236 protein-coding genes, 2 tRNA genes and 2 pseudogenes (1 of these 240 only partly in view) are annotated in these 218,727 nt (G+C 65.5%); 90 read left to right on the plus strand and 150 right to left on the minus strand.

Annotated features, from left to right (window positions below; all coding sequences use genetic code 11):
- The first annotated feature begins 102 nt into the window (after positions 1-102).
- The 6 genes from KTJ87_RS11420 to KTJ87_RS11445 all read left to right on the plus strand — a co-directional run bounded on the left by KTJ87_RS11420 (position 103) and on the right by KTJ87_RS11445 (position 6,318).
- Positions 103-1,674 carry an ABC transporter ATP-binding protein gene (locus KTJ87_RS11420; RefSeq protein ID WP_267139643.1) on the plus strand — a complete coding sequence of 524 codons (1,572 nt, stop codon included), beginning with the start codon at positions 103-105 and terminating at the stop codon, positions 1,672-1,674.
- Positions 1,671-2,795 carry an ABC transporter permease gene (locus tag KTJ87_RS11425; protein WP_267139260.1) on the plus strand — a complete coding sequence of 375 codons (1,125 nt, stop codon included), beginning with the start codon at positions 1,671-1,673 and terminating at the stop codon, positions 2,793-2,795. The genes KTJ87_RS11420 and KTJ87_RS11425 overlap by 4 nt, the downstream gene beginning before the upstream one ends.
- Before the next feature lie 7 nt (positions 2,796-2,802).
- Positions 2,803-3,768 (plus strand): ABC transporter permease, encoded by a 966-nt coding sequence (locus KTJ87_RS11430; protein WP_267139261.1) that lies wholly within the window; start codon positions 2,803-2,805, stop codon positions 3,766-3,768.
- Entirely contained in the window at positions 3,752-4,555 is an 804-nt protein-coding gene (locus KTJ87_RS11435) for a purine-nucleoside phosphorylase (protein ID WP_267139262.1), read from the plus strand. Before KTJ87_RS11430 ends, KTJ87_RS11435 begins: the two co-directional genes overlap by 17 nt.
- Positions 4,556-4,639: 84 nt before the next feature.
- The gene (locus tag KTJ87_RS11440; protein WP_267139263.1) at positions 4,640-5,557 is read left to right on the plus strand and encodes a sulfite exporter TauE/SafE family protein; all 918 of its coding nucleotides are present in this window, start codon (positions 4,640-4,642) and stop codon (positions 5,555-5,557) included.
- A gap of 5 nt (positions 5,558-5,562) precedes the next feature.
- The gene (locus KTJ87_RS11445; RefSeq protein WP_407650493.1) at positions 5,563-6,318 is read left to right on the plus strand and encodes a TIGR02186 family protein; all 756 of its coding nucleotides are present in this window, start codon (positions 5,563-5,565) and stop codon (positions 6,316-6,318) included.
- Between the two features lie 8 nt (positions 6,319-6,326).
- On the opposite strand, the gene KTJ87_RS11450 is transcribed toward KTJ87_RS11445, so the two are convergent.
- The 7 genes from KTJ87_RS11450 to KTJ87_RS11480 all read right to left on the minus strand — a co-directional run bounded on the left by KTJ87_RS11450 (position 6,327) and on the right by KTJ87_RS11480 (position 13,187).
- Positions 6,327-7,061, minus strand: coding sequence for an SDR family oxidoreductase (locus KTJ87_RS11450; RefSeq protein WP_267139265.1), 735 nt, complete (start codon positions 7,059-7,061; stop codon positions 6,327-6,329).
- Positions 7,058-8,593, minus strand: a complete 1,536-nt coding sequence (locus KTJ87_RS11455; protein ID WP_267139266.1) for an ATP-dependent DNA helicase — start codon at positions 8,591-8,593, stop codon at positions 7,058-7,060. Before KTJ87_RS11455 ends, KTJ87_RS11450 begins: the two co-directional genes overlap by 4 nt.
- Before the next feature lie 80 nt (positions 8,594-8,673).
- Complete coding sequence (locus tag KTJ87_RS11460) at positions 8,674-9,234, minus strand: acyl-homoserine-lactone synthase (RefSeq protein ID WP_267139267.1); 561 nt, start codon at positions 9,232-9,234, stop codon at positions 8,674-8,676.
- 83 nt (positions 9,235-9,317) lie between these two features.
- Positions 9,318-10,031: a helix-turn-helix transcriptional regulator gene (locus KTJ87_RS11465; RefSeq protein WP_267139268.1), complete on the minus strand. Its 714-nt coding sequence runs from the start codon at positions 10,029-10,031 to the stop codon at positions 9,318-9,320.
- Positions 9,976-10,191 carry a hypothetical protein gene (locus tag KTJ87_RS11470; RefSeq protein ID WP_267139269.1) on the minus strand — a complete coding sequence of 72 codons (216 nt, stop codon included), beginning with the start codon at positions 10,189-10,191 and terminating at the stop codon, positions 9,976-9,978. The genes KTJ87_RS11465 and KTJ87_RS11470 overlap by 56 nt, the downstream gene beginning before the upstream one ends.
- A gap of 213 nt (positions 10,192-10,404) precedes the next feature.
- Positions 10,405-11,697 carry a crotonyl-CoA carboxylase/reductase gene (gene ccrA, locus KTJ87_RS11475; protein WP_267139270.1) on the minus strand — a complete coding sequence of 431 codons (1,293 nt, stop codon included), beginning with the start codon at positions 11,695-11,697 and terminating at the stop codon, positions 10,405-10,407.
- Between the two features lie 113 nt (positions 11,698-11,810).
- Positions 11,811-13,187 (minus strand): 1-acyl-sn-glycerol-3-phosphate acyltransferase, encoded by a 1,377-nt coding sequence (locus KTJ87_RS11480; RefSeq protein WP_267139271.1) that lies wholly within the window; start codon positions 13,185-13,187, stop codon positions 11,811-11,813.
- A gap of 241 nt (positions 13,188-13,428) precedes the next feature.
- Here KTJ87_RS11480 and KTJ87_RS11485 point away from each other — a divergent pair, with 241 nt between their 5' ends.
- Both KTJ87_RS11485 and deoD read left to right on the plus strand, forming a co-directional pair.
- On the plus strand, positions 13,429-15,396 hold the full coding sequence (locus KTJ87_RS11485) for a protein meaA (RefSeq protein ID WP_267139272.1): 1,968 nt from the start codon (positions 13,429-13,431) through the stop codon (positions 15,394-15,396).
- A 59-nt stretch (positions 15,397-15,455) separates the two neighbouring features.
- The gene (deoD, locus tag KTJ87_RS11490; protein WP_267139273.1) at positions 15,456-16,160 is read left to right on the plus strand and encodes a purine-nucleoside phosphorylase; all 705 of its coding nucleotides are present in this window, start codon (positions 15,456-15,458) and stop codon (positions 16,158-16,160) included.
- 4 nt (positions 16,161-16,164) lie between these two features.
- On the opposite strand, the gene KTJ87_RS11495 is transcribed toward deoD, so the two are convergent.
- From KTJ87_RS11495 to creD, 3 genes are read right to left on the minus strand one after another with little or no spacing between them, the layout of a single operon-like run.
- The gene (locus KTJ87_RS11495) at positions 16,165-17,007 is read right to left on the minus strand and encodes an urea carboxylase-associated family protein (RefSeq protein WP_267139274.1); all 843 of its coding nucleotides are present in this window, start codon (positions 17,005-17,007) and stop codon (positions 16,165-16,167) included.
- Positions 17,004-17,210: a hypothetical protein gene (locus KTJ87_RS11500; protein WP_267139275.1), complete on the minus strand. Its 207-nt coding sequence runs from the start codon at positions 17,208-17,210 to the stop codon at positions 17,004-17,006. Before KTJ87_RS11500 ends, KTJ87_RS11495 begins: the two co-directional genes overlap by 4 nt.
- 3 nt (positions 17,211-17,213) lie before the next feature.
- On the minus strand, positions 17,214-18,596 hold the full coding sequence (gene creD / locus KTJ87_RS11505; protein ID WP_267139276.1) for a cell envelope integrity protein CreD: 1,383 nt from the start codon (positions 18,594-18,596) through the stop codon (positions 17,214-17,216).
- 140 nt (positions 18,597-18,736) lie between these two features.
- On the opposite strand from creD, the gene KTJ87_RS11510 reads away from it, so the two are divergent.
- Positions 18,737-19,720: an aldo/keto reductase gene (locus KTJ87_RS11510; RefSeq protein WP_267139277.1), complete on the plus strand. Its 984-nt coding sequence runs from the start codon at positions 18,737-18,739 to the stop codon at positions 19,718-19,720.
- A 54-nt stretch (positions 19,721-19,774) separates the two neighbouring features.
- Here KTJ87_RS11510 and KTJ87_RS11515 read toward each other — a convergent pair whose 3' ends face one another.
- The 11 genes from KTJ87_RS11515 to KTJ87_RS11565 all read right to left on the minus strand — a co-directional run bounded on the left by KTJ87_RS11515 (position 19,775) and on the right by KTJ87_RS11565 (position 27,966).
- Positions 19,775-20,554 carry a succinate dehydrogenase iron-sulfur subunit gene (locus KTJ87_RS11515; RefSeq protein ID WP_267139278.1) on the minus strand — a complete coding sequence of 260 codons (780 nt, stop codon included), beginning with the start codon at positions 20,552-20,554 and terminating at the stop codon, positions 19,775-19,777.
- 37 nt (positions 20,555-20,591) lie between these two features.
- Positions 20,592-21,440 (minus strand): FkbM family methyltransferase, encoded by an 849-nt coding sequence (locus KTJ87_RS11520; RefSeq protein WP_267139279.1) that lies wholly within the window; start codon positions 21,438-21,440, stop codon positions 20,592-20,594.
- Positions 21,440-21,736, minus strand: coding sequence for a hypothetical protein (locus tag KTJ87_RS11525; RefSeq protein ID WP_267139280.1), 297 nt, complete (start codon positions 21,734-21,736; stop codon positions 21,440-21,442). The genes KTJ87_RS11520 and KTJ87_RS11525 overlap by 1 nt, the downstream gene beginning before the upstream one ends.
- The gene (gene sdhA / locus KTJ87_RS11530) at positions 21,733-23,535 is read right to left on the minus strand and encodes a succinate dehydrogenase flavoprotein subunit (protein ID WP_267139281.1); all 1,803 of its coding nucleotides are present in this window, start codon (positions 23,533-23,535) and stop codon (positions 21,733-21,735) included. Before sdhA ends, KTJ87_RS11525 begins: the two co-directional genes overlap by 4 nt.
- A gap of 15 nt (positions 23,536-23,550) precedes the next feature.
- Positions 23,551-23,922 carry a succinate dehydrogenase, hydrophobic membrane anchor protein gene (gene sdhD, locus KTJ87_RS11535; RefSeq protein ID WP_267139282.1) on the minus strand — a complete coding sequence of 124 codons (372 nt, stop codon included), beginning with the start codon at positions 23,920-23,922 and terminating at the stop codon, positions 23,551-23,553.
- A 13-nt stretch (positions 23,923-23,935) separates the two neighbouring features.
- A complete protein-coding gene (gene sdhC, locus KTJ87_RS11540; RefSeq protein WP_267139283.1) occupies positions 23,936-24,325 on the minus strand; it encodes a succinate dehydrogenase, cytochrome b556 subunit in 390 nt (129 codons plus the stop codon).
- Between the two features lie 171 nt (positions 24,326-24,496).
- The gene (locus tag KTJ87_RS11545; RefSeq protein WP_267139284.1) at positions 24,497-25,258 is read right to left on the minus strand and encodes a DUF4344 domain-containing metallopeptidase; all 762 of its coding nucleotides are present in this window, start codon (positions 25,256-25,258) and stop codon (positions 24,497-24,499) included.
- 63 nt (positions 25,259-25,321) lie between these two features.
- On the minus strand, positions 25,322-26,350 hold the full coding sequence (locus tag KTJ87_RS11550) for a MaoC family dehydratase (RefSeq protein ID WP_267139285.1): 1,029 nt from the start codon (positions 26,348-26,350) through the stop codon (positions 25,322-25,324).
- A complete protein-coding gene (locus KTJ87_RS11555; protein WP_267139286.1) occupies positions 26,350-26,553 on the minus strand; it encodes a DUF1737 domain-containing protein in 204 nt (67 codons plus the stop codon). The genes KTJ87_RS11550 and KTJ87_RS11555 overlap by 1 nt, the downstream gene beginning before the upstream one ends.
- 4 nt (positions 26,554-26,557) lie before the next feature.
- Positions 26,558-27,118 carry an NnrU family protein gene (locus KTJ87_RS11560; protein ID WP_267139287.1) on the minus strand — a complete coding sequence of 187 codons (561 nt, stop codon included), beginning with the start codon at positions 27,116-27,118 and terminating at the stop codon, positions 26,558-26,560.
- Entirely contained in the window at positions 27,115-27,966 is an 852-nt protein-coding gene (locus KTJ87_RS11565) for an HpcH/HpaI aldolase/citrate lyase family protein (RefSeq protein WP_267139288.1), read from the minus strand. The genes KTJ87_RS11560 and KTJ87_RS11565 overlap by 4 nt, the downstream gene beginning before the upstream one ends.
- A 165-nt stretch (positions 27,967-28,131) precedes the next feature.
- On the opposite strand from KTJ87_RS11565, the gene KTJ87_RS11570 reads away from it, so the two are divergent.
- Positions 28,132-28,437 (plus strand): hypothetical protein, encoded by a 306-nt coding sequence (locus KTJ87_RS11570; protein WP_267139289.1) that lies wholly within the window; start codon positions 28,132-28,134, stop codon positions 28,435-28,437.
- A gap of 7 nt (positions 28,438-28,444) precedes the next feature.
- On the opposite strand, the gene KTJ87_RS11575 is transcribed toward KTJ87_RS11570, so the two are convergent.
- Entirely contained in the window at positions 28,445-29,197 is a 753-nt protein-coding gene (locus KTJ87_RS11575) for a sulfite exporter TauE/SafE family protein (RefSeq protein WP_267139290.1), read from the minus strand.
- Positions 29,198-29,360: 163 nt separating this feature from the next.
- Between KTJ87_RS11575 and mdh the strand changes: the two genes are divergently transcribed.
- From mdh to lpdA, 9 genes are all read left to right on the plus strand, one after another.
- Positions 29,361-30,323 (plus strand): malate dehydrogenase, encoded by a 963-nt coding sequence (gene mdh, locus KTJ87_RS11580; RefSeq protein ID WP_267139291.1) that lies wholly within the window; start codon positions 29,361-29,363, stop codon positions 30,321-30,323.
- Between the two features lie 135 nt (positions 30,324-30,458).
- A complete protein-coding gene (locus tag KTJ87_RS11585) occupies positions 30,459-31,232 on the plus strand; it encodes a class I SAM-dependent methyltransferase (RefSeq protein ID WP_267139292.1) in 774 nt (257 codons plus the stop codon).
- A gap of 180 nt (positions 31,233-31,412) precedes the next feature.
- Positions 31,413-32,606 (plus strand): ADP-forming succinate--CoA ligase subunit beta, encoded by a 1,194-nt coding sequence (gene sucC / locus KTJ87_RS11590; RefSeq protein WP_267139293.1) that lies wholly within the window; start codon positions 31,413-31,415, stop codon positions 32,604-32,606.
- Between the two features lie 73 nt (positions 32,607-32,679).
- Complete coding sequence (sucD, locus tag KTJ87_RS11595; protein WP_267139294.1) at positions 32,680-33,561, plus strand: succinate--CoA ligase subunit alpha; 882 nt, start codon at positions 32,680-32,682, stop codon at positions 33,559-33,561.
- 103 nt (positions 33,562-33,664) lie between these two features.
- Positions 33,665-34,201, plus strand: a complete 537-nt coding sequence (locus KTJ87_RS11600; protein WP_267139295.1) for a DUF805 domain-containing protein — start codon at positions 33,665-33,667, stop codon at positions 34,199-34,201.
- The gene (locus tag KTJ87_RS11605; protein WP_267139296.1) at positions 34,198-37,164 is read left to right on the plus strand and encodes a 2-oxoglutarate dehydrogenase E1 component; all 2,967 of its coding nucleotides are present in this window, start codon (positions 34,198-34,200) and stop codon (positions 37,162-37,164) included. The genes KTJ87_RS11600 and KTJ87_RS11605 overlap by 4 nt, the downstream gene beginning before the upstream one ends.
- 7 nt (positions 37,165-37,171) lie before the next feature.
- Complete coding sequence (gene odhB, locus KTJ87_RS11610; protein ID WP_267139297.1) at positions 37,172-38,725, plus strand: 2-oxoglutarate dehydrogenase complex dihydrolipoyllysine-residue succinyltransferase; 1,554 nt, start codon at positions 37,172-37,174, stop codon at positions 38,723-38,725.
- Between the two features lie 117 nt (positions 38,726-38,842).
- Positions 38,843-39,253: an MAPEG family protein gene (locus KTJ87_RS11615; RefSeq protein WP_267139298.1), complete on the plus strand. Its 411-nt coding sequence runs from the start codon at positions 38,843-38,845 to the stop codon at positions 39,251-39,253.
- Between the two features lie 139 nt (positions 39,254-39,392).
- Positions 39,393-40,781 carry a dihydrolipoyl dehydrogenase gene (lpdA, locus tag KTJ87_RS11620; RefSeq protein WP_267139299.1) on the plus strand — a complete coding sequence of 463 codons (1,389 nt, stop codon included), beginning with the start codon at positions 39,393-39,395 and terminating at the stop codon, positions 40,779-40,781.
- A 93-nt stretch (positions 40,782-40,874) separates the two neighbouring features.
- Here the strand turns inward: lpdA and KTJ87_RS11625 are convergent, their stop codons facing one another.
- From KTJ87_RS11625 to KTJ87_RS11640, 4 genes are all read right to left on the minus strand, one after another.
- Entirely contained in the window at positions 40,875-41,315 is a 441-nt protein-coding gene (locus KTJ87_RS11625) for a hypothetical protein (RefSeq protein WP_267139300.1), read from the minus strand.
- Between the two features lie 9 nt (positions 41,316-41,324).
- Entirely contained in the window at positions 41,325-41,987 is a 663-nt protein-coding gene (locus KTJ87_RS11630; protein WP_267139301.1) for an intradiol ring-cleavage dioxygenase, read from the minus strand.
- Positions 41,988-42,067: 80 nt separating this feature from the next.
- Positions 42,068-42,748 carry a GntR family transcriptional regulator gene (locus KTJ87_RS11635; protein ID WP_267139302.1) on the minus strand — a complete coding sequence of 227 codons (681 nt, stop codon included), beginning with the start codon at positions 42,746-42,748 and terminating at the stop codon, positions 42,068-42,070.
- 1 nt (position 42,749) lies between these two features.
- A complete protein-coding gene (locus tag KTJ87_RS11640; RefSeq protein ID WP_267139303.1) occupies positions 42,750-43,439 on the minus strand; it encodes a M48 family metallopeptidase in 690 nt (229 codons plus the stop codon).
- A gap of 160 nt (positions 43,440-43,599) precedes the next feature.
- On the opposite strand from KTJ87_RS11640, the gene KTJ87_RS11645 reads away from it, so the two are divergent.
- The 6 genes from KTJ87_RS11645 to KTJ87_RS11670 all read left to right on the plus strand — a co-directional run bounded on the left by KTJ87_RS11645 (position 43,600) and on the right by KTJ87_RS11670 (position 47,377).
- Positions 43,600-43,923 (plus strand): TIGR02300 family protein, encoded by a 324-nt coding sequence (locus KTJ87_RS11645; protein ID WP_267139304.1) that lies wholly within the window; start codon positions 43,600-43,602, stop codon positions 43,921-43,923.
- A 90-nt stretch (positions 43,924-44,013) separates the two neighbouring features.
- Positions 44,014-44,089, plus strand: a tRNA-Ala gene (locus KTJ87_RS11650).
- A 13-nt stretch (positions 44,090-44,102) separates the two neighbouring features.
- Positions 44,103-45,320, plus strand: coding sequence for a nucleotidyltransferase family protein (locus KTJ87_RS11655; protein ID WP_267139305.1), 1,218 nt, complete (start codon positions 44,103-44,105; stop codon positions 45,318-45,320).
- A gap of 58 nt (positions 45,321-45,378) precedes the next feature.
- Complete coding sequence (locus KTJ87_RS11660; protein WP_267139306.1) at positions 45,379-45,651, plus strand: PqqD family peptide modification chaperone; 273 nt, start codon at positions 45,379-45,381, stop codon at positions 45,649-45,651.
- On the plus strand, positions 45,648-46,520 hold the full coding sequence (locus tag KTJ87_RS11665) for a glycosyltransferase family 8 protein (RefSeq protein WP_267139307.1): 873 nt from the start codon (positions 45,648-45,650) through the stop codon (positions 46,518-46,520). Before KTJ87_RS11660 ends, KTJ87_RS11665 begins: the two co-directional genes overlap by 4 nt.
- The gene (locus KTJ87_RS11670; RefSeq protein ID WP_267139308.1) at positions 46,517-47,377 is read left to right on the plus strand and encodes a sulfotransferase; all 861 of its coding nucleotides are present in this window, start codon (positions 46,517-46,519) and stop codon (positions 47,375-47,377) included. Before KTJ87_RS11665 ends, KTJ87_RS11670 begins: the two co-directional genes overlap by 4 nt.
- Here KTJ87_RS11670 and KTJ87_RS11675 read toward each other — a convergent pair.
- Positions 47,326-47,787 carry a lasso peptide biosynthesis B2 protein gene (locus KTJ87_RS11675; protein WP_267139309.1) on the minus strand — a complete coding sequence of 154 codons (462 nt, stop codon included), beginning with the start codon at positions 47,785-47,787 and terminating at the stop codon, positions 47,326-47,328. The two genes, KTJ87_RS11670 and KTJ87_RS11675, sit on opposite strands and share 52 nt — an antisense overlap.
- 90 nt (positions 47,788-47,877) lie before the next feature.
- On the opposite strand from KTJ87_RS11675, the gene KTJ87_RS11680 reads away from it, so the two are divergent.
- The gene (locus tag KTJ87_RS11680; protein WP_267139310.1) at positions 47,878-48,786 is read left to right on the plus strand and encodes a hypothetical protein; all 909 of its coding nucleotides are present in this window, start codon (positions 47,878-47,880) and stop codon (positions 48,784-48,786) included.
- Positions 48,779-49,624 carry a sulfotransferase domain-containing protein gene (locus tag KTJ87_RS11685; RefSeq protein WP_267139311.1) on the plus strand — a complete coding sequence of 282 codons (846 nt, stop codon included), beginning with the start codon at positions 48,779-48,781 and terminating at the stop codon, positions 49,622-49,624. The genes KTJ87_RS11680 and KTJ87_RS11685 overlap by 8 nt, the downstream gene beginning before the upstream one ends.
- On the opposite strand, the gene KTJ87_RS11690 is transcribed toward KTJ87_RS11685, so the two are convergent.
- Positions 49,621-50,214, minus strand: a complete 594-nt coding sequence (locus KTJ87_RS11690; RefSeq protein WP_267139312.1) for an aspartyl/asparaginyl beta-hydroxylase domain-containing protein — start codon at positions 50,212-50,214, stop codon at positions 49,621-49,623. The two genes, KTJ87_RS11685 and KTJ87_RS11690, sit on opposite strands and share 4 nt — an antisense overlap.
- Before the next feature lie 193 nt (positions 50,215-50,407).
- Here KTJ87_RS11690 and KTJ87_RS11695 point away from each other — a divergent pair.
- From KTJ87_RS11695 to KTJ87_RS11705, 3 genes and pseudogenes are all read left to right on the plus strand, one after another.
- Positions 50,408-52,063, plus strand: a pseudogene (locus tag KTJ87_RS11695) (ABC transporter ATP-binding protein).
- A 111-nt stretch (positions 52,064-52,174) separates the two neighbouring features.
- A complete protein-coding gene (deoC, locus tag KTJ87_RS11700) occupies positions 52,175-53,188 on the plus strand; it encodes a deoxyribose-phosphate aldolase (RefSeq protein WP_407650491.1) in 1,014 nt (337 codons plus the stop codon).
- Between the two features lie 62 nt (positions 53,189-53,250).
- On the plus strand, positions 53,251-55,596 hold the full coding sequence (locus KTJ87_RS11705) for an aldehyde dehydrogenase family protein (protein ID WP_267139313.1): 2,346 nt from the start codon (positions 53,251-53,253) through the stop codon (positions 55,594-55,596).
- A gap of 31 nt (positions 55,597-55,627) precedes the next feature.
- Here the strand turns inward: KTJ87_RS11705 and KTJ87_RS11710 are convergent, their stop codons facing one another.
- The 8 genes from KTJ87_RS11710 to KTJ87_RS11745 are packed head-to-tail and all read right to left on the minus strand — an operon-like array spanning position 55,628 to position 62,765.
- Entirely contained in the window at positions 55,628-56,272 is a 645-nt protein-coding gene (locus tag KTJ87_RS11710; RefSeq protein ID WP_267139314.1) for a DUF1523 family protein, read from the minus strand.
- A gap of 9 nt (positions 56,273-56,281) precedes the next feature.
- Complete coding sequence (locus KTJ87_RS11715; protein WP_267139315.1) at positions 56,282-56,551, minus strand: hypothetical protein; 270 nt, start codon at positions 56,549-56,551, stop codon at positions 56,282-56,284.
- Positions 56,548-57,939: a DUF6638 family protein gene (locus KTJ87_RS11720; RefSeq protein ID WP_267139316.1), complete on the minus strand. Its 1,392-nt coding sequence runs from the start codon at positions 57,937-57,939 to the stop codon at positions 56,548-56,550. Before KTJ87_RS11720 ends, KTJ87_RS11715 begins: the two co-directional genes overlap by 4 nt.
- On the minus strand, positions 57,939-58,313 hold the full coding sequence (locus KTJ87_RS11725) for a hypothetical protein (protein WP_267139317.1): 375 nt from the start codon (positions 58,311-58,313) through the stop codon (positions 57,939-57,941). The genes KTJ87_RS11720 and KTJ87_RS11725 overlap by 1 nt, the downstream gene beginning before the upstream one ends.
- On the minus strand, positions 58,310-60,253 hold the full coding sequence (locus KTJ87_RS11730) for an AAA family ATPase (protein ID WP_267139318.1): 1,944 nt from the start codon (positions 60,251-60,253) through the stop codon (positions 58,310-58,312). The genes KTJ87_RS11725 and KTJ87_RS11730 overlap by 4 nt, the downstream gene beginning before the upstream one ends.
- 48 nt (positions 60,254-60,301) lie before the next feature.
- On the minus strand, positions 60,302-61,447 hold the full coding sequence (locus KTJ87_RS11735) for a hypothetical protein (RefSeq protein ID WP_267139319.1): 1,146 nt from the start codon (positions 61,445-61,447) through the stop codon (positions 60,302-60,304).
- Positions 61,440-61,673 carry a hypothetical protein gene (locus KTJ87_RS11740; protein ID WP_267139320.1) on the minus strand — a complete coding sequence of 78 codons (234 nt, stop codon included), beginning with the start codon at positions 61,671-61,673 and terminating at the stop codon, positions 61,440-61,442. The genes KTJ87_RS11735 and KTJ87_RS11740 overlap by 8 nt, the downstream gene beginning before the upstream one ends.
- Before the next feature lie 15 nt (positions 61,674-61,688).
- Positions 61,689-62,765 (minus strand): coiled-coil domain-containing protein, encoded by a 1,077-nt coding sequence (locus tag KTJ87_RS11745; protein WP_267139321.1) that lies wholly within the window; start codon positions 62,763-62,765, stop codon positions 61,689-61,691.
- Between the two features lie 312 nt (positions 62,766-63,077).
- Between KTJ87_RS11745 and KTJ87_RS11750 the strand changes: the two genes are divergently transcribed.
- The gene (locus KTJ87_RS11750) at positions 63,078-64,232 is read left to right on the plus strand and encodes a Hint domain-containing protein (protein WP_267139322.1); all 1,155 of its coding nucleotides are present in this window, start codon (positions 63,078-63,080) and stop codon (positions 64,230-64,232) included.
- Here the strand turns inward: KTJ87_RS11750 and KTJ87_RS11755 are convergent.
- Positions 64,216-65,427: an aminopeptidase P family protein gene (locus tag KTJ87_RS11755; RefSeq protein ID WP_267139323.1), complete on the minus strand. Its 1,212-nt coding sequence runs from the start codon at positions 65,425-65,427 to the stop codon at positions 64,216-64,218. The two genes, KTJ87_RS11750 and KTJ87_RS11755, sit on opposite strands and share 17 nt — an antisense overlap.
- 229 nt (positions 65,428-65,656) lie before the next feature.
- Between KTJ87_RS11755 and KTJ87_RS11760 the strand changes: the two genes are divergently transcribed.
- The 5 genes from KTJ87_RS11760 (at position 65,657) to KTJ87_RS11780 (ending at position 68,684) form a co-directional block, all read left to right on the plus strand.
- Positions 65,657-66,397, plus strand: coding sequence for a glucose 1-dehydrogenase (locus KTJ87_RS11760; RefSeq protein ID WP_267139324.1), 741 nt, complete (start codon positions 65,657-65,659; stop codon positions 66,395-66,397).
- Between the two features lie 2 nt (positions 66,398-66,399).
- Complete coding sequence (locus KTJ87_RS11765; protein ID WP_267139645.1) at positions 66,400-66,753, plus strand: cupin domain-containing protein; 354 nt, start codon at positions 66,400-66,402, stop codon at positions 66,751-66,753.
- On the plus strand, positions 66,750-67,076 hold the full coding sequence (locus KTJ87_RS11770; protein ID WP_267139325.1) for a hypothetical protein: 327 nt from the start codon (positions 66,750-66,752) through the stop codon (positions 67,074-67,076). The genes KTJ87_RS11765 and KTJ87_RS11770 overlap by 4 nt, the downstream gene beginning before the upstream one ends.
- Positions 67,073-68,065 carry a P1 family peptidase gene (locus tag KTJ87_RS11775; protein WP_407650492.1) on the plus strand — a complete coding sequence of 331 codons (993 nt, stop codon included), beginning with the start codon at positions 67,073-67,075 and terminating at the stop codon, positions 68,063-68,065. Before KTJ87_RS11770 ends, KTJ87_RS11775 begins: the two co-directional genes overlap by 4 nt.
- 61 nt (positions 68,066-68,126) lie before the next feature.
- Positions 68,127-68,684, plus strand: coding sequence for a hypothetical protein (locus tag KTJ87_RS11780; RefSeq protein WP_267139326.1), 558 nt, complete (start codon positions 68,127-68,129; stop codon positions 68,682-68,684).
- 4 nt (positions 68,685-68,688) lie between these two features.
- Here KTJ87_RS11780 and KTJ87_RS11785 read toward each other — a convergent pair whose 3' ends face one another.
- A complete protein-coding gene (locus KTJ87_RS11785) occupies positions 68,689-69,483 on the minus strand; it encodes an alpha/beta hydrolase (protein WP_267139327.1) in 795 nt (264 codons plus the stop codon).
- An 87-nt stretch (positions 69,484-69,570) separates the two neighbouring features.
- Here KTJ87_RS11785 and KTJ87_RS11790 point away from each other — a divergent pair, with 87 nt between their 5' ends.
- The 11 genes from KTJ87_RS11790 (at position 69,571) to KTJ87_RS11840 (ending at position 81,859) form a co-directional block, all read left to right on the plus strand.
- The gene (locus KTJ87_RS11790) at positions 69,571-71,049 is read left to right on the plus strand and encodes an NAD-dependent succinate-semialdehyde dehydrogenase (RefSeq protein ID WP_267139328.1); all 1,479 of its coding nucleotides are present in this window, start codon (positions 69,571-69,573) and stop codon (positions 71,047-71,049) included.
- Between the two features lie 7 nt (positions 71,050-71,056).
- Positions 71,057-71,722 (plus strand): potassium channel family protein, encoded by a 666-nt coding sequence (locus tag KTJ87_RS11795; protein ID WP_267139329.1) that lies wholly within the window; start codon positions 71,057-71,059, stop codon positions 71,720-71,722.
- Entirely contained in the window at positions 71,661-73,082 is a 1,422-nt protein-coding gene (locus KTJ87_RS11800) for a TrkH family potassium uptake protein (RefSeq protein ID WP_267139330.1), read from the plus strand. Before KTJ87_RS11795 ends, KTJ87_RS11800 begins: the two co-directional genes overlap by 62 nt.
- Positions 73,083-73,155: 73 nt before the next feature.
- Positions 73,156-73,491, plus strand: a complete 336-nt coding sequence (locus KTJ87_RS11805) for a hypothetical protein (RefSeq protein WP_267139331.1) — start codon at positions 73,156-73,158, stop codon at positions 73,489-73,491.
- A gap of 132 nt (positions 73,492-73,623) precedes the next feature.
- Positions 73,624-75,786: an esterase-like activity of phytase family protein gene (locus tag KTJ87_RS11810; RefSeq protein WP_267139332.1), complete on the plus strand. Its 2,163-nt coding sequence runs from the start codon at positions 73,624-73,626 to the stop codon at positions 75,784-75,786.
- Between the two features lie 206 nt (positions 75,787-75,992).
- A complete protein-coding gene (locus KTJ87_RS11815) occupies positions 75,993-77,423 on the plus strand; it encodes an FAD-linked oxidase C-terminal domain-containing protein (protein ID WP_267139333.1) in 1,431 nt (476 codons plus the stop codon).
- A 73-nt stretch (positions 77,424-77,496) separates the two neighbouring features.
- Positions 77,497-78,615, plus strand: coding sequence for an FAD-binding protein (locus KTJ87_RS11820; RefSeq protein ID WP_267139647.1), 1,119 nt, complete (start codon positions 77,497-77,499; stop codon positions 78,613-78,615).
- The gene (locus KTJ87_RS11825; RefSeq protein ID WP_267139334.1) at positions 78,612-78,983 is read left to right on the plus strand and encodes a hypothetical protein; all 372 of its coding nucleotides are present in this window, start codon (positions 78,612-78,614) and stop codon (positions 78,981-78,983) included. The genes KTJ87_RS11820 and KTJ87_RS11825 overlap by 4 nt, the downstream gene beginning before the upstream one ends.
- 7 nt (positions 78,984-78,990) lie before the next feature.
- Positions 78,991-80,370, plus strand: a complete 1,380-nt coding sequence (gene glcF / locus KTJ87_RS11830; RefSeq protein WP_267139335.1) for a glycolate oxidase subunit GlcF — start codon at positions 78,991-78,993, stop codon at positions 80,368-80,370.
- A gap of 55 nt (positions 80,371-80,425) precedes the next feature.
- The gene (locus tag KTJ87_RS11835) at positions 80,426-81,238 is read left to right on the plus strand and encodes a trypsin-like serine peptidase (RefSeq protein ID WP_267139336.1); all 813 of its coding nucleotides are present in this window, start codon (positions 80,426-80,428) and stop codon (positions 81,236-81,238) included.
- Positions 81,239-81,388: 150 nt separating this feature from the next.
- Positions 81,389-81,859, plus strand: coding sequence for an Hsp20 family protein (locus KTJ87_RS11840; protein WP_267139337.1), 471 nt, complete (start codon positions 81,389-81,391; stop codon positions 81,857-81,859).
- Positions 81,860-81,912: 53 nt separating this feature from the next.
- Here KTJ87_RS11840 and KTJ87_RS11845 read toward each other — a convergent pair whose 3' ends face one another.
- The 4 genes from KTJ87_RS11845 to KTJ87_RS11860 form a co-directional block, all read right to left on the minus strand.
- Positions 81,913-83,994: a hypothetical protein gene (locus KTJ87_RS11845; RefSeq protein WP_267139338.1), complete on the minus strand. Its 2,082-nt coding sequence runs from the start codon at positions 83,992-83,994 to the stop codon at positions 81,913-81,915.
- Between the two features lie 111 nt (positions 83,995-84,105).
- The gene (locus KTJ87_RS11850) at positions 84,106-86,865 is read right to left on the minus strand and encodes a DUF4159 domain-containing protein (protein ID WP_267139339.1); all 2,760 of its coding nucleotides are present in this window, start codon (positions 86,863-86,865) and stop codon (positions 84,106-84,108) included.
- Entirely contained in the window at positions 86,865-87,740 is an 876-nt protein-coding gene (locus KTJ87_RS11855) for a DUF58 domain-containing protein (protein ID WP_267139340.1), read from the minus strand. The genes KTJ87_RS11850 and KTJ87_RS11855 overlap by 1 nt, the downstream gene beginning before the upstream one ends.
- The gene (locus KTJ87_RS11860) at positions 87,737-88,744 is read right to left on the minus strand and encodes an AAA family ATPase (RefSeq protein WP_267139341.1); all 1,008 of its coding nucleotides are present in this window, start codon (positions 88,742-88,744) and stop codon (positions 87,737-87,739) included. Before KTJ87_RS11860 ends, KTJ87_RS11855 begins: the two co-directional genes overlap by 4 nt.
- Before the next feature lie 71 nt (positions 88,745-88,815).
- Here KTJ87_RS11860 and KTJ87_RS11865 point away from each other — a divergent pair, with 71 nt between their 5' ends.
- From KTJ87_RS11865 to KTJ87_RS11880, 4 genes are all read left to right on the plus strand, one after another.
- Positions 88,816-89,406 (plus strand): DUF1285 domain-containing protein, encoded by a 591-nt coding sequence (locus tag KTJ87_RS11865; RefSeq protein ID WP_267139342.1) that lies wholly within the window; start codon positions 88,816-88,818, stop codon positions 89,404-89,406.
- Positions 89,403-90,161 (plus strand): hydroxypyruvate isomerase family protein, encoded by a 759-nt coding sequence (locus tag KTJ87_RS11870; RefSeq protein WP_267139343.1) that lies wholly within the window; start codon positions 89,403-89,405, stop codon positions 90,159-90,161. Before KTJ87_RS11865 ends, KTJ87_RS11870 begins: the two co-directional genes overlap by 4 nt.
- Before the next feature lie 94 nt (positions 90,162-90,255).
- Entirely contained in the window at positions 90,256-90,633 is a 378-nt protein-coding gene (locus KTJ87_RS11875; RefSeq protein WP_267139344.1) for a VOC family protein, read from the plus strand.
- 3 nt (positions 90,634-90,636) lie between these two features.
- Complete coding sequence (locus tag KTJ87_RS11880) at positions 90,637-91,332, plus strand: helix-turn-helix transcriptional regulator (RefSeq protein ID WP_267139345.1); 696 nt, start codon at positions 90,637-90,639, stop codon at positions 91,330-91,332.
- On the opposite strand, the gene KTJ87_RS11885 is transcribed toward KTJ87_RS11880, so the two are convergent.
- Entirely contained in the window at positions 91,293-92,237 is a 945-nt protein-coding gene (locus KTJ87_RS11885) for a cation diffusion facilitator family transporter (protein WP_267139346.1), read from the minus strand. The two genes, KTJ87_RS11880 and KTJ87_RS11885, sit on opposite strands and share 40 nt — an antisense overlap.
- Positions 92,238-92,283: 46 nt before the next feature.
- On the opposite strand from KTJ87_RS11885, the gene KTJ87_RS11890 reads away from it, so the two are divergent.
- Entirely contained in the window at positions 92,284-92,655 is a 372-nt protein-coding gene (locus KTJ87_RS11890) for a cupin domain-containing protein (protein ID WP_267139347.1), read from the plus strand.
- A gap of 33 nt (positions 92,656-92,688) precedes the next feature.
- On the opposite strand, the gene KTJ87_RS11895 is transcribed toward KTJ87_RS11890, so the two are convergent.
- The 5 genes from KTJ87_RS11895 to KTJ87_RS11915 form a co-directional block, all read right to left on the minus strand.
- Entirely contained in the window at positions 92,689-93,273 is a 585-nt protein-coding gene (locus tag KTJ87_RS11895) for a pseudouridine synthase (RefSeq protein WP_267139348.1), read from the minus strand.
- Positions 93,274-93,731: 458 nt separating this feature from the next.
- Positions 93,732-94,160 (minus strand): hypothetical protein, encoded by a 429-nt coding sequence (locus KTJ87_RS11900; RefSeq protein ID WP_267139349.1) that lies wholly within the window; start codon positions 94,158-94,160, stop codon positions 93,732-93,734.
- Entirely contained in the window at positions 94,142-96,949 is a 2,808-nt protein-coding gene (gene polA, locus KTJ87_RS11905) for a DNA polymerase I (RefSeq protein WP_267139350.1), read from the minus strand. The genes KTJ87_RS11900 and polA overlap by 19 nt, the downstream gene beginning before the upstream one ends.
- Before the next feature lie 72 nt (positions 96,950-97,021).
- Positions 97,022-97,480 carry a hypothetical protein gene (locus KTJ87_RS11910; protein ID WP_267139351.1) on the minus strand — a complete coding sequence of 153 codons (459 nt, stop codon included), beginning with the start codon at positions 97,478-97,480 and terminating at the stop codon, positions 97,022-97,024.
- 88 nt (positions 97,481-97,568) lie between these two features.
- The gene (locus tag KTJ87_RS11915) at positions 97,569-97,745 is read right to left on the minus strand and encodes a zinc-finger domain-containing protein (RefSeq protein WP_267139648.1); all 177 of its coding nucleotides are present in this window, start codon (positions 97,743-97,745) and stop codon (positions 97,569-97,571) included.
- 145 nt (positions 97,746-97,890) lie between these two features.
- Here KTJ87_RS11915 and KTJ87_RS11920 point away from each other — a divergent pair, with 145 nt between their 5' ends.
- Positions 97,891-98,835, plus strand: coding sequence for an ABC transporter ATP-binding protein (locus tag KTJ87_RS11920; RefSeq protein WP_267139352.1), 945 nt, complete (start codon positions 97,891-97,893; stop codon positions 98,833-98,835).
- Between the two features lie 115 nt (positions 98,836-98,950).
- Here the strand turns inward: KTJ87_RS11920 and KTJ87_RS11925 are convergent, their stop codons facing one another.
- Together KTJ87_RS11925 and KTJ87_RS11930 are read right to left on the minus strand one after the other, a co-directional pair.
- On the minus strand, positions 98,951-99,331 hold the full coding sequence (locus tag KTJ87_RS11925; RefSeq protein WP_267139353.1) for an HIT domain-containing protein: 381 nt from the start codon (positions 99,329-99,331) through the stop codon (positions 98,951-98,953).
- 8 nt (positions 99,332-99,339) lie between these two features.
- Positions 99,340-100,917 (minus strand): DUF5928 domain-containing protein, encoded by a 1,578-nt coding sequence (locus tag KTJ87_RS11930; protein WP_267139354.1) that lies wholly within the window; start codon positions 100,915-100,917, stop codon positions 99,340-99,342.
- A 151-nt stretch (positions 100,918-101,068) separates the two neighbouring features.
- Between KTJ87_RS11930 and KTJ87_RS11935 the strand changes: the two genes are divergently transcribed.
- Both KTJ87_RS11935 and KTJ87_RS11940 read left to right on the plus strand, forming a co-directional pair.
- The gene (locus KTJ87_RS11935) at positions 101,069-101,887 is read left to right on the plus strand and encodes a sulfotransferase family protein (RefSeq protein ID WP_267139355.1); all 819 of its coding nucleotides are present in this window, start codon (positions 101,069-101,071) and stop codon (positions 101,885-101,887) included.
- 111 nt (positions 101,888-101,998) lie between these two features.
- The gene (locus KTJ87_RS11940) at positions 101,999-102,799 is read left to right on the plus strand and encodes a phosphate ABC transporter ATP-binding protein (RefSeq protein WP_267139649.1); all 801 of its coding nucleotides are present in this window, start codon (positions 101,999-102,001) and stop codon (positions 102,797-102,799) included.
- Here the strand turns inward: KTJ87_RS11940 and KTJ87_RS11945 are convergent.
- Positions 102,796-103,785: an adenosine kinase gene (locus tag KTJ87_RS11945; RefSeq protein ID WP_267139356.1), complete on the minus strand. Its 990-nt coding sequence runs from the start codon at positions 103,783-103,785 to the stop codon at positions 102,796-102,798. The genes KTJ87_RS11940 and KTJ87_RS11945 overlap by 4 nt on opposite strands.
- Positions 103,782-104,426, minus strand: a complete 645-nt coding sequence (gene nth / locus KTJ87_RS11950) for an endonuclease III (RefSeq protein WP_267139357.1) — start codon at positions 104,424-104,426, stop codon at positions 103,782-103,784. Before nth ends, KTJ87_RS11945 begins: the two co-directional genes overlap by 4 nt.
- Before the next feature lie 117 nt (positions 104,427-104,543).
- Between nth and KTJ87_RS11955 the strand changes: the two genes are divergently transcribed.
- Both KTJ87_RS11955 and KTJ87_RS11960 read left to right on the plus strand, forming a co-directional pair.
- Positions 104,544-105,380 carry a bifunctional helix-turn-helix domain-containing protein/methylated-DNA--[protein]-cysteine S-methyltransferase gene (locus KTJ87_RS11955; protein WP_267139358.1) on the plus strand — a complete coding sequence of 279 codons (837 nt, stop codon included), beginning with the start codon at positions 104,544-104,546 and terminating at the stop codon, positions 105,378-105,380.
- Positions 105,381-105,473: 93 nt separating this feature from the next.
- Positions 105,474-106,142, plus strand: a complete 669-nt coding sequence (locus tag KTJ87_RS11960) for an OmpA family protein (protein WP_267139359.1) — start codon at positions 105,474-105,476, stop codon at positions 106,140-106,142.
- Positions 106,143-106,201: 59 nt separating this feature from the next.
- On the opposite strand, the gene KTJ87_RS11965 is transcribed toward KTJ87_RS11960, so the two are convergent.
- The 6 genes from KTJ87_RS11965 to KTJ87_RS11990 all read right to left on the minus strand — a co-directional run bounded on the left by KTJ87_RS11965 (position 106,202) and on the right by KTJ87_RS11990 (position 109,237).
- Positions 106,202-106,552 (minus strand): hypothetical protein, encoded by a 351-nt coding sequence (locus KTJ87_RS11965; protein ID WP_267139360.1) that lies wholly within the window; start codon positions 106,550-106,552, stop codon positions 106,202-106,204.
- A 106-nt stretch (positions 106,553-106,658) separates the two neighbouring features.
- On the minus strand, positions 106,659-107,216 hold the full coding sequence (locus tag KTJ87_RS11970; protein ID WP_267139361.1) for a F0F1 ATP synthase subunit B: 558 nt from the start codon (positions 107,214-107,216) through the stop codon (positions 106,659-106,661).
- A 3-nt stretch (positions 107,217-107,219) separates the two neighbouring features.
- The gene (locus KTJ87_RS11975; RefSeq protein WP_267139362.1) at positions 107,220-107,771 is read right to left on the minus strand and encodes a F0F1 ATP synthase subunit B'; all 552 of its coding nucleotides are present in this window, start codon (positions 107,769-107,771) and stop codon (positions 107,220-107,222) included.
- An 80-nt stretch (positions 107,772-107,851) separates the two neighbouring features.
- A complete protein-coding gene (locus KTJ87_RS11980; RefSeq protein WP_267139363.1) occupies positions 107,852-108,088 on the minus strand; it encodes a F0F1 ATP synthase subunit C in 237 nt (78 codons plus the stop codon).
- A 54-nt stretch (positions 108,089-108,142) separates the two neighbouring features.
- The gene (locus KTJ87_RS11985) at positions 108,143-108,907 is read right to left on the minus strand and encodes a F0F1 ATP synthase subunit A (protein WP_267139364.1); all 765 of its coding nucleotides are present in this window, start codon (positions 108,905-108,907) and stop codon (positions 108,143-108,145) included.
- Positions 108,908-108,910: 3 nt separating this feature from the next.
- Entirely contained in the window at positions 108,911-109,237 is a 327-nt protein-coding gene (locus KTJ87_RS11990) for an AtpZ/AtpI family protein (RefSeq protein ID WP_267139365.1), read from the minus strand.
- Positions 109,238-109,443: 206 nt separating this feature from the next.
- On the opposite strand from KTJ87_RS11990, the gene KTJ87_RS11995 reads away from it, so the two are divergent.
- The 8 genes from KTJ87_RS11995 (at position 109,444) to KTJ87_RS12030 (ending at position 117,044) form a co-directional block, all read left to right on the plus strand.
- Positions 109,444-109,800: an ArsR/SmtB family transcription factor gene (locus KTJ87_RS11995; protein WP_267139650.1), complete on the plus strand. Its 357-nt coding sequence runs from the start codon at positions 109,444-109,446 to the stop codon at positions 109,798-109,800.
- A 31-nt stretch (positions 109,801-109,831) separates the two neighbouring features.
- A complete protein-coding gene (ttcA, locus tag KTJ87_RS12000) occupies positions 109,832-110,701 on the plus strand; it encodes a tRNA 2-thiocytidine(32) synthetase TtcA (protein WP_267139366.1) in 870 nt (289 codons plus the stop codon).
- Between the two features lie 60 nt (positions 110,702-110,761).
- Positions 110,762-112,297: a putative bifunctional diguanylate cyclase/phosphodiesterase gene (locus KTJ87_RS12005; RefSeq protein ID WP_267139367.1), complete on the plus strand. Its 1,536-nt coding sequence runs from the start codon at positions 110,762-110,764 to the stop codon at positions 112,295-112,297.
- Positions 112,298-112,423: 126 nt separating this feature from the next.
- Positions 112,424-114,259 (plus strand): membrane protein insertase YidC, encoded by a 1,836-nt coding sequence (yidC, locus tag KTJ87_RS12010; protein ID WP_267139368.1) that lies wholly within the window; start codon positions 112,424-112,426, stop codon positions 114,257-114,259.
- Between the two features lie 59 nt (positions 114,260-114,318).
- Entirely contained in the window at positions 114,319-114,969 is a 651-nt protein-coding gene (gene yihA, locus KTJ87_RS12015) for a ribosome biogenesis GTP-binding protein YihA/YsxC (protein ID WP_267139369.1), read from the plus strand.
- A 57-nt stretch (positions 114,970-115,026) separates the two neighbouring features.
- Positions 115,027-115,890 (plus strand): acetylglutamate kinase, encoded by an 864-nt coding sequence (gene argB, locus KTJ87_RS12020; RefSeq protein WP_267139370.1) that lies wholly within the window; start codon positions 115,027-115,029, stop codon positions 115,888-115,890.
- A 3-nt stretch (positions 115,891-115,893) separates the two neighbouring features.
- Positions 115,894-116,538, plus strand: coding sequence for a ferredoxin (locus KTJ87_RS12025; RefSeq protein ID WP_267139371.1), 645 nt, complete (start codon positions 115,894-115,896; stop codon positions 116,536-116,538).
- Positions 116,535-117,044: a SixA phosphatase family protein gene (locus KTJ87_RS12030; protein ID WP_267139372.1), complete on the plus strand. Its 510-nt coding sequence runs from the start codon at positions 116,535-116,537 to the stop codon at positions 117,042-117,044. Before KTJ87_RS12025 ends, KTJ87_RS12030 begins: the two co-directional genes overlap by 4 nt.
- Positions 117,045-117,100: 56 nt before the next feature.
- Here the strand turns inward: KTJ87_RS12030 and KTJ87_RS12035 are convergent, their stop codons facing one another.
- The 29 genes from KTJ87_RS12035 to rpmC all read right to left on the minus strand — a co-directional run bounded on the left by KTJ87_RS12035 (position 117,101) and on the right by rpmC (position 137,249).
- Positions 117,101-117,901 carry an amino acid ABC transporter ATP-binding protein gene (locus KTJ87_RS12035; protein WP_323371769.1) on the minus strand — a complete coding sequence of 267 codons (801 nt, stop codon included), beginning with the start codon at positions 117,899-117,901 and terminating at the stop codon, positions 117,101-117,103.
- A gap of 12 nt (positions 117,902-117,913) precedes the next feature.
- Positions 117,914-119,230 carry an amino acid ABC transporter permease gene (locus tag KTJ87_RS12040; protein ID WP_267139373.1) on the minus strand — a complete coding sequence of 439 codons (1,317 nt, stop codon included), beginning with the start codon at positions 119,228-119,230 and terminating at the stop codon, positions 117,914-117,916.
- A 1-nt stretch (position 119,231) separates the two neighbouring features.
- Complete coding sequence (locus KTJ87_RS12045; RefSeq protein WP_267139374.1) at positions 119,232-120,446, minus strand: amino acid ABC transporter permease; 1,215 nt, start codon at positions 120,444-120,446, stop codon at positions 119,232-119,234.
- A 132-nt stretch (positions 120,447-120,578) separates the two neighbouring features.
- Positions 120,579-121,595 carry an amino acid ABC transporter substrate-binding protein gene (locus tag KTJ87_RS12050; RefSeq protein ID WP_267139375.1) on the minus strand — a complete coding sequence of 339 codons (1,017 nt, stop codon included), beginning with the start codon at positions 121,593-121,595 and terminating at the stop codon, positions 120,579-120,581.
- 209 nt (positions 121,596-121,804) lie between these two features.
- Complete coding sequence (locus KTJ87_RS12055; protein ID WP_267139376.1) at positions 121,805-122,521, minus strand: ATP12 family chaperone protein; 717 nt, start codon at positions 122,519-122,521, stop codon at positions 121,805-121,807.
- Positions 122,521-123,201, minus strand: coding sequence for an HAD-IA family hydrolase (locus KTJ87_RS12060; RefSeq protein ID WP_267139377.1), 681 nt, complete (start codon positions 123,199-123,201; stop codon positions 122,521-122,523). Before KTJ87_RS12060 ends, KTJ87_RS12055 begins: the two co-directional genes overlap by 1 nt.
- Positions 123,198-124,238: an RluA family pseudouridine synthase gene (locus KTJ87_RS12065; RefSeq protein ID WP_267139378.1), complete on the minus strand. Its 1,041-nt coding sequence runs from the start codon at positions 124,236-124,238 to the stop codon at positions 123,198-123,200. Before KTJ87_RS12065 ends, KTJ87_RS12060 begins: the two co-directional genes overlap by 4 nt.
- A complete protein-coding gene (gene crcB / locus KTJ87_RS12070; protein ID WP_267139379.1) occupies positions 124,235-124,612 on the minus strand; it encodes a fluoride efflux transporter CrcB in 378 nt (125 codons plus the stop codon). Before crcB ends, KTJ87_RS12065 begins: the two co-directional genes overlap by 4 nt.
- Positions 124,613-124,643: 31 nt before the next feature.
- A complete protein-coding gene (locus tag KTJ87_RS12075; RefSeq protein ID WP_267139652.1) occupies positions 124,644-125,963 on the minus strand; it encodes a replication-associated recombination protein A in 1,320 nt (439 codons plus the stop codon).
- A gap of 104 nt (positions 125,964-126,067) precedes the next feature.
- Positions 126,068-126,487, minus strand: a complete 420-nt coding sequence (gene rplQ, locus KTJ87_RS12080) for a 50S ribosomal protein L17 (RefSeq protein WP_267139380.1) — start codon at positions 126,485-126,487, stop codon at positions 126,068-126,070.
- Positions 126,488-126,647: 160 nt separating this feature from the next.
- On the minus strand, positions 126,648-127,664 hold the full coding sequence (locus tag KTJ87_RS12085; RefSeq protein WP_267139381.1) for a DNA-directed RNA polymerase subunit alpha: 1,017 nt from the start codon (positions 127,662-127,664) through the stop codon (positions 126,648-126,650).
- Between the two features lie 114 nt (positions 127,665-127,778).
- The gene (rpsK, locus tag KTJ87_RS12090) at positions 127,779-128,168 is read right to left on the minus strand and encodes a 30S ribosomal protein S11 (RefSeq protein WP_267139382.1); all 390 of its coding nucleotides are present in this window, start codon (positions 128,166-128,168) and stop codon (positions 127,779-127,781) included.
- Positions 128,169-128,183: 15 nt separating this feature from the next.
- Complete coding sequence (gene rpsM, locus KTJ87_RS12095) at positions 128,184-128,552, minus strand: 30S ribosomal protein S13 (RefSeq protein ID WP_267139383.1); 369 nt, start codon at positions 128,550-128,552, stop codon at positions 128,184-128,186.
- 285 nt (positions 128,553-128,837) lie between these two features.
- Complete coding sequence (locus tag KTJ87_RS12100; protein ID WP_267139384.1) at positions 128,838-129,035, minus strand: CsbD family protein; 198 nt, start codon at positions 129,033-129,035, stop codon at positions 128,838-128,840.
- A 104-nt stretch (positions 129,036-129,139) separates the two neighbouring features.
- Positions 129,140-129,787: an adenylate kinase gene (locus KTJ87_RS12105; RefSeq protein ID WP_267139385.1), complete on the minus strand. Its 648-nt coding sequence runs from the start codon at positions 129,785-129,787 to the stop codon at positions 129,140-129,142.
- A gap of 45 nt (positions 129,788-129,832) precedes the next feature.
- Positions 129,833-131,197: a preprotein translocase subunit SecY gene (gene secY, locus KTJ87_RS12110; RefSeq protein WP_267139386.1), complete on the minus strand. Its 1,365-nt coding sequence runs from the start codon at positions 131,195-131,197 to the stop codon at positions 129,833-129,835.
- A 103-nt stretch (positions 131,198-131,300) separates the two neighbouring features.
- Positions 131,301-131,768, minus strand: a complete 468-nt coding sequence (rplO, locus tag KTJ87_RS12115) for a 50S ribosomal protein L15 (protein ID WP_267139387.1) — start codon at positions 131,766-131,768, stop codon at positions 131,301-131,303.
- Positions 131,769-131,942: 174 nt separating this feature from the next.
- On the minus strand, positions 131,943-132,731 hold the full coding sequence (locus KTJ87_RS12120; protein WP_267139388.1) for an MBL fold metallo-hydrolase: 789 nt from the start codon (positions 132,729-132,731) through the stop codon (positions 131,943-131,945).
- Positions 132,732-132,926: 195 nt separating this feature from the next.
- Positions 132,927-133,115, minus strand: a complete 189-nt coding sequence (gene rpmD / locus KTJ87_RS12125; protein ID WP_106205283.1) for a 50S ribosomal protein L30 — start codon at positions 133,113-133,115, stop codon at positions 132,927-132,929.
- A gap of 5 nt (positions 133,116-133,120) precedes the next feature.
- Positions 133,121-133,696 carry a 30S ribosomal protein S5 gene (gene rpsE, locus KTJ87_RS12130; protein WP_267139389.1) on the minus strand — a complete coding sequence of 192 codons (576 nt, stop codon included), beginning with the start codon at positions 133,694-133,696 and terminating at the stop codon, positions 133,121-133,123.
- Between the two features lie 137 nt (positions 133,697-133,833).
- Positions 133,834-134,193 carry a 50S ribosomal protein L18 gene (rplR, locus tag KTJ87_RS12135; RefSeq protein ID WP_267139390.1) on the minus strand — a complete coding sequence of 120 codons (360 nt, stop codon included), beginning with the start codon at positions 134,191-134,193 and terminating at the stop codon, positions 133,834-133,836.
- Between the two features lie 11 nt (positions 134,194-134,204).
- On the minus strand, positions 134,205-134,738 hold the full coding sequence (gene rplF, locus KTJ87_RS12140) for a 50S ribosomal protein L6 (RefSeq protein ID WP_267139391.1): 534 nt from the start codon (positions 134,736-134,738) through the stop codon (positions 134,205-134,207).
- 12 nt (positions 134,739-134,750) lie between these two features.
- Complete coding sequence (gene rpsH / locus KTJ87_RS12145) at positions 134,751-135,143, minus strand: 30S ribosomal protein S8 (RefSeq protein WP_267139392.1); 393 nt, start codon at positions 135,141-135,143, stop codon at positions 134,751-134,753.
- Between the two features lie 12 nt (positions 135,144-135,155).
- Complete coding sequence (rpsN, locus tag KTJ87_RS12150) at positions 135,156-135,461, minus strand: 30S ribosomal protein S14 (protein WP_267139393.1); 306 nt, start codon at positions 135,459-135,461, stop codon at positions 135,156-135,158.
- A 19-nt stretch (positions 135,462-135,480) separates the two neighbouring features.
- Positions 135,481-136,044 (minus strand): 50S ribosomal protein L5, encoded by a 564-nt coding sequence (rplE, locus tag KTJ87_RS12155; RefSeq protein ID WP_267139394.1) that lies wholly within the window; start codon positions 136,042-136,044, stop codon positions 135,481-135,483.
- Positions 136,037-136,348, minus strand: coding sequence for a 50S ribosomal protein L24 (gene rplX / locus KTJ87_RS12160; RefSeq protein ID WP_267139395.1), 312 nt, complete (start codon positions 136,346-136,348; stop codon positions 136,037-136,039). Before rplX ends, rplE begins: the two co-directional genes overlap by 8 nt.
- On the minus strand, positions 136,348-136,716 hold the full coding sequence (rplN, locus tag KTJ87_RS12165; RefSeq protein WP_009574016.1) for a 50S ribosomal protein L14: 369 nt from the start codon (positions 136,714-136,716) through the stop codon (positions 136,348-136,350). The genes rplX and rplN overlap by 1 nt, the downstream gene beginning before the upstream one ends.
- A 77-nt stretch (positions 136,717-136,793) precedes the next feature.
- Positions 136,794-137,027 carry a 30S ribosomal protein S17 gene (gene rpsQ / locus KTJ87_RS12170; RefSeq protein ID WP_267139396.1) on the minus strand — a complete coding sequence of 78 codons (234 nt, stop codon included), beginning with the start codon at positions 137,025-137,027 and terminating at the stop codon, positions 136,794-136,796.
- 15 nt (positions 137,028-137,042) lie between these two features.
- Positions 137,043-137,249, minus strand: coding sequence for a 50S ribosomal protein L29 (gene rpmC, locus KTJ87_RS12175; protein ID WP_267139397.1), 207 nt, complete (start codon positions 137,247-137,249; stop codon positions 137,043-137,045).
- A 183-nt stretch (positions 137,250-137,432) separates the two neighbouring features.
- Here rpmC and KTJ87_RS12180 point away from each other — a divergent pair, with 183 nt between their 5' ends.
- Complete coding sequence (locus KTJ87_RS12180) at positions 137,433-138,050, plus strand: TIGR02466 family protein (protein ID WP_267139653.1); 618 nt, start codon at positions 137,433-137,435, stop codon at positions 138,048-138,050.
- Positions 138,051-138,056: 6 nt separating this feature from the next.
- On the opposite strand, the gene KTJ87_RS12185 is transcribed toward KTJ87_RS12180, so the two are convergent.
- The 15 genes from KTJ87_RS12185 to KTJ87_RS12255 form a co-directional block, all read right to left on the minus strand.
- Positions 138,057-138,674 carry a hypothetical protein gene (locus tag KTJ87_RS12185; protein ID WP_267139398.1) on the minus strand — a complete coding sequence of 206 codons (618 nt, stop codon included), beginning with the start codon at positions 138,672-138,674 and terminating at the stop codon, positions 138,057-138,059.
- 218 nt (positions 138,675-138,892) lie between these two features.
- A complete protein-coding gene (gene rplP, locus KTJ87_RS12190; protein ID WP_267139399.1) occupies positions 138,893-139,306 on the minus strand; it encodes a 50S ribosomal protein L16 in 414 nt (137 codons plus the stop codon).
- 13 nt (positions 139,307-139,319) lie between these two features.
- Positions 139,320-140,033 carry a 30S ribosomal protein S3 gene (gene rpsC / locus KTJ87_RS12195; RefSeq protein WP_267139400.1) on the minus strand — a complete coding sequence of 238 codons (714 nt, stop codon included), beginning with the start codon at positions 140,031-140,033 and terminating at the stop codon, positions 139,320-139,322.
- A complete protein-coding gene (gene rplV / locus KTJ87_RS12200) occupies positions 140,033-140,413 on the minus strand; it encodes a 50S ribosomal protein L22 (protein WP_267139401.1) in 381 nt (126 codons plus the stop codon). Before rplV ends, rpsC begins: the two co-directional genes overlap by 1 nt.
- Before the next feature lie 3 nt (positions 140,414-140,416).
- Positions 140,417-140,695 carry a 30S ribosomal protein S19 gene (gene rpsS, locus KTJ87_RS12205; protein WP_267139402.1) on the minus strand — a complete coding sequence of 93 codons (279 nt, stop codon included), beginning with the start codon at positions 140,693-140,695 and terminating at the stop codon, positions 140,417-140,419.
- 3 nt (positions 140,696-140,698) lie between these two features.
- Entirely contained in the window at positions 140,699-141,538 is an 840-nt protein-coding gene (rplB, locus tag KTJ87_RS12210) for a 50S ribosomal protein L2 (protein ID WP_267139403.1), read from the minus strand.
- 204 nt (positions 141,539-141,742) lie between these two features.
- The gene (locus KTJ87_RS12215) at positions 141,743-142,039 is read right to left on the minus strand and encodes a 50S ribosomal protein L23 (RefSeq protein ID WP_267139404.1); all 297 of its coding nucleotides are present in this window, start codon (positions 142,037-142,039) and stop codon (positions 141,743-141,745) included.
- Positions 142,036-142,653 carry a 50S ribosomal protein L4 gene (gene rplD / locus KTJ87_RS12220; RefSeq protein WP_267139405.1) on the minus strand — a complete coding sequence of 206 codons (618 nt, stop codon included), beginning with the start codon at positions 142,651-142,653 and terminating at the stop codon, positions 142,036-142,038. Before rplD ends, KTJ87_RS12215 begins: the two co-directional genes overlap by 4 nt.
- A complete protein-coding gene (gene rplC / locus KTJ87_RS12225; RefSeq protein WP_267139406.1) occupies positions 142,650-143,531 on the minus strand; it encodes a 50S ribosomal protein L3 in 882 nt (293 codons plus the stop codon). The genes rplD and rplC overlap by 4 nt, the downstream gene beginning before the upstream one ends.
- Positions 143,532-143,545: 14 nt before the next feature.
- Entirely contained in the window at positions 143,546-143,866 is a 321-nt protein-coding gene (gene rpsJ, locus KTJ87_RS12230) for a 30S ribosomal protein S10 (RefSeq protein WP_267139407.1), read from the minus strand.
- A gap of 160 nt (positions 143,867-144,026) precedes the next feature.
- Positions 144,027-145,202: an elongation factor Tu gene (tuf, locus tag KTJ87_RS12235; RefSeq protein WP_267139408.1), complete on the minus strand. Its 1,176-nt coding sequence runs from the start codon at positions 145,200-145,202 to the stop codon at positions 144,027-144,029.
- Positions 145,203-145,279: 77 nt separating this feature from the next.
- Complete coding sequence (gene fusA / locus KTJ87_RS12240) at positions 145,280-147,397, minus strand: elongation factor G (protein ID WP_267139409.1); 2,118 nt, start codon at positions 147,395-147,397, stop codon at positions 145,280-145,282.
- A gap of 28 nt (positions 147,398-147,425) precedes the next feature.
- Positions 147,426-147,896, minus strand: a complete 471-nt coding sequence (gene rpsG / locus KTJ87_RS12245) for a 30S ribosomal protein S7 (protein ID WP_267139410.1) — start codon at positions 147,894-147,896, stop codon at positions 147,426-147,428.
- A gap of 14 nt (positions 147,897-147,910) precedes the next feature.
- Positions 147,911-148,282, minus strand: a complete 372-nt coding sequence (rpsL, locus tag KTJ87_RS12250; RefSeq protein ID WP_008331617.1) for a 30S ribosomal protein S12 — start codon at positions 148,280-148,282, stop codon at positions 147,911-147,913.
- Positions 148,283-148,556: 274 nt separating this feature from the next.
- The gene (locus KTJ87_RS12255; RefSeq protein ID WP_267139411.1) at positions 148,557-149,456 is read right to left on the minus strand and encodes a DMT family transporter; all 900 of its coding nucleotides are present in this window, start codon (positions 149,454-149,456) and stop codon (positions 148,557-148,559) included.
- A 129-nt stretch (positions 149,457-149,585) separates the two neighbouring features.
- Here KTJ87_RS12255 and KTJ87_RS12260 point away from each other — a divergent pair, with 129 nt between their 5' ends.
- A complete protein-coding gene (locus KTJ87_RS12260) occupies positions 149,586-149,891 on the plus strand; it encodes a hypothetical protein (protein ID WP_267139412.1) in 306 nt (101 codons plus the stop codon).
- A 75-nt stretch (positions 149,892-149,966) separates the two neighbouring features.
- On the opposite strand, the gene rpoC is transcribed toward KTJ87_RS12260, so the two are convergent.
- The 12 genes from rpoC to KTJ87_RS12320 form a co-directional block, all read right to left on the minus strand.
- Entirely contained in the window at positions 149,967-154,205 is a 4,239-nt protein-coding gene (gene rpoC / locus KTJ87_RS12265) for a DNA-directed RNA polymerase subunit beta' (protein ID WP_267139413.1), read from the minus strand.
- A 79-nt stretch (positions 154,206-154,284) separates the two neighbouring features.
- A complete protein-coding gene (rpoB, locus tag KTJ87_RS12270; protein ID WP_267139414.1) occupies positions 154,285-158,424 on the minus strand; it encodes a DNA-directed RNA polymerase subunit beta in 4,140 nt (1,379 codons plus the stop codon).
- A 254-nt stretch (positions 158,425-158,678) separates the two neighbouring features.
- On the minus strand, positions 158,679-159,059 hold the full coding sequence (gene rplL / locus KTJ87_RS12275; protein WP_267139415.1) for a 50S ribosomal protein L7/L12: 381 nt from the start codon (positions 159,057-159,059) through the stop codon (positions 158,679-158,681).
- A gap of 65 nt (positions 159,060-159,124) precedes the next feature.
- The gene (gene rplJ / locus KTJ87_RS12280; protein ID WP_267139416.1) at positions 159,125-159,643 is read right to left on the minus strand and encodes a 50S ribosomal protein L10; all 519 of its coding nucleotides are present in this window, start codon (positions 159,641-159,643) and stop codon (positions 159,125-159,127) included.
- A gap of 250 nt (positions 159,644-159,893) precedes the next feature.
- Positions 159,894-160,616, minus strand: a complete 723-nt coding sequence (rplA, locus tag KTJ87_RS12285) for a 50S ribosomal protein L1 (RefSeq protein ID WP_267139417.1) — start codon at positions 160,614-160,616, stop codon at positions 159,894-159,896.
- A 5-nt stretch (positions 160,617-160,621) separates the two neighbouring features.
- Positions 160,622-161,074, minus strand: coding sequence for a 50S ribosomal protein L11 (rplK, locus tag KTJ87_RS12290; protein ID WP_267139418.1), 453 nt, complete (start codon positions 161,072-161,074; stop codon positions 160,622-160,624).
- A 107-nt stretch (positions 161,075-161,181) separates the two neighbouring features.
- Positions 161,182-161,715: a transcription termination/antitermination protein NusG gene (nusG, locus tag KTJ87_RS12295; protein WP_267139419.1), complete on the minus strand. Its 534-nt coding sequence runs from the start codon at positions 161,713-161,715 to the stop codon at positions 161,182-161,184.
- A gap of 208 nt (positions 161,716-161,923) precedes the next feature.
- Positions 161,924-162,121 (minus strand): preprotein translocase subunit SecE, encoded by a 198-nt coding sequence (secE, locus tag KTJ87_RS12300; protein ID WP_267139420.1) that lies wholly within the window; start codon positions 162,119-162,121, stop codon positions 161,924-161,926.
- Between the two features lie 67 nt (positions 162,122-162,188).
- A complete protein-coding gene (locus tag KTJ87_RS12305; protein WP_267139421.1) occupies positions 162,189-163,148 on the minus strand; it encodes a hypothetical protein in 960 nt (319 codons plus the stop codon).
- Between the two features lie 124 nt (positions 163,149-163,272).
- The gene (locus KTJ87_RS12310) at positions 163,273-163,791 is read right to left on the minus strand and encodes a phage tail protein (RefSeq protein WP_267139422.1); all 519 of its coding nucleotides are present in this window, start codon (positions 163,789-163,791) and stop codon (positions 163,273-163,275) included.
- Positions 163,792-163,818: 27 nt separating this feature from the next.
- Positions 163,819-164,325, minus strand: coding sequence for a phage tail protein (locus KTJ87_RS12315; RefSeq protein ID WP_267139423.1), 507 nt, complete (start codon positions 164,323-164,325; stop codon positions 163,819-163,821).
- Positions 164,326-164,515: 190 nt separating this feature from the next.
- Positions 164,516-164,591, minus strand: a tRNA-Trp gene (locus tag KTJ87_RS12320).
- 84 nt (positions 164,592-164,675) lie between these two features.
- On the opposite strand from KTJ87_RS12320, the gene KTJ87_RS12325 reads away from it, so the two are divergent.
- Positions 164,676-165,509 (plus strand): class I SAM-dependent methyltransferase, encoded by an 834-nt coding sequence (locus KTJ87_RS12325; RefSeq protein ID WP_267139424.1) that lies wholly within the window; start codon positions 164,676-164,678, stop codon positions 165,507-165,509.
- Position 165,510: 1 nt separating this feature from the next.
- Here KTJ87_RS12325 and KTJ87_RS12330 read toward each other — a convergent pair whose 3' ends face one another.
- From KTJ87_RS12330 to KTJ87_RS12360, 7 genes are all read right to left on the minus strand, one after another.
- Positions 165,511-166,161, minus strand: a complete 651-nt coding sequence (locus KTJ87_RS12330; protein ID WP_267139425.1) for a CatB-related O-acetyltransferase — start codon at positions 166,159-166,161, stop codon at positions 165,511-165,513.
- Between the two features lie 107 nt (positions 166,162-166,268).
- Positions 166,269-167,243: a zinc transporter ZntB gene (locus KTJ87_RS12335; protein ID WP_267139426.1), complete on the minus strand. Its 975-nt coding sequence runs from the start codon at positions 167,241-167,243 to the stop codon at positions 166,269-166,271.
- Between the two features lie 140 nt (positions 167,244-167,383).
- Positions 167,384-168,559: an elongation factor Tu gene (gene tuf / locus KTJ87_RS12340; RefSeq protein ID WP_267139427.1), complete on the minus strand. Its 1,176-nt coding sequence runs from the start codon at positions 168,557-168,559 to the stop codon at positions 167,384-167,386.
- Between the two features lie 89 nt (positions 168,560-168,648).
- Positions 168,649-169,239 carry a hypothetical protein gene (locus KTJ87_RS12345; RefSeq protein WP_267139428.1) on the minus strand — a complete coding sequence of 197 codons (591 nt, stop codon included), beginning with the start codon at positions 169,237-169,239 and terminating at the stop codon, positions 168,649-168,651.
- 74 nt (positions 169,240-169,313) lie between these two features.
- The gene (locus KTJ87_RS12350; RefSeq protein ID WP_267139429.1) at positions 169,314-170,459 is read right to left on the minus strand and encodes a M48 family metallopeptidase; all 1,146 of its coding nucleotides are present in this window, start codon (positions 170,457-170,459) and stop codon (positions 169,314-169,316) included.
- Positions 170,456-171,637, minus strand: a complete 1,182-nt coding sequence (locus KTJ87_RS12355; protein ID WP_267139430.1) for a DUF898 family protein — start codon at positions 171,635-171,637, stop codon at positions 170,456-170,458. Before KTJ87_RS12355 ends, KTJ87_RS12350 begins: the two co-directional genes overlap by 4 nt.
- An 81-nt stretch (positions 171,638-171,718) precedes the next feature.
- Entirely contained in the window at positions 171,719-174,112 is a 2,394-nt protein-coding gene (locus KTJ87_RS12360; protein ID WP_267139431.1) for a DNA topoisomerase IV subunit A, read from the minus strand.
- A 120-nt stretch (positions 174,113-174,232) separates the two neighbouring features.
- Between KTJ87_RS12360 and KTJ87_RS12365 the strand changes: the two genes are divergently transcribed.
- The 7 genes from KTJ87_RS12365 (at position 174,233) to KTJ87_RS12395 (ending at position 179,473) form a co-directional block, all read left to right on the plus strand.
- The gene (locus KTJ87_RS12365; protein WP_267139432.1) at positions 174,233-174,367 is read left to right on the plus strand and encodes a hypothetical protein; all 135 of its coding nucleotides are present in this window, start codon (positions 174,233-174,235) and stop codon (positions 174,365-174,367) included.
- A 104-nt stretch (positions 174,368-174,471) separates the two neighbouring features.
- Positions 174,472-175,869, plus strand: coding sequence for a hypothetical protein (locus KTJ87_RS12370; RefSeq protein ID WP_267139433.1), 1,398 nt, complete (start codon positions 174,472-174,474; stop codon positions 175,867-175,869).
- 66 nt (positions 175,870-175,935) lie between these two features.
- Entirely contained in the window at positions 175,936-176,763 is an 828-nt protein-coding gene (locus KTJ87_RS12375; protein WP_267139434.1) for an SDR family oxidoreductase, read from the plus strand.
- A gap of 66 nt (positions 176,764-176,829) precedes the next feature.
- Positions 176,830-177,036, plus strand: coding sequence for a twin transmembrane helix small protein (locus KTJ87_RS12380; RefSeq protein WP_267139435.1), 207 nt, complete (start codon positions 176,830-176,832; stop codon positions 177,034-177,036).
- 3 nt (positions 177,037-177,039) lie between these two features.
- Positions 177,040-177,612, plus strand: coding sequence for a cob(I)yrinic acid a,c-diamide adenosyltransferase (locus tag KTJ87_RS12385; RefSeq protein WP_267139436.1), 573 nt, complete (start codon positions 177,040-177,042; stop codon positions 177,610-177,612).
- A 176-nt stretch (positions 177,613-177,788) separates the two neighbouring features.
- A complete protein-coding gene (locus tag KTJ87_RS12390) occupies positions 177,789-178,547 on the plus strand; it encodes an electron transfer flavoprotein subunit beta/FixA family protein (protein ID WP_267139437.1) in 759 nt (252 codons plus the stop codon).
- Positions 178,547-179,473, plus strand: coding sequence for an electron transfer flavoprotein subunit alpha/FixB family protein (locus KTJ87_RS12395; RefSeq protein WP_267139438.1), 927 nt, complete (start codon positions 178,547-178,549; stop codon positions 179,471-179,473). The genes KTJ87_RS12390 and KTJ87_RS12395 overlap by 1 nt, the downstream gene beginning before the upstream one ends.
- Before the next feature lie 53 nt (positions 179,474-179,526).
- Here KTJ87_RS12395 and KTJ87_RS12400 read toward each other — a convergent pair whose 3' ends face one another.
- Entirely contained in the window at positions 179,527-180,354 is an 828-nt protein-coding gene (locus tag KTJ87_RS12400; protein WP_267139439.1) for a DUF6473 family protein, read from the minus strand.
- A gap of 162 nt (positions 180,355-180,516) precedes the next feature.
- Between KTJ87_RS12400 and KTJ87_RS12405 the strand changes: the two genes are divergently transcribed.
- The gene (locus KTJ87_RS12405) at positions 180,517-181,392 is read left to right on the plus strand and encodes a 3-hydroxybutyryl-CoA dehydrogenase (protein ID WP_267139440.1); all 876 of its coding nucleotides are present in this window, start codon (positions 180,517-180,519) and stop codon (positions 181,390-181,392) included.
- Between the two features lie 27 nt (positions 181,393-181,419).
- Here KTJ87_RS12405 and KTJ87_RS12410 read toward each other — a convergent pair whose 3' ends face one another.
- Genes KTJ87_RS12410 through KTJ87_RS12435 form a run of 6 tightly spaced genes read right to left on the minus strand, consistent with a single transcriptional unit; the run spans position 181,420 to position 185,888 of the window.
- Positions 181,420-181,698, minus strand: coding sequence for an HPr family phosphocarrier protein (locus KTJ87_RS12410; RefSeq protein WP_267139441.1), 279 nt, complete (start codon positions 181,696-181,698; stop codon positions 181,420-181,422).
- Between the two features lie 3 nt (positions 181,699-181,701).
- A complete protein-coding gene (locus KTJ87_RS12415; protein WP_267139442.1) occupies positions 181,702-182,100 on the minus strand; it encodes a PTS sugar transporter subunit IIA in 399 nt (132 codons plus the stop codon).
- Between the two features lie 4 nt (positions 182,101-182,104).
- Positions 182,105-183,028 carry an RNase adapter RapZ gene (gene rapZ, locus KTJ87_RS12420; RefSeq protein ID WP_267139443.1) on the minus strand — a complete coding sequence of 308 codons (924 nt, stop codon included), beginning with the start codon at positions 183,026-183,028 and terminating at the stop codon, positions 182,105-182,107.
- On the minus strand, positions 183,025-183,447 hold the full coding sequence (locus KTJ87_RS12425) for an HPr kinase/phosphorylase (RefSeq protein WP_267139444.1): 423 nt from the start codon (positions 183,445-183,447) through the stop codon (positions 183,025-183,027). The genes rapZ and KTJ87_RS12425 overlap by 4 nt, the downstream gene beginning before the upstream one ends.
- Before the next feature lie 18 nt (positions 183,448-183,465).
- On the minus strand, positions 183,466-185,163 hold the full coding sequence (locus tag KTJ87_RS12430) for a sensor N-terminal transmembrane domain-containing protein (protein ID WP_407650494.1): 1,698 nt from the start codon (positions 185,161-185,163) through the stop codon (positions 183,466-183,468).
- Between the two features lie 23 nt (positions 185,164-185,186).
- Positions 185,187-185,888 (minus strand): response regulator transcription factor, encoded by a 702-nt coding sequence (locus KTJ87_RS12435; RefSeq protein ID WP_267139446.1) that lies wholly within the window; start codon positions 185,886-185,888, stop codon positions 185,187-185,189.
- Between the two features lie 335 nt (positions 185,889-186,223).
- Between KTJ87_RS12435 and KTJ87_RS12440 the strand changes: the two genes are divergently transcribed.
- Positions 186,224-187,822, plus strand: coding sequence for a phosphoenolpyruvate carboxykinase (locus KTJ87_RS12440; RefSeq protein ID WP_267139447.1), 1,599 nt, complete (start codon positions 186,224-186,226; stop codon positions 187,820-187,822).
- 82 nt (positions 187,823-187,904) lie between these two features.
- Here the strand turns inward: KTJ87_RS12440 and KTJ87_RS12445 are convergent, their stop codons facing one another.
- Positions 187,905-188,678: a sulfite exporter TauE/SafE family protein gene (locus tag KTJ87_RS12445; RefSeq protein ID WP_267139448.1), complete on the minus strand. Its 774-nt coding sequence runs from the start codon at positions 188,676-188,678 to the stop codon at positions 187,905-187,907.
- Positions 188,679-188,845: 167 nt separating this feature from the next.
- Here KTJ87_RS12445 and KTJ87_RS12450 point away from each other — a divergent pair, with 167 nt between their 5' ends.
- Both KTJ87_RS12450 and KTJ87_RS12455 read left to right on the plus strand, forming a co-directional pair.
- Complete coding sequence (locus tag KTJ87_RS12450) at positions 188,846-190,528, plus strand: acyl-CoA dehydrogenase family protein (protein ID WP_267139449.1); 1,683 nt, start codon at positions 188,846-188,848, stop codon at positions 190,526-190,528.
- Positions 190,529-190,530: 2 nt separating this feature from the next.
- Positions 190,531-190,920: an META domain-containing protein gene (locus KTJ87_RS12455; RefSeq protein ID WP_267139450.1), complete on the plus strand. Its 390-nt coding sequence runs from the start codon at positions 190,531-190,533 to the stop codon at positions 190,918-190,920.
- Here the strand turns inward: KTJ87_RS12455 and recO are convergent.
- Both recO and KTJ87_RS12465 read right to left on the minus strand, forming a co-directional pair.
- Complete coding sequence (gene recO / locus KTJ87_RS12460; protein ID WP_267139451.1) at positions 190,902-191,636, minus strand: DNA repair protein RecO; 735 nt, start codon at positions 191,634-191,636, stop codon at positions 190,902-190,904. The genes KTJ87_RS12455 and recO overlap by 19 nt on opposite strands.
- Before the next feature lie 3 nt (positions 191,637-191,639).
- Positions 191,640-192,215 carry a YqgE/AlgH family protein gene (locus tag KTJ87_RS12465; protein WP_267139452.1) on the minus strand — a complete coding sequence of 192 codons (576 nt, stop codon included), beginning with the start codon at positions 192,213-192,215 and terminating at the stop codon, positions 191,640-191,642.
- Between the two features lie 113 nt (positions 192,216-192,328).
- On the opposite strand from KTJ87_RS12465, the gene KTJ87_RS12470 reads away from it, so the two are divergent.
- On the plus strand, positions 192,329-193,147 hold the full coding sequence (locus KTJ87_RS12470; RefSeq protein ID WP_267139453.1) for a protein-disulfide reductase DsbD domain-containing protein: 819 nt from the start codon (positions 192,329-192,331) through the stop codon (positions 193,145-193,147).
- Between the two features lie 10 nt (positions 193,148-193,157).
- On the opposite strand, the gene KTJ87_RS12475 is transcribed toward KTJ87_RS12470, so the two are convergent.
- The 5 genes and pseudogenes from KTJ87_RS12475 to KTJ87_RS12495 form a co-directional block, all read right to left on the minus strand.
- Positions 193,158-193,379: a hypothetical protein gene (locus tag KTJ87_RS12475; RefSeq protein WP_267139454.1), complete on the minus strand. Its 222-nt coding sequence runs from the start codon at positions 193,377-193,379 to the stop codon at positions 193,158-193,160.
- 103 nt (positions 193,380-193,482) lie between these two features.
- Positions 193,483-194,445, minus strand: coding sequence for a YihY/virulence factor BrkB family protein (locus tag KTJ87_RS12480; protein ID WP_267139455.1), 963 nt, complete (start codon positions 194,443-194,445; stop codon positions 193,483-193,485).
- Positions 194,438-195,547 carry a DUF3618 domain-containing protein gene (locus KTJ87_RS12485; RefSeq protein WP_267139456.1) on the minus strand — a complete coding sequence of 370 codons (1,110 nt, stop codon included), beginning with the start codon at positions 195,545-195,547 and terminating at the stop codon, positions 194,438-194,440. The genes KTJ87_RS12480 and KTJ87_RS12485 overlap by 8 nt, the downstream gene beginning before the upstream one ends.
- Position 195,548: 1 nt before the next feature.
- A pseudogene (locus KTJ87_RS12490) lies at positions 195,549-195,893 on the minus strand (phage holin family protein); the annotation flags it as partial.
- 45 nt (positions 195,894-195,938) lie between these two features.
- Positions 195,939-196,121 carry a hypothetical protein gene (locus KTJ87_RS12495; protein WP_267139457.1) on the minus strand — a complete coding sequence of 61 codons (183 nt, stop codon included), beginning with the start codon at positions 196,119-196,121 and terminating at the stop codon, positions 195,939-195,941.
- Positions 196,122-196,171: 50 nt separating this feature from the next.
- Between KTJ87_RS12495 and KTJ87_RS12500 the strand changes: the two genes are divergently transcribed.
- Together KTJ87_RS12500 and KTJ87_RS12505 are read left to right on the plus strand one after the other, a co-directional pair.
- On the plus strand, positions 196,172-196,615 hold the full coding sequence (locus KTJ87_RS12500; RefSeq protein WP_267139458.1) for a DUF3008 family protein: 444 nt from the start codon (positions 196,172-196,174) through the stop codon (positions 196,613-196,615).
- Positions 196,501-196,998, plus strand: coding sequence for a superoxide dismutase family protein (locus KTJ87_RS12505; RefSeq protein WP_407650495.1), 498 nt, complete (start codon positions 196,501-196,503; stop codon positions 196,996-196,998). Before KTJ87_RS12500 ends, KTJ87_RS12505 begins: the two co-directional genes overlap by 115 nt.
- On the opposite strand, the gene KTJ87_RS12510 is transcribed toward KTJ87_RS12505, so the two are convergent.
- From KTJ87_RS12510 to clpS, 4 genes are all read right to left on the minus strand, one after another.
- Positions 196,988-197,440 (minus strand): sigma-70 family RNA polymerase sigma factor, encoded by a 453-nt coding sequence (locus tag KTJ87_RS12510; RefSeq protein ID WP_267139460.1) that lies wholly within the window; start codon positions 197,438-197,440, stop codon positions 196,988-196,990. The two genes, KTJ87_RS12505 and KTJ87_RS12510, sit on opposite strands and share 11 nt — an antisense overlap.
- Positions 197,441-197,557: 117 nt before the next feature.
- Positions 197,558-198,370 (minus strand): SDR family NAD(P)-dependent oxidoreductase, encoded by an 813-nt coding sequence (locus tag KTJ87_RS12515; RefSeq protein ID WP_267139461.1) that lies wholly within the window; start codon positions 198,368-198,370, stop codon positions 197,558-197,560.
- A gap of 42 nt (positions 198,371-198,412) precedes the next feature.
- Complete coding sequence (locus KTJ87_RS12520) at positions 198,413-199,402, minus strand: class I SAM-dependent methyltransferase (protein ID WP_267139462.1); 990 nt, start codon at positions 199,400-199,402, stop codon at positions 198,413-198,415.
- Between the two features lie 19 nt (positions 199,403-199,421).
- The gene (gene clpS / locus KTJ87_RS12525) at positions 199,422-199,739 is read right to left on the minus strand and encodes an ATP-dependent Clp protease adapter ClpS (RefSeq protein ID WP_267139654.1); all 318 of its coding nucleotides are present in this window, start codon (positions 199,737-199,739) and stop codon (positions 199,422-199,424) included.
- A gap of 138 nt (positions 199,740-199,877) precedes the next feature.
- On the opposite strand from clpS, the gene KTJ87_RS12530 reads away from it, so the two are divergent.
- Positions 199,878-200,585 carry an HAD family hydrolase gene (locus KTJ87_RS12530; protein ID WP_267139463.1) on the plus strand — a complete coding sequence of 236 codons (708 nt, stop codon included), beginning with the start codon at positions 199,878-199,880 and terminating at the stop codon, positions 200,583-200,585.
- A gap of 299 nt (positions 200,586-200,884) precedes the next feature.
- Positions 200,885-202,264: a D-alanyl-D-alanine carboxypeptidase family protein gene (locus KTJ87_RS12535; RefSeq protein ID WP_267139655.1), complete on the plus strand. Its 1,380-nt coding sequence runs from the start codon at positions 200,885-200,887 to the stop codon at positions 202,262-202,264.
- A 42-nt stretch (positions 202,265-202,306) separates the two neighbouring features.
- On the opposite strand, the gene KTJ87_RS12540 is transcribed toward KTJ87_RS12535, so the two are convergent.
- The 5 genes from KTJ87_RS12540 to KTJ87_RS12560 all read right to left on the minus strand — a co-directional run bounded on the left by KTJ87_RS12540 (position 202,307) and on the right by KTJ87_RS12560 (position 208,912).
- On the minus strand, positions 202,307-203,914 hold the full coding sequence (locus KTJ87_RS12540) for an ABC transporter ATP-binding protein (RefSeq protein WP_267139464.1): 1,608 nt from the start codon (positions 203,912-203,914) through the stop codon (positions 202,307-202,309).
- 109 nt (positions 203,915-204,023) lie between these two features.
- On the minus strand, positions 204,024-205,187 hold the full coding sequence (locus KTJ87_RS12545; RefSeq protein WP_267139656.1) for an ABC transporter permease: 1,164 nt from the start codon (positions 205,185-205,187) through the stop codon (positions 204,024-204,026).
- Positions 205,188-205,224: 37 nt separating this feature from the next.
- Positions 205,225-206,301: a microcin C ABC transporter permease YejB gene (locus KTJ87_RS12550; RefSeq protein WP_267139465.1), complete on the minus strand. Its 1,077-nt coding sequence runs from the start codon at positions 206,299-206,301 to the stop codon at positions 205,225-205,227.
- A 4-nt stretch (positions 206,302-206,305) separates the two neighbouring features.
- Positions 206,306-208,222, minus strand: a complete 1,917-nt coding sequence (locus KTJ87_RS12555) for an extracellular solute-binding protein (RefSeq protein WP_267139466.1) — start codon at positions 208,220-208,222, stop codon at positions 206,306-206,308.
- A 162-nt stretch (positions 208,223-208,384) separates the two neighbouring features.
- Positions 208,385-208,912, minus strand: coding sequence for a c-type cytochrome (locus KTJ87_RS12560; protein ID WP_267139467.1), 528 nt, complete (start codon positions 208,910-208,912; stop codon positions 208,385-208,387).
- Positions 208,913-209,029: 117 nt separating this feature from the next.
- Between KTJ87_RS12560 and KTJ87_RS12565 the strand changes: the two genes are divergently transcribed.
- Positions 209,030-209,869 (plus strand): prephenate dehydratase, encoded by an 840-nt coding sequence (locus tag KTJ87_RS12565; protein ID WP_267139468.1) that lies wholly within the window; start codon positions 209,030-209,032, stop codon positions 209,867-209,869.
- A gap of 4 nt (positions 209,870-209,873) precedes the next feature.
- Here the strand turns inward: KTJ87_RS12565 and KTJ87_RS12570 are convergent, their stop codons facing one another.
- The 4 genes from KTJ87_RS12570 to dgcN form a co-directional block, all read right to left on the minus strand.
- Entirely contained in the window at positions 209,874-210,344 is a 471-nt protein-coding gene (locus tag KTJ87_RS12570) for an SRPBCC family protein (RefSeq protein ID WP_267139469.1), read from the minus strand.
- A gap of 208 nt (positions 210,345-210,552) precedes the next feature.
- Complete coding sequence (locus KTJ87_RS12575; protein WP_267139470.1) at positions 210,553-211,404, minus strand: D-amino-acid transaminase; 852 nt, start codon at positions 211,402-211,404, stop codon at positions 210,553-210,555.
- Between the two features lie 13 nt (positions 211,405-211,417).
- Positions 211,418-212,383: an N-acetyl-D-Glu racemase DgcA gene (gene dgcA / locus KTJ87_RS12580; protein WP_267139471.1), complete on the minus strand. Its 966-nt coding sequence runs from the start codon at positions 212,381-212,383 to the stop codon at positions 211,418-211,420.
- Between the two features lie 58 nt (positions 212,384-212,441).
- The gene (gene dgcN / locus KTJ87_RS12585; protein WP_267139472.1) at positions 212,442-213,443 is read right to left on the minus strand and encodes an N-acetyltransferase DgcN; all 1,002 of its coding nucleotides are present in this window, start codon (positions 213,441-213,443) and stop codon (positions 212,442-212,444) included.
- A gap of 286 nt (positions 213,444-213,729) precedes the next feature.
- Between dgcN and KTJ87_RS12590 the strand changes: the two genes are divergently transcribed.
- Both KTJ87_RS12590 and KTJ87_RS12595 read left to right on the plus strand, forming a co-directional pair.
- On the plus strand, positions 213,730-214,689 hold the full coding sequence (locus KTJ87_RS12590; protein ID WP_267139473.1) for an L-malyl-CoA/beta-methylmalyl-CoA lyase: 960 nt from the start codon (positions 213,730-213,732) through the stop codon (positions 214,687-214,689).
- A gap of 314 nt (positions 214,690-215,003) precedes the next feature.
- A complete protein-coding gene (locus tag KTJ87_RS12595; RefSeq protein WP_267139474.1) occupies positions 215,004-215,879 on the plus strand; it encodes a DUF6602 domain-containing protein in 876 nt (291 codons plus the stop codon).
- A gap of 298 nt (positions 215,880-216,177) precedes the next feature.
- Here the strand turns inward: KTJ87_RS12595 and KTJ87_RS12600 are convergent, their stop codons facing one another.
- Positions 216,178-216,630 (minus strand): Lrp/AsnC family transcriptional regulator, encoded by a 453-nt coding sequence (locus tag KTJ87_RS12600; RefSeq protein WP_267139475.1) that lies wholly within the window; start codon positions 216,628-216,630, stop codon positions 216,178-216,180.
- A gap of 72 nt (positions 216,631-216,702) precedes the next feature.
- Between KTJ87_RS12600 and KTJ87_RS12605 the strand changes: the two genes are divergently transcribed.
- From KTJ87_RS12605 to KTJ87_RS12615, 3 genes are all read left to right on the plus strand, one after another.
- On the plus strand, positions 216,703-217,296 hold the full coding sequence (locus KTJ87_RS12605) for a LysE family translocator (protein WP_267139476.1): 594 nt from the start codon (positions 216,703-216,705) through the stop codon (positions 217,294-217,296).
- 71 nt (positions 217,297-217,367) lie between these two features.
- Positions 217,368-218,327, plus strand: coding sequence for an acetyl-CoA carboxylase carboxyltransferase subunit alpha (locus KTJ87_RS12610; RefSeq protein WP_267139477.1), 960 nt, complete (start codon positions 217,368-217,370; stop codon positions 218,325-218,327).
- A 4-nt stretch (positions 218,328-218,331) separates the two neighbouring features.
- Positions 218,332-218,727, plus strand: partial view of a CIA30 family protein gene (locus KTJ87_RS12615; protein ID WP_267139478.1) — the 5' portion only. It continues 159 nt past the right edge of the window; only the first 396 of its 555 coding nucleotides appear in the window; its start codon is at positions 218,332-218,334; the stop codon falls past the right edge of the window.

A 218,727-nucleotide genomic window follows, 5' to 3' on the forward strand; every position in this document is an offset into this window, starting at 1 on the left:
GGGGACCAGCCCCCCCCCCCGGGCGGCAGCGGCCGGGCTTTTTTCTCAAAAGGCCCCGCGGGGGGGCCAGGGGGGGGGCGGCGGGGGCCGCCCCCCCCTGCCATTGAACTAAAAGGCATCTCGAAAGCCTTCGGTCCGGTTCAAGCGAACAAGGACATCGCCATTCGCGTCATGCCGGGCACGATCCACGGGATCATCGGCGAGAACGGCGCGGGCAAGTCCACGCTGATGTCGATCCTCTACGGCTTCTACAAGGCCGATGCGGGCGAGATCTGGATCAACGGCAAACAGACCGAGATCCCCGACAGCCAGGCCGCGATCCGCGCCGGAATCGGGATGGTTTTCCAGCATTTCAAGCTGGTGCAAAATTTCACGGTGCTTGAGAACGTCATTCTAGGCGCCGAGGATGGGGCGCTCCTGAAGCCGTCCAAGGCCAAGGCGCGCGGGCTGTTGAAGCAGCTGGCCGAGGAATACGGGCTGAACGTCGATCCCGACGAGACGGTCGAGAACCTGTCGGTCGGCCACCTTCAGCGCGTGGAAATCCTCAAGGCGCTCTACCGCGAGGCGGACATCCTGATCCTCGACGAGCCGACGGGCGTTCTGACGCCTGCCGAGGCGGACCACCTGTTCCGCATCCTCGAAGGGCTCAAGCGCGAGGGCAAGACGATCATCCTCATCACGCACAAGCTGCGCGAGATCATGGAGATCACGGACACCGTAAGCGTGATGCGGCGCGGCGAGATGACGGCGACGGTCAAGACCGCCGAAACCTCGCCCGAGCAGCTGGCCGAACTGATGGTCGGGCGCAAGGTGCTGTTGCAGGTCGACAAGACGCCGGCGCAACCGAAACAGACCGTGGTCGAGGTGCAGAACCTGCGCGTCCGCGACGAGGACGGCGTGGAGCGGGTGAAGGGCATCGACCTGATGGTGCGCGCGGGCGAGATCCTGGGCATCGCAGGCGTTGCCGGAAACGGCCAGTCCGAGCTTCTGAACGTGCTGGGCGGCACGATGAAGGGCGAGGGCATCGTGCGTGTGAACGGCGAGGAAATCGACCTGACGGGCAAGTCATCGGACGGGCAGTCGCGGCGCCGCCGGGGCATCGCGCATGTTCCCGAAGACCGCCAGCGTGAAGGCCTTATCATGGACTACTTCGCCTGGGAAAACATGGCCTTCGGCTATCACCACGACCCGAAATACCAAAAGAGCCGCCTGTTCATGGACAACGTGGCCATCCGCCAGGAAACCGAGCGGCAGATCGAACGCTTCGACGTGCGCCCGCCGAACTGCAACCTGACCGCCAAGAGCTTTTCTGGCGGCAATCAGCAAAAGATCGTGTTGGCCCGCGAGATCACGCGTAACCCTGACCTTCTGCTGGTCGGCCAGCCGACGCGCGGCGTCGACATCGGCGCGATCGAGTTCATTCACCAGCAGATCGTCGCGCTGCGCGATGAGGGCAAGGCGGTGATCCTTGTCTCGGTCGAGCTGGACGAGATCATGTCGCTGTCGGACCGTATCGCCGTGATGTTCGATGGCCGGATCATGGGGGAGCGCCTGCCGTCCGAGACGAACGAGCGCGAGCTTGGCCTTCTGATGGCCGGGATCACCGACGCTCACGCCACGCCGGAACAGGTCGAGGCCAATCTGGACAAGGCCGCCAAGGGGGCCGCGGAATGAACAAGACACCCAAATGGGTCGACATCGCGCTGATCCCCGCGATCAACCTCGTGCTGGCGCTGATCGTGTCGGGGCTGGTCGTCCTTTACATCGGAGAGAACCCGCTCGAAGCCATGGCGATCATGGTCAACGGCGCTGTCGGGTCCAGCTATGGCTGGGGATATACGCTGTATTACGCGACCAACTTCATCTTCACTGGCCTCGCCGTGGCGGTGGCGTTCCAGGCCAAGCTGTTCAACATCGGCGGCGAGGGTCAGGCGGCCATCGGCGGGCTTGGCGTCGCGCTGGTGTGCATCGCCCTGCCCTGGCCGCACTGGCTGATCGCGCTGCCGGTTGCGGTGATCGGCTCGGCGCTGTTCGGCGCCGCCTGGGCGGCGATCCCGGCCTACCTGCAAGCGAAACGCGGCAGCCACATCGTCATCACGACGATCATGTTCAACTTCATCGCCTCGGCGCTCTTGGTCTACCTTCTGGTGAACGTCCTGAAGGAACCGGGCAGCATGGCGCCCGAGACGGGGCGCTTCCCCGAAGGTGCGCGGCTGCCGTCGGCCCATGACATGGCGGGCTGGGTCGGCCTGTCATTCTCGCGCTCTGCGCCGCTGAACATCTCGTTCTTCCTTGCCATCGCGGCCTGCGTGGCGGTCTGGGCGCTGATCTGGCGCACACGGCTTGGCTATGAGATCCGCGCGCTTGGCCACTCGGAACCGGCAGCCGTCTACGCGGGCATCTCGCCGGTGAAGACGGTCATGTGGGCGATGCTGATCTCGGGCGGTCTTGCGGGCATGATGGGTGTCAACGCCGTCATGGGCGAGGCAGAGCGGCTGGTGATCGACAGCGTGCAGGGCGCGGGTTTCGTCGGCATCGCGGTGGCGCTGATGGGCCGCTCGCACCCGGCTGGCGTGTTCCTGGCGGGGCTGTTGTTCGGGATGCTGTATCAGGGCGGCGGCGAGCTGGAGTTCGAGAAGCCCGCGATCAGCCGCGAGATGATCCTTGTCATTCAGGCGCTGGTGATCCTGTTCACCGGCGCTCTCGACAACATGGTGCGCAATCCGGTCGAGACGTTCTTCAACGCGCGAGCCCGGCGCAAGCCGAAACCGCAGCCCACCACCGCGGCAGAGTGAGGACATCATGGACCTGACGACGATCCTGCAAATCCTCGATTCGACGCTGCGCCTTGCGACGCCGCTGTTGTTCGCGGCGCTGGCCGGGCTTTTCTCGGAACGCTCGGGCATCATCGACATCGGGCTCGAAGGCAAGATGCTGGCGGCCGCCTTCTTCTCTGCGTCGGTCGCGGCGTTCACCGGTTCGGTCTGGATGGGGCTGGCGGGCGGCATCGCGGCGTCGGTTGTGCTGTCGCTGATCCACGGGCTGGCCTCGATCACGTTCCAGGGGAACCAGCTGATTTCAGGCGTCGCGATCAACTTCCTCGCCTCGGGCACGACCGTGGTGATCGGAGAGGCGTGGTTCGGGCTCGGCGGCCGAACGCCGCAGCTTGAAGGCTCTGGCCGCTTTCAGGAGATGACCCTGCCCTTCGCCGAAACGCTGTCGGCGGTGCCGATCGTGGGGCCGTTCTATGCCACCGTCCTGTCGGGGCATTCCGTGCTGGTCTACGTGGGCCTCGTCACCGTCGCGCTGACATGGTGGGTGCTGTTCCGCACGCGGTTCGGCCTGCGCCTGCGGGCGGTCGGCGAGAACCCCGAATCCGTGGACACCGCCGGTGTTTCGGTCGCCAAGATGCGGTTCGCCGCCGTGATGATCGCGGGCGTGCTGTGCGGCATCGCGGGCGCGTATCTTGCCACGGGTCTGGCTGCGGGCTTCGTCAAGGAGATGAGCGCTGGACGCGGGTTCATCGCGCTCGCGGCGCTGATCTTCGCCAAATGGCGCCCGGTGCCGGTGCTGTTCGCCTGCTTGCTGTTCGGCCTGCTGGAAGCAATCGGCAACCGGTTCCAGAACATCGACCTTCTGGGCGTCAACGTGCCCACGCAGTTCATGCAGGCGCTGCCCTACATCCTGACCGTGGTGATCCTTGCGGGGTTCGTCGGCAAGGCGATCCCGCCCCGCGCAGGGGGGCAGCCCTATGTCAAGGAACGCTGACGAACTGGCCGCGCTGATCCGTGCCCGCGCGGGCGATGCGCCGGTGCGCGCGGGTCTGGTGCTGGGGTCCGGGCTTGGGCATCTGGCGGATGCGGTGGACGGCGTGTCCATCGACTATGCCGACCTGCCGGGGTTTCCCCATGCAGGCGTCTCGGGCCACAATCCAAAGCTGGTGATCGGCGATCTGGAAGGCTGCCGCGTCGCGGTGTTCGGCGGGCGTGCGCACTACTACGAATCCGGCCGGGGCGACGCGATGCGCCTGCCGCTCGAAGTGTTGAGCGCGCTTGGCGCGGACACGCTGTTCCTGACCAATGCCGCCGGGTCGATGCGCGAAGACATCCCGCCGGGCGATCTGATGCTCTTGTCGGATCACATCAACTTTTCCGGCCTCAACCCGCTGATCGGCGAGCCGTCGGACGCGCGGTTCGTGCCGATGAAGGATGCCTATGATCCTGCGATCCGCAGCGCGATCACACAGGCGGCCGCCGCCGAGGGCATCGACCTGAAGGACGGCGTCTATGCCTGGTATTCCGGCCCATCCTTCGAAACCCCGGCCGAGATCCGCGCGATCCGCACCCTTGGCGCCGATGCTGTCGGCATGTCGACGGTGCCCGAGGTGATCCTTGCCCGATTCCTTGGCCTGCGGGTGGCGGCGGTCTCGACCATCACCAACATGGCCGCCGGGATGAGCGACGAAGCGATCAGCCACGACCATACCAAGGCAATGGCACCTCTAGGCGCCGCGAAACTGGAAAAGATCCTGCGCCGGGTGCTGTCCGCACTCTGAGCCCTTGCCTTTTCCGGCCAGTCGTTTGACACCGCCCCGCGAAGGCTGTCTTCTGACGGCGTCCGCCAATCCGTTGCGGGGCCCATGCAAATTTACCTTCCCATAGCCGAGGTGTCGGTCAACGCCTTCCTCATCCTGGGGCTCGGCGGCTTGGTGGGTGTGCTGTCGGGCATGTTCGGCGTGGGCGGCGGGTTTCTTCTGACGCCGCTCTTGTTCTTCATCGGCATTCCGCCCGCCGTGGCCGTGGGCACCCAATCCACCCAGATCGTGGCGTCCAGCGTGTCGGGCGTCATGGCGCATCTCAAGCGCAAGACGGTCGATCTAAGGATGGGGCTGGTGCTGCTGTCGGGCGGCCTTGTCGGCTCTGCGCTGGGGGTTCAGGTCTTTGCGCTGATGCGGACGCTTGGTCAGGTCGATCTGCTGGTGACGCTGTTCTACGTGGTGTTTCTGGGCATCATCGGCGGGCTGATGTTCTTTGAAAGCCTGTCGTCGATGCGCAAGGCGCGGCGCAGAGGCGGCGTGGTCGCACCGCGCAAGAAACACCTCTGGGTGCACACCTGGCCGCTGAAGATGAAGTTCCGCACGTCGGGCCTGTATATCTCGGTGATCCCGCCGATCCTTGTGGGGCTGCTGGTGGGCATCCTTGCCGCGATCATGGGCGTTGGCGGCGGGTTCATCATGCTGCCCGCGATGATCTACATCCTCGGGATGCCGACCAAGGTCGTCGTGGGAACCTCGCTGTTCCAGATCATCTTTGTCGCGGGCTTCACCACGCTGATGCACGCCACGACGAACTACAGCGTCGATCTGCCGCTTGCGATCCTGTTGCTGGTGGGCAGCGTGATCGGCGCGCAGCTTGGCACCCGGATCGGCGTGCGCATGAAGGCCGAACAGATCCGCATCGCGCTGGCGGTGCTGGTGCTGGCCGTCTGCTTCAAGCTGTTGCTGGACCTGCTGATCCAGCCAAACGAGCTTTATTCCATCGCGAGTGCGGCGCCATGATGCGGATGGTGCTGATCCCTCTACTGCTGTGCCTGTCCGCGCTTTCGGCGGCGGCCGAGCAGGTCGTGGCGGGCCTGAGCCAGAACCGGGTGTCGATCACGACGAACTTTGACGGCTCGGAAATCCTGATCTTCGGTGCGGTCAAACGCGAGTCTCCGGTGCCGGACGCGGCTGAACTGGACGTGATCGTGACCATCGAGGGGCCCAAGCGGCAGGTCACGGTGCGCCGCAAGTCGCGGGTGGCCGGCATCTGGATCAACACTGATGCGGTCGAGGTCGACGCGGCACCGTCCTTCTATGCCGTCGCCACCACGGACCCCTTGGGCGACGTGCTGTCCAGCACCGAGGACCTGCGCCACAGCATCAGCATCCCGCGCGCGATCCGGTCGGTCGGCGCGCCCGCCACCATTGCCGACAGCGAAACCTTCACCGAGGCGCTGATCCGCATCCGCGAAAAGGACGATCTCTACCAGCTGCTCGAAGGCGCGATCACCCTGCGCGAGCAGACGCTGTTCAACACCTCGGTCGCGCTGCCCGCCAACCTGACCGAGGGCAACTACCGCGTGCGCATCTTCCTGACCCGCGACCGGGGCGTCATCGACGCCTACGAGACGGTGATCGGCGTGCGCAAGGCGGGGCTGGAACGCTGGCTGTTCTCGCTCGCCCACGAGCAGCCGTTGATCTACGGGCTGTTGTCGCTGGTGATCGCCGTCGGCGCGGGCTGGGCGGCATCAGCCGTGTTCCGGATCCTGCGCAGCTGACCGCAGGCTCAGCCGCGCCCGATATAGGGCATCTTGGTCGCCATGATCGTCATGAACTGGACGTTCGCCGACAGCGGCAGGTTGGCCATCTGCCAGACCGCATCCGCCGCAGGTTCCACCTCCATGTAGGGGGGCGGCGGCGTGCCGTCTTTCGCGGCCTTCTCGATCAGGTTATCCAGCAGCGGCGTGCGCGCGTTGCCAATGTCGATCTGTCCGCAGGCAATGTCATGGGGCCGCCCGTCCAGTGACAGCTGACGGGTCAGACCGGTGATCGCGTGCTTGGTGACGGTGTAGCCCACCGCCCCCTCGCGCGGGACATGGGCGGAAATCGAGCCGTTGTTGATGATGCGTCCGCCGACCGGGTCCTGCCGCCGCATCTGCGCAAAGGCCGCGCGCGCCGCGTAGAACATCCCGTTGAGGTTCACGTTCAAGATCTGGTGCCAGTCGTCCAGCGCCACCTCGTCGATGCTTGCGGGCGCGCCGAACATGCCCGCGTTGTTGAACAGGACGTCCAGTCGCCCGCCCTTGGCGACAAGACGCGCGACCGCGTTCTCTACGGCGGCGGGGTCGGTCACATCGGCGGGCAGAACCAGCGCGGCGGGACCATGTGCCAGCGCGATCTCCTCCAGCGGCTCGCGCCTGCGGGCCAGCAGGCCGACGACCCAGCCACCCTTGAGGAACGTCTCGGCAGCCGCGCGGCCGATGCCGCTCGATGCGCCGGTAATCAGGATCGTTCCGCTCATACCTCGTCCTCCGTCTCGGGTTGCAGTTCCAGCACCGGCGCGGCGACCTGAAGATCATCCACGCCCAAGGGGGCGGTCGGGCGGGCGAGCCGGTTGCGCATCACCCAGTGCAGGCGCGTCTCGGCGCGGGTGATCGCCACATAGGCCAGCCGTTTCCACAACGGTTGCCCCGCCTCGATCCGCCCTGCGCGCGACGCCGCCCAGATGTCGGGGGCAAAGACCTGCACATCGCTCCACTGCGAGCCTTGCGCCTTGTGGATCGTCACCGCCGCGCCGTGCAGGAACACCGCGCCCATGCGGGCCGCGAAGGGCAGGAACGGTTCCTCCTCGTCGGGGAACTCGATCTTGACGATGGACGCGGCGGACAGCCGGGGATCTTCGGCGCCGATGACGTGCAGCCGAGAGAATCCGGGCTTCTTGCCGGGGCCAAGGTAGACCACCTGCGCGCCCTTGATCAGGCCGCGCGCCTCGAGGTCGATGCGCTTTTTGCGGTGCTTCAGGGGCAATTCGATCCCGTCGCAGATCAGCGGCTCGCCCGGCAGCAATTCATCCGCAGGCGCGTTGTAGGCGGCCCGGAACGCCTGGATCAGCCGGATGCGTGTCGCGTTGCGCCAGACCAGCACGGGGGACCGCGCCATGAGTTCGGCCTCGACCCGGCTGGCCATCACGACGCGGTCGTCGCGGCGGGCGGCTTCGCTGACCATCGCCTCGAACTCCTCGAAGCCCACGGCGGGGTCCTGCAAGGCATGGGCAAGATCAAGGATCGGGCTGTCCGCCGCTTGCCGATGCACGCGGTCGAGCGTCAGCTTGCGATTGCCCCCCAGCGTCTCGAACACCATCTCGCCGGACTGTCCAACGGGCGCAAGCTGTGCCGGATCGCCGAACAGCAGCAAGGCCGGGAAAATCTCGCGCAGGTCGTCGAACTGCTTCTGGTCCAGCATCGAGGATTCGTCGACAAAGCCGATGTCGAGAGGGTCCTCGCGCCGCTTCCAGCCCTTGATGAAATCCGATCCCCGCAAGCCCGCTGTCGCCAGCGCACCCGGGATCGACGGGTTCGTCTGGTAATAGGCATGCGCACGGTCGAGCGCGGCATCGGTCAGCCCCTCGACCGATGGACGCTCGCCATTGCCCGCAAGCCACTCGGCGATCTTCTCGTATTCGGGATCGTAGACGGGGGTGTAGAGGATGCGGTGGATCGTCGTCGCGGGAACGCCGCGATTGCGCAGCACGCTCGCCGCCTTGTTCGTCGGTGCAAGGATCGCCAGCGTGCGCCGGTCCTTGCGGCGGCGGCCCTCGTAGTCGCCGCTGACGATTTCGACCCCGGCCTCGCGCAGGGCACGGTAAAGCTGCCCCAGAAGCATCGTCTTGCCGGACCCGGCCTTGCCGACAATGGCCATGACGCCCGCCTTGCCCTCGGTCATCGGGGTCAGGATGCCTTCGTCCAGATCGACGCCGTGCCCCCGCAGCATCTCGGTGACGCGGTCAAAGGCTTCGGCCTGGTCGTCGGAAAAGGTGGCGATTGCGGTCTGCATGCGCGCACCCTAGCCGCCACGGCGAGGGCGCGCCAGACGGCTAGGGCAGACGGCTAGGGCAGACGGCTGAGGCAGGCGGGTCAGGCCGTCGCGCAGTTTGCCTTTGCGCGTCTCTCAAGTCCGGCCCGGAACCGCCCGTCAAAGGCCCACAGCCCGACACCGATCCCGCCCCTCTCGCCGATCAGCGTCGGCGGCCAGCCAAGGCGGCGATAGACCCGGATCATCGCCATGTCGAACACGCCGACCGCATCCGTCAGCCCCGATCGCAGGCCCAGATCGAGCGCACCGAGCAAGAGCGCAGCGGTGACATGGCGCGGGGCATCCGGGGCAAGGCAGAACCGCGTGCATTCCCAGATCAGCGGCGAGACGACCGGCCCGCCTGTGAGATCAGCGAAATGATCGTTCACCATGGTGCGTCCGGTGGTCGGCAGGAACCGCATCGACGCGGCATGGTGGCCTGCGTCCTCACAGATCACATAGAGCGGACCCTCATCGTCATAGACGTCACGCTCCTGCCCGGCTGCGTCGACCGTGACATCCCAGCCAAGGCGCCCCCGGAACTGCGTGGCACGGTCGCGGAACATCTGGCTGACCAGATCGGCATGACAAGGCAGATCGTCGCCGGACAGGTAATGGATCATGCGTGCTTCCCCCAAGGCAGAGCACGGGGGAGTAGCCGGGCGAGGTTAACGCGGCGCGGCGGCGCAGCGCGATGCCGCAGGGGTCAGATCACCAGCATTCCGGACGACATCGCACGGGCCACGGCATGGGTGGTGTTCATCGCGCCCAGCTTGAAGCGCGCGCTTTCGATGTAGACGCGCAACGTATGCTCGGAAATGGACAGGCTCTCGGCCGCCTGCCCCCGGCTGTAGCCCATCGCGATCAGGGTCAGCGCGTCGATCTCGCGCGGGCTGAGCGCGCGCATGGCCACCGCGTCGGTGCCGCGCTCGATCTCCAGCGCCTTCTGATTCACGTAATGCGCCACAAGGATAAGGTCGCGCACATGTGCTTCGGTATAGGCGGCCCAGTCCTCGTCGCTGCGGTTGTCGGACACGGTGAACAGCGCGAACTGGCCATTCGGCCCGCGGATCGGCACTGAAAAACCCTGCCGTCCGACACCGTGCGCAATGGCTTCCGCCAGAAAGGCACGCTGCGCCTTGCCGGACCAGTCAAGCCGCTTCCAGTCGACCGGGTTGAAGCGTTTGAAGCACCCCTGCACCACCGGGTCGATCCGCGCGTAGTCAAGGTCGATATAGCGGCGGACCCATTCGTCGGAATAGGTCAGCGCCGCGTACTGCCCGCCCGCCGCGTTGACCGAATGATAGACGACGTGATCGACGCCGAATATGTCCCGCAGCGTCCGAACCGCCGCCGTGAGGCCGTCAAGATCGCGCGCAGCGCCCAGGTCTTGCAGAAACCGTTCCAGTCTGCCCTGCATTCACGATCGCCAGGTGTGGCGCCTTTCGTTCCGAGGTCGCGATCTCGGCAGCGGCAACCAGCGCGGCATCGTCCAGATGCAGAGCCAGAGACGGCAAGCCGTTCTGGCGCGCGTAGCTGCGAAGATCCGCGAGCACGTCGATGATCCAGTCGTTCGACAAGGGCCAGTCTCCGGTTTGAAAGGTTAACAGGATATTAATACAACCATAGCATGCATGCGAATTCCGGCGCCATTCGCAGATTTCAACTCCCCCGAAATGGCGAGGCGTGCCTGGGCAGCCTCCTGACAAGGCAATGATTGGCAAAGCTCAAGAAACAATGAAGCCCGGCGCGACGAATCGGCCGGGCTTTCAAAATGAGCGGCTTGAGACAGCCTAGCGGCGTGGGCCGGCCTCTAGCGCGTCTTCCAGCGTGCGCAGGCCGGTCTTGGGCGCTTGCACGAGAACGGCCATGTTGCCCGGCTTGTGCTCGTTCCGGCGCATCTTGATATGCGCATCCGGGATCTGATCCCACGGGAACACCTCGGACATGCAGGGATCGAGCCGCCGCTCGACCATCAGCTTGTTCGCCGCCGCAGCCTGTTTCAGGTGCGCGAAGTGCGAGCCTTGCACCCGCTTCTGGTTCATCCACAGATAGCGCGCGTCCATCGTCAGGTTGTAGCCCGTGGTGCCCGCGCAGATCACGACCATGCCGCCCTTCTTAACGATGAAGACGGACACCGGCATCGTCGACTCGCCGGGATGTTCGAACACCATGTCGACGTTGACGCCCTTGCCGGTGACCTCCCAGACGGCCTTGCCGAACTTGCGCGCCTCGGACATCCACTCCTTGTATTCGGGGGTGTTGACCGTGGGCATCTGGCCCCAGCAGTTGAAATCCTTGCGGTTGATGACGCCCTTGGCGCCCAGCGACATCACGAAGTCACGCTTGTCCTCGTCGGAAATCACGCCGATGGCATTGGCGCCCGCCGTATTGATAAGCTGGATCGCGTAAGAGCCAAGGCCACCCGACGCGCCCCAGACCAGCACGTTCTGGCCGGGTTTCAGGTCATGCGGCTCATGCCCGAACAGCATCCGGTAGGCGGTGGCGAGGGTCAGCGTGTAGCAGGCCGACTCTTCCCATGTCAGGTGCTTGGGGCGCGGCATGAGTTGCTGCGCCTGCACGCAGGTGAACTGGGCAAAGCTGCCATCCGGCGTCTCGTAGCCCCAGATGCGTTGGCTGCCCGAGAACATCGGATCGCCGCCGTTACATTCCTCGTCGTCGCCGTCATCCTGGTTGCAGTGGATCACCACCTCGTCACCCACTTTCCAGCGCTTGACCTTGTCACCCACGGCCCAGACGATCCCGGACGCATCCGACCCGGCGATGTGATAGTCGGCCTTGTGCACGTCGAAGGGCGAGATCGGGATGCCGAGGCCGGCCCAGACGCCGTTGTAGTTCACGCCTGCCGCCATCACGAGCACCAGAACCTCGTGGCTGTCAGGGCGCGGCACGTCGACGGTTTCCACCTGGAACGCCTGGTCGGGTTCGCCGTGCCGTTCGCGCCGGATCGCCCACGCATACATCTTGCTCGGCACATAGCCCATCGGGGGCAATTCGCCGATCTCGTAAAGCTCTTTCTCGGGCGCGTCATAGGACAGAACGCCGGGGGTCGTATCGAGAGCCATCATCGCCTCCAAGCCTCGCAGAACGTGCCGCACCGCAGAATCGCCGATGCGCTTGCAGAGAAATAAAATCCCCTGCGCAACTTTGCAATGCCTGACGTGACGTTTTTGTAATTTTATGTCTTGGTGAGTTTTTCGGCTGTGCCCGCAAGGCCAGTCCGGTGCGCAATCGAGCGGGCATAGAAGGCCAGCACTTCGGATTGATCCGGCGCGACTTCAAAGCGTCCGTCCGTGTGCCGCAGAAGCCTGCGGGTGCGCAGGGTCGCCAGTCCGGCGCGGGCCAGCGTCTCTGGCGTCTCGGCTGCAAGGTCGCGCCCGGCGATCATGTCCGTGATCCGCACGGCGATCGTTTCCTCTGTCGCGGTGCCATCCTCTGCAAGCAGCGCCTGCGCGACCAGCGGAACCGGAAGGACCGGCACACGGGCGCGGATCGCATCCATCAGCACCTCGCCGACGGCCTCGGGCGACTGCAGGCCCCGGCGGGTCAGCACGACAAGAGAAACGGGCGTCCCGTAGGCAACCCCTGCGCGCCCGAAGCGTCGCCCTCGCCCGATCAGGCGCCGCCAGAAGAAGCGGGCGGCAAAGGCGATGGCCTGCGGGATCGACGCGCGGAACCGGCGTTCCCCGGTGCCCGCCGCCTCGATCAGGACGCGGTCCTCGAGCACCCGGTCGTAGTTCAGCGCCACCGGCACGAACACCACGTCGCGCCCCGCCTCTGGATCGAAGTCGTCGAGGATGTAGGACAGAAGGCCAAGCTTCGGCGGCTCGACCCGGCCCGTCAGCGACAGCCCGCCCTCTGGAAAGATCGCCTGGGTCACGCCGCCCCGGGTCGCCATCTGGACATAGCGCGCCAGAACCCGGCGGTAGAGCGCATTGCGCGAGCGGCGCCGGATGAAGAACGCGCCCATCGACCGGATCAGCGACGACAAGGGCCAGATCCGCGCCCATTCGCCGACCGCGTAGGACAGTGCAGAGTGCCGCGCGGCCAGGTAGGTGACAAGGACGTAGTCCATGTTCGAGCGGTGGTTCATCACGAAGATGATCGTCGCGTCCCGGTCGATGGCCGTGAAAGCCTCGGGATCGCCCTGGTCCACCTCGACGTCATAAAGCGCCTCGGACAGCCAGCGCGTGGCCCGGGTGGCAAAGCCGAAATACGACGACGGCGAGAAGCGCGGCACGATCTCGCGCGCGTAGTCGCGGGCCCGCTCGAAGGCGACGTTCTCGGGGATGCCTTCCTTGCGGGCATGGTCGGCAACCGCCTCGATCACCTTGGGATCATAGATCAGCCGCTGGATCGTGTCGTAGCGGCGCAAGAGCTTGAACGGCTGGATCGGGCGATCGAGCCGCTTGTTGAGCTCTGCCACCAGTCGTTCCGCGCGGCGGCGGAAGAACCAGCGCACCGACGGGAACAGGAAATGCGACGCGAACGTCACCGCCGCGAATGCGAGGATAAGGGTCAGAAGCCAGACAGGGACCGCGACGGTCTGAAACATGCCCAAGGAAGTGGCAGGTTTGTGACCCGCGGTAAATGGAGCGGTTTCGCCGCGCTGACGCGCGGCGACCCGCGTGGGGGCTCTGCCCCCACACCCCCGGAGGTATTTGAAGACCAAAGATAAGAAGACACGCGCTGTCTGCACCGATGATTCTGCAGTGCGGCGAATTGACAGCGTCAGGATATGTCCTTAGATGCCTCTGAGACGCAATAAAGTTACCTCATCCACGCACGAGGCACCGATGACCCAGACCCCGAAGGACAGGCCCTGGCTGTTCCGCACCTACGCGGGCCATTCTACCGCCGCTGCCTCCAACGCTCTGTATCGAGGCAACCTTGCCAAGGGGCAGACCGGGCTTTCGGTGGCTTTCGACCTGCCGACGCAAACGGGCTACGACAGCGACCACGAACTGGCGCGCGGCGAGGTCGGCAAGGTCGGCGTGCCGATCTGCCATCTTGGCGACATGCGCGCACTGTTCGATGCGATCCCGCTGGACGAGATGAACACCTCGATGACGATCAACGCGACGGCACCCTGGCTGCTGGCGCTGTATGTCGCGGTGGCCGAGGAACAGGGCGCGGATGTGTCAGCGCTGCAAGGCACCGTGCAGAACGACATCATCAAGGAATACCTGTCGCGCGGCACCTACATCTGCCCGCCCGAGCCGTCCTTGCGGATGATCACCGATGTCGCGGCCTATACGCGCCAGCATCTGCCGAAATGGAACCCGATGAACGTGTGTTCCTACCATCTGCAGGAGGCGGGCGCGACGCCCGAGCAGGAGCTGGCCTTTGCCCTGGCCACCGCGACGGCGGTGCTGGACGATCTGCGCGGCAAGGTGGACCCTGCGGATTTCCCCGGCATGGTCGGGCGGATCAGCTTTTTCGTGAACGCGGGCATCAAGTTCGTCACCGAGATGTGCAAGATGCGCGCCTTCGTCGAGCTGTGGGACGAGATTTGCCGCGACCGCTATGGCGTGACGGATGAGAAATTCCGCCGGTTCCGCTACGGCGTGCAGGTGAACAGCCTTGGACTGACCGAGCAGCAGCCCGAGAACAACGTCTACCGCATCCTGATCGAGATGCTGGCGGTCACACTGTCGAAGAACGCGCGCGCGCGTGCCGTTCAACTGCCTGCCTGGAACGAGGCGCTTGGCCTGCCGCGCCCGTGGGACCAGCAGTGGTCACTGCGGATGCAGCAGATCCTCGCCTTCGAGACCGATCTTCTGGAATATGATGATCTGTTCGACGGCAACCCGGTGGTCGATGGCAAGGTGGCCGCGCTGAAAGAGGGCGCGCTTGCAGAGCTGGCGACCATCGACGGAATGGGCGGCGCGGTGAAGGCCATCGGCTACATGAAATCGCGTCTGGTCGAGGCCAACGCCGACCGCATCGCGCGGATCGAGGCGGGCGAAACCGTGGTGGTCGGGGTCAACCGCTACCAGGGCGGCGAGCCGTCGCCGCTGACCTCTGGACCAGAGGCGATCATGACGGTCGATCCCGAGACCGAGGCCGAACAGATCGGGCGGCTTGAGGCGTGGCGTGCGGACCGCGACGAAACCGCCGTGCAAGAAGCACTGAAGACGCTGCGGGCCGCCGCCGCCTCGGGCGAGAACATCATGCCCGCCTCGATCGCTGCCGCCAAGGCAGGAGCCACCACCGGCGAATGGGGCGAGATGGTGCGGCAGGCCTTTGGCCAGTACCGCGCGCCCACGGGCGTGTCGCGCAATCCGTCGAACCGGACCGAGGGGCTGGACGAGATCCGCGCTGCCGTCGATGCGGTGTCGGACCGTCTGGGGCGCAGGCTCAAGTTCCTTGTCGGCAAGCCCGGTCTCGACGGTCATTCCAACGGCGCCGAGCAGATCGCCGCCCGAGCGCGCGACTGCGGCATGGACATCGCCTATGAGGGCATCCGCCTGCCCCCCGCCGAGATCATCGCGGCGGCCCGCGCGGACGAGGCGCATGTGATCGGCCTGTCGATCCTGTCGGGCAGTCATGTGCCGCTGGTCGCCGACCTGATGGACCGTCTGCGCGCCGAGGGGCTGGACCGCATTCCCGTCGTGGTGGGCGGGATCATTCCCGAGGCCGACGCCGAACGCCTGCGCGGCATGGGCGTCGCGCGGGTCTATACGCCCAAGGATTTCGAGCTGAACCGCATCATGTTCGACATCGTCGCATTGGTGGACCCGCAGGCGGTGGCGGCAGAGTGACTGTGGACCCCCGCTGAATTCCAGCTAGGCTGATCCGGCGACAGAGGCGGAGCAGCACCATGACCATCCATATCGGCGCGAAGCCGGAAGATATCGCGGACACCGTCCTGATGCCGGGCGATCCCTACCGCGCGCGGTGGGCGGCAGAGACGTTCCTCGACGGCGCGGTGTGCGTGAACGAGGTGCGCGGGATGCTGGGGTTCACCGGCACCTGGAATGGACACCGGGTGACGATCCAGGGCTCGGGCATGGGGATGCCGTCGCTGTCGATCTATGCGAACGAGTTGATCCGCGACTACGGCGCGACGACGCTCATCCGCATCGGATCCTGCGGCGCGATGCAAGAGACGGTGAAGGTGCGCGACGTGATCCTTGCCATGACCGCCTCGACCGTCTCGACGCCGTCCTCGGGCATGTTCCGCGAGTTGAACTTCGCGCCCGCTGCCGACTGGTCGCTTCTGGCGGCGGCGGCAATGGCGTCGGCGGCCAAGGGCGTGACCACCCATGTGGGCGGCATCTATTCCTCCGATACCTTCTACGACGAGCGCCCCGACCTCAACGAGCAGATGACCCGCCACGGCGTGCTGGCCGTCGAGATGGAGACGGCGGAGCTTTACATCCTTGCGGCCCGCTACAACGTCAGGGCGTTGTCGGTGCTGACGGTGTCGGACCACCTCTTGACGCACGAGGCTCTGCCATCCGAGGACCGCGAGCGCAGTTTTGGCGACATGGTCGAGATCGCGTTGCGGGCGGCGTTCGCCTGACCGCTCAAGCGCCGTGCGAGCGGGAATAGGCGTTGCGCGGGGGCGGGTGCCAGCCGTCCAGCGCGCCCGGTGCCGGGGCGAACACCTCGACCAGCAGGGGATGACAGGCGGCGGTGTCGCTGGAATGCTCTGACGAACAGTCGCCGCCCGGGCAGGCACTGAGGCACCCCAGCAGGTCGATCTCGGCGAAGACCTCGATGAAATCGCCGGGCCGCACCGGGGACGCCTTCATGAAGTACTGTCCGGTGTCGCGGGTGAACCCGGTGCACATGAAGACGTTGAGCACGTCGTGCACATGCGGCTCAGCCTCTGTGCGGGGCATACCCAGTTCGGCGGCCAGCGCGCGGGTCAGGTTGGAATGGCAACAGTGGTGATAGTCGCCCCCCGACAGCAGGCGGTGGGTATAGGGATCGCACCGGGTGCCGATCACGTCATGGACCGACCCGCCATGCTCGTCGATGCCATACCAGCCCAGCGTGTCCTCGGTGATCGTGGCCATCGGGCGCAGATGCGGAAAGCATGACCAAAGCCGGTCGCCGACCGTAACGTGCGTTCCGTGCAGGGCGCGGGTCTTGCCCGAGTAGAAGCGTTCCGACAGGTCATCCGCCGCCCAAAGGTTCAGGTCCCCGACTTGCGGACCGTCCACGCTGACGATGCGAAAGAAATGCCCGGCCGGAACCCGGAAACACGCCGCCTCACGCGGGGGCACAAGCACTTCGCCCGTCCTGGTCGCCCCTGCACGGGCGCTGCGGTAGGTTTCCATCGGCGGCACCGGCAGCGTCTCGACCGGATAGCATATCACCGGCGCAATGGCGCGGCGGGCGGCGGCGTCGGCGGGTTCGGTCATGGCGTGCCTTTCGTCGGATCGAGGCAGACCTTGGGCAGCCCTCCCCGGTTCAGCGTCTCTGCCCCGCAGGCGGCGCAGCGGTAGAACATCGCCCCGTCTTCGGCGCGGCTGCGCGCCTCGCGCCAACGGCAGGGCCGGGTGCTTCGGTTGCCGAAGATCATCAGCAGCACGAAGGCGGTGACAAGGCCGATGACAAGGATCACGTCCTAGCCTGCCGTGCCCTCGGCGGGTGTCTCCTTCTTGCGGCCGAACAGGCCCTTGCCCTCTGCGCCTGCATACCAATCCTCGTTGCGCGTCGCATACATGGTGGCAGCTATGGCGATGAAGGCCAGCGTCGAGCCCGCCAGCAGCGCATAATCCGCAGACCGCAGGATCAGGTACAGCACCGCGTAGACCAGGATCAGCATGGCGCACAGCACCCAGGCGCGTCGCCCCAGCTTGAGGCTCAGGACCCCGAACATCGTGATAAGGGCAATCGTCGCGCCACTGGCCAGCGCATAGGCGGCGCCGAACCCGATCTGTTCGGCATAGGCGACCATCAGCAAGACGAAGGTCGATTGGGACAGGCCGATGAGGATGTATTGCACCGGGTGCGCGGGTTTCTCCTGCCGATTCTCGATCAGCAGGACGGTGAGAAACGTCAGCGCGATGAACAGGATGCCATAGCGCGCGGCGCGGTAGGCCTTTTGATAGAAATCGTTGGGCTGGAAGAACTCGACCCCGAATGCGGCCTCGCGCGCCGCGTATTCATAGCTGTCGCGCGAGACCTGCGGCAGGTTGCGTGCAAGATGCGGGATCGTCCATGTCGCGGTGAACCCGTCCTCGGTGATCTCGGACCCGTCTGGCAGAAAGGCGCCGGAAAAGCTGGGATGCGGCCAATCGCTCACCATCGTCACCGCCGAGGTGCGGCCCACCGGAGCGACATAGAACGACTCGGCGCCGTTCGACGACATCGCCAGATCAAAGCGGTCCACCGCGCGCGGATCGCCGGTGGCGGCAAAGATACCGCCCGTGTCGCTGTCGCCCGGCACCGGTTCCAGCGCCAGCGGCGTGCCATCCGCCGTCAGCACCGTGTCGCCGCGCAGCGCGCGGTTTGATCCAAGGCCAAGCTGCCAATAGGCGCGGTCCCACTGGATCGTCTCGTCCTCGATCAGTTGTGTCTCGACATCGGACAGATCGAACGTCGTGCCGACGGTTATATCGGCGGCGTAGACCGGCACGACAAAGATGCCGCGGCGGCGCTCTTCGGTGGTGGTGGTGACATCGGCCTCGAACCGGTCCGGGAAGACATGGACCGGCGCCTTGCGGCCGGTTTCCGTGACCTCGACCGTCTCGACGCGCACCTCGCCCGTGACCGGATCGGTGGTCTCGCGACGTTCCTGCCGCGTCACCGGACCTTCGACCGGCAGAACAAGATAGGGCCCGGCCAGGCTTTGCACGCCGCCCCAGTCACGGCCCACGTCCCGCACCGCCTGCTGCGAATAATCGGCGCGGCTGTCGATGACCTCACCGGCGAAGAACAGCGGAATGAACATCAGAAGGGCAAGCAGCCCGACGATGAAGAAACGTGATCCAGAACTGCGGGCCATGGCATCCTCTGCGCGGCATGTTGCGCCGACTGTGCGGGCACCGGTCCGCCGGTTCAATGGCGATCTTGGCCGCCCTGCCGTTGACCCCGTCCCTGCATCCCCCGAAGGTGCGCGTTCTATCCCGCAACAGGAAGGCGCCAATGAAACTCAGACCGCTTGGAACACACGGGCCACAGGTGTCGGCCATAGGGCTTGGCTGCATGTCCTTCGCAGGCTTTTACGGCGCCACCACCGAGGCCGAGGCGCACCGCACGCTAGCCGCCTGCATCGACGAGGGCATCACCCATCTCGACACCGCGCTGATCTATGGCAACGGCGTGTCCGAGGAGATCATGGGGCGGTTCCTCAAGACCACGTCGGGCAGCTTTTCCATCGCCACCAAGGGCGGCATCGTGCTGGAACCGGAACGGCACTTCGACAACTCCCCTGACCGGCTGCGCAGCCAGCTTGAGGGGTCGCTGACCCGCCTGGGCGTCGATCACGTCGACCTTTACTACATCCACCGCCGCGATCAGCGCATTCCCATCGAGGACGTGACCGGCACGCTTGCGCGCTTCGTGGACGAGGGCAAGATCGGCGGCATCGGCTATTCCGAGATCGCGCCTGCATCCCTGCGGCGGGCGGCGGCGGTGCATCCGGTGGCGGCGGTGCAAAGCGAATACTCGCTGTGGTCGCGGCAGCCGGAACTGGGGCTCTTGCAGGCTTGCGAAGACCTTGGGACCGCCTTCGTCGCCTTCTCGTCTCTGGGGCGGGGAATGTTCGTGGACCGGTTTCCTGATCCCGCGAGCTTTGGCGACAGGGACTTTCGCCGCGCCAGTCCCCGGTTCCTCGAGCCGAACTTCAGCGCGAACTGCGCCGCGATCCGGCCGTTCATCGACTATGCGCGCGATCAGGGCATGGCCCCCGCAACGATGGCCAACGCATGGGTGCTGGCGCAGGGCGAGCACATCATCGCGATTCCGGGCACGCGCACAGCGGATCACCTGCACCAGAACGCGGAAGCCGGACGCATCAAGCTTGGCGCCGACCAGTTGGCCGAGATCGCCCGCCTGCTGCCGCCGGGTTTCGCGCACGGCGACCGGTATTCCGACAAGCAGATCGTCGGGGTCGAACGCTACTGCTGAACGCAAAAGGCCGCCGGGATCACCGGCGGCCTTACCCTGTAAGTCGAACGTAGCTTACACCACCCGTTCGACCATCATCTTCTTGATCTCGGCAATCGCCTTGGCCGGGTTCAGACCCTTGGGGCAGGTCTTGGCGCAGTTCATGATCGTGTGGCAGCGATACAGCTTGAAGGGGTCTTCAAGGTCGTCCAGCCGCTCGCCCGTTGCCTCGTCGCGGCTGTCGATGATCCAGCGATAGGCATGCAGCAGCGCCGCCGGGCCAAGATACTTGTCGCCGTTCCACCAGTAGGACGGGCAGGCCGTGGAGCAGGACGCACACATCACGCATTCATAGAGACCATCGAGCTTTTCGCGGTCCTCGATGGACTGACGCCATTCGCGTTCCGGGCGCTGAGTCTTGGTTTCCAGCCACGGCATGATCGACGCGTGCTGCGCGTAGAAATGCGTCAGGTCAGGGATCAGGTCCTTGACCACGGGCATGTGCGGCAGCGGGTAGATGCTGACGTCGCCGCGCACCTCGTCCATGCCCTTGAGACAGGCGAGCGTGTTGGTGCCGTCGATGTTCATCGCGCAAGAGCCGCAGATGCCTTCGCGGCAAGAGCGGCGGAAGGTCAGCGTCGGGTCGATCTCGTTCTTGATCTTGATGAGAGCGTCCAGAATCATCGGCCCACAGGTGTCGAGATCGACGAAATACGTATCGACGCGCGGGTTGTCCCCGGTGTCGGGGTCCCAACGGTAGATCTTGAACTTGCGGACGTTCTTGGCGCCCTCGGGCTTCGGCCAGGTCTTGCCGGTCTGCACCTTGGAGTTCTTGGGAAGGGTGAATTGAACCATGGTTTGTCCTCTGCCTGATTGGGCGTGACCGGGTGGGTCAGACCGTTGCAGTCCTTTCCGTCGGTGTGTCCGGTCCCGCAGCGCGGTCGCGGTCGTAAAGCGTGTTGCCCTCGGCGGTGAAACGCGGGCGGTAGCCCAGCGCGTCGATCCGGGCCATCAGGGCGGGGTTCCAGTCGTTGCCGTGCGCCGTCTCGATCAGCAAGGTATCGGGCAGCTGGTCGTCCGTCGCCGTGTCGAAGAACGGCAGAAGCACGCGGTCTTCCACGCCCTCCACGTCGATCTTCATCACGATACGCTCAAAGTCGCCGCGCGGTGGCATGAGCGTTGCCAGCGGGCGCAGCGGCACGGTGATTTCCCGCTTGCCCGCGCGATCGGTGCGCAGCGAGCTTTGGCCAAGGTTGATGGCGTAGGTGTGCAGCGTCGCAGTGCCTTCGTGGTCGCCAAGGGCCACGCCGTGAACAGTGACGCGGGCCTCAAGGTCGTTGAGCACGATGTTCTCGCGCAACTGGCGTTGCAACACAGGGTTCGGCTCGATGGCGAGCACCTGCGATCCCTCGCCCGCGGAACGGGCCAGCATGACGGTGTAGATGCCGCTGTTGGCACCGATGTCGACGATCAGGCAGCGCTTGCCGCGCACTGCATCGCACATGGCGGCGACCGAGCGGCATTCGACGAAGCGACCCGTCGACCAGAGCGTGCGGTCCTGATGGTTGCGCCCAGCAAAGACGCGGAACCGGGCGCCCTGGTGGGTCACGGTGACGGGAGGCCAGGCCCGCGCGACGACATCGCGCAGCACCGGCACATAAAGCGAGGCCCAGAGGACCCGCCGAGCCACCTTGAACCCGAAGCTCTCGGGCCGCGGCAATGGCATCACTGCGTCCGCCATCAGCCCGTCCCCAGCGTGACGCCGAACGTCGTCGGCGCGGGGCGGTTTTCCATCTGCCGCGCGACGCAGTCGGCCATGAACTCGGACGGGCTTTGCGGGTTCAGCACAGCGTTGGTCACGGTGATCCCGCCCCGCGCCCGCGCGCCGGTGTTGCCGACGCCCACGCCGACCGTTCCGGCAAAACCGTCGGCCAATGGCAGTTCCTCACGGCACAGCCGTTCGGCCCGCTCCAGCGTCATCGGCTGGGGCGTGCAGGCCGCGAGGGTCGCAAGCGACAGGACCACGGCGCGGATCAATAGACCCGCGCTTTGGGCGCGATCTTTTTCAGGTCGATGCCGCCCTCGTTGTGGCCCAGAAGCGGGTTCAGGTGCACCGGGCGATAGTCGAGATCGACCTTGCCGTTGACCCAGGCAAGCGTGTGCTTGCGCCATTCTTCGTCATTGCGGTCGGGGTGATCCTCTTGCGCATGGGCGCCGCGGCTTTCCTTGCGCGCCTCTGCCGAAACGATGGTGGCCAGCGCGTTCGGCATCAGGTTGGTCAGTTCCAGCGTTTCCATCAGGTCGCTGTTCCAGATCATCGAGCGGTCGGTGACGCTGATGTCCTCCATCTTGCGGGCGACGCCATACATCTTGTCCACGCCCTCGGCGAGGGTCTTGTCGGTGCGGAACACGGCTGCGTCCGACTGCATGGTCTGCTGCATCTCATCGCGCAGCTCTGCCGTCGGGATCGCGCCCTTGGCGTGGCGCAGATCGTCGAAACGCGCCAGTGCCTTGTCCACCGACGCCTGGTTCAGGCGCGGATTGGCGGCATTGGCATCGACGATCTCGCCCGCGCGGATCGCAGCGGCGCGGCCAAAGACCACGAGGTCGATCAGCGAGTTCGATCCAAGCCGGTTCGCACCATGAACCGATGCACAGCCCGCCTCGCCCACGGCCATCAGGCCGGGCGACACGCGGTCGGGATCGTCCTTGGTCGGGTTCAGAACCTCGCCCCAATAGTTCGTGGGGATGCCGCCCATGTTGTAGTGCACGGTCGGCAGCACCGGGATCGGTTCCTTGGTCACGTCGACACCGGCAAAGATGCGCGCCGATTCAGAGATGCCGGGCAGGCGCAGGTGCAGCGCCTCGGGCGGCAGGTGGCTGAGGTGAAGGTGGATGTGATCCTTCTTGTCGCCCACGCCGCGGCCTTCGCGGATTTCCATCGTCATGCAGCGGCTGACCACGTCCCGCGACGCGAGATCCTTGTAGGTGGGCGCGTAGCGTTCCATGAACCGCTCGCCCTCCGCGTTGGTCAGATATCCGCCCTCGCCGCGTGCACCCTCGGTGATAAGGCAGCCCGCGCCATAGATGCCGGTCGGGTGGAACTGGACGAATTCCATGTCCTGAAGCGGCAGGCCAGCGCGCGCCACCATGCCGCCGCCGTCGCCGGTGCAGGTGTGCGCCGAGGTCGCCGAGAAATACGCGCGCCCGTAACCGCCCGTGGCCAGAACGGTCATCTTGGCGTTGAAAACGTGGATCGTGCCATCGTCCAGCTTCCACGCAACGACGCCCTGGCACTGCCCATCTTCCGACATGATGAGGTCGATGGCGAAATACTCGATGAAGAATTCCGCGTTGTTCTTGAGCGACTGGCCATAGAGCGTGTGCAGGATCGCGTGGCCGGTCCGGTCGGCGGCGGCGCAGGTGCGCTGCACGGGCGGGCCTTCGCCGAATTGCGTCGTGTGGCCGCCGAACGGGCGCTGGTAGATCTTGCCGTCCTCGGTGCGGCTGAACGGAACGCCGTAATGCTCCAGCTCGTACACCGCCTTGGGCGCCTCACGCGCGAGGTATTCCATCGCGTCGGTGTCGCCCAGCCAGTCCGACCCCTTGACGGTGTCGTACATGTGCCACTGCCAGTTGTCGGGGCCCATGTTGCCAAGGCTGGCGGCGATGCCGCCTTGCGCGGCGACAGTGTGCGACCGGGTCGGGAACACCTTGGTCACGCAGGCGGTCTTGAGCCCTTGCTCGGCCATGCCAAGCGTGGCGCGCAGGCCCGAGCCGCCGGCACCGACCACGACGACATCATAATTGTGCGTTTCGTATTCGTAAGCAGCCATTCTCAGCCCCTTGGATCAGAGTGCAAGACGGGCGAGCGCCAGAACGCCCGTCGCCGCCGCGGCGTAGGAAATGCAGGTCATCGCGATGATGAGGATGTGACGCATGTAGCCGCCAACGTAGTCCTCGATCAGCACCTGAACACCGCTCTTGAAGTGCATGAAGCTGACGACGATCGTCAGAGCCGCTACCAGCGCCGGGAAGGGGCGCGCGAAATAGGCGGCGACCGCATCATGCGGCTCGCCCAGCATCGGGCCGAAGGTGAAGACGAACAGCGGGATCAGCACGACGAGGGCATAAGAGCTTTTGGTCATCGCCCAGAAATGCTCGGTTCCCGATTTCGCCGAACCAAGGCCGACGGCGCGCTTGCGGTCTGTCATGTAAGCCATGTGCCGGGCTCCTTCAGATGAACAGCAGGGTCAGGATCGTCAGCACGAAGGAGCCGCCGATCATGATGTAGCCCATGGTATAGGCGCTTTTCAGGTCTAGCCCCCGGCCGGTGTCCCAGATCAGGTGCCGGATGCCGCCCAGCGTGTGAAACCACAGCGCCCAGAGCGACAGGGTCAGGACGATGTCGCCGATCCACGAGGTCAGCACCCAGTCGGCGGTGGCGAAATATTCGGGGCCGTAGGACGCCGCGAGGAACCACCAGACGATCAGGATGCCCGCCACCAGCATCGCGTTGCCGGTGAGACGCACGAAGATCGAGGTCATCGAGGTCATCTGCGGCTTGTAATACGGCCCGATCATGAAGGGAGAGAGGGGGCGATTGCCCCGGTTCACGTCCGCCATGCGTCATCCTTCCTTTGCCCGAGAGGGGATTTCACCCCGTGTGATAGCAAGATTTGCGGGACTGTCACGCGGATGGGGGCGCTAACGGGGTGGTTTATTGAAGCAGGCGCCTGAATATCCGGATTTTGTGATCGCAGAAAAAGCGGGTGTGATCACAGAGCGCGGCGCGACTCACTCGTTTCGGATGGCTGCGTAGTATTCGGTGAATTCGGTGCACATGATGATCGAGGAATCCGAAGGATCGTAGAATGCATTCGCCGTGCCGCAGGCTTCGACGCGCACGACGACCGGCGACTCGAACGACAGATCGGCGTTGAGGTCCGCGACTTCCTTCTCGATCACCCGCGCGGTCAGTCGGCTGAACACGTCGGCGCCCGCGTTGTCGACGAAACGCAAGGTGTCGCCCGGCCCGCGTGCGCGCATCCGGTCAAGGACCGGCCCCCAGCTTGCGTTGGCAAGGTCGAACTCTTCCGGGCAGGTTTCCGCGCGCCGTTCCGGCAGACCGAGATCGTCCGCCACATCGTCGCGTTCGTCCGGGTTGGCGCCATAGAACAGGCAGATCATGTTGAAATAGCGTTGCTTGTTGCTGCCGTGGACGTCCCAGAACGCTTCTTCGCCGCCGTCCTGTTCGTTCGCCTTGTCCTCGCCCAGATAGGCCTCTGCGGCGTGATAGGTGATCGAAACCGCGCTGTCCTCGGTGAACAGGTCATGCACCAGGAGGGTCGAGAGCACATCGGCGGCGTCCTCTTCCTGTCCGAAGATCGGCAGGTTCTCGAGGTCGATCACGGCATGCCCAAGCTCGTGATAAAGGACCGAGATCAGGTTCGACGTGATGAAGGCTTCAATCTCGGGCGGGAGCGACTCTTCTTCAGCGTCGCGCGGCGCATTCGCAGCGGCGATCAGCATGGCAACGAAGAACAGCGACTTGAACATGCAAGGAAGGAAGCGGACTCCTTGCGCTGCAATCAAGTGAAATGTGCGCGATACCCACAGAGATCAGCGCGGAATCAGCGCCCAGTAGTCCAGATCGAGCAGAACGTCGGGCAGATACTTGCCATCCAGTCCGCGCAGAGCGCCTGCCGCGCCCTTGGTCGCCACCAGCCGAAGCCGCAGCGCGCCGACGCCCGGCGCATCGGTTTCGGACGTGTCCAGAACCTCGGACCACGCCCGCACCGTGTCGCCCGCAAAGCACGGGTTGGCATGTGCCCCGCCATTCAGCCCGACCATAAGCTGCGCGTTGGCGAGGCCGTTGAACGACAGCGCCCGCGCCAGCGAAATGACGTGCCCGCCGTAGATCAGCCGCTTGCCATCCTCGCGGTGGGTGGCGTCGAAATGCACCTTGGCGGTGTTCTGCCAAAGCCGCGTGGCCAGCATGTGCTCGGCTTCCTCGATCGTCACGCCGTCAACATGGTCGATGATCTCGCCCACCGCGTAATCGCCGCAGCGGTGCGGCTCTCCGGCGAGGGTGAAATCGTAGCGCGTGAAATCGAGGCCCTTCGGGATCACCAGCGTGCCGGGATCGACCACGTCGGGCAGGTCCGGCACCACAGTATCCGGCGCGGGCGCATTCGGGTCGCGTTTGCGGACCATCACCCAGCGGACATAGTCCATGACCGTCTCGTCATGCTGGTTGAGGCCCGTCGTGCGCACCCAGACGACACCGGATTTGCCGTTCGAGTTCTGCTTGACCCCGATCACCTCCGACTCGGACCGCAGCGTGTCCCCCGGCCAGACCGGCAGCCGCCAGCGGCCATCCGCATAGCCGAGGTTGGCCACCGCGTTCAGCGACACGTCAGGCACCGTCTTGCCGAACACGACATGGAACGTCACCAGATCGTCGAGCGGGCTGAACGGCAAGCCGCAGGACTGCGCGAAGGCATCCGACGAATGCAGTGCGTGACGCGCAGGGTAGAGCATGTGATAGAGCGCACGCTCGCCCATCTTGACGGTGCGCGGCACGGCGTGGCGGATCACCTGCCCAACGGCGTAGTCCTCGAAGAAGCGCCCAGCGTTGGTCTTTGACATCACAGCTGGCCCAGCTTCATGTCCGGGTCATAGTCGGCATCGACGTCCTTGGTCACGGCCTGAGCGCAGCGCATCTTGCCGGTGGACTGATCGAAGGCATAGGCCGGATCGCCGTAGAGCTCCCAACCCCTGGACAGGGCCAGCGTGACCTTGTGACAGAAGGCCGAGGTGTCGTCCTCGGTCAGCAGGCGGTAGGCTTTCATCGGATCACCCCGGGAACGGATAGTAGCCAAGCCATGTGTGGATGGCGGCGATGATGCCGTAGAGCACCAGCGTGATTGCCAGAAGACGCACATCGCCCTTGACGCTGCCGCCGGTGAATGGCGCGGGGCGCGGTGTCTGCGCGTTGATCAACACCATCTCGACCACAGCCCAGACGATCAGAACGCCCCACAGCACGATCGAGGCAAGATCGCCGTTCACCAGAAGATGCGCGACGCCCCAGGTGATGAAGCCGGTCAGTTGCGGATGGCGCAGCTTGCCGCGCAGGCGGCTTTTCGACGATCCAAGGCCGAACAGGGCGATGGCGAAGATCATCAGCAGGTTGTTGAGATGCGCGCCCCAGCTCGGCGGGTCGTAGACCGGCACGATTTCGGCATTGCTATAGCCCAGCACCATCAGCACCACCGACCCCAGAAGGATCACGGCGAACACCGCCTTGGACGCGTCGCCCAGCACCTGCGTCAGCATCGCGCGCGGCCCCGGAAGCAAGCGCTTGAACAGGTGGGCATCCACCCACAGGAAAAGCCCCAGAAGAAGAAGGATCATGTCGCGCGCTCCAATTCGGCGATGGCATCGGCCTGCGCAAGCGTGGCGCGCGCAGTGGCGACGTGCAAGTTCTCGACGATGGCGCCGTCCACCACCGCGACACCCTGCCCCGCCGCGCTCGCCTCATCATAGGCGGCGATCTGGCGCCGCGCGAGGTCGATCTCGGCCTCGGACGGGGCAAAGACCTCGTTCGCGGCGGCGATCTGCGCGGGGTGGATCAGCGTCTTGCCGTCAAAGCCCAAGCCGCGGCCCTCGGCGCATTCCGCGCGCAGGCCGTCCTCGTCCTTGAAGGCGTTGTAGACCCCGTCGACGATCACAAGGCCATGGGCGCGGGCGGCGAGAAGGCACAGTTGCAGCGAGGTCGTCAGCGCGGCACGGCTGCGGCTGCGCAGGTCCTTGGCCAGGTCGTTTGTCCCCATCACCATGCCCTGCAACCGGGGATGCGCGGCGATCTCGGCTGCGTTCAGGATGCCCTTGGGCGTTTCCATCATCGCCCAAAGCGGCTGATCGGGGGCCAGCGTTCCAGCCACGTCAAGATCGGACGGGCTGCCGACCTTGGGCAAGAGGATCGCATCGGCCCCGGCCCCTGCAAGCGCTGCCAGATCCTCGGACCCCCAGGCGGTATCAAGGCCGTTGATCCGCACGATCCGGGTGCGCGGCCCATAGTCGGCGGTCCGAAGGGTGTGCGCCAGCATCTCGCGCGCGGCCTTCTTCTCGTCCACCGCCACGGCATCCTCCAGGTCGAAGATGATCGCGTCGACCGGCAGGGTCCGGGCCTTGTCGAGCGCCCGCTCTTTCGAGCCGGGGATATACAGGACCGAACGGAAGGGCCGAGTCGTGAGCGCCATGATTCCAACACCTCGCAATTTTGTTGCGTGAAGGATCACATCCACGCACCAAACCGCAACCCCAGTTTCGCCGCAATGCAGAGAAAGCGGTGCGGTCGCGGCATTAACCATATCGGAAGAGTTGCGGCGCAGGCTTTGGTCATTGCCCGATCAGGAGCCTTGACCATGCGCCGCACCGCCCTTGCCCTCTTGCTGGCCCTTGCCGCCCTGCCCGCCGCCGCCCAGACCGGGAACCGCACCTGCGCCGACCGCGACAGCGTGCTCGACCGTCTGTCCGGCAGCTATGGCGAGACGCGCCAGTCCATCGGGCTTGGCCAGAACAACGCCGTGATAGAGGTGTTCGCCTCGGCCGAGACCGGAACCTGGACGATCACCGTCACCCTGCCCAGCGGCCTGACATGCCTTGTCGCCTCGGGACAAGCGTTCGAACACCTGAACGAGACGCTGCAACCCGCGTCCGAGGATACCTGATCCGGCTTCAGGTCAGCGCGTCCCAGATCAGCTTGGCCCCGGCGAGGGTCAGGAAGATGTAGGTCACCCCGAAGAACCAGCGCTCCGAAATCGCACGGTGCGCCCAGACCCCCAGCCAGACGCCCGCAAAGGCGACGGGGGCGAGGAACAGGTTTGCCGTGAAGGTCTCGCGCGTGAAGATGCCCAGGAAGGCGAAGGGCACGAACTTCAACCAGTTGAGGATCCAGAACAGCAGCACGGTGGTGGCCTGGAACTCGGTCTTGGACAGGCGCTGTGACAACAGGTAGACGGCAGCGGGCGGTCCGCCCGCGTGGCTGATGAAGCTGGTGAAGCCCGCTGTTGCCCCGGCGATATAGCCGGCGAGCGGGCGCATCTTGCGCTTGGCCGGCCTGATCCATCCGCGCTTTTGCGCGACCTGCCAGCCGACGAAGCCCAGCGCGATCACCCCGATCAGCAGGCGGAACACGTCCGGGTTCGCGACCTTCCACAAAGCGACCCCCAGCACGACCCCCGGAACGCTGCCGATAAGCAGCGCGCGCGCCGAAGGCCAGTGCCACTGCTTCCAGAACGGCCTTAGCGCGCCCATATCCATGAGCATCAAGAGCGGCAGCATAAGGCCCAGCGCCTCGCCCGGCCCCAGAATCAGCGCCAGGAACGGCGTTGCGGCAAACGAAGCGCCGGACCCGAACCCGCCCTTGGACACCCCCGCGAACAGCACCGCCGGGATCGCCATGGCGAAAAAGAAGGCATCAAGCTCCATCGCGGTGCATCTTTCGGGAAACCCAGACCTCAGAACGCTTTATCCGACGCCGCACGCCAAGGAAACCGGTCAGGCGGCAGCGCGCGGTGTGCCGATCACCTTGCGCGCGGGCATGCCTTTGGCTACGGAACCGGCCCAACGACCACGCTGACCGGAGACAACCATGGCCAGACCGAAGATCGCCCTTATCGGGTCGGGACAAATCGGGGGCACGCTTGCCCACCTTGCGGCAATGAAGGAGCTGGGCGACGTCGTCCTCTTCGACATCGCCGAAGGCGTCCCGCAGGGCAAGGCGCTCGACATCGCTGAATCCGGCCCCTCCGAGGGTTTCGACGCGGCGATGAAGGGCACGAACGATTACGCCGACATCGCAGGCGCGGACGTGTGCATCGTCACCGCAGGCGTGCCGCGCAAGCCCGGCATGAGCCGCGACGATCTTCTGGGCATCAACCTCAAGGTCATGAAGTCCGTGGGCGAGGGCATCGCCCAGCACGCGCCGGACGCCTTTGTCATCTGCATCACCAACCCGCTCGATGCGATGGTCTGGGCGCTGCGCGAATTCTCGGGCCTGCCGCACGAAAAGGTCTGCGGCATGGCGGGCGTTCTCGACTCTGCGCGCTTCCGCCATTTCCTGTCGCTGGAATTCAACGTGTCCATGAAGGATGTCACCGCCTTCGTTCTGGGCGGTCACGGCGACACCATGGTTCCGCTGACCCGCTACTCGACCGTCGGCGGCATCCCCCTGCCCGATCTGGTCGAGATGGGCTGGACGACGCAGGACAAGCTGGACGCGATCGTGCAGCGCACCCGCGACGGCGGCGCCGAGATCGTCGGCCTGCTCAAGACCGGTTCCGCGTTCTACGCGCCCGCGACCTCGGCCATCGAGATGGCAGAAGCGTATCTGAAGGATCAGAAGCGGCTTCTGCCCTGCGCGGCCTATGTCGATGGCGCACTTGGCCTCAAGGGCATGTATGTCGGCGTGCCGACCGTGATCGGCGCTGGCGGCGTCGAGCGCATCGTGGACATCAAGCTTGGCAAGGACGAACAGGCGATGTTCGACAAGTCGGTTGACGCGGTGAAGGGCCTTGTCGAGGCGTGCAAGGGCATCGACAGCACCCTCGCCTGATCGGCAATCCGTTCCCGAAAAGACTCAAGTGGCCCGTGCGGATCCCCGCGCGGGCCATTTTGCTGTGTTTTGCCTTGGCCGCCCGGCGCGGCGCGTGGCATCCTGCGCGCGAGCAGATCACACAAGGCGCAGGCAATGGCACAGACACTTCCGGTAGAGTCCGGCTTTCGGCCGGCGGCGGGCATGATCTATGCGCGTTACCTGAAATCGCTGCACCAGGGCGCACCATTTGACTGGTATCTCGAAATCGGCTGCCGCAAGGGCAACACCTTTGCCGGATCGCGGTCCAAGACCATCGCCGTCGATCCCTATTTCCAGGTCGACCAGAACGTCATCACGCAAAAGCCCGCGCTGCACGTCTTTCAGCAGACCAGCGACGATTTCTTCGCGTCGGGGTTCCTCAAGGCGATCAAGGCCAAGCTGTCGTTCTCGTTTCTCGACGGGATGCACCTGTTCGAGTTTCTGCTGCGCGACATCATCAACACCGAGGCGCATTCGCGCGCGGACGGGATCATCGCGCTGCACGACTGCATTCCGTTCGATCATGCGATGACGACGCGCGATCTGGACAATCTGCCGTCACGGGCCTGGACCGGCGACGTGTGGAAGATCCTGCCCATCCTGCGCCAGTACCGCCCCAAGATGCAGATCGACGTTCTGGATTGTCAGCCCTCCGGGCTGGTGCTGCTGTCCGGCCTCAAGCCGTCCGACAAGTCGTTGTCCAAGGCCTATGACCAGATCGTCGCCGACTGGGCCGATGTCACACTGCAGGATTACGGTCTGGACAGGTTCTATGACCAGTTCGAATTCGTCGATGCGCGGGCCGACCGGATTGGCGGTTTCCAGCGCTTCAGTCACTTGCGGCTGGACGAGACCGAGGCGACGCGGCCGGAATACATCACCCCTTGACCCGCTGCGGGGCGAGTCGCGGGCGAAGCCGGACTGATTTGTGATCACTAGATTTCAACGTGTGATCACAAAGCGCCGAAAAACCGGCCAGATAGCGCCAACGCCCGGAATATTCCTTCAAACTGCCCTGTCCCCTGTGCCATCAGACGCGCGACCAGTCATAAGACACGGGACAGTGCGATGAACATCCACGAATATCAGGCCAAGGCGCTTCTGCGCGACTACGGCGCGCCGGTCAGCGATGGCCGCGTCGTTTTCAGGGCCGAAGAGGCGAAAACGGCAGCGGGCGAGATGGACGGCCCGCTTTGGGTCGTCAAGGCGCAGATCCACGCAGGCGGCCGCGGCAAGGGCCACTTCAAAGAGGCTGACGCGGGCGAAAAGGGCGGTGTGCGCCTTGCCAAGTCGGTCGAAGAGGCTGCCGAGCACGCCAAGAAGATGCTGGGCCGCACGCTGGTGACGCACCAGACCGGACCGGCGGGCAAGCAGGTCAACCGCATCTACATCGAGGATGGCTCGGACATCGAGCGCGAGCTGTATCTCGCGCTTCTGGTGGACCGCCAGACCAGCCGCATCTCGTTCGTCTGCTCGACCGAGGGCGGCATGGACATCGAGGAGGTCGCCGCGTCGACCCCCGAGAAGATCCTGTCGTTCAGCGTCGATCCCGCCACCGGATATCAGGCGTTCCACGGTCGCCGCGTCGCCTTTGCGCTGGGTCTGACCGGCAAGCAGGTCAAGGAATGCGTCGGCCTGATGGGCATCCTCTACAAGGCCTTCATCGAGAAGGACATGGAGATGCTCGAGATCAACCCGCTCATCATCACCGACGCGGGTTCTCTCAAGGTGCTGGATGCCAAGGTCAGCTTTGACGGCAACGCGATCTACCGCCACGCCGATATCGCCAGCCTGCGCGACGAGACCGAGGAAGACGCCAAGGAACTCGCCGCCTCCAAATACGACCTCAACTACATCGCGCTGGACGGCGAGATCGGCTGCATGGTCAACGGCGCGGGCCTTGCGATGGCGACGATGGACATCATCAAGCTGTATGGCGCGGAGCCTGCAAACTTCCTCGATGTGGGCGGTGGCGCCACGAAGGAAAAGGTGACCGAGGCGTTCAAGATCATCACCTCCGATCCGCAGGTGAAGGGCATTCTCGTCAACATCTTCGGCGGCATCATGCGCTGCGACGTCATCGCCGAGGGCGTGATCGCCGCGGTCAAGGAAGTCGGGCTTCAGGTGCCGCTGGTCGTGCGTCTTGAAGGCACCAACGTCGAGAAGGGCAAGGAGATCATCGAATCCTCCGGCCTGAACGTCATTGCCGCCGCCGACCTCAAGGACGGCGCCGAGAAGATCGTGAAAGCGGTCAAGGGCTGAATGTAGGGCGGGACTTGTCCCGCCTTCCCGAACGACACTGGCGGGCCGGGCCCGCCCCACGAAGGAGGCCCCGATGGCCGTACTCGTAGACGAAAACACCAAGGTGATCTGCCAGGGCCTCACCGGCTCGCAAGGCACCTTTCACACCGAACAGGCGATCGCCTACGGCACGCAGATGGTCGGCGGCGTCACGCCCGGCAAGGGCGGCCAGACGCACCTTGACCTGCCGGTGTTCGACAGCTGCCACGAGGCGGTGCAGGTCACCGGCGCGAACGCGTCCGTGATCTACGTGCCGCCGCCGTTCGCCGCCGACTCGATCCTGGAAGCCATCGACGCGGAAATCCCGCTGGTGATCTGCATCACCGAAGGTATCCCGGTGCTCGACATGATGCGCGTCAAGCGCGCGCTGGAAGGGTCGAAGACCCGGCTCATCGGTCCGAACTGCCCCGGTGTCATCACCCCCGGCGCCTGCAAGATCGGCATCATGCCCGGCCACATCCACAAGCGCGGCAGCGTCGGCGTGGTGTCGCGTTCCGGCACGCTGACCTACGAGGCGGTCAAGCAGACCTCGGACAGCGGGCTGGGCCAGTCCACCGCTGTCGGCATCGGCGGCGACCCGATCAAGGGCACCGAGCATATCGACGTGCTCGAGATGTTCCTGGCCGACCCCGAGACGCAGTCGATCATCATGATCGGCGAGATCGGCGGCAACGCCGAGGAAGACGCCGCGCAGTTTCTTGCGGACGAGCGCAAGGCTGGCCGCTGGAAGCCGACCGCCGGTTTCATCGCGGGCCGCACCGCACCGCCCGGCCGCCGCATGGGCCACGCGGGCGCCATCGTCGCGGGCGGCAAGGGCGACGCGGAATCGAAGATCGAGGCGATGAAATCCGCCGGGATCGTCGTCGCCGACAGCCCCGCCACGCTGGGCGAAGCCGTGCTCAAGGCGATCGGCTGACGCACATGCCTCTTGCGCCGCATAGCATCCACCAACGGCGGGCGCCCCTTGGGCGGCCCGCCGCGGTGCTTTGCGCCTGCCCGTTCCGGGCCGGGGTGCGGACATGAGCTTTACCAACGCGGTCCGCACCTGTTTCGCCAAGTATTTCGCCTTTTCGGGACGTGCCCGGCGGTCGGAATACTGGTGGTTCGTGCTGTTCGTGTTCCTTGGCAGCGCCGCCGCAGGCATCCTTGACGGGGTATTGTTCGGCTCGGCCGATGTCGCGGTCGGGCAGCTTGACGATGGCACCTATGGCGCCGCGGCAGGATCAAGCGGCCCGGTGTCGCTGCTGTTCGGCCTTGGCACGCTTGTTCCGTCGATCTCTGCGGGCTGGCGCCGGATGCACGACAGCGGGCGCTCCGGCCTTTACCTGCTCTATCCGCTCATCGTGATCATCGGGCTTGGCACCTTTGCCAGCCTGATCGGCGCGCTTGACCCGATCCTGTCCGGCGAGGCGGTCGGCGGCTTTGCCGCCGTGATGCTGGCTCTTGGCGGGCTCGTCTTCCTGATTTCCCCGTTGCTCGTGATCTGGTGGCTGACCCGCCCGACAGAGCCCGGCCCGAACGCCTACGGTCCCAACCCTGTTGAGGTAACGCCATGACCGACCAGTCTTCCAACGACGTCTTCCACGCTTCCAGCTTCATGCAGGGGCACAACGCGGCCTATCTCGACCAGCTTTACGCGCGCTGGGCGAACGATCCGTCTGCGGTGGACGACGCCTGGCAAGAGTTCTTTCGCACGCTGGGGGATGACGAAGGCGCGGTGAAGTCCGAGGCGGCGGGCCCGTCCTGGGCGCGCACCGACTGGCCGCCGATCCCGAACGACGAGCTGACGGCAGCGCTGGACGGGCAATGGGCAGCCGATCCCGCACGCGATGCGAAGGCGGCGGGCGACAAGATCAAGGCCAAGGCGCAGGACGTTGGCGCGCAGGTCTCCGAGGATGCGGTCAAGCAGGCCGTGCTCGATTCGATCCGCGCGATCATGCTGATCCGCGCCTACCGGATCCGGGGTCATCTGGCGGCGCAGCTTGACCCGCTGGGCATGCGCAACAGCGAGACCGACCAGCCCGAGCTGGACCCGAAATCCTACGGCTTCACCGAGGCCGACATGGACCGGCCGATCTTCATCGACAACGTGCTGGGTCTTCAGATCGCGTCGATGCGGCAGATCCTGGATATCGTGAAGCGCACCTATTGCGGCACCTTCGCGCTGCAGTACATGCACATCTCGGACCCCGAGCAGGCAAGCTGGCTGAAAGAGCGGATCGAAGGCTACGGCAAGGAGATCAGCTTTACCCAGAGAGGCCGCAAGGCGATCCTGAACAAGCTGGTCGAGGCCGAGGGTTTCGAGAAGTTCCTGCACGTCAAGTACATGGGTACCAAGCGCTTCGGTCTCGACGGCGGCGAGGCGCTGATCCCCGCGATGGAACAGATCATCAAGCGCGGCGGCGCGCTGGGGGTGAAAGAGGTCATCTTCGGGATGCCGCACCGAGGCCGCCTGTCGGTGCTGGCCAACGTGATGAACAAGCCCTACCGCGCGATCTTCAACGAGTTCCAGGGCGGCAGCTTCAAGCCCGAGGATGTCGACGGTTCGGGCGACGTGAAATATCACCTCGGCGCCTCCAGCGACCGGGAATTCGACGGCAATACCGTCCACTTGTCGCTGACCGCCAACCCCTCGCACCTGGAAGCGGTGAACCCGGTCGTTCTGGGCAAGGCGCGCGCCAAGCAGTTCCAGTTGAACGACACCGAGCGCACGGCGGTCCTGCCGGTGCTCCTGCACGGCGACGCGGCGTTTGCGGGCCAGGGCGTCGTTGCGGAATGCTTCGGTCTGTCGGGACTTGTCGGGCACCGCACCGGCGGCACGATCCACCTGATCGTGAACAACCAGATCGGCTTTACCACGGCGCCGCATTTCTCGCGCTCGTCGCCCTATCCGACGGACATCGCGCTGATGGTCGAGGCGCCGATCTTCCACGTCAACGGCGATGATCCCGAGGCCGTCGTGCACGCCGCCAAGGTGGCGACCGAATTCCGGCAGAAGTTCCACAAGGACGCGGTTATCGACATCTTCTGCTACCGGCGCTTTGGTCACAACGAGGGCGACGAGCCCATGTTCACCAACCCGGCGATGTACAACCGCATCAAGAAGCAGAAGACCACGCTTCAGCTGTATACCGAGCGGCTGGTGAAGGACGGCCTGATCCCCGAGGGCGAGATCGAGGACATGAAGGCGTCGTTCCAGGCGATGCTCAACGAAGAGTTCGAGGCCGGCAAGGACTACAAGCCCAACAAGGCCGACTGGCTGGATGGCCGCTGGTCGCATCTTGACCGCGAGGGCGAGGAATATCAGCGCGGCGAGACCGCGATCTCGGAAGACACGCTCAAGCAGGTCGGAACGGCGCTGAGCAAGTCGCCCGAAAACTTCAACATGCACCGCACCGTCGGCCGCCTGCTGGATGCCAAGCGAGAGATGTTCGAGACCGGACGTGGCTATGACTGGGCCACCGCCGAGGCGCTGGCATTCGGCTCGCTTCTGACCGAGGGGTATCCGGTGCGCCTTGCAGGCCAGGATTCGGGACGCGGCACCTTTTCGCAGCGCCATTCCGCGCTGATCGACCAGGAAACCGAGGAGCGGTATTACCCGCTCAACAACATCCGCGAGGGGCAGGCGCGCTACGAGGTCATCGACTCGATGCTCTCGGAATACGCGGTCCTCGGCTTCGAATACGGCTATTCACTGGCCGAGCCGAACGCGCTGGTGATGTGGGAAGCCCAGTTCGGCGACTTCGCCAACGGCGCGCAGATCATGTTCGACCAGTTCATCTCGTCGGGCGAGCGCAAGTGGCTGCGGATGTCCGGCCTCGTGATGCTGCTGCCGCACGGCTATGAAGGTCAGGGGCCGGAACACTCGTCGGCGCGGCTGGAACGGTTCCTGCAGATGTGCGCCGAAGACAACTGGATCGTCGCCAACTGCTCGACGCCCGCCAACTACTTCCACATCCTGCGCCGCCAGATCCACCGCAGCTATCGCAAGCCGCTGGTGCTGATGACGCCGAAGTCGCTGCTGCGCCACAAGATGGCGATCTCGCAGACCGAGGATTTCATCACCGGATCGTCCTTCCACCGTGTCCTCTGGGACGACGCGCAAAAGGGCAATTCGGACCTGACGCTCAAGGGCGACGACAAGATCAAGCGCGTCGTGATGTGTTCCGGCAAGGTCTACTACGACCTTCTGGAAAAGCGCGACGCCGAAGGGCTCGACGACGTGTATCTCCTGCGTCTCGAACAGTTCTATCCGTTCCCGGCCCTGTCGCTGGTCAAGGAACTGGAACGCTTCAAGGGCGCCGAGATGATCTGGTGCCAGGAAGAGCCCAAGAACCAGGGCGCCTGGTCGTTCATCGAACCGAACCTTGAATGGGTGCTCGGCCGGATCAAGGCCAAGAACACCCGTCCCATCTATACAGGCCGCAACGCGAGCGCCTCGCCCGCCACCGGCCTGGCATCGAATCACAAGGCACAGCAGGCAGCGCTGGTGAATGCCGCGCTCGGATTGGAAGGATAACGTACCGATGAGCACCGAAGTCCGTGTGCCCACCCTGGGCGAAAGCGTCACCGAGGCGACCGTGGCCACCTGGTTCAAGAAACCCGGTGACAGCGTCGCGGTGGACGAAATGCTGTGCGAGCTGGAGACCGACAAGGTCACGGTCGAGGTCCCCTCGCCCGCCGAGGGCAAGCTGGACGAGATCGTCGCGAAAGAGGGCGAGACTGTCGGCGTCGACGCGCTTTTGGCGGTGATAGCCGATGCCGGGCACGCTGGCGCCTCGACCGAGATCCGCGAGCGCGCTACCGAGACCCCCGGCAAGGCCACCAAGGACGACGCGGGCAGCAGCAAGCCCAAGGACGATGCAGGCAGCGGCAAGACCATCGACGTCATGGTGCCCACGCTTGGCGAAAGCGTGTCGGAGGCGACGGTGTCCACCTGGTTCAAGAAACCCGGCGACGCGGTCGAACAGGACGAGATGCTGTGCGAGCTGGAGACCGACAAGGTGTCGGTCGAGGTGCCCGCCCCTGCCGCTGGCGTTCTGGGCGAGATCCTTGCGCAGGAAGGCGAGACGGTGCAGGCGGGCGGCAAGCTGGCGACGCTGACCACCGGCGCAGGCGCTCAGCCCACGCCCGCCCCCGAAGGTTCGGCGGCCACCACCGAAGCGGTCAATCAGACGGCCCCGGCCAGCGGCAAGGACACCGAAGACGCACCGTCGGCGAAAAAGCTGATGGCCGAGAACAACCTCAGCCGGGACGATGTCACCGGCACCGGCCGCGATGGCCGCGTCATGAAGGACGACGTGATGAAGGCGCTGTCGCAACCCAAGCAGGCCGCGGCGCCGAAACCCGCGCCGCGCGCGCCCGTCGCCGCCGACGATGCGGGCCGCGAGGAACGGGTCAAGATGACCCGCCTGCGCCAGACCATCGCCCGCCGCCTCAAGGACGCGCAGAACAACGCCGCGATGCTGACCACCTACAACGAGGTGGACATGACGGCGGTGATGGAGCTGCGCAAGGAATACAAGGACCTGTTCGAAAAGAAGCACGGCGTGAAGCTGGGCTTCATGTCGTTCTTCACCAAGGCCTGCTGCCACGCCCTGAACGAAGTCCCCGAGGTCAACGCCGAGATTGACGGCACCGATGTCGTCTACAAGAACTTCGTCCACATGGGCATCGCCGTCGGCACCCCGAACGGCCTTGTCGTTCCGGTGGTCCGCGACGCCGACCAGATGTCGTTCGCCGCGATCGAGAAGCGGATCAACGAGCTGGGCGTCAAGGCGCGCGACGGCAAGCTGTCGATGGCCGAGATGCAGGGCGGCACCTTCACGATCTCGAACGGCGGCGTCTACGGCTCGCTGATGTCCTCGCCGATCCTGAACCCGCCGCAGTCGGGCATCCTTGGCATGCACAAGATCCAGGACCGCCCGATGGCCATCGGTGGCCAGGTGGTGATCCGCCCGATGATGTATCTGGCGCTGTCCTATGACCACCGGATCGTCGACGGCAAAGGCGCGGTGACGTTCCTTGTCCGGGTGAAAGAGGCGCTGGAAGACCCGCGTCGGTTGCTGATGGATTTGTGATGCGGTGGGGCGGGATAAATCCCGCCCTACAAACTGCCGCAGCGGTCGGGGTTGCCTCTGTAGGGCGGGACTTGTCCCGCCACCCCGCAAGACGAACGCAAGTGGACACTTTCGCCCATGACCCCCGAACTCACCGCCCTCGCCCTCGCCGGCCTCTTGCAGGCCGTGCAATACGTCCTGATGTCGGTGCCCGCGAACCTCGAGCTTGGCACCGGCAAGACGCTGTCGCCCCGCGATCCGCAGCGGATGGACAAGCCGCTGATGGATCAGGTCAGCCCGCGCACCGGGCGGCTTTTCCGCGCGCTCAACAACCATTTCGAAGGGCTGATCCTGTTCACCCTCGCTGTGGTGGTCGTGACGCTGGGCGACCAGCAGTCCGCCTTCACCGCCGCGATGGCCTGGACCTACCTCGCCGCGCGCATCCTCTACGTGCCCGCCTATGCCTTCGGCTGGGTGCCGTGGCGCAGCTACATCTGGCTGGTCGGCTTCGCTTCGTCCATTCTGATGATCTTTGCCGCCCTCATTTGATGGACCCCGCCGCCCCCGCGCGCTAGGAAGTTCGTAACCACGCCGCGCCTTCTTCTTGGCAGAAATACTCTGGGGTGCATGGGCCGAAGGCCCAGAGGGGCAAAGCCCCCCACCCCGCCCGACAGACCGGAGAGACCACATGGCAAGCTATGACGTGATCGTAATCGGCAGCGGCCCCGGCGGCTATGTCTGCGCCATCCGCTGCGCGCAGCTGGGCCTCAAGACCGCCTGCGTCGAGGGGCGCGAGACGCTGGGCGGCACCTGCCTCAACATCGGCTGCATCCCGTCCAAGGCGCTTCTGCACGCCAGCCACCAACTGCACGAGGCGGAAGAGAATTTCGCCAAGATGGGCCTCAAGGGCAAATCGCCCTCGGTCGACTGGACGCAGATGCTGGCCTACAAGGACGACGTCATCGGCCAGAACACCAAGGGCATCGAGTTCCTGTTCAAGAAGAACAAGGTCGACTGGCTGAAAGGCTGGGGGTCGATCCCTGAGGCGGGCAAGGTCAAGGTCGGCGACGAGGTGCACGAGGCAAAGAACATCGTCATCGCAACCGGGTCGGAGCCGTCCAGCATTCCGGGCGTCGAGATCGACGAAGAAATCGTGGTGTCATCGACCGGCGCGCTGGCGCTGGGCAAGATCCCGAAAAAGATGATCGTGATCGGCGCGGGCGTCATCGGGCTTGAGATGGGATCGGTCTATCGCCGTCTGGGGTCCGAGGTGACGGTGATCGAGTACCTCGACCAGATCACGCCGACGATGGATGTCGAGGTGTCCAAGCAGTTCCAGAAGCTCCTGAAAAAGCAGGGGCTGGAGTTCGTGATGGGTGCCGCCGTGCAGGGCGTCGAAAAGCTCAAGACCAAGGCGAAAGTCACCTACAAGCTGAAGAAGGACGACAGCGAACAGGTGCTGGACGCCGATGTCGTGCTGGTCGCCACGGGCCGCCGCGCGTTCCACGACGGCTTGGGCGCGCAGGATCTGGGCGTCGAGATGACGGATCGCGGCGTCATCAAGACCGACGCCCACTGGAAGACCAGCGTCGACGGCGTCTATGCCATCGGCGACTGCATTTCCGGCCCGATGCTGGCCCACAAGGCCGAGGACGAGGGCATGGCGGTGGCCGAGACCATCGCGGGCCAGAAGGGCCATGTGAACTATGACGTGATCCCGTCGGTGATCTACACTTGGCCCGAGGTCGCATCGGTCGGCGCGACCGAGGAACTGCTCAAGAAGGACGGACGCGCCTACAAGGCGGGCAAGTTCAGCTTCATGGGCAATGGCCGCGCCAAGGCGTATTTCGCGGGCGACGGGTTCGTGAAGATACTCGCCGACAAGGACAGCGACCGCATCCTTGGCGCGCACATCATCGGCCCCTATGCGGGCGACCTGATCCACGAGATTTGCGTGGCGATGGAATTCGGCGCGGCGGCCGAGGATCTGGCCCGCACCTGCCACGCGCACCCAACCTTCTCGGAAGCGGTGCGCGAGGCGGCGCTGGCTTGCGGCGACGGCCCGATCCATTCGTGATCGGCTTGCGGGGCGGGGTGACGCCGTCGCCGAGGGGGCGGGACAAGTCCCGCCCTACAGCGTAAGGCAACGTCTATCTCGCTGCTGCTGCCCTCAAGCTGCAGGAACCATTGGCGCCCGCTCACCGGCGATCCAGCGCAAGACGTCGGCGATGTCGAAGACCAGCGACACCCCGATCGTCGCCAGAAACAGCAGCAGCACCGACCGTGGCGCTGGACGGATGCCACCCCGGCGCAGGCGCAGCGCCAGCCAGACGAACAACGGCCCCCAGATCACGACATGCACGATGCCCAGCAGCCGGACCATCCCGACCGCAGAATATAGCACCTGCATCCCGGCTATGATCAGGACCGTGGCGCATCCGGTTATGACTGCAATGCGCCGTGTCTCGCGCCAGATTGCCAGCAGCACAGGCGCCGCGATCATCATGATCGATAGCCACAGCACCCAAAGGCGGATCGGGGTGCCGAGTTGGGCAACGGCGTCCGAGAAGCTCATGCGGTCAAGGCAACCAAAGCCATCCCGCTGCGTCAAGCCCTGCGGTCACGCGATGCCGACCACCAGCGCCGCGTCCAGCCCGGCGGTCGAGCCGCCCACGTTGGCGACAGCGGCCTCTCCCGCGCGCCGGGCGATGCCGTCCGCGCCGTTCGGCGTGTCCGCCGCGCCCCGCGCCGCGTAGGCGGCAGCGTTTCCGTAGACGGTTTCACTTACGCAGTCAGGAAAGAACAGCTGGCTGGTCAGGGCGCTCTGGCCGCCCAGAAACACGATATAGTGGATATGCGGCGTTCGGCCTCGATACCAGCCGGGATAGATCGTCCGAAAGGCGGCGACACCGCTGGCATCGGTCATTTGTGTGCCGCGCAGGAAAGTCTCTCCGGTGGTGTTGCCGTTGGGCGCCCGCACGCCGGAATACAGGCCCTCTGCATCGCAATGCCAGACATCGACGCGGGCGCCCTCGATCGGCCTGCACCCCGCATCGACGACCTGCATCCGCAAGGACATCGGCACGCCGAGGCGGCCTTCGGTGATGTCCGCGCGCACAAGGCCGGGATCGACGTAGAACGGCCCTTCGGTCGTCTCGCGCTGCACGAGACAGACATTCCCGGTAATCAGCCCGGCCTCTTGCGCCGAGGCGCGCATCGCGGGGGTCAGGATGGGGGCGGCGGCCAGAGCGGCAAGCAAGCGGCGGCGGGTCAGCTGGGTCATGCGAATGGCTCCTTCTTCGGATCAGAGGCGACATAGCCCGCTTTCCGGCCCGGCCCCACTGTCTGGCGAAGATGTGAGCCTCAGCCGATCAGCAGGCGCAGCCCTTGGGTCACGTCGGTGCGGATCGCCAGCCGCAGGCCCGGCTCGTCGCCTGCGCGCAAGGCGGCGACGATCAGGCGGTGATGATAGGGCACCTCGTTGCGCTGCAAGCGGCCGTAAAGCTTGCGCATCGTCGGCCCCAGTTGCAGCCAGACCGTTTCCGCCATCGCCAGCATCGCGGGGGCCTGCGCACGCAAGTAGAGCGTGCGGTGAAATTCGAGGTTCGCGCGGATGTAGCCGACAGCGTCGCGCTTGGCGACAACCTCGGCGATGGTGCCGTTGATCGCCTGCAAACGCTCGATCAGCGCATTATGGGCGCGCGGCAGGGCGCGGCTGGCCAGTTCCGGCTCCAGCAGGGCGCGGATCGCCGCCAGCTCCTCGATCCGCTCGGGGCTGAGTTCGGGGGTCGAGACGCGGCCCGAGGACGACAGCGTTAGCGCGCCTTCGGCCACCAGCCGCCGCACCGCTTCGCGCGCAGGCGTCATCGACACGCCGAATCGCGCGCCGATGCCGCGCAGGGTCAGCGCCTCGCCGGGTTCCAGCTCGCCGTGCATGATCTGGGCGCGCAGGGTGCGAAAGACCCTGTCATGGGCAACCGGCAACGCCTCGGGCGCCCTTGGCGGTGACAACAGCCCCGGCAGCGGTGCGATCCTGCCGGCCATCTCAGTCGAACCTGTAGCGGTGCAGCGCCGCGCCGTTGTCGCGCAACCAGCGGCGGTGAGTGTCGAAGCCCGGGCAAACGCCCGCGACCACCGACCAGAAGCGCGGCGAGTGATCCATGTGCCGCAGATGCGCCACCTCGTGCGCGGCGACGTAGTCAAGCACCTCGGGCGGGGCCATCGCCAACCGCCATGAATACATCAGGTTGCCATCGGATGAACACGACCCCCAGCGCGAGCGGGTGTCGCGAAGCGTGATACGGCCATAGGACACACCCAGGCGCGCGGCATAGCGGTCCGAGGCTTCGCCAAGCGCGCGCCGCGCTTCTTCCTTGAGAAAGGCGCGCAAGGCGGGCGTGACGCGCGCGGCATCCTGCGGCACCCGCAGCGTCTCGCCGTCCAGCCTTGCGCTGCGCCCCGGATGCGGGATCAGCGCAAGGTCGACGCCCCGAAACATCACGCGCCCCGCCTGCCCCGGCTCGGACGGCGCGGGGCGCTTTGCCAGATGCTTGCGGATCCAGTCGGCCTTTTCCGCGGCGAAATCCAGCGCCTCGCGTTCGGGCATGGTGGCGGGAATCGACAGGGTCACACGGCCATCGAGACCGGACACGCGCAGCGACACCCGACGGGCGCGGCGCGACCGTTTCAGGATGACATCAATCGGCGGGTTGCCAGGAAGCGTTGCCTGCCCCATATCCCCTCTCTCACCGGGGCAGTGCCCCGCCCGAATCCTACGCGATGGGCCCGGCCCCCTGCCACCGCAAAACGCGCGTCCCGAAAGGCTTTGACAGCCCCGGGGCTTTGTGGCACGGGACCGCATCCCGTACATGCGATCGAAGACGAAAGGGTCAGCAATGCCCAAGGAAGAATGGGGCAAGAAGCGGATTTGCCCGACGACCGGCAAACGGTTCTACGACCTCAACAAGACGCCAATCGTTTCGCCCTATACCGGCGAAGTTGTCGAAATCGACTCGAACACCAGATCGCGCGTGGCGCTGCCCGAGAAAAAGGCAAAGCCCGCCAAGGTCGAGGAAGAGGTCGTTGACGATGATGCGGTGCTCGACGACGACGACAACGAGGTAGAGATCGACGACGATCTGCTCGATGACGACGACGACGAGGACAACGTATCGCTCGACGATATCGCCGACGTGGCGAAAGACGACGACGACAGTTGAGACGTGGTGCAGCCGAATTTCCTCTTGCGAAGGAATGGCTGTTTCCATAAGGACAGCGGGCGACCCGCCACGGCGGATCGCTTCCCGGATGGGGCCATAGCTCAGTTGGGAGAGCGCTTGCATGGCATGCAAGAGGTCAGGGGTTCGACTCCCCTTGGCTCCACCAAATCCACCTTTCCATGACACTTTCCGCGCCCGCCGTCCCGGCGCAGCCGCCATTCATCGATGCCGCACGCCGGGCGATCCTTGCCCTGTGCTCGGACGATGCTGCGACGATCCGCTTGGCGCTGACCGCGCTGAGCCCGGGCGACTGGCCGGATCTTGCAGCGCAGGCACACAGCGCTCGAATGTCCTGCCTTCTGGATCAGGCGTGCCGCGATCCGGCGCTTGCCGATGTGCCCCCCGAAGTGCGGCGTACCCTGTCCGAGCGACGGGCACGCGGCGCGCGCCGCGCCCTGGCGCTTCAGGCGCAGACCGTCCGCATCCATGACACGCTGACCGAGGCCGGGGTGCCGCACCTGTTCCTCAAGGGGCTTTTTCTGGCCCCGTTCTGCTATCCCGGCCCAGAGCTGCGCCCCGCCCGCGACATCGACGTTCTGGTCCCCGAGACGGACGCCCTGCGCGCCTGGACGGTGCTTGCTGCCCCCGGCAAAGACCACGCAGTCCCCGACGCGGTGCCGCGCACCCGCAAGCATCTCCCGCATGTTCCAGTGCGGGACGGCGAGGTGACGATCGAGGTTCACACGCGAATCGCCGATCTTGGCCTTCTGCCCGGCGCAGGCGAGGCCGACCTGACCCATGCTGCGCTGGCGCCCCGCGCCATTGCGCGCTCCCTCGGTGGGCGAACGCTGCGCTTTCCCGGCGCGACGGATCAGGCGCTGCACCTGTGCATTCACGCCGCGCTGGAGCACCGCTTCAACAACGGCTCCCTGACGCTGTGCGACCTTCGCCGACTTGTGCAGACCGAGGCCATCGACTGGCCTCGCCTCTGGGACAGCGCCGACCGGATCGGCGCGGCGCGCGCGGTGCTTCTGACCGTGGTGCTGGCGGAACGGTTCGGCGGGCTTGCCTCGGTTCCGCGCCCCGAACGGTGGCTGAAGGCCGCGCCAGAGCCGGACCCCGAGGTGATCGCCGCCGCGCTGGACGCGATGTGCCCGGACGCGCGCAGCCCTCGGCGCACAGCCCTTCCCGGCCTTCGCGACCTGCGCGGCATACTCCTTCCCTCGCCGCGGGAACTGGCTGCCGTCCATGGCGGAGCGGGCACGTTGCGCGCGCAGGCAGAGAACTACGTGCGGCACTGGAAACGGATCGGAACCAAAGCGCTTGGCGACCAGCAGCCGGGCGCAGGATCGGCCGGACGCGGCATAATTGACAACTGGACCCGCCATACATCTTGAAGGCGATGCCTTCCGGGCGTATCGCGTTGACAGAAGGGCAAGGGGCACGGCGATGGACATGGGCGAGCAAACGGCGGTGTCCCGAGCCGAAAAGGTGCTGGCGACCAATCTCGGCGACGAGATCGTGATGATGGACCTTGAAAGCGGCGCCTACTTCAACATGAAGGACACCGCGCTGCGGATCTGGGATCTGATCGAGACGCCCGCCACGCTCGGTGCCCTGATCGACACGCTGAGCACGGAATACGACGTCGACCGCGAGACCTGCGCCAAGGATGTGAAGACCTTCATCGCAGAGTTGCAGGGCGCGGAGATCGTGGTCCTGTCGTGACCGTCGCGGGCCAAGGCTATGCCCTTGCGATGGTCGTGACCTCGGGCTTCCTGCCCGGCGCGCTTGCCGCTCTGCACAGCTTTCATCTGCACAATCCGTGGTTCGGCGGTGACGTCGTTGTCTTCGGGCCGGGGCTAACGGTGAGCGAGGTCTCGGCGCTAGAGCGTGTGTCGCCGAACCTGCAGGTGGCCGATCCGCCGCCAAAGCTTGTCCGCGCCATCGACCGCGTCGTTGCGGCGCAGCCGCAGGTCGCCGCGACCCGCGACAGGTTCCTGTCGGGCGCCGCGCTGACACTGGCGGAATACGACACCGTGCTGTTTCTCGACGCCGACATCCTTGTGCGCGGCGATCTGTCGGCGATCTACGTCCACGACGCCCCGCTTTTGGCCTGCCCCGACCGGGCGCTTCTGATCGGCAAGCGTCGCCGCGCGGCGGACTATGGCTGGGCGGAGGCGGGCGAGGCGGGCACTCTTGCCTGCAGCTTCAACGCAGGTGTCATGCTTCTGAACCGCGCGACTCGGGGCGAGACGCGCCTTGGCGGTTACCTCGACCTTCTGGCGCGCTATGCGGATGGGCGCTTCGACACCGACCTGCGCGATCAGGCGCTGTTCAACATCCTGTTCGCTGAGGACATCGTTCACCTGCCCTCGCGCTACAATTTCCTTGTCAGCGCGACCTTTGCCTTGCGCGATATGGTGGGCCTTGCCCCGCAAGACGCCGCCATCGTGCATTTCAACGGCCCGTTCAAACCGTGGCGCCCCGACCAGTCGCTTGCCCTTGCCGCGCGCCACCCCGAACTGCGCCCGATCCTGCGCGAATGGGCGGACTGCTACCGCGCCGCCACCGCGCGGCCAGAGCCGGTACGATGACCGGCACCGTCGCCGGCCTGTGCCGGGGTGCGCTTGTCGACATGCCGCAGGTGGTCAAGTCGCACCTGTTCATCCTGTGCCCCAACAACTCTGGCTCGACGTTCCTTGGCACCGCGATGGCGCTGTCCCGCAAGGTCTGGAGCCTGCCGCGCGAGGGGCAGCACACGGCGGGCTTCAAGGGGCCGCACACCCTTGCCTCGGCCGAGCCGCTGATCTGGGGCGCCAGCGCGGACCGCCGCGCCCGCTACACCAATCCTGCCGCATATGACTGGGACACCACGCGCCGCGCCTGGTATTTTTCGGCCACCGCGCATGACTCGGCCGCCCCGGTGTTCCTGACCCGCTCGCCGCCGTTCCTGATGATCCGCGACCAGTTGGAGGCTGCGTTTCCCGCCAGCCGGTTCCTCTTGATGCTGCGCAATCCCTTCGCTGCCATCGAAGGCATCCTGCGCCGCCGAAGCAAGATCGCGATAGGCACGGGCGAGACGCTTGAGGTGCTTGCCGCACGGCACATTCGCTACTGTTTCGAGCAGCAGGACAGGAACCGCATTGCGCTCGGCCCCCGCGCCATGCTGACACCCTACGAGGCGATGTGCCGCGACCCGGCGCGCACGGCCGCCCGGATCATGGCGCATGTGCCCGAAATCGATGATCTGGACCTTGCCGTCAGCGTGCCGGTGAAGGGGATGTATCACGAGCCGCTGCGCGACATGAACCACGAGCAGATCGCGCGCCTGTCGCCGGGCCAGATCGGCACCATCCAGGCTGAATTGCGCCCCATCGAGGGCCTGCTGGCGCGGTACGGCTATGCGCTGGACGATCCGGCGGCATTCTCGCCCAGCGCCGCGATGGTCTGAAACCCGTCCAGCCCGCCGCCACCGACGATCACGTCGCCCTCGACCGTCACCCAGGCATGCGCCCTGACGCCCTCGGGGGCGCCTTGAACGCCGAACACCACAGAGCAGGCGATACCGCGCCGGGCCAGCATCCGCCGCGCCGCCATCGCCTGGGCGAGGCATTTCGGACGCCAGGGCAGGTTCCGCGCCGCCAGCGTCACGGAAGAGCCGATGCGCGCGGGAATGCGGCTGTCCTGCGGTTGGCCGCCCTCTGCTACCGGCGTTTGAAGACGCGCGGCGATGCGGCGGAACGGGATCAGGCGCAGGTGCAGGGACGCGCGCGTCAACTCGGCCGCCGCCTCGAGCGCGAGCGCCCTGCGCGCGGCGGGCCAGCGCGCCAGCCGTCCGATCTTGCCGTTGAGTCCAGCCACCGTGCTCTCCACCCACAAAGCCGCGCCCTTGCGCGGGTCCGGGTGGGTCCGTAATAGCCTGAGCAGCATCGTTCGCCAACAGGAGCAGGCGTGCCGCTCTATTTCCTCCACGGGTTGACCGTTTCTTCGGACCTGACGGTGGCAGAATGGCCTGCTGCCGTGCCCGGCTCGGCCCCGGATGCGCATATCCGGCTGGGCGCGGTGCCGCTGGCGCTGGAGGGTGCGCGCGAGACGACCGAGATGTGGGACGCCGCACCGCGCCGCCTGCTTTTGCGGATCGCTCCGGCAGGGCGGTTCCTGATCTCGGACGGGCAGGACATCGTCATCGACGCCGCACAGGGCGCGACCGATGGCGATCTCGTCGCCTTCGTCGTCAGTTCCGCCCTCGCCGCATTGCTGCACCAGCGCGCCCTGCTGCTTATCCATGCAAGCGTTGTGCTCATCGGCGGGCGCGCGGTGTTCCTGTTCGGCCCGTCCGGCGCGGGCAAATCGACCACCGCCGCCGCATTGGCGGCACGCGGCTTTCCGGTGATCTCTGACGACCAGCTTGTCTGCCGCCGGGACGCGTCGGGGACGTTCCATGCGCTGCCGGGCACCTCCCGCGTGCGGTTGTGGTCGGACGCGGCCGATGCGCTTGGCCACGACACTGCGGATGCAGTGCGTCTGCGCACGGCCGAGGCTAAGTACGCCGTCACGGTCGATCATGCCGGGGGGATCAGCTATCCCGTGGCGATGGGCGTGCGGCTGATCCAGCGGCAGGGCGCCGCGCTGGGGATCGCCCCGATGCCGCGCGTCGCCGCCTTCGAGGATCTGTGGACCTACTGCTTTCGCCGCCGCTACGCGATCGGGATGGGCGACCGTGCCCGGGTGTTCCGCGATGTCTCGGCGCTGGCCGCAGGTGTTCCGGTGATGTCGCTGACCCGGCCGGTGGAGCGGTTCACCGCGGGCGAGGTCGCGGACCTGGTGCTCTCCGCCGCGGGCACGCAGGCGCATGTCTGACCCGGCGCACAAGCCCCTCGTCCTGATCGCGTCCTATCCGAAATCGGGCAACACCTGGTTCCGTGCGCTCTTGTCGAACTACTTCGCGCAAGGCGACGGCGCGGTGCCGCTCGACAGCTTCATCGGCGGGCCGGACCTGTCTCGTCGGCCGGTGTTCGAGGATCACACAGGGCTCGACCCCGCTTTTCTGGATCGGGCCGAGATAGACAGCCTGCGCGCCGCCGTCAGCCGGGGCTATGCCGCCGAGACGACATTTCCCTGTTTCGTGAAGGTGCATGACGCGCATGGCCCGGCGGCGCTTGGCGTGACGCTGTTCGATCCGGGCGTCGTCCGTCAGGTGGTTTACCTGGTGCGGGATCCGCGCGACGTGCTGCCGTCCTACGCCTATCACCTGCGCAAGCCGCTGGACGAGACGCTGCGCCGGATGTGCGATCCGGGTGCCGAGTTGTTCGACCGGCCGGGCCGCGATCAGGGGCAGGTCGTCCAGCGCCTGGGGCGCTGGGACACCCATGTCACCGGCTGGCTGGACCAGCGCGATTTGCCGCTGACCTGCCTGCGCTACGAGGATTTGAAGGCGGACCCCGAAGGTGCCTTCGGGCGGACGCTTGCGGCGATCGGGATCGCGCCCGACCCGGCGCGTCTGGCCCGCGCTGTCACGGCAAGCGCGCATGACGCCCTGCGGGCGCAGGAAGCGGCGGGGATATTCCCCGAAAAGAACCCCGAGGCGCCCGATTTCTTCGGCCGCCAGACGCGAGAGGCGCAGCGACCTGGCCCAGGGGACGACGCGGCGGTCGAGGCCGCATTCGCGCCCGTTATGGCCCGGCTTGGATACCTCTAGCCGCTCTGGCGCGGACGCTCGAACATCTCGAAGATCAGGTGCACGCGGTCTTCTGCACCGTCGTTGCGGGCGCCGTGCGGCACAATGTTGTTCACCTCGTAGGCCTGCCCGACCGGCATGTGGAAATTCTCGTCTCCCACGCTGAAGATCGCGCCCGAGTTTGTCACCAGCGGTACGTGGATCTTGTGCACCTTGGGGTTCGATCCGCGCCCGTCGATGTGCCGGTCGATCACCCGCCCCGCCAGGAGCCGCGCGAACATCGCCTTGGGGAACTCTGGCCGCGTCAGGCCGCAAGCCGCCGCCACCTGGTCCATGATCGGCTGCACCAGCGGGCGCCAGACGACCCAGGCCTGCGTCTCGTAGGCGGCGCGCGGATCATTGTTGCCCTCGATGAAGCGAAAGACGATGTGACGCGTGCTGTGAAAGACGCTGAATTTGTTTTCCTTGCGCTCGTCCTCGGACATCCACGCCTGATCAGACACCTGCCGCATCCGGGCGGTCAGGGCGCTGGCATCGACCGGGCAGATCGTGCGGACGGTGGCGGGTTTCTCGACATCGGGAAGCTCTGTGTCGAAGGCGGCAGCGGTCATGATGCGGGTTCCGGCGCAAGGATCGCGAACAACCGTGATGGGATTGCGCCGACTTGGCAAGCAGGCTTTAGGTGGTGCGGTCCGGGGCATCCGCCCGGCACCCAACGCGCGAGGCAGAATGGCCCTTTCACCGCAGATCGGCATCGTCCTGCGCCTTGTCCCCGCCCGGCGCATCGCCGCGCTTGGGGCGCTGATGGTCGCCAGCGGCCTGACCGATGGCGTCGGGCTTCTGCTGCTTGTGCCGCTGATCGAAAGCCTGCTGGCCAGCGGCGGCGGGATCACATCGCCGGTGTCCACCGCGATGGCATCGCTGGGCCTGCCGCAGGCACCCGAGCTTCTGCTGGGCGGCTTCATCGTCCTGATCGCGCTGCGCGTCACGCTGCAGTACCTGCGCGAGGTGATGGCGCAGCGCATGCAACTCGACGCCGCCGACCGCCTGCGCGAACGCTGTGTGCACGCGCTTCTGGGGGCCGAGCTTGGCTGGCACCAGACCCAGCGCCGTGCGGACCAGATCAGCCTGCTGACGGTCGAGACGCGGCGGGTCGGCGCCGGGCTGCAGATGTTGGTCAGCCTTGCCGCGACGGTCATCAGCGGGCTGGCGTTCCTGGCGGCGGCCCTATGGCTTTCGCCGGGGCTGACCACGCTTGCCGTGGCGTTCGGCGGCGTGACCTTCGCGGTCCTGCGGTCCTATCGCGCGCGGGCCAGGGCACTGGGCAGCGAGCAATCGCAAGCCAGCGCCGAGGTCATGTCGGTGGTCGGCGACAGCCTTGCCGGGCTTCGGCTGATCCGCAGCCTTGGCGCCGAAGACCGCAGCGCCGCCCGCATCGCCGCCCGCACCCGGGCCTTGCGCGGCAGTCAACAGGCGTTCACCGAGGCCACAGCCCGCGCCCGCGCCCTTGCCACGCTGATGGCGGCGATGGGACTGTCGCTGTTCGTCTGGACCGGGCTGCGGGTTCTGTCGACGGAACCTGCGGTCCTGCTCGCGCTGGTCGCGGTTTTCGCGCGGATCACGTCCGCGTTCACGCAGGTGCAGTCGCAGCTGGCGACCTGGCTGCACACCTTGCCGGTGATCGAACGGATCGACGCGCTGCGCCAAGGCGCGCTGGACCATGCCGCGCCCGAGGCGCCGCAGACGCTGGACCCGCTGCGCCCCGTCCGCAGCATTGCCGTGCGCGACGTGACCGTCGCCGGTGCCCCCGGACAGCCGCCGCGCCTCGACGGTGTGAACCTTGTTCTGGACGTCGGAAGCGTGACCCTGCTGACCGGGCCTTCGGGGGCGGGGAAATCGACGCTCGCCGATGTGATCGGTGCGCTGATCGTGCCCGGAAGCGGCGCCCTGCTGGTCGACGGCACGCCCATCACGCCCGAAACCCGGCGGGCCTGGATGCGGTCGGTGTCGTATATCCCGTAAGAGACGGTGCTGTTCCACGGCACCATCCGCGACAACCTGTGTTGGGGGGCGCCGGACGCGCCGGACGCCGAGTTGAACGCCGCGCTCGACATGGCAGAGGCGGGCTTTGTCCATGCCTTGCCGCAAGGACTCGATACCCCCGTTGGCGAGGCAGGTGTGCGCCTGTCCGGGGGTGAGCGGCAGCGCCTTGCGCTGGCGCGGGGCCTGCTGCGGAAATCGTCGCTGCTGATCCTCGACGAGGTGACAAGCGCGCTCGACCCGGACCACGCCGACGCCATCGCCCGCGCCATTGGCGGGCTTGGTGCCAAGGTGACGGTTCTTGTGATCGCCCATCGCGGCGGCGCGGCGTTCCGGGCCGACCAGATCCTGCGGATCGAGGATGGGCGCCTGACAAACGGCCAAAAGGTCGGTTCTGTTGATCCGCAGGGCGGCCCGTGAGCCATTTCGCGACCTGAGGTCACGGAATTTGACCATCAGGTCAACTCTTGCCTGCCGCATCCGACCGTGCGACGGTTTCCACGACCGCATTCCACGAAGGACCCCGTCCCCGTGACCACCGATCTTTCCTCGTCCGAACGGCTGGGGCACACGGCGCGCGACGCGCTGGTGCCGCAGGTGCACGAGCCGCGCAATCCCGGCATGGCGCTTGACCTTGACTGGGTGATGTCCGCCCGCGCGAACACCTCGGCCATAGAGCGGCGCGCCGCAACGCTGCCGGGGCGGCGGTCGGTCAAGAAGGACTGGCAGGCGGCGTGGTTGCTGAAGGCCGTGACCCTGATCGACCTGACCACCTTGTCGGGCGACGACACCGACGGCCGGGTGCGGCGGCTGTGTGCCAAGGCGCGCCAACCGATCCGGCGCGACCTCCTGGACGCCATGGGGATGGGCGGGATCACCACCGGCGCGGTCTGCGTCTACCACGACATGGTAGAAACCGCCGTCGACGCGCTGCAAGGCTCGGGCATCCCGGTCGCCGCCGTGTCCACCGGCTTTCCTGCGGGCCTGTCGCCGTTCAACCTGCGCCTCGCCGAGATCGGTGAAAGCGTGAATGCGGGCGCGCAGGAGATCGACATCGTCATCTCGCGCCGCCATGTCCTGACCGGGAACTGGCAGGCGCTTTACGACGAGATGCGCGCCTTCCGCGAGGCTTGCGGCGAGGCCCACGTCAAGGCGATCCTTGCCACCGGCGAGCTAGGGACCCTGCGCAACGTCGCCCGCGCGTCACTGGTGTGCATGATGGCGGGTGCGGATTTCATCAAGACCTCGACCGGCAAGGAAGGCGTCAACGCCACCCTGCCCGTGAGCCTCGTGATGATCCGGGCCTTGCGCGACTACTACGACCGCACCGGGTTCCGCATCGGCTACAAGCCTGCGGGCGGGATATCGAAGGCCAAGGACGCGCTGGTCTACCTGACGCTCATCAAGGACGAGCTGGGCACCCGCTGGCTGCAGCCGGACCTGTTCCGCTTCGGTGCGTCGTCACTTCTGGGCGACATCGAGCGGCAGCTGGAGCATCATGTGACGGGGCGCTATTCGGCGTCGTATCGTCATCCGATGGCTTGAGCCCGGTGGCATTCGCCAAAGTGCGTATTTGAGCAAAGAAGAAATATGAGGAGCGCCGCGCCATGACCGTCCGCGAGATTTTCGACAGCATGGACTACGGCCCCGCCCCCGAAGGCGCGGCAGAGGCGCTGGCCTGGCTGGTGGACGGCGGCGACCGCTTTGGCCATTTCATCGGCGGCGCGATGACCGAGCCGGGGGACGGCTTTGAGGCGAAGAACCCCGCCACCGGCGAGGTGCTGGCGACACTGACCCAAGGCAGGCAAGCCGACGTGGACGCCGCCGTCGCGGCGGCGCGCAAGGCGCAAGGCAAGTGGGCGAAACTGCCCGGCAACGCCCGCGCACGGTATCTCTATGCGCTGGCGCGGCTGGTGCAAAAGCACTCCCGCCTGTTCGCCGTGCTGGAGACGCTCGACAACGGCAAGCCGATCCGGGAAAGCCGCGACATCGACGTGCCCCTGGTGGCGCGGCATTTCTACTACCACGCCGGAATGGCACAGCTGATAGACAGCGAGATGCCGGACCGCGCGCCGCTGGGCGTCTGCGGCCAGATCATCCCGTGGAACTTCCCCCTTCTGATGCTGGCGTGGAAGGTCGCGCCCGCCATCGCCATGGGCAACACCGTGGTGCTGAAGCCCGCCGAATACACCTCGCTGACGGCGCTGCTGTTCGCGCAGATCTGCCAGGAGGCGGGGCTGCCCAAGGGCGTGGTGAACATCGTCACCGGCGACGGCGCGGTCGGCGAGATGATCGTGGGCCACGACGGCATCGACAAGATTGCCTTCACCGGATCGACGGACGTGGGCCGGATCATCCGCAAGGCCACGGCGGGCACCGGCAAGGCGCTGACTTTGGAACTGGGCGGGAAATCCCCCTACATCGTCTTCGACGACGCCGACATCGACAGCGCGGTCGAGGGTCTGGTGGATGCGATCTGGTTCAACGCCGGGCAGGTCTGTTGCGCAGGGTCACGCCTGATCGTGCAGGAAGGCATCGCCGAGCAGTTCCACGAAAAGCTGCGCCGCCGCATGGACGGGCTGCGCATCGGCGATCCGCTGGACAAGTGCATCGACGTCGGCGCGGTGGTGGACCCGGTGCAACTGGCGCAGATCCGCGACAAGGTCGCTTCGGCCACGGGCGAGGTCTACCAGCCCCCGGGCGAATTGCCCGCAGGCTGCTATTTCAAGTCGACGCTCATCACCGGGCTGTCGCCGTCCGATCCGCTGATGCAAGAGGAAATCTTTGGTCCGGTGCTGGTCGGCACCACGTTCCGCACGCCGGACGAGGCCGTGGCGTTGGCCAACAACACCCGCTACGGGCTGGCCGCGACGCTGTGGTCCGAGAACCTGAACCTCGCTCTGGATATCGCGCCGAAGCTGGCGGCGGGGGTGGTCTGGGTGAACGCGACGAACCTGTTCGACGCGGCGGCGGGCTTTGGCGGCGTGCGCGAGTCGGGCTTTGGCCGCGAAGGCGGGTGGGAGGGCCTCTTGGCCTACACCCGGCCCAAGACCGGCGCAAAGGCGCTGGCGAAGATCGAGGCGGTGGCGGCGCCCGAGGCGGGCAATGCGAGCGGTCTTGACCGCACCGCGAAGATGTATGTCGGCGGCAAGCAGGCGCGGCCCGACGGCGGCTATTCGCGCGCGATCTGGTCGAAGGGCGGCGATCTTCTGGGCCATGCGGGCATTGCCAACCGCAAGGACATCCGCAACGCCGTCGAGGCCGCGCGCGGCGCGTCCGGCTGGGCCAAGACCACCGGGCACCTGCGGGCGCAGATCCTCTACTACATCGCCGAGAATCTCGAGGCGCGGGCGGAGGAGTTCGCCGCGCGGCTGGCGTCGATGACCGGGATGGGGGGCAAGGCGGCAGGGGCCGAGGTCGCGGCGTCGGTGTCGCGGCTGTTCAGCTACGGCGCGTGGGCGGACAAGTTCGATGGGGCGGTGAAATCGGTGCCGCTGCGGGGGCTGGCGGTGGCGGTCAACGAGCCGGTCGGCGTGATCGGCGCCTTTGCTGCGGACGAGGCACCGCTTCTGGGGCTGGTGTCGGTGATCGGCCCGGCGATGGCGATGGGCAACCGCTGCGTCGTGGTGGCGTCAGAACCCTACCCGCTGGCGGCGACGGATTTCTACCAGGTGCTCGACACCTCGGACGTGCCCGGCGGCGTCGTCAACATCCTGACCGGCAGCCATGCCGAACTGGCGGCGCAGATGTCCGGCCACATGGACATCGACGCGGTGTGGTCGTTCTCGTCCTCGGACATCTCGGGCGTGATCGAGCGCGAGGCGGCGGGGAACCTCAAGCGGACATGGGTCAACCACGGCCGCGCGCGAGACTGGGTGGCGGACGGCGAAGGCCGTGCGTTCCTGCAAGCCGCGACCGAGGTCAAAACGGTGTGGGTGCCTTACGGAGAGTGACGGGATCGGGGGAGGCGGCATGAATCCCGCCCTACTTGCCGCGCCAGCTGTCCAGCCACTTGCGGAATCGTCCGCGCCCCTCGTCCCATCGGTCGTCCACGCGGTCCCAGCGTTCGCCCGCGTCGTCCAGCACCGGATCGACATTGCGGCGCCAGAACCGCAGCCAGATCTGGCGCAGCGTCAGGATGAACAGAACGAAGGTCACGAGGATGACGATGTTCATCCATGGGATCAGCGTGATTTTGGGATCGTCCACCTCTCGCACCGAGACGGCGTTAGGGTAGATCGACAGGAACTCGCTACGCCACCCGTAATGCGTGATGACCGCCCAGCGCGGCGTGTCGCGGTCCGAGCGCAGGTCGGACGCCTCGGCCTGCAGGTTCGCCGTGTCGAACTTGAGGTAGGGCGGCCAGCCCCAGCCGGTGTCCTCGTTGCGGTAGACCATCACGCGGCCGCCGGGCTGCACCGTCTGGATGAAGAACACGTCGCGGTTGGCGGTCGCGGGATCGTTCCCGGCATCGGGCGAGGCCCAGAAGATCGAATTCTCGCCGAAGTCGATGCGCTTTTCATAGGTATCGGTGATCCGCGCGACGTCGCGCTGCGGCAGCGTGTAGTGCAGGAACGCGAACAGCAGCAGCGCCAGAACGATGTAGATTGTCCATTTCACATAGCGCATGGCAGTCCCTTACCAGAAATTCTGCAGGTAGATCGTGACCAGGAACAACAGCCCCGGGATTACGTAGACGCCCCAGATCAGCTTGCGCCGAAGCGAGCCGCGATAGGTGCGCATGCCTGCATCGACAAAATCGTCGCGGTTGCCCGGGCGCCCCTGTTCCTCCCATTCCCGTTCCAGCCAGCCCATGTGCAGGCTGCGCGAATAGTAGCTGAGCGCGACGTAGAGAACGCTCGCCAGCACGAAACACAGGACAGCCCAGCGCAGGATTCCAAGGATCATGTCCGTCTCCTGACGGCCCCCCAGGGCCCGACGAGGTCGATCATATCCTTCTGCGGTGCCTCGGGGGAAGGTGTGGCGGAAGGTTCGGGTGGCGGTGGCGGCGGTTCGGGTTCCTCCATCCCGGGTTCCGGCCCGAACAGAGCGCGGCGGGTGCCGGTCTTGTCGATCATGTATTCCTCGGACAGGAAGCGCACGGCATAGACCTGCCGCGCCTCGGACCAATCGCGGTAAAGCCGGTAGAACAGCGCCTTGTGGCAGATGAACAGTTGCCGGATGTCGAGCGGTGACAGTTCCGCCAGAAGCTGGTTCACGATGTCCCGGTCCGCCCCGCGCGCGGCGCGCAGGGTGTAGAAATACGCCGGATGCTCGGACGTGATCGTGGGCCACGGCCCCGCGCCCTCGGCCCAGCGCACCAGATCGGCGAGGCCAAGATAGGCGGGCGGCAGGTCGGCCCCGATGCGCCGCGCCACCTGCCGCAGATCGCGGCGGGTCGCGCCCGACAGGTCCTCGCCGCGAGATGATGCGGCAGCGACAAGGATGAAATCCATCTTCTGCCGCAGGATCGCGGCGGCATCGACGCCCTTGGCCGTGACGATGGGTTCGGCCAGTCCGTTGAGGTCCAGCAACCGCGCGATGTGGTTGTGCTGGTCCAGCGAGAAGATGAACGGGCTTGGCAGATCGCCCAGCGCGGCGACATCGCCGCTTGCGATGACGGCCGGGTGCGGCACGTCGCGGAAAATGTAGAGCCCGCCGTGGTGATCCGTCCAGAAGTTGCCGACATCCTCGGTCGTCGTGTCCAGCGCCAACGGCACGGATGTCACGTCGCCGGTCGTGCGGGCCAGCCCGATCATCTCGGCGATCAGCACGTCGTCCCACCAGGCGTCTTCCTCGCTGCGGAAGCGCTCGATCTTGCCCGCCAACTCCCGTGCATGGGCGACGCGCAGTTCGGTGCTGTCGGCCTCGACGCTGAGGCGGCGGATGGTCCACAGGCGGCGCGGGTCGGACACGTCGAACACCGTGTCCACGACCTCGCCCGCCACCGCGTCCTGCGTGGTCAGCGCGAACAGTGCCGCCTCGTTGGCGTCGATGAACCGGCGCAGCAGGCCGCGCGTGAAGGAGAATTTCGTGCCCAGCAACGGCGCGGATTTCTGTTCGGTCGTCAGCAGGATGAACTGCCGGTTGCAGCCGTTCTGGTTGAGATACAGGTCATCCCCGAGCTCGTCCCCTATCTCGGGCGAGAAGCCGGAGATATCGACGTGGAAGTCCGCCAGCGCCGTCTGCCACCCGGTCAGCGTCTTGAGCGCGCGGTTGTAGCGGTCCACCAGCGCCGGGCTGGCGACATGCACCAGATTGCCGAACATCAGGCCGGAGGCGATGAGCTTTTTCATCACCCGCGCCCTTCGCGCATCATGTCTTCACCCTTCAGGCGCTCGGCGCGCTGCGCTAACCCGAACCAGCGCAGGGCCATGATCGGACCCCAGGCCAGAACCGCCAGCGCCGAGGACCGGCCAAGGTAGACCAGCGTGGCCACCGGACGCTCGGCCAGGGCGCCAACCGGATCGGCGCCCGCTGCCCGTTGCGCGGCAGCGAACACCGGCACCCCGGCCGCGCCCACGAGCAGCGCCGACAGCCCCAACAACACCGCGATCCGCCCCTGAGAGCGCGCGCTGCGCGGCACCAGCCAGCCGGGCAAGAGCCACGCCAGCGCCACCAGCAGGATCAGCGGCGCGCCGGTGTTCCAGAAGCCGACAGCGTCCGTCATGCGCCCGCCTTCCCCTCGGCATACCGCCGCCGCGCTTCTTCCTGCCGGCCAAAGTCGCGCACCATCGCCTCGATGGCGATCTCGTCGGACTTGTCGGCATAGCGGAACTCGCTGTCGGCGTAGCGGTTGATCTCTTGCAGGACCATGTCGACGGTGATCGGGCGGCGCATGTCCTCGATCATCTTCATCTTGTCCTCGTAGGGCTTGCGCAGGAACAGGTCGGGGTCGTCCATCCAGTCGTCGGGCAGCTCGAAATCCATCGCCCGAACCTTGACCGCGTCGGTGATGTTCTTGATCGACCGCCCGGTAAAGCGAGGGTCGGCCTGCTGGATCGCCTTCAGGTATGCGCCCATCTTGGCGATGGTGTCGAGCCGCCCGATCTCGCGTTCCGTCCTTTCCCACACCGCCAGAAGTCCGGCCTCCTGCGGGCGGGCATGAGCCTCGAACGAGCGCTCCACGGCGCGGCGGATTTCCTGTGCGGCGAACAAGTCGTGATCGCCCAAGGGGATATCATGCCGCTTGCCCAGCAAGAGCGCGAGGATGTCGATATAGTCCTCGCGGCTTTGCGGCCCGTCGACGAGGAACCGCGCGCCTGCCCGCTGGCGCAGCGCGTCATCGACGTTCTCGGGGTAGTTCGAGAACATGCCGAAGGTGCAGTTGCCGCGCACCACGGTGTTGGCCCCCGAAAACGCCTCCATGAACACCGCCGTCACCTCTTGCTGGCCCGCGCTCGACTGCCGGTCGCCGCGCTTGCCCGCGATCTGGTCGATGTCGTCGATGGTGCCAAAGCCGATCACGTTGGGGTCCAGCACGTTGTCGATGAAGGCCTTGGCGTTCTGGCCCGACTTGCCCTGATAGCTGTCGATCTGGTCGATCGAGAAGTTCTGGTAGCGGAACGGATAGCCCGCCGTCTGGCAGTATCCGTGCAGCAGCCCCGCCATCATCTGGATCAGCGTCGTCTTGCCGGTGCCGGGCTTGCCGTCGCCCATGAAGGTGAAGATGAAGCCGCCCATCTCGGCAAACGGGTTCACCTTGCGCTCGAAATCATAGGCCATCAGCATCTTGGCCAGACGCATCGCCTGATGCTTGGCGATGTGGTTGCCGACGACCTCGTGCGGTTTCTTGAACTGCATGGTCAGGACGGACCCGCGCGCCCGCGCGGAGGGCTGAAAGCCCGCAAGCGTCAGGTCGTCCGCCTCGACACGCCAGCGCGCGCCGTCAAAGGCGGCCAGCCGGGGCGCGTGCGCCGCCTTGAGGCGAAACGCCTCCATCAGCGCCTCGAGCATGGCGAGGATCGCCGCGACCATGCGCGGCTCGTCGGCACCGTGGGCCGCGATGGCGCGGTCGATCTCCCACAGCGCGCCCTTCAGGGCCAGGTCGGCGTTCTCGGTCAGCACCTCCTCGGCGGCGCCGACATCGGCCTGCGCCTCGCCCGCCTGCCCGGCCAAGAGGAACGCCGCCGCATTGGCAAAGGTGAACCCGGCCGCCAGCGCCTCGGCGGAGAGCAATTCGGCAAAGGCGGTGCGGTCGCCCGCCGCAAGCCGCCCTTCGAGGTTCTCGCGCTTCATCCGCGCCAGATCGGTCGCGCGGGCGAACCCGTCACCGACTGTCAGCGCGATGGCCAGCGCCCGGCGCAATCCCTGCAGGACCGCCGCCTGCGTGACGGACATCAGCGCATCGCCGCCATCCGCGCCCTCGATCCGCTCGATCAGGTGAACGCCTCCGGCCGCGTGGCCCGTCGCCCGCCCGACCAGCCCCGGCGTGGTGGACCGGAACCGCCGCCGCGTGCCCAGCCCGGACGATCCTTCGGCGGTCGGGGCCGCGTCCGACCGCGCCAGCCGAGGCGCATGCTCGAACCCTTCCAGAAGCGCCAGCGCCGTCCCGTAATGCGCGGCGATCTCGGCCTCGGACAGTTCCATCAGGTCACCTGCGACGCTCATGCGGCTCTCCTTCGTGACATGGGCAAGACCCCCGGGCGCTGCCGCCACTCAGCGTGCATGGATCACCTGCCCGCTCTTCGAGACTACGAACTTGCGGACCTCGCGGAAGCCGGGGGGCGACCACTCGGCCAGAACCTGAAACGGGCGCTGCGGCAGGATGATCGCACGCTCGGTGCGGGTGGCGCCGGTCTCGGCGCCGCGCCCCGCGAAGGGATCGAGCGCGAAGACCTCACGCTCTGCCGTGGTGAACCAGCCCGTCCGCTCGCTGCGCACGCGGTCGCTTTCCAGCTCTTCCAGCGTCCAGGCCAGCGCCCAATCCTCGCCCTCGGGCGCTGCGGCGTTTTCCAGCACCTCACGGATCGGCCCGGTCTGCAGCGTGTAGGCGTGCGAATACATCGGCCCAAGATGGATGCGGCGCAGCGTCTTTGGGTGCAGGTCGTCGAAATCCTCGTCAAAGCCCTGCGCGATGGTCACCAGCTTCAGCCCGGCAAGCGACTGCGCGATCAGGGCCGCCTGCGCCTCCGGCCAGCGGCGGTGATCGAGGCCCAGCGCCACGCGCCCGGTATCCTCGACCTCCATCAGGTAGATCACCGGCAGGTTGGTCTGGCTGTCATACACCGCCCAGTGGATCAGGTAGCGGCGCCGGTCCGCATCGGGCAGACCGGACAGCCACACGGCAACAGGATCGTTCTGCGTCCAGAACAGCCCGCCCGCCGCCAGCGCCTCGTAATACAGACGCTGCGAGGTGGCGAATTGCAGCCGCGTCGGGATTTCGAGATCGGCGACGATGGCGCGCACCATCTGCTCTTTCAGCGTCTCGACGGTGGGCAAGCTGTCCAGATGCCGCCCCGCCTGCTGGGCGTCGTTGGCCATGGTCAGAAGCTCTCGGAACACCGGAAAGCCCGACTCGACCCGGTCAATGGCGAGCGAGCCGAAGAACCGCCCGGTGTCGCGCCCCGTCATCAGGTATTTCAGCGACAGCGCACGGAAGGATCGCGCCAGCGCCGCGACGTAGTCGCCAACGACGTCAAGGTCGGCGTGGCGAATGGCGCTTTCCTTGGCCATCACGGCGGCGACGCGGGGCAGATGGCCCGTGATCCTCTCGAACTTGCGGAAATAGCGGCGCGCGGCGAACGTGTCGCCCAGCCCGGCATGGTCGAGGCCCGGGTCCGCCGTGCCTGCCGTGTCAGTCACTGCGCCGCCTCTGACGCTTGCGGCTCTTGATCCAGAAGCCGCGCCAGTACAGCCCGCCGATCAGCATCAGCACCACCAGAAGGCCCCAGCCAAGCCTGTTGCCGTCGGCAAAGACCGTCGGCCAAAGCTCGTTCAGGCCGAAGATGGGGGCCGCGGAATAGACCAGAAATCCGACAAGCATGCAGGCGACGACAGCGGCGAAAAGGACATCGAAGGTGCGTTTCATGCGCTGTCGGCGTCCTCAGGCCCCGTAGGCGTTCTTGTCGTGCTTTTCCACGATCGCGGCAAAGCGGCGGGCAAAGCGTTCGTCGGCCTTGGCCTTTTCTTCCAGCACCTTGCGGGCGAACACCATGTGATCCTCGTGCGCTTCCAGCATGTCGGCCATACGCTTGTTGGTCGCCGATCCGATGGCGGCCATTGCGGTCTGCGCCTCCTTGTCGGTCTGCACGCCGATCTCGTTGATGCGGTGCGCCACGTCCTGCTGCTGCGCGGTCTTGAGAGACTTGGTCAGCGCGTCATACAGCACCACGCGCTGCTTGGTGTCCGTCTCCAGCTTGTTGATAAGGACAAGCTGCGTCGCCGCCTGGTTCTGCAGGCTGTCGACCCAGGTCTTGCCCGCCTCGATATACCGCTCCAGCGTCTGGCTCTTGGCCACGGCGACCTGCTCGGCCTGCACCAACTCGTTGTATTGCGTGTTGCGGGTGGCGAGCCGCGATTCGAGATTGGCGCGCTCGGCGGGTTCGGTCGTGGACGCGATCTTGTTCTCCAGCCGGATGATCGCGGGGTCGATCTCGGCCAGCTTGGCGCGGATGCCTTCCAGTTCCCCCACGACGGCCTCACGCTCTTCCAGCGTCGCGGTCAGGTTCGCCTCGACCTTGGCGCCCTGGTCCTCCAGCATGGCAAGCTGGTCGCGCAGAAGCGTCACGATCACGTCGGACTTGGCAATCAGGTCCTGCAGCTTGTCGTCGATGTTGGCGGCGCGGATGCGCTCGGCCCGCATCGATTCGGCCTTGTTCTTGGCGAAGACGCCGACGATGTTCTCCCACCCCGTCTTGGTCCGCATCCCGTCGAAATCCTTCGAGAACGCGGCGGTGACGTCATCCAGACCCATGATGAGTTCCGCGATGTTGGCGTTCATCACGTCGGTGTGCGCGTGCACGTCATCCAGCGTGGCGCCCTCGATGTCGATCGAGATGTCGTCGCCCGTCTTCAGCTTGGCGCGGGCGGATTCGATCCGGCCGGTCAATTCCTCGATCTTGGAGCGTGTATCCATCACCTGAGCCTGGCTCTCGCGCAGTTGAGCGTCGAAATCGGACATCTCGTCCTCCCTGTGGTCGCCGCTGGCGATGGCGACGGGTTCAATCCCGAATGATGCACGGCGCAGGCCCTTGGCCCTGCCCGCCGCGCAAACCTGAGGAATCGTAAAGCAGGGTTTCCCGGTTCAGGGAACCCCTCTGCCCGCCATCTTGCAGCCAAATGGCGGTTTCGTGCAGCCATAAGGCTGACCTTGGCCTCGCAATCGACCCGTTGCCGATCAAGAGGGACCGAATTCGGCCGTTATGCTGATGGTAGGAAACCCTGTGCATAGCTCTGCGCAGGGCAAACCTGCCCATCAAGTCGGGATAGCCTCGTGGCGACCACGTTCAACGTCATTTTCCTGGGGAACTTCGCCTCGATCGATCTTGTCGAAGGCGACCGTGCGCCATCGTCAAACAATTCGATTGCCGACAACGCGAACGCACTCATCACGACTCCTCGGATGGAACTCGGCGGCCCTGGCAATCCGATCTGGAAGTCCATTCAGGAATTCTCGCCCGGATCGACCGGGTCTTCGGGCGGCGTGTCCAATAATTCCTATGACATGGACAACAACGCCGTGAACGAGACGTTCCGCATCGACGGAGGCACGGAGCAGACCTTTGACGGCACGGCGGTCTACAACGCCACGATCACCTACACTGACGGCACGCCGCCTGCGACGATCACGGCGGTCATCTTTCAGGACACGGCGGGAAATACTTATCTCGCGCCCGAGTTCTCGGCGAACGCGGACCAGGCGGCGCTTGAGGCCGCGCCGCTGCAATCCATCCGCATAGACAGCGTCGCGGGCACCGAATATTCCGGCATGACCGCAGACCGGCAGACATTCTTCGGTTTCGTCTGCTTCGTTGAGGGCACCCTGATCCGCACCCCCGGCGGCGAGGTTCCGGTGGAACTGCTGCAGCCGGGCGATCTGGTGATGACGGTCGATCACGGCCCGCAGATGGTGCGCTGGATCGGGCACCGGGGAACGCCGTGCTTCGGCCCGCACTTTCCCGTTCGCATTGCGCCCGGCGCGCTGGGAGAGGGGCAACCGAAACAGACACTACACGTCTCGCGGCAGCACCGCGTGATGACCCGCTCGCGCCTCGCCGAACGCATGTTCGGCTCGCCCGAGGCTCTGGTGGCGGCGCACCGGCTTGTCGGACTGCCCGGCGTGACCGTGGACCGGGACAGAACGCATGTGACCTACTGGCACTTCATGTGCGACAGGCACGAGGTCGTCTTTGCCAATGGCGCGCCGTCAGAGACCCTGTTTCTGGGACAGGAAAGCCGCGCAACGATGAGCGGCGACGCCCTGCGCGAAATCTTCGCGCTGTTCCCCGAATTGGAACACCGGCCAATGCCCAGCGCCCGCACGATCCCGGTGGGCCGCCGCCAGTCGCGCTATGCAGAGCGTCTGGCGGCGAACCGCAAGCCGGTGCTGGACCGGCTTTCAATGCCGCAGGTCAGCCGACCACATTGAACGCCGGACCGTAGGGGTAACCGGTGATGTCCTCTGCCCCGTCCTCGGTCACGATCAGGATGTCGTGCTCGCGGTAGCCACCGGCGCCGGGCTGGCCTTCGGGGATGGTCAGCATCGGCTCCATCGACACCACCATGCCGGGTTCGAGCACGGTGTCGACATCCTCGCGCAGCTCCAGCCCCGCCTCGCGCCCGTAGTAGTGGCTGAGGAGGCCGAAGGAATGCCCGTAGCCGAAGCTGCGGTAGTGCAGAAGGTCCCGTTCCGACAGGAAGTCGTTGATCGCGTGGGTGATGCCGGAACAGGTGGCGCCGGGCCGGATCAGCGACATTCCGTATTCATGGGCGGCGACGTTCGCCTCCCATATCTTCAGGCTGGCGTCGTCCACCTCGCCGACGAACATCGTCCGTTCCAGCGCGGTATAATAGCCCGAGATCATCGGAAAGGTGTTGAGCGACAGGATATCGCCGCGCTTCAGCACCCGGGCCGTCACCGGGTTGTGCGCGCCGTCGGTGTTCAACCCCGACTGAAACCAGACCCAGGTGTCGCGGTATTCCGCATCGGGAAACCGCTCTGCAATCTCGCGTTCCATCGCGTCGCGCCCGGCCATCGCCACGTCGATCTCGCGCAGCCCCTCGCGCACCGTGTCGCGGATCGCATGGCCGCCCACATCGGCAACGGCCGCACCCGCACGGATCAGCGCGATCTCGGCGGGCGACTTGCGCATCCGCTGGCGCATGGTCGCCTCGTTGACCGGCTTGGTCTCGGACGGCTTGAGGAACACGCGCAGCTTCTCGAGGCCGATCATCGTCAGGTGATCCGCCTCGTAGCCGATGCGCGCGGCCTCACCTGTCACGGCCCGGATCGCGCGCCAATAGTTGTCGCGCTGCCAGTCGGTGTAGGTGATCGCATCGCCGTAAGATCGCCGCCAGGGTTGGCCCGCGTCGATCCCGGCGCTGATCGTCACGCAGTCGCCCGCCGTTACGACAAGCGCATAGGGCCGCCCGAAAGCGCAGTAGAGAAACCCGCAGTAGTAGGCGATGTTGTGCATCGAGGTCAGGACGACGGCGTCCAGCCGATGCGTCTCGAGGATGGCGCGCAGCCCGTCAAGGCGCGCCTCGTAATCCTCGGGGGCGAAGGGCAGCGGCGCCTTGTCGCCGTTCCTGAAGCGGTAGAATTCCTGTCTGGTGTCGGTCATGGGATGGCACTCCGGCGCTCGGTCCGGGGCAGGTCGTCTAACCCCGGTCCGCCAAATTCCCGGCGTACAGGACGAAAGAGCCTTGGGGTCCGGCGACGCCATCGCCGGGGCTCGGCGCGATGATTGCTACGCGGCGCGCCCCCGCGCAAGGGCCATGCGCGCCCGCGCCCCTTGCAGTCGCGTGCCCTGCCCGCCACTGTCTGCTGCATGATCTGAGGGAGGGCGAGACATGCGGCTGGCGGGCAAGACGGCACTGGTGACGGGGGGCGGATCGGGGTTCGGCGCGGGGATCGCGCGCAAGTTCGCCGCCGAGGGCGCACGCGTGATGATCGCCGACATCAACCTTGCCGCCGCGCAGGCTGTCGCGGGCGCGCTTGGCGGCGAGGCGGCAGAGGCCGACGTGGCGTCGAACGCCGGCGTTGCGGCGCTGGCCAAGGTCACGCTGTCCGCCTTCGGGCACCTCGACATCCTGGTGAACAACGCGGGCATCACCCATATGCCGAAACCGATGGAAGACGTGACCGAAGAGGAATTCGACCGCGTGCTGGCCGTCAACGCCAAGTCGGTGTTCCTGACGGCGCGCCATTTCGTGCCGCAGATGAAGGAACGCGGCAGCGGTGCGATCCTCAACATCGCCTCGACCGCCGGGCTGTCGCCGCGCCCGAACCTCAACTGGTACAACGCCTCGAAGGGCTGGATGATCACCGCGACCAAGACGATGGCGGTGGAGCTTGCGCCGCGCGGCGTGCGGGTCAACGCGCTGTGCCCCGTTGCGGGGGAAACCCCACTGCTGGCGTCCTTCATGGGCGAGGACACGCCCGAACGGCGCAGCGCCTTTCTGTCGACGATCCCTCTCGGCCGCTTCTCGACGCCCGAGGACATGGGCAACGCGGCCTGCTTCCTGTGCTCGGACGAGGCGTCGATGGTCACCGGCGTGGCAATGGAAGTCGACGGGGGCCGCTGCATATGACGCTGAAGAAGGTCACGCTGGCGGAGAAGCTGGCGCAGTTCGACAGCCATTGGGACCCGCATGTCGTCGCCGATTACAACGACAACGACGTGATGGTGGTGAAGTTCGCCGGGCAGTTCCCGTTCCATGTCCACCCCGACACGGACGATTTCTTCTACGTGCTGGAAGGCGAGGTGATCCTGGACGGCGAGGATGGCGACAGCGTCACCCTGCGCCCCGGCGATCTGTGCGTGGTCCCGAAGGGCATGACCCACCGTCCGCGCGCGGTGTCAGAGGCAAAGGTGCTGCTGATCGAACCAAAGGGCGTGCCGAACACCGGCGATCCCGCGACCGCGGCGAAGAAACCGCGCCTGTGATGGACGGCGTCGCGGTCTTTGCGGGGGGGTTCGCGTCGCAGCCGCTGGCCTTTGCGCATCTGCTGGATGCCTGCGACGGGGGCGGGCTGGCGCTGGATTTCGACCATGTCGAAGTGATCTGCGGCGGCAACTCCCTGCCCCGTCTGACGCATGCTTTCGGCAACGACACCGCCAGGGCCATCCAGTCCGCGCAAGGCGGCGACACGACGCTGATTCTGATCTTCCCCGAAGCGCTGATCCCCGGCGCGCGCCTGTTCCCGGATACGCCGCACCTGCGCCCTCTCGGTCGCTTCGCCACCCCTTATCCACGGAGGCGCGCATGATCCGGCCCGGTCCGCGCAACCTGATTACCGATGTCCCCGGCCTGCGGGTCGGCAATGCCCGCGATGACGGCCTGAAATCCGGGGCCACGGTCTTGCTGGGCGATATGCCCTTCACCGCCGCCGTGCATGTCATGGGCGGCGCGCCCGGCACGCGCGAGACCGATCTTCTGGCCCCCGAGAACACCGTCGAGCAGGTCGATGCGCTGGTCCTGTCGGGCGGATCGGCCTTTGGCCTCGACGCGGCATCGGGCGTGGCGGACGCCCTGCGCGCAATCGGGCGCGGGTTCGACGTGGGCGGTCAGCGTGTGCCCATCGTGCCGGGCGCGATCCTGTTCGACCTGCTGAACGGCGGCGACAAGGGCTGGACGCAGAACCCCTACAAGGCGCTTGGCCGTGCTGCGCTGGATGCCGCTGCTGCGGAGTTCGAGCTTGGAACAAGCGGCGCGGGCACCGGTGCGACCACGGCGACGCTGAAGGGTGGCCTCGGGTCGGCCTCGGCGGTGCTGCCGTCGGGGCACGTCGTCGGCGCGCTCGTGGCGGTCAATGCGCTCGGCTCGGCAACGGTGGGTAATACGGCGCATTTCTGGGCCGCCCCGTTCGAGATCGACAGCGAGTTCGGCGGGCTTGGCCCGGCGACGGCCTTCGCGCCAACGGACATCCCCGCGACCAAGCTTGGCAGCCACCGCAACACCACCATTGCCATCGTCGCTACCGACGCCGTGCTGTCCAAGGCGCAAGCCAAGCGCTTCGCTGTCGCCGCCCATGACGGCATGGCCCGCGCGCTGATGCCCAGCCACACGCCGATGGACGGCGATCTTGTCTTTGCCGCCGCGACCGGCACGCGGCCGCTGCAAGACCATGTCGCCGACACGCTGATGATCGGGCACATGGCGTCGATCTGCCTTGCCCGCGCCATCGCGCGCGGCGTCCATGCCGCCCGCGCAGCGCCCGGTGATCCCGTCCCGATCTGGTCATCGCTCGCCCGGTAATCCTTGCGGGAATCGGCGGTCTGTCCCTAACCTTTCCCATACGGACCTGCAGGAGACGCCAATGACCCGCACCCTTGCCGCCCTCGCCTGCCTTGCGCTGGCCAGCCCCGCCGCCGCCGACGACGTGACCGACACGCTCAACTCGGCCATCGAGGCCTACGAGTCGGGCGACATCCAGTTCGCGCTAGAGGAAATCGCCTTTGCACAGCAACTGATGCAGGGGATGAAGACCGACACGCTGTCCGCCCTTCTGCCCGAGGCGCCAGAGGGCTTCACCCGCGAAATCGACACCGAGATGAACGCGGGCCTTGCCATGATGGGCGGCGGCACCGGGACCGAGGCGACATATTCCGGCGACGCGGGCAGCTTTACCCTGACTCTTCTTGCCGACAGCCCGATGGTGACGGCGATGGGCGCGATGTTCTCGAACCCGACAATCATGGCGGCGAGCGGTGAGTTGTTCCGTGTCGGCCGCCAGCGCTTTGTCGATCAGGACGGAGAGGTGACAACGCTGGTCGCCAACCGCATCCTCGTGCAGGCCAGCGGCGCGGACCGCGATGTGATGATGCCGGTGCTCGAGGCGATCGACTACGAGGCGCTTGGCAACTTCGGCAACTGAGCCGTCACAGCCCGCCGACCAGCGCCTCGGTCAGCGCGCCGTCCGGCGCCTCCATTTCCTCGATGATGTCGAAATGGTGCTTCCCGTCCCGGATCACCACCTTGGTGCGCGGCCAGGCGTCCCCCAGCCAGCGCGCCTGATCGAGAAACGCAGGCCGTTCGGCCCCGCCGACCCACACGGTCGTCGGCACATCGCGCAGATCGGTGTGCAGCGCGGGGCTTTCGCGTCGCGCCTCGTCCGCGTCTAGGCGCAGGTCGGCGTTCATCTCGGTCTGCATCAGCGGGCGCAGGTCCGACAGCGGCGAGATCGGGACGATGCGTTTCAGCCGCGCCGCCACATCATCTGGCAAGGTCACATCCTCGCAGCGCATCCGCGCGGCAAGATGCCCGCCGGCAGAATGCCCGGTGACGACGATGCGCCCCGGAATGCGCAGGGCAGCGGCGGTGACGGCCTCGGCCATCTCGGATGTGATAGCGGCAATCCGGGCGTCCGGCGCCAGCGTGTAGGACGGCATCGCCACCGCCCAACCCCGAGCGACGACCCCGGCGGCCAGATGCGACCACTGCGCACGGTCGAACCGCCGCCAGTATCCGCCGTGGATGAACACCACCACCCCCTCGGCGCGTCCCGTAGGGTGGAACAGGTCCATCGCGTGGCGCGGGCCGGGACCATAATCCAGCGTCTCGAACAGCGCGCCCAGCGCCTTTCGGAACGCCTGTGCCTGCGCCTCCCAGCGGGGCGGATAGTCCGCGCTGCCGGGGATGTAGGCTCCGTTCTCGTAGGCGTCGGTCAGGTCCATGGCGCTTCTCCTTGCAGGTCGTGAACCAAAAGGTGACAACTCGCGTTAACGGCCACAAGCCGCGTTTCACATCGAGGGGAGACAGACATGCTCGATTCCAACACCGATCTTGCAGGGCTTCTGAAGGACCCGTCGCTACTGGTCACGCAAGGGTATCTGGCGGGCGACTGGGCCGATGCCGACGACGGCGCGACCTTCGATGTGACCAATCCCGCGCGCGGCGACGTTATCGCAAAGGTCGCCGACTATGGCCGCGCTGAAACCGCGCGCGCCATCGACGCCGCCTATGACGCACAGAAGATTTGGGCGGCCAAGACCGGCAAGGAGCGTGCGAACATCCTGCGCAAATGGTTCGACCTGATGGTCGAGAACGCGGACGACCTGGGAACGATCCTGACCGCCGAGCAGGGCAAGCCCCATGCCGAGGCGAAGGGCGAGATCCTCTATGGCGCGTCCTTCATCGAATGGTTCGCGGAAGAGGCCAAGCGCGTCTACGGCGAGACGATCCCCGGCCACGCGCCCGACAAGCGGATCACCGTCATCAAGCAGCCCATCGGTGTCGCCGCCGCGATCACACCGTGGAATTTTCCCAACGCGATGATCACCCGCAAGGCCGGGCCAGCCCTTGCCGCGGGGTGTTCGTTCCTTGTGCGCCCCGCGTCGCTGACGCCGCTGTCGGCGCTGGCGCTTGGCGTTCTGGCCGACCGCGCGGGCATCCCGAAAGGCGTGTTCTCGGTGATCCCGTCAACGCGGTCCTCGGACATCGGCAAGGAATTCTGCGAGAACGTCAAGGTCCGCAAACTGACCTTCACCGGCTCGACCGAAGTGGGGCGCACGCTGCTGAAACAGGCTGCCGACCAGGTGATGAAATGCTCGATGGAGCTTGGCGGCAACGCGCCCTTCATCGTGTTCGACGACGCCGATCTGGATGCTGCCGTCGAGGGCGCGATCGCCTGCAAGTTCCGCAACAACGGCCAGACCTGCGTCTGCGCCAACCGCATCTATGTCCAGTCCGGCGTCTACGACGCCTTTGCCGAGAAGCTGGCGAAACGGCTGGGCCGCATGACCGTCGGCGACGGGCTTGAGCAGGGCACCGACTTTGGCCCGCTCATCAATCCGGGCGCCGTCGACAAGGTGCGCGAACATATCGAAGACGCCAGGGCCAAGGGCGGCAGCGTCTACTATGGCGGCGAGGCGCACGCCTTGGGCGGGACGTTCTTTCAGCCCACCATCATCACCGGCGCGACGCAGGACATGGCCTTTGCCACCGAGGAGACCTTTGGCCCGCTCGCCCCGCTGTTCAAGTTCGAAACCGAGGACGAGGCGATCCGGCTGGCCAACGACACCATCTTCGGTCTTGCCAGCTATTTCTATGCCCGCGACTACGCCCGTATCATCCGGGTGCAGGAGGCGCTGGAATATGGCATTGTCGGCGTGAACACTGGCCTCATCTCGACCGAGGTCGCGCCATTTGGCGGGGTCAAGCAATCGGGCCTCGGGCGCGAGGGATCGCACCACGGCATCGAGGACTTCACCGAGATGAAATACATCTGCACCAGCCTCTGAGGCGCACATGACGGACCTGAAAAAACGGACCTTCGCAGTCATCGGGCTGGGCAACTTCGGCGCGACAGTGGCCAAAGAGCTGTACCGCTTCGGCAACGAGGTGATCGGCATCGACCTGAACGAGACCATCGTCGCCAACATCGCCGAGGACATCAGCCAGGCCATCGTCGCGGACGCCCGCGACGACGAGGCGCTGCGCGAGGCCGGGGTCGGCGGCGCGGACATCGCCTTGGTGTCGATGGCGGACGATCTGGAAAGCTCGGTGCTGAGCGTCGTCAACCTCAAGCTGCTGGGGGTCAAGACGGTCTGGGCCAAGGCGGAATCCAAGACCCACCACCGCATCCTGTCCAAGCTGGGCGTCGATCGGGTGATCCACCCCGAGGTCGAGATGGGCCGCCACACCAGCCAAGTTCTGCACAACCCGCTGATCCGCGACTACGTCAGCCTTGGCAACGGCTATCACGTCGTGAACCTTGAAGTTCCGGACAAGCTGGAGGGCAAGAAGGTTTCGGACCTGAACCTGGTGGACAAGCACAATGTCCGCTGCATCGGCGTGATGCGCGGCAGCGAATGGATCGGCGCGTCCGATTGCCCGCGCCCGCTGGAACCTGATGACCGGCTGCTGCTTCTGGGCCAGCGGCAAGCCTTGCGCGAATTCGCGTCGAGCCTCTGACGTGGCGTCCTCTCCGCGCCGCATCAACGGCCGTGCCGCACGGCTGTCGCTGAGGCGGCTGCCGCCGCCCGCCGTCCTTGCGATCCTCTACCTGTCGCTGATCGTGCTGGGGGCGGTGCTGCTGCGCCTGCCGATATCGCAAACCGGCACGGTCACCTGGGGCGAGGCGATCTTTACCTCGGCCTCTGCCGTCACCGTCACCGGCCTGACGCTGTCGGACACCGGCGCCAGCTTTACCTACTTTGGCCAGGGCGTGATCGCGGCCCTGATCCAGATGGGCGGGCTGGGCCTGATGACCTTCGCGGTGCTGCTGTTCCAGGCGCTTGGCATCCCGGTCAACCTGTCGGGCCGGTCGCTTCTGCGCGAAGACCTGAACCAGACCTCGCTGCACGAGTTGGCCAAGCTGACGGCCGTGATCTTCCGCATCGCTCTGCTGTTCGAGGGCGCGGGCGCGCTGCTGTTGCTGATCGTTTTCGTGCCGGAACACGGCTGGGCCGTGGGCACATGGCATGCGGTGTTTCACGCGATCTCGGCGTTCAACAACGCGGGCTTCTCGCTTTATCCCGACAGCCTGATGCGGTGGTCGGGGCACCCGGTGGTGAATACCGTGATCCCGGCGCTGTTCATCGTCGGCGGCATCGGGTTCATCGTGCTGGCCGACATCTGGAAAAAGCGCCGGTGGCAAAAGCTGATGCTGCATTCCAAGCTGATGCTGATGGGCAGCGCCATTCTGCTTGCCGTGGGTATGCTGACCGTCGCGGCGCTGGAATGGACCAATCCGGCGACGCTGGGGGGCTTGGGCGGACCGTTCGAGAAACTGGCGGCTGCGTGGTTCCAGTCGGCGACGGCGCGCACCGCCGGGTTCAACACCATCGACACCGGCGGGCTGCACGCGGCCACCAGCATGATGGTGATCGCGCTGATGATCATCGGCGCGGGCAGCACATCCACCGGCGGCGGCATCAAGGTGACGACGTTCCTCGTGCTTCTGTTGGCCACCGTCGCCTTCTTCAAGCGGCGCGAGACGCTGCACATCTTCGGGCGCAGCCTTGGCATTTCCGAAGTCATCAAGGTGATGGCGTTGACGACGATCTCGATGCTGTCGCTGGTCGTCGCCGTGTTCATCGTGGCGATCAACCACGACGGCGACGTGTTCGATCTTGGGTTCGAGGTCGCATCCGCCTTCGGCACCGTGGGCCTGTCGCGCGGCGCGACGGGAGACCTCGACGCGGTGGGCCGCGCCGTCATCATCGCGATGATGTTCCTTGGCCGCGTCGGTCCGCTGACGCTGGGGTTCTTCCTGGCCACCCGAAGCGCACCGCGTGTGCGGTATCCTGCCGGTCAGGTCTACCTGGGATAGCCTTGCGCCGGAACATGCGCCGGGTGCGGTCCGTTTGTGAAGGGAACAGCGCCCCGGATGCAAGGAGACCGCAATGACCGACCCCAAGACGCTTGCCGGCAAGCGCAACTGGCGCGGCCTCGTGTTCGCCCTGATCCCTCTGGGATTTCTGGCACTGGTGGCCGCGATGGTCCTTGTCGGCGAAGAAACCACAGGCCCCGCCAACGACATCGGCGAAATGAACCCCGCCGAGGAGTCGCTGCAAACCTCGCCCTCGCCGATGGAAACCGAGCCGGTCGCCGACACCGAGGTCGAGATCAACCCCGTAGAGGGCGAACCGCGCGACCTTTACGACAACCCCGAGACGCCCTTCACGCCAACGCCTTCGGGGCCGGAAGGCAAGGACAACGAGGTGATTATCTCGGAGTGATCGGGCGGCATGTGAACCCCGCACCCGCGCGGATTGCCTGCGGCTTTTCACAGCGCCGTTACGGAACCGTCACGCTCCCGTTGCGTCAAGGCGTCACCTGCCAAGGACGCAATTCCATCGAAGGGGAGCACCATGACTGTTCGTGTCGTGACCCTGACCTCGGCGCTCGCACTTGTTGCGGGCATGGCCCAGGCTCAGGAAATGAATTTCAACCGCATCGCATCTTTCCCGGTCGTGTCGAACATGGCCGAAGGCGAGGATACGGCGCGTGAGACGTCGTCCGAGATCATCGCCGCCACCGCGGACGGCATGACGCTGGTCTACACCGACAGCCCGCTGGGCGTGATCGGCCGCATCGACATCACCGACCCGGCGAACCCCGCCCCGCTTGGCAACATCGACATGGCCGGAGAGCCGACCTCGGTCGCGATCATCGGCCAGACGGCGTTCGTCGGCGTGAACACCTCTGAAAGCTATACCGCTCCCTCCGGCGCGATCCGGTCCATCGACATCGCCTCGGGCGAGGTCCTGAACGAGTGCGACCTTGGCGGTCAGCCTGACTCGGTCGCCAAGGCGCCTGACGGCAGCTTCATCGCCATCGCCATCGAGAACGAGCGCGACGAAGACCTGAACGACGGCGTGATCCCGCAGATGCCCGCCGGAACGCTTGCGATGGTCGATATCGCCGACGGTGATCTGGCCTGCGACACCCTGCGCTTCGCCGACGTGACCGGGCTTGCCGATGTGGCGGGCGACGATCCCGAGCCCGAGTATGTCTCGATCAACGATCTGGGCGAGGTCGCCCTGACGATGCAGGAGAACAACCACATCGTCGTGGTCGCGCGGGACGGGTCGATCCTCAGCCATTTCTCGGCCGGATCGGTCGATCTGGACGGCATCGACACCAGCGACGAGCAGGCAGCGCTTGAATTCTCGCAAAGCCAGATGGGCCGCCTGCGCGAGCCCGACGCGATCGCGTGGATCGACGACACCCACTTCGCAACAGCGAACGAAGGCGACTATGAGGGTGGCAGCCGCAGCTGGTCGATCTTCAACAAGGACGGCACGCTGGTCTACGAGAGCGGCGCATCGTTCGAGCACGCCATCGTCCAGATCGGCCACTACCCCGACCGCCGGTCTGACGCCAAGGGCGTCGAGCCGGAATCGGTGACGTTCGACGTGTTCAACGGCACGCCTTACGTCTTTGTCGGGGCCGAGCGTGCCTCGGTCGTCGGTGTCTATGACGTCACCGACCCGGCCAACCCGGTGCTGACGCAGATGCTGCCGTCGGGCATCGGTCCCGAAGGCTATGCCACGATCCCGGCGCGAAACCTTCTGGTGTCCGCGAACGAGACCGACCTTGGCGAGGACGGCGCGGCGCGCAGCCACGTCATGATCTACCAGATGCAGGAGGCGCCCGCCGTCTACCCGCACCTCACCTCGGCCGGGATGGACGAGCTGACGGGCTGGGGCGCGAACTCCGGCATGGTCGCTGACGCGGACGGCATGATCTGGGCCGTGAACGACAGCTTCTACAGCTACCAGCCGACGATCTTCAAGATCGACCCGACCCAGACCCCGGCGCAGATCGTCGAGGCCATCCGCGTGACCCGCAAGGGTCGCCCGGCGCAGAAGCTCGACATGGAAGGCATCACGCTGGACGGCAACGGCGGCTTCTGGGTCGCCTCCGAAGGCCGTACCGACCGCCTTGTGCCGCATGCGATCTACCACATCGACAGCACGGGCGAGATCAAGCAGGAGATCGCGATCCCGGCGGAACTCGCCGCGGTCGAGCGCCGCTTCGGCTTCGAGGGGATCGCTCTGGTGGACGGCACGCTCTGGATGGCGGTTCAGCGCGAATGGGGCGATGATCCGGCGAACACGGTCAAGCTGGTCTCCTACACCATCGAGACCAAGGAATGGGGCGCCGTGCGCTATGAAAAGGCAGAGCCGGCGACCGGCTGGGTCGGCCTGTCCGAAATCACGCTGCACGGCGATCACGTCTACATCGTCGAGCGTGACAACCAGATCGGCTCCGCTGCCGTGACCAAGAAGCTTTACCGCGTTCCGGTGGCAGACCTCGTCCCCGCACCGCTGGGCGGCGACCTGCCGGTGGTGTCCAAGGAAGAAGTCCGCGACCTGATCGGCGACCTGACCTCGACGGGCGGCTACGTCCTCGACAAGGTGGAAGGCTTCGCCGTCACTCCGGATGGCCAGGGCTGGGTGTCGACCGACAACGACGGCGTCGACGACCACTCGGGCGAGACGATGTTCTTCTCGATCGGCCAGATGTGATCTGACCCATATGGGTCGCCACAAGATGCGGGCGGCGCATCCTTGCGCCGCCCGTTTGCCATTAGGCCCAAACTCTTCCAGAGTTTGCCCGCCTCCGGCGGGTCAATTCCTCGGCGAGGAATTGGGTCTGCCCAGTCCATGCGACAGCGCTGCGTCTTGCGAGGGATGCAGGAACGGTTAGGGTGCTCGTCCAAGGAGGACACCCCATGGACATGCCCATTCCCGACGCCGGCATCCTGTCGCGCAAGGCGCAGATCGTGGCCCGGCTTCTGGCGGTGTTGCCCCGTGACGCGGTGATCCATGATGCCGCCGAGACGCGCGCCTATGAATGCGACGCGCTGACGGCCTACAAATGCCCGCCGCTCGCAGCCGTGCTGCCTGCGTCCACCGCCGAGGTCGCTGCCGTCCTGCGCATCTGCCACGAAGAAGGCGTACCCGTCGTGCCGCGCGGATCGGGCACATCGCTTGCGGGCGGGGCGCTGCCGACCGCCGATTGCGTGATCCTGGGCGTCGCGCGCATGGCCGAGGTGCTGGAGACCGACTACGACAACCGCTTTGTCCGCGTGCAGTCGGGCCGCACCAACCTGTCGGTCACGGGCGCCGTGGAAGAGGACGGGTTCTTCTATGCCCCCGACCCGTCGTCGCAGCTTGCCTGCGCCATCGCGGGCAACGTCGCGATGAACTCGGGCGGCGCGCATTGCCTGAAATACGGCGTGACGACGAACAACCTTCTGGGCGTGACGCTGGTGCTGATGGACGGCACCGTGGTCGAGTTGGGCGGCGCGCACATGGACGCGGGCGGGCTCGACCTGCTGGGGGTCGTCTGCGGATCGGAAGGGCAGCTGGGCGTCGTGACCGAGGCCACCCTGCGCATCCTGCCGAAGCCCGAGGGCGCGCGCCCCGTGCTGATCGGGTTCTCCTCGAACGAAGTGGCGGGGGCCTGCGTGTCGGACATCATCAAGGCGGGCGTGTTGCCCGTCGCCATCGAGTTCATGGATCGCCCCTGCATCCGCGCCTGCGAGGCCTTTGCCCATGCCGGATACCCCGACTGCGAGGCGCTGCTGATCGTCGAGGTCGAGGGCAGCCCCGCCGAGATCGACGAGCAGCTTGGCCTCATCACGCAGATCGCCAGGCGCCACGACCCGGTAGAGTTTCGCGAGGCGAAGGACGCGGGCGAGGCCGGGCGCATCTGGCTGGGCCGCAAGTCGGCCTTCGGCGCGATGGGGCAGATCAACGACTACATCTGCCTTGACGGCACGATCCCGGTGTCGGAACTGCCCTTCGTGCTGCGGCGCATCGGCGAGATGTCGAAGGACTACGGCCTTGCCGTCGCCAACGTGTTCCACGCGGGCGACGGCAACATGCACCCGCTGATCCTTTACGATGCCAATGCGGGCGAGTTGCACAAGGCCGAGGCGCTGGGGGCGGACATCCTGACGCTTTGCGTCGAGGTCGGCGGCTGCCTGACCGGCGAGCACGGCGTCGGCATCGAGAAGCGCGACCTGATGACGACGCAATATGCGCCCAGCGACCTGGAAGCGCAAATGCGGGTGAAGGACGTGTTCGATCCCGCCTGGCTGCTCAACCCGGCAAAGTTGTTTCCACTGGCCGTGACAGAGACTCGGCGTGCCGCGTGATGGCGGCGGCTGGGGGGCTCTGCCCCCCAGACCCCCCGGAGGTATTTGAGGACCAAAGATGGAGGGGTGCGTGATTTCGCCGAGGGATGAAGCGGAGATGTCCGAGGCCGTGGCTGGGGCCGACGGCCCCCTGCGCATCCTTGGCGGCGGCACGCGGCCCATCGGGCGCCCGGTGGCGGGGGCGGCGCTGTCGGTGGCGGGCCTGTCGGGCATCACGCTGTATGAGCCGGGCGCGCTGACGCTTGTGGCGCGGGCGGGAACGCCGCTGTCCGAGATCGAGGCGGCGTTGGCCGCCGAGGGGCAAAGGCTGGCGTTCGAGCCGATGGATCATCGCGGGCTTCTGGGCACTGCCGGGGAGCCGACAATCGGCGGTGTGGTGGCGGCGAACGTGTCGGGGCCGCGCCGGGTGACGGCGGGCGCCTGCCGCGATCATCTTCTTGGCGTGCGGTTCGTCGATGGCACCGGAGCGGTGGTCAAGAACGGCGGGCGGGTGATGAAGAACGTCACCGGCTATGATCTGGTGAAGCTGATGGCGGGAAGCTGGGGCACGCTGGGCGTATTGACCGAGGTGTCGCTCAAGGTGCTGCCGGTGCCGCCGATAAGCGCTGCTCTGCGGATCGCCGGGCTGCCGACCGCGCAGGCCCTGGCGGCGATGACGACGGCACTGGGATCGCCCTATGAGGTGTCGGGCGCCGCACACCTGCCGGGGGAGGCGCCGGTGACGCTTTTGCGGATCGAGGGGTTCGAGACCCAGATCACCCACCGCACCGCGCGGCTGAAAGACCTGCTGCGCGCCTTTGGCGATATCGAGGTCGAGACTGATCCTGCGGTGGTGCGGGAGCTATGGGCAGGTATCCGCGACATCTCGACGTTCCACGGCGTAGCGGGTGACGTCTGGCGGCTGTCGGTCAAGCCGTCAGACGCGCCGGGCCTTCTGGCGCGCGCGGACGCCGAGGGCGCGGCGCTTGACTGGGGCGGCGGGCTCGTGTGGCTGCGGTTGCCCGAGGGGACGGACCTGCGGGCGCGGCTGGGCGCCTTTGGCGGCCATGCCACACTGGTGCGCGCCTCCGCAGCGACGCGCGCGGCGATCGCACCGTTCCAGCCAGAGGTCGCGCCCGTCGCCGCATTGAGCGAGGGCATCCGGCGACGGTTCGACCCGCGCGGGATTCTCAATCCCGGGCTGATGGCATGAACTGGGGCCTTGTCATCACGGCGCTCGGGCTGTTCGGGGTGCTGCCGCTGGCCGGGTTCGCGCTGGCGCGCCGCGCCCCTGGACGAATGCGCCTGCTGGTCGGGCTGGTGGCGGCGCTGATGGTGGCGGCGGCGCTGGCGGCCTTCATGCGCGGCCATGCGCTGGGCTTCTTCGACGGGTTCGATCTGACCCTGATGGGCATCGGTTGCGCCGCTCTTGCGCATCTGCTGCTGGCGGGACTGGCCGACGGCTGGATCGCGGCGCGGCCGGGCTGGGGCGCGCGGCCTATCCTGCTGCGCGGCGGCGTGACGGCAGGGCTGGCACTGACCGGGTTCACGGCGGTGTTGCTGTGGCCCTGGGTGGATTGAGGACGAGATGCAGACATACTTCACGCCCGAGCAACTGAAGGACCCCGCCACCGCGCGGTCGAACGAGATCCTGCGGTCCTGCGTGCATTGCGGGTTCTGCACGGCGACCTGTCCGACCTACCAGGTGCTTGGCGACGAGCTCGACAGCCCGCGCGGGCGCATCTACCTGATCAAGGACATGCTGGAGAACGACCGGCCTGCCGACGCCAAGACCGTCAAGCACATCGACCGCTGCCTGTCCTGTCTTGCCTGCATGACGACCTGCCCCTCGGGCGTGCATTACATGCACCTTGTCGACCATGCCCGCGCCCATATCGAGAAGACCTATCGCCGACCGTTCAGCGACCGCGCCCTGCGCTGGCTACTGGCGCGCATCCTGCCCTATCCGGGGCGGTTCCGGCTGGCGCTGATCGGAGCAAAGATCGGCTACCCCTTCCGCCGCCTGATGCCCGACGCCCGCCTGCGCGCGATGCTGGAGATGGCACCGAAACGCATCCCCCCGGTCAGCCGAAACGATGATCCGCAGGTGTTCCCGGCGACGGGCGCGCGCCGCAAGCGGGTCGCGCTGATGACGGGCTGCGCGCAAAAGGCGCTGAACACCGACATCAACGACGCCACCATCCGGCTTTTGCGGCGGCTTGGGTGCGAGGTGGTCGTGGCAAGGGGCGCGGGCTGCTGCGGCGCGCTGGTGCATCACATGGGCAAGGAAGACGAAAGCCACGCGGCGGCGGCGCGGAACATCCGCGCCTGGATCGCCGAGGTCGAGGGCGACGGGCTGGATGCCATCGTCATCAACACGTCGGGTTGCGGCACGACGGTCAAGGATTACGGCCACATGTTCCGCACCGATCCGCTTGCCGTTCACGCTGCGCGAATCTCGGGGCTGGCCTGCGATGTGTCGGAACTGCTGCACGAGTTGATGCCTGACGCTGCGGCAGGTGGCGGCAATGTGGCGAAAGACGGCATCGCGGGCACCGACGCCGCCCCCGGAACGGGCGTCAAAGCCCCCCCGCCGCCGGAAGGCCGCGGCCTGCGCGTCGCCTATCACGCGGCCTGTTCTCTGCAGCATGGCCAGAAGATCAAGACCTACCCCAAGGAGCTTTTGAAGCGGGCGGGATTCGAGGTGGTCGAACCCGCCGACAGCCATCTTTGCTGTGGTTCTGCGGGCACCTACAACCTGATGCAGCCCGAAATCTCGGGCCAGCTGAAGGCCCGCAAGGTGCAATCGCTCGAGGCGAAATCGCCCGATGTCATCGCCGCCGGGAACATCGGCTGCATGATGCAGATCGGGTCGGGCACCAAGGTGCCGGTGGTCCATACCGTCGAGCTTCTGGATTGGGCAACAGGTGGCCCAAAACCGCCTTCATTGTCCACGATCGGGACATAGCCGCGCCCGAAGCGTTGATTACTCCGATTGGTGTCAACACAAGGACGCCGCCGGAATGTGGAAACAGTTCGCCCTAGCCCTTCTCCTAACTGCCCTGTCCGGGGCCGCCGCAGCCGAATCCGGTTTGCGGGCGCTTGAAACCGGGGACGACGCACGGGGCTGGACCGGGGTCGGGCGGCTGAACATCGGGACCAACACCTTTTGCACCGGCGCGCTGATTTCCGAAGACACGGTCCTGACGGCGGCGCATTGCCTTTATGACAAGGAAACCGGTCGCCGGTTCGACGCCTCCGAGATCGAATTCCTTGCTGACTGGCGCAACGGACGGGCCAGCGCGGTGCGCGGCATCTCGATCGCGCTGCCGCATCCGGGCTTTGGCTTTTCCAACCAGGCGACCACCGACCGGGTGTCGCATGACGTGGCGCTTCTGCGTCTCGATGCACCGATCCGCAACAGCACGGTCACACCCTTCGGTGTCCGGTTCGGCACCCAGCGCGGCGAGGAGGTGGGCGTGGTGTCCTATGGCCTCGGCCGCGAGGATTCGCCATCTCTGCAAGAGGTCTGCCATGTGCTGGCACGGCAGGGCGGATCGCTCGTGCTGTCCTGCCAGGTGGAATTCGGCTCGTCCGGCTCGCCGATCTTCGTGATGGAGAACGGCCGCCCGCAGATCGTCTCGGTGGTCTCTGCCAAGGCCCAGGTGTCGGGCAGCCCGGTGTCGCTCGGCACCTCGCTCGAGGCGCCGCTGTCGGACCTGATGCAGTTGATGCAGGTGGAAGGCGAGCGTTTTGCCAGCGCCGGCAACGTGAACCGTCTCGCCGATCCCGAGACCGGCATCACGCCCAGCGGCGCCAAGTTCCTGCGGCCCTGAAGCCCCGGTCCGCAGACCGGCGCGCAAGGGTCTTGAACCGGCGCGCCGCACTTCCCAGATCCTCCATGCGGGCGCCACACACGGGCCCGCATTCAGGCCCGTCCCGTTCAGGGAGGGCAGACATAGTGGTATCGCTCAATGGAGGTAACCATGCGAAACTTCGATCTTGCACCGCTGTATCGTGCAACCGTCGGCTTTGACCGTATCGCCGACATGATGGACCGGGTGCTGACCCAGGAGGTCGCTCAGCCCGGCTATCCCCCCTACAACATCGAAAAGACCGACGAGAGCGCGTATCGCATCTCGCTCGCCGTCGCGGGCTTTACCGAGGACGAATTGACCGTCGAGGTGCGCGAACAGGCGCTGATCGTGTCGGCCAGCAAGGCCCCCGAGGATGACGGCAAGGTCTATCTGCATCGCGGCATCGCTACCCGCGCGTTCGAGCGGCGCTTTGCCCTTGCCGACCACGTCCGCGTGACCGGCGCGCTGCACGAGAACGGCATGCTGCACATCGACCTCGTGCGCGAGATCCCCGAGGCGCTCAAGCCGCGCCGGATCGCCATCGAAGGGACGCGCGGCGGCAACGTGAAGACTGTCGAGGCGAAGACCGAAGACGCCTGATCGACAGGCTTATCCTGGCCACGAGGGCGCGCCACTGGCGCGCCCGTTTCGTTTCAGCGGCGGCCTTCGCGCAGCCAGGCACCGACGATGAACAGCGAGGCGATCAGCAGGAACGCCCAGGCCGGCAGGATCGGTGCGATGCGCACATCCGCCGTCACATAGGCCTCGCGCGGGGTGATCCCGATCCAGCCACGCCCCGCCGCCGGGCGCCCCTCGCGCACGCGGCGGATGTCGGGCGCGCCGTCCGACAGCGCTAGGATACCGCCATTCGTCGGGTCCACGACCGGGTCCAACACGTCGCCGCTGGCGATGGTCTGCTCGAACTCGCGCGGCGCGGCCGGGCCCAGCGCGATCACCGCCTCCTGCTCGCCTTCGGCCAGCCGGTAGAGGCCGATCTCGGGGCCCTCGAACACCGTCTCAAAGCGCCCCGGCGCCACCTCGTCCATCGGCAGCACCGTCACCGCGCCGTCCGGCCCGGTGATCTCGACGTCGCGCGCGCCCTCGCCCAGGGTGCGGCGCGTGATGGTCATGGTCTGCCCCTCCGCCGTTGCGGTCAGCGCCTCTTCCTCAAGCTCGGGTTCCTTCATCATCCAGTGCGCCAGCCGCCGCAGCAGCTCAAGTTGCGGCCCGCCGCCCTCGTATCCCCGGCCCCAAAGCCACGCCTGGTCCGACCCCATCAAGGCGACGCGCCCCTCGCCCGCACGGCTCAAGACCAGCAGCGGACGCTCGCCGGTGCCCGACAGCACGGTGTCGCCGCCGGTCTCTTCCAACTCGATCAGCCGGAACCAGCGGCCCCAGGCGGGGCCATCGCCATCCGCCTCCTCCGCGCCCGGCGCGGCAAAGTCCTCCAGCCCGGCAGTCACCGGATGGCGTGTGCCGATCTCGGTCGTGGCGGGGCGGAACCCCTCTTCGATCACCCGGCCCGTCGGCGCTGCGGGCATGATCCCGGCCAGCGGCGAGCGGTAGATAGAGGCGGCCCCGGCGAAATCCGGCCCCGCAGCGACCAGCACCGCTCCGCCCGCCTCGACATATTGCCGGACGTTGTCGAGATAGATCGCGGGCAGGATGCCGCGCCGCTTGTAGCGGTCAAAGATGATGAGGTCGAACTCGTCGATCTTGTCGAGAAACAGCTCGCGCGTCGGAAAGGCGATCAGCGACAACTCGTTCACCGGCACGCCGTCCTGCTTTTCGGGCGGGCGCAGGATGGTGAAATGCACCAGATCGACGCTGGAATCGGATTTCAGCAGGTTGCGCCAGGTCCGCTCGCCGGGATGCGGCTCGCCCGAGACCAGCAGCACCCGCAGACGGTCGCGCACGCCGTTGATCTGCACCACCGCGGAATTGTTGCGGTCGGTCAACTCGCCCTCCGCCTCGGGCACGGTGAACTGCACGACGTTCATCCCGCCATGCGGCAGCGTCAGCGGCAATTCCAGGTCCTCGCCGACAGGGACGGTGAACACCTGCGGCTCACCGCCATCGACAGCGATCTCGATCTCCGAGCGCCCTGCAACCGACGCGGGCACCCGGCCCTGGTCCTCGATCCGCAAGGTCAGCGTCACCTCCTCGTCGAGGATCGCAAACGCCGGCGCATTGCGGACCATCAGGCGGCGGTCCCAGTCCTCCGGCTCGCCGGTCAGAAGCACCTGAAGCGGTGCGGGCAGGTCCGGCGCCGCCTCGATGTCATGGGCCTGCCCGTCGGTGATCAGGATCGCCCCCGCCAGCCGCGCGCGCGGCTCCTCCGCCATCGCTTCGGCCAGCGCCGCCATCAGAAGCGTGCCCTCGTCGCCTTGCGCATCTCCCAGCCGGACGACGCGCAACTCGGTGTTCTCCATCGCCGCGATCTGCCGCTCGACCGAGGCAAGCGCCGCTGCGCTTTGATCGGGACGGCCCGCGATGCGCTGGCTCGCGCTTTCATCGACCACTGCGATCACGATGTCGGTCAGCGGCGCGCGGTCCTCGGTCTGCAGCGACGGGTTCGCCAGCGCCGCCACCAGCGCCAGCGCCGCAAGCCCCCGCAGCCACCAGCCCGTCAGCCCGCGCCACAGCGCCGCGCCGACGAACAGCGCCGCAAGCACCGCAAGCCCCCCCACAAGAAGAAGCGGCAGCAGCGGGTCGAAAACGATGGAACCGGTCACGGGTCATCCCTTGTCATCTTTGGTCCGGAAATACTCCGGAGGGGGGTCCGGGGGGAGGCAGCGCCTCCCCCCGGCCGGGTTGCCCAAGGCGCAAGGCCTTGGGCAACATCGCTATTGTCCAAGCCTGTCCAGAAGCGCAGGCACATGCACCTGGTCGGATTTGTAGTTGCCGGTCAGCACATGCATCATCAGGTTCACGCCGAAGCGGTAGGCGATCTCGCGCTGGCGCTCCCCGGCAAAGCCGCGCCCGACCGGCAGCATCCAGTTGCCGCGCGCGTCCGTCGCCCAGGCGGCGGCCCAGTCGTTGCCGCCGATCACCACGGGGGTCACATTGTCGTTGAGGTTGCGGAACGGCATGCCCTCGACCTGCTCGGCATCGGGCGGCGCCGCCTCGACCCAGACGTCGCGGCTGGCATGGCGACCCGGAAAATCCTGAAGCAGGTAGAAGGTGCGCGTCAGGACGTGATCCTCGGGGATTGGCTCCAGCGGCGGGATGTCCAGCGGCGCGGCAAGCTGTTGCAGCTTGCGCCCGTTCGGGCTGCCCTGGCCAAAGCGGGCGATGTCTGCGTCGCGGGTGTCGAAAACGATCATGCCGCCGGTGCGCAAGTAGGTGTTGAGCCGCTCGTAGGCGTCCGAGGATGGCACCGGCTGATCGGGCGTGATCGGCCAGTAGAGCACCGGATAGAAGGCCAGCTCATCCGCTTCCAGATCGACGGCGATCGGGTCCGCCGGTTCGATCGAGGTGCGGGAGTAAAGCACACTCGACAGCCCCCTCAGCCCCGCCTCGGCGACGCGGTCAACCTCGGCGTTGCCGGTCACGACATGGGCCATGACCACCTCGGATGTCGCCTCCAGCGCCTTGGCATCGTCCTGCGCGCGTCCTTCCTGCGGCAGCATCAGCACGGCCAGCGCCAGCACCGCCGCCGCCCCCGCGCGCGGCCCGCGCAGGCGCCCCGACAGCAAGAGTGACGCAAGGATGTCGATCATCAGAAGCGTCATCGCCGCCGCCAGGAACCAGCCCTTCAGCACCGTCTCGCGCATCACGTCCAATCCTTCCACGGCGATCCGGTCGGGCCATGCCGTCGTGCTCAGTTCGGTGCCTGGACCGAACACATTGACGGCGATCAGGCGATCCTCGCCAGAATACAGCCCGGGCGGCAGGGCGGGGCCGGGCGGCCCTTCGGCCAGCACCTCGCCTGCAACGCCCGGCAAATTGCCTGCGTCCTCGATCTCGCCAAAGCCGTCGAGCACCCGCTCGGGCGACCAGACGGTGCCCGCCAGATCCTCGGCCGATGGCACCGCGGGGCGGGTCGAGACCGCGAGGCGTTCCAGCATCTGCACGAACAGTCCCGACAGCGGCAGCGTCGACCATTCGGCGTTGGCGGTGACGTGGAACAGCACCACCTGCCCCGCGCCGATCCGCTTGCGCGTGACAAGGGGCGTGCCGTCCTGCAGCGTGGCGATCACCCGCGCGGCAAGCTCGGGGTCGGGCTGCGCCATCACCTGCGCCGAGACGCGCACGTCCTCGGGGATCGCGAGGCCGAAGAACGGGCTGTCCTCGCCGAACGGGCGCAGGCCCTTCGGCTCGCCCCAGCTCATCGCGCCGCCGACGCTGCGGCCACCCGCGCGCAGGCGCACCGGCATCAGCGGGTCTTCCTCGGTGCGGCTGACCTCGCTGGCGGCAAGGCGCGGCCCGGCAAAGCGCAAGAGCAAACCGCCCTCCTCGACCCAGGCGGCGATTCCATCCTTCTCGCTCTGAGACAGGGTGGCCACGTCGGCCAGAACCATCACGTCGGGATTGGCCAGCAGGATATCCGAAAGCGCCCCGTCGATCAGGTCCGCCGACGGCTCGAGCGCCTGTTCAAGGTAATGGGTGGGCGACAGCAGCTCCAGCCCTTCGCGGTTCTCGCGCCCTGCGATCAGCGCGACCTCGCGGCGCTTGAGCGCGTCGTCGGTCAGGGACACCGCGCCCGCCGACCGCACGCCCGCGATCTCGAAGCGGCTGATGCGGTTGCGCAATTCAGGCGGCAGGGACAGTTCCGCCTCGGCGCGGTTCTCGCCATCGGCAAAGGTGACGCTGGCGCGGGACAATTCCCGCTCGATGCCGTTGGGGTCAAGCCCGTAGGCGGCAACATCGGCGGTATCCTCGCCCCCGGTGCGCGCCCGCAGCGCCGTCACGACGACCGATCCGTCCTCGAAGCGCACGGGCGCAAGGCCGACCACCGCGCGCGGGCTTTCGAAGACCCGGACGGTGCCGCGCGCCTCGAGCGCCGTCAGGACATCGGCCCGCACATCGCGCGCGACGCCATCGGACATCCAGAAGGTGTCGAAATCGCCCTCCAGCCCGTCCAGCCAGGTGGCGACGGCCTCGGGGTCCGGCTCCCACGGCATCGGCTCGAACCCGGCCAGCCGCGACGTCCAGCTTTCGGCGGCGGCAAAGGGCAGATCGCCAGTCGGCAGATCGGTCAGGCTGACCACGGCGGCGGTGCGCCCGTCGCGCGACGCCTCGTCCAGCGCCGCCTCGACGCGGTCCATCCGGCGCGGCCAGTCGCGGGCATCGGCCCAGGTTCCGTCGATCAGCACCAGCAGCGGGCCGCTGCCGCGCACCTCGGTCTGCGGGTTCAGGACGGGCCCGGCAAAGGCGATGATCGCAGCGGCGACAGCCAGCATGCGCAGCAGCAGCAGCCACCACGGCGTCTTGTCGGTCTGCGTCTCGTCGTCGGTCAGACCCAGCAGCAGCGCAACCCCGGGAAACCGGCGGCGGACCGGTGCGGGCGGCACCGCGCGCAACAGAAGCCACAGGATCGGCAGCGCGATCAGCCCCAGCAAAAGCCAGGGCGCGGCGAAACCAAGGGGTCCAAGCGTCAGCATCAGCGTCTCCGTTCCAGCGCGCCGTAAAGCCACAGCAGGGCGGCTTGCGCCGGGTCGGACGTATGGTGGCAGCGGTATTGCCAGCCGGTGACATGGGCGAGGTCCTGAAGCCGTCCCTTGCGCTCGGCCAGACGTTCCAGATAGCGCCCGCGCAGGTCGCGCGCTTTCAGCGTCTCGTGCCGCACGGATGCGCCCATGCTTTCAAAGATCGTGCGCCCGTCAAAGGGAAACGCCTCTTCCTGCGGGTCGAGGATCTGGAACAGCACGCCCTTAACGCCGCGGTCGGCGGCCTTGGTCAGTTGCGCCGTCACCGCCTCGATATCGCCCATGAAATCGGACACAAACAGAGCGCGGGCATGGGGCAGCATGCCCCGCACCTCTGGTGCGCCGTAATCGGGCCGCTCGCCGCCACGCGTGAACGCCTCGGCGATGCGGATCAGTTGCAATTCCGACGACCGGGGCGGCGTGCCGAGATTGGCAAGCGCCACACGCTCGCCCGCGCGGATCAGCAGCACCGACATCGCCAGCGACAGCAGCTTGGCGCGGTCGGCCTTGGTCACCAGCCTGTCGGTCGAGGCGAAATCCATCGACTGCGCCTCGTCCAGCCAGATGTGCACCGATTGCGCCGCCTGCCATTCGTTCTCGCGCACGAAATGCTCGTCCGACCGGCCCGAACGGCGCCAGTCGATGCTGCGCGCCTCGTCACCGGGGCGGGCGTTGCGATACTGCCAGAACTCGTCGCCCATCCCCGACCGGCGGCGGCCGTGCGCGCCCAGAAGAACCGTCTGCGCAAGCTGCTCTGCCGCCGCCAGAAGCGGGGGCAGCGCCTGCGCAAGGTCTTCTGATCGTTGCCGGAGATGCGCGGGCGTGGTCAAGCGGCGGCCTCGACGCGGGTCACGCGCTCTGCCACCTGGTCGATCACGTCCTTGAGTTGCTCGCCGCGCGCCCGTGCCGCAAAGGTCAGCGCCATGCGGTGCGACAGCACGGGCCGCGCCATCGCGATGACGTCCTCGGCGTTGGGCGCAAGGCGACCATCCAGCAGCGCGCGTGCCCGCACGGTCAGCATCAGCGCCTGCGCCGCGCGCGGGCCGGGGCCCCAGCCGACAGACCGCGTGATCGCCTCATGCGCTTCGGGCTCGCCCGGGCGGCAGGCGCGCACCAGGTCAAGGATCAGGTCCACGACGCCGTCGCCGACCGGCATCCGCCGCACCAGCGTCTGCGCCTTCAGCAGTTCCTCGGTCGAGAACACCTCGGTCGCCTGCGCATCGTCCACGCCGGTCGTTGCCAGCAGGATGTCGCGTTCTGTTCCGCGGTCGGGGTAGTCCACATCGATCTGCACAAGGAACCGGTCAAGCTGCGCTTCGGGCAGCGGATAGGTGCCTTCCTGTTCGATGGGGTTCTGCGTGGCCAGCACATGGAACGGCACGCCAAGCGGCCGCTCGACCCCGGCGACCGTCACGGTCTTTTCCTGCATCGCCTGCAACAGCGCCGATTGCGTGCGCGGCGAGGCGCGGTTGATCTCGTCGGCCATCAGCAACTGGCAGAACACCGGGCCTTCGATGAACCGGAATGCGCGGCTGCCGTCGCCGGCGGTTTCCAGCACTTCGGAGCCAAGAATATCCGCCGGCATCAGGTCGGGCGTGAACTGGATGCGATTTCCATGCAGGCCCATCACCGTCGACAGCGTGTCGATGAGCCGCGTCTTGCCCAGCCCCGGAAGGCCGATCAGCAGCCCGTGACCGCCGCAAATCAGGGCTGAAAGAACCAGCTCTACCACCCGCTCCTGACCGATGAAGCGCTTGGAAATGCTGTCTTTTGCCGTGATCATCCTGGCGCCCAGCGCCTCGATCTCGGGGACGAGGCTTTCGGTGTCTGCCATGGCAATGCGCTCCGCTGCGGTTATATCCCTATGGGAGGAACGTATCTTGGACCGCGCAAGAGGCAAAACGTATGACCGCACAAAACATCGTGAAACCCTCGGCAGACAGCCTCGCCGCCTCGGCAAAGGCGGCGCAGTCGAAAAAAGGGGCGCCGCCGGTCGAGAAATGGAACCCGCCGTTCTGCGGCGACCTGGACATGCGCATCGCGCGTGACGGGACGTGGTTCTATCTTGGCACGCCGATCGGGCGACCGGGGCTGGTCAAGCTGTTCTCGTCGATCATCCGCAAGGACGGCGACAAGTATTTCCTAGTCACCCCGGTCGAGAAGGTCGGCATCACCGTCGAGGACGCGCCGTTCGTCGCTGTGGATTTCACCGTGACGGGCGACGGCGCGGACCAGGTGCTGACCTTCACCACCCATGTCGACGACGTGGTCGCTGCCGGGCCGGATCATCCGATCCGCGTGGCGCGCGACCCCGAGACGGGAGAGCCGTCGCCCTACGTCCTTGTCCGGCGGAACCTGGAGGCGCTGATCGACCGGAAAAGCTTTTACCGGCTGGTGGACATCTGCACGACCGAGTCGCGCGACGGGACCGACTGGTTCGGCGTCTGGTCGGGCGGCGCGTTCTTTCCGGTCATCCCGGCGGCCGAGTTGCCGTGAGACTGAGGATTGCCGCCAACATCACGCTGATGTTTCCCGAATTGCCGTTCCTCGACCGGATCGGCGCGGCGGCAGAGGCCGGGTTCGACGGCATCGAGATCCTGTTTCCCTACGATGATCCGGTGCGCGAGGTCACACGCCGCCTGCGCGCCGTGCATCTGCCGCTTGTCCTGATCAACTGCCCGCCGCCCAACTACACCGGCCGGGCGCGCGGGATGGCCGCCGTGCCGGGGCTGGAGGATCGGTTCCGCAGCGATTTCCGGCGGTCCTTGCGCTTTGCGCGGGAACTGGGCGCGGGTCGCATCCACGTCATGGCAGGCGAGGCTGAAGGCACGGCAGCGCGCACGGTCCTTGCCAGCAACCTGGCATGGGCGGCCGCAGAGGCGGACGACATGCCCTTGTCCATCGAGCCGCTGAACCCCGTCGATTTCCCGGGCTATTTCCTGAACGGTTTTCAGCTTGCCGCCGACATCCTGGCCGAGGTCGGCGCGCCGAGCCTCGGCCTGCAGTTCGACGCCTATCATTCGGCCATGATCCACGGCGACATCCTGCCGCAATGGGACCGTTTCGGCGCCCTTTCGACCCATGTGCAGATCGCCGGGGCGCCCGGGCGTCACGAGCCCGATACGCCCGCGGTGGCAGAGTTTCTGGAGCGGCTGAAGACGGACGGCTACACGGGCTGGGTCAGCGCCGAATACCGCCCGCGCGGCGAGACGCTGGCAGGGCTGGGCTGGCTTGCATCGGCGCGAGGATGAATTAACCAGAGCCGCCCTGACGGCTCCTGACAGAACGCTGTCAGGGGGGCTATGCTAGCGACGTGTCACTGCACCATGCAAAAGGAGACACGCCATGGCCAACCGTGACCACCCCGTCTGCTGGACGGAAATCCCCGTGACCGATCTTTCCGCCGCGCAGGCGTTCTATTCCAAGGTCTTCGGCTTCGAGTTCTTCACCGACGACACCGGCCCCAATCCCGTCGCGATGATCCGGACCAAGGACGACAATGGCGTCGCCGGGCATCTCTATCCCGGCAAGCCCGCACCGGACGGTGCCGGACCGACCGTCCACTTCGTCGTCGAATCGACGCTTGAGGATGCCATCACCCGCTGCACCGACGCGGGCGGCACCGTGTTGTCCCCCGCGATCACTATTCCGCCCGGGCGCTTTGCCTATGCGCTCGACCTCGATGGCAACTCCATCGGCCTGTTCGAGCCTGCCGGGGCCTGACCCATGCGCCGCGCCGACCGCCTCTTTCAGATCGTCCAGCATCTTCGGGGCGGTCGGCTGACGACGGCGAGGAAACTCGCCGCCGCGCTGGAGGTGTCCGAGCGCACCGTCTACCGCGACATCGCCGACCTGATCGGCACCGGCGTGCCGATCGAAGGCGAGGCTGGTGTCGGATACGTCATGCGGCAGGGGTTCGACCTGCCGCCGCTGATGTTCACACGCGATGAGATCGTGGCGCTGGTCGCCGGGGCGCGGTTCGTGCGCGCCTGGGGCGGCACGGGAATGGCCGCCGCCGCAGAAGAAGCGCTGATAAAGATCGAGTCGGTGCTGCCTGCAGACGCCCGCGCCCGCGCTGCCGCCGTTCCGGTCCACGCCTTCGGAACAATGCGCTTTGATCCCGCCACCCGCAACCGGCTCGACGTGCTGGAACGCGCCAGCGCCGAGCGCAAGCGGCTGATCCTGTCCTATGCCGACGCCGAAGGGCGCGTCACCGAACGCCCGGTGCGCCCGCTTGGCCTGTGGTTCTGGGGCAAGGTCTGGACCATCGTCGCCTGGTGCGAGTTGCGCGAGGATTTCCGCGCCTTCCGCGCCGACCGCATCCGCGACATCACCGAAGCCGGGACGTTCCGCGACGAAAAGGGCAAGCGGCTGGCGGATTTCTATGCCTGCGAGGTGCCGGACGAGGCGCTGTCGCCATAGGCCAGCGCATCCTCGGGGCAGCCGGACGCCGGTGTTTCGCATTCCAGCGTGGCGTGGCGTATGCCGTGTTCGCGCGCCAGCACGCGGCGCAGGCGTCTGGCGATCTGGGGAAACTCGGCTTCACGCGCTTCCGACACGACGACATGCGCCTCGACGGACAAGCGATGCTCGTCGATCTGCCAAAGATGGATATGGTGCACGCCCTCGACCCCGTCGACCCCCGCCATGGTCCGCCGAACGTCGTCACGGGCCACGCCTGCCGGGGCGCCCAGCATCAGGATGCGGATCACCGGCTGGATCTCGGCCAGCGCGTGCCACAGGATGTAGGCCGAGATGCCAAGCGTCACCAGCGGATCGACCAGCCGCCAGTCATACAGCAGGATCAGCGTCCCCGCGAAGATCACCGCGACCGACCCCAGCGCGTCGGCGACGTTGTGCAGGAACGCAGCGCGGATGTTCAGGCTGTCCTTGGCCATCCGCCACGTCAGCATCGCCGTGACCAGATCGACCACCAGCGCGACACCGGCGACGATGACTACGATCCAGCCCTCGACGCCCGGCGGATCGGCCAGACGCGCCAGACCTTCCCACACCAGATACAGCGCAATGACGATCAGCGTGGTGTAGTTGATCAGCGCCGCGATCAACTCGGCCCGGCCATAGCCGAAGGTCATCGTCGCATCCGCCGCGCGCCGGGCGATCCGGCGGGCTGCGAAGGCAACGACCAGCGAAATCGCATCGGACAGGTTGTGCACCGCGTCGGCGATCAGCGCGATCGACCCCGAGAGGATGCCGCCCGCGATCTGAGCAAGCGTCAACAGAAGGTTCACGCCCACAGCCGCTGCGACACGGGCATCGCCGGCGTTCGGGTCGATCTGGTGGTGATGGTGGTGATCGTGCGGCATGGATGGCAAGCTAACGGTTGGCTGCGGCACTGCAAGGGAGGATGCTATGGCTCAGGCACGGATCATACCGAGGGACCACTGGCGCGACGGCGCCGATGCCTCGCTCTGGAAGGGGCGGATCGAGGGCGTCGATGTCGGCACCGACACGACCGTCCTGTTCTATGCCACCGACAAGATCGGCACCGGCCCGCGCTGGCATGTCCACGACTACGACGAGATCTTCATCCTGACCGAGGGGCGGGCGCTGTTCACCGTGGGCGACCAGAAGATCGAGGCGCAGGCGGGCGACGTGGTGATCGGCCCTGCGCATGTTCCGCACAAGTATCACAACCTAGGCCCCGGGCGGCTGACCAGCATCGACATCCACTGCTCGGCGCGCTGGGTGCAGACCGACCTCGACGATCCGGAATTTGCCTAGCGGCGGAAGGGCGACGGGCGCTGGCTGGAAAGATCACGGCGTCACATCCCGCCATGCGCCCGGTTCAAGCCCGGCCAGGTCATGCGGCCCGACCGACCAGCGCACCAGCCGCAGCACCGGCAGATCGACGGCGGCGCACATGCGGCGGACCTGCCGGTTGCGCCCCTCGGTGATGGTCAGGCGCAGCCATGCGTCGGGCACCGACTTGCGGAACCGCACCGGCGGGTCGCGCGGCCACAACCAGCCCGGCGCGTCGATCTGCGTCGCCTCGGCGGGGCGGGTCGGGCCGTCGTTCAGCATGACGCCGCGGCGCAGAGCCTCCAGCGCAGCCTCGTCCGGCACGCCTTCGACCATGGCGAAGTAGGTCTTTGGCGTCTGGCTGCGCGGCGAGGTGATCCGCGCCTGCAATTGCCCGTCGTTGGTCAGCAAAAGCAGCCCTTCGCTGTCCCGGTCGAGCCGTCCTGCGGGATACAGCCCCGGCATGTCGAAGTGGCGCTTCAGCCCCGGCCAATGGCCGTCATCGGTGAACTGGCTGAGCACATCCATCGGCTTGTTGAAGGCGATCAGCCGCGTCGGGCCTGACTTGGCAGCGCGCGGGCGGGGACGCGGACGGCTCATGCAAACCTGAACCCTGGCACTAAAGACGACATTGAGATCCGTGGTTCGCATCAATCTCCTGCCGCGGAAAGCCAAGGCGAAGATCCTGAAACGACACAACAAATCCTCCGTTAGCCCAGCCCCAATGACCGCGCCCAAGCCCTACCGAGTAGGCATCACAGGATCGCCCAAGATACAGGACCTCGATCCCTGTCAACGTGCTGCTGTCGGCCCCACGCTCGAAATACCTAGAGACAGGCTCTGTCGACGTTAGAACGGCGCCGTCTTGATTGATGGAATAGGAGTATTGCTGGCCATCAGACGAGGTATATACCGGCCCGGCCCCCAATGCAGCGGTGGCGACGAATACTGCCAATAGTGAAACGTAAGAGCCAAACTTCATCAAATCATCCCTTGTGAATTGGCCGACAGACTAGCCTGCCTTGACCGTTTTCCAAAGAGGTCGTCATTCTCCCGGATCAGCGCGGGGGCTGGCCGGGCAGCGCAAGGCGGACGTGCCGGTGCATGCCGAACGCCCCGAGCCAAAAGGCCGCCCCGACGAACAGCGCCGCGATCAGGAGCCACAGCAAGGACAGGCGTTCATCGAAGGAATCGCTGAACAGCACGACGCCGATGCAGAAGGTCGACGCCGGGGCGTACCACCAGCGCACCGTCGCACCATAGCGGGCCAAGACCACCCACAGGACAAACGCGAGGACGGTCAACGGTATGGCGGGCAGAAGCCCGAAGTACAGCCAGGTCAGGAAGGTCACGACAACGCCAAGCACGGTGCCGTTCCCCGCCCCGGTCGCCAGCGCCGAGATCGTCATGGCAAGGGACCCGGTCACCCACGCCGCGATACAGCCCAGAATGATGCGCCCGCCCTGCATCAGTGCGCCTCCGCCCATGTGGCGCCCTGCCCGGCGTCGACGTCGAGCGGCACGTCGAACTTGACGGCAGGCAGCGACGCGCCCTCCATCACGTCGCGTGCGCGTTCGATCAGATCGTCCACGGCGCTGTCCTCTACCTCGAATATCAATTCGTCATGCACCTGCAGCAGCATCTTCGCGGGCAGGTCTTCGATCGCGGCGTCCATGCGGATCATCGCGCGGCGGATCACGTCGGCGGCAGTGCCCTGGATCGGCGCGTTGATCGCGGCGCGCTTGGCGAAACCGGCGGTTGGCCCCTTGGAATTGATCTCGGGCGTATGGATGCGGCGGCCGAAAAGCGTCTGGACGTAACCGTGGTCCTTGGCGAATTTCACGGTGGCGTCCATGTAGTCCTTGATGCCGGGAAAGCGTTCGAAGTAGCGGTCGATAAAGCCCTGCGCCTCGGCCCGCGGGATGCGCAGGTTGCGCGCAAGGCCAAAGCCCGAAATGCCGTAGATCACGCCGAAGTTGATCGCCTTGGCCTGACGGCGGATGTCCGGCGTCATCTGGTCCAGCGGCACGTCGAACATCTCGGACGCGGTCATGGCGTGAATGTCCTGCCCGTCCGCGAACGCCTGCTTCAGCGCGTCGATCCCCGCGATATGGGCAAGGATGCGCAACTCGATCTGCGAATAGTCGAGCGACACCAGCGTCTTGCCCTCGTCCGTCACAAAGGCCTCGCGGATGCGGCGGCCTTCCTCGGACCGGACGGGGATGTTCTGCAGGTTGGGGTCGGTGGACGCCAGCCGCCCGGTGTTCGCCCCAGCGATGGAATAGCTGGTATGAACGCGCCCCGTATCGGGGTTGATATGGTCCTGCAGCGCGTCGGTGTAGGTCGATTTCAGCTTGGACAACTGCCGCCAGTCCAGCACTCGGCCTGGCAGGTCATGCTCGGTCGCCAAGTCCTCGAGCACGTCGGCGGGCGTCGAATAGGCGCCGTTCTTGCCGCGCTTGCCGCCCGGAAGAGACATCTTGTCGAACAGGATCTCACCCAATTGCTTGGGCGAGCCGACGTTGAATTTCTCGCCCGCAAGCTGGTGGATTTCCGCTTCCAGCGCGGCCATCTTCTGGGCAAAGGCACCCGACATCCGCGACAGCGTGGCGCGGTCGACCTTGATCCCCGCCATCTCCATCCGCGCCAGAACCGGCACCAGCGGACGCTCCAGCGTCTCGTAGACCGTTGTCACGCGCCCGATGTGCAACGCGGGCTTGAAGCGCTCCCACAGCCGCAGGGTGATGTCGGCATCCTCTGCGGCGTATTTCACCGCGTCCTCGACCGGCACCTGGTCAAAGGTCTTCTGCGCCTTGCCGGACCCGATCAGCTCCTTGATGGGAATGGGGACGTGGCCAAGATACCGCTCTGACAGCGCGTCCATGCCGTGCCCGTGCAGACCGCCGTGCAGGGCGTAGGACATCAACATGGTGTCGTCGATGGGCGCCACGTTTATGCCGTGGCGGGCGAAGACCTTGGCGTCGAACTTCATGTTCTGGCCGATCTTCAGGATCGCCTCGTCCTCGAGCACAGGCTTCAGCAGCGCCAGCGCGCGGTCGAGACCGATCTGGCCCTCGACCAGATCACCGTCGCCGAACAGGCCGCCATCGCCGCCTCCACGATGGGCCAGAGGGACATAGCACGCCTGCCCCGCCTCGACCGACAGCGAGATGCCGACCAGGTTGCAGATCATCTCGTTCAACCCGTCCGTCTCGGTGTCGACGGCGACATGGCCCTTGTCCGCGATGCGGTCGATCCAGACCTGAAGCGCCGCCTCGTCCCGGACCCATTCATAATCCTCGGGGCGGAATGGCAGGTCGGGTGGCGTGTCGGCGGCGCCGCCCGACGGCGCGGCTTCGGTGCTTTCGGCCTCGATCGCGGGCGGCTCGACGCCCAGAACTTCCGCGACGCGCTTGGTGATGGTGCGGAACTCCATCGCCGTCAGGAACGCAAGCAGCGCCACCGGGTCAGGCTCCCGCACCTCCAGTTCGTCCAGCGTGACGTCATAAGGCATGTCACAGTCCAACTGCACCAGCGTCCTTGACAGCCGAATCTGCTCGGCGTTCTCGATCAGCGTCTCGCGGCGCTTGGTCTGCTTGATCTCGCCAGCCCGCTCCAGCAGCGTGTCCAGATCGCCGAACTCGTTGATCAGAAGCGCAGCGGTCTTGATCCCGATGCCCGGCGCGCCCGGCACGTTGTCGACACTGTCTCCCGCAAGCGCCTGCACATCGACCACCCGGTCCGGGCCGACGCCGAACTTCTCTTCGACCTCTTCCACCCCGATGCGGCGGTTCTTCATGGCGTCGAACATCTCGACCCCGCCGCCGACCAGCTGCATCAGGTCCTTGTCGGACGAGATGATCGTCACCCGCCCGCCCGCATCGCGCGCGCGGCACGCCAGCGTGGCGATGATGTCGTCGGCCTCAAAGCCTTCCTCTTCCAGACAGGCGATGTTGAAGGCGCGCGTCGCCTCGCGCGTCAGCGGGATCTGCGGGCGCAACTCCTCTGGCATCGCCTCGCGGTTGGCCTTGTAGAGATCGTAGAGATCATTGCGGAACGTATGGCTGCCCTTGTCGAACACCACCGCCACATGCGTGGGCGCGTCGGGGCCGTGATTGTCCTGAACCATCTTCCAGATCATGTTGACGAAGCCCGACACCGCCCCCACCGGCATCCCGTCCGATTTGCGCGTCAGCGGCGGCAAGGCGTGGAACGCGCGGAAGATGAACGCCGATCCGTCGATCAGGTGAAGGTGGCAGCCTTTGCCGAATGCCATGACGGTGTCCCCCGGGATGCGAGCCACCCGTTCATCGCGCGTGGGGAATGCGAAGTCCAGCAGAGAGCCGGATCAGCCGCCGAAACTCTCGAAGATCGCCCCGGCATTGTTGATCGCCGTGACCAGCAGGACCACACCGCAGATCAGCAGCGCCAGCCAGGCCAGGAACTGGAAGGTCAAGGCCGCACCGCCCAGCGCAAGCGCGCCAACACTAAGGCGGCGAGGTTCGTGGCGGGCAAGGGCGATGACGGCCAGCACGACCGCCACCACTCCGGCCACCGCGACCGCCACGGCGATCCCCGTGTCGATGGTCAGGCTGCGTGTTTCGGCGGCAGGCTGCGCCTCGCCGTCAAGGCCGCGCAGGGTCGCTGTGATGAAATCCGCCGTGAATTCGCCCAGCGCAGTGCCCAGTTTCGGCTGCGGTGCAAAGGGGCCGGCGTAGACGGCGATCATCGCGCCCAGCAGGGCCAGGGCACCGATGACAAGCGCCAGCACCGAAAGCGGGGCGGTGTGGAATGTCGCGCGCTGCATGTCGAAGCCTCCGGTCCGATTCGACCGAAAGCTTCATCCAAAAAACCGGCGATAGTTGGGCAGCGGCGGTTCGGCCGCCGCACCTCGGTCAGCCCTTGTCGGCAAAGTCCTCGTGCACGAACCGCTTGTCGCAATAGCCGCACTCGACAAAGCCACGGTCCTTGGGGATCGAGAGCCAGACGCGCGGATGGCCAAGGCCCGGCCCGCTGCCGTCGCAACTCACCCGCCAGGCGGCGACGACTTCGGTTTCCGGCGCGTCGTAGATACCCGTGGGCGCGCCCGCGCCGTCCAGATCCTGCGGCTTTTCAGATGGCATGGAGGAAGGTCCCGTTCTTGCCGCGGGGCAGCGCCCGCCATATGTCGCCTGCCATGATAGCGATGACAGCAGCACGGACAAGGGGCGCAGCGCGATGACACCGGCCACACAGGCGATCGAAATCGAGGGATTGCGCAAGACCTACGCCGGCGGCAAGGGACAGGCCCCCAAGGAGGCGTTGAGGGGCATCGACCTGGCGATTCCGCAGGGGTCGATCTTCGGCCTTCTGGGCCCCAACGGCGCGGGCAAGTCGACGCTCATCAACATCCTCGCCGGGCTGGTGGTCAAGACCGCCGGGCGCGTGCGCATCTGGGGCTTCGACCAAGACGTGAACCCGCGCCAGTCCCGCGCCTCCATCGGCGTGATGCCGCAAGAGCTGAACATGGACCCGTTCTTCACGCCGCGCGCCGCGCTGAACGTGCAGGCCGGGCTTTACGGCGTGCCGAAGGCGCAGCGCCGCACCGACGAGGTGCTTGAGATGATCGGCCTCACCGACAAGGCCGACGCCTATGCGCGCTCGCTGTCGGGCGGGATGCGCCGCCGCTTGCTGCTTGGCAAGGCGCTGGTGCACACGCCGCATATCCTGGTGCTGGACGAGCCGACGGCGGGCGTCGACATCGAATTGCGCCAGATGCTCTGGCGCAACGTGCGGCAGCTGAACGAGCAGGGCATGACGATCATCCTGACCACCCACTATCTCGAGGAAGCGCAGGAGATGTGCGACGAGGTCGCCATCATCAACAACGGCGAGGTGATCGCCCGCGACCGCACCGAGACGCTGGTCGGCCGGATGGATGCCAAGACGCTGGTGATCCGCCCCGAAACCGCACCCGGCCCGCTGACCCTGCCCGATGGCGTGGACCAGAGCCGCGCCGCCGACGGCACGCTGCACCTGACCTACAGGCGCAGCAAGATCAGCGCCGACGCGATCCTTGCCGCGCTGCACACCGCCGGGGTGACGATCCTCGATGTCTCGACGCGCGAGGCGGACCTCGAAGACGTGTTCCTCGACCTCACCCGTGCGGCGAACGCGGCCTGAGGTTCTTCTTGGCGTAAATACTCAACTTGCGCCGAGGACGGCGGCGCAAGGCCCGAGGGCGCCGCGCGGGGGCCACCGGCGACGGCGCGCCTTGCGCTTCAGCGCCTCATCGGGATCACTGCTTTTGCAGCATCCGGCCCAAGGGACGGCCCGAGACGACGTGGACATGAAGGTGCGGCACTTCCTGCACCCCCGCCTCGCCCGAATTGGCCAGCAGGCGATAGCCCATGCCGCCCTCGCCCGGCTCGACGCCAAGCTCCTTGCAGACCGCTGCGATCGCGCGGGTGAAATCGACGATCTCGGCCTCTGATGCCGCCTGCGCGAAATGGTCGAAATTCACATAGGCGCCCTTCGGGATCACCAGCACATGCTCGGGCGCCTGCGGGGCGATGTCGTGGAAGGCAAGGGTATGCTCGGTGTCCAGCACGGTCTTGTTCGGGATCTCGCCGCGCAGGATTTTCGCAAAGATGTTCTGGTCGTCATAGGCGTAGGCCATCGGGGTCCTCAGTCTGAATAAAGGTGTTCGGTGCCGACGATGTCCTGCGCGCGTTCCTTCGATATGTCCAGAAACCGCGCCAGTTCGGCGGCGTTGTCGTCGGGCGTGTTCCATTCGCGAATGCGGTGCACGTTGTCGAAGCCCGCGTCCCTGATCTGGTCGGATTCGTAGACCACGTCGCCCCGAATCGTCGGCAGCAGGCGGTCGATGGTTTCCTTTGGCGTCTGCTCTCCCGCCAGCCCGACCCGCTTGGCGTGCCCGATCAGGTAGTCGTCGGTAAAGCTGCACTGCACTTCAAGCATCTTGGTCTGGCTGCGGTCCGAATAGAAGTCGCGCATCAGGTCCACGTTGCCGGGGTCGATGCAGATAATCATGCGGTCGGTCTCGTAGTAATCGAACAGCATCCGGATCAGCGCCCGGCGGTGCCGGTGCCGCTTGCCCAGCGATGCTTGCAACCCGCCAAGATCGGGCAATTGGGTGTCGTCCTCGTTGAACAGGTAGTCGATGGCAGGGATGTTGGTCACCTGTCGCACCCGGTCCAGCAGCCGCTTGGCGACGTGCCATTTCTTGCAGGTCACGATCATCAACTCGCGCTCCCGGCCAAGCGACGATTCGCTTTCCCAGAACCGGGGGGCAAAGCGGCGCCCGATCCGGCCACGCTGCGAGAGATACTTGAACAGGCTGCGGCCCTCGTTCGAGATCGAGAATTCGACACCTTCGGCCGAATACAGATCGCCCAGCCTGCGCTTGAGCTCGCGCGCCCCAACCGAAATCTTGCGGGCGAACAGGAAGTCCTGGCTGATCAGCAGGTCGTAGTGATCGTTGTAGAACGTCACCGGCATTCCGTAATCGGTGAACATCAGGAAGGTCAGCGTGCGCGTACGGATCTGGTCGGCAGGGACAAGATGCGGCACCAGCGTCTGAAAGAACGTCTCGTCCGGGATCCACGTCGTCGAGAAGAAACGGACCACATCCTTGCGATCGCGCAGGAAATCCAGAATCCACTCGATCGTGCGACGGCGCAGACACCACCACTGCGAGCCGATCATCACCTGCAGATCGCCCGGCACCTTCCGCGACAGTCCAAGGCGGCGCTGCGCCTCGAGGCTCTTGTAGAACAGCCACTTTTTCTTGCGCTCGTTCAGGTAGTGCCGGTAGATCAGCCGCTCTTCCTTCATCCCGGTCTTGATCCAGTCGGAATGGAAGAAATCGAACGCCTCGATATAGTCGGCATCCTCGGCGTCGAGGAAGGCGTGGGCATACTCGGCCGACTTGATCGACATGCAATCGCCCGACAGCATGTAGAAGTGCGTTGCGCGCGGGAACGCCTCTACCGCCGCCTTCACCGCTTCAAGCGTGGCTGCGACCAGCGACCATTCCCCCCAGCCGCACTTCATCCGCTTGCGGGCGAAGGTCACGCTGTCGTTGCCCTGCAGTTCAGAGACGATCTGCTCGAAATGTTCGGGCTTGGAGCGGGCGTCGAAGTGGATCGAGATGTAGTCACCTTTCGCCGTCAGCCGCCGCGCCTGGCTGACGATGGCTTCTGGATCCTTGTGACACAGGAGAATGAATGCGATTTTAGCCATTCAGGAAACAGTCGGGGGTGTTATTGCTCGATCTTCTGCGTTGATAGCGTGAACGCACGTTGAAGAGACAGGTTTTCTTTGCTCTTTTAGCGACAAATAATGTCAGATACGGCTACGAAGCCGTGCACCACTGCGGAGGCGACGGGCCAAGATGGGATTTCCGGGAACCTGGATGACGATGCGCGAGCAACTCGTGTATCGCGTCGTGCCGAAATGCGCCTGCTCTACCATCGGCCAGATCATGTATTACAGCGATCACGGCGCCTTCTTCGACGGTGACATCCACGACGCCGGCGCGGGCATGCACAAATGGGCGCTGGACGAGTCCAAGGAAAAGATCACCGCGACTGTGCAGGCGCAGGAGGCGTTCGCCTTCACTTGCGTGCGCAATCCCTACACCCGCATCCTGTCGTCGTTCTTCGACAAGATCTGCGGCATCCAGCGCAACGGAAAGCGCTATCGCGGCAACCTCGTGCCGCTCTTGATCCAGAAATACGGGATCGAGGTCGGCGGCCCCGATGGCAAGGACGAGTTCGACCAGATCAAGTCGTTCCGCCGCTTCCTGCTGTTCGCGCGCGATACCATCCGCTGGCGCCGCCCGATGGACCCCGACATTCACTGGTCGGCAATGTCGGGCCATGTCTCGACGTTCATCGTCAACGGCGGACGCTACAACCACATCTTCTTTACCGAGAAGTTCAACGAAGGGATGCAGACCATTCTCGACAGGATCGAGACGACGCACCCGGTCAAGCTGGACGAGGTTCCTCGGTTCAACGAAAGCGAGGGGCACGGCCCCAAGCGTCTGCACCCGGTCGAGGACTATTTCGACGATCTGTCGATGCATCTGGTCTACGAGATCTACAAACGCGATTTCGAGGTGTTCAAGTACGACTTCGAGAACCCGGGTAACAAGCTGCCGCTGTCAGAGGTCGATCTGGACGAGGTTCACGCCAAGCTGGGCCACTAGGCGAACATGAAGTTTTGGTGACATTCTTCCGTATTTGATCCAGATCGTCCAAGGGGGGACGGTCGCCGCATACCTTGCGGGCGTCAACGATCAGAGGCGCCCATGCTCGACATGACCAGCACACCCGTCATCCACCCCGTCCTGCGCAACAGCGCCCCCCTGATCGAGGTCAGGGAACTCGACCTGTGGTACGGCGCCAAGCAGGCGTTGAACGCGGTCGATCTGGACATCTACCCCAACGAGGTCCTCGCCTTCATCGGCCCTTCGGGATGCGGCAAGTCCACCGCGCTGAAATGCCTGAACCGGATGCACGACCACACCCGCGACATTCGCATCTCCGGGTCCATCCGCATGGATCATGTCGATGTCTATCATCCGTCCATCGACCCACCGCTGCATCGCAGGCGGTTCGGCTGGGTCGCGCAAAAGCCCAACCCCTTTCCGTCAACGCTGTACGAAAACGTCGCCTATGGCGCGCGCATCCACGGCCTCACCCAAAGCCGCGTCGACCTGGACGCGCATGTCGAAACCTGCCTGCGCCGCGCCGGTCTGTGGGACGAGGTGAAGGACGATCTGCACATCAGGAAAGGCCCCGATCTGTCGGGCGGCCAGCAACAGCGCCTGTGCATCGCGCGGGCGCTGGCCACAATGCCCGAGGTGCTCTTGATGGACGAGCCGACGGGATCGGTCGACCCGCACGCGACGGCGATCATCGAGGACTTGATGATCGACCTGAAGGCCGATCATTCCGTCGTCGTCATCACGCATTCGCTGATGCAGGCCCGGCGCGTCGCCGACCGGGTGGCGTATTTCCACCTCGGCCGGTTGCTGGAAATCGGCCCGACCGAGGTGATGTTTACCGCACCCGAAACGCCCGAAGCGCGTGCCTTCATCGCGGGCAAGTTCGGCTAAAGCAGGCCCTCGGCGGAGAAGATGTCGGTCATGCTGGCCTTGGGGCGTGGGCCGACATGGCCGATGACCTCGGCCGCCGCCAGAACGCCCATGCGGCCCGCCGTGGTCATGTCGCGGCCGGTGGCGACGCCGAACAGGAACCCGGCGGCGAACTGGTCGCCCGCGCCTGTGGCATCGACCGGCGTGACCATCTGCACCGGGATCTCCACCCGCTCGCCGCCGAGGATGATGATGACCGGATCGCCCGAGCGGGTGCAGACCACCGTTTCGCAATCCGCTGCGGCCTTGGCCAGCGCCGCGTCCAGATCGTCGGTCTCGTACAGCGTCTTCCATTCGTCGCGGTTGCCGATGGTGAAATCCATCTCGTCGCGCACAAGGCGCTGGAAATCGCCCCGGTGACGGTCGCAGCAGAACGGATCGGACAGGGTGATGCCCGCCTTGCCGCCTGCCTCGCGGATCAGCCGCGCCGCCTGGGTGAAGGCGGTTTTGCCTTCGTCCTTGTCGAACAGGTAGCCTTCAAGGAACAACAGCTTGCCGCCATCGAACACCTCGGGGGCGACATCGTCCTGCCCAAGGTCCGCACCGGCGCCGAGATAGGTGTTCATCGACCGCTCACCATCAGGCGAGACGAAGATCATCGAGCGCGAGGTCGGCGCCTCGGCGGTATCGACAGGCGCGTTCGGGAACGCGGTGCCCGAGGCGTCCATGCTTTCCGCATAGAACCGGCCCAGCGCGTCGCCCTTTACCTTGCCGATGAACGCGGTCCGCAAGCCCAGCGCACCGATCCCGGCGATGGTGTTGGCGACCGACCCGCCCGGCGTCTGCGTCCGATCCGTCATCGCGGCATAGAGCACCTCGGCGCGCGGACGGTCGACAAGCTGCATGATGCCCTTTTCGATCCCCATGTGGTCGAGAAAGCTGTCGTCGGCATGGGCGATGACATCGACAATCGCGTTGCCGATGCCGATCACGTCGTAGTTGCTCATAGGGTCTTCTCCTCAAAGGGGCACAGATCGCGGATCAGGCAGGCCCCGCACATCGGCTTGCGCGCCTTGCAGGCGTAGCGGCCGTGCAGGATCAGCCAGTGATGCGCGTGAAGCTGGTAGTCGGCGGGGATATTGTCCTCGATGGCGCGTTCCACCACATCGACATCCTTGCCCGGCGCGATGCCGGTGCGGTTGCCGACGCGGAAGATATGGGTGTCGACCGCCTGCGCGGGCATCCGCCACCACATGTTCAGGACCACGTTGGCGGTCTTGCGGCCCACGCCCGGCAGCGATTGCAGCGCGGCACGCGAACAGGGCACCTCGCCGTCGTAATCGTCCACCAGAATGCGCGACAGCTTGATGACGTTCTTCGCCTTGTTGCGATAAAGGCCGATGGTCTTGATGTGCTCGGTCACGCCCACTTCGCCCAAGTCCAGCATCTTCTGCGGCGTGTCGGCGATGGCGAACAGCTTGCGCGTGGCCTTGTTTACACCCGCATCAGTCGCCTGCGCCGAAAGCGCCACGGCCACCACCAGCGTATAGGCGTTCACATGCTCCAGCTCGCCCTTCGGCTCGGGTTCCGCTTCGTGAAAGCGGCGAAAGATCTCGCGGATCGTGGGATAATCGAGTTGCTTGGCCATTGCCCGTGTCTCTGCCCCAAGGCCGGTGGCTCGGCAAGCCAAACGCGGTGTTTGCGTCAAGTTCCGGGTCGCAGGAGCCACAGCGCGCGCCTATTCTGGGTCCCAAGGAGACGCCCCATGACCGATCAGAGCCCCGACAGCCGCTATCACTACGCCGTCATCGGCCGCGCCATCGCGCTTATCGACGAGGGCCGCGCCCTGTCGCTCGACGATCTGGCGCGCGAGATGAACATGAGCCCGGCGCATTTCCAGCGCGTGTTCAGCCGCTGGGTGGGCGTGTCGCCCAAGCGCTACCAGCAATACCTGACGCTCGACCATGCCAAGCGGGTGCTGGAACAGCGGTTCACCACCCTGCACGCGGCGCATGAGGTGGGGCTGTCAGGCAGCGGGCGGCTGCACGACCTGTTCATCCGCTGGGAAGCGATGAGCCCTGGCGAATACGCGGGGCGGGGCGAGGGCCTGACGATCCGGTTCGGCTGGTTCGACAGCCCGTTTGGTGAGGCTTTGGCGATGGGCACCGACCGGGGGCTGTGCGGCATCGCATTCTCGGACGAGGTCGGGCGCGACGCGGCCTTTGCTGACCTTGCGGATCGCTGGCCTGCTGCACATTACACCGAGAACCCCGATACCCTGCGCGGCTGGGTCGAGGCGGCCTTTGGCGAAGCGGGCGAGACGCAGCTTCATCTTCTGGGCGGGCCGTTCCAGATCAAGGTGTGGGAGGCGCTTTTGCGCATCCCCTCGGGGCACGTCACCACCTATTCCGAGATCGCGCAGGCGATCGGCGCGCCCAAGGCGGTGCGGGCGGTCGGAACGGCGGTCGGCCGCAACCCGGTCAGCTGGCTGATCCCCTGTCACCGGGCGCTGCGCAAGTCCGGCGCGCTGGGGGGCTACCACTGGGGCCTTCCCCGCAAACGCGCGATGCTGGCCTACGAGGCGGCGCGCACGGGCATGTGATGGCAAGGAATTGCCGATGGGTGAAGGAACCCTATCGACACCGGGCACGTTGCGCCTAATGGAAACAGACAATCCTCAACGGAGCGACATGACATGATCCGCCGGACCACCCTTCTTGCCTCGGGCCTTGTCGGCCTTCTTGCGCTGACGGCCTGCACCGATCCCACGACGAACGGCAGCGTCAACGATCCCAACCGCCGCACCAAGGCGGGGACAGCCGTTGGCGCCCTGACGGGTGGTCTGCTGGGTGCGGCAATCGGTGGGCCGAACAACCGCACCGGCGGCGCCGTTGTCGGTGCCGTGGCGGGCGGCCTTGCGGGCGCGGCCATCGGCTCGGACCTTGACCGTCAGGCGGCGGAGCTGCGTCAGTCGCTCGACAACCGCGTGACCATCGTGAACGACGGCGACCAGCTGATCGTGACGATGCCCAACGACATCCTGTTCGCCACCGACAGCGCAACGGTGTCTGCCGGGCTGCAGGGCGATCTGCGCTCGCTCGCAGACAGCTTGCAGCGGTATCCGGGGACCATCGTTGAAGTCGTGGGGCATACCGACATTGATGGCCCGGCAGCTTACAACCAAGACCTCTCCGAGCGGCGCGCCCGCGCGGTCGCCAACGTCTTGACCGCTTCTGGCGTGGGGTCGAACCGTATTCAGACATACGGAATGGGCGAGACGCAACCAGCGCCTGGCGCATCAACCCTCACAGCAGAGGGAAAGGCTCAAAGCCGCCGGGTCGAGATCTTCATCCGCCCGAACTGATCTATCTGGACCATGCAGGACAGGGGCCGTGCATCCAGCGCGGCCCCTTTTTCATGCACCTATCGCTCCAGCGGGACAGCAAGGCGACCCCCGCTCCAGCCGTGCACCGTGTCACGGGCGCGCAGGTAGACGGTGGCGGTGCCCTCTGGCACCATCACGCCGCCCAGCGAGCGGGTGAATGGCTGCTCGTCCACATGCGGATGCAGCAATTCGCGGGTGCCGACCACGGTGCCATCCTCCAACTCGACGGCCCAGGCGCCCGCGTAGTGGTCCCAGCCTTCATCGGCATGGCGGACGGAGACGTCGAAACGCCAGGTGTCGCCCTGCGCGGTTGCAGCGGCGTCCACGACAACCGCTTCTCCGGCAAGGGCGGGTGCGGCGGCACACAGCAGGATCGCAAGATACTTCATGCGGCGAGGTTCGCACGCGGCAGCCGGTCAACCAATTCACGATCTCGTCGAACGAAAAAGGCCCGGGGATGACCCGGGCCCTGTTCTTCGTGCCGATCAGGACAAGTCAGTGCAGCTTGGCCTCGACCGACTGGATCGACTCGTCGATCAGCTTGTTGGCTTCGGTGGCCGACATCTGCTTGGCGATCACGTCGCGCGCGGCGGCGATGGCCACCGACACGGCCCGGTCCCGCACATCGCGGATCGCGCTCGACTGCGCTGACGCGATCTGGTCGTCGGCGGCCTGCATCCGGCGTTCGATGGACTTTTCAAGGTCCGTCTTCGCCTGCTCGGCCGCCAGCTTGGCCTCATCCTTGGCATGGGCGACGATGCGGTCCGCCTGTTCCTGGATTTCGGCCTGCTTGCGCTCGTACGAGGCCAGCAGCGTCTGCGCTTCTTCCCGCAGGCCGCGCGCCTCGTCCAGATCCTTGCGGATGTCGTCGGCGCGCTTGTCCAGCATCGAGGTCAGGCGGCCCGGCACCTTTGCGTAGACCAGGACCCCGATGAAGATCAGGAACGCGATCAGCACCACGAAGTCGGTGTTGCCGAGCGAAAAGAACGGGCCGGTGGCGGCCAGCGCGGGGCTGGCCACAAGCGCGGCGATCACGGTGACTGGTTTCAGCATGGCTTACCCTTTCACCCGCGTGTCGATGGCGCTGTCGAGCGCGGCCTTGTCGGCCTTGCCCCCCATCGCTTCGACGATCTCTCCGGCAATGTCCTTGGCGACGGTCTGGACGCTGTCCATCGCGCTGTCGCGGATCTTGCCGATTTCCTTTTCCGACTCCGCGACGCGGGCGGCGATCTCGGCGTCGGCCTTGGCCGATGCCGCATCAAGATCGCCCTGCATGTCGGCCTTGGCCTCGGCGATGATCTTCTGCGCTTCCGACCGCGCGTCGGCGAGCGCCTTTTCATAGGCCTTCTCGGCCTCCTCCGCCTTGAGCTTCAGCTCTTCGGCGGCGGCAATGTCGTTGGTGATCGTGCCCTGCCGTTCGGCAAGCACCGTCGCGATGCGGGGCAGCGCGACGCGGGTCAGCACGAAATAGATGACGACCAGCGTGACCAGAAGCCAGAAGATCTGGTTCGGGAACCAGTCGAAGCAGAGCTGCGGCATGCCGATGGCACCGCCGGATGCGTCGACGCAGGTGCCTGCCGCTTCGATGTCGATGGGTTCAGTTGCCATCTTGGCCTCCGTCGAACCTTAGGTGGTCAACAGGGCGGGACATGAATCGCCCGCCCTGCGCGTAAGGATCAGCGGTCAGCTTAGACTGCGAACATCAGCAGCAGCGCGACGAGGAAGGCGAAGATGCCCAGCGCTTCCGCGAATGCGATGCCGATGAAGAGAGTCGCGGTCTGTGCGCCGGCCGCCGACGGGTTGCGCAGGGCACCCGACAGGAAGTTGCCGGCAACGTGGCCCACACCGATTGCAGCTGCGCCCGAGCCGATGGCTGCGAGGCCTGCGCCGATGAACTGGCCCATTTGTGCGATATCGCCTTCCATGACTGATGTCTCCTTACGATTGGAAGTGGCTGATTTGGGAATCCTGCCCGCGGATCAGTGGTGCGGGTGAAGCGCGTCCTTCAGGTAAACGCATGTCAGGATGGTGAAGACGTAGGCCTGGATGAAGGCCACGAGAACCTCGAGCGCGTAGATCGCGGTGATCGCAAGGATCGGCACGAAGCTGGCCAGACCCATGGCACCGGCGAAGCCCGCGAAGACCTTGATCACGGCGTGACCGGCCATCAGGTTGCCTGCAAGTCGGATCGAGTGGCTGACGGGCCGCACGAAGTAGGAAATGATCTCGATGATGGCGAGGATCGGCCGCAGCGCCAGCGGCGCCGAAGACACCCAGAACAGCGACAGGAACCCGGCGCCGTTCTTGACGAAGCCCAGGATCGTGACGGTCAGGAACACCAGCATCGCCAGAACCGCCGTCACCGCGATGTGCGACGTGGTGGTAAAGGCCATCGGCAGCAGGCCCAGCATGTTGGCGAACACGATGAAGATGAACAGCGTCATGATGTAGGGGAAATACTTGACCCCGTCGCGGCCGCTCACGTCCTCGACCATCTTGTAGACAAAGCCGTAGGCCAATTCGCCCATCGACTGTGCGCGGCTGGGCACGACGTTGCGCCCGCGCGTGCCGATCACCATCAAAAGGATCGTGCAGACCACCGCGACCGCCATCCACAGCGTCACGTTGGTGGGCGTGTACCACATCACCGGGCCATCGCCGAACAGCGGCTTGACGATGAACTGATCCATCGGATGGATGGCCAGACCGCCACCTTCGCCGTGTGCTGCGTCTTCTGTCGCCACGTCTCAGTCCCTTTCTTCGGCGGGCTTGCCCGCATCGTGCGTCCGTTGCAGCTCTGCGGCGGTTCGCATCATCACCTTGACGCCTGCCGCAAAGCCCAACCCGATGAACACCACCAGGAAGATGGGCATCGTTCCCAGAAGGATGTCGAGCCCGTATCCGATGGCAAAGCCAAGTCCAAGTCCGGACACCAGCTCGATCACCATGCGCCATGCCACGTTGGCCTGGCTGTAATGTTCTTCCGAGTGGTGCTTCACGACCTTGTCGGCCTTGGCCTTCTCGATCCGCGCGGACAGAGCCTTCAATCGCTCGTCACGGGTCTCGTCGGACATGGAAACGCCCCTCGTCTTGTCGCGGCGAACCTATGGCGGCGCGGGGAACAGAGTCAAGCTGGCAAAGTGCGGCGAAACATCGGCGCAAGACTTTGAAATATATGTGTTTCTTAAATTCTGACGCCCGCGCATCCCTGTCGCCCGACCCGGACCCATATTCAACCGTTCGGTTGACCTTTGCCGGGACTGGCCGCATGCAAGGCAGCATGCAGCCCCATCTCGACACCGTGTTCCAGGCGCTTGCCGATCCGACCCGCCGCCGCATCCTGTCGATGCTGCTTGAGGACGACATGGCTGTCACGGACGTGGCAGAGCCGTTCGACCAGTCGCTTGCCTCGATCTCGAAGCACCTCGTGATCCTGACCCGCGCGGGCCTTATTTCGCAGGAAAAGCGGGGGCGCGTCAAATGGTGCAAGCTGGAGCCGGACAGCCTGCGCGCCGCGTCGGTGTGGATGCAGGGGTTCGGCCAGTTCGAACCGGTGAACCTTGACGACTTCGAGAGGTTCCTTGCTGCCGAGTTCGGCGAGGAAGACCCGGACGACGGCACACCCGCCGCCCCTTAACTTCGCGCGCGCCTTCTGCCATATCCCGCCCATGCTTGACGACGCCGACGACATCCACCCGCTCTTTCACGGGGCGCCGAAGACCACGGAGTTCAAGAAGCTCCGCAAGCGGCTTGTGCAGAACGTGCGCGAGGCGGTGGATCAGTACGGCATGATCGAGCCGGGCGGCAAATGGCTGGTGTGCCTATCGGGCGGCAAGGACAGCTATACGCTGCTTGCCATCCTGCACGAGCTGCAATGGCGCGGCCTTCTGCCGGTCGATCTTCTGGCCTGCAACCTCGACCAGGGACAGCCGGGCTTTCCCGCGACCGTCCTGCCCGAATTCCTGAGCCGGATGGGCGTGCCGCACCGGATCGAATATCAGGACACCTATTCCATCGTCGTCGACAAGGTCCCCGCGAACCGCACTTATTGCGCGCTGTGCTCGCGGCTGCGGCGCGGCAACCTCTACCGCGTCGCGCGCGAAGAAGGCTGCACCGCCGTCGTGCTGGGGCACCACCGCGACGACATCCTCGAGACGTTCTTCATGAACCTGTTTCATGGCGGGCGGCTGGCGACGATGCCGCCCAAGCTTGTCAACGAAGAGGGCGATCTGTTTCTCTACCGCCCTCTCGCCCATGTCGCCGAAGAGGATTGCGACCGCTTCGCCCGCGCGATGAATTATCCGATCATCCCTTGTGACCTCTGCGGCTCGCAGGACGGATTGCAGCGCCAGCAGGTCAAGAAGATCCTCGACGGCTGGGAGGCCAACGCGCCGGGGCGCCGAAACAAGATGTTCCGCGCCCTGATGAACGTGCGCCCATCGCACCTGATGGACCCCGCGCTGTTCGATTTCGCCGGGCTGATGCGCGGAAAGATCGAATCCGATCTAAACGAGCCCGCCCCGCCTGAGCTGCGTTAACCCGGCCTTCGGCCCCGTCGCCTTAGCCTGCAAGGCGACACCGGGACGAAAGGCCAGACCATGGCGCATTTCCGCTTTGCCGCGCGCGCGGCTGTCCGGCAATTGCTGCTCGGGCCCCAGATCCTTGCCTTTGTGCCCGCGCTCAGCCTCTGCGCCTACTGGTTCGGTGGTGAGGTTCTGCTTTTGACCGTCGCCTTGGTCCTGCCCGCCACGCTGGCGCTGATCTCGCTTCTGAACCCTGTCGCCACCGTCGCCCCGCCCCGTGACAGCGTGACCGGCCTGCCGCTCGCCTCGCACGCGGCCGACCGGTTGGATACGCATTTCGCCGCCTCGGACAGCCGACGGATCGCCGCCTTCGCGATCGAGATCGACGGGCTGAACGAGATCCAGGCGCGGTTCGGCATGACAGCGGCCGACGACATCCTGAACGAGACCGCCGAACGCCTGGCCGCCGCGCTGCGCCCCGGCGATCTGCTTACCCGGCGCACGGGGGGCGGGTTCGTTGCCGTGGTCGGCCCTGTCCGCACGCTCGACCTCGAGGCGGCGATCCAGATCGCGGCGCGCCTGCAGGCCGCGCTCGAGCCGCCGCTGACGCTGGGGGCGACCGGGCTGCACACGACGCTTTGCATCGGCTTCTGCCTGCCCCGCCGCCGGTTCGAGATGTGCGGAGAAGGCTGCATCGCCGGGGCGCTGTCAGGCCTGCAAGAGGCACAGGCCGCTGGCCCCGGCAGCATCCGGACCTTCGTGCCGCGCACGCCGCAGGCGCGCAGCGCCGGAACGGACATCGCCGCGCTGGGAGAGGAATTGGCGCAAGCCTTCGACGCGGGCCAGATCGAGCCGTGGTTTCAGCCGCAGATCTCGACCGACACCGGCAGGGTCAGCGGGATCGAGGCGCTGGTGCGCTGGAACCACCCGCGCCGCGGCATCGTCGAACCCGCGCAGTTCCTTGGCGCGGTCGCCGCCGCAGGCCTGCAACGCCGCCTGTCCGAGACGATGCTGCGCCGGGGACTGGACGCGCTTGCCGGATGGGACGGCGCGGGACTTGCCGTGCCCGCGATGTCGGTGAACTTCTCGGGTGCCGATCTGGCTGACCCCATGCTTTCCGACCGCATCGGATGGGAGCTTGATCGCACCGGCCTTGCCCCTGCGCGCCTGTCCGTCGAGATCCTCGAAACCGTGATCGCGCGCGGCGACGACGACGCCGTCACCCGCAGCGTCGCGCGCCTTGCACAGCTGGGTTGCCGGATCGAGCTGGACGATTTCGGCACCGGCCATGCCGCCATCGCCAACATCCGCCGCTTCAAGGTGTCGCGCATCAAGATCGACCGCAGCTTCGTGTCGCGCGTGGATGTCGACGGCGACCAGCGGCAGATGCTTGCCGCGATCCTCGACATGGCAGAGCGTCTGGGGATCGAAACCATCGCCGAAGGTGTCGAGACAGCGGGCGAGCATGCGCTGCTGGGCCAGCTTGGTTGTCAGCATGTGCAGGGCTATTCGATCGCGCGCCCGATGCCGCTTGCTGCGGCGACCGAATGGCTGTCGCGCCAGGCCATGGGGCACGATCCGTCGCCGCTTCGCCTGCCCCGAACCGGCTGACGGACGCTGGCACCCCCTGCGCGTCCCATCAAGGCCCGGTGAGCCTCTGGGGGAATCCGCTTGACCTTTGCGGCTTTGGCCTGTTGAACGACCGCCAATTTCCCAGTCAAGGTTAGGGTGCTCCCGATGGACGATCAGAACAAGAACCTGATCCTTGCCACGGCGCTGAGTTTCATCGTCATCGTCGCGTGGTTCCTGCTGTTCCCGCCCGAACAGCAAGCCCCTATCCAGGACGATATCGCCCAGACGACACAGCCTGACAGAACGGTCGTGTCGCCGGGAACACCCGGCGATCTGGCAACATCCAATGCCGGCGGCGATGCTGCCACCGAACAGGAATCCGCCGTCGCCGAGGCCGCGCGCATCACCATCGACACGCCGCGCATCGACGGCTCGATCTCGCTGGCGGGCGGCCGCATCGACGATGTCCGGCTGAAAGATTACCGCGTGACGATCGACCTGGACAGCCCCGAGGTGCAGTTCCTGCGCCCCGTCGGCCAGCCGAATGCCTATTACGCGCTGTTCGGTTGGGCCCCCGGCGGCGCGCTGACCTTCGAGGACGTCCCCGGCGCCACCACGGAATGGAGCGTCGAGTCCGGCAGCGCCCTGACCCCAGAGACGCCCGTCACGATCCGCTGGGACAGCCCCACGGGCCTGATCTTCCGGCGCGAGATCGCTGTCGATGACGACTACCTGTTCACCGTCACCCAGACGGTCGAGAACACCGGCACCGCGACCCAAAGGCTTGCGCCCTACGCCCTTCTGGCCCGGCACGGCGAACCCGAGGACATGAAAAACTTCTTCATCCTGCACGAAGGTCTCATCGCGATGACCGACGGAGAGCTGACCGAGACCTCTTACGACAACATGACCGAATACGATCTGGACGACAGCCAGACGCTCCGGTCCGAAGCGTTCCAGGTCGAAGGCAATGGCTGGATCGGGTTCACCGACCATTACTGGATGGCGACGCTGATCCCAGAGCCGGGCAGCCCGTTCCGGGCCACCGCGAAATACGACGCGCGCCGCGACATCTACCGGACCGAGGCGGTCCAGCCGACCGTCGAGATCGCGCCGGGCACCACCGCCACCTCGACCTCGCGCTTCTTTGCGGGCGCCAAGGAATGGGAAGCGATCCGCGACTACCAGAACGAGCAGGGCATCGACCGCTTCGTCGACGCCATCGACTGGGGATGGTTCTTTTTCCTGACCAAGCCGATCTTCATCGCGCTGCATTTCCTCAACGGCCTGATCGGCAACATGGGTTGGGCAATCATTGGCCTGACGCTCGGCATCAAGGCGATTCTGTTCCCGCTGGCCTACAAGTCCTACGTCTCGATGGCGAAGATGAAGGAACTTCAGCCCGAGATGCAGAAGATCAAGGAACGCGCGGGCGATGACCGTCAGAAGCTGCAGCAAGAGACGATGGCGCTCTACAAGAAGGAAAGGGTGAACCCCGCCTCGGGCTGCCTGCCGCTGATCCTGCAGATCCCGATCTTCTTCTCGCTCTACAAGGTGATCTTCGTCACCCTCGAACTGCGCCACGCGCCGTGGATCGGCTGGATCAACGACCTGTCGGCCCCCGATCCGTCGTCGATCCTGAACCTGTTTGGCCTGTTGCCCTTCGCGCCGCCGGACCCGACGTCGTTCATCGCGATCATTTCGCTGGGCGTGTTGCCGATCTTGCTGGGCATCTCGATGTGGCTCCAGCAAAAGCTGAACCCGGCGCCGCCGGACCCGACGCAGGCGATGATCTTTGCCTGGATGCCGTGGGTGTTCATGTTCATGCTGGGCCAGTTCGCCAGCGGGCTTGTGCTGTACTGGATCGCGAACAACACGATCACCTTCATCCAGCAGTACACGATCATGCGCAGCCAGGGCTACAAGCCCGACGTGCTGGGCAACGTGCTGCGCAGCCTGCGCCTCAAGAAAGCCGAAGCCGAGGGCACGGGCGACAAGTAACGGTTGCCCTTGCCCCGCCGCGGCAGCTACATCCGCGCTCAAACCTCATGGAGGCGCGGATGGAGCTGCCCTTTCCCATCGCAGACGAGCCCGATTTCGAAACCAGCGAACGCGGGCGCAAGCTGTTCGCGGGCGAGGTCGAGTTTCTCAAGGGCGTCGTCGCGATGTCCGGCCTGCCGCCTGACGACCGGGCCGAAGTGTGCTTTGCAGGCAGGTCCAATGTCGGAAAATCGTCGCTCATCAACGCGCTGACGGGCCGCAAGGCGCTGGCGCGGGCCTCGAACACTCCCGGCCGCACGCAGGAAATCAACTACTTCACGCTGGGCGAAGACCGCTATCTGGTCGACCTGCCCGGCTATGGTTTCGCCGAGGCGCCCGTTGCCGTGGTCAAGCAGTGGCAGGCGCTGCTCAAACAGTACCTCTCGGGCCGCGCGACCCTGCGCCGGGCCTTCGTGCTGATCGATCACCGGCACGGGATCAAGTCCGTCGACACCGAGATCCTGACGCTTCTGGACAAGTCCGCCGTGCCGTTTCAGGCGGTGATGACCAAGGCCGACAAGGTCAAGGCCTCTGACCGCGAGGCGATCCTGATCCAGGTTCGCAAGGAATTGCAAAAGCACCCCGCCGCCTATCCCGAGATCATGGTGACAAGCTCTGAAACCGGCCTTGGCCTTGCGACGCTGCGCGCGATCATCGCCGGGCTTGGCTGAACTTGTGACCCGGCGGGCAACCGTCTAACCATTGGGCGGCACGAGGACCTTTCCCCGATGAAGAAGCAGACCATGAACCGAGACTGGATCGCCACCGCGCGCACGTTGAACGCCGCCCTGCCCTACCTTCAGCGCTATGATGGCGCCACCGTGGTCATCAAGCTGGGCGGCCACGCGATGGGCTCGGACGAGGGCATGGCCAGTTTCGCGCGCGACGTGGTGCTGATGCAGCAGGTCGGCGTGAACCCCGTCGTCGTGCATGGCGGCGGCCCGATGATTAACGAGATGCTCGCCAAGCTGGGCGTGCAATCCGAGTTCCGCAATGGCAAGCGCATCACCGACGAGGCCACCGTCGAGGTGGTCGAAATGGTGCTGTCGGGCCGGGTGAACAAGCGCATCGTGCAGGCGATCAACGCGGCGGGCGGCAAGGCAATCGGGCTGTCCGGCAAGGACGCGAACCTGATGGTCTGCGACCAGACCGACCCCGACCTCGGCTTTGTCGGCACCCCCGTAGAGATGAGCGTCGACTACCTGCGCTCGCTTGCTGCGGCCGAGATCATTCCGGTGATCGCCCCCATCGGCGCGGGCCGGAACGGCGAGACCTACAACGTCAACGGCGACACTGCGGCGGGCGCCATCGCTGCTGCGCTCAAGGCGGATCGCCTGCTGCTGCTGACCGACGTGTCGGGCGTGAAGAATGCCGAGGGCGAGGTGTTGACCGCGCTCAACGCCGCGCAGATCCGCCAGATGACGACAGATGGCGTGATCGCCGGCGGGATGATCCCCAAGACGGAAACCGCGCTTGACGCGCTGGAGGGCGGCGTGCGCGCGGTGGTCATCCTTGACGGACGCGCGCCCAATGCCTGCCTGTTGGAGCTGTTCACCGATCACGGCGCAGGCTCGCTGATCCGCGCGGTCTGAGAGATGACGCGGTTGGCCGAGATCGACGCCGCCGCATCGGAATGGTCGCTGTCCGTCCTGGGCGCCCTGCACGCCGAGCCGAAGGATGGTGTGGACGGCGCGACCATCGTGCTGCTGGGCCCGCGCGAGCCGGGGTTCTGGGACAGGTTCACAGGGTCGGACGAATACGGCGATGGCCTGCCCGATCCACTGGACCGCTGGTCGCGGCGCGTGGTCACTGCGCTGGCAGACAGGATTGGCGCGCGGGCGGAATTTCCCTTCGGCGGCCCGCCGTTCCGCCCCTTCATCGACTGGGCGCTGCGGTCCGGCGCGGCTTGGCAGTCGCCCGTCGGCCTTCTGGTGCACCGCAGCGCGGGGCTGATGGTGTCGTATCGCGGTGCACTGGTGCTTCAGGGCGCGCTGGACCTCGGCGCCCCCGCCAGGGCGCCCTGCGACACCTGCGCGGGGCAGCCCTGCCGGGCGGCGTGCCCTGCAGGCGCGCTTACCCCCAGCGGCTATGACGTGCCGCTGTGCAAGGCGCATGTGCGGTCACCTGAAGGCGAGGCCTGCCGGGGCGGCTGCCTTGTGCGCCGGGCCTGCCCCGTCAGCCAGGCCTACGGGCGCCGCGCGGAACAATCGGCATTCCACATGAGGGCCTTCGCCGGATGACCAAGACCTTGATCCTGATGCGGCACGCGAAATCGGCCTGGGACGACCCGCTTCTGGACGACCATGAACGCAGCCTCAACGACCGGGGGCGCAGGTCGGCGGACGCGGTCGGCACCTGGCTTTCCGCGCAGAGGCACCTGCCGGACACTGTCCTGTCCTCGACCGCCCGGCGCACACGCGAAACCTGGGAGGGGCTTGCGCCGCACCTGCCCGCGCCCGAACGGGTGATCTGGACGCGCGATCTGTATCTGGCCAGTTCAATGCGCCTTCTGAAGGTGCTGCAACGGTCCGAGGGCCGGACGATCCTGCTGCTTGGCCACAACGAAGGCATCGGCGAGGCGGCAAGCCTGCTGGTCAGGACGCCGCCGAAACACCCAAGGTTCCTGCAGTATCCCACCGCCGCCGTGACGGTGATGCGGTTCGACATCGACGACTGGGCCGCGGCGATCTGGGGCGCAGGCGAGGTGGTCGATTTCATCGTGCCGCGCGATCTGGGTGTCGCCTAAGAACGCGAAGGCCCCGGCGCGGCTGGCCGGGGCTTTCGATGTGCGTCCGGGAAACGTCAGTGTCCGAGGATCTGGCTGAGGAACAGCTTGGTCCGATCCGATTGCGGGTTGTTGAAGAATTCCTTCGGCTCGTTCTGTTCGACGATCTGGCCCGCGTCCATGAAGATCACGCGGTTCGCCACCGCCTGCGCAAAGCCCATCTCGTGGGTCACGCAGATCATCGTCATGCCCTCTTCGGCAAGCTCGATCATCGTGTCGAGCACTTCCTTGATCATCTCGGGGTCAAGCGCAGATGTCGGTTCGTCGAACAGCATGATCCGGGGCTTCATGCACAGCGACCGGGCGATGGCCACGCGCTGTTGCTGCCCGCCCGAAAGCTGGCCCGGGTATTTCAGCGCCTGTTCCGGGATCTTCACCTTCTCCAGAAAGTGCATCGCGATTTCCTCGGCCTCGCGCTTGGGGGTCTTGCGGACCCAGATCGGCGCGAGGGTGCAGTTTTCGAGGATCGTAAGGTGCGGGAACAGGTTGAAGTGCTGGAACACCATCCCGACCTCGGAGCGGACCTTGTCGATGTTCTTGAGATCGCTCGTCAGCTCGATCCCGTCGACGACGATCTTGCCCTGCTGGTGTTCCTCCAGCCGGTTTATGCAGCGGATCAGCGTGGATTTGCCAGACCCCGAAGGCCCGCACACCACGATCCGCTCGCCCCGGTAGACGGTCAGGTCGATGTCGCGCAGGACGTGGAAGGTCCCGAACCACTTGTTCATGTTCTCGACCTGGATCGCGACCTCGTCAGAGACCTGCATCTGGGTCCGGTCGATTTCGCGCTCGGCGACGTTGGTTGCAGCGTCGGTCATGTGCAGGTTCCCTTAACGATGGCCGGTCTGAAGCTTGCGCTCCAACCACAGCGAATAGCGGCCCATGCCGAAGCAGCAGATGAAGAACAGAAGGCCGATGAAGACGAAAAGCTCCCAGTAGATACCGTTCCAGTCGGTCGTCGCCCGGATGGCGTTCGACAGGCCGATGGGATCGAGCAGGCCGATGAAGACGACCAGCGTGGTATCCTTGAAGAGCCCGATGAAGGTGTTGACGATGCCGGGGATCGAGATCTTGAGAGCCTGCGGCAGGATGATGAGCCGCATCGACTTGGCATAGTCGAGGCCAAGCGCATCGGCTGCCTCGTACTGGCCGCGCGGCAGCGCCGCGAGACCGCCCCGGACCACCTCGGCGATGTAGGCCGAGGCGAAGAAGGTCACCATGATGATGACCCGCAGCATCAGATCAAAGTTCGTGCCGGGTGGCAGGAAGTAGTTCAGCAGCAAGGATGCCGTGAACAGCCAGACGATCAGCGGCACGCCGCGGATGATCTCGATGAAGGCGACAGAGACCTTGTTGATGATGAACAGGTCCGATTGCCGCCCAAGCGCCAACAGGATGCCCAGCGGCAGGGACAGCGTGATCCCGGCGATGCCGATGATGAACGACAGCATGAAGCCGCCGAAATCGTCGGACGGAACGAAGGTCAGGCCGATGGGAAGGGCGGCGGCCAGTGCGCTGGCCAGCGGACCCGCCGCGAACAGCCAGAACAGGATCGGCAGGATGATCGATGCCAGTCCCCCGACGATGTTTCCCGCGACCTTCGCCAAGAGCTGGAATGCGACGACGCCGATCACGAAGCCCACGATGACGACCAGCGGCCCCCAGATCGTGCCACCCCACAGAAGCAGGTACATCAGGAACGGACTTGCAGCCGAGAACCAGATCGCCTGACGCGGAAAGCCCGAGAACAGGATCGGCCCCAACGCGACGAGGAACACGACGACGGCCAGAACGGGGCGCCAGTAGAACTCGGACGGGTAGAAGCCGAACATCAACTGCTGCCAGCGATCGGCCAGCACCGCCCAGCAGGCGACAGAGGCATTCTCGCCATACAGCTCATCCCGTACGGCGCGGCATTCGGTCAGGGAATTCGCGTCCCAGATGCCAAACACCATCCAGGGCAGCACATGGCTGAGGATGTAGTAGACCGCGTAGAGCGAGACGAGCGTGAGGATCGCGTTCAGCCAGCTTGAGAACAGGTTCTCGCGCAGCCACTTGACCGCCCCCGCCTCGCGGATCGGCGGGGCGCGTTCGGGCATCATTTCCTGCCGGACGAAGCGGACCGTTTGTGCGTGCGTGTCGCTCATCTCACCGCTCCTTCAGCTTGATCGAGGCGTTGTAGATGTTCATCACGCCCGAAATGGCGAGACTGAGCACGAGGTAGAACGCGCCAAGCAGCAGCATCCCCTCAAGCTCTCGCCCGGTCTGGTTGATGGTGATCCCCCCAAGGGTCGAGCGCGCGTCCATGTAGCCGACGGCGATGGCGAGCGACGAGTTCTTGGTCAGGTTGAGGTATTGCGAGATTAGTGGCGGCACGATGACCCGCATCGCCTGCGGCAGGACCACAAGGTTCATCGTGCGGTTCGGACGCAGGCCAAGCGCGAAGGACGCCTCGGTCTGGCCCTTGGACACCGACAGGATGCCGCCGCGCACGATCTCGGCGATGAAGGCGCCGGTATAGAGCGACAGCGCCAGCCACAGCGCGATGAGAGAGTTGCGCAGGTGCAGGCCACCGTCAAAATTGAAGCCGCCGAGTTCGGGATAGTTGAGCGAAACAGGACCGCCCATCACGAAATAGGCGAGGATCGCAGGGAGGAAGAACAGCGCCAGCGAGACGCGGAACACCGGCAGGATCTGTCCCGTCGCTTCCTGTCTTTTGCGCGCAAGGCGGCGGTAGGCGAAGATGCCGACGAGCGACAGAAGGAACACCACGACCACGACCCAGGACCCCGGACCCCAGACCGGCATGGGCACATACACGCCGCGGTTCGTCACCGCGAGCGTGTCGCCCAGCATCATCGAGGCACTGCCGCCTTCGCGGAAATCGCGCGGCGATGGGGTGGATTCGGTCATTACCGCGAAGATCGCGATGATCCACAGCAGCAGGGGCACGTTGCGGAAGCCCTCGACATAGACCGCCATGAGCCGTGCGACGACCCAGTTGGACGACAGCCGCAGGACGCCCGCGATCACGCCAAGAACGGTTGCCAGAATGCAGCCGAGAAACGCGACGAGCAAGGTGTTCAGAATGCCGATCAGGGCCGCCTTGCCATGCGTCGAAGCAGACGAATACTCCAGCAGGCGCTGGTTGATGTCGTACCCGGCCCTCTGGCCAAGGAAACCAAAGTCGAAATCCTTGCCCAACGCCGCGAGGTTCTGGACCGTGTTGTTGATGAGCCAGAAGATCATCACCGCCAGCAAGATCGTGGCGACGACCTGGATGGTCAGCGATCGATACCTTGTGTCGTAGATAAGCTGGCTTAGCCGAAAAGACTCCCGAGGAGGATCGGACATCGTCGTCATGGCTGACGTTCCCTGTGTTCCCTGGCGCATTTCAAGTCGGCTGCTCTTTTTCGGCAGCCTTGGCCCAGGTGTTTTTTCTTTGATCTGAATGCGGGAAGGGCGCGGATTGACCGCGCCCTTCCTGACTTGCCCTTAACGGAAGGGCGGTGCGTAGAGCAGACCGCCGTCGGTCCACTGCGCGTTAAGGCCGCGCGACAGGCCGATCGGGGTGTTCTCGCCGATGTTCTTCTCGAACAGCTCGCCGTAGTTGCCGCCCGCCTTGATGGCGTTCACGGCCCAGTCGGTTTCGAGACCCAGCATCGGGCCAAGCTCGCCCTCGGTGCCCAGAAGACGGTTGATCTCGGGGTTGTTGGTGCCCGCGACCAGCTCGTCGATGTTGGCCGAGGTCACGCCAAGCTCTTCCGCCACGATCAGCGCGTTGAGGGTCCAGCGCACGATGTCGCCCCATTCGCTGTCGCCGTGGCGAACAAGCGGGCCAAGCGGTTCTTTCGAGATGATCTCTGGCAGAACGACGTGATCGCCCGGGTTCTCGAAGGTCGCACGGGTCGCGGCAAGGCCGGACGCGTCGGTCGTGTAGACGTCACAGGCGTTCGCAAGATACTGCTGCTGCGCCTCGGCGTTGGTCTCGATCGGAACCGGCTCGTAGCTGATGTTGTTCGCGCGGAAGTAGTCGGCGAGGTTCAGCTCGGTGGTGGTGCCGGTCTGGATGCAGACGGTCGCGCCGTCCAGGTCCTTGGCGGACGAGACGCCAAGCGCCTTGGGCACCATGAAGCCCTGACCATCGTAGTAGTTGACGCCGGTGAATTCGAACTTGAGGTCGACGTCACGGGTGAAGGTCCAGGTGGTGTTCCGGGCGAGCATGTCGATCTCGCCCGAGGACAGTGCTGTAAAACGGGTCTGGCCCGTGGTGGGCGTGAACTCGACGGCCATCGGGTCGCCGAAGACGGCAGCGGCGACAGCGCGGCAGACGCCGACATCAAAGCCTTCCCAGACGCCGTTTGCGTCGGGTGCCGCAAAGCCGGTCAGGCCGGTGGTCACGCCGCAGTTCAGGTTGCCCCGTGCCTTGACGTCATCGAGCGTGGCCGCTGCTGCAGCCCCCGCCGAAAGGCCCGCGACCGCGAGTGCGCCAAGAATGATCTTTTTGGTCATACTTACCTCTTCCTGATTGTCGTTCCCTTGTTGGAACGTTTTTTGACGCCCGCGTAGGCAGGCGACGTGGAATTGAGCAAGGATTTCTCCCCATCAGTGGGGGGAGTGTGGGCGGAATTCGGCCAAGACGTCAAGCAAGTGCTGCCTGATTACACAGCGTCCTACCCTTTTTCGTGCACCGCCCAAAACTGCGTCAAGGGTTTCGACAGTCAGGTTTTTTTCGCGACCATGTGGAAAAAACGCGCGGCATTCAGAAAAGCATCGCGGCGCTCGTCCGACAGTGCCTGAGCCTCTTCATCGGCCCCCCAAAGCTCTGCCTGCCAGTCTTCATCGATTCTCGACAGGTCCCAAAGCCGCTCTGGCGGGTGCAATTCCTCGGTCGCGGCAAGCCCGATGACCAGCGATCCAGAAAGGGAAATCAGGTCGTGCGCGGCCGTCAATTCAAAGGCCGTCATGGCGTGCAGGGGCGCGGCCAGGCGGCCCAGCGCACCGGGGGCCTGCGGCGCGTGCATCACGCCCTGCACCGGGATCAGCCGCGCGCCATAGCGGTCGTGCGCCCAGTCCAGAAGCGGGTCCCAGGCCGCAGCTTGTCGCTCAGCCAGTTCCGCTGGCGTCCCGGCGCGGTAGCAGGTCAGGTCGGCGTCCCCATAGGATGCCAGCATCTGCGCCACCTCGGCCTGTTGCGGCGCGACGCGGTCGATGGCGGCGTTCGCGGCGCGGGTGGCGGGCATCGTCAGCGGCTGGATCTCGTCGCCCTGCGCTTCCCACTCTGCACGGATCTCTTCGGCGAACGCCGCGCTTGGCACGACAAGCGGCGCCTTTGCGGGGGTGCGCACGGGGCGCCCATCAAGAACGATGCGATAGCCTTCCGCGTCGGCCTCGACAGCCGCTGCCTTCCAGAACCGGCGAAGTTTCCATTCAGACATCAGTGCGTACCCAGAATTTCGTCCACGGAGGCGACAAGCGCGCGGGGATCATCGACGATGGCGTCCGCCCCCGCCTGCCGTAGCGCGTCCACCGCGTGATAGCCCCAGGCCACGCCAAGGGTCCTGACCCCTGCGGCGCGGCCCATCTCGATATCGAAGGTGGTGTCTCCGATCATCACGGCGCAATCCGCGTCGATGCCGGTGTCCGACAGCGCCGCATGAATCATCGACGGGTGCGGCTTGGACGGGTGCAGGTCAGCGGTCTGGATCGTCTGGAAATAGCCTGCCAGCCCATGCGCGTCTGTCATGTGGTCGAATCCGCGCCGCGCCTTGCCGGTCGCCGCGCCCAGAAGCATCGCATCGCGCCCGCGCAGATGGTCCAGCACGTCCCGTATGCCGTCATACAGCGGCGCGGCTGCCTCGGCCCGGCCCATATGGCGTGCCGAGATGATCGCCGTCCTGTAGCCCTCGACCAGCCGCGCCTGTGCCGCCGCGTCCGCTTCGGGCGCAAGCCGTGCCATCGCTTCGGGCAACGACAGCCCTACGATGGACAGGACGGCGCCCCGGTCCGGCGCTGTCAGCCGCTCCGCCTCGAACGCCGCCGACATGCCCGCGAGGATCGCGTTCTGGCTGTCGATCAGGGTGCCGTCGACGTCGAAGATCGCCAGCCGCAGCTTCATTCGAGATCCTCGAAGGGATCGGTCGGCACGTCCTCGGCCCGCCAGTCGAACATCTCCCAGCTGCGCGCCATGTGGTCGGGCAGCGGCGCGGTGAAGTGCATCAAAGCGCCCGAGACGGGATGCTCGATCTTCAGGTGCCGGGCGTGCAGGTGCATCTTGCGGCTGATCTCGCCGCCAAGCTGCGCACCCCAGCCGTCGCCCTCGTTGACCTGTCCCGAGCCGCCATACTTGCCGTCGCCGATGATCGGGTGGCCAAGCTCGGCCATATGCGCCCGAAGCTGGTGTGTCCGGCCCGTCACCGGGACCAGCGCCACCCATGCCGCGCGGCTGGCAAGCCTGCTCAGCACCGCGTAGTCGCTCACCGCGCGCTTGGCGTCGGGGGTTTTGTCAATCTCGTCGGGGTGCACGCAGATCATCTTTTCCGCCTCGCCCTTCAGCCCCCGGCCCGGCGCCTTCACAAGGCCATAGCGAATCGTTCCCATCTGCGGATGCGGCACGCCCGCGACGGCGGCCCAGTAGATCTTGCGCGTGACGCGGGCGCGGAAGGCGCCGGTCAGCTTGCCTGCGACCGCCTGCGTGCGCGCCAGCACCAGGAGGCCCGAGGTGTCCTTGTCCAGCCGGTGCACGAGGCGCGGCTTGTCCTCGTATCCAAAGCGCAGAGCCTCGGCCAGACCGTCGACGTGGCGTGTCTGCTTGGACCCGCCTTGCGTCGGCAGCCCGGCAGGCTTGTTCAGGACGATGATATGGTCGTCGCGGTAGAGCACCGCGCGGCGCATCATCTCGGCGTCGGCATCGGACACAAGCGGACGGTCAGAGGCGGGCGCGGCGGTGTCGGGCAAGGGCGGAATGCGCACGACCTGCCCCGGCGCCACGCGCGACGCGGCCTTGACCCGCGCGCCATCAACGCGGATTTCGCCCTTGCGGCACAGCTTTTCGACGCGGCCCTGCGGGATGTGCGGGAAATGCCGCTTGAACCAGCGATCCAGCCGCTGTTCCGACTCGTCGTTGCCGACCGTGACCTGTTGAACGCCGCTCATGCGAATAGCCCCCGTGCCGCAGTCATCCCGGCCACCAGCGCGCCAACAGACAGCGCGACCGACAGCCCGACATACAGCAGCGCCGCCCCGGTCTGCCCACGCTCGATCAGCGCCACGGTGTCCAGCGAGAAGGCCGAGAATGTTGTGAAGCCGCCCAGGATGCCGGTCATCACGAAGGGCGACAGCGGCGTCAGGCCCTTCTCGGCCGCCGCGACCACGAACACGCCCATCAGGAACGAGCCGACGATGTTCACCGTCATCGTGCCATAGGGAAAGCCGTGCCCCATCAGGCGCACCATCGCGGCGCCCGTCAGGTAACGCGCCGAAGCGCCGAGTGCGCCGCCAAGGGCGACTTTGGCCAGGGTCAGGATCATGTCGCTTGTCTTTCGCTGCGTCGAAACAGTGTCAACCGCCGTGCCGCTTGTCGCGGAGTTTCACGAACCAGTCGAGCCGCTTCTTGAGATCGCGTTCAAACCCGCGTTCCACGGGCACATAGTAGACGCCGCGCTTCATGCCGTCGGGGAAATAGTCCTGCCCCGAAAAGCCATCCTCGGCGTCGTGGTCATAGGCATAGCCCGCGCCGTAGCCCTGTTCCTTCATCAGCTTGGTGGGCGCGTTGCGAATGACCATCGGCGGCGGCTCGCTTCCGGTCTTCTTCGAGGCGGCCATCGCGGCCTTGTAGGCGACATAGACCGCGTTCGATTTCGGGGCGAGCGCGAGGTACACGACCGCCTGCGCCAACGCCAGTTCCCCCTCGGGCGAGCCAAGCCGTTCATAGGTTTCCCACGCATCGAGGCACAGGCGCTGCGCCTGCGGATCGGCCAAGCCGATGTCCTCGACCGCCATCCGTGTGATGCGGCGGGCCAGAAAGCGCGGGTCTTCGCCGCCCGTCAGCATGCGCGCCAACCAGTAAAGCGCCGCGTCGGGGTCAGAGCCGCGCACCGATTTGTGCAGCGCCGAGATCAAATTGTAGTGCGCCTCGCCCGACTTGTCGTATTGCGCGGCGCGGCGTTGCAGACGCTGGGTCAGTTGCTCGGTGGCAAGCGGTGCCTCGGTCTTCCACGCCGCCACCTGTTCGATCAGGTTCAGCAGCGCGCGGCCATCGCCATCGGACATCTCCAGCAGCGCCTCGCGCGCTTCCGCCACAAGCGGCAGCTTGCGCCCAAGCTCGGCCTCGGCCCGTTGCGCCAGCCGTTCCAGATCGGCAAGGCTCAGCCGGTCCAGCACCAGAACCTGCGCGCGGCTGAGAAGCGCGGCGTTCAATTCAAACGACGGGTTCTCTGTGGTGGCGCCGACCAGAAGGATCGTGCCGTCTTCCATGTGGGGCAGGAACCCGTCCTGCTGGGCCTTGTTGAAGCGGTGGATCTCGTCGACGAAAAGCAGCGTGCCCTGCCCGTTCTCGCGGCGGTGCCGCGCGGCCTCGAACACCTTTTTCAGGTCGGCGACGCCCGAAAAGATCGCACTGATCTGGACGAAATGCAGGTCCGTCTCATCCGCCAGAAGCCGCGCGATGGTGGTCTTGCCGACACCCGGGGGGCCCCAGAAGATCAGCGACGACAGGCTGCCGGACCCCAGCATCACGCCAAGCGGGCCATCCGGGCCAATGGTCTTTTCCTGCCCGATCACCTCGGACAGCGCACGCGGGCGCAGCCGGTCGGCAAGCGGGCGCGGCGCGGTGCTGGCGGGCCGGGGTGCGCCCGGCGGGGTGTCGAAGAGATCGGCCATGAGGGGAAAGCTATGCTCTGCGGCGGCCTTGGGGAAGGCTTGGCTGAAATGAAGAAAGCCCGCCATGCGGCGGGCCTTCGGGGTCGTGCAAGGCGGCGCGAGGATCAATCCTCGGCGGCTTCCTCGGCTTCGACGCGGGCCTTGTCGGCGGCGCCTTTCGCGGACGGATCGCGGTCGACAAGCTCGATGATCGCCATCGGGGCCATGTCGCCATAGCGGAAGCCCGCCTTGAGAACGCGGCAATAGCCGCCGGTGCGCTCGGCATAGCGCGGGCCGAGAATCTCGAACAGTTTCGCGACATACGCGTCCTGCTTGAGCTGCGATGCGGCCTGACGGCGCGCGTGCAGGTCGCCGCGCTTGCCCAGCGTAATCAGCTTGTCGATGATCCGCTTGAGTTCCTTGGCCTTCGGCAAGGTGGTCTTGATCTGCTCATGTTCGATGAGCGAGCCGGCCATGTTCGCCCACAGCGCCTTGCGGTGCTCGTGGGTGCGATTCAGGCGGCGGTATCCGCTGGCGTGACGCATGGTATTTCTCCGTATCTGTGCCCTCTACGGGCGGTTTTGCTTTGTCCGGGACCAAATGCGTGTGTGGCCCTCTCCTTGGGGCAATGCGGGGGGTGCCCCGCGATGCCCAGTCGTTTCAGTAGCCGCAGGGCAGGACGTGCCCCGCCCTGCGACTGTTCGATCAGAACTGGTCTTCGTACTTCTTGGCCAGGTCCTCGATGTTCTCGGGCGGCCATTCCTCGACGTCCATGCCAAGGTGCAGGCTCATGCCCGACAACACTTCTTTGATCTCGTTCAGCGACTTGCGGCCGAAGTTCGGGGTGCGCAGCATCTCGGCTTCGGTCTTCTGGATGAGATCGCCGATGTAGACGATGTTGTCGTTCTTGAGGCAGTTGGCCGAACGCACCGACAGTTCCAGCTCGTCCACTTTCTTGAGAAGAAGCGGGTTGAACTCGAGCCCGTCGTCGTCGTCCTGACGCGATGCGCTTTCCGGCTCGTCGAAGTTGACGAAGATGCCAAGCTGGTCCTGAAGAATGCGCGCGGCGTAGGCCACGGCATCGTCGGGGGTCAGCGAGCCATCGGTCTCAATCTTCAACGTCAGCTTGTCGTAGTCGAGCACCTGACCCTCACGGGTCGGGGTGACCTCGTAGGAGACGCGCTTGACCGGCGAATAGATCGCATCGATCGGGATCAACCCGATGGGCGCGTCTTCGGGCCGGTTCTTGTCGGCCGCGACATAGCCCTTGCCGGTGTTGACGGTCAGTTCCATGAACACGTCCGCACCCTCGTCGAGGTGGCAGATGACGTGATCGCGGTTCAGAACCTCGATACCGGCCGATTCCGAGATGTCACCGGCGGTGACGACGCCCGGACCCTTGGCCTGGATCGACAGGCGCTTCGGCCCCTCGACGTCCATGCGCAGGGCGACGCCCTTGAGGTTCAGGACGATGTCGGTCACGTCCTCGCGGACACCCGCGACCGACGAGAATTCGTGCAGCACGTTGTCGATCTGCACGCTGGTGATCGCGGCGCCCTGAAGCGACGACAGCAGGACGCGGCGCAGCGCGTTGCCAAGCGTCAGGCCAAAGCCGCGCTCCAGCGGTTCGGCGATGACGGTTGCCTGACGTGCAGGTTCGTTGCCCGGCTTGATTTCAAGCTGAGTCGGCTTGATCAGCTCTTGCCAGTTCTTGTGGATCATGCGTGTCGCCTCCATTCTTGTCCGCTGCTCATGTCCGATAGCGGCGGACGCCCGAGGTTCAAATGACGTACTCGGCCCGCGGTCTCCCGCAGGCCGAGATGATAATGTTTCAGGTCAGACGCGGCGACGCTTGGGCGGGCGGCATCCGTTGTGCGCCATCGGCGTCACATCCCGGATCGACGTGATGTTGAAGCCGACAGCCGCCAGCGCGCGCAGCGCGGATTCGCGGCCAGAGCCAGGGCCCTGCACTTCGACTTCGAGCGTTTTCACGCCGTGTTCCTGTGCCTTGCGTCCGGCGTCCTCGGCAGCCATCTGGGCGGCGTAGGGAGTCGATTTGCGCGAACCCTTGAAGCCCATGGTGCCCGAAGACGACCATGCGATGGCGTTGCCCTGAACGTCCGAGATCAGGATCTTGGTGTTGTTGAACGAAGAATTCACATGCGCCACACCAGCGGCGATGTTCTTCGATACCTTGCGCTTTGTCGCGCGACGATCGCGTGCCATTGATCCGTGCCTCCCTTATTTCTTCTTGCCGGCAATGGCCTTCGCAGGCCCCTTGCGGGTGCGAGCGTTGGTGTGCGTGCGCTGACCGCGCACGGGGAGGTTGCGGCGATGGCGCAGGCCGCGGTAGCAGCCCAGGTCCATGAGGCGCTTGATGTTCATCTGCGTCTCGCGGCGCAGGTCACCCTCGACGGTGAAGTTCGCGTCAATGTGTTCGCGGATGGCAAGCACGTCGGCATCCGACAGCTCGTTGACGCGGCGGGCCTGGTCGATGCCGACGGCATCGCAGATCGAACGGGCCGAGGACGGGCCAATTCCGGTGATGTAGGTCAAGGCGATCGGCACCCGCTTGGAAGTCGGGATGTTTACGCCGGCAATACGTGCCACTTGGTACTTTCCTTTCGTTGCGGTTCCGTAATTCCAGAACCTTTTTTCACAACGTAAGCCCGAAGGCTTCCGCCTACGGGCCGCAGCTGAATGTCGATGTTCGAATCTCCGGGGTGTCCGGGAACTCTACGCGATTCTCTGTCAGAGATGGCGTGAGTTAAAGGCTGGCGCGCGCATCGTCAACCCTGTGTCAAGCAAAAGCTGAAGCGCGCCGGACAGGATGCGCTTCAGCTGTTCAATGTGTGGGCGCCGTGCCCGGGTCAGGGCCTTGGCGCGCCCCAAGGATCACATGGACGCGGCCCAGTCGTCGACCTGTTTCTGCGCCTCTTCCTTGCTGATCCCGTAGCGTTCCTGGATCTTGCCCGCCAGCTTGTCACGGTTGCCTTCGGCCTGGTCGAAGTCGTCATTGGTCAGCTTGCCCCACTGAACCTGCGCCTCGCCCGTCATCTGCTTCCACTTGCCTTGCACTTGATCCCAATTCATCTGGGGCCTCCATAAGCTTGAATGATTTGCTTACGGAGAGAACGGCAAAGCCCGGTGCATGGTTCCGGCAGGGGCGGCGTGACCGGGCGGCAATCGCCCTCCGATCAGCCGAGGATTCGCTTGATCTCGCCCGAGACTTCGTCGATCTCGCCGAGTCCGTCGATCACGGTCAGATCGCCCTTGGCATAGTAGTAGCCGATCAGCGGCGACGTCTGCTTGTAATACGCCATCAGCCGGGTCTTGAGGCTGTCGGCATTGTCGTCGGCGCGGCGCTTGAACTCGGTCTTCTGGCCGCAGTTGGTGCAGACACCATCGGCGGGCGGCGGCTTGGTGTGGTCATTGTAGACCTCGCCGCAGTTGGCACAGGTCGAACGCGCGGTGATCCGGTCAACCAGCGCCTCGTCGTCGACGCGCATCTCGATCACGGCATCAAGCGACTGGCCCATCTCGTCCAGCAGCGCGCCGAGGGCGTCGGCCTGCGCCAGCGTGCGCGGAAAGCCGTCGAAGATGAACCCGCCGGGGGCCGCGTCGCCTTCCAGCTTTTCACGGATCAGGCCGATTACTATCTCGTCGGTGACCAGATCGCCGCGGTCCATCACCTCTGCCACCTTGCGGCCCATGTCGGTTCCGGACGTGCGCGCCTCGCGCAGCATGTCGCCGGTCGAAAGCTGCACCATCTGGCGCTCGTCCACCAGAATGCGGGCCTGCGTTCCCTTACCGGCCCCGGGCGGGCCGAGCAGAATGATGTTCATCTAGGTGTCCCCCAATTTGGGCCGCTCTTTGTGCGCACCGCCTCCTCAGCGGCGCGCAGGAGCTTTCTTGCCCGTCTTTCCACGCCGTTTGCCGCGCAGCTGCGATTTCTCGATCAGGCCTTCGTACTGGTGCGCCAGAAGATGCGACTGAACCTGCTGGATGGTGTCCATCGTCACCGACACCACGATCAGCACGGATGTGCCGCCAAAGTAGAACGGAATGGCGAACTGCGAACGGATGATCTCGGGCAGCAGGCACACAAGGGCCAGGTAGCCCGAACCAAGCACCAGGATACGCGTCACGACGTAGTCGAGATATTCCTCGGTCTTCTTGCCGGGGCGGATGCCGGGGACAAACCCGTTCTGCTTGCGCAGGTTGTCGGCCACGTCATCGGTCTTGAAGGACACGTTGAAGGTGTAGAAGAACGTGAAGAACACGATCATGCCGGTGAAGAACGCCAGATACAGCGGCTGGCCGGGGCCGAAATAGGCCAGGATCGTCGCCATCACCGGGCCGGTCTGCGACCCCGAGAAGGTCGAGATCGTGGTCGGCAGCAACAGCAGCGACGAGGCGAAGATCGCCGGGATCACGCCCGCCGGGTTCACCTTGATCGGCAGGTGCGACGAGCCACCGTCATAGGTCTTCATGCCGACCTGACGGCGCGGATACTGGATATGGATCTTGCGCAGCGCCCGTTCCATGAACACCACGAAGGCGATCACCACAAGGACCATCAGGATCACCCCGATGATTACTGCGGGGCTGATCGAACCGGACCGACCCTGGCTGAGGAATTGGGCCAGCGCGGCGGGAACCTCGGCGATGATGCCGACGAAGATGATGAGAGAGATGCCGTTGCCGACGCCGCGTGCGGTGATCTGCTCGCCCAGCCACATCAGGAACATGGTGCCGCCGACCAGCGTCACGACCGTGGCAGCGCGGAAATACCAGCCCGGATCGACCGCCAGATCGCCCGCTTCCAGCGACACGGCCAGACCGTAGGCCTGGAACGTCGCCAGGAACACCGTGCCGTAGCGGGTATACTGGTTGATCTTCTTGCGCCCCTGCTCGCCCTCTTTCTTGAGTTGCTCAAGCTGGGGAACCATCGCCGTCAGAAGCTGCACGATGATCGACGCCGAGATGTAGGGCATGATCCCCAGCGCGAAGATGCCCATCCGGCTGATCGCGCCGCCGGTGAACATGTTCAGGATGCCGCCGATTCCCGCGGATGCGTTTTCAAAGAAGGCCCGCAGTTCCTGGCCGTCGATGCCGGGCACCGGGATATAGGTGCCAAGGCGGTAGACGATGAGAAGCCCGAGGGTGAAGACAATGCGCTGACGAAGCTCGGTCGCCTTCCCCAAGGCCCCCCAGCTGATGTTCGCCGCCATTTGCTCTGCTGCAGAAGCCATTCGCGATCTCTTTTCAGGTAAACGCCGCCGAACCGGTCTTCCGGTCGGCGGCGCTGGAAAACTGTTTGTCGATGTAAGGGGCCAAGGCGCCCCTCACAACCGTTTACTCAGCCGCCGACGCGGTCGTGACCTTCAGCGAGCCGCCCGCCTTCTCGACCGCTTCGATGGCCGAACGCGATGCGCCGGTCACGGAGATCGAGAGTTTCCGGGTCACATCGCCCTTTGCCAGCACGCGAACGCCGTCCAGCTTGCGCCGAACAAGGCCCGATTCCACGAGGCTGTCCTCGGTGATGTCGGTCGACAGCTTGCCGGCCTCGATGAACTTTTCGATCAGGCCAAGGTTCACCACGGCGAATTTCTTGCGGTTCGGCTGGTTGAAGCCGCGCTTGGGAAGCCGCTGGTAGAGCGGCATCTGGCCACCCTCGTAAGCGTTGATCGCAACGCCCGAGCGGGAATTTTGGCCCTTGATACCACGGCCGGCCATCTTGCCCTTGCCGGAACCGGGGCCGCGGCCAACGCGCATACGTTTCTTGGTGGCGCCGGGATTGTCCCGGAGTTCGTTCAGTTTCATATCGCTTCTCCTTGCCGGATGCGGGGGATGAAGCGAATTGCCCCCGACCTCGGCTCGTTGGTTGAATCGGGCCGCATTGGGCCACCGGAGGCGTATAGAAGCTGTCGGGATGGCGTGCAAGTGTCGTGACTGCGCACCCCCGCAGCGCGGCGGGGATGCGCCCTTAGGGTTTTCTCAGCCCAGCTCGCCCGGCGCGTACCAGTCGCCCATCTTCACTTCGGCCGCGTCGCCGACCATCTCGGCGAACGCCTGCGGGTCCTGCGTGCCGCCATCGCGGCCACGGTAGTGGTAGGGATAGACAAAGGACGGCTGGAACTCGGCCACGGCAGAGGCCGCTGCCTCGGCGTCCATGGTGAACGGCAGGTTCATGCACAGGAACGCCAGATCGATGTTCTCAAGCGCGCGCATTTCCGGCGTGTCCTCGGTATCGCCCGAGATGTAGACGCGGAAATCGTCCATCGTCAGGACATAACCGTTGTCACGACCCTCGGGGTGGAAGTTGGTGCGCCCCTCGGTGAAGTTGTAGGCCGGGACCGCGTCAATGGTGACGCCAAGCGCCTCGGCCGCTTCGCCGTTGCCGATGCTGGTCGCCCGCGCCTTGAGGTCCTCGGGCAGCACGTCATGGACGGCGGGATTGACGATCAGCATCGTCTCGGCGCCCATCAATGCCGCCAGCGTCTCGGCGTTGTAGTGGTCGCCATGCTCGTGCGTGACAAGGATCAGGTCGGCGGCCGGGAAATCGGCATACTGGCCTGCGTCGCCCACCGGATCAGAGTAGATCACGCCCATCGGCGTCTCCATCACGAACGAGGCGTGCGCGACGGGATGCACGGTGACGGGCCCGGCGCCGGTCTCGAACATGTCGCTGGCATGGGCAGCGGCGCGTGCGGCGTAGGGCAGAACGGTGATGCCGCCCGCAGCGGCGGCGGCGGTCGCAAGGAAGGTGCGGCGCGTGGTGGTCATGGACGGTCCTCCGTGTTGTGTAAGGCGGAGGTAGCGCACGCCACTCCGCCGCCAATCGCAAAACCGTGATGACATGTGCGCCGTTGCAGGGCCGGTGTGGACCCAGCGCCGGACGTCCACACAAACGACAAATGCCCCGGACGGCGCCCGGGGCATTCGATTCAAGTCAGGCGCGGCCCGAAGGCCGAAGACGACTTAGCCGCGCTCTTCGATGATCTCGACGAGGTGCGGGATCTTCGCGACCATACCGCGGATCGAGGGCGTATCCTCAAGCTCGCGGGTCTTGTGCATCTTGTTGAGGCCAAGGCCGATCAGCGTCTGGCGCTGGACGGCGGGGCGGCGGATCGGCGAGCCGATCTGTTTGACGACGATGGTCTTTGCCATGTTGATCAAGCCTCCTCGGCGACTTGGCTGGACTCTTGCGGAGCCTCATCACGCTTGGGAAGAATGTCGGCGACCTTCTTGCCCCGGCGCTGTGCGACCTGACGCGGGCTCGACCCGGCCAGCAGACCGTCCAGCGTGGCGCGGATCATGTTGTAGGGGTTCTGCGTGCCGGTCGACTTGGCGACGATGTCCTGGATGCCCAGCATCTCGAACACGGCGCGCATCGGACCACCGGCGATGATGCCGGTACCTTGCGGTGCGGTCCGCATCACGACCTTGCCGGCCCCGTGGTGGCCGCGCACGTCGTGGTGCAGCGTGCGGCCCTCCTTGAGAGGAACGCGGATCAGGTTGCGCTTGGCCTGCTCGGTCGCCTTGCGGATGGCTTCCGGAACTTCCTTGGCCTTGCCCTTGCCGAACCCGACGCGGCCCTTCTGGTCGCCCACGACGACAAGCGCGGCAAAGCCGAAACGCTTGCCACCCTTCACGGTCTTGGACACGCGATTGATCGCGACAAGGCGATCGGCGAATTCCGGGTTCTCGTCGCGGTCGCGGCGATCCCGGCGGTTGTCTTCTCTTGCCATTGCTGGCTCCTTCAGAGTGCCCCGTGAAGGGCGTCAGTCCAATCGCGGTGGTCCATCTGGCCCCGGATCATCGAGGGCGCGCACAGCCCGCCCCGCACGAAAAGGACCAGCGGCGCGAACGCCGCCAGTCGCAAGTATCAGAAGCGCAGACCGCCTTCGCGTGCCGCATCCGCCAGGGCCTTGATGGTCCCGTGGTAGAGAAAGCCGCCCCGGTCGAGATAGCATTCCTCGACCCCGGCCGCCTTGGCGCGCTCGGCGATGGTCACACCGACCTTGGCCGCCGCTTCCGAGTGGTTCTTGCCGACAAAGCCCAGCGACGATTCCAGCGTCGAAGCCGATGCCAGCGTCTTGCCCTGAACGTCGTCGATCAGCTGGACGCTGATGTTCTTGTTCGAGCGGTGAACGGACAGGCGCACGCGCCCCGAGTTCACCTTGCGAAGTTTGTTCCGGACGCGCAGGCGGCGCTTCTGGAACAGATCCCTTTTGGAAAGTGCCATGTGTCCGGTCCTTACTTCTTCTTGCCTTCCTTGCGGAAGATGAACTCACCCTTGTAGCGGATGCCCTTGCCCTTGTACGGCTCGGGACCACGCCATTCGCGGATGTTCGCTGCGACCTGGCCGACCTGTTGCTGGTCGATGCCCTCGACGACGATCTCGGTGTTCTTCGGGACCGTGACAGTCACGCCCTCGGGAATCTGGAAATCGACATCGTGGCTGTAGCCAAGCGCCAGCTTCAGCGTGTTGCCCTGAAGCTGGGCACGATAACCGACGCCGGTGATCTCAAGCTCTTTCTTGAAACCGTCGGTGACGCCGGTGACGAGGTTCGACACCATCGTGCGGGTCATGCCCCACTGCTGGCGCGAACGCTTGGACGGGCCGCGCGGGGTCACCGACACGGCATTGTCCTCGAGCGTCACGATAACGTCGTCGGTCGCGGTAAAGCTGCGGGTGCCCTTGGGCCCCTTCACTTCTACGGTCTGGCCGGAGACGGAAGCCGAAACTCCCGACGGCAGCTCGACCGGTTTCTTACCAATGCGAGACATTGCCTGTCCTCCTTAGAATACCGTGCAAAGCACTTCGCCGCCAACATTGGCTGCGCGTGCATTCACGTCCGACATGACGCCCTTGGGCGTCGACACGATCGACACGCCAAGGCCCTGACGGACCTGCGGGATGTCCTTCACGCCCATGTACACGCGGCGGCCGGGGGTCGAGACGCGCTTGATTTCGCGAATGACCGGGGTGCCCTCGTAGTACTTGAGCGAGATGTCGATGACGGGAAGGCCACGCTCGTCGGTGGCCTTCTCGTAGCCGCGGATGTAACCCTCGTCCACGAGCACATCCAGCACCCAGGCACGCAGCTTGGAGGCCGGCGTACGGACGATGGATTTGCCGCGCATCTGAGAGTTGCGGATGCGGGTAAGCATATCGCCGATAGGATCGTTCATATCACGTTCTCCTTACCAGCTGGATTTCACGAGGCCGGGGACCTGACCGGCAGAGCCAAGCTCGCGCAGCATGATCCGGCTCACTTTCAGCTTGCGGTAATAGGCGTGAGGACGCCCCGTCAGCTGGCAGCGGTTGTGAAGGCGGGTGGCCGACGAGTTGCGGGGCAGTTGCGCCAGCTTGAGGCGCGCCTTGAACCGCTCTTCCATCGGTTTGGTTTCATCGGTCGCGATCTCTTTCAGCGAGGCGCGCTTGGCGGCGTACTTCTTCACCAGGCGCTCGCGCTTCTTCTCGCGTTCGATCATGGATTTCTTTGCCATTGGTCTCTTTCCTCCCGCGTCAGCTGTTGAAAGGCATGTTGAATTGCTTCAACAGCGCTTTCGCTTCCGCGTCGGTCTTCGCGGTGGTGCAGATGATGATGTCCATGCCCCAGCTCTCGTCGATCTTGTCGAAGTTGATCTCGGGGAACACGATGTGCTCTTTCAGGCCCATGGCGTAGTTGCCGCGACCGTCGAAAGAGGACCCTTTCACGCCGCGAAAGTCGCGGACGCGGGGAAGGGCAACGGTGATCAGACGATCGAGGAACTCGTACATGCGGTCGCCGCGCAGGGTGACCTTGGCGCCAAGCGGCATCTCTTCACGGACGCGGAAGCCTGCGATCGACTTCTTCGCCTTTGTGATGACAGCCCGCTGACCGGTGATGGTCGTCAGGTCGTCGGCAGCCGACTTGGCTTTCTTGGAGTCCTTCACCGCCTCGGTGCCCGCGCCGATGTTCAGCACGATCTTGTCGAGACGAGGGATCATCATGTCGTTCGAATAGCCGAACTCTTCCTTCAGCGCCGGTTTGACCCGCTCGCGGAATTCGATCTTCAGCCGCGGGAGGTATGTTTCGGTATCAAGCATCGATCACGTCTCCCGTGGTCTTGGCAAAGCGGACCTTCTTGTCGCCTTCCATGCGGAAACCGACGCGCGTCGCCTTGCCGTTCTTGTCCATCAGCGACAGGTTCGACAGGTCGATCGGCATCGCCTTGGGCTGGCGGCCGCCTTGCGTGGTCTGGGTCTGGCGGGTGTGGCGGATCGCGACGTTCACGCCGTCGACGATGGCCTTGCCGGCCGCAGGCATGACAGAGGTGATTTCACCGGTCTTGCCCTTGTCCTTGCCCGCAAGCACGACGACCTTGTCGCCCTTCTTGAGTTTCGCAGCCATCAGAGCACCTCCGGAGCCAGCGAGATGATCTTCATGAAGTTCTTCGCGCGAAGCTCACGAACCACCGGGCCGAAGATACGGGTACCGACCGGCTCGTTGTTGTTGTTGAGGATCACGGCGGCGTTCCGGTCGAACCGGATCGCGGTGCCGTCTTCGCGGCGGACTTCCTTGGCGGTGCGCACGACGACGGCCTTGCGGACGTCGCCCTTCTTCACGCGGCCGCGCGGAATGGCTTCTTTCACGGATACGACGATGATGTCACCGACCGAGGCATATCGACGGTGCGAACCGCCGAGGACCTTGATGCACTGGACGCGACGCGCGCCAGAATTGTCAGCGACATCCAGATTGGTCTGCATCTGGATCATAAGGTTTCTCCCGACCTTTGGGACCGCCGTTGCAGCACGGACATGGACCCCAGGGTTTCGTTAAAACCGGGCGTGGTTCAGGCTTGCGCCACCACTTCCCAGCATTTCGTTTTCGACATCGGCGCGCACTCCTGAATGCGAACCTGGTCGCCGACCTTGTACTGGTTCTGAGCGTCGTGAGCCCGGTACTTCTTGGACTTACGAATGGTCTTTTTCAGAACCGGATGCGTGAAACGGCGCTCGACCGAAACCGTGATGGTCTGGTCGTTCTTGTCCGAGGTCACGGTGCCTTGCAGAATTCTTTTGGGCATCTGATTGAGTCCTTCTTATTCCGCTGCCGCTTGGGCTTTTTCGTTCAGCACCGTCTTCACGCGGGCGGTGTCACGACGGACAGCGCGCATGCGAGAGGTGTTCTCCAGCTGGCTGGTGGCCTGCTGGAAGCGGAGGTTGAAGGATTCTTTCTTCAACTCGACCAGCTTGTCACGAAGCTGGTCGGGGGTCTGGTCACGAAGTTCCTTGGCATCGAATGCCATGTGCAGTTCCTTTCAACATCGACGGAGGGCCCCGTGAAGGGTCACCCTGATTCCGCCGGAGATCGTGGATGAACGCCGCCTATAGGCCGGGAAACCGCGATGGGCAAGGGATTTCTGGACAATTCCGCCCGCGAATGCGATCCGGCGACCAACCTGGCCCGTCCTGTCCGAAAGAAGCCCACGATGTCTACCATATCTTCCCTCTTTGTCACCCGTCTCTACAAGGCGGCGCTGTCGGACCACGGCGCCGTCGATGTCGCCGAGTTGGAGGCGTCGTGCCTGTCCATCGCCGAGGATGACGAGGCCGGGCAGGACTGGTGCGAAGAGAACGGCTATCCCGGTTACACCTCTTACGCCTCGCTGACCGACCTGCCCTGGCGCTTCCCGATCTTCGAACAGGTCAAGGCCGCCCTCGACAAGCACGTCGCCGCCTTCGCAGAGGACCTGGCCTTTGATCTCGAAGGCCGCGCTCTGAAGCTTGAGGATATGTGGATCAACATTCTGCCCGAGGGCGGCATCCACACCTCGCACATCCATCCGCATTCGGTGATCTCGGGCACGACCTATGTGGCGATGCCCGAAGGCACCAGCGCCCTGCGCCTCGAAGACCCGCGCTCGGCGATGATGATGGCGGCGCCCGCCCGCCGCAAGGACGCCCCCGAGGAGCTTAGAACCTTCGTCTACGTCAAGCCGGTCGTGGGCGAGGTGCTGCTATGGGAAAGCTGGCTGCGCCACGAGGTGCCGATGAACATGGCCGAGGACGACCGGATCTCGGTCAGCTTCAACTATTCCTGGGGCTAGGAGCGTTCACTTCTGCCGCAGCACGCGCATGCCCGATGACCGCATCTCGTAGTCGAACATGCGCTGCGAATAGACGCCGTGCTTCATGTAGAAGCGGGACGACCGCACGAACGCCGGATCGGCAGGCGGAACATATGCGCCCTGAAGCACCGCACGGCCATCGGCTGCGACCTGAACGGCAAAGCCGCCCTGTCCATCAAAGGTCAGGAAGACCCGCATCGCATAGGCGCGACCGTCCCGCACAAGGCGCGGTCCCGTGAAACGGGCGCTTCGCATCTGCTGGTTCGGTGTGCAGCCCTGCATGCCCTGGTCGCGGGTATAGTCGCTGTCGAACGAAAGCTCGCCGTTGCCGCGCCAGCGCAGGCTCATCGGCGGGGCGCAGCCATTCCGTCCGTCGTGAATCTGGAAGACCACGGCATCCTCGGGCTGCGATGCCCTGAAGGACATAGTCGTCTCGAACAGGTAGGTCGCCGGGCTGTCAATCCGGATGTTGTCAGAGAATATCTCGGATCGCTGCAGGTAGATTCCGCCGGTGCATTTGTTCTTGCTCGTGCGGAACACATAGTCAGCGCCGCTACGCGACAGGGCGCCCGCATCAACGCCGCACGACGTGTCCCACCCCATTCGGGCGACTGTCCAAGTGGTCTGGGCGGCTGCGGGTTGGGCCATAAGCAGGGCAATCAAGGCGGCAAGGCATGTCCGGATCATGGCATCCTGTCTCGTCTGCTGCAGTCGAATGAAAGCCTAGCGGTCCGTTGCCGTTTCTCAAAGCAAAACCCCCGGCCGCTTGCGCGCCGGGGGTTTACCTGTCTCTGTCTGGCAAGACTTGTCCTGCCGTCCGCTTACCAGTCTTCGCGGGAAACCACCCGGGTCTTGATCGGCAACTTCATCGACGCAAGGCGCAGGGCCTCTTTCGCGATGACTTCGCTGACACCGTCGATCTCGAACATGATCCGGCCCGGCTTGACCTTGGCCGCCCAGTAATCGACCGAACCCTTGCCCTTACCCATCCGCACTTCGGTGGGCTTGGAGGACACGGCGACGTCCGGGAAGATCCGGATCCAGACACGGCCCTGGCGCTTCATGTGGCGGGTCAGAGCGCGGCGGGCTGCCTCGATCTGACGCGCGGTCACACGCTCGGGCTGGGTGGCCTTGAGGCCGAAGGTGCCGAAGTTCAGGTCAGACCCGCCCTTCGCTTCCCCCTTGATCCGCCCCTTGTGCTGTTTGCGGAATTTCGTGCGCTTTGGTTGCAGCATTTTTCAAAACTCCTCAGTTCCGGCGGCCGCCACCGGCACCACGGGGTGCGGGGCCATCCTGGATTTCCTGCTGGCGACGGTCACGAGCCTGGGGATCGTGTTCCATGATCTCGCCTTTGAAGATCCAGACCTTGATGCCAATGATGCCGTAGGGCGTCTTGGCTTCGCACAGGGCATAGTCGATGTCGGCGCGCAGGGTGTGCAGCGGCACGCGGCCTTCACGGTACCACTCGGTGCGCGCGATCTCGGCGCCGCCAAGACGGCCCGCGACGTTCACGCGAATACCAAGCGAGCCCATGCGCATCGCATTCTGCACCGACCGCTTCATGGCCCGGCGGAACGACACGCGGCGTTCAAGCTGCTGCGCGATCGACTCGGCGACAAGCTGAGCGTCAAGCTCGGGCTTGCGGACCTCGACGATGTTGAGGTGCAGCTCGCTTTTCGTCATCGCGGCAAGCTTCTTGCGGAGCGTCTCGATGTCCGCGCCCTTCTTGCCGATGATGACGCCCGGGCGCGCCGTGTGAATGGTCACACGGCACTTGCGGTGCGGACGTTCGATGATGATCTTCGACACGCCGGCCTGCTTGCATTCCTCGCGGATGAACTCACGCATCCGGACGTCTTCAAGCAGCAGGTTGCCGAAATCCTTGGTGTCGGCGTACCAGCGGCTGTCCCAGGTCCGGTTGACCTGAAGCCGCATGCCGATCGGGTTGACCTTGTGACCCATTAGGCTTGCTCCTCGACTTGACGGACCTTGATGGTGATCTCAGAGAACGGCTTCATGATCTTGCCGTAGCGGCCACGCGCCCGCGGACGGCCACGCTTCATGATCAGGTTCTTGCCCACATAGGCCTCGGCGACGACAAGCTCGTCGACGTCAAGGTTATGGTTGTTCTCGGCGTTGGCGATCGCGGACTGAAGGCACTTCTTCACGTCTCCGGCGATCCGCTTTTTCGAAAAGGTCAGATCGGCGAGCGCCTTGTCGACCTTCTTGCCGCGGATCAGCGCCGCCACCAGATTGAGTTTCTGGGGGCTGGTGCGCAACATGCGCAACTTCGCCATCGCTTCGTTGTCCGCCACGCGGCGGGGATTCTTATCCTTGCCCATGGCTTACTTCCTTTTCGCTTTCTTGTCGGCCGCATGGCCGTGATACGTGCGCGTCGGCGAGTATTCACCGAACTTCTGGCCGATCATGTCCTCGGTCACGGCAATCGGGATATGCTTGTGACCGTTGTAGACGCCGAACGTCAGACCGACGAACTGCGGCAGGATGGTCGACCGGCGCGACCAGATCTTGATGACTTCGTTGCGGCCCGACTCGCGCGACTTCTCGGCCTTTTTCAGGACGTAGGCGTCGACAAAGGGGCCCTTCCAAACAGAACGTGTCATGACTTAGCGCCCCTTCTTCCGAGCGTGGCGCGAGCGGATGATGTACTTGTCCGTCGCCTTGTTGGAGCGGGTCTTGCGGCCCTTGGTATCCTTGCCCCACGGCGTCACCGGAGTCCGGCCGCCCGAGGTGCGGCCTTCGCCGCCGCCGTGCGGGTGGTCGATCGGGTTCATCACCACACCGCGAACCGACGGACGCTTGCCGTAGTGGCGGTTGCGGCCGGCCTTGCCGAGGTTCTGGTTCGAGTTGTCGGGGTTCGACACGGCACCGATGGTCGCCATGCATTCCTGGCGGACCATGCGAAGCTCGCCCGAGGACAGGCGAACCTGTGCGTAGCCGCCGTCACGGCCGACGAACTGGGCGTAGGTGCCCGCGGCGCGCGCCAGCTGGCCGCCCTTGCCGGGCTTCAGCTCGACGTTGTGGACGATCGTGCCGATCGGCATGCCCGAGAACGGCATCGCGTTGCCCGGCTTCACGTCGACCTTGCGGCCCGAAACGATCTTGTCACCGACGCCAAGGCGTTGCGGCGCGAGGATGTAACGCTGTTCGCCGTCTTCATACTGCACAAGCGCGATGAAGGCGGTGCGGTTCGGGTCATATTCGATCCGGGCCACGACAGCCGTCATGTCATGCTTGGTGCGTTTGAAGTCCACGATGCGATAGAGACGCTTCGCCCCGCCGCCTTTGCGGCGCATCGTGATCCGTCCGGTGTTGTTCCGTCCGCCATGCTTGGACAAACCCTCGGTGAGGGCTTTGACCGGGCGGCCTTTCCAAAGCTCCGAACGGTCGATCAGAACCAGCCCGCGCTGGCCAGGCGTCGTCGGTTTGTACGACTTGAGTGCCATGCTTTCTGTCTTCCGTTGCTTTGTGGCGAGAGTGTCCCGCCTGTTAGATGAAGGGCCCCGAAGGTCCCCGGTGGTGTTGGCCAGCGCGCCGGAAAACACGTCCGGTGCCGCCTGGCCAGGTGCCCCGGATCATGTCCGGGGCAGGGTCATTCCAAAAATCGCAAGGCCCCGGATAAACCGGGGCCCAGCGGATGCCGTGGTCTATTAAAGACCCGTGGTCACGTCAATCGTGTTGCCTTCTTCAAGCATCACGTAGGCTTTCTTGACGTCGTTCCGGCGGCCAAGCTGGCCACGGAACCGCTTTTGCTTGCCCTTGGTGATCGACGTGTTGACCGCCTTCACCTTGACGCCGAACAGCGCTTCGACCGCTTCCTTGATCTGCGGTTTGGTCGAATCGATCGCGACCTCGAAGACCACCGCGCCCGCGTCGGACGCCATGGTGGCCTTTTCGGTGATGATCGGCTTGCGGATCACGTCGTAGTGTTCTGCCTTCGCGCTCATTTCAGTCGAGCCTCCAGTGCTTCGACACCCGCTTTGGTCAGCACGAGCGTGTCGCGCTTGAGGATGTCATAGACGTTTGCGCCCATCGACGGCAGCACATCGAGACCCTCGATGTTCGCGGCGGCACGGGCAAAGCCCTCGTTGACCGATGCGCCGTCGATGATCAGGGCACGCTTCCAGCCGAGGTTCTTGACCTGCTTGGCAAGCGACGAGGTGCGGCCTTCGGATTCGGCCGACTCGATGATCACAAGAGCGCCTTCGCGCATCTTGGCGGACAACGCATGCTTCAGCCCCAGCTTGCGGAACTTCTTGGTCAGCTCATGCGCGTGGCTGCGCGGGGTCGGACCCTTGTAGATACCGCCCTTGCGGAAGATCGGCGCGTTGCGGTCACCGTGGCGTGCGCCGCCGGTGCCCTTCTGGCGATAGATCTTCTTGGTCGAATAGCTGGTCTCGGACCGGGTCTTGACCTTGTGCGTGCCCTGCTGCGCGCGCGCGCGCTGCCACCGCACCATACGGTGAAGAACGTCGGCACGAGGCTCGAGCCCGAAGATCTCGTCGTCGAGATCGACGGACCCGGTCTTGCCGGCGTCCAGGTTGATCACGTCGAGTTTCATGCGTCGCCATCCTTCTTCTCGTCTGCGGCGGGTGCATCAGCACCATCATCCGACTTGTCGGCGTCGATCGAGGCTTCGGCTTCGGCCAGGGCCGCCGCTTCTTGCGCAGCCTGCTCTTCGGCCTGGCGCTGTGCTTCTGCCTCTGCCTCTGCTGCTGCCGCTGCGGCGGCTTCCTCGGCGGCGCGGGCGGCTTCTTCGGCAGCCGATTTCAGGGCGGCGGGAAGGATCGCGTTCTCGGGGAACGGCTTCTTCACGGCGTCCTTGATCGTCACCCAGCCACCCTTCGATCCCGGGACAGCGCCCTTGACCATGATCAGGCCCCGGCCCGCGTCGGTCTTGACGACCTGCAGGTTCTGGGTGGTCACGCGGGCGGCGCCCATGTGGCCGGCCATCTTCTTGCCCTTGAACACCTTGCCGGGGTCCTGGCACTGGCCGGTCGAGCCGTGCGAGCGGTGGCTCACCGACACGCCGTGCGATGCGCGCAGACCGGCGAAGTTGTGCCGCTTCATCGCACCGGCAAAGCCTTTACCGATGGACGTGCCCGACACGTCGACGAACTGACCCTCGAAGTAGTGGTCAGCGGTGATTTCCTCGCCAACGGCGATCAGGTTCTCGGGATCGACCCGGAACTCTGCGATCTTCCGCTTCGGCTCGACCTTGGCGACGGCAAAGTGGCCGCGCATCGCCTGCGAGGTCCGCTTGGCCTTGGCCGCACCGGCGCCGAGTTGAACAGCCGAATAGCCGTCGCGGTCAGCCGTGCGCTGCGCGACGACCTGAAGGCCGTCAAGCTGCAGAACGGTGACGGGAACCTGGCGGCCGTCCTCGAGGAAAAGGCGGGTCATGCCCACCTTCTTTGCGATAACTCCAGAGCGCAACATCTGTCCTGCCCTCCTTACGACTGCAGCTTGATCTCGACGTCGACACCGGCAGCCAGGTCGAGCTTCATGAGCGCGTCCACGGTCTGGGGGGTCGGGTCGATGATGTCGAGAAGGCGCTTGTGGGTGCGAATTTCCCACTGGTCGCGCGATTTCTTGTCCACGTGCGGGCCGCGCAGGACGGTGAACTTCTCGATCTTGTTCGGCAGCGGGATCGGGCCGCGCACTTGCGCGCCGGTCCGCTTGGCGGTGTTCACGATCTCCTGCGTGCTGGCGTCCAGCACACGGAAATCGAACGCCTTCAAGCGGATGCGAATGTTCTGACTGGCACTTGCCATGGTCTTTGCCTTTCGACGGCTTCTAAGGTTGAGAGGTGGAGGTCGCGGTATTGCGGCCCCCACATCGAACTCTTGTGGTCTTGGTGCCGGGCAAGGGACACTTGCCCGGCGCTGTCAGATGCCTTGGCGGCGCGTGCAGGCACGCGCCATGCCAGACCGCCTACTCGACGATCTTGGACACCACGCCGGCGCCGACGGTGCGGCCGCCTTCGCGGATCGCGAAGCGCAGTTTCTCTTCCATCGCGATCGGCGCGATCAGTTCAACCGTGAACGACACGTTGTCGCCCGGCATCACCATCTCGGTGCCCTCGGCCAGCGTCACCGTCCCGGTCACGTCCGTCGTGCGGAAGTAGAACTGCGGGCGGTAGTTGGCGAAGAACGGCGTGTGACGGCCACCCTCTTCCTTGGTCAGAATGTACGCCTCGGCCTCGAACTTGGTGTGCGGGTTCACCGAGCCCGGCTTGCAGATCACCTGGCCGCGCTCCACGCCCTCGCGGTCGATGCCGCGCAGCAGAAGACCCACGTTGTCGCCCGCCTCGCCGCGGTCCAGCAGCTTGCGGAACATCTCGACGCCGGTGCAGGTCGTCTTCTTGTTCTTGTTCAGGCCGACGATCTCCATTTCCTCGCCGACCTTGATCACGCCGCGCTCGATCCGGCCCGTCGCAACCGTGCCGCGACCCGAGATCGAGAACACGCCCTCGACCGGCATCAGGAACGGCTGGTCCACCGGACGCTCCGGCGTCGGGATGTACTCGTCGACCGCCGCCATCAGCGCACGGATCGCGTTCTCGCCGATCTCGGCCTCGGTGCCGTTCATCGCGTGCAGCGCCGAGCCCTTGATGATCGGGATGTCGTCGCCGGGGAACTCGTACGAGGACAGAAGCTCGCGGATTTCCATCTCGACAAGCTCGAGCAGCTCTTCGTCGTCGACCTGGTCGACCTTGTTCATGAACACGACCATCGCCGGAACGCCGACCTGCTTGGCCAGCAGGATGTGCTCGCGCGTCTGCGGCATCGGGCCGTCGGCGGCGTTCACCACCAGGATCGCGCCGTCCATCTGGGCGGCACCGGTGATCATGTTCTTCACGTAGTCGGCGTGGCCGGGGCAGTCGACGTGCGCGTAGTGGCGGTTCTCGGTCTCGTACTCGACATGCGCCGTCGAGATCGTGATCCCGCGCGCTTTCTCTTCCGGCGCGCCGTCGATCTGGTCATACGCACGGAATTCGCCGAAATACTTCGTGATCGCTGCCGTCAGCGTCGTCTTGCCGTGGTCGACGTGGCCAATCGTGCCGACGTTGACGTGCGGTTTGTTACGTTCAAACTTACCCTTTGCCATGATGGCCTCCTTCAATCGGTTGGCACGCCGCGGCGCACCTTACGGGGTGGGACGGGCGGCAGGCGCCGCCCCGCCGTTTATGCGTATTTCGCCTGGATCTCTTCCGAGATGTTCTGCGGAACCGGTTCGTAGTGGTCGAACTGCATGGTGAACTGGGCACGGCCCGACGACATCGACCGCAAGGTGTTGATGTAGCCGAACATGTTCGCCAGCGGCACGAAGGAGTTGATCACCACGGCGTTGCCGCGGCTGTCCTGTCCCTGCACCTGGCCCCGACGCGAGGTCAGATCGCCGATGACGTTGCCGGTGTATTCGTCCGGCGTCACCACTTCGACCTTCATGATCGGCTCGAGCAGCTGCGCGCCGGCCCGCTTGAGGCCCTCACGCATGCACATCCGCGACGCGATCTCGAACGCGAGAACCGACGAGTCGACGTCGTGGTACTTGCCGTCGACCAGCGCGACCTTGAAGTCGATGACGGGGAAGCCCGCAAGCGGACCCGAATCCATCACCGACTTGATGCCCTTCTCGACGCCCGGCACGTATTCCTTCGGAACCGCACCGCCGACGATGCGGCTTTCGAACGAATAGCCCTCGCCCGGCTCGGTCGGCATGATCTCGAGCTTGACCTCGGCGAACTGGCCCGAACCACCCGACTGTTTCTTGTGAGTGTAGGTGTGTTCGATCTTCTGGCGAATGGTCTCGCGGTAGGCCACCTGCGGCGCACCGATGTTCGCCTCGACCTTGAACTCGCGCTTGAGCCGGTCGACGAGAATGTCGAGGTGAAGTTCGCCCATGCCCTTCATGATCGTCTGGCCCGACTCGATGTCGGTCTCGACGCGGAAGGACGGGTCCTCGGCGGCAAGCCGCTGCAGACCTGCGGACATCTTCTCCTGGTCGGCCTTCGTCTTGGGCTCGATCGCGATCTCGATGACCGGATCGGGGAAGGTCATGGTTTCAAGGACCACCGGCTTGGACGCATCGCACAGCGTGTCGCCCGTGGTGGTCTCTTTCAGACCCGCCAGCGCGATGATGTCGCCGGAACCGGCCCAATCGATTTCCTCGCGGGAATTCGAGTGCATCATCATCATCCGGCCAACACGCTCTTTGCGGCCCTTGGTCGAGTTAAGGATGCTGCCACCCTTCTCGAGAAGGCCCGAATAGATGCGCGTGAAGGTCAGCGACCCGACGAAGGGGTCGTTCATGATCTTGAACGCCAGGCCCGCGAACGGCTGTTCGTCACCGGGGCGACGCTCGATGTTGCGGGTTTCCGTTTCGTCGTCCGGCGAGAAGCCCATGTAGGGCGGCACGTCGAGCGGCGTCGGCAGATAGTCGATCACGGCGTTGAGCAGGGGCTGAACGCCCTTGTTCTTGAACGCCGAGCCGCACAGCACCGGAACGAAGGCCATCGACAGCGTGCCCTTGCGGATCAGCGCGCGCAGCGACTCGATATCGGGCTCTTGCCCTTCAAGATATGCTTCCATCGCGGTGTCGTCGACTTCGACGGCGATCTCGATCAGGTTGGCGCGATGCTCTTCGGCCATGTCCTTGAGGTCGTCGCGGATGTCCTGGATGACCCAGCTTGCGCCGAGGTCTTCACCCTTCCACACCCACTCCTTCATGGTCAGCAGATCGATGATGCCCTCGAGCTTGTCCTCGGAGCCGATCGGCAGCTGGATCGGCGCGGGGATCGCACCGGTGCGGTCCTTGATCATCTTCACGCAGTTGAAGAAATCGGCGCCGGTCTTGTCCATCTTGTTGACGAAGACGATGCGCGGAACCTTGTAGCGGTCCGCCTGACGCCAGACGGTTTCCGTCTGCGGCTCGACACCGGCGTTGCCGTCCAGAAGGCAGATCGCACCGTCGAGAACGGCAAGCGAACGCTCGACCTCGATGGTGAAATCGACGTGTCCGGGAGTGTCGATGATGTTGAAGCGGTGCTTGTCGCTGATCGCGTTGGCGCCATCGGTGGTCTTGGCCCAGAACGTCGTGGTCGCAGCCGAGGTGATGGTGATCCCCCGCTCCTGCTCCTGCTCCATCCAGTCCATCGTCGCGGCGCCGTCATGGACTTCGCCGATCTTGTGGGACTTGCCTGTGTAGAACAGGATACGCTCGGTGCAGGTGGTCTTGCCTGCATCGATATGCGCCATGATGCCGAAGTTGCGGTAGCGATCGAGAGTGTATTCGCGTGCCATGGGGGACGGTCCTCAGGCTGAGATTGAGTTACCAGCGGTAGTGGCTGAACGCCTTGTTGGCATCGGCCATCTTGTGTGTGTCTTCGCGCTTCTTCACGGCAGAACCGCGGCCCTGGACCGCATCCATCAGTTCGCCCGCCAGGCGCTCTTCCATGGTGTTCTCGTTGCGGCCGCGGCTGGCGATGATGAGCCAGCGGATCGCAAGCGCCTCACGACGCTCGGGGCGGACCTCGACGGGGACCTGGTAGGTCGCACCGCCGACGCGGCGCGAGCGCACTTCGACGGACGGTTTGATGTTGTCCAGCGCCTCATGGAAAACCTCGATCGGAGCTTTCTTGAGACGGTTCTCGACCCGGTCCATCGCCCCGTAGACGATCGATTCGGCGACGGATTTCTTGCCGTCGTACATCAGGTTGTTCATGAACTTGGTCAGGATCCGATCGCCGAACTTGGCATCGGGCAGAACTTCGCGCTTTTCGGCGGCGTGACGGCGGGACATCTGGTGTAATCCTCTTACTTCGGACGCTTCGCGCCGTATTTCGAACGACGCTGCTTGCGGTCTTTGACGCCTTGCGTGTCAAGCACACCGCGCAGGATGTGGTAGCGCACGCCGGGAAGGTCTTTTACGCGACCGCCGCGGATCAGGACCACCGAGTGTTCCTGCAGGTTGTGGCTTTCACCGGGGATATAGCTGATCACCTCGTAGCCGTTCGTCAGGCGTACCTTGGCAACCTTCCGCATCGCCGAGTTCGGCTTTTTCGGAGTGGTCGTATAGACACGCGTACACACGCCACGCTTCTGCGGGCAGGACTCGAGGTGCTGGGACTTCGAGCGTTTGACTTTCGGCTGCCGCGGCTTGCGGATCAGCTGTTGGATCGTTGGCATTCCGGTTCGTTCCCCGTGTAGCAACACTTCTGTTCGCGGGGCGCGCGCACCCCAGGTTCATCGACATGCGCCTTGCGCGTCCGCAAAACGCAAAAACCGCCTTCGCCCCCCATGATCTCAGGGACGACGCGGTAGAGTTCCAGAGGATCGGGGCATTCGCCCGGATCGTGACCGCTTCAATACTGTGACAGGCTCGGTGGCAAGCCACCCCTAACGCCCGAGTGCGCGCCGTATATGGCGAGTCTCTGGGGTTGTCAACACTGGCTGCCGAAGGCTAGCGCGTCCGCAGCGGCACAAGTGCCGCGCGCGTCATCGCCCTTTCCCTGTAGAAGGTATAGACGCCCGTCGCAACCACGATCGCTGCCCCGACAAGGGTCGGCCAGGCCGGCCATTCGCCAAAGACGACAAAGCCCAGAAGCAACGCCCAAAGGATCGAGGTGTAGCGGAACGGCGCCACGATGGCGACCTCGCCCACCCGCATCGCCATCACGCTGAACATGTAGCCGCCGATCAGGAACACCGCGGCGCCGCCGATATGCGCCGCGTCCAGAACGCTCATCGGCTGCCAGTCGGTGACGAGCGAGGCGCAGGCTGCAAAGATCGTCACCCCGACCGAAGCCGACAGCGCCACCGTGAATGACGGAACGTCCCGCGACAGCCGCCGCGTCGCCAGATCGCGCACTGTCACGCAAGCGACCGAGATCAGCGCGTAAACCGAGAACACGGTGAACCCCTCGGCCCCGGGCCGCACGATCATCAACACCCCGATGAAGCCGATCACGATGGCGGTCATCCGCCGCCATCCCACCGGCTCGCGCAGGAACAGCGCGCCGGACAGCGTCACGACCAGCGGCAGCACCTGAAGAATCGCAGTGACGTTCGCCAACGGCATGTTGAACAGGGCGGTGATGAAGAAATACGCCGCCGCGATCTCCATCACCGTGCGCAGGGCGATCAGCCCCCAATCCCGGCGCGGCAGGTCAAGGCGCATGCCGCCGACGATCCGCGCCAGCGTCAGCAGCATGAGGCTCGCCACGATGCCGCGGATCAGCAGCGCCTGGAACAGCGGCACCTCTCCGGCGAGCGTCTTCATGAAGGTGTCGTTGATGGTGAACGCCGCCATCGAGGCCATCATCAGCCCGGCTCCGCGGGTATTGTCGGTCAGATCGGCCATGGATGGGGGTCCTTTCAATGACTTGGCTAGCAGCAGCCGCAGACCTCCGCCAGTGGCGTCCTTGCGCCAACCACGCCTGAAACCCGGCAGCCGGGGCAGCGCGTTGGGCCACAAAGGAAGGAGGCCCCCATGACCCTGGCAAGACTGACCGCCACCACCACCGCCCTGCTCTGCATCGGGGCGGCCACCCCTGCCCTTGCACAAAGCCGCTGCGGCGCCAGCTATGTGTTCCAGCCCGGAGACACGCTTTACAGCGTCGCGCAGCAGTGCCGGGTGAACGATGACGGCGCAGGCTTTGTGTTTGACCGTCCCTACACCACCCTGTCGCTCGAAAACCGGGGCGAGGGCGAGCTGGCCGTCATCGGGCGCCAGGGCGCACGCAGCTTTGGCGGCGTCGACGTGTCAGGGGACGGTGCGGTGTTCGTGCGCTGCTGACCTGCACCATGCCGCAAGGAAAAAGGCCCCGCCGAAACCGGCGGGGCCTTTGCTTGTTCAGTCCTGACCGAAAGGTCAGTCGCGGCTTTCCGGCGTGTCGACCACATCGGTCTCGACATCCGACGCGAACTCTTCGGTCGGGGCGGCAAGGGCTGCCGCCGCCTCCGCCTCGGCCCGCGCGGCCTCGATCACTTTCTTGTCCCGCTCCAGCGCGATCTCGCGCACCTTCTGGGTCGCACCGCCCGTGCCCGCCGGGATCAGGCGGCCCACGATGATGTTCTCCTTCAGGCCGACAAGCTTGTCGCGCTTGCCCTGCACCGCAGCTTCGGTCAGCACCCGCGTGGTCTCCTGGAAGGACGCGGCCGAGATGAACGACCGGGTCTGCAAGGACGCCTTGGTGATGCCCAAGAGAACCGGTTCGCCCTGTGCGGGGCGCCGACCCTTGGCTTCGACCTTGGCATTCTCGGCGTCGAACTCGGCCTTGTCGATGTGCTCGCCCTTGAGAAGCGTCGTCTCGCCCGAATCCAGGATCTCGATCTTCTGCAGCATCTGGCGAACGATCACCTCGATGTGCTTGTCGTTGATCTTCACGCCCTGCAGTCGGTAGACGTCCTGCACCTCGTTGATGAGGTACACGGCAAGCGCCTCGATGCCCATGATCCGCAGGATGTCATGCGGAGCGGGGTTGCCATCCATGATGTAGTCGCCCTTCTGGACGAAATCGCCCTCGGCAACAGGGATGTGCTTGCCCTTGGGCACCATGTACTCGACCGGTTCCATCGTGTCGTCCGATGGCTCGATCGCGATACGGCGCTTGTTCTTGTAGTCGCGGCCAAAGCGGACGTAGCCATCGATCTCGGCGATGATGGCGTGGTCCTTGGGGCGGCGTGCCTCGAACAGTTCGGCCACCCGCGGCAGACCGCCGGTGATGTCCTTGGTCTTGGCGCCTTCGCGCGGGATCCGCGCGACCACGTCACCGGCCAGGATGTCCTGCCCGTCTTCCACCGACAGGATCGCATCCACCGACATCGTGTAGGTGACGGGGTTGCCCTGCTCGTTGCGCACAGGCTCGCCCGACTCCTTGTCGAGGATGATGATCTCGGGCTTCAGCTCGTTGCCCTTGGGCGCGGTGCGCCAGTCGGACACGATCTTCTGCGTCATGCCGGTCGCATCGTCGGTCTCTTCGCGGACCGAAAGGCCCGTGGTCAGATCGACGAAGCGCGCGACACCGGCCTTCTCGGCGATGATCGGCAGCGTGTAGGGGTCCCATTCGAACAGCTTGTCGCCGCGCGCGACGGTATCGCCTTCCTTCGGGAACACCTTGGTGCCGTAGCCCAGCTTGAAGCTGGCCCGCTCGACGTCGTTCTCGTCGACGATCACCATCTGCATGTTCCGGCCCATCACGATCAGATCGCCTGCCGCATTCGCCAGAAGGTTGGGGTTCTTGAAGACGATCTTGCCGTCCTGCCCCGCTTCCTGGAACGACTGCTGGCCACCCTGCGCGACGCCGCCGATGTGGAACGTCCGCATCGTCAGCTGCGTGCCCGGCTCGCCGATGGACTGCGCCGCGATGATGCCCACGGCTTCGCCCTGGTTCACCAGCGTGCCGCGTGCAAGGTCACGACCATAGCACATGGCGCAGACGCCTTCCTCGGCCTCGCAGGTCAGCGGCGAGCGGATGCGCATCGAGGGCACGGCGGCATCACCGATGATGTCGGCCTTGCGCTCGTCGATCAGCTCGTTCTTGGCGCAGATCACCTCGTCGGTGCCCGGACGCAGCACGTCGTCGGCCGCGACGCGGCCAAGGATACGCTCTGCCAGGGTCGCCACGACCTCGCCGTCGTTCACAGCGGTCTCGGCGGTGATCGCCTGCGAGGTGCCGCAGTCGTGCTCGCGCACGATGCAGTCCTGCGCCACGTCCACCAGACGGCGGGTCAGGTAGCCCGAGTTCGCCGTCTTGAGCGCGGTGTCCGACAGGCCCTTGCGGGCGCCGTGGGTCGAGTTGAAGTATTCAAGAACGGTCAGACCTTCCTTGAAGTTCGAGATGATCGGCGTTTCGATGATCTCGCCCGACGGCTTGGCCATCAGGCCGCGCATGCCGCCCAGCTGCTTCATCTGGGTGACCGAGCCACGGGCGCCGGAGTGCGCCATCATGTAGACCGAGTTCGGCTCTTCCTCGGCGCCGTTGGCATCGTAGCGCTTGGCCGAGATGGTCGCCATCATCGCGTCGGTCACCTTGTCGTTGCACTTCGACCAGGCGTCCACGACCTTGTTGTACTTCTCGCCCTGAGTGATCAGGCCGTCCATGTACTGCTGTTCGAAATCCTTGACCTGCTCGCGGGTCTCTTCGACGATCGGCCACTTGGTTTCGGGGATCACCATGTCGTCCTTGCCGAACGAAATGCCGGCCTTGAACGCCTCGCGGAAGCCCACGGTCATGATCTGGTCGCAGAAGATCACCGACTCTTTCTGGCCGCAGTAGCGGTAGACGGTGTCGATGACCTGCTGCACCTCTTTCTTGCGCAGCAGTCGGTTCAGCAGCGAGAACGGCGCCTTGGCGTTCAGCGGCAGAAGCGCGCCAAGCCGAACCCGGCCCGGCGTGGTTTCAAAGCGCGTGAACACCTCGTTGCCTTCGTTGTCGATCTGCTTGACCCGGCACTGGATACGCGCGTGCAGATGCACCTCTCCGGCGTCGAGGGCGTGCTGCACCTCGTCGATGTCGGAGAAGACCATGTCCTGGCCCTTCATCCCTTCGCGTTCCATCGAGATGTAGTAGAGGCCAAGGATCATGTCCTGCGACGGAACGATGATCGGTGCGCCGTTGGCGGGCGACAGCACGTTGTTGGTCGACATCATCAGGACGCGCGCTTCCAGCTGCGCCTCGAGCGACAGCGGGACGTGCACGGCCATCTGGTCGCCGTCAAAGTCGGCGTTGAAGGCCGAGCAGACCAGCGGGTGAAGCTGGATCGCCTTGCCTTCGATCAGCACCGGCTCGAACGCCTGGATGCCAAGACGGTGCAGCGTGGGCGCGCGGTTCAGAAGAACCGGGTGCTCGCGGATGACCTCGTCAAGGATGTCCCAGACCTCGGGACGCTCTTTTTCGACCAGCTTTTTCGCCTGCTTGACGGTGGACGACAGCCCCTTCGCCTCAAGCCGCGAGTAGATGAACGGCTTGAACAGTTCGAGCGCCATCTTCTTCGGCAACCCGCACTGGTGCAGTTTCAGTTCCGGCCCGGTCACGATGACCGAACGGCCCGAAAAGTCGACGCGCTTGCCCAGAAGGTTCTGGCGGAAGCGGCCCTGCTTGCCCTTGAGCATGTCCGACAGCGACTTCAGCGGGCGCTTGTTGGCCCCGGTGATGACACGGCCACGGCGACCGTTGTCGAACAGCGCATCCACGGCTTCCTGCAGCATCCGCTTTTCGTTGCGCACGATGATGTCGGGCGCGCGCAGCTCGATCAGGCGCTTGAGACGGTTGTTGCGGTTGATGACCCGGCGATACAGATCGTTAAGGTCCGACGTCGCGAAGCGGCCACCGTCCAGCGGGACCAGCGGGCGCAGTTCCGGCGGGATCACCGGAATGACCGTCATGATCATCCACTCGGGGCGGTTGCCCGACTCGAGGAAGCTCTCGACGATCTTCAGGCGCTTGATGATCTTCTTCGGCTTCAGCTCGCCCGTGGCCTCGGCGAGGTCCGCGCGCAGTTGCTCGGCCTCGGATTCCAGGTCGATCGCGGCCAGCATCTCGCGGATCGCTTCGGCGCCGATGTTGGCGGTGAAAGCGTCCATACCATACTGGTCCTGGGCATCCATGAACTCTTCTTCGGTCATCAGCTGACCGTAGTTGAGGTCCGTCAGGCCCGGCTCGATCACGACGTAGTTCTCGAAATAAAGGATCCGCTCCAGATCGCGGAGCGTCATGTCGAGCATGAGGCCGATGCGCGAGGGCAGCGATTTCAGGAACCAGATGTGCGCGACGGGCGAGGCCAGTTCGATGTGGCCCATCCGCTCGCGGCGGACCTTCTGCAAGGTCACCTCGACGCCGCACTTCTCGCAGACGACGCCGCGATACTTCATGCGCTTGTACTTGCCGCAGAGGCACTCGTAGTCCTTGATCGGGCCGAAGATGCGCGCGCAGAACAGGCCATCACGCTCGGGCTTGAACGTGCGGTAGTTGATCGTCTCGGGCTTCTTGATCTCGCCGTAGGACCAAGAAAGGATGCGCTCGGGCGACGCGAGCGAGATCTTGATCTCGTCGAACGTCTTGACCGGGGCAACGGGGTTGAACGGGTTGGTGGTCAGTTCCTGGTTCATATCAATGTCCTAATCAGGTGCGTCGGAAGGGAACGGGGCGGCGACGATGCCGCCGCCCAAGGGGCGCTGGGGTGCGCCGCTATTCGTCCTCGATCTCCGCATCCAGGAGTTCCATGTTCAGGCCGAGGCCGCGGACTTCCTTGACGAGCACGTTGAAGCTCTCGGGAACGCCCGCCTCGAAGTTGTCCTCGCCCTTGACGATGCTTTCGTAGACCTTGGTCCGGCCTGCCACGTCGTCCGACTTCACCGTCAGCATTTCCTGCAGGGTGTAGGCGGCGCCGTAAGCTTCCAGCGCCCAGACCTCCATCTCGCCGAAGCGCTGGCCACCGAACTGCGCCTTGCCGCCCAGCGGCTGCTGGGTCACGAGGCTGTACGGACCGGTCGAGCGCGCGTGGATCTTGTCGTCGACAAGGTGGTGCAGCTTGAGCAGGTACTTCACACCCACCGTCACCTGACGCGCGAACTGCTCGCCGGTGCGCCCGTCGAACAGGATCGACTGACCCGAGGTGTCAAATCCGGCCCGTGTGAGCGCGTCGTTGACATCCAGTTCCTTGGCGCCGTCGAAGACCGGCGTGGCGATCGGAACGCCGCGCGTCACGGTGCCCGCCGCTTCGACCAGACGCTCTTCGTCCATCTGGCCGATGGCTTCCTCGTAGACCTCGTCGCCATAGGCCAGGCGCAGCGCCTCGCGCACCGGGGTCATGTCGCCGGACCGGCGATATTCCCCAAGCGCGTCGTCGATCTTGATCCCGAGGCCGCGCGCGGCCCAGCCCATGTGGGTTTCAAGGATCTGCCCGACGTTCATGCGCGACGGCACGCCCAGCGGGTTGAGAACCAGATCGACCGCGGTGCCGTCCGCGAGGAACGGCATGTCCTCGATCGGAACCACTTTGGACACGACGCCCTTGTTGCCGTGACGACCGGCCATCTTGTCGCCCGGCTGCAGCTTGCGCTTCACCGCGACGAACACCTTGACCATCTTCATCACGCCGGGGGGCAGATCGTCGCCACGGCGAACCTTCTCGACCTTGTCATCGAAGCGGGTGTCGAGCGCGCGCTTCTGCGCCTCGAACTGCGCGTTCAGGGCTTCGATCTGCTGCGCCTCGGCCTCTTCACCGATGGCAAGCTGCCACCACTGGCCACGCGACAGCGTGTCCAGCAGTTCCTCGGTGATCTCCGAGCCCGACTTGATGCCCTTGGGGCCCTTCACCGCCGCCTTGCCCAGAAGCATCGACTTCAGGCGGGCGTAGATGTTGCGCTCCAGGATGTGCAGCTCGTCGTCGCGGTCGCGCGACAGTCGCTCGACCTCTTCACGCTCGATCTGAACCGCGCGCTCGTCCTTTTCGACGCCGTGGCGGTTGAACACCCGCACCTCGACGATCGTGCCGTAGTCGCCGGGCGGAAGACGCAGCGACGTGTCGCGCACATCGGACGCCTTTTCGCCAAAGATCGCGCGGAGCAGCTTTTCCTCGGGCGTCATCGGGCTTTCGCCCTTGGGGGTGATCTTGCCCACAAGGATGTCGCCCGGTCCGACCTCGGCGCCGATGTAGACGATGCCAGCCTCGTCGAGGTTGCGCAGCGCTTCTTCACCGACGTTCGGGATGTCCCGCGTGATTTCTTCGGGGCCAAGCTTGGTGTCACGGGCGGCGACTTCGAATTCCTCGATGTGGATCGAGGTAAAGACGTCATCCCGCGCGATCCGCTCGGAGATCAGGATCGAGTCCTCGTAGTTGTAGCCGTTCCAGGGCATGAACGCGACGATCACGTTCTTGCCAAGCGCCAGCTCACCCATGTCGGTCGACGGGCCATCGGCGATGACCTCGCCCTTGATGACGCTGTCGCCCACCTTCACCAGCGGACGCTGGTTGATGCAGGTGTTCTGGTTCGACCGCTGGAACTTGCGCATCCGGTAGATGTCGACGCCGGGATCGCCCGGTTCGAGATCATGGGTTGCGCGCACGACGATCCGCTGGGCATCGACCTGGTCGATGATGCCGGACCGGCGCGCCATGATCGCGGCGCCGGAATCCCGTGCCACGACTTCCTCGATGCCGGTGCCGACGAACGGAGCGTCCGCCTGCAGAAGCGGCACGGCCTGACGCTGCATGTTCGACCCCATCAGCGCGCGGTTCGCGTCATCGTTCTCGAGGAACGGGATCAGCGAGGCGGCGACGGACACCAACTGCTTGGGAGACACGTCGATCAGGTCGACCTGCTCTCGGGGGGCAAGGGTGTATTCACCCGACTGGCGAGTATTCACCAGGTCGTTCACGAGGTTCGCGTTCTCGTCGATGTTCGCGTTGGCCTGCGCCACGGTGTGACGCATTTCCTCGGTCGCGGACATGTAGACGACATCGTCGGAAACCTTGCCCTCATGCACGCGGCGGTAGGGAGTTTCGATGAAGCCGTACTTGTTCACGCGCGCGAAGGTGGCAAGCGAGTTGATCAGGCCGATGTTCGGGCCTTCCGGCGTTTCGATCGGGCACATCCGGCCATAGTGGGTCGGGTGAACGTCGCGCACTTCAAAGCCCGCACGTTCGCGTGTCAGACCGCCCGGGCCAAGCGCCGAAAGACGGCGCTTGTGGGTGACTTCCGACAGCGGGTTGGTCTGGTCCATGAACTGCGACAGCTGCGACGAGCCGAAGAATTCGCGCACGGCGGCCGCAGCGGGTTTCGCGTTGATAAGGTCCTGCGGCATGACGGTGTCGATCTCGACCGCCGACATGCGTTCCTTGATCGCGCGCTCCATCCGCAGAAGGCCGACGCGGTACTGGTTCTCCATCAGTTCGCCGACCGAACGCACACGGCGGTTGCCGAGATGGTCGATGTCGTCGATCTCTCCGCGCCCGTCACGCAACTCGACCAGTGCCTTGATGCAGGACACGATGTCGTCGCGGTCCAGCGTGCGCTGGGTGTCAGGTTTGCCAAGGTCGAGGCGCATGTTCATCTTGACCCGGCCGACGGCGGACAGGTCATACCGCTCGCTGTCGAAGAACAGGGTGTTGAACAGCGACGACGCGGCTTCGACGGTCGGCGGCTCACCGGGGCGCATCACGCGGTAGATGTCCATGAGCGCGGTCTCGCGGCTCATGTTCTTGTCTGCCGCCATGGTGTTGCGCAGGTAGGGGCCGACGGTGACGTTGTCGATGTCCAGAACCGGGATCTCGGTGACGCCCGCATCCATCAGCTCTTTCAGCGTTCCGCCGGACACGTTGCCTTCCTTGTCCAGCTCCCAGGTCAACTCTCCACCGGCCTCGACGTAGATCGCGCCGGTTTCCTCGTTGATGATGTCCTTGGCGGCGTAGCGGCCGACGATGTAGTCGAACGGAACCAGCAGGTTCTTGACCGAGTCGTCCTCGATCAGCTGCTTCACCGCGCGCGGCGTGATCTTCTTGCCGGCTTCGGCAATCACTTCGCCGCTGTCGGCATCCACCAGGTCATAGCTCGGACGGGTGCCGCGCACCCGCTCGGGGAAGAACTTGGTGACCCAGCCGCGATCCTTCTGCAGCTTGAAGTCGACGGTGTTGTAATAGGCATCCATGATGCCTTCCTGGTCGAGCCCCAGCGCGTAAAGCAGGGTCGTGACCGGCAGCTTGCGGCGGCGGTCGATGCGCGCGAACACGATGTCCTTGGCGTCGAATTCAAAGTCCAGCCACGAGCCGCGATAGGGAATGATCCGGCAGGCGAACAGCAGCTTGCCGCTCGCATGGGTCTTGCCCTTGTCGTGGTCGAAGAAGACGCCCGGGCTACGGTGCATCTGGGACACGATCACGCGCTCGGTGCCGTTCACGACGAACGTGCCGTTCGAGGTCATGAGCGGCATGTCCCCCATGAACACGTCCTGCTCCTTGATGTCCTTGACCGACTTCGCGCCGGTGTCTTCATCGACATCGAACACGATCAGGCGCAGCGTCACCTTCAGTGGCGCGGCATAGGTCATGTCGCGTTGCTGGCATTCCTCGACGTCGTACTTCGGCTTCTCCAGCTCGTATTTCACGAACTCCAGAACGGCGGTCTCGTTGAAGTCCTTGATCGGGAACACCGACTGGAACACGCCCATGATGCCTTCGCCGTCGGTCGGCTGCGGCTGGTCGCCGGAATTCAGGAACAGGTCGTAGGAGGATTTCTGAACCTCGATGAGGTTCGGCATCTCCAGCACTTCACGAATTTTGCCGTAGTAGCGGCGGAGGCGTTTCTGGCCGAGGAAGCTGGACGTCATGCGCTATGTCACCTTCTGCATCTTCGCGGGCGGACACCGGCGCTGGGGCTGCGCCGATGGGCCCTTACGAAATAGGGGGTCAGGGGATCCATACCAGGCAACCGTCCCACCGGTTGCCGCCCGATCCCTTGAACCGCACCCTTGGAAAACGCCCCTTGCATCGCGGGGCCCTTGCCAAGACGCGGATGGCTGGCCTCGGGTTTCCCCGAAGCCAGCCTGTTTTTCGTTGCTCCGGGCACGCGGCCCGGACGCGATCACTTGAGCTCGATTTCGGCGCCAGCCGCTTCGAGCTTTGCCTTGATCTCTTCGGCTTCGGCTTTCGGAGCTTGCTCCTTGACGGCCTTGCCGCCCGCTTCCACGAGATCCTTCGCCTCTTTCAGGCCAAGACCGGTGATCGCGCGCACTTCCTTGATCACGTTGATCTTGTTCGGGCCAGCGGCCTTCAGGATGACGTCGAACTCGGTCTTTTCTTCTTCAGCAGCCGCGCCGGCGTCGCCAGCAGGACCAGCCATCATCACAGCGCCGCCAGCGGCGGGCTCGATGCCGTACTCGTCTTTCAGGATGGTTTTGAGTTCCTGTGCCTCGAGAAGGGTCAGACCCACGATCTCTTCGGCAAGTTTCTTCAGATCAGCCATTTTCACAGTTCCTTAAGATGTGTTCCAACGCAGGGATTACAACCATACGCGGGCTCATTCGTTGATCAGGCCGCTTCGGCCCGCTCCTCGATGGTCGAGAGGATGCTTGCGATGTTCGAAGCAGGCGCGCCGATCGCACCGGCGATGTTCGAAGCGGGTGCCACGATGCAGCCGACGATGGAGGCAATAAGCTCCTCGCGCGACGGCAGTTCGGACACGGCTTTGACACCGGCACGGTCCAGAGCGGATCCAGCCATCGCGCCGCCCAGGATCTCGAACTTCGAGTTGTCCTTGGCATACGCTTCCGCGACCTTGGCAGCTGCCACGGGGTCTTCGGAATAGCTTAGAACCGTCATGCCCGTCAGAAGGTTGGCCAACGAAGCGTTGGGGGTTCCCTCAAGGGCGATCTTGGCAAGCCTGTTCTTGGCAACGCGCACGGCACCGCCCGCGGCACGCATGCGCGCGCGGAGGTCCTGCATCTCCTGAACCGTGAGTCCCGCGTAGTGGGCAACAACCACAACGCCAGAGCTTTCGAAGATCTGGCCGAGTTCCTCGACCACTTTCTCTTTCTGGGCTCTATCCACAGTTTCACTCCAAGTATGGAGGGGTCGCCCCCTCCGGCTCTCATTTCCCCGGACCAGGTCCGGGGTTCGGGTCCGCAATCAGGGTCCCGAGGCCAACATCGCCCGAGGGTTCGCACCCTTCGGAAAATTCAGCTCGTTCCCCATCTCGGGAAGGAATTACAGGACCAGCGGTCCAACCCTCCGTCTCGGACAGGACGGGGCAGCGTGCCGCCCCGCCATTCGCGCCGGGTTGCCCCGGACGCAAATCTTGTTACTCGGCCGCTTGCGCGGTTGCCGAGTTGCCGGTCGCCGACATCACGTCGACGGTCACGCCAGGGCCCATCGTGGACGACAGCGACACCTTCTTCATGTAGGTGCCCTTTGCGCCCGCGGGCTTGGCCTTGAGCACCGCGTCGACGAAGGCGCGGATGTTCTCGGCCAGCTTGGCCGCATCGAACGATGCCTTGCCGACGCCTGCGTGGACCACACCGGCCTTTTCGGCCTTGAACGTGACCTGACCGCCCTTGGCGGCCTTCACGGCCTCGGCGACGTCCATGGTCACGGTGCCGACCTTGGGGTTCGGCATCAGGTTGCGCGGGCCCAGCACTTTGCCCAGACGGCCGACGATCGGCATCATGTCGGGCGTGGCGATGCAGCGATCGAACTCGATCTTGCCGCCTTGCACGGTTTCCATCAGGTCCTCTGCGCCGACGATGTCCGCGCCTGCGGCGGTCGCTTCATCGGCCTTGGCGCCGCGTGCGAACACGGCGACGCGCACGGTCTTGCCAGTGCCGTTGGGCAGGTTGACCGAGCCGCGCACCATCTGGTCCGCGTGGCGCGGATCGACGCCGAGGTTCAGCGAGATCTCGATGGTCTCGTCGAACTTGGTCGCCGAGGCGCCCTTGATAAGGCTGACCGCTTCTTCGATGGTCAGGTTGCTCTTGCCGGCAAAGGCTTCGCGGGCGGCACGGGTGCGTTTTCCGAATTTTGCCATGACGATTATCCCTTCACCTCGATGCCCATCGACTTCGCGGAGCCGAGGATGATCTTCATCGCCTGATCGACGTCATTCGCCGACAGGTCCTTCATCTTGGCTTCGGCGATCTCGCGCAGCTGCTTGCTGGTGACGGTCGCGATGGTCTCGCGGCCCGGCTTGGCCGCGCCCTTCGGACGGTTGCGCTTGCCCACGGGCTTGAGGCCGGCGGCCTTCTTGAGGAAATACGACGCCGGGGGCGTCTTGATGTCCATCGTGAAGGATTTGTCCTGATAGTAGTGGATCAGGGTCGGGCACGGCGCGCCCTCTTCCATGTCCTGCGTCTTGGCGTTGAACGCCTTGCAGAATTCCATGATGTTGATCCCGCGCTGACCCAGTGCCGGGCCAACGGGCGGCGACGGGTTCGCCTTGCCTGCGGGGATCTGCAGCTTCATGCTGCCGATAAGCTTCTTGGCCATATGGCCTCTCCTTCATTCAACACCCGCCCGGATCGCGATCCGGCAGGCTTGCGGTTGACGTGGTCCGGTCCGGGCAACGCGTCGCCCTCGCCTCCCACGTTGAGCACTCAGGCCTGTTTGGCGACCTGCGTGAATTCCAGTTCGACCGGGGTGGCCCGGCCAAAGATCGACACCGTCACCTTGAGGCGCTGGTTGCCGTCGTCCACATCCTCGACCATGCCGTCGAAGCCTTCGAACGGGCCGTCGGTCACGTTCACCTTCTCGCCGATGTCGAACGAGATCAGCGTGCGCGGAGCGGCCTCGCCTTCCTCGACGCGGCCGAGGATCGCCTCGACCTCGTGGTCGCGCATCGGCATCGGGCGGCCTTGCGGGCCAAGGAAGCCGGTGACGCGGTTGATCGACGTGATAAGGTGGTAGCCCTTGTCGGACATCTCCATCCGGACAAGCACGTAGCCCGGCATGAACCGGCGCGGCACGGTGACCTTCTTGCCCCGGCGCACCTCGATCACGTCTTCCTCGGGGACGAGCACTTCTTCGATTTCGTCCTCAAGACCGGCCTCGGCGACCGCGGTCCTGATCTGCTCGGCGATCTTCTTCTCGAAATTCGAGAGAACGCTCACCGAATACCACCGCTTCGCCATACTGCCTTCGCCCTTGTCACGACCAGCCACGAGGGCCAGAAAATTCCGTTATTTCAGCGACGTGCGCCGCACCCAGCCGAACAAAAAGCGGCGCGCAACGAATCGATGCACGCCATTGTCGGGAAGGTGAGGTGCGGCGTAGCCCCCATGCGACTGGAATTCAAGGCCTTATCTTGCCCCGACTCCTGCCTCGACCCTTCGCGCGGCCTTATCCGAAATAGGTCAGAAGCGCCTGAAGGCCCTGACGGATGATGAAATCGACGATGAAGAAGAAGATCGCCGTCAGTGTCGCCAGAACCAGCACCATGGCGGTGGTCAGAAGGACCTCGCGCCGGGTGGGCCAGGTCACCTTGCCGACTTCCGAACGCACCTGCTGCACGAACTGGAGCGGATTTGCCTTGGCCATGTCTGTCATTCCTTGCCGGGATCGCTATCGGCGGGCAGATACGCGCTTTCGCCGCGTGGTTCAAGCGTCAGGGGCGATGCTTGTCGTCGACCTCGCGCTGACGGGCCAGCACGGTTTCGCGATACCCCTCGTTGCCGTCCACCTCGGGCGGGCGCGCGCCCTCTGCCTCGTAGAAGGCGATCAGCGCCTCGACGTTGTCGAACCGGGCGAAGTCGCGCAGCACCGCGTCGGCGATCCAGCGCGTTTCCGACGCCAGCAGGCGCTCTGCCTTCTGGTAGTGATGCACGATCACGCTTGCGCCCTGCGCCTTGGTCAACTCTCCACCCTTGTTCCAAGCGGCATCCAGCACGTTCGGCCGCAACCCCGCGCGGTAGGTCGCCACCGGAAGCGATATCTGGTCGAGCGTGGGATAGATGCCGCGTGCCAGCCGCCGTTCCTCGATCGCAAGGGCGGTGTCGCGCCAGAGCCCCCCGAATTCCGCCCCCTCGTAGATGACGAAGGCGGCCGCGATGGACGGCGGCACATAGGATCCGTTCGGGCGGTGCATCCGGTGGCGCGGCACCTCCATACCGACCGAGGCATAGGCCGCGCGCCAGTCCTCGACGGTCTTGCCCCACATCCACGCGCTGGTGAACCGCCCACCGACCGAGCCCTTGCGGAACGCATCCACCAGCCGCGCCGGGCGCAGCATCATCATGTCGGTGTCCAGCAGCAACGTCAGCGGCGCCTCGCGCGGTGCGGCGCAGGCATACAGCTTATTGCCCTGCGGATAGGGCACTGCAAAGCCGGGGTCGATCGGCGAGAGCGCCACGCCGTGCCTCTCGAAGAACGCCAGCGTGTGCGGGTGCAACTGGTCGATCAGGCCGCGACGGCAATAGGCATGGATCGCGATGTCGTCATAGGCAAATGCCAGCAGCGACGAGACCAGCAGCACGCCCGACCATTCATAGCGCCCCGGCTCGACCATGATGACGATGCCGAGGTCTGGGGCACCGCCTGGCGGGTGCGGGGTCAGGGTGGTCGGCATGCTCGCTCCGCGCGGTGGGTTGGGTCGCGGCGATCCTATGACGGCGACCAGAGCGGCGGCAATGGCCCGCAGGGAAAGCCGGGGCGATGCGCACCGCCCCGGCCAGTCTCAAGTTGCCTTGCCATCAGCCGCGGCTCGGAAAGATCCCGTAGAGCGCGATGATGTAGTTGATCGCGATGTAGGGCTGCAGGTTGTAATGCGCCTGGTTTCCACCGGTCGTCTGAACCGACTGCGACGCCATCGTCCGGTCGTCTGCCGCGACCACCTCCGCATAGATCGGGTTGGCCGGCAGCGCGAGCATGTTGCCCTGCGCGCTGGTCGAGTCCGCTGCCGACGTTTCCGCATGGAAACTGTGATTGTGCATCGGCATCTGGTTGGCCAGAAGCGTCACGTATTCGGTGCCGCCCTTTTCCCCTTCCTGGTACATCGACAGGCCCGGTCCCTGGCGCGGGCCAAGCGGCGCGCGTCCCCGCAGGTCCGGCAGGGCGAAGGTCGTGACGCCGTCGCCGCCGTAGGTGGTCCCCAGAATGCTGTAGAGCGCAGTGTTCTGGCTGATCGGTATCAACTGACCGTCGCAGTACGCCCAGTTTCTCGGGGCGAAGTTTCCCGCGAACAGCAGAACTTCTCCGATAAATGGTTCCATTGGATATCGTCCTTTTCTGCGTTCGGATCAGCTGCGCGACGGATAGATGCCCTGCACGGCGATGATGTAGTTGATCGCGAGATAGGGTTGGCGGTTCTCGTGCGCTTGCGAGCCGCCGGTCATGCCGATCGACTGCGTTGCCATGACACGGTCGTTCTGCGGCTGGACGGCCGCATAGATCGGCTCGGCCGGAAGGGCCAGCATCTTGTCCTGCGGGTTCTTCTGGTCGGCTGCGGCAGTTTCAGCATGCAGCGTGTGGGTGTGCGACGGCATTTCGATGGCAGTCAGCGTCACATGTTCGATGCCGCCCTTCTGGCCTTCGCGGTAGTCGGACAGGCCCGGACCGTGGCGCGGGCCGATCGGAACGCGCCCGCGCAGGTCGGGCAGGGCAAAGGTCGTGACGCCATCGCCGCCGTAAGTGGTTCCGAGCAGGCTGAAAAGAGCACTGTAGGTCGAGATCGGCAGAAGCTGCCCATCACAGAACATCCATCCGCGCGGCGCGAAATTGCCGCCAAAAATCATTACGGTAGCCATCAACGGTTCCATGGTCTCATCCCTCTTGAAGCGTGTCCAATAACGGCAGCTTAACCAGAGGATGAATGGCGACCTACGAAAACAATTTACCTAACGTAAATAAAACCCTTGCGGGTGCCGAGCTGCACGATTCGCGTCATGGCAGTGCGTTGCGCGATGAAGTTACGCGAAGAAATGGAAGGTTTGGCCGTGGCAGGGGCAGAAGGACTCGAACCCTCGACCCTCGGTTTTGGAGACCGATGCTCTACCAACTGAGCTATACCCCTACGGCCAGCGCCGGGAGTATGACAGGCGGCGACGGGAATCAAGTAGGCTTTTGCCGCCGCGACGGGACATGCTAGGCGAACCGGATGAGTGACCTTCCCGATCTGTCCGATGCGCCGTGGCGCGACATCCCCTGGCGCCTTCTGGGCGACGCCCGCGGCGTGCCGACGATGCTGTCCCCGCAGGAACGCCGCGCCTACCTGTGGCTGGCGGAACACTGGGCGCGCGGCGCGGGCTGTGTCGTCGATCTGGGGTGTTTCGCCGGGGGGTCCACCGCACATCTCGCCGAGGGCCAGCGCCGCGACGGGCGCAGCGGCAGGATCCACGCCTATGACCGCTTCACCATCAGCGATCCCTTGAAGGAAAAGTTCCTCTACCCCGCCGGGATCGCACCATACGAGGGCGATGACCTCTTGGATGCCGCCCGGCAGATCCTTGCCCCCTGGGCCGGTCTGGTCGACCTGCACCCCGGCGCCATCGAGGACCAGACCTGGACCGGCGAGGCCATCGAGATGCTTGTCATGGATGCCTCCAAGGCGGCGCACACGATGGATGCGATGGCCGCGACGTTCTTTCCGGCGCTGATCCCGGGCGGATCGCTGATCGTCCAGCAGGATTTCCTGCACTGGAAGACGCCTTGGGTCGCTGTCCAGATGGCGCGCATGGCCGACTGGGTGTCCCCTGCCGGACATGCAGAGCGCGACACGATGATCTTCCACGTTGACCGTCCGCTCGATGCCGCCGCCATAGACGCCGGTCGCTGCGCCGACCTGACGGACGCCGAGATGCGCGCTGCGCTTCTGGACATGCGCGCCCGCCTTGACGGGTTCGGTGTCGAGGACCGGATGGATGCGCTTGTGCGCGCGGTCGAATTGAACGCAGGCGAGCGCATCGCCTGGAAGATGAAGACCGCGCCCTGACCTAACCGAACGCTTCCAGCGCCGAGATGTCCGCGTCCATGATCTCCTGTTGCCGCGCGACGATTACATCGGTCGGCCAGTCCCACCACGCGACACGCAGCAACCGCGCCACATCCGCCTTGGGGAACCGCAGGCGCAGCACCCGGCCGGGGTTGCCGACGACGATGGCATAGTCGGGCACCTCGCCTCCGACGACGGCCTGCGCGCCGAGGATGGCCCCGTTGCCGATCCGCGCGCCGGGCAGGATCGTCGCGCCGGTCCCGATCCAGCAGTCATGCCCGATGACGGTGTCCGCGCCCGTGGGCGCGGCCCCTGCATACTCGGCCATGCGGTCCGGCGTGAAGATCGGGAACGGAAACGACGAGATACCGTCATATCGGTGATTGGCCGACGAGGTCACGCAGGTGGCGCCCTGGGCGATCTGGCAGAATCGCCCGATGCGCAGCCGCTCGGGCGCGCCGGGATACAGGAACGGCGCCAGCAGCGCCGCCCAGTCGGAACAGCCGCCCGGACGCGACATGTAGCTGTAGTCGCCGATTTCGATGTTGGGGTGGTCGATCACCGCGTTCAGGAACACGGTGTCGGTATGCACGGTGCCGTCCGGCAACGTGATGGGGTGCCGCGTCGCAGCAGCAGGAAACGCATGGGGCATGGAGGCCTCGCCTGATCTGAGGTTCTGGACTTGTCGAACGGGTCAGTCGGCGTGCTGGTCCATGTCACTCTCCATCGGTTGCGGCGCCTCGCTACCGCAGGTGCGCCTCAAAGCCAACGCAAGGCGCGCAGGATCAGCACCTGTATGACCACGATGACACACAAGAGGCCCGAAAACACCCAGAACGCGGGCGGCCAGTTGGCACCGGGCATCCCGGCGACGTTGATCCCCATCAGGCCGGTCAGGACCCCCAGCGGCAGGAAGATCGCCGAAATCATCGACAGCACATAGAGGTTCCGGTTCAGCCGGTCCGACAGCGCCGTGGTCAACTCGTCCTGCACCACCACCAGCCGCTCGCGCTGGCTTTCGACTTCCTCCACGGCGCGCACCAGCCGGTCATGCGCCTCGGACAGGCGTAGCCGGTCGTCATCATGCAGGACATCGACGTGATAGCCCGACAGCGCCAGAACCGCGTCGCGCTGTGGCACGAGATAGCGGCGCACGTCGACCAACTCGCCCCGCGTGTCGGTGATGCTGGCCCGCAAGGCCCGGTCCGGCTCGCGCAGGACGTCCTCTTCCAGCCGGTCCGACGTGGCGCCAAGCTGACCGATATAGTCGTCGAAGCGTTCGTTCAGCCCATCGATCAGGTCCGCCAGAAGCGCGCCCGAGGTTTCCGGTCCCTCGCCCGCCATCACCCGCGCAGCCAGCGCGTCGACGCTTTTCAGGCGCCGCCTGCTCAGCGAGATCACGCGCCCCTCCTGCAGCCACAGCCGAACGGAAATCATGTCCTCCGGCTCGGCGCCGGGGTTGAGGTTCACACCGCGCAGGATCACCAGAACCCCGTCGCCGCGCATCACGGCACGGGGCCGCGTCTCGTCCTCGACCAGCGCCTCGCGCACGGGCTGGGGAAGATAGCCAAGGTGCGTGTCGATCCAGATGTCGGTGTCCGGGTTTTCCCAGTCCATATGGACCCAGGCAGGCGCAGGGGCATACAGCGCCGCCGCGATCTCGTCCGATCCGGCAAGCGGCTTGCCGCGATCCTCGCCGGACAGCGGGGCGGCGAAATGGATGCAGTCGGGCATGGCGTCTTCCTTGCAGGTCCTGAACGGCACAAGACCCGGCCCGGTTCCCCGGCGCAAGGTGCCCCCTGATGCAAGACAGGGCCCCGAAGGGCCCTGTTGCTGTCACTGTGCAGGAACCGGACGGGTTGCCGGTCCGGCGCTTACTCGACGATCTTGAACACCACGCCTGCGCCGACGGTGCGGCCGCCTTCGCGGATCGCGAAGCGCAGTTTCTCTTCCATCGCGATCGGCGCGATCAGTTCAACCGTGAACGACACGTTGTCGCCCGGCATCACCATCTCGGTGCCCTCGGCCAGCGTCACCGTCCCGGTCACGTCCGTCGTGCGGAAGTAGAACTGCGGGCGGTAGTTGGCGAAGAACGGCGTGTGACGGCCACCCTCTTCCTTCGTCAGGATGTACGCCTCGGCCTCGAACTTGGTGTGCGGGTTCACCGAACCCGGCTTGCAGATCACCTGGCCGCGCTCCACGCCCTCGCGGTCGATGCCGCGCAGCAGAAGACCCACGTTGTCGCCCGCCTCGCCGCGGTCCAGCAGCTTGCGGAACATCTCGACGCCGGTGCAGGTCGTCTTCTTGTTCTTGTTCAGGCCGACGATCTCCATTTCCTCGCCGACCTTGATCACGCCGCGCTCGATCCGGCCCGTCGCAACCGTGCCGCGACCCGAGATCGAGAACACGCCCTCGACCGGCATCAGGAACGGCTGGTCCACGGGGCGCTCGGGCGTCGGGATGTACTCGTCGACCGCCGCCATCAGCGCACGGATCGCGTTCTCGCCGATCTCGGCCTCGGTGCCGTTCATCGCGTGCAGCGCCGAGCCCTTGATGATCGGGATGTCGTCGCCGGGGAACTCGTACGAGGACAGAAGCTCGCGGATTTCCATCTCGACAAGCTCGAGCAGCTCTTCGTCGTCGACCTGGTCGACCTTGTTCATGAACACGACCATCGCCGGAACGCCGACCTGCTTGGCCAGCAGGATGTGCTCGCGCGTCTGCGGCATCGGGCCGTCGGCGGCGTTCACCACCAGGATCGCGCCGTCCATCTGGGCGGCACCGGTGATCATGTTCTTCACGTAGTCGGCGTGGCCGGGGCAGTCGACGTGCGCGTAGTGGCGGTTCTCGGTCTCGTACTCGACATGCGCCGTCGAGATCGTGATCCCGCGCGCTTTCTCTTCCGGCGCGCCGTCGATCTGGTCATACGCACGGAATTCGCCAAAATACTTCGTGATCGCTGCCGTCAGCGTCGTCTTGCCGTGGTCGACGTGGCCAATCGTGCCGACGTTGACGTGCGGTTTGTTACGTTCAAACTTACCCTTTGCCATGGTCGAGGCGCCTCGTTGGTTGGGGGGCCTCAGGCGGCCCTGTTCAACATCGCGCGCTCGCTATCCGCTGGGGCGGGGAAAATCAAGCGTCAGTTGAAGGCGACGACCTCCTCGGGCGGCGGCGGCGCGCCGAACCATTCGCGGTTCTCGATCAGCCACTTGAGCACCGCGTCTGCGGCCTGCTCGGACAGATCGTCCATCTGTTCCTTCTTGGTCTTGGTCAGGCCGGTGTTGACCAGAACCGAGTCGACCGAGGCGGTCTCGTACACGATCAGCCGCTCCGGCTTTTCGTTGATCTTGCGCTGCGCCGCGTCGTCCCAGACCGTCACGCCGACCTGCAAAAGCGAGCGCGGGTTGAACAGCACCGGGATGCCGCCCGCGTTCAGTGCGTAGCCGTCGATGCTGATGCCGATGTGATAGAACTTGCCGCCCTTGTAGCCCGCCAGACGCTCGGCCACCGCCGAGCTCAGCGCGTCCTGCCATTCCTTTTCGGTCGCCACGCGCGAAATCGGGCCGATCGAGGGATCGCGCGCCGTCACCACGTTGAAGGCCAGTTCGAAATTGCCAAGCTCGGGCGCTTCGGCGGGGCGCTGCACCGGCGCCTGGACGCATCCGGCCACCAGCGCGACCAGAAGAACGAACAGCGCGGCGGGGCGAAAGGGAACGGTGAGGCGGGGCATCGGCGGGTGTCTCCCAGAACAAGGCGTTGCCTGTGCCTAGCCCAGCGCGGCCCGCGACGCAATTCAAGGCCGTGTCAGTCCCCCGGCGTGATGCAGATACGCTGCAACGCCTGCCAGTCCGCTTCGCCCAGCGCGGGGCGGTAAACCTCGGCGCGATCCGCATCGGCGGCACGGGCGGCGGCGATGCGGTCGCCAAGCCCCGGATGCGCCAGGAAATGCCGGATCACGCCCGGCTCCTCTCCGGATCGGTCGCGCAGCCGCTCGAACATGTCGGCCAGCGCCCCCGGCGGAATGCCTGCCCGTGCCAGCGTGCCGTGGGCAAAGGCATCGGCGGCGCTTTCCGCCTCTTGCGAATAGCTCGCCTGGATCAGCCGTTCGGTCAGGAACAGCACCACCGTGCCGCCAGCGAAATCTCCGAACAGCAGGCCCAGAACGCCCAGCGAGCCCGCGGTGCGCAGCGCGGTGCGGGTGGGATCGCGGTTCACCACATGGCCGATCTCGTGCGCCAGCACGGCGGCGACCTCGTCGGGATGTTCCGCCGCGTCGATCAGACCCCGAAACAGCACGATCTGGCCGCCGGGCAACGCGAAGGCATTGACGAGTTCGTTGTCCAGCACATCGACCTGCACCGGATAGGGCAGATCGGTCTGCGCGATCAGCCGTGCCGTCATCTCGTCCAGCGCACGCCGCCCCTCGGGCGTCTCGCAGATCCCGACGGCAGAGCCGTCACCGATCGCGTCGCGGATCTGGCCCAGCGTGCTTTGGCCGAGCGCAACCTCGCCCTCGGGGGGCAGATAGGTCGCCAGCTGGTTGGCCATCTGCGGCACCAGCACCAGGATGATGAGCGCAACAGACGCCACCGCCCCGACCGCCCAAAGCGCGATCCGCCCCAGTCCGCGCCGGGGCGGCGCCCGGTCAAGGTTGCGGCAGCGGGCAGCGATCAGACGGCACGCCTCGGGCTCGGACACGACGACACGGGCCAGCGGGTCGGACGGGTGGGTCAGGACGATCTGGCCCTGCCCTGCCTGATCCGGCAGGCGGCGCACCTCTTCAAGCGGCCAGGCCTTTTCCGCCGCTCCCTGAACCGCAAGGCGCAACATGGGAACCGGCCCGTCCTCGATCCGTGCCGCGATCTCGGGCGCGCGCGCGGCGTGGCCATCCAGCCAGACCGCCCGGAAATCGTGCGGTTGCGCCCCGGTGCCGACATGGATCAGCGTCATATCGCGGCCCCCAGGTCCAGGGCCTCGGCCAGCCCCTCGGCGCGCTCCATCTCATCGCGGGCGCGCTGGCCGATGGGCAGGATCGCGTCGGCGCCATGGATCGTCAGCGTCTCGGCATAGTGGCGCCAGATCGGCAGGCGCAGGAAGACATGCGCCAGGACGCCGTAGGTCAGGAAGACCGAGAAATAGGCCGCGACGCCCAGCAGCACGGCGGCCCAACGCGGGATCGCCTCGATGATCTCGTTCGGCGACATGGCCGCGAACGAGCCGGACGCCGCCGTCAGGGCGCCAAGCACCACGGCGAACAGCGTCAGCAATGCGGCATAGGCCAGCGCGATCAGCATCCAGCCGACCGCGTAGATGCGCAGCACGCGCCATACGCGCGGCCGCGCCTCGAACCGGACCGGACCGCCAGTCTTGGCGTTGGTCAGGCGGCGAAAGGCATGCACGTTCCAGTGCGCAAGACCGTAGAGCGTGAGCGGCACCGTAACGAACAGTCCCAGCAGCAAGGGCAGTCCACCGCCCGCCGCCGCCAACCCCAAGAGCGCCGTTCCCGCCACCCCTGCGACAAGCGGCAGGAACGGGCGGATCAGCATCGTCCAGCGCCCGCCCTGCACCAGCGGCTGCGTGCCGAAATAGGTCCGGTCGGTGCGATACTTCTCAAGCCAGAAGGTCTTGCGCGGCCAGTAGAGGCCCAGTGTCAGAAGCGTCAAAAGCCAGTGCCACAGCGCGCGCAGGGCATACCCCCAAGCCCCGGGTTCCACCCCGAAGCGAATGCCGCGCCAGCGGGTGCGAGCCAGCACATAGCGGCGGGCGCGATAGCGGGCGTAGAAGATGACCGGGATCACCCCGACAAAGGACAGCGCGTAGGCGGTGACATTGCCGTGCAGGATCGCAAAGCTGGCGAACATCAGGATCAGGTTCACGATGCCGATGTAGAACGCCAGAAACACCACCGCGATCAGGAAGCCCAGCAGCTTTTCCAGCGGCATCCCGGCATATTCGAGCGGCAGGCCACCTGGGCGGATCGACGACCAGTAGTAGCGGCGCAGCCGCGTCTTCATCCAGAACCGGTAGATCCCCAGCGTCAGGATCGTCAGCACGGCCGTGCGCAGCGCAAGGCCGAACAGCGGCCCGCGTCTGCCAGCGAAATCGGTGTGAAGCGTCGCCGTATCCATCGCGCGCAGGTTAGGCGGGGCGACACGGTCGCGCTACTGCCTGAATGACGCGGGCGCGGCGCTTGTGGCCGCGCCGCACCGTCAGGTAAAGCGGTTGTCCCTCGGGAAGCCGCGCGGCGCCATCCGGCCCGCGCTGGCGCGCTTGCCGATCCATTCGTCAAGGTCGGTCTCGGTGCGGGTGCGCCCTGCGGGGTCTTTCCAGGACAACCCGGCGCCCAGCGCGAAGGTGATCGCATCGGACATGCCGCCGTCCTTGTATTTCTGCAGCCGCACGCCCTTGCCCTTGGCCATCTCGGGCAACTCGTCCAGCGGGAACACCAGAACCTTGCGATTGTCTCCGACGACCGCGACGTGATCGCCTGCCACCGCAGAACACACCCTTGCCCGCACATCGCCGCGCACGGTCAGCACCTGCTTGCCCGCGCGTGTCTGCGCCACGACCTCGTCCTCGGGCACGACGAATCCGTCGCCCGCACTCGACGCGACCAGCAGCCGCGCGCGGGGGCGGTGAATGCGCAGCGTGACGATCTCGGCCTCGTTCGGCAGATCGACCATCAGGCGCAGCGGCTCGCCCATGCCGCGCCCGCCGGGCAGGTTGGCGGCGGACAAGGTGTAGAACCGCCCGTTCGATCCGAAGACGAGGATCTTGTCGGTGGTCTGGGCGTGGAACAGGAACCGCCCCTCGTCCCCGTCCTTGAATTTCAACTCGCTGTCGAGCGCGATGTGGCCCTTCATCGCCCGGATCCAGCCCATCGACGAGCAGACCACGGTGATCGGCTCCTTCTCGATCATCGCTTCCAGCGGCACATCGGCCACCTCGGTCGCCTCGGCGAACTGGGTGCGCCGCGCGCCGAATTCCGAGGTCTTGCCGAACTGCTTGCGGGTCTCGCGCAGCTCTTCGGCGATGCGTTTCCATTGCAGGCCCTCGTCGCCCAGCAGATCCTCCAGCCCGGCGCGTTCCTCCAGCAGGCGGTCACGCTCGGCCACAAGCTCCAGCTCTTCAAGGCGGCGCAGGGACCGCAGCCGCATGTTGAGGATCGCCTCGGCCTGCATGTCCGACAGGTCGCGGTCGGCAAAGCGCAGCGGCGGATCGCCCGCAAGATAAGTGCCCGTGGTGTCGGGCTGCGGCGTGACCTTTGCCAGATCGACGCCGATCAGCGGCGAGACATAATCGGCCTCGGACGTGGCGCGGCGCTGGCCCGACTGATGCTCTTTCGACCAATCCTCGTACATCATCGCGATCTTGGGATCGTCGTCGTAGCGGATGATGTCGATCACGCGGTCGAGGTTCAGGAAGGCGACGATCAGCCCCTCCAGCACCTCAAGCCGGTGGTCGATCTTGCCCAGACGGTGGCGCGACCGGCGCCTGAGCACGTCCTGCCGGTGGTCGAGGAAGGCGCGCAGCACCTCTTTCAGCGAACAGACCTTCGGCGTGCGTCCGTCGATCAGCACGTTCATGTTCAGCGAGAACCGGATTTCGAGGTCCGAGTTGCGGAACAGCGTGCTCATCAGCACATCGGCATCCACGGTGCGCGCGCGCGGCTCCAGCACGAGGCGCACATCGTCGGCGCTCTCGTCGCGCACGTCGGCGAGGATCGGCACCTTCTTGGTCTGGATCAGTTCAGCCAGCTTTTCGATCAGCTTGGACTTCTGCACCTGATAGGGAATTTCGGTGACGACGATCTGCCACTGCCCCCGGCCCAGATCCTCGATTTCCCACTTGGCGCGCAGGCGGAACGACCCGCGCCCGGTCCGGTAGGCTTCGGTGATCTGTGCGGGCGGCTCGACGATCACGCCGCCGGTGGGGAAATCGGGGCCGGGCACATGCTCGATCAGGGTCTCATCGGCGGCGTTGGGGTGCTTGATGAGATGCAGCGCCGCGCCGATCAACTCGTCGATGTTGTGCGGCGGAATGTTGGTGGCCATGCCCACGGCGATGCCGGACGACCCGTTCGCCAGAAGGTTCGGGAACCGCGCAGGCAGCACGACAGGCTCGGTCAGCGTGCCGTCATAATTCTCGCGGAAATCGACGGCGTCCTCGTTCAGACCTTCCAGCAGCGCCTCGGCCACGGCGGTCAGCCGGGCCTCGGTGTAGCGACTGGCGGCGGGATTGTCGCCGTCGATGTTGCCGAAATTGCCCTGCCCGTCGACCAGCGGATAGCGGACGTTGAAATCCTGCGCGAGTCGCGCCATCGCGTCGTAGATCGCGCTGTCGCCGTGCGGGTGATAGTTGCCCATCACGTCGCCCGAAATCTTCGCCGACTTGCGGAAGGCGCTGGTGGCCGACAGGCGCAATTCGCGCATGGCGAACAGGATACGGCGGTGCACCGGCTTCAACCCGTCGCGCGCGTCGGGCAGCGCCCGGTGCATGATCGTCGACAGTGCATAGGTCAGATACCGCTCGCCGATGGCCCGGGACAGGGATTCGGTCGGCTGGCGGTCGTCGGTGAGATCGTCTTCGGGCTGGTCGGTCATGATCCGGTCTTAGCGCCCGTTGATTCCCGTCACAAGGAACCAACCGAACATCCGCGCCGTTGACCGGACGTGAAATGGACGCGCGCGCCGTGCGCGCCACACTGCCGGGAAGGAAAACGGATGACCCGCCTCAGCGTGCTTCTTGGAACAGCCCTCTTTGCAGCGATGCTGATGGCGTCCGACCGCCCCGGCGGCGGGATCGACGCCGCCGCAGACAGTGCCCTGCGGTCCGGGCTGATCGGCATGTCACCCTGACGCCGATGCTCACTGGCGAGACGCACAACGGAAACTTCTAGGTCGGCACTCCTTTCAACCCTAAGGTGAACACACCTCACCCTGGCAATTGAGAGGAGACACAGATGACACGGTTTCAGATCGGGTCCGCGCTTTGCGGCTCACTGCTGCTTGCGCAGCCCGCGCTTGCACAGAATTTCAAGTACGAGTTTGAAGTCGGCTTCCCGGACTTCAACGTCACTGCCGCCGATCCCGCCTATCGAGGCCCGGTATTCGTGCTGTCCGACAGCTATCCCTCCGAGGAACCCGCGCTCGATTCGGATGTCAGCGCCATCCTCGGCATGGATTTCGAGAATGACCCGAACGGCTGGGCGCTGTCGGTGCGCGACTACATCTTCAAGGGCAACATCCACGGCGGCGATGTCGAGGACGATTTCGTCCTGCAAGCCAACAGCGCCGGGATCGACTGGTATCACGCACCCTGGCAGCATTGGGGCGAGACCGGGCGCGAAGCCTACCACGGCCTGACCCGCGAAGGCCCGCTGTCCGCCGAGGTCCTGGCCCCCAGCCAGAGCGACGCAAGCTTTGCCTATGCCGTCGGCTTCTACAACGCGCCGGGCGGCTTTGCCTTCGGCCAGGTCTGGCCCTCTGCCAACGCGGGGCCGAACCTCGACTATTTCATCGAGAACGGCAATTTCCCGGACGGCACCATCGTCGGCAAGTTCCTGTTCACCGTTCTGGACGAGGCGCAGGTGCCGTATTTGCAGAACCCGCTGCAGTGGAAGGCCTACATGTATGACTGCGACGTGCCGTCCACGGGCCAGACCTGCCCGTCCGACATGTCCACCGCCACGCGGTCCACGCAGATGGTCAACCTTCTGCAGATGGACATCATGGTGAAGGACCCGCGCGCCACCGATGCGGCAGGATGGGTGTTCGGCACCTTCGTCTACAACGGCGGCCTGCCCGCCGATTCGCCGTATCACGAAGGCTGCAAGGACTTCGGCGCGGGCATGAACTGGTGCAACCTGATGCCGGTCGGCGTGATGTGGGGCAACGACCCGGACGTGCGCATGTCCTTCGTCAACGACAAGCCCACCGAGACGGTCATCAACGCCGATCTCACCCAGACCTGGATCAACCCCGACAGCGCGATGCCCGCGATGCACCTTGGCTTCAATTCGCGCCTGAACGGCCCGGCGGACAACCCGGCCTCAAGCTGCATGTCGTGCCATTCCACGTCGCAGCAGCCTGCGGTTTCTCCGATCCTCGCCTTCCTAGCGCCGAACAACCCGACGCCGCCCAACGGGACCGAAGCCAGCGACCGCTGGATGCGCTGGTTCCGCAACTTCGAGGAAGGCGAGACGTTCGATCCCGACACCATCTCGCTCGACTTTTCCTTGCAGATGTCCAAGGCGATCCAGAACTACCTGGAGTTCATCGGCGAGACGCAGCAGGGCGGATTTGCCATCGACCAGTGGGACGGCCAGAACGCCGTGCGCCGAAACGCGCCCAGCCAGTAGCCGCCCCGCGATCAAGGCCCCACGCCGGGCCTTGATCCTTTCGCCGCCATGCGTCACGCGGGGCGCATGGCGCGCTCGATCCTCATCACCGGCTGTTCGTCCGGCATCGGCCATGACGCCGCGACGACCCTGCACCGGCGGGGCTGGCAGGTCTTTGCGAGTTGCCGCAAGCCCGAGGATGTGGACCGCCTGCGCGCCGAGGGCCTGACCGCGCTGCGTCTCGATTACGAAGACGAGGCGTCGATCCATGCCGCTTTGGCCGAGGTGCTGACAGCGACCGGCGGCACGCTGGACGCGCTGTTCAACAACGGCGCCTATGCGGTCCCTGCCGCCGTCGAGGATGTCCCCACCGACGCTCTGCGCGCCATATTCGAGGCGAACCTGTTCGGCTGGCACACCCTGACACGCGCCGTCCTGCCGATCATGCGCGCGCAGGGGCACGGCCGCATCGTCAATTGTTCCTCCGTGCTTGGCCTTGTCGCCGCGAAATGGCGCGGCGCCTATGTCGCCACCAAGTTCGCGCTGGAGGGTCTGACAGACACCCTGCGGATGGAGATGGCCGATACCGGCATCGACGTGATCCTGATCGAGCCCGGCCCCATCGGCACAGCCTTCCGCCGCAACGCGGCACTCCAGTTCGAGCGTTGGATCGACTGGCAGGGGTCGGCCCGCGCGACCCAATACCGCGACAGCCTGATCCCGCGCCTTCAGGCCCAAGGCGCCAAGGACCGGTTCGAGATGCCGCCCTCCGCCGTCACCGCGAAACTGATCGCCGCGCTTGACGCGCCGCGCCCCCGCGCACGCTATTTCGTGACCACCCCGACCCATATCGCCAACGTCCTGCGCCGCGTCCTGCCCACGCGGCTGCTTGACCGGGCGCTTGGGCGCGCCTGATGGACGCATTCGCTTTTTTGATGCACACCTCTACATCCCGCCCCTGACGTTCATTCCGAGGCCCCGATGTTCCAAGACCCGCTGTTTCTTATCGTCGTCGTCGCAACGCTTGCCGTGCTGGTCATCCTGATGATCGGCATCGGGGGCTTCGCGAAGGGCGGGGATTTCAACCGCAAGCATGCGAACCGCATCATGCGGTATCGCATCTATGCGCAGGCCGTGGCGATCGTGGTGATCCTCGGCTTCGTCTTTTTCCGCCGCATGGGAGGCTAGGGCATGGTCGTTCTGTCGAAAATCTACACCAAGACCGGGGATGACGGCGAAACCGCGCTGGGCAACGGCGCGCGGGTCGCCAAGCATTCGATGCGCGTGACCGCCTATGGCACCGTCGACGAATTGAACGCCACGGTCGGGCTGGCCCGGCTGCAGGCGGGTGAAGAGATGGACGCGCAACTTTCGCGCATCCAGAACGACCTGTTCGACCTGGGCGCCGACCTGTGCCGCCCTGACATGTACAAGGACGCGGACGCCGAATACCCGCCGCTGCGGGTGATCGAAAGCCAGGTGGACCGGCTGGAATCCGAGATCGACGCGATGAACGGCACGCTGCAGCCGCTGCGCAGCTTCGTGCTGCCCGCAGGCACCCCGCTGGCCGCGCATCTGCACCTGTGCCGCACCGTCGCGCGCCGGGCCGAACGCCACACGGTCGAGCTGGCCACGATGGAAGAGGCGAACCCGATGGCGGTGAAATACCTCAACCGCCTGTCCGACTGGTTCTTCGTCGCCAGCCGCTACGCCAACCACACCGCCGGGGGTGACGTGCTTTGGATTCCAGGCGCCAACCGCTGAGCGCAGCGAAGCGGCGGGGCGTCGCCTGATAGCGCCACCATCGGCGAAACGCGGCGTCCCTGCACCATGACGTGACGATTTTGCCCTGTCAGTCATGCGCTTGAGCCGCTAACTCTCCGGTGGAGCATTCAGTGGCCCTGCCAGTTCCGCAGGGTATCTAAAGGGAGAAACGCGCCATGAAGGTCCTCGTGCCTGTCAAACGCGTGATCGACTACAACGTGAAGGTCCGTGTCAAATCGGACGGCAGCGGTGTCGATCTCGCCAACGTCAAGATGTCGATGAACCCGTTCGACGAGATCGCCTGCGAAGAGGCGATTCGCCTCAAGGAGGCCGGAAAGGCCGACGAGGTCATCGCGGTGTCGATCGGCGTCAAGCAGGCGCAGGAAACCCTGCGCACCGCGCTGGCGATGGGCGCCGACCGTGCGATCCTCGTGATTGCCGCCGACGACGTGCACCAGGACATCGAGCCCTTGGCGGTCGCCAAGATCCTCAAGGCGGTGATCGACGAGGAACAGCCGGGCCTCGTGCTGGCCGGCAAGCAGGCCATCGACAACGACATGAACGCCACCGGCCAGATGCTGGCCGCGCTTCTGGGCTGGTCGCAGGCGACCTTCGCCTCGAAGCTGGACATCGACGGCGATCACGCCACCGTCACACGCGAGGTCGACGGCGGCCTGCAGACGATCAAGGTCAAGATGCCCGCCATCGTGACCGTCGATCTGCGCCTGAACGAGCCGCGCTATGCGTCGCTGCCGAACATCATGAAGGCGAAGAAGAAGCCTCTCGATGAAAAGACCGCCGCCGACTACGGCGTGGATGTCAGCCCGCGCCTCGAGGTCGTCAAGACGACCGAACCCGAGGCGCGCAAGGCGGGCGAAATCGTGGGCTCGGTGGACGAGCTTGTGGCGAAACTCAAGGAAGCGGGGGCTGTCTGATGGCTGTTCTTCTACTGGGTGAAGTGAACGCGGGCGAATTGTCGATGGACGCCACCGCCAAGGCCGTCGCCGCGGTGAAATCGCTGGGCGACGTGACGGTTCTTTGCGCCGGGGCCTCGGCCAAGAAGGCGGCGGAAGACGCGGCCACCATCGACGGCGTGACCAAGGTGCTCTGCGCCGAGGATGCGTCGCTCGATCACCGGCTGGCCGAACCGACGGCGGCGCTTCTGGTGTCGCTGGCCGGAGACTATGACCACATCGCCGCGCCCGCGACCACGGACGCCAAGAACATCCTGCCGCGCGTCGCCGCGCTTCTGGATGTCATGGTCATCACCGACATTTCGGCCGTCGTCGACGCCGACACCTTCGAGCGTCCGATCTACGCGGGCAATGCCGTGCAGACGGTGAAATCGAAGGACGCCAAGAAGGTCTTCTCGATCCGCACGTCGTCGTTCGAGCTTGCGGGCACCGGCAACTCGGCGCCAGTCGAGACGATCTCGGCAGCGGACAATCCGGCGCTGTCGGAATGGATCGAGGACAAGCTGGCCGAAAGCGACCGGCCCGACCTGACGTCTGCGGGTATCGTTGTCTCGGGCGGCCGCGGTGTCGGCTCCGAGGACAATTTCGAGCTGATCGAGAAACTCGCCGACAAGCTGGGCGCCGCCGTCGGCGCGTCCCGTGCGGCGGTCGATTCGGGCTACGCGCCGAACGACTGGCAGGTCGGCCAGACCGGCAAGGTCGTGGCACCGGACCTCTATATCGCGGTCGGCATCTCGGGCGCGATCCAGCACCTTGCGGGGATGAAGGACAGCAAGATCATCGTCGCGATCAACAAGGACGAAGAGGCGCCGATCTTCCAGGTCGCCGACTACGGCCTTGTCGCCGACCTGTTCACGGCCCTGCCGGAGCTGACCGAAAAGCTGTGATCCATTCCAGCACATGACCTGCGGCCCGCCGGCAACGGCGGGCCGTTCGCGTTTCAGCGCGTTCCTGACAGAAGATCACCCAAGACGGCGGCCGCGCGGGCATGGACGCAGGTGCCCAGCATCTCCTCTGCTGCCGCCGCATCCTCGGGGCCGAACATCAGACCGTCCTTGCCGTCCCCGATCTCGCCCGGCGTCGCCACGATCTCGACCAGCGCATCCGCGCCTTCCGCGACCGCATCGACCATGGCCCGGGTCACGAACAGCGGCTCCGATGGGGCGGCAAGATCCTGCCCTGCGGCATCCGGCGCATGGCGGGACATCCACAACAGGATCACCCGCCCGCCGACCCGTTCGATCAGGGTTCGCATGCGTGCGATCCAGGCGTCCTGCAGTTCCTGCTGCACCATGAAGAACTTGGCCTCCGACGCCTCTCGCAGGCGGGTCAGCATGTGCCGCGTGAAATGGAACTCGGTATAGTCGATCTCGGGATAGATCGTCTGCAGCAGCGGCGAGGCATGCAGGAACCTGTCGTTCCGGCGCGGATGCACGGCGTAGAACCGGTTGGAGTTGAGATGCGCGCCCGACACCTCGATCACCGTCACCGCGCCCTTGCGCGCGATTTCCAGCAGGCTTTCATCGCGCAGGTACAGGTCGATACCGGCATTCAGGCAGCCAAGGTTCACGCTGCGCAGCGCCAGCGCATCCTCGACCAGCGCCGGGAACGGGCGCGGCACGAAGCGCCCGTAGGTTTCCGTCCCGCCGAGATAGCTCGCGTAGGGCGCGATCAGGCGGCGGCGCGGCCCCCGGAACAGCACCTTGGATTGTCCGTAGAGACACGGCAGATAGTCGAGGCCGCTGCGGCCCGGCGTCTGGTCGGTCATTGCCCACCACCCCTTGATTTCAGTTCACCCGCGATCACCCTTTCAGCGGCGGGTTAGCGCAGCGCTAACGGGCCAATTCGCGTCGAATGCGCTGGATCATTCGCGCTTGCACCGCTCTCGGGCCGGGGCATAAGGTCCGGCGACGAGCGAACGAGGGTGACCATGGAGATTTCCACGATCGGCGTGATCGGCGCGGGGCAGATGGGCAACGGGATCGCTCATGTGATGGCGCTTGCCGGGTATGACGTGATCCTGAACGACATCGGGCAGGACGCGCTGGACAAGGCGCTGGTGACGGTCACCGGCAACCTCGACCGGCAGGTGTCGCGCGGCAAGATTTCCGAGGCGGACAAGGACGCGGCGATGGCCCGCATCCGCACCACCCTGTCCCTGCCCGACGTGGGTGCCGCCGACCTGGTGATCGAGGCCGCGACCGAGCGCGAGACGGTCAAGCAGGCGATCTTCGAAGACTTGCTGCCGCACCTCAAACCACACACGATCCTGACCTCGAACACGTCGTCCATTTCGATCACACGGCTGGCAAGCCGCACCGACCGGCCGGAAAAGTTCATGGGGTTCCACTTCATGAACCCGGTGCCGGTGATGCAGCTGGTCGAGCTGATCCGCGGCATCGCCACCAGCGAAGAGACCTTCAAGGCCTGTCATGCGGTCGTCGAGAAGATCGGCAAGACCGCCGCCTCGGCCGAGGATTTCCCCGCTTTCATCGTGAACCGCATCCTGATGCCGATGATAAACGAGGCGGTATATACGCTCTACGAAGGCGTCGGCAGCGTGAAGTCCATCGACGAGTCGATGAAGCTGGGCGCCAACCACCCGATGGGTCCGCTGGAACTGGCCGATTTCATCGGACTAGACACCTGCCTTGCGATCATGAACGTGCTGCACGACGGGTTGGCCGACACCAAGTATCGCCCCTGCCCCCTGCTCACGAAATACGTCGAGGCCGGGTGGCTGGGCCGCAAGACCGACCGCGGATTTTACGACTATCGTGGAGAGACGCCGGTTCCGACACGCTAAGCGGACCGCGGCGCAATCGCGAGGGCGCTACATCCCCTCGCCAAAGCGATCGGCCACCAGCGCGGCGATGGCGTCGGCCAGCCGTTCGGCATCGGGGCCGCTGGTTTCCACCTCGATCGTGGTTCCCTTGGACCCCGCAAGCATCAGCAGCCCCATGATGCTGTCGCCCGACGCGTCCAGCCCGTCCTTGCGGATCGTCGCGCGGGCATCATGCGCCTCGACCACCTCGACCAGCTTGGCCGAGGCGCGGGCATGAAGGCCCTTCTCGTTCACGATCTTCAGGGTGCGCAGGACGGTCTCGGTCATCGGCTATTCCGCGGCCCGTGGGCCGGCGAAGCAATCGATATACTTGCGTCCTGCGATCAGCGCGGAATTCACCGCGTCCGGCACGGCAAGGTGCCGCGACTTGGCCAACTTGATGAGCATCGGAAGATTGGCGCCATAGACGATCTGCCGGTTTTCCGGCTCGCAGGCGCGCAGCGACAGGTTCGAGGGCGATCCGCCGAACATGTCTGTCACGACCACAACGCCGCTTCCGCCGTCGACACTGTCGGCGGCAGCGCAGATCTCGCTCTGCTTCAGGCCACGGTCATGGTCCGCCTCGATCGCAATCGCGCGGATACCGTTCTGCTTTCCGACGACATGCTCAACAGCGGCCAGATATTCCTGGGCAAGCCCGCCATGGGCGACGATGACGATACCGATCAAATCCTCACCCCAGCTCCGAGCGCGGCGATGATCGGTCGCGCCGCTCGAGTTCACGATGCCTTATAGAAACGCCCCATCCCGCCAATGCAAGCGCCTTTGCCAGTCGTTCCGCAACGGCGACCGACCTGTGTTGCCCCCCGGTGCAGCCCAGCCCGATGGAAAGGTGCGACTTCCCCTCGTCCCGGTAGGCCGGCAAGAGCGACACCACCAGATCTGCCACCTTGTCGAAGAACGGCTCGAACCGGTCGTCCCCTGCGATATAGTCGTGCACCTCGGCGGCGCGTCCGTCCAGCGGACGCAATGCCGCGTCCCAGTGCGGATTGCGCAGAAACCGGCAGTCAAACACCATGTCCATGCCGCGCGGGATGCCGCGCTTGAACGAGAAGGATTGCACCGACACCGCCAGCCGCGCGTCCGGCGCGGTATCGAACCAGCGCGTCACCTCGTCGCGCAAATCGTGCGGCGACAAGTCGGACGTGTCGATCAGGACATGGGCCTGCGCACGCACGGGCGCCAGCATCTCGACCTCACGCTCGATCCCGACGATGGGCGAATCGTCCTGCGCCATCGGATGCCGCCTGCGCGTCTCGGAATAGCGGCGGGCCAGCACATCGGCGCGGCAGTCGATATACAGGACCTCGGCATTGTAGGCCGGATCGCTGGACAGCGAGCGGATCAGGTCAAGCATCCCGTCGACCGAGAAGTCGCGGTTGCGGGTGTCCAAGCCCAGCGCCATCGGCTTGCCCAGCGGCGGCCCGGCCAATAGGCGTGGCAGCAGCGAGAACGGCAGGTTGTCGATCGCCTCGTATCCCAGGTCTTCCAGCACGTTGACAGCCGTCGACCGTCCGGCGCCCGATGGCCCGGTGACCAGCACGATCCGGTGCTCTTCCACGCTGCGCGCGGTCTGGGGCTGTAGGGTGAGGTTCATGTCTCGGCTTCTCCGAGCCTTAGATATTGCAGCAACGCAGCCGGGAAGACAGGGCTCTCGATCTTGTGAAAGAGCCGCAGGGGGTGGCCAAGCACGTCTTTCGTCCGAGGCGGAGGAAGGCGCTGCCGCTCGACGCTGTCAAGATCGACATAGGCGACGGGGTGCGCTTGGTCGGTGACGGTTGCATTCAGGATACCCAAGCCGCGCACCTCGATCCAGCCCGCAATGGCGGTGGGCGCGCGCACGACGAGTGCGCCGTTCTCGACATCCACCTTCGTGCGGTCGTCCGCCACCAGCGCGCAGCCGCGTGAGATCAACTCGAGCGCGAGGCTGGACTTGCCGCTGCCTGACGCGCCCGCAAGGATCAGCGCGCGGCCATCCAGCGCGACGGTGGTGGCATGGAGGATGAGGCTGTTCATCGCCCCACCCTGCCCCCGCTAGACCGGCAAGCCCACGACGAAGCGGGCGCCCAGCGGCTGCGACGTCACGTCCGCGTCGGTCGGGCGGATGTTCTCGGCCCAGATCACCCCGCCATGCGCCTCGACGATCTGCTTCGAGATCGCAAGGCCAAGCCCCGAGTTGTTGCCGAACTGGCCTTCGGGACGCTCGGAATAGAAGCGGTTGAAGATCTTGGTCAGCGCCTGTTCGGGGATGCCCGGCCCGGTATCCTCGACCACGATCAGCACCCGGTTCTCGCGCCAGCGCGCCCAGACCCGGATCGCATCCCCGTCCTCGCAGAACGAAATCGCGTTCGAGATCAGGTTGACGAACACCTGCGCCAGCCGCGCCTCGAGTCCCTGGATCACGATGGGATCGCCGGGCATGTCGGTGATGAAGTCGACGCCTTTCCCGCGCGCCTCGTTGCCGAGGTAATCAGTCAGATTGCGCAGCATCTTGAGAAGATCGAAGGCTTCCTCGTCTTCCTTGACCAGTTCGCTGTCGAGCCGCGATGCGTTCGAGATGTCGCTGACCAGCCGGTCGAGGCGCTGGATGTCATGCTCGATGACTTCCAGCAGGCGTTCGCGGTGGTCGTCGCGCTTGGTCATGCGCAGGGTACCGATGGCCGAGCGCAGGCTGGCCAGCGGGTTCTTGATCTCGTGCGCGACATCGGCCGCGAATTGTTCGTTCGCGTCGATCCGGTCGTAAAGCGCCGCCACCATCCCGCGAAGTGCGCCCGACAGGCGACCGATCTCGTCAGGGCGGCCCGACAGGTCGGGGATGCGGATGCGCCCCGTCGACTTGCGGCCGGAATTGCGGTCGCGGCCCATTTCGGCGGCAGCGGCAAGATCGGCCAGCGGGTTGGCGATGGTCGAGGCCAGAACAAGGCTCAGGCCGATGGAGACGAGGATCGCGATGACGAACATCTGCAACACCTGCTCGCGCTCGGCACGCACCAGCGCGTCGATCTCGCCAGCCTCGGTGTTCAGGCCCAGCACGGCCACCGGCACACCGCCCGACAGGATCGGCGTCGCCACGGCAAAGATCGTGTCCGAGCGTTCATCCTGCCCGCTGACAGACCGCGTCTGCCCTTCGAGAGAGGCCGCGACAAGCGGCGACAGCAGGTCGGGCGCGACCGGCACGGCGCGGTCGTCTTGCGGCACGATCAGGCCATAAAGCGATTTCCACATGCCCGTCAGGAAGTCGGTGATGAGGGTCGAGCGCGGCTCTTCGCCGATGCCTTCCAGCCCGGCGACGGGCTGACGGGCGACTGCGGACGAGTCGGCGATCATCTCGCCCTCGGGGCCGAAGATCCTGATCCCCACGCCGGGCGGCAGAGTCATCGCGGCGATGGCATCCTCGGCGGTCGCAGCGTCCAGCGCCGCGCTGCCGCCGCCCGCCAGCCGCGCCTCGACGATGTCGGCCATCAGTTGCGCGTCGATCACCAGCGACCGCTCGCTTTGCGCGACAAGGCTCTGGCGGGCGGGGCTGAGATACAGAACGCCCGCGACAAGCACGATCATCGCCAGCAGGTTGAAGGTGATGATCTTGCGGGCCAGCGGCGAGCGATTGACGTTGAGAACCTTGCGCTCACGCTTGGAGCGCATCGCGGCGTCGGCCTGACCGGGCAGCGTCACCCAGTCCTCACCAAGGACCAGGTCCGCATCGCGTTCACGCCGAGAGTGATCCTCGGGCATCGTGATATCCGCCGCTGCCACCATTACTCTTCGTTGTACCGGTAACCGATACCATAAAGCGTCTCGATCGCCGAGAATTCCTCGTCCACCGACCGCATCTTCTTGCGCAGGCGCTTGATGTGGCTGTCGATGGTGCGGTCGTCGACATAAACCTGATCGTCATAGGCGACGTCCATCAGCTGATCGCGGCTTTTCACGAAGCCGGGGCGCTGGGCCAGCGCTTGCAGCAGCAGGAATTCCGTCACGGTCAGCGACACGTCCTTGCCTTTCCAGCTGACCGAATGGCGCAGCGGGTCCATGCTCAATTCGCCGCGCACCATGACCTTGGACGCCTCGGTGTCGCCGACTTCGCCGGTTTCAATGGCTTCCTGACGGCGCAGCAGCGCGCGGATGCGTTCCACCAGCAGACGCTGCGAAAACGGCTTGCGCACGTAATCGTCCGCGCCCATCCGCAGCCCCAGCACCTCGTCGATCTCGTCGTCCTTGGAGGTCAGGAAGATCACCGGCATGGTGGTTTTCTGGCGCAGCCGCTGCAACAGGTCCATCCCGTCCATCCGGGGCATCTTGATGTCCAGAACGGCCAGTTCGGGAAGGCGTTTGTTGAAGGCATCGAGGGCGGATTGCCCATCGTTGTAGGTTTCAACCTCGAAACCCTCGGCCTCGAGAGTCATTGAAACCGACGTCAGGATGTTCCTGTCGTCGTCGACCAGTGCAATCCTCGACATGCGAAGTTCCTTATACTGCTCTTGTTGCCTGCTTTTTTGGGCATATTCCCTGCAACGTACCATGGAATCAACAAGGAACTGCGAATCACCTTGCAGGCACCAAGCCAGAGAAGCGAATTTTTCCCAATAGATGACTAATTTGTCTCAGGTTCGGCGAAGGTTCGCCCGGTGACCGCTAGCGGTTGCGCTAACCTGCGACTGGTTGCGCTAACGTCTCCGAAGCTTCTGTTACTGTCCAAAGTCCACATGTTAGAAAGTTGCGCGGCCCCCGGCGCCGCTTTGCACTTGTACCATGGAACGACCGATCGACGATCGGCTTTAGGAGCATCAGGAACATGACATCCGGACGGGTAAACCAGAGCCAGCGCTTGGAAGATCAAGGGATCTCGGAGCTCGGTGATGTCTATTACAACCTGCTTGAACCGGCGCTGGTCGAAATCGCCCTGAAGAACGGCGAGGGAACGCTTGGCCTTGGCGGCACGATGCTGGTCGAGACGGGCAAGCACACCGGCCGCTCGCCCAAGGACAAGTTCGTGGTCCGCACCCCCGCCGTCGAGAACGCGATCTGGTGGGAAAACAACGCGCCGATGGCGCCTGCGTCCTTCGATCTGCTCTACGACGACATGATCGCCCACATGAAGGGGCGCGACTATCACGTTCAGGACCTCTTTGGCGGCGCTGATCCTGCGCACCGGCTCGACGTGCGCATCGTGACCGAGCTGGCATGGCACGCGCTGTTCATCCGCCACCTTCTGCGCCGCCCCACCCGGCAAGAGCTGGACACGTTCACGCCCGAGTTCACGATCATCAACTGCCCGACCTTCAAGGCCGACCCGTCCAGGCACGGCTGCCGGTCGGAAACGGTGATCGCGCTGAACTTTGACCGCAAGCTGATCCTGATTGGCGGCACCGAGTATGCGGGCGAGAACAAGAAATCGGTGTTCACCCTGCTCAACTACCTGCTGCCCGAGAAGGGCGTGATGCCGATGCACTGTTCGGCCAACCACGCGCCGAACAACCCCGTCGACACCGCCGTCTTCTTCGGCCTGTCGGGCACCGGCAAGACCACCCTGTCGGCAGACCCGGCGCGCGTGCTGATCGGCGATGACGAACATGGCTGGTCCGATCGCGGCACCTTCAACTTCGAAGGCGGCTGCTATGCCAAGACCATCAACCTGTCCGCCGAGGCAGAGCCCGAGATCTTTGCCACGACGCGCAAGTTCGGCACCGTGATCGAAAACATGGTGTTCGACCCCGAGACGCTGGAGCTTGATTTCGACGACGACTCGCTGACCGCGAACATGCGCTGCGCCTATCCGCTCGAGTATATCTCGAACGCGTCGGGCACCGCATTGGGCGGCCATCCCAAGAACATCATCATGCTCACCTGCGACGCCTTCGGAGTGCTGCCGCCCATCGCGCGGCTGACCCCGGCGCAGGCGATGTATCACTTCCTGTCGGGCTTCACCTCCAAGGTGGCGGGAACCGAGCGCGGCGTGACGGAACCCGAACCGACCTTCTCGACCTGTTTCGGCGCGCCGTTCATGCCGCGCCGCCCCGAGGTCTACGGCAAGCTCTTGCAGGACAAGATCGCCAAGCACGGCGCGACCTGCTGGCTGGTGAATACCGGCTGGACCGGCGGCGCCTATGGCACCGGCAGCCGGATGCCGATCCGCGCCACCCGCGCGTTGCTGAGCGCCGCACTTGACGGATCGCTCGCCGATGCGACGTTCCGCAAGGACCCGAACTTTGGCTTCGAGGTGCCCGTAGAGGTGCCCGGCGTCGCGTCGATCCTGCTCGATCCGCGCCGGACATGGGACGACGGGACGGCCTACGACCGGCAGGCGAAAAAGCTGGTCGACATGTTCGCCGGGAACTTCGGCCAGTATGAAAGCTACATCGACGAGGACGTCCGCGCCGTCGCCATCGGCTGAGGTCCCACGCGATTCCTTGAAAAGGAATCGTCAAGAAGTCTTTGAAAGACTTTTCAGCGGCCCGCCCAACGGTGGGCCGTCTTCACATCCCCAGGACACCGCGCCGGATCAGGTTCAGCCCCGCGATCACCAGAACCGCCAGCGTCGCCTTGCGGAACCGGTCCTGGTCGAGCCGGTCGGACACCCACATGCCAACCACCATCCCCGCCATCGCGGGCAACACCATGAACACCGACAGGGGCGCGGTGTCGGCATTCAGGACACCCGACCGCAGATGCGCCAGCAGCAGCATCACCGCGCCCGCGCCATAGACGACCCCCTGAACCCGCATCTGTTCGGCCTTGGGCGTCTCGATGGCGGTCAGATAGGCCACCGTCGGCGGCCCCCACACGCCTGAAATGCCGCCCACGAACCCCGCGACCGAGCCGATCAGAACCTCGGCCCGCATCCGGTGTTCCGGACGGATGCGCAGCTGCCAGCCCAGGAGCTGGGAGATCGCGAACAGGGTGATCGGCACCCCCAGGATCAGGAACATCGCCCAGGACGGCAGCACGGTGACAAGTTGCGCGGCGCCAAGGATGAACACCAGCACGATGATCAGGTAGAGCCGGAACCTCTTGACCGACTCCCACGCGGCGCCCAGCCCGTTGCGCATGGCCTGCACTCCGTTGGACAGGACCGTCGGCACGATCAGTGCCGCAAGCGCGACCTCGGGCGGCAGGATGCTGGCCAGCCCCGAGATCATGATCATCGGCATCGCGAATCCCACGGCGCCCTTCACGAAGCCCGCCAGCAGACCGATTGCCACGGCAAACACCAGAAGCGCCCCCTGAAGGTCTCCGAATACTGCGTCCATGCCATGCCTCGCCAGTGATTGCCCCAACTCTTACGGTGTCCGCACAGGCGCTGCACGGCAGAAAACGCCGCGACACTTTCGTACTCAGGCTGGCTATTTCGTGAATTTTAATTGCGCTGCACCTGCAAAGAACCTATCTCCGCCAGAGACCATCAAAGGAGTGCCCGATGCCCCACGACGGACAGGACATGACAGCCCGCACGGTGATCTTGCCAGAGCTTCTGACGCTGACGCGCGAGGCGATCGCGCCCGCCGAGGCGTTGCTGGACACCGCAAAGGCGCGGGTCGGCGCGCGTGTGACCGAGGGCGGCCGCGTATCCGCCCGTCTGGTCGAGGCCGAACAGACAGCCGCGCACGGCCTCGCCTGGCTTGCCACCTACGTCGAGGCGCTGCGCCAGATGCAGGCCTGGGCCGAGCGGCTGGAAGCGGACGGCCGGTTCGGCGAGATGGAGCAACTCATCCACCAGATCGCGTTCGGCGAATACCTCTGGCAGATCTACGGCGGCATCCCGATGAGCCAGGGCGAGATCCTGCGCCCACAGGACATGGGGCTGACCCAGGACGACCAGCGCGCGCTGATGGCGCCCGCCGTGATGGCGCTGACCCAAGGCGGCAACACCCAGGCCGCGCGGATGCGGCTGGTCGCGCTGATGCAGGACAACCACGGCCACGCGACGATGGGCGCGACCGGGCTTGATGCAGAGCTGGAGATGATCCGCGACCAGTTCCGCCGCTATGCCGACGACAAGGTCGTGCCCTTCGCCCATGACTGGCACCTCAAGGATGAACTCATCCCGATGGAGACGATCACCGAACTCGCCGAGATGGGCGTGTTCGGCCTGACCATCCCCGAAGACTTCGGCGGTCTCGGCATGTCCAAGGCAGCGATGGTCGTCGTATCCGAAGAACTGTCGCGCGGGTACATCGGGGTCGGATCGCTTGGCACACGGTCCGAGATCGCGGCGGAACTGATCCTGTGCGGCGGCACCGACGCGCAAAAGGAAAAGTGGCTGCCGGGCTTGGCCAGCGGGGAAATCCTGCCCACCGCCGTGTTCACCGAACCCAACACCGGGTCCGACCTTGGCGCGCTGCGCACCAAGGCCCGCAAGGATGGCGACGACTGGGTCGTCACCGGCAACAAGACGTGGATCACCCACGCCGCGCGCACCCATGTGATGACGGTGCTGGCGCGGTCGGTCGAAGGCACCGACGACTACAAGGGCCTGTCGATGTTTTTGGCCGAAAAGACCCCCGGCACCGACGAGACGCCTTTTGTCGACGATGGCCTCTCGGGCGGCGAAATCGAGGTGCTCGGCTACCGGGGCATGAAGGAATACACCGTCAACTTCGACGATTTCCGCGTGGCGGGCGATAACCTTCTGGGCGGCGAGGAAGGTCAGGGCTTCAAGCAGTTGATGCAGACGTTCGAGAGCGCCCGCATCCAGACCGCCGCCCGCGCCATCGGCGTCGCGCAGTCGGCAATGGAAGTGTCGATGCAATACGCGCTCGACCGCAAGCAGTTCGGCAAACCGCTGATCGCCTTCCCGCGCGTCGCCTCGAAGCTGGCGATGATGGCAGTCGAGATCATGGTCGCGCGGCAGTTGACCTATTTCTCGGCCTGGCAAAAGGATAACGACCGCCGCTGTGACCTGGAGGCCGGGATGGCGAAACTGCTGGGTGCGCGCGTGGCCTGGGCCGCCGCCGACAATGGGTTGCAGATCCATGGCGGCAACGGCTTTGCGCTGGAATACGGCATCAGCCGCATCCTGTGCGATGCCCGCATCCTCAACATCTTTGAGGGCGCGGCAGAGATCCAGGCGCAGGTGATCGCGCGGCGGCTGCTGGGCTGAACGTGCTGGCGCTGTTCCTGACGCTGCCGATCGTCGTCGCAGGGTATCTTGCCGATGAAACGGTGTCGGGCTTCGCGGGCGGCCAGACCTATGCGCTGACCGAACTGGACGGCGCGCCGTTTCCTGCGCGCGCGACCCTTGGCTTTCCGTCCGAGGGGCGCGTCGCGGGCGAGGCCCCCTGCAACGCCTACAGCGCGCCGCAGACCGTGCCCTATCCGTGGATCAGGATCGGCCCCATCGTCGCCACCCGCCGCGCCTGCCCCGACCTGCAGGCCGAAGCGGCGTTCCTTGGTGCGCTGCCCCATATGACGCTTGTCGAGGTGCTTGGGGGCACGCTGGTCCTGCGCAACGACGCAGGGCGCGAGATGGTGTTTCAGGCGCTCCGCGACTGACGCGCGAAGGCATCGACAAAGCGTTGGCGCGCGGCGGGCAAGGGTTTGCCGCCCAGCGCGGGCGCCAGCCAGGTTTCAAGGAAATGCCCCGTGGTGCGCAGCCCCGCCGCGATCTCGAAGGTCTCTGCGGGGCCCTGCCCGAGCAGACTGGGCGGCAGCGGCAAAAGCCTGTCCGCCCAGTCCCCCGCACCGCCGCGCGACACCGCGCGCCCGGTTCGCGGCGAGACATAGGCCAGGTCCTCGCGGCTGCCGGTGACGGCACAGCGCGTCAGGTCCAGCCCGAATCCCATGTCCTCCAGCAGCGCCAGTTCCCAGCGCAGATAGGCCAGCGGCCAGAGCGGATTGTCGCCCAGCATGTCCAGCAGCGCCATCGTCGGCGCGTAGACGGCGGGCGCGGTTTCACGCTCGGGCAGGGTGAACGACAGCAGCGCCGTCACCGATCCCAGCGCTGCCAGCGCCAGACCGTCGCCCATCACCTGCGCCGCGCGGCTTTTCACCGGCTCGACGGTGTAGCTGCCGATATGGTCCTCCAGCCGCGCCTTCCACGTCACCGCAAGCTGCGCGCCGGGCTGCAGGATCGGCGCCATCCGGCGTCCCGCCCCACCGCGCACGACGCCCACGTGGCGGCCATGCTCTTGCGTGAAGATCTCGACGATGGCGGCGCTTTCCCCGTGGCGGCGCACGCTCAGCACGGCGCCCTCATCGCGCCATTCCATCGCTCAGGCGCGCCCCGCGACCGACGACAGCCCCAGCGCCTCGACGCCCAGCCCCTTCAGCGCGCTCTGCCATTTCTGCGCATCGGGCGTGTCGAACACGAGTTCCGGCGTCGCATCGCAGGTCAGCCAGCCATTCGCGCGGATCTCGCCTTCCAGCTGGCCCGGCGCCCATCCCGCATAGCCCAGCGCCAGAAGCACCCGGTCCGGCCCGCGCCCGCCTGCGATGTCCTCGAGGATGTCGAGCGTCGCGGTCATCCCGAACCCGTCGCCAATCCGCAGGGTCGAGCTGTTGGCGCCGTAGTCCGAGGAATGCAGCACAAAGCCGCGCCCGTGTTCGACCGGTCCGCCGAAATGCACGCCGATCCCGGCGCTGCCGATGCCACCGTCGATCTCGAGCTGCATCAGCAGATCGTCCATCGCCACTCCGTCTGTGGGCTTGTTGACGATCAGGCCCATGCTGCCGCTGTCTGAATGATCGCACAGGAACACAAGGCCGGTCTCGAAACGAGGATCGGCCATGCCCGGCATGGCGATCAACAACTTCCCGGCAAGCTGGTCGGTGGAATGCGGCTGTGACATGCTGCAATTGTCGCAGACGGGGGGCGGTCTGCAAGGGCCACAAAAGCCACACTCGCAAGGCGGTCGCCGTGTTGTGATTTCCCCGGAGCGGTCTGCTGCATAATTTGGCGCTCATGTTTGCCCGAATCCTTGCCATCCTCATCGCCATCGCCGCCGTGTCTCAGCCTGTCCGTGCAGGAGGAGACCCCGCGCCCGATGTCCGCGAGGCGGCCGTCATCTCGATCCTGCCCGGCTGGCGCACGCCGCAAGGCACCTATCTCGCCGCGCTCAAGGTCGCGCTTGGGCCGGGGTGGAAGACCTATTGGCGATCACCGGGCGACGCGGGCATTCCGCCGCAATTCGACTGGTCGCAGTCGTCGAATATCGCAGGCGTCGATCTGCACTGGCCGACCCCGCTGGTGTTCGAGCAGAACGGCATGCGCACCATCGGCTATGCGCACGAATTGATCCTGCCGATGGAACTGACGCCCGCCCGCCCCGGCGCGCTGCGGATCGACACCGAAATCCAGATCGGGGTGTGTCAGGACATCTGCATTCCGATGAACGTGCGCGTGCGGGCCGATCTCGACGGCCCCGGCGCCCATGATCCGCGCATTTCCGCCGCGCTTGACGATGCTCCCGTCCTCGGGCGCCACGCAGGCGTGCAGGGCACGTCCTGCGCTGTCGAGCCGATCGCCGACGGCCTGCGCGTGCGCGCCGATATCGCGATGCCGCGCCTTGGCCCCGACGAGGTCGCGGTGTTCGAGATGCCCGACAAGTCCATCTGGATTTCCGAGGCGATGTCGGAACGCAGCGGCCCGCGCCTGTCTGCCGTGGCCGAGATGGTGCCGCCCAGCGGACGGCCCTTCATGCTGAACCGCTCGGACGTGCGCATCACTGTCCTGTCGGCGGGCCGCGCCGTCGAAATCGACGGCTGCACCGGCAGGCCCTGACGCGCTCAGCTCAGTAGTTTCCCGGCGGATCGCTTGCCGGGAACGATTCGTCGCCCTGCTCGTCCACGCGCGACCAGTTGCGCGGCGGATCGCGCATCTCTGACGGCCCGGCATTGCGCACATGATCGCCCGCGCTTGCCCGCGATGCCGGACGGCGCGCGCGGTGGACCAGCGATGACAGCGCTCCGAACGTGGCGGCACCTGCAAGGAAGATCAGGACGTGACGGGACATGGTGGCTCTTTCCGGTCTGCGTTGTCTTGCGGGGGAACAGGTCAGGCGGCGGATGGTTCCGTTCGGCGGGCGCCCGCTGGCCCGAGACGGCAAAGGCACCCCGTCAGGCGTCCGGCGGCAGGGTGTCGGCCTTGACCGCCCCGCGCACCCCCATCGGCATGGCGGGACCGACCGTCGTGTCCACGCGTGTCTGGCGTTCGGCTTCCGCGTTGATCTCGGCGCCGATCAGAACGACGTAGGCCGAGATCCATAGCCACATCAGCAGAACGATCACCCCGGCAATCGCACCGAAGCTCTCGTTGTAGCTGCCGAAGTTCTCGGCGTAGACGGCGAAGGCGATCGTGGCGAGCAGCCACAGGATGCAGGCCAGCACCGATCCCGGCGTCAGCCAGAGCCACCGCGCCGCCCGCCTGTCAGGCGCGTAGCGGTAGAGCACCGCAAGCCCGACGCTTGCCAGCGCAAGAAGCAGCGCCCAGCGCGCGGCGCCGATCAGCATTTCGGTCATCGCGCCAAAGTTGACCACCGCCAGAACGGCGGGAAGCACGACCGCCGCGCCAAGCCCGACCACCAGCCCCAGGATCAGCACCAGCGTCAGGACCAGCCGCAGCGCCATCAGCCGCAGGTAGCCGCGCGTTTCCTGTTCGTCATAGGCGACGTTCAGCCCCTCGATCAGGCTGCCGACTCCCTTGGATGCCGAGAACACCGCCAGCCCGAGGCCGAAGACCGCAACCAGCGTCAGGCTCTCCTGCTGCGCGCCCGCGACATCGACCGCCTGACTGCGCACGATGTCAGCCGCTTGTGCCGGAAGCGTGTCCGCAAGCGCCTCGATCTGGCTGGTGACCTGCGCCGGGTCGATGGCAAGCCCGGCAAGGCCGATCAGGGCGGTGATCGCGGGGAAAAGCGCCAGCAGCCCATAGAACGCCACGCCAGCCGCGATAAGGCCAACGTGGTCCTTTGCCAGCTGCGTCAGGAACACCCGGCGCAGGATCTGCGCCCACCCCCTCGCCGGAATGGCGAAGGGGCTTTGGGCCAGCCGTCCGGGGCCAGCGGCGGGGTCATCAGGCATCGGGCTTGCCAAGATTCTGGCGTTGAGCCTCGTCCCTGGCGGCCGAGCGCACCCGGTCCGTTGCCTCGCGCGCCTCATCGGCGGCGGTCTTGACCGCCTCTTGTGCTGCGCCGTCGGCATCAGGCGCTTTCTCGTCGGCGACTGTCCGTGCTTCGGTCAGAGCAGCGTCGCCGACACGCTCGGCCTTGGTCAGCTCCTCGTGAAAGATCCGCTCGGCCTCGCTCACCATGTGGTCGGCTTCCTCACCGAACAGGTCGTCCTCGGTCCGGGTGCGGGGAAGGAGGCTGGCGATGGCCGCGCCTGCCGCCAGCGCAAGGGCGCCCGCGACAAGCGGCTGGTCCTCGAACACGTCGATGCCCGCGTCGCGCCCCCGGCGCCATCCGCGGCACACATCACGCCCCGCCCGATAGCGCGCGGCCATGGCGCGTTCGCGGGCGGCGATGACACGCTCGCGCGCGTCCATGCCCATGCGCTCGGTCCCGTGGGTCAACCTCTCGCGCACCCGGGCTGCGCGCTCTGCGGCGGCGGGGCCAGCGTCGCGGCCGCTTTGCGCGGCGCCGTGTCCCGCCGCAGCCGCGCGGTCTCGGGCCAATGCTGCACCCGCCTTCGCGCGCTCACCGAACGAGTTGTCGTGACCGTCCGCGTCGCCCTCGAAACGGTCCCCGGTCGTCACCCAGTCCGGATGATCCATGCCGCTGACGTGGCGCGCGGCGGGATCGTCCCGGGCGTAGTCGGCGGCCCATGTCCTCCGGTCGGCCGCCTGCACGCCCGCCACAGGATCATGCGACGGCCCATAGGCAGGACGCGCCGCAGGATGCCGGTCGTCGCCATCCCGCGCCGGTCGGTCATCGTGCGAGCGGCCAAAGATCATCCAGGCAAGCCCCACGCCGGTCAGCGAAATCGCCACCGGGTTCTGCTTGGCGGCATCGCCGAAGGAGCGACCAAGATCGCTGCCGTGGGTGCCAAGCCCGCGCGTGACCTCGCGCAGCACGGCCTCTGGCGTAAACCGGCTCTGGATTTCGTCGATCGCGCGGGACAGGTCGGACCGTTGCAGCTCCAGGTCGCGCTCGATCTCGTCGGATGTGCGGTGTTCGCTGGTCATCTCAGGCTCCTTTCACGGCTTGCGCGTCGCGCTTGACGTTTTCCGTTGTCCGGCTGGGGGCAAGGCTGGGCAGCTTGAGATCGCCCAGGCCCTTGTGCATGTGCGCCCAACCGACAAGCGCGAACACGACGCCGACGATCAGCGACGCCCAGGCCGCGTCGAGGCCAAGTTCTGCCAGCCCCGAAACCAGCGCGGCGGCCAGCACGTTCAGCGCGGTCAGGAACAGGATGACGGCCGCCACCAAGAGGCCGACGGCCATTCCGGCGCGGCGCAGGTTCCGGTCAACCTCGGCACGAGCCAGGTTGAGCTCCGACCGCAACAGGCCAGACAGGCTTTCAAGCACATCGCCAAGAAGCGACGTTGTGGTTTTCTAGGTCTTCTCTTCCATCGCTCAGGTATCCTCGTCTCTCGCCAGGGTCTCGGGGTGCACGGCGGACGATGCAGGATCGCCATTTCCGGCGCCGCGATCCCGCTGCGAGGCTCGGGCGGCGCGCACGGCGGCAAACCCGGTCAGCGCCGCGCCTCCCAGGAAGACGGCAGGGTTGCGGCGGCCAAAGTCGTTGACCTCACCCACCAGTGCAGAGACCGAACGGCCACGACGAGGCCGATCATGTAGATAATCGTATGCACATCGCTTCCTCCTGTGGGTCATCGTTGGGTGACCGGGAAACCAACAAGGGCAAAACCGGATACGTTCCTGGGCGCTTGGCGTGCGGGCGGTCTGCGTCGTATTGCAGCGAGGATCGGCGCACCGTGGGCGGGAACTTCCCGCCTCTGCGGTTGTTCGGGCCACGACGGCTTAGCGATGAAAGGAGACGCCATGCCCTCCAAGTCAGGCGCACAGCAAAAGGCGGCAGGCGCGGCGAGACCAAGTTCGGCGATCTCTATCGTCCCGCCAAAAGCATGTACGAGTCGATGACCGAACAGGAACTCGAAGAAATGACCGCAGCCTACTGGGCGGCCTGCTGGTCGCCGCCGGGCTGGCCGTTCCGGCGGCCGCCCAAGACACCACGCGCAACGCCTCGTTCGTGTCCGCGGGCGGCGAGGAGATCGGCAGCGCCACGCTGACGGGCACACCCAATGGCGTGCTGATCGAGCTGGACCTGATGAACCTTCCGCCCGAAAGCTGGCACGGGTTCCACATCCACGAGACCGGAGAGTGCAACGCCGAAGACGGCTTTCAGTCGGCTGGCGGCCACTTTGCGCCCACCGGCTCAGAGCACGGCCTGAAGGTCGAGGGCGGGCCCCATGTCGGCGACATGGCGAACCAGTATGTCTCGGCTGACGGGATGCTAAAGGCAGAGGTGCACAACCCGCGCGCCACGCTTGGCGACGGCGGCGAGGCCGACCTCTCGGGTAGGGCGCTGATGCTGCACGGCGGCGCGGATGACTATGAAAGCCAGCCCTCGGGCGATGCGGGCGACAGGATCGCCTGTGCCGTCATCGAATGACCTCTTTGGCCCGGCCTTCGGGGGCCGGGCCGATGCGCACATCGAACACCTGCGCGGCGGTTTCGTAGCTTTCCCCCAGCATCACCACCAGGATCAGAATCTCGCGGTAGTGAAGCGGCAACCGTTCCACCGCGCGCATCATTTCACCGCCGCGCACGATCCATTCCTGGTTGGCGGGCGTGGACAGCGTCGTCGAGATGCAGTCCTCGGCCCCGGTGCGCGATCGCTTCGACCGCACGATGTCGTTGAGAAACGTGTTGCGCATGATCGTGACAAGCCAGCCGCGCAGGTTGGTGCCCGGCTCGAAGCTGTCGATCTTCGAAATCGCCTTTACCAGCGTATCCTGAACAAGATCGTCAACGTCCTCGTGCCGCCGGGTCAGCGCCCAGGCGTAGGCCCGCAAAGAGGGGATAAGTTCGACGATGTTGTCCCTGACCGCCATCAGGTTCTCCGTTACCTGCGTTTGCGGGCATAACGACTCTGTGGCGGCGTGCGTTCCCAATGGAACGTCGGGTCAGCCGGGTTCCTGCGACAAACCGGCGCTCCCGCGTGGAACGACCTAATGCGCGGGCGCGACAACCGAATCGAGAAGCGTGCGGCCCCCATCGACCGTCAGGATCTGGCCGGTCATGAACCCCGACCCGTCCGAGGCGAGGAACTGCGCGGCTTCAGCCACCTCGCCCGCGCTGGCGATTCGGTGCAGCGGCGTATGCTCGATGATCTCGTCGCGGAATTCGTCATGCTCGGACAGCGCCTCTTGCAGGCTTGCGCTCATCACGCTGCCGAAGGCGATGGCGTTCACACGGATGCGGTGTTCGGCAAGCCCCACCGCCATCGACCGTGTCATCTGGTCCAGCGCGGCGGACGACACCGAATACGCCAGAAGCTCGGGCTGGGTGCGCCGCGCGGCAATCGACGACAGGTTGATGATCGATCCGTTCGGCCCATCCTGCCGCCCGTCGTCCTGCGCCTGCTTTATCATGCGCTTGGCGATCAACTGGGTCAGCCGCAGGCTGGTCATCAGGTTCTGCTGAAGCAACGTTTCGACCGCCGCGTCATCGGCGTTCAGCGGGTCCGAGACGATCATCTGGCGGCTTGCGTTTACCAGGATATCAACGCGGTCGAAGGCGTCGATGGTCGCCGACAAGAGGTTCGCGATGGTCAGCTTTTCCCGCAGATCGCCAGCGAAAAGGCGCACGTTGCCATCGTCGCTCCGCGCCTCGGCGCCGATCTCGTTGGTCAGCCGCGCCTCATCCATGTCGGCGAACATCACGTTCGCCCCGTGTTCGGCAAAGTGACGCGCGATGGCAAGCCCGACGCCGTTGGCGGCCCCTGTCACGATGGCCGTCTTGCCCGCGATTGAAAAACTCATGCCGATCCGTCCTGATTCCCCGTCCGGGCAGGTTAGGCCAGTTCAGCGCCGTATGCGACGGGGCTTTGACGCCTCGATCACCTTGAACGCGGTGTCCCCGGCGATCTCGTTCACCTCGGCGAACAGCTCTGCCGCGGCCTTCTCATAGGGAAGATGCCGGTTCGCCACGAACCACAACCGCCCGCCGGGCGTCAGCATCCGCGCCGCCGCCTCAATGAAGCTGCGGCCGATCGCAGGATCAGGCGCGCGCCCGCGGTGGAACGGCGGATTGGTGACGACGGCATCATAGCCACCTGCAGGGCCAAAGGCGGTCGCATCGTCCCAATGAAACACCGCGCGCGCGTCGGTCACGTTGCGCCGCGCACAGTCCAGCGACACGTGATCCGCCTCGACCAGATGCAACGCGGCGACGCCGTCACGTTCCAGGATCGCGCGCGACAGATACCCCCAGCCCGCGCCCAGATCGACGACGCGCTTGGGCAGCTTGCGCGGCAGCGCCGCCTCCAGCAGCCGCGACGCCGGGTCGATCCCGTCTGCCGAGAACACACCCGCCGTTGTCACGAAACCGCCTTCGACCGCGTCCGGCATGGCCTTGGCCCGCCACGCCTCCGGTGCGGTCCCGGTGATCCAGAACAGCTTGCCATGTGCCTTGGACAGCGATCCCTCAAGGGTGCAGGCCGCGCGGCATTCCTTCAGCAGGCTTTCGATGCCGTCGTCCTTCTGGCCATCGACCAGCACCGGCCCGCCCTTTGTTCGGGTCAGCGCCTCGGCGATGGCCCCTCGGGCGGCGTCCTTGGACCGGGGCACGCAGACGATGGCCGCATCATAGCTGTCCTGCGGCGCGACATCGGTGCGATAGCCCGCCGCCCGGAACCAGTCGTGATCGGGGCGAAAGCCCTGCACCACATGCGCCCGCTCCGGCCCAAGCGGCGACAGGTCCTGCCCCGCGACAGGGCCGAACACGGCCACGGCGGTTGCGCCGTCGGGCACGGCGCCCGCATCGAGCGCCAGGGGCAGACGATCTGTCAGCATGGGTCGGGCGACGCGCGCCCTACTCCTTTTCCATGGTGCATTGCAGCGGGTGCTGGTGACGGCGTGCGAAATCCATCACCTGCCCAACCTTGGTCTCGGCGATCTCGAACGAGAACACGCCGACCACGGCAAGACCCTTCTTGTGGACCGTCAGCATGATCTCGAACGCCTGCGCATGGCTGAGACCGAAGAACCGTTCGAGCACATGCACGACGAATTCCATCGGCGTATAATCGTCGTTCAGAAGCATCACCTTGTAGAGCGGCGGCCGCTGGGTTTTCTTGCGGGTCTCAAGGATGACACCCGCATCTCCATCGCCGTCGGACTTGTCGGCCATCATGGTCGTGGGGTGAAAGGTCACGCGATCCTCATGTCTCACGGTTCGGTCTGCTGCGGGGGCACTATATAAGCGGGCGCTTGCGTCTGAAAAGGGGGGCCCCGGCCCCTCGTGGACCAGAAAGGACGATGTCGGTCAATGTCCGGTAAACTTTCCACCATAGGCTTCGATGCCGACGACACCCTGTGGGAGAACGAACAGTTCTTCCGCTGGACCGAGGACCGCTTTGCCGAGCTGTTGGCGGACCACGCCGAAAAGGATCATCTGGCCGACCGGCTGGTCGAGGCAGAGCGGCGGAACGTCGGCCATTACGGCTTTGGCATCAAGGGCTTCACCCTGTCGATGATCGAAACCGCCATCGAGGTGACGGACGCCCGCGTGCCCGCCTCGGTGATCGCCCAGATCATCGCCGCCGGGCAAGAGATGCTGCGTCATCCCATCGACCTGTTGCCCCACGCCCGCGCCGCCGTCGAGGCGCTGGCCGATACGCACCGCGTGGTGCTGGTGACCAAGGGCGATCTGCTGGACCAGGAGCGCAAGCTGGCGCAATCGGGGCTGGGCGATCTGTTCGACGGTATCGAGATCGTGTCGGACAAGACACCCCGCGTCTACGCCGACATCTTCGCCCGTCATGGCGACGGTGCGGGCAGGGCCTTGATGGTGGGCAATTCACTGAAATCCGACGTGCTGCCGATGATCGAGGCGGGCGGCTATGGCGTGCACATCCCGCACAGCATCACGTGGGCGCTGGAACATGCCGACGCGCCGGTGGACCACCCGCGATTCAGGCTGATCGACTCGCTGTCCCGCCTGCCCGATCTGGTGGCGGAAATCGACCGAAGCTAGCGCCATATTCCTGCCATATTGAAACATCTTGCGGTCCGGCGACGCGCGGCACCCATATCTCGCGTCGTGCATCAAGAACAAATCCAAAGTCATTGAAAATCGGTTGTTTTCGCAACTTGGTGGCTGTGCTAACCTGCCTTTAACAAAGAAGGACCCGGGCAACAGAACATCGGGCCTCAGAGGCAGTAAATGGGACAAGTGACGTGAAACGTCTGGCGCAGTGCGTCCGTGCAATCGGACTGTTCATCGGACTTCTTCTTTCGACTCTGTCCACCGCGTCCGCAGCCCCCGTTGCGGAGATGGTGATGGACATGCGGTCGGGCGAAATCCTGTATTCCCGCAACGCGGACACGCGGCTGCATCCGGCGTCGCTGACCAAGATGATGACGCTCTATGTCGTCTTCGAGGCGGTCGAGCGCGGCGAGATCACGCTGGATACCGAAGTGAAGATCTCCAAGCACGCCGCGTCCGAACCGCCGTCGAAGCTGGGGCTTCGGTCCGGGCAGCGTATAAAGCTGCGCTATCTGATCCGCGCCGCAGCGGTGAAATCGGCCAACGATGCCGCAACCGCCCTTGGCGAGGCGATTTCGGGCAGCGAGGCAGCCTTTGCCGAACGGATGACCCGCACGGCACGCGCGCTCGGAATGACCAGCACGACGTTCAAGAACGCCCACGGCCTGACCGAAAGCGGGCATCTTTCGACAGCCCGCGACATGACGATCATGGGGCGGCACCTGTTCTACGACTACCAGCAATACTACAACCTGTTCTCCCGCACCTCGACCGATGCGGGCGTGCGCGAGGTGGCGAACACCAACCGCCGCTTCCTGGCCGCCTACGAGGGCGCGGATGGCATCAAGACGGGCTATACCAACGCAGCTGGCTTCAACCTCGTCGCGTCGGCAGTGCGCGGCAACGAGCGCGTGATCGCCACGATGTTCGGCGGCCGCTCTACCGCGCAGCGCAACCAGCGCGTCGCGGAATTGCTGGACCTCGGCTTTACCAAGGCGCCGACGCGCGTCGCCACGATCCCGCCGGGCAAGCCGCGCTACACCGCGCCCGGCGCCATCGGCACCGAGACGCGCAACGTCGTGCTGGCCGTGGTGAAAAGCATCAGGCCCATGCCCCGACCGTCCCCGTCCGCCCCGCCGACAGCCGAGATGATCGCCGCCATCGAATCGAGCGTGGCCGAGGCGGTCGTCGCCAGCATCGCTGCGGACCCGGACACCGACGAGGCCGCAGAAAGCGTCGAGGCGACGCGCCTTGCCCTTGCAACCGCCCCCCTGCCGCAGATCCGTCCCGAGACGATCGCGGTAGCAGCCGCAGCCAGCGTCGTTCCCGCCGCGCCGGAAGAGACGCCACTGGTCGAGGCCGCGCTGGACCAAGGGAGCACGGACGATGCGGTGCAGGAAGTGGTCGAGCGGATGTCCACATCGGGCGGGCGTCACTGGGGCATCAATATCGGCCGCTACCCGACGCGGTATCAGGCCGAACAGGTCCTTCTGAAGACCGCGCTGGCCGAGATCGAGATGCTCGACGAGGCGCTGCGCAAGGTGGTCAAGCAGAACGCGGGATTCGAGGCGAATTTCGTCGGCATGACCAAGGACCACGCGGCGCTGGCCTGTCGGCGGCTGGTCTCGCGCGCGGTGGAATGCAGCACGCTCGGCCCCAGCGGCTGACACCCGGCTGAACGGCGGCCCGGCGCCTTCCCGTCAGGCCGGTCAGGCCGCGTCGCCCTCGGCCCGCAGGTCGAACGCGGCGGCCATCAACTGCCGTGTGTATTCGGTCTTGGGCGCATCGAAGATTTCCTGCGCCGTGCCGCGTTCCACGATGTCGCCGCGCTTCATCACGATCACCCGGTGCGACAGCGCGCGCACGACCCGCAGGTCGTGGCTGATGAACAGATACGCCAGCCCATGCCGTTCCTGCAGCTTGCGGAGCAGATCGACGATCTGCACCTGAACGGTCATGTCGAGCGCCGATGTCGGCTCGTCCAGAACCAGAAGCCGCGGGCGCAGGATCATCGCGCGGGCGATGGCGATGCGCTGGCGCTGGCCGCCCGAGAACTCGTGCGGATAGCGGTCCATCGTCAGGGGATCGAGGCCGACCTCGGCCATGATCTCGGCCACGATCTCGCGGGTGTCCCGCCCCGCCGCGATCTTGTGGACGCTCAACCCCTCGGAAATGATCTCTTCGACGGTCATGCGCGGGCTGAGCGATCCGTAAGGGTCCTGGAACACGATCTGCATGTCGCGCCGCACGATGCGCAGTGACCGTGACCGCCAGCCCTGGATATCGGTGCCCATGTAGACGATCGGCCCGTCGGACGAGATCAGCCGCATGATCGCCAGCGCCAGCGTGGTCTTGCCCGAGCCGGATTCACCGACAATGCCCAGCGTCTCGCCGGCATGAACAGAGATCGAGGCGGAATTGACCGCCTTGATGTGCCCCGCGACCCGGCGCAAGAGACCCCGGTAGACCGGGAACCAGATGCGCAGGTCCTCGGTGCGCACGATCTCCTCGGCGCCTTCGCGGATCGGCAGCGGCTCTCCGGTGGAATGCGCGGACAAGAGCTTGATCGTGTAGGGATGCTGCGGGGCGTCGAAAATCTCGCGCGTCGGGCCCTGCTCGACGATTTCGCCATCCTTCATCACGCAGACCCGGTCGGCGATCTTGCGCACGATGCCAAGGTCATGGGTGATGAACAGCATGCTCATCCCCTCGGACTGCTTCAACTCGTAGAGCAGATCGAGGATCTGCGCCTGGATCGTCACGTCAAGCGCCGTCGTCGGCTCGTCCGCAACCAGAAGCTCGGGGCCATTCGCCAGCGCCATGGCGATCATCACGCGCTGGCGCTGCCCGCCCGACAACTGGTGCGGATAGTCCTTGAGCCGCGATTCGGGCGCGTCGATCCCCACCCGCTCCAGAAGCTCGACCACCCGGCTGCGGGCTGCGGCGCCCTGCAGCCCCTGATGCAGCGAAAGACTTTCGAGGATCTGCTTTTCCAGCGTGTGCAGCGGGTTCAGCGAGGTCATCGGCTCCTGGAAGATAAAGCTGATGTCGTTGCCGCGCACCTTGCGCAGCCGGTCCTCGGGCGCGCCGACCATCTGCTGGCCGTTGTAGGTGATCGACCCCTCGGTCTCGGCGCTGCCGGGCAGGAGTGACACGGTGGACAGGGCGGTGACCGACTTGCCCGAGCCCGACTCGCCCACCAGCGCGACCGTCTCGCCGCGCCCGACATGAAAGGACACACCCTTGACGGCCGCGATGCGGCGGCCGTCCTGCCGGAAGGTGACCGACAGATCACGGACGTCGAGGACCACGCTCATGCCTGACCCCGGTTTCGGCGTGCTTCGCACGCCGACCGGCCGGGGGGACGCTGTCCCCCCGGACCCCCCTGGAGGTATTTGAGGACCAAAGATGGGAAGGGTCGGCGCGTCATTGGAAGGTCTTTCTGGGATCGAACGCATCGCGCACGCCTTCGAAGATGAAGACCAGCAGCGACAGCATGATCGCGAAGGTGAAAAAGGCGGTGAAGGCGAGCCAGGGCGCCTGCAGGTTCTGCTTGGCCTGCAGCGTCAATTCGCCCAGCGAGGGCGCCGAGGACGGCAGGCCGAAGCCGAGGAAGTCCAGCGAGGCCAGCGTGCCGATGGTGCCGGTGATGATGAAGGGCAGCATCGTCAGCGTGGCGACCATCGCGTTGGGCAGCATGTGGCGGAACATGATCGTCGTGTTCGACACACCCAGCGCCTTGGCTGCGCGGATGTATTCGAAGTTGCGCGCGCGCAGGAATTCGGCGCGCACCACGCCGACGAGCGCGGGCCAGCCGAACAGCGCCGTCAGGAACACCAGGAGCCAGAATGATCGCCCCAGGATCGCGAACATGATGATGATGATGTAGAGCGACGGGGTCGACACCCAGATCTCGATGAGGCGCTGGAAGACAAGGTCGATCCAGCCGCCGAAATAGCCTTGCACCGCGCCCGCGACGATGCCGATCAGGCTGGCCACCCCGGTCACGATGATGGTGAACAGGATCGACAGCCGGAAGCCGTAGATCACCCGCGCCAGCACGTCGCGCGCGGTGTCGTCGGTGCCCAGAAGGTGCTTGCCGTCCGGCGCCGAGGGCGCGGTGCCGTCGATCTGGTTGATCGTGTTGAAGCTGTAGGGGATCGGCGGCCAAAGCAGCCAGCCCTTGCTGATCTCCTCGCCGCTGACGATGCCGTCGTCTGCGTCCGCCAGTATCCCTTCGGGATCGTCGAAGCAGTCGACAAGGCCGCCCGAGACGATGAGGCAGCGCACCTCGATGTCGGAATACACCGCCTCGGTCCTGAAATCGCCACCGAACTCGGTCTCGGGGTAGAAGTTGAACACCGGGGTGTAGAGCTCGCCCCGGTAGCTGACGAGGATCGGCCGATCGTTGGCGATGAACTCGGCGAACAGCGACAGGCCGAACAGGATGCAGAAGATCACCAGCGACCAGTAGGCGCGCCCGTTCTTGCGGAAGTTCCGCCAGCGGCGCCGGTTCAGCGGCGAGGGCTGATACCAGCGCGTCTTGCGCGGCGGCACCACGGGCGCGGGCGCGCCGGGATCGCCGGGCATCGGTTCGGGGATCAGGTCATCCTCGCGGAGTGCCACGTCAGCCCTCCCTCGAGGAGAAGTCGATGCGCGGATCGACGAAGACATACATCAGGTCCGACAGGATGCCGACGACAAGGCTGATCAGGCCGAACACGAAGAGCGTTCCGAAGATCACCGGGTAGTCGCGCGCCACTGCAGCCTCGAACCCGAGCCGCCCCAGCCCGTCGAGCGAGAAGATCGTCTCGATGATGATCGACGCGCCAAAGAACACGCCGATGAACAGCGCCGGGAAGCCCGCGATCACGATCAGCATGGCGTTGCGGAAGATGTGACCGTAAAGGACGCGCGATTCGGACAGACCCTTGGCCTTGGCGGTGACGACATACTGCTTCTTGATCTCGTCGAGGAACGAGTTCTTGGTCAGCAGCGTCAGCGTCGCGAAGCTGGAGATCGTGGTGGCCAGAACCGGCAGGGTGATGTGCCAGAAATAGTCGCCGACCTTGCCGATCAGCGACAGCTGGTCCCAGTTGTCCGAGGTCAGGCCGCGCAGCGGGAACCACTGGAAATACGACCCGCCCGCGAACACGACCAAGAGGAGAATCGCGAACAGGAAGCCGGGGATCGCGTAGCCGACGATGATGAGCGACGAGGTCCAGGTGTCGAAGGACGTGCCGTCCTTGACCGCCTTGCGGATGCCGAGCGGGATCGAGATGAGATAGGCGATCAGCGTGGACCATAGGCCAAGCGTGATCGACACCGGCAGCTTTTCCACCACCAGGTCGATGACCGAGATCGAGCGGAAATAGCTCTCTCCGAAGTCGAGGCGCATGTAGTCCCACATCATGTTCAGGAACCTCTCCAGCGGCGGCTTGTCGAAGCCGAACTCGCGTTCCAGTTCCTCGATGAACTCGGGCGGCAGGCCGCGGGCGCCTGCATATTCGCTGTCGCTCGCGCGCTCGAAATCCTGCCCGCTGCCTGCAAAGCTTTCGAACACGTCGCCGCCGCCTTCCATGCGGGCGATGATCTGTTCGATCGGGCCGCCGGGCACGAATTGCGTCAGGGTGAAGTTCACGATCATGATCCCGATCAGCGTCGGGATCACGAGCAACAGACGTCTGAGGATGTAGGCGCCCATGAAATCAGAGCGCCCCCGAAGCCCTCAACGCATCAAGCCGCTCGGCGTCGACCCACCAGAAATCGAGCGCGCCGGTGCCCAGCGGCGGCAGGTCGTCCGGGTGACGGTAGACATCCCAGTAGGCCACCCAGGTGTCGGGCAGGTAGAAGTAAGGGATGTCGAAGCTTAGGTGCCGCAGCGTCCGGTCAAGCGCATTGGTGGCGTCGATCAGCGGCTGCAACTCGGTGGTGTTCTCGATCTCCTTGAGCAGCCGGTCCACGCCCTCGTTCTTCAGCCGCATGATGTTGCGCGAGCTTTCGTCGGCGCCTTCGGACCCGAACCACTGCCCAAGCCCCGTCGACGGCTCGAAGCCCATGCTGAAGATCTGGTTGGTCAGGTCGAAATCGCTGCCCCGGCGGCGTTCGACGTATTGCGCGGTATCCATCCGCTCCAGCTCGCCGTCCACGCCGATCAGCGCGAGGTTCGCCAGGAACGGCGTGATGACGCGGTCATAGCGCGCGTTGAACTGGATGAAGTTCAGCGTCAGCCGCTCGCCGTCCTTGGTGCGCACACCGTCTTCGCCAAGCTCCCATCCGGCCTCGTCCAGAAGGCGGTTCGCCTCGCGGATGATCGACCGTGCGGGCTGGTTGCTGTCGGCGGAATGCTCGACCGGCACGCGCGCGGGTTCGGTGAGGATCGCCGCGTCCAGAAGCCCTTCGTCCACAAGCGGTTGCAGAAGCGCCAGTTCGCCCTCGGTCGGCAGCCCGTCGGCGGCAAGGTCGGTGCCGGTCCAGAACGAGATCGGCTGCCCGTAATCGCCGAAATAGAGCGTGTCGTTCGACCATTCGAAGTTGAACATCATCGCCACGGCGCGGCGGACACGGATGTCCTGCCATTTCTCGCGGTTCAGGTTGAAGTTCCAGGAGAACCGCTGCGCCACGGACCCGTCGGGGATTTCCTCGCGCACGACATTGCCCGCCTGCGCGGCCGGGAAATCATAGCCGGTGTTCCAGTCCGCCGGATCGCTTTCGTTGCGGATCAGGTATTCGCCCGCCTTGAAGGCTTCCAGCGCGGCAGAGGTGTCGCCGAAATACTCGACGCGGATCGTCTCGTAATTGTTGCTGCCCTGGGACAGCGGATGCTCGGCGCCCCAGTAGTCGGGATTCTTGCGGTAGACGACACGGCGGTTGTAGTCGACCTCGTCCAGAACATAGGCGCCGGTGGACATGAACGGCGTCTCGGACGGCTTGTCGAGCCGCGCGCCGGTTTCCTCGAACCATGCTTTACTGAACACGGGCGTTGACCCGGCTTGCTGCACGCGCACCTTGGCGGGCATGTAGTCGGAAAACTCGAAGCGGATGGTATGGTCGTCGATCACCTCGACGCTGTCATAGAACTGCACGGCCGCCTGCCGGTATTCGGGGATACCCTGCTCGGTGAACAACTGGTTCGTGAAGGCGACATCATGCGCCGTCATCGGCGTGCCGTCGGCAAAGGTCACGTCGTCGCGCAGCGTGAACTCGGCATAGGTGCGCGCCTCGTCGTATTCGACCGTCTCGCACAGGAAGCAATACGCGCCATAGGGATCGTCGAGGGTCGAAGTCATCAGCCGCTCGGTGCCGATGGTGTTCAGCGCCGCCGCCACGCCCGCGATGGCATACTGGTTGAAGCTGTCGAAATTCCCGATGCTCCAGGTGGAATATTCGCCGCCACCCGGCGCGTCCGGGTTCACGTAGTCAAGCGTGTCGCCGGGCTGGTATTTCAGCTCGCCAAAGTTGGTGTAGCCGTGGCTGGTGATCACCTCGCCCTCTTGCGCCTTGGCAAGAGTGGCCGTCAGCGCAAGCGCCAGAACGGCCACGGAAAGCGAAAGGAGCGCACTCAACTTGCGCGGCCCGGTCTCGTCGGGGGTCAAGGCGATGGCGCGAGGCTGGCGATGGGCCATGAAGCGAACTCCCGTGGTGTCATGTCACACGATTTATCAAATGAGGCTAAAGGCCAAGAAGTCGACTGTTCAAGTTGAATTCCCGTGATGCCCCGGTGAAGGCCGGGGCAGGAATGAAAAAGGCCGCCCGAAAGGCGGCCTTGGTGCAGAATGTCGGCGCGTTCAGCTTCCTGTCGACTGCAGGAACGCGATCAGGTTCGCGCGATCCTCGACATCATCCATTCCGCGATAGCTCATCGCGGTACCCGGCGCCCACTCGCGCGGGTTCTCGAGAAAGCCGTTCAGGTTCTCGGGGGACCAGACATCCGCGACCTCGACCAGCGCGCCCGAGTAGTTGAAGCCGTCGATCGATGCGACGTCGCGTCCGACCACGCCGTCGAGGTGCGGACCGACGCCATCGGTGCCGTCCAGCTTGTGGCAGGCCTGGCAGGCGCGGAACAGGCTTTCGCCATCGTCGGCACTGGCGGTCTGGAACACTTCGTCAAAGCTCGGGCCAGCGTCTGCCTCGGCGGTGTCTTCGCCGCCTTCTTCCTCGCCGGTGTCGATCGAATAGGCTTGCGCATGTTCTTCGCCGTGGCCTTCCGCGCCGACGTGATAAATCGCCTCGGCGGCCCATGCCCCCAGCAGGAAGACCAGCAGCGATCCACAAACCGCGCCAATCACCTTGGTCATCGTCATCGTGTCGAACATGTCGCGTTCCATTCCGTGCAAATTCGCGCGCTATCTATCCCCTTCCTCCTGTCCTGTTCAAGCGGTATGACCCGCGACCAAACGACCTTTGCGCAACAGATTGACGGACCGGCACAAATGACGCAGCGCATCGCGTTCCAGGGAGAACTTGGCGCCTACTCGCACCAGGCCTGCAAGGAAGCCCGCCCCGAGATGGAGGCGCTGGCCTGCCGCACCTTCGAGGACGTGATCGCGGCGGTCCGCTCGGGCGAGGCGGAACTGGCGATGCTTCCGGTCGAGAACTCGACCTATGGCCGCGTTGCCGACATCCACCGCCTGCTGCCCGAAAGCGGCCTGCACATCATCGACGAAGCCTTCGTGCGGGTGCACATCAACCTTCTTGGCGTTCCGGGCGCGCAGATCGCCGAGGTCACCGACGCCTGGAGCCACCTCGTTCTGCTGCCCCAGTGCAGCGGCTTTCTGCGCGAGCATGGCATCACCGGGCGGCTGTCCACTGACAACGCCCGCGCCGCCAAGGATGTCGCCGCCAAGGGTGACAAGACGCAGGCCGCGCTGGCCTCGGAACTGGCGGGCGAGATCTATGGTCTCGACGTGCTGGCGCGCCACATTGAGGATCACGACCGCAACACCACCCGCTTTCTGGTGATGTCGCGCACGCCCAACCTCGACCGGCGCGGCGATACAAAGATGGTGACGACGTTCGTTTTCCGCGTCCGCAACATTCCCGCCGCGCTTTACAAGGCGATGGGCGGGTTCGCGACGAACGGCGTGAACATGACCAAGCTGGAAAGCTACATGGTCGACGGATCGTTCACCGCCACGCAGTTCTATTCCGACATCGAGGGCCATCCCGAAGACGCCAACGTGAAACGCGCGCTGGACGAGCTTGGGTTCTTCACATCGGAAATGCGGGTGCTTGGCGTCTATCCCGCCGACCCGAACCGCCCCGCGCTTTGACCGCTCAGGCGGTGCCGGGGCCGTGACGGTCTTCGGCAGCCTGCTTGAAACTGGCGATCCGCGCCTCAAGCCGGCGCTGGATCGTGCCGCGCGCGAACTTCAGCGATTGCAGCAGCAGACGCCCCGAAAGGGTCGAGGCCGTCAGGTCGACGGCAAAGCTCACCCGCGTGCGGCGCGGCGACAGCGGCAGGAACTCCGCGTCGATGGCGCCGTCGATCCCGCCGCTGCCGGACAGGATGCGCAGTCCGTTCGGGCGGTCGAACTCTTCGATCCGGGCCTTGATCTTGCGGTCCTTGCCCCGGAACTTGGCAAGCAGCAGCCATTCCGACCCAAGCCCCGGCATCCCGGCGGCATCGGTGCGCCGCACCTCGATCCCGCGCCGCATGGCCTGCCGTTCGAACCGGTCGAAATCGGTCGCCATGGCGAACACGTCCGCGATCGGCGCGTCGACATCTTCCCTGACACTGAACTTCATTGCCTCGCCATTCCTGCCCCGCGCGGCGGTCTTTGCCCTGCCGTGCCCCCCGAAAGAGCCTTTGTCCCGACCGCGCGTCCGGGCGAGTGTGCCGAACGCTGACCGAACCTGTCTTCGTGGATGACACCTGCAGACCACACTGTGCGGCCCGCCGTCTACAGTCGAGACCGGATCACCGCCCCAAAGGCCGCCGCTATCGGGAATCAGGTCACAGTGCCGCCTTGCGACCTTCTTCGAGATAGATTTCCCGCAGGCGCACCGCGATCGGCCCCGGAGCGCCGCCGCCAACCGCCGCGCCGTCGATCTCGACGACCGGCTGCACAAAGGTGGTGGCAGAGGTCACAAAGGCCTCGTCCGCGCCTTGCGCCTCTTCGATGGTGAACGCCCGCTCCTCGACCTGCATCTGCGCCTCGGCGGCGATCCGCAACACGGCGGCGCGGGTGATCCCGGCAAGGATCTCAGTGCCCAGCTGCCGGGTGATAATCTTGTTGCCCTTCACGATATAGGCGTTGTTCGACGTGCCCTCGGTCACAGCCCCGTCCTCGACCATCCAGGCATCGTCGGCGCCTGCGGCCTTGGCCATCATCTTGCCCATCGACGGATACAGCAGCTGCACCGTCTTGATGTCGCGCCGCCCCCAGCGCTGATCCTCGATGGAAATCACCTTGATCCCGGTCTTCGCAGCAGGATTGTCCACCACCGACTTGGCCTGCGTGAACAGCACCAGCGACGGCTTTGCCTCCTTGGGATAGGCGAAGTCGCGGTCCGCCGCGCCGCGCGACACCTGCAGGTACACCAGCCCCTCGGTCAGATCGTTGCGCGCCACCAGCTCGCGGTGGATCGCCAGAAGCGTGTCCTCGTCCACCGGGCTGGCCATCTCCAGCTCTGACAGCGACCGCCACAGGCGTTTGGCGTGGCCGGGGAAATCGACCAGCTTGCCGTCCAGCACGCTGGTCACTTCATAGACCGCATCGGCGAACAGGAACCCCCGGTCGAACACGGAAATCTTCGCGTCTTCCTCGGGCACGTAGTCCCCGTTGACATAGACGATGCGGCTCATGGACGTGTCTCCTTCAACCCCACAACTCGGGCTCGGCTGGGTGTATCCCGCCCGCGTCGAAATGCAAGGGAACCTCGCGGTCCTCGGCCAGCAGAAGCGGCCCGTCAAGGTCCGTCACCGCCGCCCCCTGCGCCACCAGAACCGCAGGCGCCATCGCCAGAGATGATCCGACCATGCAGCCCACCATCACCTCGAACCCCGCCGTGCGCGCCGCGTCGCGCAGCGCCAGCGCCTCGGTCAACCCGCCGGTCTTGTCGAGCTTGATGTTCACCATGTCGTACTTGCCCTTCAGAGCGGGCAGGGATGCGCGGTCATGGCACGCCTCGTCGGCGCAGACCGGCAAGGGGCGCGCGATCTCGGCCAGCATGTCGTCGGCGCCTGCAGGCAATGGCTGTTCCACCATCTTCACGCCCAGGCGCACCAGATGCGGCGCCAGATCGGAATAGACCTCTGCCGTCCAGCCCTCGTTGGCGTCCACGATGATGTCCGCTGCGGGCGCGCCCGCGCGCACCGCCTCGAGCCGCGCCATGTCGTCCGGCGTGCCCAGCTTGATCTTCAACAGCGGCCGATGGGCATGACGCGCCGCCGCCGCCCGCATCCGCTCGGGCGTATCCAGCGACAGGGTATAGGCGGTGATCTGCGGCCCCGGCGCGGCCAGCCCGGCCAACTGCCACACCCGCCGCCCCGCCGCCTTCGCCTCAAGGTCCCACAGCGCGCAATCCACCGCGTTCCGCGCCGCCCCCGGCTCCAGCGCCTCTTGCAGCGCCGCCCGCTCGATCCCCGGCTCAAGCCCCTCGATCTGCGCCTTCACACTGTCCAGTGTCTCGCCGTAGCGGGCGTAGGGAACGCACTCGCCCCAGCCCGCCGCGCCGCCGCGCGCCACCCGTACCGTGACCACCTCGGCCCGGTCGCGCGAGCCGCGCGAGATGGTGAACACCTCTGCCAGCCGGAACGTGTCGAACCGCACCTCGAATGTCATCGCGCCCCCGGTTTCTTCTTGGCAAAAATACTCTGATCAAACGCCCGCCAAGGGCACCTCACATCGCCTGCAGCGCCTCGGCCAGCCGCCCGGCCCCCTGACGGTAGGGATCGACCGTCGGCAAGCCCATGCGCGCCTCGACCTCGGCCATGTAGGCCAGCGCCTCGTCCTCGCCCATCGCGGCGGTGTTGATGGCGATGCCCACCACCTCGCAGGCGGGGTTGGCCACCCGCGCCATCGGCAGCGCGGTGTCGCGCAGCGCCTCAAGCGTCGGCAGGCTGTAACCCGGCAGCCCGCGCATGTGGGTCCGCGTCGGCTCGTGGCTCAGGATCAGCGCGTCAGGCTGGCCGCCATGCACCAGCGCCATCGTCACCCCGGAATAGGACACGTGGAACAGCGATCCCTGCCCCTCGATGATGTCCCAGTGATCGGTGTCATTGTTGGGCGTCAGCCATTCCACCGCACCCGCCATGAAATCCGCGACCACAGCGTCCAGCGGCACGCCCTCGCCGGTGATCAGGATGCCGGTCTGCCCGGTGGCGCGGAACGACGATTTCACGCCCTGCTCCTTCAGCGCCGCATCCAGCGCCAGCGCGGTATACATCTTGCCGACCGAGCAATCCGTGCCCACCGCAAGGCAGCGCTTGCCGCTCCGCTTCACCCCGTCCGCGATCGGATACTTCACCGTCGGAATACGCACGTCATGCAGCGCGCGCCCGTTCGCCTTGGCCGCCGCGACCAGCTCCGGCTCATCCCGCAGCAGGTTGTGCAGCCCCGACGCCAGGTCGAACCCCGTCTCCAGCGCCTCGACCAGCACGCGCTTCCACGCCGCCGAGATCACGCCGCCCCGGTTCGCCACGCCGATCACCAGCGTCTTGACGCCCGCGTCCTTCGCTTCGGCCAGCGTCATGTCGGGCAGGCCCATGTCGGCCTTGCAGCCCTCCATGCGGAACTGGCCGACGGCGTAATCGGGCCGCCAGTCGCGGATACCGCGCGCCACCTTGGCCGCCAGCGCGTCGGGCGCGTCGCCCAGGAACAGAAGATAGGGGGTCTCGATCATGTCGCGTCCTCCGGGAATGCGTTTGGTGGGAGGATAGGGCACATCACGGGAAATTCGCGTGCTTTCTGGCGCGACCTGACACCGCATGACGCAAAATTCTTCGCCAAAACCGTCACATGATCGAAGAAATGTCAGCGCCCGCAACCATACCAACAAGAACCGCGCGCCATGACCGCCAGACTCGTCTCCCGTCTTTCTGCGCCCGCGAAATCCACCCTTGCGACAGCGCGCGCAATATTCTACCGCAATGCCCAACAATCACGACATTTCATTACACGAGGCGCCCATGTCCTTCCGCATCCAGCCCCAGCCCGTCGCTCGCCCGAACCGCTGCCAGTTGTTCGGCCCCGGCTCGCGCCCCGCGATCTTCGAGAAGATGGCCGCCAGCGACGCCGACGTGATCAACATCGACCTTGAGGATTCCGTCGCCCCCGACGACAAGGCGCAGGCCCGCAAGAACGTCATCGAGGCCATCGGCGACGTCGACTGGGGGAAAAAGACCCTGTCGGTGCGGATCAACGGGCTGGATACCCCCTACTGGTATCGCGACGTGGTGGACCTTCTGGAACAGGCCAGCGACCGGCTCGACCAGATCATGATCCCCAAGGTCGGCAACGCGGGCGATCTTTACGCCGTCGATGCGCTGGTCACGGCGATCGAGGCCGCCACGGGCCGCACGAAACGCCTCGCCTTCGAGGTCATCATCGAATCCGCCGCCGGGATCGCCCATGTCGAGGAGATCGCCGCAGGCTCGCCCCGCTTGCAGGCGATGAGCCTTGGGGCCGCCGATTTCGCCGCCTCCATGGGCATGTCCACCACCGGCATCGGCGGCACGCAGGAAAACTACTACATGCACCGCGACGGCGCGAAATACTGGTCCGACCCGTGGCACTGGGCGCAGGCCAACATCGTCGCCGCCTGCCGCACCCACGGCATCCTGCCCGTCGACGGCCCCTTCGGCGACTTCTCCGACGACGACGGCTTTCGCGCGCAGGCGCTGCGGTCGGCCACGCTGGGCATGGTCGGCAAATGGGCGATCCACCCCAAGCAGGTCGCGCTGGCGAACGAGGTCTTCACCCCCACCGACGCTGCCGTGCAGGAAGCCCGCGAGATCCTCGCCGCGATGGAGGCCGCCAAGGCCAAGGGCGAAGGCGCCACAGTCTACAAGGGCCGCCTCGTCGACATCGCGTCCATCAAGCAGGCCGAGGGGATCGTGAAGCAGTCGGAGATGATTGCTGGGGGGTGAAGGGTTGGTGGTGGGTTGGCGGACGAGAGCATCTCTCGCGTGCTGAAGACTTTGGGCGTGCAGGGCGCACATGCGGACAATGCCGGCGTCTGAGTAGAAAAAGCGAATGTAACGATTTCGGACGGCTCGGTTTGTGGCACGAAGTCGCAGAATTTCTTTCTTTTAGTTTTTTATTGGGCTCTGTAGACTTGGCCATGCCCATCGGTAGATGACATCTTAATTCAGGCGCGAATCGGTCCGAGGGTTACCTCATTTTCGGATTCATAAACCCCGACTAGTCTTTGGGTCAGGATTAGCTTCAGGGAGAGTGCATAATGGATGGACGGAGACTGCAAGATTTTTGGAATCAGGAAGTTCTGGCGCTCCTGGCGGTGTACCGCCAGTTCGAGACCCTGCTACCTAGCCCTGCCGCAGTAGGGGCAGAACACCGCGGCGAGGATGGCCGATACGTCGAGGCCCTGCTCCGCAGTTATCTGCAAAAGTATCTTCCCAAGGATCTGGAAGTGCTGACTGGCTTCATCTTGCGGCCAGCCGTCAAGACCGGCAAGAACACGCGTAACAGGAAGAACCAAATAGACCAGCATTCGACCCAGCTCGATATTATTGTATGTGATACCGGCACCTATCCTGTCTTTCAGCGCATGGGAGATACCGTGATCGTGCCACCTGAGGCCGTCATTGCTGTACTGTCGGTCAAAAAGAAGCTGCGCGGTGCAGATGTAGCGGCTGAATGCAAAGCGCTAGCAGCCGTAGGCCGGATTTGCCGCTCGGATGAGGTCAAGCCGCAGGAACGTCGGCGCGGGCCATTCCTTGCGCTAGTGGGAGCTAGCTCGGAACTTGCAGACACACGGGTGGCGAAGGAAAAGAAGATTTTCCAGAAACTGGAAGAACTTTACGCTGAGCCACCTACATTCGACGACATGGTGGGCTTCATCGGTGATCTTTCGCAATGGTACGTATTCAAGGCCCGTCCGCCTGAAGAGCCAATACCAACCAATAGCGTGGCCAAATATCTTCATTTTTCACTAGAGAATGAGGAGCTGCATCATGGCTTTCAGTTTCTTATCTCCGGCATACTGTCGGTTTACTATGATGAAACCCGGCGGAACATGAAACGGCCAGGATATACGTCTTTTCCTCGTTTACCAGCACAGCAACTGGGGGAAATCCCGTTCAAGGGACTTCGGTGAAAACATGGGATCATAGTGCTGCGTGAAAACTGCAGCACCCACTAGAATGAACAAATCAATTTTGAAAAGAAAGGGCCGCTTTGGAAACCAAAGCGGCCCTTAACCCGGCTTTTTCCGCTATCAGCCATCAGGAGTGACCGGAAACACACTTTGGCTATTTCTTTGGCAAGCAGACTTCTCACCTTCACATTAGTAGTTAGAGCAGCTTGCGCAGCGCTTCAAGGGGGACTTCATTCGATGTCCCGAACTTCGTTCAAACTGTAGCACAGGTCAATTAGCCTCCAACCCTCTCTCCCCCCTACCCCCGCATATCCTTCGGCGAGCCCATCACCACATAGGTCGTCAGCAGGTTCACCTGCGGCAGCGCGCCCAGGACGTCTGTGTGGAACCGCTTGTAGGCGGGCAGGTCGGCGACCTCGACGCGAAGCAAGTATTCGACGCCCCCGGTGATATTGTGGCACTCGCGCACTTCCGGCGACGCCTCGATCGCCTGTTCAAAGGCAAGCTGCGCCGCCTTGGTGTGCCGGTTCAGCCCGACCGTGACATAGGCGGTGAACCCGATCCCCGCCTTCTCGGCGCTGATGACGGCGCGGTAGCCCGCGATCACGCCCGACTTCTCCAGCACGGCGACCCGGCGCAGACAGGCCGAGGGCGACAGCCCGACCCGCTCGGCCAGCGCCAGATTGCTGATCCGGCCATCCGATTCCAGCACACGCAATATCTTGCGGTCTATCTGGTCCAGTTCAGTCAATGATTGCGTCCCTGCCTCTCTGACACCTCACTTTGCAATCTTTTGCCGCGCCAAACCAGCCAGATATTGCCCATGACCTTCGACATCCTCCTTGCCCTCGCGGCCTTCTGCCTTGTCACCCTGTTCTCGCCGGGGCCGAACAACCTGATGCTCATGGCCTCGGGTGCCAACTACGGCGTGCGCCGGTCGCTGCCGCACCTGTCGGGCGTGGCGGTGGGCTTTCCGCTGATGATCCTGCCCGTGGGCCTTGGCGTGATGCAGCTGTTCGAGGCGTTCCCACCCCTGCACCTCGCACTCAAGATCGCGTCGGTGGCGTATCTGCTGTATCTCGCGTGGAAGATCGCCCATGCGACCACCCCGAAAGAGGCCGAGGCAGGCTCGCATCCGCTCAGCTTCTTCCAGGCCGCCGCGTTCCAGTGGGTGAACCCCAAGGCGTGGTCGATGGCGCTGGGGGCAATCACGCTCTACGCGCCGGGCCGCGACATCGGGTCGATCCTGTGGATCTGCGCCGCCTTCCTTCTGATTGGCGTCGGATCTGCCCTGACGTGGACGACGCTCGGCACCGCCGTGCGCCGCCTCCTGGCCGATCCCCGCCGCCTTCAGGTCTTCAACTGGACAATGGCCGCGCTTCTGGTCGCGTCGATGGCCTTTGTCCTGATCGCCTGAACCGAAAGCCAAAGTTGCATCCCCGCCTCTCGGCAGCCATATAGCAGGGCGAACGACGCGGGAGTCCCCTGATGAACTATCTCGACTTCGAAAAGCCCCTTGCCGAGATCGAAGGCAAGGCGAACGAGCTTCGGGCGCTGGCGAAGACCAGCGAAGGCATGGACGTCGAGAAGGAGGCCGCGGCGCTGGACGCCAAGGCGGGGCAGATGCTCAAGGACCTTTACGGCGGGCTGACCGCGTGGCGCAAATGCCAGGTCGCGCGGCACCCCGACCGGCCGCACTGCAAGTCCTACATAGAGGCGCTGTTCACCGAATACACGCCCCTGGCCGGCGACCGGAACTTTGCCGACGATCACGCGGTGATGGGCGGAATGGCGCGTCTGGGCGACCGCCCCGTCATGGTGATCGGTCACGAGAAGGGCCACGACACCAAGACCCGCATCGAACGCAATTTCGGCATGGCCCGCCCGGAAGGCTACCGCAAGGCGATCCGTCTTCTGGACCTTGCCGACCGCTTCAACCTGCCCGTGGTGACGCTGGTCGACACCCCCGGCGCCTATCCCGGCAAGGGCGCCGAGGAACGCGGACAGTCCGAGGCGATCGCGCGCTCGACCGAGAAAAGCCTGCAGATCGGCGTGCCGGTGGTGTCGGTGGTGATCGGCGAGGGCGGATCGGGCGGGGCCGTGGCCTTTGCCACCGCGAACCGCGTGGCGATGCTGGAACATTCGATCTACTCGGTCATCTCGCCCGAGGGCTGCGCCTCGATCCTTTGGAAGGACGCGGAAAAGATGCGCGAGGCCGCCGAGGCGCTGCGCCTGACTGCGCAGGACCTCAAGCAGCTTGGCGTCGTGGACCGCATCATCAAGGAACCGCTCGGCGGCGCCCAGCGTGACCGCGCCGCGACGATCAAGGCCGTGGGCGAAGCGCTGGAGTCGATGATCGGCGAATTGGCCGACAAGTCGCGCGCCGCGCTCATCAAGGACCGCCGCAAGAAGTTCCTCGACATGGGTCGCAAGGGTCTGGCGGCCTGATCCGGTGGACCGGCGCCATGTCCTTGCACTGGCCGCCGCCTCGCTCGTGCTGCCCCGTGCCGCGCTGACACAGGACTGGACCACGGGCATGTTGACGCCCGCGCGCGACCTTGGCTGGACCTACCTTGCAGACACCGTCATGGGCGGCGTGTCGCAAGGACAGGCGCGCATGGAAACGGACGGGCCCGAGACCTTCATCCGCCTGACCGGCACCGTCAGCACCGCCAACCGCGGCGGATTCATACAGACCCGCACCGACCTGCCGGGTGGCCTGCCGCCCGAAACCACCGCCTTGCGCATCCGGTTGCGCGGCAATGGCGAGCGGTATTTCATCCATCTGCGCACCAGCGGCACCCGCCTGCCGTGGCAATACTACCAGGCCGGATTCCCCACGGGGCCG

The sequence above is a fragment of the Anianabacter salinae genome (assembly GCF_019061145.1).
GTDB lineage: Bacteria > Pseudomonadota > Alphaproteobacteria > Rhodobacterales > Rhodobacteraceae > Anianibacter > Anianibacter salinarum.

What these genes read in the sequence shown, in the direction of transcription:
- KTJ87_RS11425 (WP_267139260.1), top strand. Translation starts at nt 1,671, where the DNA reads ATGAACAAGACACCCAAATGGGTCGACATCGCGCTGATCCCCGCGATC.
- KTJ87_RS11430 (WP_267139261.1), top strand. Translation starts at nt 2,803, where the DNA reads ATGGACCTGACGACGATCCTGCAAATCCTCGATTCGACGCTGCGCCTT.
- KTJ87_RS11435 (WP_267139262.1), top strand. Translation starts at nt 3,752, where the DNA reads ATGTCAAGGAACGCTGACGAACTGGCCGCGCTGATCCGTGCCCGCGCG.
- KTJ87_RS11440 (WP_267139263.1), top strand. Translation starts at nt 4,640, where the DNA reads ATGCAAATTTACCTTCCCATAGCCGAGGTGTCGGTCAACGCCTTCCTC.
- KTJ87_RS11445 (WP_407650493.1), top strand. Translation starts at nt 5,563, where the DNA reads ATGGTGCTGATCCCTCTACTGCTGTGCCTGTCCGCGCTTTCGGCGGCG.
- KTJ87_RS11450 (WP_267139265.1), bottom strand. Translation starts at nt 7,061, where the DNA reads ATGAGCGGAACGATCCTGATTACCGGCGCATCGAGCGGCATCGGCCGC.
- KTJ87_RS11455 (WP_267139266.1), bottom strand. Translation starts at nt 8,593, where the DNA reads ATGCAGACCGCAATCGCCACCTTTTCCGACGACCAGGCCGAAGCCTTT.
- KTJ87_RS11460 (WP_267139267.1), bottom strand. Translation starts at nt 9,234, where the DNA reads ATGATCCATTACCTGTCCGGCGACGATCTGCCTTGTCATGCCGATCTG.
- KTJ87_RS11465 (WP_267139268.1), bottom strand. Translation starts at nt 10,031, where the DNA reads ATGCAGGGCAGACTGGAACGGTTTCTGCAAGACCTGGGCGCTGCGCGC.
- ccrA (WP_267139270.1), bottom strand. Translation starts at nt 11,697, where the DNA reads ATGGCTCTCGATACGACCCCCGGCGTTCTGTCCTATGACGCGCCCGAG.
- KTJ87_RS11480 (WP_267139271.1), bottom strand. Translation starts at nt 13,187, where the DNA reads ATGTTTCAGACCGTCGCGGTCCCTGTCTGGCTTCTGACCCTTATCCTC.
- KTJ87_RS11485 (WP_267139272.1), top strand. Translation starts at nt 13,429, where the DNA reads ATGACCCAGACCCCGAAGGACAGGCCCTGGCTGTTCCGCACCTACGCG.
- deoD (WP_267139273.1), top strand. Translation starts at nt 15,456, where the DNA reads ATGACCATCCATATCGGCGCGAAGCCGGAAGATATCGCGGACACCGTC.
- KTJ87_RS11495 (WP_267139274.1), bottom strand. Translation starts at nt 17,007, where the DNA reads ATGACCGAACCCGCCGACGCCGCCGCCCGCCGCGCCATTGCGCCGGTG.
- creD (WP_267139276.1), bottom strand. Translation starts at nt 18,596, where the DNA reads ATGGCCCGCAGTTCTGGATCACGTTTCTTCATCGTCGGGCTGCTTGCC.
- KTJ87_RS11510 (WP_267139277.1), top strand. Translation starts at nt 18,737, where the DNA reads ATGAAACTCAGACCGCTTGGAACACACGGGCCACAGGTGTCGGCCATA.
- KTJ87_RS11515 (WP_267139278.1), bottom strand. Translation starts at nt 20,554, where the DNA reads ATGGTTCAATTCACCCTTCCCAAGAACTCCAAGGTGCAGACCGGCAAG.
- KTJ87_RS11520 (WP_267139279.1), bottom strand. Translation starts at nt 21,440, where the DNA reads ATGGCGGACGCAGTGATGCCATTGCCGCGGCCCGAGAGCTTCGGGTTC.
- sdhA (WP_267139281.1), bottom strand. Translation starts at nt 23,535, where the DNA reads ATGGCTGCTTACGAATACGAAACGCACAATTATGATGTCGTCGTGGTC.
- sdhD (WP_267139282.1), bottom strand. Translation starts at nt 23,922, where the DNA reads ATGGCTTACATGACAGACCGCAAGCGCGCCGTCGGCCTTGGTTCGGCG.
- sdhC (WP_267139283.1), bottom strand. Translation starts at nt 24,325, where the DNA reads ATGGCGGACGTGAACCGGGGCAATCGCCCCCTCTCTCCCTTCATGATC.
- KTJ87_RS11545 (WP_267139284.1), bottom strand. Translation starts at nt 25,258, where the DNA reads ATGTTCAAGTCGCTGTTCTTCGTTGCCATGCTGATCGCCGCTGCGAAT.
- KTJ87_RS11550 (WP_267139285.1), bottom strand. Translation starts at nt 26,350, where the DNA reads ATGTCAAAGACCAACGCTGGGCGCTTCTTCGAGGACTACGCCGTTGGG.
- KTJ87_RS11555 (WP_267139286.1), bottom strand. Translation starts at nt 26,553, where the DNA reads ATGAAAGCCTACCGCCTGCTGACCGAGGACGACACCTCGGCCTTCTGT.
- KTJ87_RS11560 (WP_267139287.1), bottom strand. Translation starts at nt 27,118, where the DNA reads ATGATCCTTCTTCTTCTGGGGCTTTTCCTGTGGGTGGATGCCCACCTG.
- KTJ87_RS11565 (WP_267139288.1), bottom strand. Translation starts at nt 27,966, where the DNA reads ATGGCGCTCACGACTCGGCCCTTCCGTTCGGTCCTGTATATCCCCGGC.
- KTJ87_RS11570 (WP_267139289.1), top strand. Translation starts at nt 28,132, where the DNA reads ATGCGCCGCACCGCCCTTGCCCTCTTGCTGGCCCTTGCCGCCCTGCCC.
- KTJ87_RS11575 (WP_267139290.1), bottom strand. Translation starts at nt 29,197, where the DNA reads ATGGAGCTTGATGCCTTCTTTTTCGCCATGGCGATCCCGGCGGTGCTG.
- mdh (WP_267139291.1), top strand. Translation starts at nt 29,361, where the DNA reads ATGGCCAGACCGAAGATCGCCCTTATCGGGTCGGGACAAATCGGGGGC.
- KTJ87_RS11585 (WP_267139292.1), top strand. Translation starts at nt 30,459, where the DNA reads ATGGCACAGACACTTCCGGTAGAGTCCGGCTTTCGGCCGGCGGCGGGC.
- sucC (WP_267139293.1), top strand. Translation starts at nt 31,413, where the DNA reads ATGAACATCCACGAATATCAGGCCAAGGCGCTTCTGCGCGACTACGGC.
- sucD (WP_267139294.1), top strand. Translation starts at nt 32,680, where the DNA reads ATGGCCGTACTCGTAGACGAAAACACCAAGGTGATCTGCCAGGGCCTC.
- KTJ87_RS11600 (WP_267139295.1), top strand. Translation starts at nt 33,665, where the DNA reads ATGAGCTTTACCAACGCGGTCCGCACCTGTTTCGCCAAGTATTTCGCC.
- KTJ87_RS11605 (WP_267139296.1), top strand. Translation starts at nt 34,198, where the DNA reads ATGACCGACCAGTCTTCCAACGACGTCTTCCACGCTTCCAGCTTCATG.
- odhB (WP_267139297.1), top strand. Translation starts at nt 37,172, where the DNA reads ATGAGCACCGAAGTCCGTGTGCCCACCCTGGGCGAAAGCGTCACCGAG.
- KTJ87_RS11615 (WP_267139298.1), top strand. Translation starts at nt 38,843, where the DNA reads ATGACCCCCGAACTCACCGCCCTCGCCCTCGCCGGCCTCTTGCAGGCC.
- lpdA (WP_267139299.1), top strand. Translation starts at nt 39,393, where the DNA reads ATGGCAAGCTATGACGTGATCGTAATCGGCAGCGGCCCCGGCGGCTAT.
- KTJ87_RS11630 (WP_267139301.1), bottom strand. Translation starts at nt 41,987, where the DNA reads ATGACCCAGCTGACCCGCCGCCGCTTGCTTGCCGCTCTGGCCGCCGCC.
- KTJ87_RS11635 (WP_267139302.1), bottom strand. Translation starts at nt 42,748, where the DNA reads ATGGCCGGCAGGATCGCACCGCTGCCGGGGCTGTTGTCACCGCCAAGG.
- KTJ87_RS11640 (WP_267139303.1), bottom strand. Translation starts at nt 43,439, where the DNA reads ATGGGGCAGGCAACGCTTCCTGGCAACCCGCCGATTGATGTCATCCTG.
- KTJ87_RS11645 (WP_267139304.1), top strand. Translation starts at nt 43,600, where the DNA reads ATGCCCAAGGAAGAATGGGGCAAGAAGCGGATTTGCCCGACGACCGGC.
- KTJ87_RS11655 (WP_267139305.1), top strand. Translation starts at nt 44,103, where the DNA reads ATGACACTTTCCGCGCCCGCCGTCCCGGCGCAGCCGCCATTCATCGAT.
- KTJ87_RS11660 (WP_267139306.1), top strand. Translation starts at nt 45,379, where the DNA reads ATGGGCGAGCAAACGGCGGTGTCCCGAGCCGAAAAGGTGCTGGCGACC.
- KTJ87_RS11670 (WP_267139308.1), top strand. Translation starts at nt 46,517, where the DNA reads ATGACCGGCACCGTCGCCGGCCTGTGCCGGGGTGCGCTTGTCGACATG.
- KTJ87_RS11685 (WP_267139311.1), top strand. Translation starts at nt 48,779, where the DNA reads ATGTCTGACCCGGCGCACAAGCCCCTCGTCCTGATCGCGTCCTATCCG.
- KTJ87_RS11690 (WP_267139312.1), bottom strand. Translation starts at nt 50,214, where the DNA reads ATGACCGCTGCCGCCTTCGACACAGAGCTTCCCGATGTCGAGAAACCC.
- KTJ87_RS11705 (WP_267139313.1), top strand. Translation starts at nt 53,251, where the DNA reads ATGACCGTCCGCGAGATTTTCGACAGCATGGACTACGGCCCCGCCCCC.
- KTJ87_RS11710 (WP_267139314.1), bottom strand. Translation starts at nt 56,272, where the DNA reads ATGCGCTATGTGAAATGGACAATCTACATCGTTCTGGCGCTGCTGCTG.
- KTJ87_RS11715 (WP_267139315.1), bottom strand. Translation starts at nt 56,551, where the DNA reads ATGATCCTTGGAATCCTGCGCTGGGCTGTCCTGTGTTTCGTGCTGGCG.
- KTJ87_RS11720 (WP_267139316.1), bottom strand. Translation starts at nt 57,939, where the DNA reads ATGAAAAAGCTCATCGCCTCCGGCCTGATGTTCGGCAATCTGGTGCAT.
- KTJ87_RS11725 (WP_267139317.1), bottom strand. Translation starts at nt 58,313, where the DNA reads ATGACGGACGCTGTCGGCTTCTGGAACACCGGCGCGCCGCTGATCCTG.
- KTJ87_RS11730 (WP_267139318.1), bottom strand. Translation starts at nt 60,253, where the DNA reads ATGAGCGTCGCAGGTGACCTGATGGAACTGTCCGAGGCCGAGATCGCC.
- KTJ87_RS11740 (WP_267139320.1), bottom strand. Translation starts at nt 61,673, where the DNA reads ATGAAACGCACCTTCGATGTCCTTTTCGCCGCTGTCGTCGCCTGCATG.
- KTJ87_RS11745 (WP_267139321.1), bottom strand. Translation starts at nt 62,765, where the DNA reads ATGTCCGATTTCGACGCTCAACTGCGCGAGAGCCAGGCTCAGGTGATG.
- KTJ87_RS11755 (WP_267139323.1), bottom strand. Translation starts at nt 65,427, where the DNA reads ATGACCGACACCAGACAGGAATTCTACCGCTTCAGGAACGGCGACAAG.
- KTJ87_RS11760 (WP_267139324.1), top strand. Translation starts at nt 65,657, where the DNA reads ATGCGGCTGGCGGGCAAGACGGCACTGGTGACGGGGGGCGGATCGGGG.
- KTJ87_RS11775 (WP_407650492.1), top strand. Translation starts at nt 67,073, where the DNA reads ATGATCCGGCCCGGTCCGCGCAACCTGATTACCGATGTCCCCGGCCTG.
- KTJ87_RS11780 (WP_267139326.1), top strand. Translation starts at nt 68,127, where the DNA reads ATGACCCGCACCCTTGCCGCCCTCGCCTGCCTTGCGCTGGCCAGCCCC.
- KTJ87_RS11785 (WP_267139327.1), bottom strand. Translation starts at nt 69,483, where the DNA reads ATGGACCTGACCGACGCCTACGAGAACGGAGCCTACATCCCCGGCAGC.
- KTJ87_RS11790 (WP_267139328.1), top strand. Translation starts at nt 69,571, where the DNA reads ATGCTCGATTCCAACACCGATCTTGCAGGGCTTCTGAAGGACCCGTCG.
- KTJ87_RS11795 (WP_267139329.1), top strand. Translation starts at nt 71,057, where the DNA reads ATGACGGACCTGAAAAAACGGACCTTCGCAGTCATCGGGCTGGGCAAC.
- KTJ87_RS11800 (WP_267139330.1), top strand. Translation starts at nt 71,661, where the DNA reads ATGACCGGCTGCTGCTTCTGGGCCAGCGGCAAGCCTTGCGCGAATTCG.
- KTJ87_RS11805 (WP_267139331.1), top strand. Translation starts at nt 73,156, where the DNA reads ATGACCGACCCCAAGACGCTTGCCGGCAAGCGCAACTGGCGCGGCCTC.
- KTJ87_RS11810 (WP_267139332.1), top strand. Translation starts at nt 73,624, where the DNA reads ATGACTGTTCGTGTCGTGACCCTGACCTCGGCGCTCGCACTTGTTGCG.
- KTJ87_RS11815 (WP_267139333.1), top strand. Translation starts at nt 75,993, where the DNA reads ATGGACATGCCCATTCCCGACGCCGGCATCCTGTCGCGCAAGGCGCAG.
- KTJ87_RS11825 (WP_267139334.1), top strand. Translation starts at nt 78,612, where the DNA reads ATGAACTGGGGCCTTGTCATCACGGCGCTCGGGCTGTTCGGGGTGCTG.
- glcF (WP_267139335.1), top strand. Translation starts at nt 78,991, where the DNA reads ATGCAGACATACTTCACGCCCGAGCAACTGAAGGACCCCGCCACCGCG.
- KTJ87_RS11835 (WP_267139336.1), top strand. Translation starts at nt 80,426, where the DNA reads ATGTGGAAACAGTTCGCCCTAGCCCTTCTCCTAACTGCCCTGTCCGGG.
- KTJ87_RS11840 (WP_267139337.1), top strand. Translation starts at nt 81,389, where the DNA reads ATGCGAAACTTCGATCTTGCACCGCTGTATCGTGCAACCGTCGGCTTT.
- KTJ87_RS11850 (WP_267139339.1), bottom strand. Translation starts at nt 86,865, where the DNA reads ATGCTGACGCTTGGACCCCTTGGTTTCGCCGCGCCCTGGCTTTTGCTG.
- KTJ87_RS11860 (WP_267139341.1), bottom strand. Translation starts at nt 88,744, where the DNA reads ATGGCAGACACCGAAAGCCTCGTCCCCGAGATCGAGGCGCTGGGCGCC.
- KTJ87_RS11865 (WP_267139342.1), top strand. Translation starts at nt 88,816, where the DNA reads ATGACCGCACAAAACATCGTGAAACCCTCGGCAGACAGCCTCGCCGCC.
- KTJ87_RS11875 (WP_267139344.1), top strand. Translation starts at nt 90,256, where the DNA reads ATGGCCAACCGTGACCACCCCGTCTGCTGGACGGAAATCCCCGTGACC.
- KTJ87_RS11880 (WP_267139345.1), top strand. Translation starts at nt 90,637, where the DNA reads ATGCGCCGCGCCGACCGCCTCTTTCAGATCGTCCAGCATCTTCGGGGC.
- KTJ87_RS11885 (WP_267139346.1), bottom strand. Translation starts at nt 92,237, where the DNA reads ATGCCGCACGATCACCACCATCACCACCAGATCGACCCGAACGCCGGC.
- KTJ87_RS11890 (WP_267139347.1), top strand. Translation starts at nt 92,284, where the DNA reads ATGGCTCAGGCACGGATCATACCGAGGGACCACTGGCGCGACGGCGCC.
- KTJ87_RS11895 (WP_267139348.1), bottom strand. Translation starts at nt 93,273, where the DNA reads ATGAGCCGTCCGCGTCCCCGCCCGCGCGCTGCCAAGTCAGGCCCGACG.
- KTJ87_RS11900 (WP_267139349.1), bottom strand. Translation starts at nt 94,160, where the DNA reads ATGGGCGGAGGCGCACTGATGCAGGGCGGGCGCATCATTCTGGGCTGT.
- polA (WP_267139350.1), bottom strand. Translation starts at nt 96,949, where the DNA reads ATGGCATTCGGCAAAGGCTGCCACCTTCACCTGATCGACGGATCGGCG.
- KTJ87_RS11910 (WP_267139351.1), bottom strand. Translation starts at nt 97,480, where the DNA reads ATGCAGCGCGCGACATTCCACACCGCCCCGCTTTCGGTGCTGGCGCTT.
- KTJ87_RS11920 (WP_267139352.1), top strand. Translation starts at nt 97,891, where the DNA reads ATGACACCGGCCACACAGGCGATCGAAATCGAGGGATTGCGCAAGACC.
- KTJ87_RS11925 (WP_267139353.1), bottom strand. Translation starts at nt 99,331, where the DNA reads ATGGCCTACGCCTATGACGACCAGAACATCTTTGCGAAAATCCTGCGC.
- KTJ87_RS11930 (WP_267139354.1), bottom strand. Translation starts at nt 100,917, where the DNA reads ATGGCTAAAATCGCATTCATTCTCCTGTGTCACAAGGATCCAGAAGCC.
- KTJ87_RS11935 (WP_267139355.1), top strand. Translation starts at nt 101,069, where the DNA reads ATGGGATTTCCGGGAACCTGGATGACGATGCGCGAGCAACTCGTGTAT.
- KTJ87_RS11940 (WP_267139649.1), top strand. Translation starts at nt 101,999, where the DNA reads ATGACCAGCACACCCGTCATCCACCCCGTCCTGCGCAACAGCGCCCCC.
- KTJ87_RS11945 (WP_267139356.1), bottom strand. Translation starts at nt 103,785, where the DNA reads ATGAGCAACTACGACGTGATCGGCATCGGCAACGCGATTGTCGATGTC.
- nth (WP_267139357.1), bottom strand. Translation starts at nt 104,426, where the DNA reads ATGGCCAAGCAACTCGATTATCCCACGATCCGCGAGATCTTTCGCCGC.
- KTJ87_RS11955 (WP_267139358.1), top strand. Translation starts at nt 104,544, where the DNA reads ATGACCGATCAGAGCCCCGACAGCCGCTATCACTACGCCGTCATCGGC.
- KTJ87_RS11960 (WP_267139359.1), top strand. Translation starts at nt 105,474, where the DNA reads ATGATCCGCCGGACCACCCTTCTTGCCTCGGGCCTTGTCGGCCTTCTT.
- KTJ87_RS11965 (WP_267139360.1), bottom strand. Translation starts at nt 106,552, where the DNA reads ATGAAGTATCTTGCGATCCTGCTGTGTGCCGCCGCACCCGCCCTTGCC.
- KTJ87_RS11970 (WP_267139361.1), bottom strand. Translation starts at nt 107,216, where the DNA reads ATGCTGAAACCAGTCACCGTGATCGCCGCGCTTGTGGCCAGCCCCGCG.
- KTJ87_RS11975 (WP_267139362.1), bottom strand. Translation starts at nt 107,771, where the DNA reads ATGGCAACTGAACCCATCGACATCGAAGCGGCAGGCACCTGCGTCGAC.
- KTJ87_RS11980 (WP_267139363.1), bottom strand. Translation starts at nt 108,088, where the DNA reads ATGGAAGGCGATATCGCACAAATGGGCCAGTTCATCGGCGCAGGCCTC.
- KTJ87_RS11990 (WP_267139365.1), bottom strand. Translation starts at nt 109,237, where the DNA reads ATGTCCGACGAGACCCGTGACGAGCGATTGAAGGCTCTGTCCGCGCGG.
- KTJ87_RS11995 (WP_267139650.1), top strand. Translation starts at nt 109,444, where the DNA reads ATGCAGCCCCATCTCGACACCGTGTTCCAGGCGCTTGCCGATCCGACC.
- ttcA (WP_267139366.1), top strand. Translation starts at nt 109,832, where the DNA reads ATGCTTGACGACGCCGACGACATCCACCCGCTCTTTCACGGGGCGCCG.
- KTJ87_RS12005 (WP_267139367.1), top strand. Translation starts at nt 110,762, where the DNA reads ATGGCGCATTTCCGCTTTGCCGCGCGCGCGGCTGTCCGGCAATTGCTG.
- yidC (WP_267139368.1), top strand. Translation starts at nt 112,424, where the DNA reads ATGGACGATCAGAACAAGAACCTGATCCTTGCCACGGCGCTGAGTTTC.
- yihA (WP_267139369.1), top strand. Translation starts at nt 114,319, where the DNA reads ATGGAGCTGCCCTTTCCCATCGCAGACGAGCCCGATTTCGAAACCAGC.
- argB (WP_267139370.1), top strand. Translation starts at nt 115,027, where the DNA reads ATGAAGAAGCAGACCATGAACCGAGACTGGATCGCCACCGCGCGCACG.
- KTJ87_RS12025 (WP_267139371.1), top strand. Translation starts at nt 115,894, where the DNA reads ATGACGCGGTTGGCCGAGATCGACGCCGCCGCATCGGAATGGTCGCTG.
- KTJ87_RS12030 (WP_267139372.1), top strand. Translation starts at nt 116,535, where the DNA reads ATGACCAAGACCTTGATCCTGATGCGGCACGCGAAATCGGCCTGGGAC.
- KTJ87_RS12035 (WP_323371769.1), bottom strand. Translation starts at nt 117,901, where the DNA reads ATGACCGACGCTGCAACCAACGTCGCCGAGCGCGAAATCGACCGGACC.
- KTJ87_RS12040 (WP_267139373.1), bottom strand. Translation starts at nt 119,230, where the DNA reads ATGAGCGACACGCACGCACAAACGGTCCGCTTCGTCCGGCAGGAAATG.
- KTJ87_RS12045 (WP_267139374.1), bottom strand. Translation starts at nt 120,446, where the DNA reads ATGACGACGATGTCCGATCCTCCTCGGGAGTCTTTTCGGCTAAGCCAG.
- KTJ87_RS12050 (WP_267139375.1), bottom strand. Translation starts at nt 121,595, where the DNA reads ATGACCAAAAAGATCATTCTTGGCGCACTCGCGGTCGCGGGCCTTTCG.
- KTJ87_RS12055 (WP_267139376.1), bottom strand. Translation starts at nt 122,521, where the DNA reads ATGTCTGAATGGAAACTTCGCCGGTTCTGGAAGGCAGCGGCTGTCGAG.
- KTJ87_RS12060 (WP_267139377.1), bottom strand. Translation starts at nt 123,201, where the DNA reads ATGAAGCTGCGGCTGGCGATCTTCGACGTCGACGGCACCCTGATCGAC.
- KTJ87_RS12065 (WP_267139378.1), bottom strand. Translation starts at nt 124,238, where the DNA reads ATGAGCGGCGTTCAACAGGTCACGGTCGGCAACGACGAGTCGGAACAG.
- crcB (WP_267139379.1), bottom strand. Translation starts at nt 124,612, where the DNA reads ATGATCCTGACCCTGGCCAAAGTCGCCCTTGGCGGCGCACTCGGCGCT.
- KTJ87_RS12075 (WP_267139652.1), bottom strand. Translation starts at nt 125,963, where the DNA reads ATGGCCGATCTCTTCGACACCCCGCCGGGCGCACCCCGGCCCGCCAGC.
- rplQ (WP_267139380.1), bottom strand. Translation starts at nt 126,487, where the DNA reads ATGCGTCACGCCAGCGGATACCGCCGCCTGAATCGCACCCACGAGCAC.
- KTJ87_RS12085 (WP_267139381.1), bottom strand. Translation starts at nt 127,664, where the DNA reads ATGATCCACAAGAACTGGCAAGAGCTGATCAAGCCGACTCAGCTTGAA.
- rpsK (WP_267139382.1), bottom strand. Translation starts at nt 128,168, where the DNA reads ATGGCACGCGATCGTCGCGCGACAAAGCGCAAGGTATCGAAGAACATC.
- KTJ87_RS12100 (WP_267139384.1), bottom strand. Translation starts at nt 129,035, where the DNA reads ATGAATTGGGATCAAGTGCAAGGCAAGTGGAAGCAGATGACGGGCGAG.
- KTJ87_RS12105 (WP_267139385.1), bottom strand. Translation starts at nt 129,787, where the DNA reads ATGAACATCATTCTGCTCGGCCCGCCCGGGGCCGGTAAGGGAACGCAG.
- secY (WP_267139386.1), bottom strand. Translation starts at nt 131,197, where the DNA reads ATGGCTTCTGCAGCAGAGCAAATGGCGGCGAACATCAGCTGGGGGGCC.
- rplO (WP_267139387.1), bottom strand. Translation starts at nt 131,768, where the DNA reads ATGAAACTGAACGAACTCCGGGACAATCCCGGCGCCACCAAGAAACGT.
- KTJ87_RS12120 (WP_267139388.1), bottom strand. Translation starts at nt 132,731, where the DNA reads ATGACCACCACGCGCCGCACCTTCCTTGCGACCGCCGCCGCCGCTGCG.
- rpmD (WP_106205283.1), bottom strand. Translation starts at nt 133,115, where the DNA reads ATGGCAAAGACCATCGTCGTCAAACAGATCGGCTCGCCGATCCGCCGC.
- rpsE (WP_267139389.1), bottom strand. Translation starts at nt 133,696, where the DNA reads ATGGCAAGAGAAGACAACCGCCGGGATCGCCGCGACCGCGACGAGAAC.
- rplR (WP_267139390.1), bottom strand. Translation starts at nt 134,193, where the DNA reads ATGGCACTTTCCAAAAGGGATCTGTTCCAGAAGCGCCGCCTGCGCGTC.
- rplF (WP_267139391.1), bottom strand. Translation starts at nt 134,738, where the DNA reads ATGTCTCGCATTGGTAAGAAACCGGTCGAGCTGCCGTCGGGAGTTTCG.
- rpsH (WP_267139392.1), bottom strand. Translation starts at nt 135,143, where the DNA reads ATGAACGATCCTATCGGCGATATGCTTACCCGCATCCGCAACTCTCAG.
- rpsN (WP_267139393.1), bottom strand. Translation starts at nt 135,461, where the DNA reads ATGGCAAAGAAATCCATGATCGAACGCGAGAAGAAGCGCGAGCGCCTG.
- rplE (WP_267139394.1), bottom strand. Translation starts at nt 136,044, where the DNA reads ATGCTTGATACCGAAACATACCTCCCGCGGCTGAAGATCGAATTCCGC.
- rplX (WP_267139395.1), bottom strand. Translation starts at nt 136,348, where the DNA reads ATGGCTGCGAAACTCAAGAAGGGCGACAAGGTCGTCGTGCTTGCGGGC.
- rplN (WP_009574016.1), bottom strand. Translation starts at nt 136,716, where the DNA reads ATGATCCAGATGCAGACCAATCTGGATGTCGCTGACAATTCTGGCGCG.
- rpsQ (WP_267139396.1), bottom strand. Translation starts at nt 137,027, where the DNA reads ATGCCCAAAAGAATTCTGCAAGGCACCGTGACCTCGGACAAGAACGAC.
- rpmC (WP_267139397.1), bottom strand. Translation starts at nt 137,249, where the DNA reads ATGGCATTCGATGCCAAGGAACTTCGTGACCAGACCCCCGACCAGCTT.
- KTJ87_RS12180 (WP_267139653.1), top strand. Translation starts at nt 137,433, where the DNA reads ATGTCTACCATATCTTCCCTCTTTGTCACCCGTCTCTACAAGGCGGCG.
- KTJ87_RS12185 (WP_267139398.1), bottom strand. Translation starts at nt 138,674, where the DNA reads ATGGGGTGGGACACGTCGTGCGGCGTTGATGCGGGCGCCCTGTCGCGT.
- rplP (WP_267139399.1), bottom strand. Translation starts at nt 139,306, where the DNA reads ATGCTGCAACCAAAGCGCACGAAATTCCGCAAACAGCACAAGGGGCGG.
- rpsC (WP_267139400.1), bottom strand. Translation starts at nt 140,033, where the DNA reads ATGGGTCACAAGGTCAACCCGATCGGCATGCGGCTTCAGGTCAACCGG.
- rplV (WP_267139401.1), bottom strand. Translation starts at nt 140,413, where the DNA reads ATGGGCAAGGATAAGAATCCCCGCCGCGTGGCGGACAACGAAGCGATG.
- rpsS (WP_267139402.1), bottom strand. Translation starts at nt 140,695, where the DNA reads ATGACACGTTCTGTTTGGAAGGGCCCCTTTGTCGACGCCTACGTCCTG.
- rplB (WP_267139403.1), bottom strand. Translation starts at nt 141,538, where the DNA reads ATGGCACTCAAGTCGTACAAACCGACGACGCCTGGCCAGCGCGGGCTG.
- KTJ87_RS12215 (WP_267139404.1), bottom strand. Translation starts at nt 142,039, where the DNA reads ATGAGCGCGAAGGCAGAACACTACGACGTGATCCGCAAGCCGATCATC.
- rplD (WP_267139405.1), bottom strand. Translation starts at nt 142,653, where the DNA reads ATGAAACTCGACGTGATCAACCTGGACGCCGGCAAGACCGGGTCCGTC.
- rplC (WP_267139406.1), bottom strand. Translation starts at nt 143,531, where the DNA reads ATGTTGCGCTCTGGAGTTATCGCAAAGAAGGTGGGCATGACCCGCCTT.
- rpsJ (WP_267139407.1), bottom strand. Translation starts at nt 143,866, where the DNA reads ATGGCAAGTGCCAGTCAGAACATTCGCATCCGCTTGAAGGCGTTCGAT.
- tuf (WP_267139408.1), bottom strand. Translation starts at nt 145,202, where the DNA reads ATGGCAAAGGGTAAGTTTGAACGTAACAAACCGCACGTCAACGTCGGC.
- fusA (WP_267139409.1), bottom strand. Translation starts at nt 147,397, where the DNA reads ATGGCACGCGAATACACTCTCGATCGCTACCGCAACTTCGGCATCATG.
- rpsG (WP_267139410.1), bottom strand. Translation starts at nt 147,896, where the DNA reads ATGTCCCGCCGTCACGCCGCCGAAAAGCGCGAAGTTCTGCCCGATGCC.
- rpsL (WP_008331617.1), bottom strand. Translation starts at nt 148,282, where the DNA reads ATGCCAACGATCCAACAGCTGATCCGCAAGCCGCGGCAGCCGAAAGTC.
- KTJ87_RS12255 (WP_267139411.1), bottom strand. Translation starts at nt 149,456, where the DNA reads ATGGCCGATCTGACCGACAATACCCGCGGAGCCGGGCTGATGATGGCC.
- KTJ87_RS12260 (WP_267139412.1), top strand. Translation starts at nt 149,586, where the DNA reads ATGACCCTGGCAAGACTGACCGCCACCACCACCGCCCTGCTCTGCATC.
- rpoC (WP_267139413.1), bottom strand. Translation starts at nt 154,205, where the DNA reads ATGAACCAGGAACTGACCACCAACCCGTTCAACCCCGTTGCCCCGGTC.
- rpoB (WP_267139414.1), bottom strand. Translation starts at nt 158,424, where the DNA reads ATGACGTCCAGCTTCCTCGGCCAGAAACGCCTCCGCCGCTACTACGGC.
- rplL (WP_267139415.1), bottom strand. Translation starts at nt 159,059, where the DNA reads ATGGCTGATCTGAAGAAACTTGCCGAAGAGATCGTGGGTCTGACCCTT.
- rplA (WP_267139417.1), bottom strand. Translation starts at nt 160,616, where the DNA reads ATGGCAAAATTCGGAAAACGCACCCGTGCCGCCCGCGAAGCCTTTGCC.
- rplK (WP_267139418.1), bottom strand. Translation starts at nt 161,074, where the DNA reads ATGGCCAAGAAGCTTATCGGCAGCATGAAGCTGCAGATCCCCGCAGGC.
- nusG (WP_267139419.1), bottom strand. Translation starts at nt 161,715, where the DNA reads ATGGCGAAGCGGTGGTATTCGGTGAGCGTTCTCTCGAATTTCGAGAAG.
- secE (WP_267139420.1), bottom strand. Translation starts at nt 162,121, where the DNA reads ATGGCCAAGGCAAATCCGCTCCAGTTCGTGCAGCAGGTGCGTTCGGAA.
- KTJ87_RS12305 (WP_267139421.1), bottom strand. Translation starts at nt 163,148, where the DNA reads ATGCCGACCACCCTGACCCCGCACCCGCCAGGCGGTGCCCCAGACCTC.
- KTJ87_RS12310 (WP_267139422.1), bottom strand. Translation starts at nt 163,791, where the DNA reads ATGGAACCATTTATCGGAGAAGTTCTGCTGTTCGCGGGAAACTTCGCC.
- KTJ87_RS12315 (WP_267139423.1), bottom strand. Translation starts at nt 164,325, where the DNA reads ATGGCTACCGTAATGATTTTTGGCGGCAATTTCGCGCCGCGCGGATGG.
- KTJ87_RS12325 (WP_267139424.1), top strand. Translation starts at nt 164,676, where the DNA reads ATGAGTGACCTTCCCGATCTGTCCGATGCGCCGTGGCGCGACATCCCC.
- KTJ87_RS12330 (WP_267139425.1), bottom strand. Translation starts at nt 166,161, where the DNA reads ATGCCCCATGCGTTTCCTGCTGCTGCGACGCGGCACCCCATCACGTTG.
- KTJ87_RS12335 (WP_267139426.1), bottom strand. Translation starts at nt 167,243, where the DNA reads ATGCCCGACTGCATCCATTTCGCCGCCCCGCTGTCCGGCGAGGATCGC.
- tuf (WP_267139427.1), bottom strand. Translation starts at nt 168,559, where the DNA reads ATGGCAAAGGGTAAGTTTGAACGTAACAAACCGCACGTCAACGTCGGC.
- KTJ87_RS12345 (WP_267139428.1), bottom strand. Translation starts at nt 169,239, where the DNA reads ATGCCCCGCCTCACCGTTCCCTTTCGCCCCGCCGCGCTGTTCGTTCTT.
- KTJ87_RS12350 (WP_267139429.1), bottom strand. Translation starts at nt 170,459, where the DNA reads ATGACGCTGATCCATGTCGGCACCGGGGCGCAACCGCACGATTTCCGG.
- KTJ87_RS12355 (WP_267139430.1), bottom strand. Translation starts at nt 171,637, where the DNA reads ATGGATACGGCGACGCTTCACACCGATTTCGCTGGCAGACGCGGGCCG.
- KTJ87_RS12360 (WP_267139431.1), bottom strand. Translation starts at nt 174,112, where the DNA reads ATGACCGACCAGCCCGAAGACGATCTCACCGACGACCGCCAGCCGACC.
- KTJ87_RS12365 (WP_267139432.1), top strand. Translation starts at nt 174,233, where the DNA reads ATGACCCGCCTCAGCGTGCTTCTTGGAACAGCCCTCTTTGCAGCGATG.
- KTJ87_RS12370 (WP_267139433.1), top strand. Translation starts at nt 174,472, where the DNA reads ATGACACGGTTTCAGATCGGGTCCGCGCTTTGCGGCTCACTGCTGCTT.
- KTJ87_RS12375 (WP_267139434.1), top strand. Translation starts at nt 175,936, where the DNA reads ATGGCGCGCTCGATCCTCATCACCGGCTGTTCGTCCGGCATCGGCCAT.
- KTJ87_RS12380 (WP_267139435.1), top strand. Translation starts at nt 176,830, where the DNA reads ATGTTCCAAGACCCGCTGTTTCTTATCGTCGTCGTCGCAACGCTTGCC.
- KTJ87_RS12385 (WP_267139436.1), top strand. Translation starts at nt 177,040, where the DNA reads ATGGTCGTTCTGTCGAAAATCTACACCAAGACCGGGGATGACGGCGAA.
- KTJ87_RS12390 (WP_267139437.1), top strand. Translation starts at nt 177,789, where the DNA reads ATGAAGGTCCTCGTGCCTGTCAAACGCGTGATCGACTACAACGTGAAG.
- KTJ87_RS12395 (WP_267139438.1), top strand. Translation starts at nt 178,547, where the DNA reads ATGGCTGTTCTTCTACTGGGTGAAGTGAACGCGGGCGAATTGTCGATG.
- KTJ87_RS12400 (WP_267139439.1), bottom strand. Translation starts at nt 180,354, where the DNA reads ATGACCGACCAGACGCCGGGCCGCAGCGGCCTCGACTATCTGCCGTGT.
- KTJ87_RS12405 (WP_267139440.1), top strand. Translation starts at nt 180,517, where the DNA reads ATGGAGATTTCCACGATCGGCGTGATCGGCGCGGGGCAGATGGGCAAC.
- KTJ87_RS12410 (WP_267139441.1), bottom strand. Translation starts at nt 181,698, where the DNA reads ATGACCGAGACCGTCCTGCGCACCCTGAAGATCGTGAACGAGAAGGGC.
- rapZ (WP_267139443.1), bottom strand. Translation starts at nt 183,028, where the DNA reads ATGAACCTCACCCTACAGCCCCAGACCGCGCGCAGCGTGGAAGAGCAC.
- KTJ87_RS12425 (WP_267139444.1), bottom strand. Translation starts at nt 183,447, where the DNA reads ATGAACAGCCTCATCCTCCATGCCACCACCGTCGCGCTGGATGGCCGC.
- KTJ87_RS12430 (WP_407650494.1), bottom strand. Translation starts at nt 185,163, where the DNA reads ATGCCCGAGGATCACTCTCGGCGTGAACGCGATGCGGACCTGGTCCTT.
- KTJ87_RS12435 (WP_267139446.1), bottom strand. Translation starts at nt 185,888, where the DNA reads ATGTCGAGGATTGCACTGGTCGACGACGACAGGAACATCCTGACGTCG.
- KTJ87_RS12440 (WP_267139447.1), top strand. Translation starts at nt 186,224, where the DNA reads ATGACATCCGGACGGGTAAACCAGAGCCAGCGCTTGGAAGATCAAGGG.
- KTJ87_RS12445 (WP_267139448.1), bottom strand. Translation starts at nt 188,678, where the DNA reads ATGGACGCAGTATTCGGAGACCTTCAGGGGGCGCTTCTGGTGTTTGCC.
- KTJ87_RS12450 (WP_267139449.1), top strand. Translation starts at nt 188,846, where the DNA reads ATGCCCCACGACGGACAGGACATGACAGCCCGCACGGTGATCTTGCCA.
- recO (WP_267139451.1), bottom strand. Translation starts at nt 191,636, where the DNA reads ATGGAATGGCGCGATGAGGGCGCCGTGCTGAGCGTGCGCCGCCACGGG.
- KTJ87_RS12465 (WP_267139452.1), bottom strand. Translation starts at nt 192,215, where the DNA reads ATGTCACAGCCGCATTCCACCGACCAGCTTGCCGGGAAGTTGTTGATC.
- KTJ87_RS12470 (WP_267139453.1), top strand. Translation starts at nt 192,329, where the DNA reads ATGTTTGCCCGAATCCTTGCCATCCTCATCGCCATCGCCGCCGTGTCT.
- KTJ87_RS12475 (WP_267139454.1), bottom strand. Translation starts at nt 193,379, where the DNA reads ATGTCCCGTCACGTCCTGATCTTCCTTGCAGGTGCCGCCACGTTCGGA.
- KTJ87_RS12480 (WP_267139455.1), bottom strand. Translation starts at nt 194,445, where the DNA reads ATGCCTGATGACCCCGCCGCTGGCCCCGGACGGCTGGCCCAAAGCCCC.
- KTJ87_RS12485 (WP_267139456.1), bottom strand. Translation starts at nt 195,547, where the DNA reads ATGACCAGCGAACACCGCACATCCGACGAGATCGAGCGCGACCTGGAG.
- KTJ87_RS12500 (WP_267139458.1), top strand. Translation starts at nt 196,172, where the DNA reads ATGCACATCGCTTCCTCCTGTGGGTCATCGTTGGGTGACCGGGAAACC.
- KTJ87_RS12510 (WP_267139460.1), bottom strand. Translation starts at nt 197,440, where the DNA reads ATGGCGGTCAGGGACAACATCGTCGAACTTATCCCCTCTTTGCGGGCC.
- KTJ87_RS12515 (WP_267139461.1), bottom strand. Translation starts at nt 198,370, where the DNA reads ATGAGTTTTTCAATCGCGGGCAAGACGGCCATCGTGACAGGGGCCGCC.
- KTJ87_RS12520 (WP_267139462.1), bottom strand. Translation starts at nt 199,402, where the DNA reads ATGCTGACAGATCGTCTGCCCCTGGCGCTCGATGCGGGCGCCGTGCCC.
- clpS (WP_267139654.1), bottom strand. Translation starts at nt 199,739, where the DNA reads ATGGCCGACAAGTCCGACGGCGATGGAGATGCGGGTGTCATCCTTGAG.
- KTJ87_RS12530 (WP_267139463.1), top strand. Translation starts at nt 199,878, where the DNA reads ATGTCCGGTAAACTTTCCACCATAGGCTTCGATGCCGACGACACCCTG.
- KTJ87_RS12535 (WP_267139655.1), top strand. Translation starts at nt 200,885, where the DNA reads ATGGTGATGGACATGCGGTCGGGCGAAATCCTGTATTCCCGCAACGCG.
- KTJ87_RS12540 (WP_267139464.1), bottom strand. Translation starts at nt 203,914, where the DNA reads ATGAGCGTGGTCCTCGACGTCCGTGATCTGTCGGTCACCTTCCGGCAG.
- KTJ87_RS12545 (WP_267139656.1), bottom strand. Translation starts at nt 205,187, where the DNA reads ATGCCCGGCGATCCCGGCGCGCCCGCGCCCGTGGTGCCGCCGCGCAAG.
- KTJ87_RS12550 (WP_267139465.1), bottom strand. Translation starts at nt 206,301, where the DNA reads ATGGGCGCCTACATCCTCAGACGTCTGTTGCTCGTGATCCCGACGCTG.
- KTJ87_RS12555 (WP_267139466.1), bottom strand. Translation starts at nt 208,222, where the DNA reads ATGGCCCATCGCCAGCCTCGCGCCATCGCCTTGACCCCCGACGAGACC.
- KTJ87_RS12560 (WP_267139467.1), bottom strand. Translation starts at nt 208,912, where the DNA reads ATGTTCGACACGATGACGATGACCAAGGTGATTGGCGCGGTTTGTGGA.
- KTJ87_RS12565 (WP_267139468.1), top strand. Translation starts at nt 209,030, where the DNA reads ATGACGCAGCGCATCGCGTTCCAGGGAGAACTTGGCGCCTACTCGCAC.
- KTJ87_RS12570 (WP_267139469.1), bottom strand. Translation starts at nt 210,344, where the DNA reads ATGAAGTTCAGTGTCAGGGAAGATGTCGACGCGCCGATCGCGGACGTG.
- KTJ87_RS12575 (WP_267139470.1), bottom strand. Translation starts at nt 211,404, where the DNA reads ATGAGCCGCATCGTCTATGTCAACGGGGACTACGTGCCCGAGGAAGAC.
- dgcA (WP_267139471.1), bottom strand. Translation starts at nt 212,383, where the DNA reads ATGACATTCGAGGTGCGGTTCGACACGTTCCGGCTGGCAGAGGTGTTC.
- dgcN (WP_267139472.1), bottom strand. Translation starts at nt 213,443, where the DNA reads ATGATCGAGACCCCCTATCTTCTGTTCCTGGGCGACGCGCCCGACGCG.
- KTJ87_RS12590 (WP_267139473.1), top strand. Translation starts at nt 213,730, where the DNA reads ATGTCCTTCCGCATCCAGCCCCAGCCCGTCGCTCGCCCGAACCGCTGC.
- KTJ87_RS12595 (WP_267139474.1), top strand. Translation starts at nt 215,004, where the DNA reads ATGGATGGACGGAGACTGCAAGATTTTTGGAATCAGGAAGTTCTGGCG.
- KTJ87_RS12605 (WP_267139476.1), top strand. Translation starts at nt 216,703, where the DNA reads ATGACCTTCGACATCCTCCTTGCCCTCGCGGCCTTCTGCCTTGTCACC.
- KTJ87_RS12610 (WP_267139477.1), top strand. Translation starts at nt 217,368, where the DNA reads ATGAACTATCTCGACTTCGAAAAGCCCCTTGCCGAGATCGAAGGCAAG.